Raw genomic sequence first — 230,686 nt, forward strand, 5'->3', positions numbered from 1 at the left:
ATGATAGGAGTCAATGAAACAAACTTAGATGTTGATAAAAATATTAGGACGAAACAATTAAGAGAATTTTTGTCAAACGAAATAAAAGACAATATGATTTATAAAACTTTTTTTAATGATGTAGAAATTTTAGATATACAATCGCAAGAACTATTACTAAGTTTCAAAAATTACAATAAAAATTCAGAGCAAATTTATTTGAATCTTTATAAAGAAAGTCTTGATAAGTCAGTAGAGCAAGTATTTGGCAAATTTATAAAATATAAAATTGTTACAGAAAAAGACCATAAAAAAACTGAACAAGCATTAGACCAAATAATTGAGCAACCAAAGCAAACTAAAAACTATTTTCAAAATGATTATTCAGATAAATCAACGTTCGAGAATTATTTAAAGGGCGGATTTAATAAAGAAGCTGTTGATATTGGAACAAGCATATCAAAACTTAGTGTAGATTTTAATATCTTTTTTTTATCTGGACCTTCAGGTGGTGGAAAAACCCATTTATTACAAGCTATCGGCAAAAAAATAGAAGAAAGTGGTAAAAAATCAATATATATAACTCCTTTAATTTTTAATAAAAAAATACTTACGGCTATCCAGGATAATAAAACGAATAATATAACTAAATTAATTAACTATATAACTAATGCTGATATTGTTCTTTTTGATGATTTTCATATCTTTGGAGAAGGCCAAAAAAAACAAACCAAGAATTTTATTTACCAAATAATCGAAGCCCGTATGCAAAAAGATGTACCTACAATTATTTCATCAGAAAAAGAATTAAAAGAATTGAAGCTTCAGTTTGAAGATCGCTTGTATACTAGACTTGAATCAGGTTTTATAAGTAAAATCAGCAAGCCCGCCGAAAATGAAATTGATAATATATTAAATTTTTTATTAGAAAAAAACAACATTGATCCAAAAATAATTGACAAAGAGTCTAAATTATTTGTTGTTAGAGAATTCGGGGGTTCAATAAGATCTTTGTTGGGCGCTATAACAAAGATAAAATATTACAATGATGATCTTATAAAAACTGATTATGTATTTAGCGTTATTAAAAAAATCTTTAAAGAGAGGTTTAAGGAAATAGCGGAACTAACACCCGAAGTGATTATTAAGAAAGTTTCAACATACTATAAGATCAGTGTTAAAGAAATTATGGGGAAAACTAGAAAAAAAGAAATTGTTATTGCTAGGCATATTGCTATTATTTTAATGGATGATATGTTGAATATGTCTTCAACTGAAATTGGACGCTACTTAAATAAAGATCATACTACAATTTTGAATGCTTTGAAAAAAAAGAAAAATGAAGAAATATATTCTTCCATTAAACTTGTATTAAACCAAATAAAAAGCGAAATATACACAACTAAATAAAAGTTATTCACAATTTTAATTTTGCAAAAAAGTGTTTTTTTTACAAAATAAATATGTATTTTTGATATTTTTTTGTATTTAACCCAAAAAACACAAAATATAATAATATTAATATTGGAGGTTAAAATGAAATTCACAATTTCAAAAAAATTAATAGAAGATACGATAGATTTTTTATCAGGGTACGTAGAACCTTTAGATACATTTTTGCCATTTAGAGGTATTTTAATTGAACTTTATTTTGACAAATTAATTTTTACAGCTGGGAATACAAATATAGCTGCTCAAAAAACGATTAAAATAGACGAAAAAAATTTAAAAGTAGAAACAACAGGAAAACTATTGATAAATGCAACTATTTTAAAAAACTTAATAAAAAAATTCGAAAAAAATATTACGTTCTTTAAATCAGAAAATAATTTAGAGGTTTTTGAAAATAATACGCACTATACTTTGGTATTCTTGAATGAAAAACTATACCCTGATTTTGATTTTTCATTAGTTGAATCTACTTACGAAATAAACTCAAATGATTTATTAGCAACAATAAACAATGTTTATATATCATCTAATTTAAACCAAGAAAAAGGAAATAATATAACATCAAACCCTACCACAAAAGTTATAAACATTCAATCGGAAAATACAAAACTAAGAATTACTGCTTCAGATAGTTTCAGGTTGTCGACACATTTATTAGAAATTAACAAAGAATCAAATTTAAACATAAATGTTGATTCGAAAAACTTCAAAAAGTTATACCACAAAGAAATGCCTACAAATATAACTTTATTTATAAATAAAAATAAAATCGGAATAATTTATAATAATACTAAGATTTTTACACATCTTGTGAATTTAAAATACCACGATATTGAGAAATTAATAAAATTTTCCAATACCAAAAATATAAAAATCAAAAAAGAAGAATTATTAAAAATAATAAACAAAACTGTATTTTATAATGCTGAAAAAACAAAAAGACTTGAATTTTCTGTTTCCACTGAAAAAATAAAAACTAGCTTTGAAGTTGCTGAAGTGGGAATTTCACAACACTCAACAACTAATTTTGAATATAATGGAAGATCATTTGATATAGATATCGACTGACATTATATAAAGGATGCTCTTGGAGCATTTAACGAAGAAAATATATATTTATGTGTGACAAACGACGAAAAAAGAGTATATATAGTCGGCGATAAAAACAATGGAAACATACAATTAATCACCCCTATTAGGAGGTATTAATGAAAATCCCTATTACAAAAGAATTTATAAAAATCGGGCAATTACTAAAATATATAAAACTAATAGACACAGGGGGGCAAGCTAAATTCTTTTTAGAAGATAATGAAGTAACAATAAACGGAGAAAAAGTTATTTCAAAAAACACAAAAGCAAGGGCTGGAGACATAATATGAATAAATAATACAAAAATACTCGAAGTAGAGTAAAAAAGCAAATAATTTTTTTGCTTTTTTTGTTAAATTTTTAAATAACTTTTAGCATTTATGTGTATAATATGTAAACAAACTGTAAAGCAGTTTTACTTGACAAGGAGGATTATCACTAATGGTAAAAATTAGATTAAAAAGAATGGGAAGTAAATTCAGACCAGTTTACAAAATCGTAGCAGCTGATGCAAGAGCTCCCAGAGACGGTAAAATTATCGAAGCACTTGGGCATTACAATCCAAAAACAAAAGAACTTGTTCTAAACAATGAATTAGTTACAAAATGACTTTCTTTAGGTGCAAAACCAACTGATACAGTTGCTAGTTTACTAAAAAAACAAAAATAATATTTTGCTATGAAAATTAATTTCTTAACAATATTCCCAAATTATATAAAACCACTTAGCGAAGAAAGCGTTATAAATAAGGCTATACAAAAAAACTTAATCCAAATCGAAACTATAGATTTTAGAAACTTTTCTAAAAACAAACATAGAAAAGTTGATGATGAAATTTATGGCGGGGGACACGGCCTTTTACTTCAAATAGAACCAATTGATTTAGCGCTAGATAGTTTAAAAAACCGCGGGGGTTACAAAGTTTTAGTAACTCCACAAGGAAAGGTTTTTAATCAACAAATTGCAAATGATTTATCTTTAAAAGAAGAAATAACGTTTATTTGCGGACGTTACGAGGGTTTTGATGAAAGAATTACAGATTTAGTTGATATAGAATTATCTATTGGTGATTATGTATTAACTGGTGGTGAATTACCTGCTATGGTAATGGCTGATTCGATCTTAAGACTTTTGCCAGGTGTTATTAAAGAAGAATCGCATATAAATGATTCATTTCAAAACGAAGGATTATTAGATTATCCACAATACACAAGGCCAAGAGACTATAAAGGAATGAAAGTTCCAGAAGTATTATTCAGTGGGAATCACAAAGAAATTAATTTATGAAAAAAAGAAGCACAAATATTAAAAACAAAGAAGAATCGACCAGATATTATCGAAAGGATTAATAATGAGAAATAATTTCTTAGAACTAGTAGAAAAGTCACAATTACGTACTGATTTACCTGTATTCAAAACAGGAGATAACGTTAAAGTTCATGTTCGTATTCGCGAAGGAGAAAAAGAACGTATTCAAATTTTTGAAGGTTTAGTAATTTCTAAAAAAGAATCAGGAACTAGAGAAAGTTTTACCGTAAGAAAAATTTCTTACGGTGTTGGTATTGAAAGAACATTTCCTACTAATTCACCTTTAATAGCTCATATTGAAGTTGTTCGTTCAAACAAAGTTCGCAGAAAAAGATTGTACTATATGAGAGACCGTAAAGGTAAGAGTGCTCGTTTAAAAGAAATAAAAAGATAATTTTCCGCTAAATAAACAGTTTAAAGAAAAAATATTTGCTAATTTAAGCAAATATTTTTATTTTATTAAATCTAAGAACTCATTTTCATTAATTATTTTTATATTTAATTCTTTTGTTTTTTTAAATTTAGAACTATTTATATCTAAATAATTTGTTATAAGATACGAAAGTTCTTTGGAAATTGAATTTGAATATTTTCCTCCATTATCTATAATTAATTTTTCATAGTAACTTCTGGGGTTTGATAATTTTCCTGTTATAGCAAAAGATAAGTTTGATAATTTCTTTGTTTGTTTATCGCTTGTTTTATTATAAGTAAAAATTTTATCAAGGTTTATTAGCAATTCTTTATGATCTGTGCGATATTTTTCTATTTCTTCTAAAATTGATGGTCCAATTGTGTCAATTGATTTAAATTTATTTAAATCTATATCTATTAATTCTTGAAAATTATTTATTTTAGAACTTAAAAGTTGGGCCACTCGTAAACCAACATGTTTAATTCCTAAACCATATAAAACTTTATAAAATGCTGTTTTTTGTTTGCTTTCATTAATAGCATTTATTATTTTGTCTATTTTGGTTTCTTTAAACCCTTCATAGGTTAAAATTACACTTCTGTAAGTATATAAATTAAATAAATCAATAAAACTATTTAAAATACCTTTTTCAAAGAAAATATCAATTATTTTATCACCGAGAGTTTGAATATCTAAAGCATGTTTGCTAACAAAATGAATTAATTGTTTTTTTTGCTTTTCTTGGCACAAATAGTTTAAACAAAACTGATCAACTAAATTATTTAAATTAATTAATTGTGAATCACAAGAAGGACAATTTTTTATACCTTTATAGTAATCTTTGACATTTTTTGCTTTTACACCAATAATTTTAGGTATTATTTCGCCTGATTTTATTATGCTTACTTCATCACCTATATTTATATTCATATTTTTAATAAAATCTAAATTATGTAATGTAGCTCTTTTTACTATTGTTTTTAATAAATTAATTGGTTCTATATCCGCAACATAGCTTATTTTTCCAGTGCGTCCAACTGCTGGAATTATATTTTTTATAATTGAATGCTTCACTACTGTTTCAAATTTGTATGCTATTGCATGTTTTGGGAATTTAGAGGTTTGCCCATAACTATCTCAAAGATCAATTTGATTAACTTTTAAAACAAAACCATCGCATTCAAATTCTAAATTATCTTTTATGTTTTGGAATTCTAATATAGAATCTCAAACTTCGTCAAAATTACCTGCTTCTTTAACATATGGATTAGTTTTAAAACCTAGATTTTTTAACTTTTTTATTACTTGTGTTTGTAACTTTAAATTTAATTTATCACAATCAATCCCATCATAAATAATTGAAGCAAGATTCCTTTCTTTGATGTTACTATTGTTAATTTGTTGAATTGAACCAGAAGCAGCATTACGGGGGTTAGCAAATAATTTTTCATTATTTTTTAATCTTAGGTTGTTCAATCTTTCAAATTCACTTTTTGGTAGGTAGATCTCGCCCCTTACTTCTAAATCATCATAAAAATTAATTTTTTTAGGAATGTCACTAATTTCTTTAACGTTATTTGTGACATCACTACCTACTAAACCAGTTCCTCGAGTAACTGCTTTAACTAGGTTACCACCTTTATAATGTAACGCAATTGAAACACCATCTACTTTTGGCTCTAAACTATATGTAATACTTTGATTTTTGTTTTTAGTTGTATTTTCTATAAATTTTAAAATATCTTCTTTTGAGTGAGCTTTATTTAAAGATAACATTGGTTTATTATGTATAAACTCATTAAATTTATTTAATGAGTTTCCGCCCACTTTTTGTGTTGGAGAGTCATGTTGGATATATTGGGGATATTGCTTTTCAAGAGTTTGTAATTTAATTAACTCTAAATCATATTTAGCATCAGAAATTCTTGGATCTGATAAGTTATAATATTCGTTATTTCATTTGTTAATATTTTTAGTTAATTCTATAATTTTTTTTAAAATATCATTTTTTGAATTCATAAAACTATTTTACCATACATATAAGTTTCATAAAAATAGACACATTTATTTATTGAAAATGTATCTATTTTTTAGTTTTAAGTATTTTTAAATAAGCAGTTTGTGCTATCATTGCACCATTATCTGTTGCATATTTTAAATTTGGCATAATTGTATTAGGATGTAATTTACTAAATTGTGACCTTAAATATTTGTTAGCACTAACTCCCCCACCTAACATTAAAGTTTTTATTGGGTATTTTTGTAGTGCTTTAACTGTTTTTTGTATTAAATACTCAATTGCTGTTTGTTGAAAACTTGCTGCTATTTTTTCTTTATTTATAATTTCGTTTCGCATTTGACATTGATTAATAAAATTAAGCACTTGTGTTTTCAATCCACTAAATGAAAAATCAAATTCATCTTGTGTTTTTGGTTTTGAAAATCTAATATATTCACCATTATAAGATTGGTGTATTTTGTCAATGATTGGGCCGCCAGGAAATCCTAAATTTAATTTATTTGCAACTTTATCAAAAGCTTCCCCAACAGCATCATCTAATGTTTCCCCAATGATATTAATATCATCAATATCATTGGCATATAATATTTGAGTATGGCCACCAGAAACTAATAAACAAAGAGCAGGAAACGTAACTTTATGGTCAATTGTTGCTGAAAGAAAATGGCCATCTAAATGGTTTATTGCTATGATTGGTTTGTTTAAGCTTATTGATAATGCACTTGCAAATAAATATCCAACTTGTAAAGAACCAATTAAGCCGGGTTCTTTGGTATATGCAATATAATCCAGAGTATTTAAATCATATTTATTTTCAATAAGTTTTTGGATAATTGAAATATTTTTAATATGTTCTCGAGAAGCTAATTCAGGAATAGTTCCTCCAAATTCTTTAAATATATCAATTTGTGAGATAGTCCACATATCTAATATTTTTCCGTCTTCTAATATTGCTAAAGATGTATCATCGTGAGATGTTTCAATACCTAATATTCTCATTATTTTTTATTACCTATTTGGGGTTTTTTTATGTAATATGGATTTATATTTAATAAATCCAACTCTTCTTGAAAAATTGTCATAGAATTAGAAAACTCATTAATAAATTTATTATAATCAACTTTATTAATGAGTTGATTATCTTTTGGTATAATCTCAATATTATCTATATAATTTTCTTTACTAAAATTTGCTTTATTTAAATAAAATACTTTGTCACCTTGTGCATCTAAAAACATTTCATTTAAATTTGGATTAATAAAATTTAGAATTTTAAAGGTAGATGTAGTAAAGATTTTTTGGCCATGAATTAATGCGACTGTTCTTAAAAAAATCAAGGAAATACGAATTCCAGTAAAAAAACCAGGACCTAAATTTAAATAAAAACTATTTATATCATAAGTATTTAGTAAGTTTCTCTTTAAAATAAGTTCAAAATTTTCAACTAATAAATTAACTTTTTTAGGGACATCCTTAATATAAATGTGATCAATTATTTGTACTTTATTGCTAAATAAAATTATTAAAAAATCACTTGTTGCAGTATCTAAATATAAATTCATTATTTAGCCTCGATTTGATATGTGTGAGATCCGCCATGGTTTAACGCTGCATTAACCATAACATATTCTTTAAATTTTAAATCATGTAAATTTGACCATTCTATTGCAACGATATTATTTTCAAAATAATCCTCGAATTCTTCAACATCACCTTTAAAGTTGTATAAATCAATATGAATTAAGCCAGTGTACATTTTTATATAATTAAACGAAGGTGAATTAATTTTTTCTTTTATACCTAGATGTTTTGCTAAATACTTTACGAATGTAGTTTTACCCGACCCTAAGTCACCATTTAACAATAAATATTTTTTTTGTTGAATTATAGGTAGTCAAAAAGAAACAACTTTATCAAGTTGTGTCTCATCAGTTAAATTATAAATTTTCATTATTAAAGTATTTTTCTAGTGTTGTTTTGATTTTGGTGCCTTTAATAACCACAATTGCTTCAGGACCTGTATGAATTGAGATAACGTTTGGAATCGGAATTATATTAGTTTTTATATTGTATTTTTCATCCAAATAATTTAGTAAATAATTTGCTTCTTCTGTTTTTTCTCCTAATAAAATCACTTCGTCATCATTGTTGAATGTTTCCATTTTTTCATCTATGGCATTTTGTAATGATCTTAAGAATAGGCGGCCTTTACCTTGTTTTTTTAATATACCATCACTAAATCTAATTAGTGGCACAATTTTAAGTAATTTTGCCAAAGTTGCCACTGGTTTTGATAGCCTACCACCTTTTACTAAATAATCATTATACTTAGGGACAAGTGTAATATCTAATTCATAATCATTTCATATACTAGCATTTTTTATAGAATTATCAAGGCCTAATTTATCAAGATAACTTAAAAACTTATTAACTCTAAATAAAATTGTTTGTGCAACGTCTACTGATTTAACTATGTGCACGTTTGGATATTTTTCTGAAACAATTTTAAGAAAACTATATTGACTTGATAAATGCTCTGAGATTGGAAAAACAACCACATGTTTATATTCATTTACTAAAGACTTAATTAAGTTTTCAGAATATCCTATTGGCGTAGCAGATGTTTTTACTCCCTTAGTTTTTAAGTTGAATTTATCAAAAAATGTTTTAGTATTTAAATCAATACCATCATTATAAACAACATCATTCATTTCGATCTGAAGTGGCAAAAAATAGAATCCAAGTTTTTCTGCTTGATGTTTATCTAGACCACAAGCTGAATCGACAACTATTGCTATATCTTTCATAAAATCTATTATATAAAATTTGTTATAATTTTAAACATGATTATTATTAATAATATAAACAAACATTTTGAAAATAACTCAATAATTTTTATTGATTCTAGATTGGTTTATACAAAAAGAATTATTGTTGATGATTTAGTTTTCAATATAGATAAAAATAACAATGTTAAAAGCATAAATGTGTTAAATAATTTAAAATATAACATTAAAAATGATAAATTTTATACTACTAAATTAAGCGAGTTAGTGGCGATTAATAAGATAGCATTAGAAAATAATTTAATTATTAATGACAAACCTCAATTTGTTTATGTTAAAGTTATTAAACGTGTAGTTCACCCTAAATCTGAAAAACTTTTTGTGTTGACTGTAAGTGATTCTAAAAAAGAGTTTCAAATTGTTACAAATACCCTTGACTCCCTTGAAGGTTGTGTTTTGGTTTGTGCTTTGCCAGGCTCTACCACATATTCAGGGTTAAACATTTTACCTGGAAAGGTAATGGATGTTGAAAGTAATGGTATGCTAGCAGGGTATCAAACTTTATCAATTAATAAGCAAGGATTGATTTTTGGAGATATTGAAGATATTGGGAAGGAATTTATTATAAAACATGATAATTAATGAATTAAAAAATAGAGGAATTCTAAAAGATGTAACTAATTTGGATAAATTTAAAAATATCGAAAAAGATGCTTATGTGTATGCGGGGTTTGATCCAACTGCACAAAGCCTTCATTTAGGAAATTATATTCAAATCGCAACAATGTTGCGTTTAAAACAAGTTGGTATTAATGTTTTAGCTGTTGTAGGTGGAGCAACCGGAATGATTGGTGACCCCACCTTTCGTTCGAAAGAAAGAGTTTTATTAGACCAAGATAGTATTAATCAAAATAAATCATTTATCGTAAAACAATTGCAAAAATTCGGATTAGAAGTTTTTGATAATTTAGAATTATATAAAAACATGAATGTTTTTGATTTTTTAAGAGATGTAGGTTCATCAATTAATATCACTTATATGCTAGCTAAAGATTCGATTGCAACAAGGTTAGAAAATGGATTAAGTTTTACTGAATTTAGCTATACCTTAATACAAGGATGGGATTTTTATAAACTTTATGTCGATAAAAATGTTCATGGTCAATTTGGTGGATCTGATCAATGGGGAAATATCACTACAGGGCTTGAGATTATATCTCGTAAAGAAGGTATTGACCATAAGGCTTTTGCTTTTACATGTAATTTGCTTACAGATGCAAGTGGTAATAAATTTGGTAAATCCACAGGTGGTGGTAGCTTATGGCTAGATCCTGAAATGACCAAACCATATGATATGTACCAATTTTTATTAAACCAGCCAGACTCAGAAATTGAAAAGTTATTAAAATGATTAACCTTCATACCACTAAATAAAATTGAAGATATTTTACAACAACACACAGAAAATCCAAAGTTACGAATAGCTCAAAAAACTCTGGCATTTGAAGTTATTAAAGATGTTCACAATATTGAAGACGCAACAAAATGTAAAACACTTTCTGAAATTTTATTTAATAAAGACTTAGATTTAAATAGCATAACAACACAGCAAATATCTTTATTAAAAAAAGATTTAAATTGTTTATCTATTAAAGAAAATACTAATTTAGTAGAAGAATTAATAAAATTTAATGTTCTTAAATCAAAAAGAGAAGCAAGGGAGTTTATTACTAATAACTCTCTTAAAGTAAATTTAATTCCTATTTCTGAAGAGTTTTTAATGTATAGCAATTTTTGAGATAATAAGTATTCATTACTACACGTAGGAAAAAAGAAAATTTATTTATTAGAAATTTTTAAATAAAAATAAATATATAAAAAAGTTAACATAAAACTATGTTAACTTTTTTTGTTCATATGTTTTTTATAAAACAATTTCTGATGCATTTGGCTTACCCGCATAAATTTTATATGTTTCTAAAGCAACTTCGTATCCAAATAATTTAATTAGTGCAATGAATGCTAATTGAGCTGATGCATATGGTGAATTTCCAGTTGTAAATTTATGTTCATTATAATTTGTTAAGGAATCAATTCAATTTTGTTTTCTTAATTCTTTGCTTCAATCTGAAGGATATGAAGCAAAGGCATTATTTTTAATTATATTTGCTTCTTTTAAGACGTTTGGAGCATCACAAATAGCTATAATAGGCTTTCCTAATTCGTGGTGCTTACGAATTAAATTTAGCGATACAACATTTTTTCTTAAAGTTTGTGCACCAGGCCCTCCAGGAACAAAGATAACATCATAATCTTCTATATTGATATTGTTACAAATGTTATTTATATGTGCAAGATTATCTTTTCCATGTGCTTCCTTAAGATTTGGATTATAAAAGTCAATTTGAGTGAATTTTTGTGATGTTTTAAAGATAGTTAAAGGCGTAACTAATTCCACATCTTTAAATTTATCTTCGATGATTACTAATAATTTCATTATTTTTTTCTCCTTACTATACCACGATAAACTAAATAAATTACTAAAACAAATGGTAATAAAATAGTTAAAACAAAAATTATAACGTATGATTTAATTCAAATTTTATTTTCTTGGGTTTTTTGTTCATATACTACATTTTGTAATTGCACTGCTGCTTCATTTGAATTAAAGTTATTTATTATATCATCAGCTCTTTTTTTGTCAAAAAACAAGCTAAAAATATAAAATGCAAGGGCACTAATCATAATTGATAAATTTATTATTAATAGTAAATTTGTATTTTTAAATCATTGATTAAATACTTGTTTAAAATCAAGGATAAAGTGTATATTAAAGCTTGTATTTTCTTGTGGCGAAAATGGGATACCGATTTCAATAATTTGATCCTTTAATGAAAAAATTAAGATATTAAACAATCCAAAATATGTGAAAAAGAAGATTATTAACCAAGTTATACGAAGCCTTTTTAAAATTAGTGAACGGTATAATTCTGCAAAAACAGGACTTGAAGAAATATCATTGCTTGAAAAATTGTCTTTGTACTTCTTGTTGATTTTTTTTCATTGCAAGATTTTAATTGTATTTTTGGTTATATAGAATAACGAAATAAATCCAGGAATCGAAATAAGGATGTAAAGACCAATTCCGAGCGATTCTGTGTTTAAATGTGTTAGGGCATTATAACCAATTCCAATTAAACAAACTGTTAAAACAGATAATCAAAATAATAGTGATACAATCCTTGTTTTTGTCTCGTTTTTTATTATTTTAAAGGTTGTTGGATTGAAGTCTTTCTTTATATGAGGATTTTTAATCGTTTGTTCATTGTTTATGGGTAAATCTTGTTGTTTTGGTTTAAACATATGTATTTAAATATTAATCTTGATCTTCATCTTTATTTCTTGATGAATTTTGTGGTCCTTTGCTTTTAGCTTTATCTTTTAAAAACTTAATAAAGATATTTAATGATTTACCAACATCTGCTTTTTTTCTTAAACTTTCGCTTTCTACTATTTCATCTAGTTTTTCAACTAAATTCTTTTGAGTTTTATCTTCTAAATTAGCAGCAACATTTTTAATAATGTAAATTTTATCATCAAGTTTAGAATCTAGTGTTTTAGCTTCGTTGTATAATTTATCTATATTTTGAGTTAAATAATCAGTTAAGATTTCCCTTTTTTTCTCGTCTGAATTAGCTGTAAGATAATCAGGTCTTTCTGCAGACATTCTAGAAATTGCTTTATCAACAATGTCTTCTAAATTCTTTTCAATTTTTAATTCTTTTGATTTTTCCTGCAAGACAGGAATCACAATATCGAAGATACGATCATTATTAATAACTTTTGAAATTTCACTAAGTGCTTTATCAACCCTTTCCCTTTCTTCTTTGCTTAGTGTTGAATAGTTTTTACTTCAAAGTGTTGAGTCCGATAAGCCGTCAACTACTTTTTGAAAATCATCTACTTTTGAGAATAATGAAGCAAATGATTCTCCTTTTCCCCCAGTCATTATTTTTACTCCAATATTTGATACTGTGTTTGTTGAACTGTCTTCATTTTTTGAAGAAATAAGCATAACATTAGCCATTAATAAACCAGCTGGAATTGTTGAAATAGCATTAGTTATACCAAAAGAAACTCTCTTTAATCATTTATGTTTTGCTGTTTTTCTTTTGCGTCTAAATTTAGGGATGAAGTGTAAAATATTGTTAACTACAAAAAATAAACTTCTTGCAGAGAGATAGATAATGATTGATAGTAAAGAAACTAGCAATGGAATCACTCCTTTTAATGATCTTATATCACTATCTTCCGAATTATTAATATAACTTGATAAAGCTCCGTATATAATAATTGATGATACAATTGTTATTACAATTGCGGAAATTTTAAATATAGTTCACTTAAAACCATATAAAAAGCCAAATCCAAAACTTATTAACAATGCTGCTATAAATATAAGTAAAACATATGTTGTTGAGTTTTGGTTATTAAATAACTCTGATAATTTTATTAATAAATTTTTTAATGTTTCTGACATTTTTTCCTTTCTTTATAAATATTTTGCCTTTGTTTGTTTTTTTCATGGATTTTTTTGATTTATTCTGTCAATAAATAATTTACCATTTAAATGATCTAATTCGTGTTGAAATACTATTGCTAAATAATCAGTAACTTCATATCGCATATGTTTATTTTCTAAATAACTAAAAGCATCAACAATAATTCTTTTGCTGCGGTGTACATAACCTTCTTGATTTGGGTGTTCTTCAGGAACACTCAAACAACCTTCGCCATCACTTAAAGCAACCAAAGATTTGCTTTGAAATATAATTTTTGGATTAAAAAGTACATCTTTGAATATAATATTGTTTTGTGAATCAGTTAAATAAACATAAAAGACATTTTTTAAAATTCCATATTGTACGGCTGCAACACCAACACCAGGGCGAAATTCAGATTCGCCACTTTGTGACGTATCGATATGATAAATCATTTGTTTAGCAAGATCAATATTTTCATTAGATAATGGTAATGTTACATCTAATGATCGCTTACGTAGAACATTTTCAGGCAATTCTACAATTTTTATATTATATTTTTCTTTATTTTGCATCTTAAAATAAATTATATAATATTTTAGGTTAAAATTTTAAAGGAGTTTAAAAATGCAAATATTTCTAACCATTTTACTTAATTTAACATTCTTCTTATTTGGGTATTTATTGGGTTCTTTAAATACTTCAATTTTATTTGGAAAACTTACTAAAAAGCCAGATTTAAGATTGTATTATTCAAAAAATGCTGGTGCTACAAATTCTCTTAGAGTTTACGGAAAAAAATCAGCTATTATTATTTTATTAATAGATATCTTTAAAACATTCATTGTTGTCTTATTATGTCGTTTAGTTAGCCAATTAGTAAATGATGCAATAACTGAAGAATTTATACGTAAAACTAAAGACGTAAGTTTATTATATTCAAAACTATATTTAATTCCTCTTTTAGGCGGAATTGGTGTTTTACTTGGTAATGTATATCCGGTATTTTATAAATTTAAAGGTGGCAAAGGTGTTGCTGGTTCAGTTGGTTTATTAATTTCAATTAACATTGTTTTATTACCAATTGCAGCAATTTTCTTCTTTGGCCTTATGTTTTGAAAAAGATATGTTTCATTAGCAAGTGTGTTAACTTCTATTGTTATGATTGTTTTTATAGCAATTCCTTGAGTTAATTCAGGGCCATTATCATGAGTTTCTGGCGTTGAGTATAACACAAATATCATTACTATATGTTTTTATATCTTTAATGCTGGAATTGTTATTTTTGCTCATAAAGCTAATATTCAAAGACTGCTTAAACATCAAGAAAGAAAATTCGGGCAAAATTAAAATAATTTATATTTTTTTATAAAATATTATAGATTAAATATAAAATTTAATTATCTTTAGGAAGATTATGAAACAATACAAACGGATTTTAATTAAACTTTCTGGTGAAGGTTTTGCAAATAAAGAAAAACATTTAGCTATTGATAATGAATTAGTTAAGAAAATAGCTTTACAATTAAAAGAAATAGTAAATAAAGGCATCCAGGTATCAATTGTGATTGGTGGTGGCAATTTTTGAAGAGGAGCTTCTGCGGAAAAAAACGGGATCCCGCGCAATAGAGCGGACTATATTGGAATGTTAGCAACTATTATGAATGGTTTAGCTCTTCGTAGTGGGTTTGAACTTGTGGGTTTGAAATCAAGAGTTCAAAGCTCATTAAGTTTAGATCCTAAGATAGCCGAAAACTATGTAAATGAAAAAACAATTAAATATTTAAAAGATGGGGAAGTTGTAATTTTTGTTGGGGGAACCGGTAGACCATTTTTCACAACCGATACAGCTTCAACTCTTTATGCGGCTGAAATAGGTGCTGAAGTTATTTTAATGGGGAAAAATGGAACTGATGGAGTTTATGATAGTGATCCTAAAAAAAACCCAAGTGCAAAACGTTATGACAAAATAACTTATGACCAAATTTTAGAAAATAAATTACAAGTTATGGACCTAACAGCCACTAGTATGGCACGCGATAACAATATTGACTTAATAATTTTTAACTTATTAGAAGATAACTCAATTTTGAGAGTACTTGATTCATCTATTAAACATACAGAGGTAACAAAATAATGGAACTTGATTTATATATATTAGACTTTGAAGATACTGCAGAAAAACCAATTAGTCATTTAAGATTTGAAATGTCTAAGATTTCAACAGGGCGAGCAAATCCACAAATAATTAAGGGTATAAGGATTAATTATTATGATACTTTAACACCGCTTGAAGAATTATCTCATATAAGTGTTCCTGAACCACAACAACTGCTAATTAAACCTTATGATCAAACAACTACTAAAGATATTTATAAAGCCTTAGAAAAAGCTAATTTAGGGGTTATGCCTATTGATGAAGGGCACCAAGTACGTTTAAATTTTCCAACTTTAACAACAGAACGTAGGAAAGAACTAATTAAAAGCCTTGGCAAAATTTCTGAAGCAGCTAAAGTTGGAGTTCGTAATGCTCGCCAAAATATAAATAAAAATATTAAATCAGACGGAGAGTTATCCGAAGATCAACAAAAGCAATACTTAGATAAAATTCAAAAATTAGTTGATGAATATATTGAAAAAATCAATTTGTTAACAAAAGAAAAAGAATCAGAATTAATGAATAAGTAACATATAAAATTATTAGATAAGTAAAGCAACATTCGGCTAATTTATCCGAACGTTAAACATGGACAGCAAAATTTAACATTTTAGTAACTTATAATGCCATTGCAAATTGCTTTGGCGTTTTTCAGTTTAAGTTTGATTGAATTCGATCGTTATTATACCAAACTACATATTCTTGTATCATATCATTAAGTTCATTGAACGTAATTTTGGAATAATCTAAATCATTTAATAATTCGGTTTTAATGATCCCAAACCAATATTCAATTTCTCGATTATCAAGTGAGTTTCCCACTCTTGATAACGAAATAACGCCACCAATATTTTGAACTTCTTTAATATATTGATGATGTGTATATTGAAAGCCATGATCTGAGTGAATGATAAAATTTTTGGGTTTGTATTGTTTTAATAAATTTAAATTGTCTAAAACTAGTTCTAGATTATTACTTCTTGATAATTTAAAACCAACAATTTGTTTAGTTTTATGAGACAAAATTGCAGACAAATAAACGTGTGATTCTAACACGTCTTTTGGTGCTTTTATATATGAAACATCAGTTGCATAAATATTTCGATTGTTTTGATCGTTATAATCACGATTTACGAAGTTATCAATTTGTGAAGATACATTTTTAATTTCTTTTCGTTTTGATTTTTGTCTTAGCTTACATTTTAGGCCTAAAAGGTTCATATATCTCCCTAAAGAACGTTCGTTTATATCTATTTTGTATTTTTGAGATATGTAAACACTTAGCTTTAGCCTTCCATATCTTGACTTTGTTTCTATGAACGATTTTTCAATTACATCACTATGTTTAGGGAGTTTTTGTGAAATTTTAATCTTATGAGTTTTAGAAATTGTTTGCCTAGAAATGCCAAAAACTTCTGAAAGCTTCACATAACTTATGCTAAAACTTTTTAATTCAATAACTTTCTTACTTTTGGGTAATTCATTGGTAATTTCATAATATCTTTTAGCTATTTGTAACAAATCATCACGATCAAAAATATCTCAATTTGGTTCTCTTTTCTTCTTAGGACTGCCACTTCCTTTTTTGCGGTTTTCGCCTTTCTTTGTTTGCAATAAGTCTTCCATACCTAAATTATAATACTTAATTATTTTATTAATTCTAACTTTTACACTATTTCTTTGTAAGTTTTTTGTTCCTGGTGATATTTGGTAAATAGCCCGAAAAGCACCTGGGAAACCTGACTTTTGATATTCTTCATATATTTTTGCAAATTCTTCTTTCTTTAAATGTCTTGACATAATTTTCCTTTCAAAAAATTTTTTCGTTGGTACCAACGAATGGTAACAGAAAAGCTAACATTTACATGTTAACTTTTCTGTCCGGCTTTAGTTTTTGTATTGTTTTAATAAATTTAAATTGTCTAAAACTAGTTCTAGATTATTACTTCTTGATAATTTAAAACCAACAATTTGTTTAGTTTTATGAGACAAAATTGCAGACAAATAAACGTGTGATTCTAACACGTCTTTTGGTGCTTTTATATATGAAACATCAGTTGCATAAATATTTCGATTGTTTTGATCGTTATAATCACGATTTACGAAGTTATCAATTTGTGAAGATACATTTTTAATTTCTTTTCGTTTTGATTTTTGTCTTAGCTTACATTTTAGGCCTAAAAGGTTCATATATCTCCCTAAAGAACGTTCGTTTATATCTATTTTGTATTTTTGAGATATGTAAACACTTAGCTTTAGCCTTCCATATCTTGACTTTGTTTCTATGAACGATTTTTCAATTACATCACTATGTTTAGGGAGTTTTTGTGAAATTTTAATCTTATGAGTTTTAGAAATTGTTTGCCTAGAAATGCCAAAAACTTCTGAAAGCTTCACATAACTTATGCTAAAACTTTTTAATTCAATAACTTTCTTACTTTTGGGTAATTCATTGGTAATTTCATAATATCTTTTAGCTATTTGTAACAAATCATCACGATCAAAAATATCTCAATTTGGTTCTCTTTTCTTCTTAGGACTGCCACTTCCTTTTTTGCGGTTTTCGCCTTTCTTTGTTTGCAATAAGTCTTCCATACCTAAATTATAATACTTAATTATTTTATTAATTCTAACTTTTACACTATTTCTTTGTAAGTTTTTTGTTCCTGGTGATATTTGGTAAATAGCCCGAAAAGCACCTGGGAAACCTGACTTTTGATATTCTTCATATATTTTTGCAAATTCTTCTTTCTTTAAATGTCTTGACATAATTTTCCTTTCAAAAAATTTTTTCGTTGGTACCAACGAATGGTAACAGAAAAGCTAACATTTACATGTTAACTTTTCTGTCCGGCTTTACGTTGCTTTGTTTTTTTTGCCAAAAATTATTTTTAATTTATTCCACTATAAATCTCTTTCTTTTTACGATAATTTATAATATTATAAACTGATAGGATGGGAACAATCAAATCAATTATATACATAATTTTTATATGTTTAGTTGATGTTTTTAATAACATGATATTTGCAATATAACGAGGCGCAAAATAGCCTATATAAATAAAACACTCAAGAAATAACCAAAAACCTACTATTGTATTGATGTCTAAACCACCAATAAAATTAATTCTGTTAATTGCTAAAGTGAGTATAGAAACAAAAGAGAAAATGGCGGAAGTATGCCAAATAAACTTAATAATTGTTTCTTTATTTAATGTATTATATAGATATCCTATATCTTGTTTTTCTTTAAGATCTTGATTTTTTATATCTTTTTCTAAACCTAAAACGTTAGACCAAGCCTTCAAATAAATAAAAACAACAAAAAATATAAAGCCACCCTTCTTCCATTGTTTGCCTTCTTTTTGTAGTATTTCATTATATATTTCAGCAGAATATAAAGAAATAAAAGATGTAGGATATGCTATTATACTAAACCCAATTAGTGGACTTAAAATAACTACCAACACAATGTACACAATATAATTTGTAAAGTCTTTAAATGCATTATTAATTATTTGTGAAATACTAGGAAATAAATAATAAAGTGTAACTATCATTCCTATTAAAACACCAATGCTAAATAAATCCCTAAACAAATTAACAATCTTCCACTTGATAATTAATTGTCTAGTTGTGAAGTTGTTTTGTTTATGATAAGACTTTGCAATTATTTTAATTAAAAAACTTAAAGGCCAAAAGAATAACAATACTCTGTATATTTTTAGATTAAGACCTGACATTATGAATTTTTGATCATTTTTTAGAACTAAAATTAAATGGATTCTGGTTATAAATGCAAAACAAAAGGAAATAAAAAATATCAAAGCAATTAAATCTTTATTCAGAGTAAATGAAGAATTATTAACATTATCATTTGGCAAAAATGAAATATAACCCTCAGGATTTTCCAAGATTATATCCCTTGGGTTGGTGTAGATTAAAAATTGGCTCAATTTATTGTCAAGTGTAAATAATAGTATAAAAGCCATTATTTTTAAAAAAATAAGAAAAGATAAAAACCAAAGCACTATATAGTTTTTATCATTTAATATAAGTTTTTTAAATTTTAATTTTCCATACATTAGTTACATACCTCATTAATTACGTTATTTATATTATTAACTTCTGTTTTTATAAAAATGTAAATATTTATCAGATTTAATTCCGATATTTTGTGTATTTTTATATAAATTTAAAATACCAATTATTTTGTTAATATCTCGCATGTGACTTTTCCAAAAAACATTTTCCAAAAAACAAATTTTTTTCTTTATATTTAGATAATTTTATGTTATAATATAGTTCCTTAAATTATTTTATAACGTAAATTTTAATATAAGTGAGGCTTGAAAAAGCCTCATCTTTTTTATGCAAAAATTTAAATGTTTATTACATAAAAATAACTAGAAAATACGGACAGGATTTTTAGGTAGTTACAACTTGCCTTATTTTTTGAATATCGTCAGGATTAAAAATGTAAAAAGTTACTTTATAATAATCCTTAGAATTAATTAAATAATTTTGGTATTTGTTTAAAATACCAACAATTTTAGAATTATGAAACAAAGGGCTACCGAAGAATTGATTATTAATATGTGCTGGATGATTATAAGTTACGGTTTGATCTGTTTTTTTTATTTCCGAAGATAAAGCAGTTATAGAAGAATGAATAGATTTAAACATGCCAAAGTAAATTTGTTTATATAGTATTGATGTTGGCTGTATAGGGGTGTATGATATAACTTCATCTATGTTAAGGTCTAAACTTTTAGCTGAACTAATTTGTTCAATTACATTATGATTATTTGAAAATTCATTTCTTATAGGTTGACCACCATGATTTGGAGCCTGAATAAGTCTATCTCCTCAGTTTGAAGATAATTTAGATTTTTCTATTGCATAGACTATATAATTTTCGTGATTAAGAACTATGTCAAAGATAACCTTGCCACTAAAAAAATATAAAGGATAGTTATTTTCCAAATTTGTATTTGTTAGGCTGATATCAATTGCTTTTTGATTTAAATTTTTTAAATCTCCACGACTTGTTAAAAAATAATATTTATCATTATTTGTTGCTAAGTAAGTAGATGTAAAAGTTTGATATGTGTCTTGTTTGTTTTGAGCATCCTGAAACTTAACGATAGTTTCTAATATAAAATTTTGTTTTTCTTTATTTTCATTTGCCAACTCTTTTTTAAGTCTTATTTCTGGAACATCACCACAAGAAACAGCAATAGGGAATATTGTTGATATTGACAATCCTGTTAAAAACATTTTAAATAAATACTTGCGCCATAACATAATTATTCACCATCAGTTAATTTCTTATAATACAAATATTTACCCCATGCCTCTGTTTTTTTTATCTTCAAGATAGGAACTAGCTTTTTGTGTTAGTTCTTTTACTTTTGGAGCTAAGTAGGCAAAGAGACCATTAATAACAAGACTTTTTAAAAAAGAAGTTAAAAGTGCGGTCCTGCTAAGTGTATTTGATCATTTTTCTAAAATATCCAACACTACACCAGTTGATAGCCCAACGATCACACTATCATCATTAGTAGTCATTGCCATTAATATTTTAGCTATAATTCAACCTTTTTTGGCCTGAGCAGCCGGAATATTAAGACTCAAATAATTAAGATAAAGTTCAAGAAAATCTAAACCAAGTGGCAACATTTGAAATAATTCTCCAAAACCTTTGACAATAAAATCAACCGCCTCTAGAGCTATATAAACTGATCATCAAAAGGCCCTTGGAAATCAATGATATCAAGCCTCTTCTAAAAGTTCTTTATTTTGAAAGTTATCTTTTGTAGATTTAATCAAATTAAGTGCAATTGACTGTATTTCTTTTTCTGTTAACTTATTTTTTAATTGCTGTTGAACAATATGCTTAATTTGAGTTTTTATGTTATTTATATAATTTTTATTATTTTCGTTGCCTTCAAAAACAATTTTAATTAAAGAATCTCTTAAATATTGTTGAGGGTGATTTTTGTAGTCGATTGTAATTTCTCCTTGAAATTGTTGTTGCTGTGTAGGCACACTAGCAAGTAATGTTAAAGGTGCAGCAATTACTACACCGGGAATATAATTAAAAACTGTTGTTTTTCATTTCTTAATTGGAAAATGCATTTACTAATAACTCCTTAATATTTTTGCATTATTTGCAAATAAATATTTAATTCTTTAGTATGTTGTCTTGAAGATAACTTGCTTGGTTATTTAATGTTAACAGACATATAAATATTATAATAGATTTTTGTGTATTTTGCGATTTAGTGTATAATATATTTCTTAAACAGTTATGTTCAAATCTCATAAAATACGGTGCCAAGAAAGGTGCCGTATTTTTACTGTAATATAAGATATTCAGAGGAAAATGCAATATTTCAAAAGATAAATGCAGAAATAAAGATTTTATAGAGAATTTTCGCTATTTTAAATTATTACCGAAGATATGAAAAACCTTATTAATGAAAAAATAAACAAAACCAACAACTAATTTAGTTATTGGTTTTTAAACTTGTCTTTTAAATATTTATCAGGTATTGCATTTAGGTTAATATGGCAATAACCCATTGGATTTTTCATCAAATATTGTTGATGGTATTCTTCAGCTAAGGTTTGGTCACTTACTGGCAAGAATTCTAAGCAATTTTTCTTACCTTCTTTTTTAACAAAATGATTATTTAATTCTTTAAATTTATTAAGTAATTCCTCATTATTTGTATAAATACCAACTCGGTATTGTGTTCCTTGATCTCCCCCTTGCTTATTTAAAGAATAAGGATCAATTATCTTTAAATAAAAATCTCAAATTGTTTCTTCGCTTATGATTGAATCATCATATTCTATGCAAACTGCTTCAACGTGCTTTGATGTTGTACACACCTCTTTGTATGATACACCTTCAAAACCTCCGTTAATATAATATGATTGTGCACTTAAAATACCTTTGATTCTTGAAAAGAAAGCCTCTACACCTCAAAAGCAACCACCTGCTATAAATAATTCTTTTTTCATGTGTTTATTATATTAAAAAAATAGTTATAAAAAATAACTATTTTTGGTGTTTTATAGTCAATGTAAATTGAGCGCTAAAAAGTGAAATTGAAATTATTTGTCAAATAAGTCCTCCAACAAAAGATCCTATTGGAGCATTTGCAGCTGAGGCTTCGATAATTTGTAAAATTCATCAAATAATTCAAACAAAATTGTTTGTTATATAAATAACAAACATTCCATATGATAATCCTCCTCATTTGTGTGTTTTTAATGATTGTATGAATTGTGGTAAAAATGCTAAGGTTGTAAAAGCAGGGAAAACAAATCCCATAATTGCTTCAACTGTAGAAGGAATTAATAATGATGTTCATACTCCACCTGCATAAATAATTATATGTAAAATAACAAAAATTAAGCCAATAATAAGATATGCACCAAGAGCACTTCAGGCCTTAACTTTTAATTTTTTGTTAAATTCTGTTTTATATAAATACATTAAGCCTAGTGTTATAGTTTCAATAATTAATGTTATTGTATTTGGAATTATGATATTATGTAACGAATTTGGGCTTAGCGCTGATCATACAATCCATAAAAGAATACCAGTGTGAAAAATCCAAAAAGAATAGAAATTTACATCACCAGTTTTTTTGTCTTTGATTATTTTGAATAACTGAGGGATACTAAGCGAAGCCACTAAAATAGCTCCAATGTACCCTAATATAGTAATTGCTAATTGCATTACATAATTATACCACATTTCAAATATGATGGTTAATTAGACCTATCCATATGATTAAATATGAAAGATTTTTAAATAAATATATATAATTTATTTTATGAATGATACAATCGCAGCAATTAGTTCAGGATCTAGAATCAACCAACCAATATCAATAATACGTTTAGCGGGCCCTGATACTTTAAATATTATTAAAAAAATATTTAAAGGGAAAATAGGGACAGATCATGATATTACTTATGGTAATATTTATGATGAACAAACATTAATTGACGAAGTTTTGGTTATGTGATTTTTGGGCAAAGAAAAAAATGGAAAGATTATTTATAATAATTATGTTGGAGAACCAATTGTAGAAATAAATTGTCATGGCGGAATTGTTGTTACCAATAAAGTTTTAGAGCTTTTATTATCAAATGGAGCAAGAATGGCTGAACCAGGAGAATTTACTCGCCGTGCTTTTTTAAATGGTAAATTAGACTTAATAAAAGCTGAAGCAATACATGATTTAATTATGGCTAAAACATTAACACAAGCTAAAGCTAGTGTTCACCGTTTTACTGGTCAAACTTCTAACTTAATAGATAGTTTATCGAACGATATCGCTCTTTTAATTGGGATGTCTGAAGTTAATATTGATTACCCTGAATATGATGATATAGAACAACTAGATAGCCAGATTATGCTCGAAAAACTTAAAGTTTTAAAAACTAAATTTGAAGAAATTATAAAAGTGTCTAATGATAGCCGCTATATGTTTGAAGGGGTTAAAGTTTCGATCTTAGGCAAACCAAATGTAGGTAAGAGTAGTATACTTAATGCATTACTTTCTGAAGAAAAAGCCATTGTGACAGATATTGCAGGAACAACAAGGGATTTAGTAGAAGCTTCATATCAAATTAATGGTATTTTATTTAAATTAGTAGATACTGCTGGATTACGAAAAACTGATAATATAATTGAACAAATAGGAATTGAACGATCATTAAAGCAAATTGAAGAATCTGATTTAATAATTCATGTTGTTGATCCAACTCAAGCTGAGAATGTTTTTGATAAAGTGATTCAGGAAGAAAGCAAAAAACAAGGTAAGTTTTATTTAAAAATTCAAAATAAGTCAGATTTAGTTAATAATCAAAAACATGACTTAATTTCTGTTAGTGCTTTAAATAATGATATAAAAGAGCTTGAAAATGCATTAGTAAAAAACTTCGAAAATTTAGATATTATGGATAAACGTATTTTATCAAATACCAGGCAGTTATCTTTAATTCAAAAAGCACATAATTCATTAATTCAAGCTGAAAAATCCATTTTAGATAATGCTACTTTTGATGTAATTATTGTTGATTTATATGATGCCTGGGATTCACTGCAAAATATTAAAGGTCAAGTAAATCGCGAAGATTTACTTGATGTTATGTTCAAGAATTTTTGTTTAGGTAAGTAATATGAGTAAAAAAAGAAATAAATTTATTGATGCACATTGCCACGTTTCAACTAGGTCATACCAAGAATTTCACATTCAAGAAATTATGGAAGCAGCCAAATACAATAACATTGAATTTTTTATTAATAATGGTGGACACCCACAAGAAAATATAGAGGTCATTGAGTTAGCTAAAAAATACCCTTTATTTAAAGCATGTATTGGAATTCACCCAGAAGCTGGCAAGGATGGAGATGACTATCTCCAAGTTAAAGAGTTATTGGACTTAAATAAAGAGCATATTATTGCAATTGGTGAAATAGGCTTAGACTATTATTATGAAGACTCACCAACTAGAGAAAATCAAATAGCAAGTTTTGAAAATCAGGTTAAATTGGCACATGATAATAATTTACCATGTGTAATTCATATTAGAGATAAAGATAATGAGTATTTAGCATACCAAGATGTATATAACATTTTAGTAAAATATCCTAAAATTAAATGCATGTTACACACGTTCGCCGGAAACTTAGAATGAGCCAAAAAGTTTTTGGAATTTCCAAATTTATATTTTTCTTTTAGCGGGGTGGTTACTTTTGGATCTTCAATAACTACTAGGGAAGTTATCGAATTTTTACCTTTAGAAAGAATTTTAAATGAAACAGATGCACCGTTTTTAAGAGTGCATCCGTATACTGGGCAAAAGAATGAACCTAATACCGTTTTATATGTTTATTATTATATTGCAGGCCTAAAACAAGTAGGTTTAGATAAATATGTAGATCGTATTAATAAAAATGTTAGAAAGTTATTTAATTTATAATGAAAGATAAGAAACACGTTTTTGCCAAAAAAAAGTTTGGGCAAAACTTCTTACATGATTCAAATATTATTAATAAAATAGTTTCATTATTTGATATTAATGATCAAGTTATAGTTGAAATAGGACCTGGTAGAGGGGCTTTAACTAAAGAATTAGTCAAAAAAGCAAAACAAGTTATTGCCTTTGAAATTGATAAAGATATGGTTGATGTCTTAAATAAAAATATTAATTTTAATAACCTTGATTTGAGATATCAAGACTTTTTAAAATCAGATTTATCAAATTTACCGAATTCAATAGTTATTGCCAATATACCATACTATATTACAACAGATATTTTATTTAAAATCTTTGAACACAGAGATAAATTTTCAAAGGCTATTTTAATGGTTCAAAAAGAAGTAGCACAAAGATTAATAGCTAAATATAAAACTTATGATTATTCTAAATTAACTGTTAGTGCTCAATATTTGGCTAAAGTTAATTTAGAATTTATAGTACCTGCTGGTTGTTTTATACCTGCCCCGAAAGTAGATTCTGCTATTGTTTTATTTGAATTTTATCCAAATATCACAAAAGAATCTTGGTTAGAACTAAAAGAATTTTTTAAACTATGTTTTGCTAATAGAAGAAAAAAACTTAGTTTTAGTTTAAAATCTAAATATTCATTTGAGAAGATCAATAATGCATATTTAAAACTTAATTTAAATGATAATACAAGAATTCAAGAATTAGAAATAGAAAAAATATTAAATTTATATCAAGAATTAGAAAAATAAAACGTTTATGCATAGTTTACAAGCATAAACGTTTTTTATATTTGTTTTAATTAACTTTATCAAAGTTTAACAATCTATCTCTATAATATTCATATTGTTTTTGTCTAAGATTTATTTCGGATGGTAAGCCTTTAGTTAAATCATTTGTTAAGTCAGAGAAATTATCTAGGATTTTAACAATTTCAACTTGGATCGCGAGGGGTGGGATAGGAATAATAATATCCTCTAAATCCTTTTTATTTAGTGCTGGTATACTTCCTTCACATACTAATGTTTCTCTAATTTTTTGTTGAATATTTTTTAGGTAATAATATAGAAATTTAGTTAATATTTCATTATCATCTTTGCTTCTAAAAGGATAGCATAATCCACCAGCCCAAAAGTCTTGATCCATGTATTGTACAAATCCAGCATTACCTCTTGAAGCAACTGTTATTGCATCACCATTGTTATTAAATTTACCATAATATCCGTAAATAGATGTACCAGAGTTTATAACAGGGTATTTACCGTTTGGTATTAAATCAGTAGTCTTTAACGTACCTTTAGGCAAATTATTAATTAATTCTCCAAGCTTCTTATATTTAACCCCACACCCAAAACTAACTAGCTCAAAACCAAAGATATATTCAAATAATTTGGCTAATCCTGGATTATTCTCTCTCTCTCTCTCAATATCATTAATATTAAATGATAATAAGAGATCTCTATAATATTCATATTGTTTTTGTCTTAAAGACATTTCAGAAGGTAAGCCAATTTTGAGATCATGACAAATTTCCTCAAAGTTGTCCAATACTTCTGCAATGCGGTTTTGCACTGGAAGTGGTGGAAGGGGAATTTGAATTCCAGCCATAACATTGCTCATTAGTTTGGCATTACCCATTCCGATATTTACATGTTCTTTTGTACGGATGGATAATGCATAATATAAGTATTTTATATTATCATTAGTTTTAAGATCCAATAATCCACAAATATTAGTAATATTAAATTTACCAGTGCGATAAAATACAGTTCCAGCATGTGCTCCGTCTGTGGTCCAAGTAATATATTCTCCATCGTATTGGTACGTATTAATTTTGCCAAGTTCACCGTTATTTTCGGTTTGTGATGAATATACTGGATATTCTCCTGGGTTATCTCTAATATAATCTTTAGAGATAACAATTCCCCTGCTTAACTTGAATAATTCATCGATTCTTTTATACTCAACGTTAACTTTTGAATCATCAAAAGTTAATAATTTATCTCTGTAATACTCATATTGCTGCTTACGGTATTTAAGTTCTGTGGTAAGTTCTGTGAAATTATCAAGAATTTTAACAATTTCATCCTGGATCGCGAGGGGAGGGATTGGGATATCTAAATTGTGCACTGTATCTGACTTTAAGGCGGGTATTGTACCGAATACTGATTCAATAAGTTCTTGTTCTTTATTCTTTATAACATAATATAAATACCTTGCATTAACTGAATCTTTTAAATCTGTTATAACTCAACAAGCATCAATTGCCCAAAACTTTTGAGTTTCTCACCTTACATATCCTGCAGTACCATACCGGGCTATTGAAGTTGTATTTTCATTATAGTTATATTCATTTCAATACCCTATTGGATTAATTCCTCCGCTCATTACTGGGTAGCCTTTATCTAGTAATTGGCTTTTAGTAAGCCTTTTTCCGCTTTTACATTTTGCAACTTCGCTAAGTTTTACTATTTTTACTCCATTAGGGCATAATTCTTTAATCAGTTTCTCAATTTTGTTCACTATTAAACCTCCCTTTAAATAACATTAAATATTATTTAATTATAGCACATAAAAAGGTTATAGAAAAAGCAAGGTGTAAGACTTGCTTTAATATTATTTTTTATGTTTTAATGTGGGGAATAAAAGAACATCACGTATAGATTCTTTTTCAGTTAAAAGCATAGTTAAACGATCAATTCCAATACCGCAGCCACCAGCAGGAGGCATACCATAATTTAATGAATCTACAAAGTCTCAATCAATATCACTAGCTTCATCATTTCCATTATTTTTTTCGTCTAATTGTGCTTCAAAACGTTCCAATTGATCAATAGGATCTGAAAGTTCGGTATACATATTAGCATATTCTTTAGTATTAATAAATAATTCAGCACGTTCTGTAAATCTTGGATCATTTGCTTTAGCTGTTAATGGTGATATTTCGATAGGATGTCCATAGACAAATGTTGGTTGGATTAATGTTTTTTCAATTAATTGTTCAAAAAGTTCGTTAATAATATGACCTAATTGGAAGTATTTTTGCAGTTTAACACCATGCTTTTTGGCAACTTCTAAAGCTTTTTCTAAACTAATGTTTCTAAAATCTACATTAATAGCTTTAGAAACAGCGTCTACCATATCAATTCTCTTAAATGGTGCTTCTAAATCAATTTCAACACCTTTATTAATAATCTTTGTTTTACCTAATTTTTTAGCGATTTGTTTAATTAAGATTTCAGTACGATTCATCATACCTTCAAGGTTTGAATAAGCCTCGTAAAATTCAATTGATGTAAATTCTGGATTATGAGTAGTATCAATTCCCTCATTACGGAAAATACGTCCGATTTCATAAACACGATCAATTCCACCAACTAGAAGTTTTTTAAGTGGAATCTCAGTTGCAATCCTTAAAATAAAATCTTGGTTTAAGGCATTATGATGAGTGGTAAATGGTTTTGCTGAAGCTCCTGAAAGGTAGTTATGTAAAAAAGGAGTTTCCACTTCCATATATTCTAAATCATCAAAATATCGTCTAATTTCTGAAATAATTTTAGTTCTTGCTCAAAACACCTTCTTTGATTCTTCATTCATAATTAAATCTACATATCTATGTCTGTAGATTTCTTCAACATCTACTAGTCCATGGAATTTATCTGGAAGAGGTTTAAGGGCTTTAGTTAAAAGTTTGATATTGGTTGTTTTTATACATACTGCACCAGTATTTGTTTTCATAACGTTGCCTTCAACATAGATAATATCACCTATATCAAAAGTATTAACTAATGGTGCTAAAGATTCATGTTCTTTTTTGTTAAAGTAAACTTGGATCTTAGAATGATAGTCTTGAATTAAGATAAAAGGACCCCGCATAGTCATAATTCTACCCGCTACTGCAACTTCATGATTAGAGTCATGTAACTCTTCTTTATTATATGATTCATAAGTTTTAAGAATATGATCTGAATATTGTAGTTCTTTTAAACTATTTGCTTTGGCAAATGGTTCAATATTGAGATCCTTATAAGTTTTTAATTTATTACGTCTTACAAGTTCTTGTTCTGTATATTTTTGCATTGTTACCTACTTTTCATTGTTTAATTTTTTTAAAAGCTCTTCTAATCTTAATGAACTTTCATTAATTTTTGCTTCACTTCTTATAAAGTCTTCTTGTTCATCTTTTAGTGTTTGTTTTGAAAATAAACCCTTTGTTTCAAAGTCTAATTCATTTTCTAGTTTATGGAATTTTATTTCTATTAATGATTGTATTTTTAAATCTGTTTCAAAACCATGTTTTATAGTTGTTGGAATAAATAATTCTTCAATAAAACTTTGATTGCTTGAATTTTTGCCAATAATTTTAAAATTATAACCTGTTTGTAAATCTGCAACCTTAAAATTATCAATATTAATTATTTTTTTACCTTTGATTAGTTTTGTTACATATTGTAACTTACTAACATGTAGATGCTTAATTTGGCCATTACTGGTAAGAATATTTAAGATATCCTGGTTTTTAACCATGATAAATTGGGTCACTTTATCATTAAGCGAAAGATAAACCCCTTTATTTCCTTTTGCTTTAGGTGAGTAAATCGCTAAGTCTGTTTCACTATATAAAGAGCATAAACCATTATTTGTTAAAATGAGTATATCATGTAAGCCATTACTGATTGTAACGTTTACAACTTCGTCACCACTAGAAATATTAATTGCAGTATAACTTTTATTAAGTTTTTGTACTTTAAAATCTGATAATTTTACTTTTTTAAATAAACCGTTTTTTGTACCAATAACTAAAAAAATCTTTTCGCTTCAATTATTAACTTTAATAACTGAAACAACGTCTTCGTTTAGTTTTCAATCAACTAGTTCACTAAGTTTTTGCCCAGCTTCGCGTCATTTATATTCATTAATTTTATAGACTGGCAATTGAATATAATTACCATGAGTTGTAAAAATTAATAAAGTATCCATTGAATTAAATTTAGTGAAATATTTTAAGAAGTCATTTTCTTTTAAGGGGTAAGATGATAATGAATTAGAACTCACAGTTTTATCACTTAATTTTTTTAAATATCCTTGTTTAGTAATTGCTACATAACTATCCACATCTTTGATTAAATCTGTTTCTTGGTATGTAAAGATATAATCTTCTTCAATTATTTGTGTTTTTCTAGGATAACCAAAGAGTTTTTTAATTTCCTTTAGTTCATTAATTATATACCCATTAAATTTATCTTCATTACTTAACAACAGTTCAAAGAGACCAATATTTTTTTGCAATTCCTCTTTTTCTTGGTTTAAAGCTTCTTTGTCTGTTTTACTTAATTTATATAATCTAAGTTCAGCAATGGCGGTTGCCTGATTTTGAGTAAATTTAAAATTATCAATTAAGGCTTGTATAACACCTGCTTTTGACCCCTGTGCATTTCTAATTACAGATATGATAGCATCAGTTATTTCACTTACTCTTAAAAGACCCAAAATTATTTCTAATCTCAAATTACTTTTTTCTAAATCAAAAGTTATGGTTTTTGTTTTAACCTCTTTGACATGTAAAATGTAATTATCTAAAAGATCTAATAAAGAAGCTAATTTGGGTCGACCATTAACAATAACTACTTGGTTATAGTTATATGTATTTTGTAATTTAGTTTTGGTAAATAAATAACTCATAATGCTTTTATCGTTAGAATCTTTTTCTAAGGTTAATAAGATGTTAATTCCTGATCGGTCTGATTGGTCTTTAACTTCTAATAATCCAGCAATTGATTTATTTTGAATTATTTCGTCAATTGAATAAACCAAAGCAGATTTTACAACCCCATATGGGATTTCGGTTATTTCAACATATTTATATTCTCCTTTAGTATAAATATCATATTTACTAAAGAGTCTTATTTTATTTTTGGTTGAATTATTACCGTATTCAAAAGCTTCAATGATTCCATTAGTTCCATGAATAATTCCCCCAGTTGGAAAATCTGGACCTTTAATATATTTTAAAATTGATTTTAAAGATGCTGTAGGATTTTTGATTTTATGAATTGTTGCATCAATGATTTCATTTAAATTATGCGGCAACATGTTAGTAGCCATACCAACTGCAATACCCATAGCCCCATTAACTAATAAATTAGGGAATAATGTTGGGAGTACTAAAGGTTCTTTTTCTGAATCATCAAAATTTGGGACAAATAATGTGGTTTTTTTCTTTATATCTCCAATCATATATTTAGCTATTTTTGATAATCTTACCTCAGTATATCTCATTTGAGCAGCTGGATCGTTATCAATTGAACCAATATTACCATGCATATCTAACAAAGGAATATTATTTTTTCACCATTGAGACATATTAACCATGGCTTCATAAACTGAGGAATCTCCATGAGGGTGATATTTACCAATTACATCACCAACAACCCTGGCGGATTTTTTATAAGGCTTGTCAAAGTCTAAACCAAGTGAAAACATTGAATAAATAATTCGTCGCTGCACTGGTTTAAGTCCATCACGTGCATCAGGCAAGGCTCGCTGCTGGATAACATATTTAGCATATCTTTCAAAACGTTCTGATAATGTTTTTTCTAATGTTTCATCAATAATTTTTTCAAGTGTTTGGTTGATTTTAGTTTTCATTTAATTCCTCGATTTATTTAATCTTTGTATTAATTATAGCACGGAAAATGTGTTTTTATTATACTAATGCTTTTATTAATTAATAAAAAAGAGATTAGTACCATTTTATTAGTTTTGTATACAAGAAAACTAATATTTTAATTATTTAAAAGAAGATTAATAAAATTAATCTTCTTTCTTTATTGATTTTTGTATTCATTATTATATCATGACTCTATTTTATTAAGGTATGTCTTTTTATCATCTCCAGGACCAATAAAAGCTACCCGCTTAAATACTAATTCCTTATTTTTAGGAATCTTAAAGACTCCCCAATAGTTATATCTTCTTAGTTCATCCGTAATAGGGTATGAAAAACCTACATTCCCAAGGTTGTGGATTTCAAATTTATTACTATCTTCATTTGGTATTAAAATATTATGTTCAAGTTGTCGAGATATTATTGTATCATAAATAAATATATCATATTTATTTAAGGTCTCATAAACATCCTTTGCATCTAAAAAAACGTCTTCAAAGTATTTTTTAATTTCAGATTCAATACCTTCAACATTACTAACATCATGTCATTCTATATATTTCTTAATAATAAAATTATTAAAGTCATCTGCTGTAGATATTTTAATATATCCATTATGTTTATTGCTCTCAGGAACGTCATTAAAAATACCTGCATTAAGTTGTTGACGTCCATTAGTTGTATTATTAGAGCTCCAGGGTGTATTATTTGTTACAAATGTTGCTACTTTTACAAATTTATAAAAGTCTTGTTCAATTGACACATAAATATCTTGAATTTTTTGGTATATTGTGTTTTCGTCTTCTATTAATGGCTTGTCTTCGCCAGAGGATTGTTTGTGTTCGCAAGAGATAAGTGATAAAGGTAAAACAAAAGAAAGCGCTGCTAAAAATACTTTTTTAATTTTCATCGTTTTTAACCATGTGTGTTACTGCAATTAAGTCATCCACAGAATTTCAAAATGAATTTATAGAAAATTTATAGATTCTGTATCTATATATACCACTTTTTGTTACTTTATAGTCAATTAATTCATCATTACTGCTGGCCACTGTGACTTTCTTAATTGTTTGTCAGGTTCCATTTGGATTCTTATATTCTAAATATAAGTCATAATCTGAAAAAAATTTATTATCCTGATTTTTAAAAGTTTCAGCAGATTTTAATTGAAATTCGTTTTTATGAGTTTCGTTTCATTTCTTTAATTGTGTATCTATTTTCTCTTTTTCTAGTTCTTGTTCAAGGCGTCTTCTGCTATTAAAAAAGTTTTGGAATGAATTTCATCAATTATTTGTAAAACTATATTTAGGTTTATTTTCAGCATTCTTTAATAGACCTGCATTAAAGGTTCATGAACTTGAAACCTTAATTGTTTGGTTAGTATTTAAAAAAATTTCATTACTTGTCAAGATAGTGCCACGATCTTGTGTTGGGTGTACTTTAACTGTAGAATAATTATTAGCAGCCTCTAACATAGACTGAAAATTAACTGTTCCCGCACCAAACTTCTCCTCATATCCACTACCTTTGTATTTTGTGTATGATAGTTTTGGGCTAATTGATGATGCTGATAATATTGATTTTATAATCGGAATTTTAAATTCACTATTATTAATATCTGATCTTTTTTGTAACAATAATGAAATTAGTGCTGTGACGGTTGGTGCTGAAAAACTGGTTCCATTAGCATATTGTGTAAATGCGCCAACATCTTTCATCTTATAGTATAACTGGTAAAAATAACCTGGTGCTACAACAAGAGGCTTTGGTAAATCTTTATAACGGGTTTCTAAGTTAAAACTTGAATATGCAGCATAATTATTTGTTTTTAATGTATTTTTTGAAGCATAATCACTAAGTGCACCGACCACAATGGAATTAAATGATAATTTGTGATTATCAATTAAATGATTTTCTTTGTGTCCATCATTTCCTGCGGAATAAACATTAATAACACCATATTTTCTTGCAATATAATCTAAATAATAAGAGTTTTCGCTGTATTGTTTATAAAATTCACCATTTTCACCATAACTAGTTCCATAACTATGATTTATCAACCTTACACCATCATTAATTACCATTTGCTCAATTGACTTAGTTCACTCATTATCTGAGTTAAATGTACTCAAATATATCTTAGAATTCTTATCAATTCCATATTCACCACCTGCTATCATAGATACCATTGCTGCATGTGTTTGTGTTTGAATATTGTTTATAGTTGCATTGTTTTTTATCTCAATTCCTTTTGGAAAATATTTGTAAAATCTTTTATCATTATAACCCTTAGAAAATTCTAATATTCCAATTTTAGAGTTGTTTGTACCTATGTTTGAGGTGTTCGAATTATTTACGCCCACGATTTCAGCATTTTTAATAACTGAATTTTTAAAATGCCTTAAGTTATTATGCAATATATTTAAATAAGGGCCATCTGGACTTTCTGGATTGTATAAATCTGGATAATCTATATCAAATGTTGATCTTTGCGGTGCAATATTTTCATTTTTATATATTATAAATTTGTGAATTTCAGGCCAATCTTTTATAGTATTAACAAAAATTTCACGATCATTTTCATTGTTAAAATAGAATCATGCTACCGGCATAATGCTACTTGTGTCGCTAGATGAGTAGTTTAAACTTAAATTCTGGATTTTCTTTAAAAAACTTTCATTGTAGCTTAAAATAATATTTTCATTATCTGTAATTTGGTTAACATTTAATAAAAGTTTAAGTTCATAATTATTGTTAATAAAAACTTGGTCGGTTGTAGAGTTATCTTCAGTGGACTTTATGAAAAATTGATCTCTAACTTCAAATTTACCATTAGTTAAATCTTGATATCATAAATTTGATTTTTGTATTTTGTAACTATCCGGAATAACAAAAATCAAGGATGTTATAGCTATCATTGATAAAATTGGCAACAAAAATTTCCTCTTAATGTGTATTTTTTTCACATAAATTCCTTTCTTAATTTTTTAAACAGACACAAAACAAAGTATTAGTTATATTTTAAATTTTAATTAAATATTAATTATTGCTTTTTTGTCTACTTAAATTATACATAATTTCATATTTTCTTAGAAATATTTTTATATAATAATACTTTTGTCCAATGACAACTATTTAGGTCCATATATAAATCCCATGGAAAGTGAACTAATTTAATTAAAATATGGTATAAATTATTTATGAGAATCAAACATAACATAGATAAGTACAAAAACTTAACAAACTACGAACTAAAAAAACAGCAATCTCTCATATTAATTGCTGCTAATATTGAAAAATCTTTATCTCAACTTAGTTTAATTACAAACCTTAGTGTATCAACTGTAAAAAGATATAAAAAAATAATAAAAAGTAATCAAGAAATTGACATCAGTCATAAAAATAAAAATCAACAAAGAAGTTGCAAAGTTACCGATTCAGAAATTGAATTAGTGTTTAAAGATTATTTAAAAACATGTGAAATTATTTTAAATAGCGTTCTAACAAATAACCAACTTTCGTTTAAAAGTTATTATTATTCAGAATATGGTTCTTTTATAAGGCAAAAAATTTCTTACAAAACTTTGGTAAGAAGATTCAACCAATTAGGATTATTTAATATACATACAACCAAAAGAGGAAGAAAAATAGCAAAAATATCAAAGAAGAAAACTTCACAAGAGACAACATTGCTATTAAAAAAATATTATAAACAAATTAAACAAAATGAAAAACAAAGACAAGTTTTGGGTCTAAAGAAAAATTTAGAATTTGGTGAAATTGTTGAAATCGATGCTCAGCTTGAACCATATTTAAAAAATAATAAACCATTCTATCTTTATCATGCAATTGATGTTGCTACTGGAACATTATTAGCAGCATGATTTGAAGAACAAGAAACAACATTAGGATATCAAAGACTGTTAGAAATAGTATTTAAGAAATATGGATTTCCAAAGAAAATTTATACTGATAAAAGAAGAACTTTTTGGGGAAACGAAAACGCACAAACAATTTTTGAAAAAGATTTAAATAAAAAAGGAATAGAAGTACTCAGTTCATCTAATCCCAAACATAAACCTCACGTTGAGAGATCTTTTAGAACATCATTAGATCAATACCCATTATTAATTCATGAAAACGGATATAAAGATATTAATGATTTAAAGCAAAATAACGAAGTATTTCAAAATTATTACAACACGAGGAATAAAAAAATAATTTCTAAACATAATGTCTTTCAAAAAGAAGGAAAGAAAAACGGCAATTGAGCCGTTGATTTAGAGATTAATAGAAAAGTTTTAAATGGTGTTGTTAGATACCAAGGTAAAAACCTTGCAGCTTTCGATATGCATGACAAAAGGATTATATTTCCTTATAATTCTGATGTTGTGTTAGTACATTGTTCTGATGATAATTTGTATTTTAAATATAATGGAAAAAAATACTTTGCCAAAGAACCTAATGGAAAATATCTAAGCTTTACAGAAATGTGAGCTCTTGAGAAAGGTTTAGATTATTCTATCCCTGCCGTTGGAAAACTAGCATTTATCCATAAGAAAACAAACTCATTTTTTAAAACTCTTGAATTATACATCTCAAAGTTTAATAGTGTCTCTGTGAATGCACAAGGAAATAACCTTGAAGCCAATAAGATTATGGCTGAGTATTTAGAGATACTTCGAACATTACACAGAAGCATCAATGATGAAATAAAAATTGATGCATATTAATTTTAATATTTTTTAATAAAAAAGAAAATAATAAAAATAGAAAACACGGGCACGTGTTTTCTGGAAGTTTTGCTTACTTTTTCAAAAGTAAGGCCCCCTTGATTGCAATCAAGGGCGGGGGGTTAAAAATCTTTTTGCTTCATTTTGAAATTTTATAGTTAATTTAACAATATGCATAATTATTTCTTAATTTTTTAGACAGTAAAAACATCAAAAAATATATAAATTTTCCAATTTAGTTGCCAAAGAAGAAAAAAATTTTTTTTCTTTGTTTTTTCGTTATCTTTTTTTTGTAACAAAAGCATCATAATATAAATCAAAAAATAAAAAAATGATTAACCCCAACAGTCTGGGCAGAAAATTAAAAATGTAGTTCAAAAAAGTAGTTATTCTACATATTTTCTTAGAAATATTTTTATATAATAATACTTTAATTTTATAAAATAATCCTATTCAAAAGTGAATAGGATTATTTTGTCCCAAATAAACGATCCCCAGCATCTCCAAGTCCAGGGATTATATATCCTTTGTTATTTAATTCTTTGTCAAGTGCTGCAACAAATATCTTAACATCTTTATGTTTGTTGTGAATAACATCTGTTCCACATTTAGATGCTATTAAATTAACAACAATGATATCTCTAAATCCATCATCTTTTAATTTTTGAATCGCTATTTCTAAAGATGCCCCTGTAGCAAGCATTGGATCAAGTAAAATAACTTTTGCATTTTTGCTTATTTCTGGTAATTTGTATAAATATTCTTTAATATTTCCATTAGTGTTGCGGTATAAACCTATATGACCAATTTTAGCATGAGGTAATAGTTCACTAAAGCCCTGAACCATACCAAGGCCTGCCCGTAATATTGGAATTAATAAAATAGGTTGATGATATGAATTAGCTTCAAATTCAGTATTTGTTCCACTAATTTTTTGAGTTTTAGTTGTTATATAATCTTGCATAACTGGGTATACAAGCAAACGTGACAAATCATGCATAATTGATCTAAAATGTGTATGATTTGTTTCTATGTTTCTTAGTTGATCTATTTTAATATTAATAATAGGATGGTTTATAACTTTTAACATAAATTTGTATCCTTTTGTATTATTATACCATTAATCATATATAATAATATATATAATAGTATGAATTTGAATTTATATTAATAAGGAGAATAAATGAAAAAAATAAATAAAAAATTTCTATTAATGAATAGCGCTGTTTTAAGTGCATTTGGTTTTCTTGTTTTAACAAGTTGTACAAGTGAACCATTAGTACCGCCAAATAATGATACACCTAATCCTCCTGATAATGGTGGTGGATCTAATCTTCGAGAAGTTGATCCAAATATTTTTAAAACACAACTCCCTACATTACAATCTGTAAAAGAATATGTAAATGGGAAAAGTTTTGAAGAATTATTTAAAGTTAATGGTTCTTTTATTGATTCAAGTAATTTTAAACAACAATTAACAAGCAAACAATTTAGTGATCAACTTGCTTCTAATGAACTTGAAGTTTCGCTTAAAGAAGCTCATTCAGACAAGTTTTTCTTTGTAAATGCAGTGTCGCTTGAACAAAATACAGTTAGATTAATCTTTAGTTATAGAGATACTGAAGAATATTTTAATTTTGAAGTATCTGGTTTTAAAGCTGAAAATAATTTTATAATTCAACAGCGAAGCGCCTCACAATCTGAGTGAGGTAAATATGTTAGTTCTACACAAAAACAAAGATATGAAAAGGACATGGAACAATACGACCAAGGTCTTGCGAGAAATTCCCAATTAAGAGAAACAAATATAAAAACTAGCGATAAGCAAAAGTTTGATCTTAAAGCTAATGAATTAGGGGTTCCAACTTATGATAGATCTAATCGTTTAGGAATGACAATTCCTGAATATGATGAGGCTGGAAATTTTATAGGTTTAAATATGCAAAAAGCTGAGGCACCAAAAACTTATTCATGGGTAGATGGATACAACAAGGAAACATTTAAAAATATTGGTTTAGCCAGAACTATTACTAATGAACAATATGCAACCATGGCAACTCAAACATATCAATTTAAACTAACCAATTGATCTGTTTCTATTAATGAACAAGAAAGAAACTTAGCAAAAGAAATCTTAAAAAATGATGATAAATTAGTTCACAATTTATTTGAAAAAATAAAAGATTCTGCTAAAAAACAAGAGCTAAAAGATAAACTAGACAGAAATATTAAGACCCCTGGTGTTGTCGATGAATTAATTTCCCAAGGTTGAAATCAAATATTAGCTGAAAATTCAGATTATCAACAAGCTTCTTCCTTGTATGATGAATATATTATTGGTCGCCAAAATCTTATTTTAGATAAAATGAATAATACCACAGGATTAAGCGAAAAAACAAAAGTAAATATTACTAAAAGAGTTAAAGAAACAACTAACTTTAGACACTTGGAAAATTGATACCGTAGTGTTACACCTCATGCAGGTACTGCATGAATTATTGACCATGAATTAGTCCCCCAAGGTCAATATCCTAAGAAATTTTATTTTGCAACTAATTTACACGTACTTGACGGAATGGATAAAGATAATTTTGAAAATTTCCAATTAACTGTTTTAAATGAAAACAACCCATCACTTTATCAAAAATTGGAAACTGTACCTCATGATGATAGATATGTATCATTAGATTTTGCTGGGAATAATAAACTTTCACTAAAACGTATTTTTGATGGTCGTGATTATTTACAAAAAGACCCATCTGACTTTTTAGCTGATAAAACATTTGATAAAAAAGAATTCATTGACTTTGCAGTATTCGAAGTTGATTTTAGCAAAACCAACTTCACCGAAGAACAAATTAGAAGTATTACTAATAATTATGCAGATAAAAATGATAAAAAAATATCTTTTGTTAATTATGATTATTTACATAACTACAAAAAAATTGACATACCTTTATCATTAAATAAAAATGAATTGCAAAAATTACGTGAATATGACAGTTTATTTGCACTTGGTTATCCGCAAACTCAAGCAAATGGATTTTTTGACTTCTTTTTAGATAAATATGAAGATGAAGTATTGATTGCAAATGCAAAAAATACCTATAGTTTGTGAACTAATGCTTCATACGATCTTTACAAAAAGCCTGGCCCAACTAATGATGAAGCATCTAAATTAAATTATGAATTAGGATACGGACTATCATATGCACTAGGATATCGTACTTTTATTGATAAACCAGGTATTGTAGATCAATTTTTAAGTGCCCCACTATCTGGTGCTGGTGCTTACCGTTCTTCGGATGATGGTAAAGAATATGTTGCTATGAATCTAGGATATATGCCAAGACGTTTTGCTCCCGGTGGTGGTGCATCAGGTTCTTCAGTTAGAAACCAGGAAAATAAACTCGTTGGAATTTTCCATAGTGTAAATCAATCAGCATTAACAGGAATTGCCGCCGCTTTTAGATCAGAAGGATTCAATTACCAAGAACTTTATGGTTCATACAACTTGCCTCAGTATGATGTTATTTATGGAGGCGGGAAGGATCAAAAAGTAGGTAAATCATACCGCGAAGCATTATTAAAAGAAAATCCAAATCTTAAAACACACCTATTCCCTAATGGACTTAATACAATTCCTGAAGAATTTAAATTTAAAAATAGCTAAAAGAAAAAAACTACAAGAAAACTTGTAGTTTTTTGATATAAATTTGCAACAAAATTATTTAATAATTTTTGTTACTGAACCAGCACCAACTGTACGTCCACCTTCACGAATTGAGAATTTTGTTCCTTCTTCAACCGCGATAGGAGCGATTAATTTAACTTTTAAGTTAACGTTTTCACCTGGAATAACCATTTCACGTCCAGCTTCGAATTCAACTCCACCAGTAACGTCTGTTGTACGGAAGTAGAATTGTGGTTTATAGTTTTTGAAGAATGGAGTGTGACGCCCTCCTTCTTCTTTTTTAAGAACATAAATAGCTGCTTCGAATTCTGTGTGAGGGATAATTGAACCAGGTTTTGCTAAAACTTGACCACGTTCAATTTCATCACGGTTTACACCACGAAGTAATAATCCTGCATTATCACCAGCCAATGCTTCTTTAAGATTTTTACGGAACATTTCAATTCCTGTAACAACTGTTTTTTTAGTAGCTTTAAGTCCAACGATTTCAACTTCATCGTTTAATTTTAAAGTTCCACGTTCTACACGTCCTGTTGCAACAGTTCCACGTCCTGTAATTGTGAAAACGTCTTCAACAGCCATTAAGAATGGTTTTTCAAATTCTTTAACTGGAGTTTCGATGTATGTATCTACAGCATCCATTAATTCCATAATTTTTTCTTCATATTTAGCATTTCCAGCTAAAGCTTCTGAAGCTGATCCACGGATAATTGGAGCATTATCTCCATCAAATCCATATTCTGAAAGAAGACCACGAATTTCTAATTCAACTAATTCGATCATTTCTTCTTCGCCTTCTAACATATCAACTTTGTTTAAGAAAACAACGATACGAGGAACACCAACTTGTTTAGATAAAAGAATGTGTTCACGAGTTTGAGGCATAGGTCCATCTGTTGCAGCAACAACTAAGATAGCCCCATCCATTTGAGCGGCACCGGTAATCATGTTTTTAACGTAGTCAGCGTGACCTGGACAGTCTACGTGAGCATAGTGACGTTTTTCAGTTTGATATTCGATGTGTGAGGTGTTAATTGTAATCCCACGTGCTCTTTCTTCTGGTGCATTATCAATAGAAGCATAATCACGAGCTTCTGATAATCCTTTTTTAGCTAAAACTGTAGCAATAGCAGCAGTTAATGTTGTTTTACCGTGGTCAACGTGTCCAATAGTACCAACGTTAACGTGTTCTTTACTACGGTCAAAATCTAATTTTGCCATTTTTTATTCCTTTCTGAAATTTGTATTTATTTTGTTATATATAATTTTTATTAATGTATGTTTTAGCGCTAAAACCAACCTTAGTCTAGTCTTACATCTAGATCCTGTCCATAATTTTTAGTATATTGTTTTACTAAAATATTATTATTAGCGTTAATTTTAATACTAGTATTGCTTAATGTATTTATTAAGTTATATGTAATTATACCAGAAAAAAATTAGAATTAAAACAGCTAAAAATTACTAAAAATTTAATTGTCCAATGACAACTATTTAGGTCCATATATAAATCCCACCGAAAGTGAACTAATTTAATTAAAATATGGTATAAATTATTTATGAGAATCAAACATAACATAGATAAGTACAAAAACTTAACAAACTACGAACTAAAAAAACAGCAATCTCTCATATTAATTGCTGCTAATATTGAAAAATCTTTATCTCAACTTAGTTTAATTACAAACCTTAGTGTATCAACTGTAAAAAGATATAAAAAAATAATAAAAAGTAATCAAGAAATTGACATCAGTCATAAAAATAAAAATCAACAAAGAAGTTGCAAAGTTACCGATTCAGAAATTGAATTAGTGTTTAAAGATTATTTAAAAACATGTGAAATTATTTTAAATAGCATTCTAACAAATAACCAACTTTCGTTTAAAAGTTATTATTATTCAGAATATGGTTCTTTTATAAGGCAAAAAATTTCTTACAAAACTTTGGTAAGAAGATTCAACCAATTAGGATTATTTAATATACATACAACCAAAAGAGGAAGAAAAATAGCAAAAATATCAAAGAAGAAAACTTCACAAGAGACAACATTGCTATTAAAAAAATATTATAAACAAATTAAACAAAATGAAAAACAAAGACAAGTTTTGGGTCTAAAGAAAAATTTAGAATTTGGTGAAATTGTTGAAATCGATGCTCAGCTTGAACCATATTTAAAAAATAATAAACCATTCTATCTTTATCATGCAATTGATGTTGCTACTGGAACATTATTAGCAGCATGATTTGAAGAACAAGAAACAACATTAGGATATCAAAGACTGTTAGAAATAGTATTTAAGAAATATGGATTTCCAAAGAAAATTTATACTGATAAAAGAAGAACTTTTTGGGGAAACGAAAACGCACAAACAATTTTTGAAAAAGATTTAAATAAAAAAGGAATAGAAGTACTCAGTTCATCTAATCCCAAACATAAACCTCACGTTGAGAGATCTTTTAGAACATCATTAGATCAATACCCATTATTAATTCATGAAAACGGATATAAAGATATTAATGATTTAAAGCAAAATAACGAAGTATTTCAAAATTATTACAACACGAGGAATAAAAAAATAATTTCTAAACATAATGTCTTTCAAAAAGAAGGAAAGAAAAACGGCAATTGAGCCGTTGATTTAGAGATTAATAGAAAAGTTTTAAATGGTGTTGTTAGATACCAAGGTAAAAACCTTGCAGCTTTCGATATGCATGACAAAAGGATTATATTTCCTTATAATTCTGATGTTGTGTTAGTACATTGTTCTGATGATAATTTGTATTTTAAATATAATGGAAAAAAATACTTTGCCAAAGAACCTAATGGAAAATATCTAAGCTTTACAGAAATGTGAGCTCTTGAGAAAGGTTTAGATTATTCTATCCCTGCCGTTGGAAAACTAGCATTTATCCATAAGAAAACAAACTCATTTTTTAAAACTCTTGAATTATACATCTCAAAGTTTAATAGTGTCTCTGTGAATGCACAAGGAAATAACCTTGAAGCCAATAAGATTATGGCTGAGTATTTAGAGATACTTCGAACATTACACAGAAGCATCAATGATGAAATAAAAATTGATGCATATTAATTTTAATATTTTTTAATAAAAAAGAAAATAATAAAAATAGAAAACACGGGCACGTGTTTTCTGGAAGTTTTGCTTACTTTTTCAAAAGTAAGGCCCCCTTGATTGCAATCAAGGGCGGGGGGTTAAAAATCTTTTTGCTTCATTTTGAAATTTTATAGTTAATTTAACAATATGCATAATTATGTCTTAATTTTTTAGACAGTAAAAACATCAAAAAATATATAAATTTTCCAATTTAGTTGCCAAAGAAGAAAAAAATTTTTTTTCTTTGTTTTTTCGTTATCTTTTTTTTGTAACAAAAGCATCATAATATAAATCAAAAAATAAAAAAATGATTAACCCCAACAGTCTGGGCAGAAAATTAAAAATGTAGTTCAAAAAAGTAGTTATTCTACAGGTTTAAATATCTAGTTTTTAGTATTAAAAAAATGAATTTATTAATTGTACCTTAGCAAATTTTTAGTCTTTAATTGCTTTTTTATTTATTAATATTTTAAAATTCGGTAAAATATTTATACATATAGATTTAGTTGAAGTTATCTATATGTTGTTTTATATCACAAAATTCAAGGAGAAAATATGAATAAATCAAATTTTGACGACAAAAAATATTTAGACAAATTGCACGCTTGATGGAGAGCAGCTAACTATTTATCTGTTGGTCAAATGTACTTAAGAAAAAACCCATTATTATTAGAAGAACTAAAACCAGAAGATATCAAAATGTACCCAATTGGGCACTGAGGAACAATTCCTGGACAAAACTTAATTTATGCACACTTAAACCGTGTTATTAATAAATATGACTTAGAAATGTTTTACATCGAAGGTCCTGGACATGGTGGACAAGTTATGATTTCTAACTCATACTTAGATGGAAGTTATACAGAATTATTCCCAGAAATTACAAAGGACTTAGATGGTCTTACTAAAATGTTCAAAAGATTCTCATTCCCTGGTGGAACAGCATCACATGCGGCACCAGAAACTCCAGGTTCAATTCATGAAGGTGGTGAATTAGGATATGCACTTTCACATGCTACAGGAGCTATTTTGGACAACCCAGATATTATTGCGGCTACTGTTATTGGAGATGGAGAAGCTGAAACTGGTCCATTAGCAGCAGGATGATTTGCAACATCGTTTATCAACCCAGTTAACGATGGTGCTGTATTACCAATTTTACACATAAATGGTGGTAAAATTTCAAACCCAACTATTTTTGCAAGAAAATCTAACAAAGAAATTGAAAGCATGTTAGCCGGCTATGGTTGGGAAGCTATTTTTGTAGAAGCTGATGTCAATGATCAAGTCGGCATTCACGAGCAAATGGCTAAGAAATTTGACTTAGCTATTGAAAAAATTAAAAAAATTCAAGCAGAAGCTAGATTAAAACCAGCTGAAGAAGCTAAAAAACCAATTTGACCTGCTCTTATTGTAAGAACACCTAAAGGTTGAACACAACCAAACAAGATCAATGGCTTAACTTATGAAGGAAGTTTTAGAGCTCACCAAGTTCCATTGCCTGTTACATCAGAGAACCCAAAAATGATGGATGAATTAAAGACATGATTAATGTCATATCGTCCACATGAATTATTTAATAAAGATGGTTCATTTAAACAAGAATTTGCCGAAATTGCTCCTAAAGGCTTGAAGAGAATGGGAATGCACCCAGTTGCAAATGGTGGTGTAAATCCTACACTTCTTAACTTTGGAAATTGAGAAGATTTTGCTCTTAAATTTTCAAAACCTGGAGAAATTAAAGGACAAGACATGGTTACAGCCGGAACATGATTTGCAGATATGATCAAACGTAACCCAACTAACTTCCGTGCTTTTGGACCTGATGAAACTAAATCAAACAGACTATTTGATATTTTCAAAGTAACAAATAGACAATGAATGGAAAAAATTGATCCAGAATTAGATGAATTTTTAAGTCCTGCTGGTAGATTAATTGATTCACAATTATCTGAACACCAAGCAGAGGGATTCTTAGAAGGTTATGTATTAACTGGACGTCACGGATTCTTTGCTTCATATGAATCATTTTTAAGAGTAGTTGACTCAATGCTTACTCAACACATGAAATGAGTTGTTAAAGCTCGTAAAATTGATTGAAGAAAAGATTACCCTTCATTAAATATTATTGCTACTTCAACAGCATTCCAACAAGATCATAACGGTTATACACACCAAGATCCTGGTATCTTAGGACACTTAGCTGATAAACGTCCAGAATTAATTCGTGAATACTTACCAGCTGACTCTAATACTTTATTAGCTGTTCTAGATAAAGCATTTAGAGAAAGAGATGTTATTAACTTAATTGTTGCTTCTAAACAACCTCGCGAACAATTTTACTCAGTTGCAGAAGCTAAAGAATTGGTTGAAAGAGGTTATAAAGTTATTGATTGGGCTTCAACTACAAAACCTGGTGAAGAACCAGATTTAGTTGTTGTGGCATCAGGTACTGAACCAAACTTAGAAGCTTTAGCATCTATTTCAATTCTTAACAAACATTTCCCAGATCTTAAAATTAGATTTGTTAATGTAGTTGATTTATTAAAATTAAGACACCAAAGCATTGATCCTCGTGGATTATCTGACGCTGAATTCAATAGTGTATTTACAACAAATAAACCTATTGTATTTGCATTCCACGGATTTGAAGGACTAATTAGAGATATCTTCTTCTCACGTCAAAACCACAACTTATTTATTCATGGTTACAGAGAACATGGTGATATTACAACATCATTTGATATTCGTTTAATGTCAGAAATGGACAGATTCCATATTTCTCAAACTGCTGCCCAAGCTGTGTATGGTGAAGCTGCAAAAGACTTTGTTAACTTAATGGAACAAAAAGTTGCTTACCACAATAAATATATTAAAGAAGTTGGTATTGATATTGATGAAGTTAGATACTGAAAATGGGAAGGTCTTAACAGAAAATAAATATAATAAAAAAACTATCCATATAATTTGGATAGTTTTTATATAATTATTATTAGATTAGGAGAATAATGAAACATACAATTAAAAATATTACCGTTGAAGGTAATGAATGAATTAAGATTCAAAATGAATCATTAAAGTTTTTAGAAAATCAAAAGCAAAAAGTTAACCAACAAGCAATTTTAGACTTTGCATCAAATGGATATATCCAAGTCGCTATTAATAATGAATTTCATGCTTTATCTCAAAAAGTTAATGATTATGTATTTTATTTTAGGCCAATGGTTATTAACAAAACTGTTGATATTAACAAACTTAGTTTTGATTTTAAATCATATTATATAGATAAAGATGACATAAAAGACTTTACAAATGATGCATACAAAATGCTTCCGTTCAATTTAAGACCAAATTATCAACTAGAAATTGCATCATTTACTGAGCAATATATTACCAACTTTAAATTTAGAAAATCAAAAGATGATGGGTCAGAAATTGAACATAGCGATGTGGTTGTGTTGGAGGTGAAAGACGTTAAAAATAATTCATCTCAACATTTTGAAATTATTGCTTCAAAAGATGTTCCGCAAGAAAACCTTGAATATGTTATTTTAACAAAGAAAAATGGTGAAACATTTACTTTTGCGCCTAACCCCGAATTCAACTTAGAAATTAATGTTAAACAAGTATTTAAAATGGTTCAGGAACCAATTACAGACTTAAATGCATCAAAAATAGGGATTGAGAATATTAATACCTTAAAAGATGTTAAAGAATTTATCCATGATTCATTAATGGAACAAATTGTTAGTGAAGCTTTATTTGAATATGGTTGAAGAGTAATTGATAGCATTCGTCAAGCTAACAAAGAAATTGAATTACCTGAAGAATTAATTCAAAGTGATATTCAAGCATTTAATTTTGCTCCAGATTTTACGGGTAACAAATACGAAATTGTTAAAAATTCAATTTTAAATTACTTTTGGTTTAATTATGTTGCAAAAGTGTTTGAAATGAGCATCACGAATGAAGAATTAGATTATGAGATTAAGAGAGTGCAATCATTTTTAAATAATCCAAATAATAATCAAGTTGATGTGAGGCGTGCAGCTGATGCTGTGTTAATGAAAAAATTAGCGCATAAATTATTAAAAGAACAAAACAACGCTTTTATTCCTGCTTTTGAAAAATATATTATCTTGCAAGACAAAAAACAAGAAAAGTAAAATATTTGTTATTAAATAGTATTTAAATTTTACAAATAATAAAACCTAGCAGAAAAGGATTTTCTGCTAGGTTTTAAGTTATCTAAATATTTTTCCTAGTTTAATTAATTTTTGTGTTTTGAAAAGTGTTGATACTTATTTATTTTTTTATGTTTATCTTTGGGCAACATTATGCACATAGTAAATTCACCTTTAATTGTCTCTAGACTAGATAAATATTTAATTAAATTAGAGGGGTTATCAATAAATCAATTTTCATGAATTTTTGTTAATTCTTTAGCTAAGGATACTTTAATTGAATCGTTAAAGACAGCATAAAGATCTTGTAATACGTTTAATAATTTATGAGGCGAAACAAAGTAAATATAGGTATGATTAAACTCTTTAATTGAAGTTTGAAAATCCTTAATTCTTTGGGTAGTTTTATCTTTGACAAAACCTAAAAAAGTAAAAGTATTACTAAAACCTGAACCGACAAAAGCTAAGATTGGAGCACTTACACCTGGAATAAATTCTACAGGAATATTTTCATTTCTTGCAAATGTAATAATACTAAAACCTGGGTCAGAAATTGCTGGCATTCCTGCATCAGAAACAATTGCTACATTTTTGCCATCTTGAACTAATTCAACTATTTTTGTTACAGATTTGGATTCTGTAAAAGCATTATTAATAATTAATTTTTTATTAGTTATTTGAAACTTATCAAGTAATTTTTGTGTGACTCTTGTATCTTCGCAAGCGATTACATCAACAAATTTTAATGTCTCAAGGGCTCTTAATGTTATGTCATTTAAATTACCAATGGGGGTGCCCACAATATAAATCTTAGTCATTTACTTCTCCTAATTTTAATAATAAAACTTGTTTCTGAATTTTAAAATTAGCATTTAGTTTTAAAGATTGAAAGAAGTTATTTATATCTTTAATTCAATTACCAACCATTGGATATGAATTTCACAAATCTTTTTTTAAATTGTTTAGTTGCATAATATATTTGTTTTTATTAAAGTTAGAGTTGTCTTGAATTCCTAAAATTGCATACTTTAAAATATTTAAAATAAATTTATTTTTATTATGGTTTTCTTTGGATAAATCTTCATTTAAATCTAAATATAGCAAACTAAATTTAGATTTATTTTTAATAATATTTTTAAGTGTTTTAGTGTATTTTAAAAATAAATCTTCATAGTCTTGTGAACTATATTCATGGATTAATTTTTGATCATAATTTGAAAAAGATTTTGCAATTACACCAAAACTATCATTAGTATATATTTCATCATTGTCAGTTTCTAATTGAAGTAATTGCGCCCTTGATAAAATTGTTGGTAATAGTTCTTTTGGTTTTTTGGAAAAAAGAAAAAAAACAATATTGTCAGAAGGCTCTTCGATTTCTTTTAAAATCTTATTTAATGACTCTTTTTGAGCATTTTCTAAGTTTTCAATAATAGCTATTTTATATTTATATTTTGAATCAATGTTATTAAGTATCAAATTATTAAAAAAAGATTCTATTGTATCTTTTTTTAGTTTTTCAATACTTCCATCTAAATAGTAAATATTTGGGAATAAAGATTGTAGATCCAAGTTTTCTAGATTTGTATCAGGTAATTCCTGGTCATTTAATATAAAAATAAGCTTAGCAATTTGCGCTTTTGCATTAAAGATTTTCTTAGTATCAAATATGTATAAGTGTGCTAGTTTATTTTGTGTTATAAGTTTATTAATTTTTTGATAAATATTTTGCATAATTAATTGTTGATAAAATCAAGGAACTTTTGATTCTTGTTAAGTTTTTCAAAAATTTCATCACAAACTTCTTCAGGAGAGTTCAACCCATTTACCACTACAAAACGCTTTGGATCTTCATTAATTAAGTGTTTAAATCCTTGATCAACTTTATGATGAAATTCCAGTTTTTCATTTTCTAAGCGATCTTCAAAAAGTCTTGAGCTATCTCTACGTTTTTTAGCGTCCTCAGGAGTTATATCTAAAAAAATTGTAATATCAGGAATTGACTTATTGATTATAAGATTTGTTAAATCCTTGGTAAATTGATACCCTAAATCGCGTGCAAATCCTTGATATGCATAAAAACTATCAATGTAACGGTCACAAACAACTATTTTACCTTGTTCTAAAGACGGCCAAACCACTTTTTCTAAGTGAATTCTGCGACTTGTTGAATAAAGCATAGCCTCAACCACAGGAGATAGATCACTACTTGGATCTAATATAATTTCACGGAGCTTTTCTGCAACTACAAGATCTTTGCCACCTGGTTCCCTTGTTTCTATTATTTCTTTAGTTGGAAAGAATTCTCTAAGTTTTTTAGAGAATTCTTTAAGCACTGTAGTTTTACCACTACCATCTAAACCTTCAAATGTAATAAACATATCTTATTCCTTTATTCAATTGTTTTTTTACGATTTGCTAAAGATAATTTCAAGGTTAATTCATCAATATAATCAACTGAAGAACCAACTGGTAAACCCACAGCTAGTTCAGTTATTTTTTGATTAACAGGTTCAATAAAGTTCTTTAGCACATGTTTGGTGATTTCACCATCCATATTGGGAGAAAGTCCAAGGATGATTTCATCAAAGTTTTGTGAGTATTCGACTAATTCATTAATTAAATTTTGTTCTTTTTTAATAATGTATTCTGAAAGCAACTTTTTACGAAATACAAAATATTTGCCTTTATAAAACTTTGCTTTTTCAATTTTTTGCATAATTTGCAATGATTCAACAATAAGTAATTTATTTTCCCTATCATTACTATTACAAATTTCGCAAGATTGTTTATCAAATAATGGTGCAGTGCACATTTTGCAGTAAACAACATCATATTTTAATGATTTTAATGAGTTTGCTAATAAATTAACATCTTGTTCAGAAGATTCTAAAATTCAGTAAATAATTCTTTCTGCAGTTTTTTTACTAATTCCAGGAAGTTTTGTTAATTTAATAAGTGTATCAGTAATTTTTTCTGAATGAAACATTATTAAAACGGAAAGCCACCAGGCATTGCAGGAGTCATATCATCTTGTTGTTTTTTAATTTCATCCATTAATTCATTAAGTGCAACAACAAGAAGATCTTGAAGTAATTCCTTATCATCTGGATCAATTAACATATCATCTAATTCAATATTTTTAATTTCGTTATTTCCAAATGCAGTTATTTTAATTCCTTGTTTTTCAATAACAAACTCTTTTGCTGCTAACTGTGCTTGTTTGTCTTCTAATTCTTTTTGTAAGTTTTTAAATTTCTTTAATAATTCTGGGTTCATATTTATTCCTTTTTATTTCCTTGGGTTAATATAAATTTCTGGTTGAGGCTCTTTTAAACTAGCTGGCAATTTAATTTTGCCATCAGCCCCTTTTAGTGCATTAATTTTTTTAATTATAATACTTTTATCTGATGAATTTAAGAAATATAGTTTTTTAAATGTGTCTTGTAATATTTCAGAAATGTAATATTGCATATTATGGTCTTTGCTTTGTAAACGTAGTTTCTCAAGGTAGGATAATTCATCTTGAACAAAAAAGACAATTGCATTTTTACTAGCAATCCAAATAGTCGCATTTTTAAGTAAGTTTTTTTGTTCGTAAAACTCTTGATTTACTACTGTAGAGATCATTTCTGCATCTTGTTTTAATTTAGTATATTTTTGTGTGTAATCCTGTTTTTGTTGATGTTTTTCAAATTGAGCATACAGAAAAACATTAACAATATCATTATAAGTTGTCTCATCATAGATTGTTGTATTTGAAGGTTTAAAATTTGTTGAATTATTTTTTTGATTATTGAGTTCTTCTAAAACATCATTGATTATGGTTTGTGATTCAGGAGTGAGTGTTTTTGATTCTTGTCCTAAGTCTAGTTTCCTAAAAATAAATTTATCATTAAAGTAATTATCTCCACTCACTTGTGCAAAAAAATCTTGGTGGTCAGATTTTGTATTATGTTCAATAGCAGGTTCTAATTTTGGTTTTATTACTTCTTTAGGTGGCAGATCAGTTTCTGGGGTGACTTCTGGAATTATAGTTGTGCTTGGACTTAAATTATCCATTAATGAAATAAATTCAATTTGTAATAATTCATATGGATTTTCGTGATTTTGTAAATTTACTAATAATTTATAAAAATGATCATATAAAATAACTGCATTTTTTGAATCTAAGGTAATGCTAAGTATTTGAGTTTTAGAGGCTCAAGCTAAAAAACCTTCATCTTTTGTTTTGTAGTATAACAATCATTCTTTAGAAATATTCATTAATGCACGAACGAGATAAGAAGCATCTGATCCATTATTGTTAAATTCATTAAGTAAACTAATAAGATTATTTAAATCATGTTTTAAAATAGCATTAAGCAAGGTTATGTAATTATCAATGGATGAAAGTCCAAAATTAGATTCAAGCGCAACTGGGCTAATGTGGTTATCATTAAAAGAACTTGCTTGATCTGCGATTGATAAAGCATCCCGCATGCCACCAGTAGCTAAAAGAGCAATCATTTTTAACGAATCTTCTTCATAACTTATTTTTTCATTGTCTAAAACATCTTTTAAATGAGATATAATGTTTGAATCACTCATGCGTTTAAAATTGTATCTTTGGACCCTTGAAAGAATTGTTAAAGGTATTTTTTGAGGATCGGTTGTAGCTAAGATAAAAATGCTATGGTGTGGAGGTTCTTCAAGTGTTTTTAATAAAGCATTAAATGCAAATTTAGTAAGCATATGTACTTCATCAATAATATAAATTTTATATTTTGAATTAATTGGTGATTGTTCAATTTTATCTTTTAATAGTCTTATTTCATCAACACCATTATTTGAAGCAGCATCCATTTCAATAATGTCAAAACTGCGATCACTATCAATTAGGCATAAATCGCAGGCCTTAGTTGGATTACCGCTATGCAAACAATTTAAAACAGAAGCAAAGATTTTTGCTAATGAAGTTTTTCCAGTTCCTTTTGGACCACAAAATAAATAAGCATGGGCTATTTTACCAGTTGTAAGAGCATTTTTTAAACTTTGTACAACGTGTTCTTGACCTACAACTTGGTCAAAAGTTTTAGGACGATATTTGCGATATAATGTTTTATAACTATCCATTAATTAACCTCCATTTCTTAAAAATCTAATATTAATTATAATTTAAAAAGTTTTTATTTTTTTGGTTTTTTTATTTTTTCTAAAGGGGACTATCATGAAATCTATAAATGCCGCAGAAACAGGCAATTTTTATTGAAAATTATATTATTCATATAAGTATTTTGTTGTTTATAGAATTATAAAAACTCATGTCGCTTTTGTAGTGCAAATGAGTTTTTCAAATTAATTTTAATAATATTATTTCAATTCTTGGCTATATTAGAGGCTTATATTATTATAGTAACAATACCATAAAAGACTACCAGCAACAGATGTAAATAAAACTTAAATAATTTAGGCAATTGATTCAGGTGCATTAGCATGATGATAATCTAATAAAGATATTTACTATTAGATTATGTATTGTATTATCTAATAAACTTTGTTTGTTGAGATAAAGAATTTTTTTATTTTGTTTTATTTTTAGTAAATTCTTTATCATATCATTTGGTCATTGTTTTAATGTATTCAAATGGATCATATGAATCTTTATTATATTTGATTGGAGTATTAAAAGTAACATTTTTGTTTTTAGTAATTTTAAAAACAGCCCATGAAGTAATTCCGGTCATAGAATCAGGCAATCTTGAAGAACGGCTATCTTGAATCACATTGATTAATATATTATCATTAGTATAAAATGGAACAATTTTTGAGGCTCACCATTCCTCATTAATGTCATGTTTATTTTCAATAATATATAAATCATTATTATTTAATAGATTTGTTATATCTTTATTTTTTAAATATATTTCTTCAAACATTTCTTTTATTTCTGCATCAGTCATATTTACATCAGTTTTATTGTAAAGTTCTTTTCATTTATCAATGATAATATTCTTAAATTCATAAATATTTGTTATTTTGACAAATTGGCTATAGACTAAGTTAATACCCTTAAAATAATCCTCATTAAACCTAGATGTATTATAACTTTCATTAATTTGGTCTATATCTTTAGTTAACAATCAGGATTCAGGGATAAAAGGTGCTATTTTACTTCTCTAAAACTCAATAACGTATCCCTATAATATTCATATTGTTTTTGTCTAAGATTTATTTCAGCTGGTAAGCCTTTAGTTAAATCGTTTGTTAAGTCAGAGAAATTATCTAGGATTTCAACTATTTTGTTTTGGAGTTGAAGAGGTGGGATAGGAATAATAAGATTATTAACAACTTCTATCGATAAGGATGGAATAGTTGTACCATATTTTGCTTCCATTAACTTATCTTGATTATTCTTAATTACATAATATAAATATTTATACTTAAGAATATCACTACATTCTTGGATTACGTATAAATGTGCACCTGCTCAAAACTTTGAGTTTTGTCATTGGACAAACCCAGCTGATCCACCTTGAGCTATAGTGATTTTATTTTCATTAAAATTATATTCATGTCAATAACCAGTAGGATTTACTCCACCATTTATAACTGGATATCCACTTGTAACTAATTTGTCCTTGTTAAGTTGTTTACCTTTAACACACTTAGCTACATCGCTAAGTTTTTGGTATTTAACACCATACCCAAAACTAACTAGTTCAAAACCAAAGACATATTCAAGTAATTTGGCTAATCCTGAATTATCTTCTCTCTCTCTCTCTCTCTCAATATCATTAATATTAAATGATAATAAGAGATCTCTATAATATTCATATTGTTTTTGTCTTAAAGATATTTCAGAAGGTAAGCCAATTTTGAGATCATGACAAATTTGCTCAAAGTTGTCTAAGACTTTTACTATTTTGTTTTGGATTGATAAAGATGGAACAGGAATTTTAATTTCCAAGATCTTTGTCATATCTGGATGTTTAATGCCGGCACCTCTATAATATGATGCAATTAAATCTAATTTATTGTTTAAGTAATGATATAAAAATCTGGTATTTAATTCATTTGGATTTTTAACTATGGCTAGTCGATTATCACTAGTTATAAATCTACCATTATAATATTGAATAATTGTATTACCACCGCCAGGTAAATAAACAACTTCTGCATCGTTAATATACTGATTTATATCATTATTATTAGCATATAAATCAGTTTTGTTAGTGGTTAAAATTTTTATATTCCCATTTTGGGATACTAAATTTTTTATTTCATTAGCAAAAAAGTATTTTTTATAGTTAATAACTTTTGGTTGCTTTGCGGGGTCAACTCCTTGAAATTTTTTATCTCAATATGTTATTTCTCATAATGGTTTATATTCTACCTTATCAATTGAATTATCGAAAGTTAATAATTTATCTCTGTAATACTCATATTGTTGCTTACGGTATTTAAGTTCTGTGGTAAGTTCTGTGGTAAGTTCTGTGGTAAGTTCTGTGGTAAGTTCTGTGGTAAGTTCTGTGGTAAGTTCTGTGGTAAGTTCTGTGGTAAGTTCTGTGGTAAGTTCTGTGGTAAGTTCTGTGGTAAGTTCTGTGGTAAGTTCTGTGGTAAGTTCTGTGAAATTATCAAGAATTTTCACAATTTCATCCTGGATCGCGCGAGGAGGGATAGGAACTAAAACATTTTCTAAGTCTCTTTTATTTAGTGCTGGTATACTTCCTTCACTTACTAATGTTTCTCTAATTTTTTGTTGAATATTTTTTAGGTAATAATATAGAAATTTAGTTAATATTTCATTATCATCCTTGCTTCTAAAGGGATAGCATAATCCACCAGCCCAAAAGTCTTGATCCATGTATTGTACAAATCCAGCATTTTCACCTCTTGAAGCAACTGTTATTGCATCACCATTGTTATTAAATTTATTATAATAACCATAAATAAATGTACCAGAGTTTATAACTAGGTATTTTCCGTTTGGTATTAAATCAGTAGTCTTTAATGTGGTTTTAGGCAAATTATTAATTAATTCTCCAAGCTTCTTATACTCAATACCACCTGGACATAATTCTTTAATTAACCTCTCAATTTTATTCATATTGCTTCCTCAATATATACCAATTTTAACAGAAAAATATTTTAAATGCTTAATATTAGGGCTTAAAAACCCTAAACTAAAAATAAAGCTCAATCATATTTATGAGCTTTATTTTTTAGGTATTAAGCTGATGCTTCAGCGTTTCTTTGTTGTCTTCTTACGTCTCTAGCGTGTTCTTTAGCTAATTTTTGTCTTCTTTTTTCAAGACGTAATTTATTTTTTAATCTTACGATTTTACGCATAATATGCTCCTTGTTCTATCTACATTTTTTATTATTTTATAATATTTTTAAAATTTACTTAAAAATATTTTTTATTTATTCAATTCCATTCTTATTTTTGAAATTTAATTTAATTGGACAACCATCAAAATTAAATGATTGTCTAAGTTGATTTTCTAGGAATCTTTCATAAGAAAAATGAACAAACTTATTATTATTTACAAAAAAGGTAAAGGTTGGAATTTTGGCAAGTTCTTTACGGGCGTAATATATATTTAAACGCCCACCATTAAAGGGCTGTGCTGGATGAATGCTTTGGGTTTCTAAAATAAGAGTGGATAATAATGAAGGTTTAATATCTCTTTCTAGGTTTGCCCTAACTTCGGTTAGTTTATCAGCAAGCTTATTTATTCTTTGGTTGTATTTAGCAGAAATAAATATAATTGGTACTCAAGGGACAAAATGAAATTTTTCACGCAGCTTTTTTTCGTATTGAGCCATTGTATTAGTTTCTTTTTTAATTAAGTCTCATTTATTAATTACAATAATAATTGGTTTATTATGATCTAAAGCATAACCAATTATTCTTGAGTCAAAATGAGAGATTTCAGGCTGAGTTGCATCAATTACTACAAGTGAAAGATCTGATTCCATTAAAGAGTTCATAGCCCTTAATAAAGCATAATGATCAACACTTTCGACTAATTTAGATTTCTTTGTAATTCCAGCTGTATCAATAACCCTATAGCTTGTGCCATTGATATCTACAATTGATTTAACACTATCTCTTGTAGTTCCGGGTATTTCGGAGACAATTGAACGGTTTTCATTTGTTAAATTATTAAGAAGTGAACTTTTGCCAGCATTTGGTTTACCAATAATTGCTAGACTAAATAATTCCTGATCATCAGGTTCAGAAAAATCTAAATACTTCATACAAGCATCTAAAACTGAACCGACACCTTCACCATGTAATGCAGAAATAGGAAAGATTTCATCAACACCTAGTGCATATCAACCATAATCAAAATCTTGATTTGATTCTAATTTATTGGCAACGGCAATTATGGGTTTGTTACTTTTTCTTAAAGTATTCATGATGAAAAGTTCATCATTTGAAATTTCAGTTCTTCCATCAAAAATAAATAAAATTACATCAGCTTCTTCAATTGCAATTTTAGCTTGAATTTGAATTTGTTGTTGAAATGGTTTATTTTCAATTTCAATTCCACCAGTATCAATTAATTTTATTTGTTCACCAGATCATGAAATTGTTTCGTATAAGCGATCCCTGGTTACACCTGGTTCATCGTAGACAATTGAAATCTTTTTACCTATAATACGATTAAATAAAGTGCTTTTACCAACATTTGGTTTTCCAATTATTGCTACTGTATTTTTCATTAGTTAATTGTTTTACTTTCTACAATTTTTAAAATTACATTAAGTAATTCTTCGAGTGTTAAATTTGTACAATCTATAAATGTAGAATCATGAGTTTTATGCAAAGGATCTATTTCACGATTCATATCTTGTTCATCACGTTTTTGAATATCTAACAAGATTTCATTAAAATTAATATTATACATGAGCTCTCGGTTTTGTTCCATGCGACGGTGAGCTCTTTCTTCGGCGGAAGCTCAGAGAAAAATTTTAACTTCGGCATGAGGCATAATTTTAAAGGTAGTATCCCTACCATCAATAATATAACCTTTATTTTGATTTGTAATGGTTTTTATTTGATTCACTACATAATTACGAACTTCTGGTATTTTAGCTATATTTGGTGTTACTTGCGAAATATAATCTGCTCTTAATTTAGTTGAAACATCAATTCCATATAGCAGTACTTTATCATTTTCTAGTAATTTAATCATGCCATTTTCTAAGGTTTTGATTACATTTTGTGCATCACGAGTATCAATACCCTTATCAATAACATTTTTAGTAATTGCCCTATAGATGCTTCCGCTGTTTATAAAAGTATAGCCCAAGATTTTTGCTAATTCCTTTGCTACAGTGGATTTGCCTACACCACTAGGGCCATCAATTGCGATATTTACTTTCATCTATTCTCCTATTTCTTGTTTATATTATATATAACTTTTTTTAGTTTGGCAAAATATAAAAAATAAAAAGTTATAAATTATAACTTTTTTAAAATGTTAACCCCTTTAAATGATCAGCAAGATCCTTTACTGTTATTTGTATTTTATTGGTTTTATTAATTACTTTTACTGAAGAGATTAAGTAAACCATAATTATGTTTTTAGGCGTTTGGGGCTGATCAAAGGTTGGTATTTTACTTGGTAATGATAAACCAAAATAAATAGTTCTTTTGATAAGGGTTTTGAAAAATAATTTCTTGCCAAAACTAAGCATAAATGTACTATTTGAAATATAACTGTCAAAATTAATGATTTTGTCTGGTCCATATCGTCTAAGGGATTGCTTTAAGACATAATAACTTTTTTCGGCTTGATCAAAATCAATAACTGCTTGTTGTGCAAATTCTATTAATTCTTCTGGTCGAATTTCATCTTTTGCTTTAATTTGAGTTAAATAATAAATTATTAAACCAATTGTTATTAAACAAGCAACAACTAGTATATAACTAGTAATTGATTCACTACTTGTTATTACCTTATATTCACTGCCGGTACTGTCAATTCTAATTCCTTTATCGTTTGTTAAATATTCGCCTACTGTAATTATTTCTAGTTGGATTAAAATAGTGTATGCAAGAGCAATTAGCAGTAAAATAGTGGCAAAAACCAATGTTTTTAACATACTTTTTTGGTTTGCTTTATAAACACTTTCGTTAAAAGTCCAAAGACGATATTTAGTAACTGAAATACCTAATGATGTTGTTAATGCTATAAAAAACATAGCGAAAGCTAAATGTCCGGTATTACTAAGATTCATAATATATTAATTATACAAAAGAAACTAAGATATTTAATCAGGTAAATATTTAAAATTTTAAAAAACAAGTTAAAATATATAAAGTATTTTATATGGAGTATAAATGAGTATAACAAATGACAAAATAATAATTACTGGTGCTAGAGAAAATAATTTAAAAAATATTTCTTTAGAAATTCCAAAAAACAAACTAGTGGTATTCACTGGTTTAAGTGGTAGTGGCAAAAGTTCATTAGCTTTTAACACAATTTATGAAGAAGGTAAGCGCAGATATGTTGATTCTCTAAGTTCTTATTCGAGAACTTTTTTAGGCGGAACCAAGAAACCAAATGTTGAAAAAATTGATGGATTAAATCCATCAATTGCTATCGAACAAAAAACTGTTCATAATAATCCTCGTTCAACAGTTGGTACTGTTACAGAAATTTATGATTACTTTAGACTTTTATATGCACGCATTGGGAAAGCATATTGCCCTAAACATAATTTAGAAATTACATCCCAGACTACTAAAGATATTTTAAATTCAATTTATAAATTAGGAGAAGGAACTAAGTTAATTATTTATGCTCCTTTAGTGGATCGCGAAAAAGGAACTCATATTAATTTACTTGAAAAATTAAAAAATGAAGGTTATTTACGGGCAAAGATTAATGGAGAAATTTTAAGTTTAAGAGATAAAATTGAACTTGATAAAAACCATAAACATACAATTGATTTAGTCATTGATCGGGTAGTTTTAAATGAAGCAAATTATAACCGTATTTCAGAAGCTATAAATATAGCAACTGAAAAAAGTGAGGGTATTATAAAAATTGAAAATGTTGAAACTAAAGAAATTTTCAATTTTTCTAAATTACATTCATGCATTCACAAAGATTTCTCAATTTCTAAAATTGATACAAGATTATTTTCATTTAATGCGCCTTTTGGGATGTGTGATAATTGTAAGGGTCTTGGTTTTGAAACAAGAGCATCTGTTGATTCTTTAATTCCTGAATCATGAAAAACTATTGGCAATGGAGCTATTAAATATTTTGAAAACTTTATCAATACTCCTAATTTAGAATGACAAGAATTTAAAGCTTTATTAGACCATTATGAAATTTCACTAGATACACCAATTGATGAAATTCCACAAGGTAAACTAAGATATATTCTTTATGGTTCAGATGTAGAAATCGAATATATGTTAGTTTCTTCATCTAATAATAAATATCGTAAAAAGCAATTTATCGAAGGAATATTAACTAAAATTGAAAGATTATATTTTGAAACTGCTTCTGAACACCGCCGTGACTATCTTAAAAAATATATGAGTTCAGTTACTTGCAATGTATGTAAAGGAGCAAGGTTAAATCAAGCTGCTTTAAGCGTTAAAGTTGATAATAAAAATATTTATCAAATGACTAAATTATCAATTTCAGATGCTTTAATTACTTTTGAAAATTTAGTTAATAATCTTGATGAATATAGTAAAACAATCTCAAATATCATTACAACTGAAATTATTAATCGTCTAACTTTTTTAAACAATGTTGGTTTGGATTATTTAAGTTTAAATCGAAGTGCTGAAACTTTATCAGGTGGAGAAGCACAACGGATTAGATTAGCAACCCAAATTGGTGCAAATTTAAGTGGTGTTTTATATGTGCTTGATGAACCTTCGATTGGCTTGCACCAGCGTGATAATTTACGATTAATTGAAACTATGAAAAAGATGGTTGATTTAGGAAATACTTTAATTGTAGTTGAACATGATGAAGATACTATTTTTGCCGCAGATCATATTATTGATATAGGACCTCATGCTGGCGAATCAGGAGGTGAAGTAGTTGGTCAAGGAAGTATTGAAGATATTATTTCTAGCGAAAGATCAATTACGGGGAAATATTTATCTGGTGAATGAGAAATACCAATTCCTGTTTCAAGACGTTCTGGTAATGGTAAAACAATTACTATTAAAGGAGCTAAAGAAAATAATTTAAAAAACATTGATATTACAATACCTTTAGGAAAATTAGTTGGTGTAACTGGTGTGTCTGGAAGTGGCAAAAGCACATTAATTAATGATATTTTAGTTAATGGATATAAACAAATGCAAGGTATTGCAGAAGGATTAAGCCATAAAAAGGCTGATTTCAAAAACATTGATGGATTAATCAATGTTGATAAAATTGTGCAAGTAAACCAAAGCCCAATTGGAAGAACTCCGCGCAGTAATCCAGCAACATATACTGGTGTTTTTGATGATATTCGTGAAATTTTTGCTAATGTTGAAGAATCACGAATAAGAGGTTACACAAAAGGGAGATTTAGTTTCAATACTCCAGGTGGACGATGTGAAAAATGTAGTGGCGATGGTTTTTTAGTGATTGAAATGCATTTTTTACCTAACGTATATATTACATGTGATCAATGTGATAGTAAACGTTACGATAAAGAAACCTTAGAAATTAAATATCAAGAAAAGAATATTAATGATGTTTTAGAAATGAGCGTGGATGAAGCAATAGTTTTCTTTGATTCTAAAATTAAAATTATTGAAAAATTAATGTTTTTACAAAATGTTGGTTTAGGATATATTAAATTAGGGCAAATCTCAACAACATTATCTGGAGGCGAAGCGCAAAGGGTTAAATTAGCAACTCATTTACAACGTAAACCTACTGGAAAAACAATTTATGTTTTAGATGAACCAACTACTGGATTACATAGTCATGATATTAAAAAATTAATCGAAATTTTCAATCATATTGTGGATAACGGAGACACAGTAGTTGTTATTGAACATAATTTAGATGTGATTAAATCTTGTGATCATTTAATTGATTTAGGACCCGGTGGTGGAATTCATGGTGGTAAAATAGTTGCTACAGGAACGCCCGAACAGGTGGCCAAAAATATTCATAGTTTTACCGGTCAATTCCTTGAAAAAATATTTTCACGAAATCAAAAATAAATATTAATAACTTGTATAATAATAGCATATTGTAAAAATCGAGGTCAAATGAATAAGAAAAAGAAAGTGAGCGTTGCTGAATTAATTAAATTTTTTGGTTGAAAGGTTTTAAATGATCCTGCAACTAAAATTAATTATAATTATATATATCAACCAGCTATTAAACGTGTTGGTTTGGAATTAGCTGCATTTTTAGCTTATGATCGCTTGAAAAATAATGTTATTTCTTGGGGGACTAGCGAATCTTTATGATTTCAAAAAATAGGAAAAAATGCATCAATTAGAGCTATTGATCACGTTTTTAAATTACAACCACCTTTGGTAATCTTATCAAGAGGTGTTGCCAAACCAGCTTTAAATTGAATTATTGAATCTGCCAGTAGATATGGAGTACCAGTATGTCAGGTTAAAATGAGTTCTTCATTACTAACTTCAAATGTAGGGTCATATCTTAATAACCACTTTTTAGATGAAACACAAGTGCATGCTTGTTTAGTCTTAATTGGGGGAACTGGTGTTTTAATTATTGGTAATAGCGGGGTTGGTAAATCAGAAGCGGTATTAGAACTCATTCAACGAGGACATGTCTTTATTAGTGATGATTCTGTTTTAATTGGTGATGGAGGTAATATCTTTATAGGTCGCTCGCCCAGAATCACTGAACATTTACTTGAAGTACGCGGAATTGGGATGATTAATGTAAAACATATTTATGGAGTTAAATCTGTTGCCAAATCATCTGTAATTGATTTAGTTGTTGAATTAGTTAAAACTGATAAACAATACGAATTTGACCGCTTAGGTTTAGATTTTTTAAAATATCCAATCTTTGGAAGATATATCCATAAAATTCAAATTCCAATTAAAGAAGGTGGTTCAGCTGCATCTTTAATTGAAACTGCTGTTGGATTTTATCTTTCAAAGCGGGATGGTTTAAATGTAATTAAAGAAATAGAAAATAGGAGGTTAAAAGAAAATGAATAATTTAAATGGACCTAGTTATGTGCCTGAAGTTGCATTTCGTGAAGGGACCCCAAGTATCTTATTTACCGTTGGTTCTTTTCAATTCTATACATATTCATTAATGATTATGTTAGGATATTTAACTGCTATCTTAACCATTTTTTACTTCTGAAGGAGGGAAAAAATGAATATTGAGGTTTTATACGGGCTTATCTTGATCACCATACCAATGGGGATTATTGGCTCACGTCTTGGGTTTGTGTTTGAGGAACTTATATATGATAGTGAACCTTTTAAAGGGTCCGCTTGGTATGCGATATGAGATGGAGGTCTTAGTATCCAAGGTGGAGTTTTCTTCACCATTATAGCCGATATGACTTATGCTTATACTAAGAGGCATCTTGTTGATATACGTAAAGCAACTTCAATTATTATTCCAACTATTTTAGTTGGGCAGTTTGTTGGGAGGTTTGGAAACTATGGAAACCATGAGGTTTATGGAAAAATTGACTGAACTGGAGCTAGCTCTATAATTTTTGGTAAAAGTTTTGCGGATAATATGTATATTGCCGATGCTTATACCGATTCTTTAGGACTTGAAGGAGCTTATAGATATCCATTATTCTTATATGAAGGTTTAGCAAACTTAGTTGGGTATTTAATCATCGTATGAATTTTTAATTTATTTTGAACATTTAAACCAGGCGCAACAGCCGGATTATATTTATTATGATACGGTGTTGTGCGGCTTGCCTTAGAACCACTAAGACAAGAATCATATTTATTCTATTCTATTGTGGCATTATTATTTGCATTATCAGGAAGTTTTATCTTCATTTACTTTGCTTTTTGATCACGTGTAAAATACGTCACAAATGTTAAATATAAAATTTTTAAACATTATGAATATAAAAATCCTGAATATTACTATGCATATGTAAACATTAGTTCATTTAGTAATATTTTCAAAAAAGTATTAACATATACAGTATTTAAGTAGGTATTAATGGAAACAAAAACAACATTTGATTTAGTGATTATTGGTGGTGGACCTGCAGGTTTAAATGCGGCTTTATACGCTTCAAGAGCAAATTTAAAAGTAGCATTTATTGAAAAAGGTGCTCCAGGAGGTAAACTTTCACAAACCAATAAAGTAGAAAATTGAATTGGTACAGAAATTATTGATGGTTGAGAATTAGCAACTCAATTTATGGATCATGCTACTAGTTTTGGTGCCCAATATAAATACGGGGAAGTGGTCGAAATTGTAAATCACGGTGATTTTGACAAGGAAGTTAAATTAGCTGATGGTTCTTCAGTATATGGAAAAACTATTTTAATTTCAACTGGAATGAAAAACAGAGAGCCAAGTTTTATAAATGGGTATCATGAATTTTTACACCGCGGAATTAGTTTTTGCGCAATTTGCGATGGTCCTTTATTTAAAGGTTCTCCGACATTAGTTTTAGGTGGTGGAAATTCAGCTGTGGAAGAAGGAACCTATTTAACAAAAATAGCTTCACATGTTTATTTTGTAATTCGTGAAAAAGAATTTACAGCTGAAAAAAAACTCGTTGAAGATTTATATAAAGCTTCAAATATAACTATTTTTAAGGAATCACAAATTTCTTTATTAACTGGTACTAATTCCTTAGAAAAAGCAGTTATTAAAAGCTTGGTTGACGGAACTGAGCAGACTATTGAAATTGCATCATTTTTCCCTTATATTGGAATGGAAGCAACAACAACCTTTGTTAAAGATTTAGATATTTTAGATGAGCGTGGTTTTATTATTACAGATGAGAACATGCAAACTAAAATTAAAGGAATTTTTGCAGCCGGAGACATTCGTCAAAAAGAAATTCGCCAAATTGTTACTGCCGCTTCTGACGGAGCAATTGCGGCTAAAAAAATCTCAGATTTACTTAATTCACTATAATCAAAAATATGCGAAATTTATCGCATATTTTTTTATAATCAGTTTGGTTCCAGTAAAAAAGTAACTAAAAAGATATTTATAAAGCCTTAGATGTTTGTAATTAAAAAACCAAAAATCTGTAATTTATAATATAATTATATTATATTTGATTTATAAATAAGTAATAAAGGAGAAATAATGTTAAAACGTAAACAAAAATTATTCTTATTGATTGGTTCAAGTGGACTTGTGTTTACTGGTGTTACCACAACACTTATTGCACAAACACAAACTACAACAGAGCCATTTAAATTTAGAATTGATACGGAGGCCGCTCCAAATTTTCAAGCTGAAAAAGTTGATCAAACTAATTCAAAAACTAGTGCAACTGATTATAACTTACCTAAAGCTAAACAAGAAGAAAAAATAGTGGCCCCACCTGTCGAAGAGACACCACCACAAACTATTTTTAATCCAATTATTAAAGATCCAGAAAAAGAAAAAGAAAAGGAGCAAGAAGTTTTACCGCCTTCAGCATCTGATCCAATTGAAGATGCACCAAAGAAAGATGTGGAAATACCTCCAACAGTAGTTCCTGAACCAGAACCTGAAAAACCTATTAGAGAAACTCGCAAAATCAAAATTGAAGATATTGAATTTGAAGCAGATATTCAAACAATTCCAAAACGTCAATATGAGCAATCGGACGTAGAAAAAGGGATAACTAATCGGATTCCATATTATGCTGAAATTACTTTTGATGTTATTAATGTAAAAAATGCCTTAACTGCTGAAAATATTGCAAAGAGTACAGGTGCTGCACAAGGCAAGGCTGCAAAAATAGGAGCATATACAACTCCATATATTAGTGCATTGCAAGATAATAGAGATATCGAAGCAAAACAAGCCCAAATTGCGAATGATGGCAATGTATCTGAACACTTTGGTAATTTATGATTTAGATACCATATGCTTTTAACTTCGAAAGAAAATGTTAAACAATATCTTTTAGATTCAGTTACAGATGAACAACTAGATAAATGGTGAAATATGAAAGAGACATTAACATGACCTAGAAGTATCGGCACTGAAACCAGAGAACTAGGGAAGATGTTAATCTTAATGCACATTGATCCTAAAAAAATTACTAAACTATCTCAAACAGAAAAAGATAGTTTAGCCAATGGTTATATTATTCCTGAATATGGTGGTGATGTTTATGTTAATGCAAATGGTGAATGAACACCATCAACTCATGAACCAGTTGTTAATACTGTTCAAGCTGAATATAAACGTAACAACCAAGTTTACCGTGTTATGGGTAATAACACATGGTATTGAAGAAGTTCTGAAGATGTGCTGTTAGGTAAATACCATAACTGAAACAAACGTGATATTACAGAACAATTTAGATCTGAAGGTTTAGATATTCCTGATCGTGGTATATCAATTAATGAATATACTAGAATTGAAAAAGTTGAAGGTTCTGACCGTGAAAAAACTGTTGTGGTTACAATTGATGTTGTACAACCAGATGCATACAAAAAAGCTGAAAAATTAATTGCTGATTTACAATCTAAAGGTAAAGAAATCACCGGATATAGAATTATGAATATTGGTAAATCAGGGGCTGATCAAAACATGGATAAAATCTTTGCAGCTTTACCTAAAAAACTTCCATTATTAGAACTATTCTTTGAGTCTAAGAATACATCTGCTTTAAAATACCTTAAAGATAAGGAAATTGATGAACTTTCATTATTATCAAATAATAGATTAAATGTTAATGCTGACGATTGATCAATTAACCCATGAGCTTTAAATAAAGTTGCATGAGTTAATATGGCTGATTATAACACAACATTCTCAACTGATCCAAACCAACCTCCATTTTACTCACGGATTACCTTTGATAATTTAGCATTTGACGCAGAAGATTACAAAACACTTGGTGATTGAACAATTATCAATAATGGACTAAGAATGGCTTATTGAACAAGAAATAATGAAAGAATTTTCCAAGGAGCTTGAGGACCAGGATTAAAACCTGATCGTAGCAGTGATGGAAATTCATACCCTATGGGTGTTGATTTTTCGCGGATTCCAACTATAAAAACTTTAAGAGGTATGGAATTTCATGATATTACTAACAAACAAAAATCGACACGTAAACTAAACAAAATTAAACTATTCAATGATGGTGCTGTATGAGAAGTTAATACAACTGATTTAAATGAAGCACAATTTGATGATATCTTAGCAAAACCAGTTGCACCTATGGAACCAAGACCTAAAATTACCTTTAGCAATGGTAAAAATACAAAAAGTATTAGAATCCGTCCAACGCAAAACGTTCAAAACTTAAATAGTGACGGATTAAGACACTTAGCAACTTTAATTGAATATTCAGATGGTACATTTAACAGACAAACTCAGATCATTGTTACCGATGGAGCCGTTGCCCTTTACAACACCTTGAAAAATGCAGGTTATAACGTAAGATACACCAGCACTGAAGATGAATTTGAAATTGTATAATTAAAGGAGAAAAACAAATGAAAAAAAGATTGATACTAAGCTTAGCAAGTGGTGGAATTTTATTTCCAGTAGTTGCTATAAGTTGTGGGCAAGAATCAAAACCCACCCCTTCTGATCCAGTTGCTGCTTATAAACAAAGCCACGCTGACATTTTAAGCAAAACTCAAGAAACAGTTGTTGTGGCTGATGAACCAAAAGTTACAACAGCGTTAACTGCTTATAATACTTTAGATGCAAATATTAAAACATCTTTAACAAGTGAAAAAACATTACTAGATCAACTTAATTCTAAAATTGTAGAACTTAAACAACAAAATCCTACCCCTCCTGTTCAACAACCTCCATTATCTCGAGAGGAAATTACCCAACAAGTAAATTCTAAATCATTAAATGATTTAGGAACATTATATTTTGAAGTTGAACAACAAACTTCAAATGGGTTTACTTTTAGCCAAAGAATAATAGATTTTTCTCAACTTTCTATGTCGCAAGCTTTAAATGCTCGAGCTGGCTTTGCTCCAAAAGACGAAAGAATCCTTTCAACTTTATTAAATGTTCGACTAGCTGATGATAGAAGTGGGTTAATTGCTTTTATACAATTTGGTAATGGAGAAACTAAACAATATAAATTAACTGGATTTTCAGAAGAAAATGGTTATAATAGCCAAGGTAGATTAGAAACTGAAGAAGAGAAAAAAGCTCGTGAAACAACTCAAACTCAATATGCAGTTGAATATAATAATGTTCAAAAGTATGATTATGATTTAAATAATATTCAAAGAGCACTTGATTCTAATGCTTACCAAAGAAGTTTTACAACTAATAATGAAGCAAAAGAAAAATATAATAAAGTAGCAAAAGAATTAAATATGCTTGATTATGATACTGCATCAAAATTTGGGTTTGTTATTCCTAAATATGATGCTTCAGGAAATGTATCAGGTCTAGATGTTCCAGCCAGGGGACCAAGAAGCACCACACATTGATATGACCACTATAAGACTTCTGCTCCAAGTCCACAAAGAAATACAGGTTTACCGAGAAAATTAGTTAATGATAATTATGCTGAAGCAGCACTACAATCATATTTACTAAGTTTTAGAGCACCAATATTTACTAATGATGAAGCAATTCAAATTAAACTTGAACAAGCTCTAGAAGCAGTAGAATTTGATATTTATAAAATGGCAGATTTATTAGATGATAAAACTGCAGCTGCTGAAATTAAAAAGCGTTTAGATGATGATAAGGTTTCAAATAGAACAGGTAAGAATACTGAAGCTGTGATTGATGCAGTATTTAAAGATATTATTACAAAGTTGGAAGCAGAAGCCGGGGGAGATCCTGCTAAAACTGAGAAAATGTATGAAACTAAATATACTCCATTTATTAAAGAACATAGGCAGAAACTTTATGATGCTGTAGAGTCTAAAAAAACTTTTTCACAAGATATCGTAACTCGTTTAAAGAATGATATTAATGAAAGAACAGTTCGTGATTATGAATCATTTAAAAATTACAAAAATAGAGCTAAATCTAAAGTTGGTAATGCCGGAACAGCATGAATTTTAGACTATGAGAAAAAAGATGATAATTCATATCCAACTAAATGGTATTTTGCAACTAATTACCATGTTATAAATGGGTGAAATGAAAAAACACTTGATAGCATCCGTATGGATATTCTTGGGCGAACTGAACAAAAACACATCTTTAATGCTATAAAAGTTTTAAGCATTGAAGATAAATTCAATAAAATAGATGTTAACAAAAATGCCTTTAAAAATATTTTTGATGGTCGTAATGTTTTAAAAACTAGTCCATATACTCTTTCAAAAGATGATACTGTTAAAGATAAAGAGGAGTTTATTGATTTTGCAGTTTTTGAAATTGACTTTACAAAATTTGAAGATAAGGATCGTAAAATTGGTGAAGAAATAAAATCCCCACAAGATTTTGCTAAATTCTTTACTAATGATTATGCTAATTTAGATGATAAATTAAAACTTAAAGTTCCTAAATACGATTATGTAAATGATTTTGATAAAATTAACCAACCATTACTTGCCAAACCTGGATCACCTGAAGCAACTAAAGCATATGATAATTTATACGTTGTTTCATATCCAAAAGCAAAACAACAAGGATTTTATGATTTTTACTTAAATGATTATACAGATATTGATCAAAAAGCAGTAATTGAATCAACTCATACTATGTGAACTAATGCTTCATCTACTTGATATGACGTATCTTCACCTAATAAATCAGATGAAAGAACCGTTAAACGTCTTGAAAAAGGTGGAACATTATCTCATATGCTTAACTTAAGACAATTCAAAGATAAACCCGGTGTATATGATAACTTCATCGTTGCACCACGTTCATCGGGAGATAAATATTTAGAATCGCACGATGATAAAAAAGAATATGTAAGCAGCGGTATTGGGATGCTACTTAAAAACTTTGAAGTTGGTGGTGGAGCCAGTGGTTCTGCAATTAGAAATCAAAATAATGAAATCATGGGTATTTTAACTACAGTATTCCAATTTTCAACTACTTCAGCAGGGGTAGCAATTCGTTCAAATGGATTTGACTATAAAGGTCTTTATGGAACCTACAACTTACCGCAGTATGATTTAGTTTATGGTGGCGGGAAAGATCAAAGTAATTCATATCGTGAAGCTTTAGTTGAACTATATCCAAATTCAAACATGAAAACAAACTTAATGCCTGAATCTATTAATAAAGTTCCAACAGGCTACGAATTTAATAAATAATATAAAAACTATATGCAATTTACATGCATATAGTTTTATTTTAAAAACTTTTATGATAAGTATTAGAATTTTGAATGTACATATCGAAATCATCATTAGGATTATGTGATTCATAGACATTCAATACTTATATGGTATTAGTAGATATTAATAAATATTTAGCGGAAATAATTTTTGAATATCTTGTTATTTTTTGTATAGTATGAAACTGAAAATTATAAAACACAAGTAGTTTTACTTGTGTTTATGTATATTCACGATATTATTTAATAGAGTGTCTAATAATAATTATACTATATAAAAAGTTATTAGCAAAATTTAATTTTTTTGCTAACGTATAAATAAATTTATGTTAATATTATTGCGGGAAGTAATTCCCAAATTATTATGTAAATTTATCTTATTAAAAATTAAGGAGGCTTATGAAGCCAAAAAAAATTAAATATTTATTTTTTTCTATTTTAGCCATGAGTTCTGCTACAACTATGGTTATTATGGGACAGAATAACAAAACTCTAATAAACAATTTAAATACTTATGAAAATTCAAAATTTTACGAAATTACCAATAACTCAATAATTAGTAATTCTCAAGATGCAATGAGTATTCAAAAAGCTGTAGGAGTTAAGCGCTTTGATATTATTTATAAAGGTACTACAGATTCAGATCTCAAAGACAAGATTAAAATTATAGCAGAAAAATATTTAAAAACCAAGAAAGAAAATTTAGTTTATATTATTGGTGATTTTTTAAAAACTATTTCTATAGCTATAACTAGCTCGCAAGACTATGATAAGTTTAAAGAAGCAATAAATAAATATGGAACTGAAGACGAAGATGTCTCAAGTGTTTTTGGTTTTAAAACCAATTATACTCATCAAGATTTTATTAATAAACGTAAAAATGAAAGTGTAGTTACAACCACATCTATAAACACTGATAACAATCCAAGATTTAATTTAGGAGTTGCTTTTGATTACAGGGGTTCTGACAACTATCATTTGTATAATTTAGTCGGACTTTCAAAAGACACAATTTTTTCACATTTCAAAGAATACGTAAATAAGAACCCAATTAAAGTTGGTATTTTAGAGGCTGAAGGTGTAATTAATAATGATTTATCACCTTTTTACTGAAACAAAAAATATGGAAATGGAGCTCACTGGAGAAATGAATTTTTCTATACAGAATCATATAGCAATCATGCTAATAATGTGGGTGAAATTTTAGTTGGACAAAAGGGGATAAATCCCACTGCTACTTTATGGAGTGTTGAATTAAACACACGTTGAAATGGACTAGCTGGAGAAATGAATTTCTTCCTAGGACAAGGTGTAAAAATAGTAAACAACAGTTGAGGTGTATTTGATCCAAAAAATAATAAGGAAAGTCAAGTATATAATAATGATTCACATTATTTTGATGAATTAATTAAGTCAAACCCAGAACTTGTTAATTTCATATCAGCTGGTAATAATTTTGAAACTTGAAAAAAAGATGGAAAACTTATAGAGGCTTATAAGCCATTAGCAGGAATTGCTTTATCTAAAAATAGTATAGTTATTGGTGCTATTAATAATGACTATTTACAAACTAAAACAAATTATAGTCAAATAGGTAGCGATAAAAACTATATAACCGCCGTTACATCTGGTGGATCTTATAATTTTTCAACTAGAACGGATGATGACTTCTTTTCAGGAAGCGGTACAAGTTTTTCAACTCCAGTCATTACTGCCTTAACATCAATGGTTATTCAAAGAAATCCATATTGATTTAACTTAGGACATGATTCAATAATTGCTAAATCTGCAATAATTTCAGGTTCTGTAAAACCAAGATACACAAATTCTGTTTATACTAATGAAACAGGGTTTGGAATACCTCAGTTTGAATTTGTGGATCAAGCTGTTAAAAATCTTAAATACCATAAAAAAACTGGACCTAAATTTACTACAAACCATAGCATTTATTTAAATAAAGGAGATACAATTAGAGCAAATATTTCATGATTAGCAGAAGTAAGAAATAAACAAAATATAGTTGATTTTGATTTAAAAGTTTACGATCCAAGTAATACTTTATTAACATCTTCTATTTTAGGTGAGAGAAACACAGAAACAGTAGAATTTACAGCTCAAACAAGTGGATATTATAATTTCAATCTTTTAAGATATGATAACAATGATATAAAAAGGGATTTAGCATTTACTTATGCAATTAAAAGATCAAAAAACTAAATTTAAAAGATTATTTTATTCTTTAATTATTCCTTCTCTTACTATAATTCCACTATCTGTTATTTCATGTTCTAATTTAACACGTGATCCATACTCCTCTGAATCAAAAACTGATGATGGTCAAAGACTTGTGAGATTTCATTATCCTAACAGGTCTGTGCATATAGATAATGCTTTGTGGTCTAGTGTTAATTATGATAGATTAGTCGAAAGTTCATCTTTTGATGATGCTTTTAAAAATGAATATGCAGATGTTATAAAACAGTATAAAGATGCTTATAATGAATATCATAAACCTATAACGAATTATGATGAAAAAGATAGTGCTGAAAAGAGTGCAAAGCTATCAGACGCCAGAAAAGTGGTTATTGATAAATGACAAGAAAAAAATATAAAATTAAATAAAAATAAGATTTTTAGTTTAATTAATTCGAATCATGAGTTAGCTTCCGATAAATACAAAGATATTAAAGATATTTTTAAAAACACCGATTTTAGTAAAAATACTATTTTAGTTGTTAATGGCTTGAACTATCACACTGGAAGCATTAATGAGGTTGTAAAAGGTTCTGGATATTGAATTAAAAAAGTTAATATCCTTGATAAAAACATAAACCTTGAATATAAATTAGTAGAAATTCAAGCAAAAGGGTCAGGTAGGGGTGTAGCTAGTCAAGCGTTAAGCACAACATCAACAATACATTATATAGTTATTAATAAGTTAGATTCTTTAGATAATTATAACTTTACTTTTAATATCCCCAAAGATAGCAATATATAATATTTTATAATACTAAAAAGTTAACACTACTACATGTTAACTTTTTATTTGCATTTAAAAAATTGAATAATAAAATTTAATTTCCTAATATACTTTAGTAATAAATTTAATATTTATGTTAATTTTTGTTTAGTTTTAATGTAAAAATATTAACACTTAATAACTTTTATGTATATTATGCAGCCCTAAAAAAATTTTTTTATGATACACTAGGATCAGTTGTTATGGTATAATAAAATCATAATTTTATCTTTGTAAAATTATATTTATTTATATTGACAACAATAACAAATTAAAATATATAAAGAAAGGAATCACAATGTCAACAACAAATCAGTTAGTTAATCATGGCCGTGTCTCTAAAACTAAGAAACAAAATGCACCTGCCTTATCATTAACATATAACTCATTAATTAAAAAAGCTAAAAAAATGGCTTCACCATTTAAGCGTGGTGTATGTACCCGTGTTGCAACAATGACACCTAAAAAACCTAACTCAGCTTTACGTAAATATGCTCGTGTTAGATTATCAAACCAAATGGAAGTCACAGCTTACATTCCAGGAGAAGGACACAACTTACAAGAACACTCTGTTGTGCTTATTCGTGGTGGTCGTGTTAAAGACTTACCTGGGGTTAGATACCATATCGTACGTGGAACCCAAGATGCAGCTGGTGTTGCAAAACGTAACCAAGGTCGTAGTTTATACGGTACTAAAAAAGCAAAATAATATAAGTGTAATTATTAATTAATTTAATATAAAATCAAGGAGGACAAAATGTCAAGAAAAAAATCAGCACCAATCCGTGAAGTACTTGCAGATCCAGTTTTTAACTCAGTAGTAGTTACAAAATTAATTAACCAAATTATGCTTGACGGAAAAAAATCAATTGCTCAAGATATTTTATATTCAGCATTTGAATTAATTAAAGAAAAAACAAGTAGAGAACCAATGGAAGTGTTTTTAGAAGCAGTTGAAAACATTACTCCACAACTAGAAATTCGTACCAGAAGAATCGGTGGAACAAACTACCAAGTACCTACCGAAGTTCCTGCTCGTAGAAAACAAACATTAGCACTTAGATGATTAGTGCAATATGCAAGATTAAGAAACGAAAAAACAATGGATGTTCGTTTAGCAAATGAAATCATCGATGCATCAAAGAAAACTGGTGGAGCAATTAAAAAACGTGAAGACACCCATAAAATGGCTGAAGCTAACCGTGCATTTGCACACTTCAGATGATAGTCTTTTAGTTAATATTAATTTATATTATGGCTAGAGATTATGATTTAAAAGATTACCGTAATATCGGTATTATGGCCCACATTGATGCAGGTAAAACTACCACAACAGAAAGAATTTTATTCCATACAGGAAAAATCCATAAAATTGGAGAAACTCATGATGGTGTTTCACAAATGGATTGAATGGAACAAGAAAAAGAAAGAGGTATTACTATTACCTCAGCAGCAACCACTGCTTTTTGAAAAGGTAAAAGAATTAATATTATTGATACCCCAGGACACGTTGACTTTACAGTTGAAGTTGAACGTTCACTTCGTGTTTTAGATGGGGCAGTTGCTGTTTTAGATGCACAATCAGGAGTGGAACCTCAAACAGAAACAGTTTGAAGGCAAGCAACTAATTATAAAGTTCCACGTATTGTATACGTAAATAAAATGGATAAAGCAGGAGCTGATTTTGCTGCTTCTGTTGCATCCGTAAAACAAAGATTAGGTGGAAATGCAGTAGCAATCCAATGACCTATTGGAGCTGAATCAGACTTTAAAGGGGTTATTGATTTAGTTACCAGACAAGCTTTCACTTATAACGGAGAGCCTCAAGAAGAAGAATTCCCAACAGCAATTCCTACTGACTTAGAAGAAATTGTTGAAATTAAACGTCAAGAATTATTAGAAGCAGTTGCTGCTTTTGATGAAGAATTAATGATGGCTGTTTTAGAAGGAAAAGAAGTAGAACTTGATGCTTTTAAAGCTGCAATCAGAAAAGCAACTTTAACTTCTGAATTTTTCCCAGTAGTTTGTGGAACTTCATTTAAAAATAAAGGTGTTAAGAAAATGATCGATGCGGTTGTTGATTATTTACCTTCACCTTTAGATATTCCTGCTATTAGAGCACACGAAGGAGAAAATGAAGTCAGTGTTGAAGCTAGCGATGAAGGAAACTTTGCTGCTTTAGCATTTAAAGTTATGAATGACCCTTTTGTTGGTTCATTAACTTTCTTCCGTGTATACCGTGGGGTATTAAACAAAGGAAGCTACGTATTTAACTCAACTAAGGGTGAAAAAGAACGTATTGGACGTGTGCTACAAATGCATGCTAACAGCCGTGTTGAAATTGATGAATGTCGTGCTGGAGATATTGCAGCAGCGGTTGGTCTTAAATACACAACAACTGGTGATACTTTAATTGATGAAAAATCACCAAAACTTGTACTAGAAAAAATGGTTTTCCCTGAGCCAGTTATTTCACAAGCTTTAGAACCAGAATCAAAAGCTGCAACTGAAAAACTTTCATTAGGGTTACAAAAATTAGCAGCAGAAGACCCAACTTTTAGAACTTATACAGATGATGAAACAGGTCAAACAATTATCGCTGGTATGGGTGAATTGCACCTTGACATTATTGTCGACCGTCTAAAACGTGAATTTGGTGTTCAAGCTAAAGTTGGTGCTCCACAAGTTTCATACCGTGAAACTATCACCAAAACAGCTGATGTGGAAGGAAAACACATTAAACAATCTGGTGGTAAAGGTCAATATGGTCACGTATGAATTAAATTTGAACCTAACCCAGATGGTGGGTTTGAGTTCGTTGATAAAATTGTTGGTGGTAAAATTCCAAAAGAGTACATTAAATCAATTCAGAAAGGTCTTGAAGAAAAAATGGCTGTTGGTATTTTAGCTGGATATCAAATGATTGATATTAAAGCTACCTTATTTGATGGTTCATACCACGACGTTGACTCTTCAGAAATGGCTTATAAAATAGCAGCTTCTAAAGCTCTTACTAAAGCTAAAGACCAAATTGGAACAGTATTACTTGAACCAATTATGGATGTTTCAGTTGTTGTTCCTTCAGATCACATGGGAGATGTAATTGGTGATTTATCACGTCGTAGAGGGCTTGTTAATGACCAAGAACAAAGAAACGATGGAGCCGTTGTTGTTAGAGCACAGGTTCCACTTTCAGAAATGTTTGGTTATTCAACAGAACTTAGATCAATGACTTCAGGTCGTGGAACCTACCAAATGCAATTTGATCACTACGAAAAAACACCTAAAAACATTTCTGATGAAATTATTAAGAGAAGAAACTTACAATCTAAAGACGAGGATTAATTCTTTGAATCAAAATATCTTGCTTTAAACATGGACAGCAAAATTTAACATTTTAGTAACTTATAATGCCATTGCAAATTGCTTTGGCGTTTTTCAGTTTAAGTTTGATTGAATTCGATCGTTATTATACCAAACTACATATTCTTGTATCATATCATTAAGTTCATTGAACGTAATTTTGGAATAATCTAAATCATTTAATAATTCGGTTTTAATGATCCCAAACCAATATTCAATTTCTCGATTATCAAGTGAGTTTCCCACTCTTGATAACGAAATAACGCCACCAATATTTTGAACTTCTTTAATATATTGATGATGTGTATATTGAAAGCCATGATCTGAGTGAATGATAAAATTTTTGGGTTTGTATTGTTTTAATAAATTTAAATTGTCTAAAACTAGTTCTAGATTATTACTTCTTGATAATTTAAAACCAACAATTTGTTTAGTTTTATGAGACAAAATTGCAGACAAATAAACGTGTGATTCTAACACGTCTTTTGGTGCTTTTATATATGAAACATCAGTTGCATAAATATTTCGATTGTTTTGATCGTTATAATCACGATTTACGAAGTTATCAATTTGTGAAGATACATTTTTAATTTCTTTTCGTTTTGATTTTTGTCTTAGCTTACATTTTAGGCCTAAAAGGTTCATATATCTCCCTAAAGAACGTTCGTTTATATCTATTTTGTATTTTTGAGATATGTAAACACTTAGCTTTAGCCTTCCATATCTTGACTTTGTTTCTATGAACGATTTTTCAATTACATCACTATGTTTAGGGAGTTTTTGTGAAATTTTAATCTTATGAGTTTTAGAAATTGTTTGCCTAGAAATGCCAAAAACTTCTGAAAGCTTCACATAACTTATGCTAAAACTTTTTAATTATTAATTAGAAATGTCACATGCAAGTTTTTTGCATGTGACATTGTTTTTGTCTGCCTTGTAATAAAATAGTTGTATTAATAATTTTTCAAAAAATAAAGGAGACCTTAAAATTATATGAAAAATTTAGAAAAATATATTTGTGTTTTTGACAAATATCGAAAAGAAAATAAATATCAACATTTTAAAATTGAAGAGAATTACAACACTATCTTGAAAATGCAAGGAGCTCTTGGGACACAACGAAAATTACGATCAGATCAAATCGATCTAGAACAACTTTATAATATTTTACAAGAACTTTCTGAAGGTTTCTCAATCCAAGAAGTAGCCAAAATTTTTAATAGAGACATTCGAAGTATAAAAAACAAAATCGCTATGTTTGTCCTAAGTGTTCAAAAAAAGTAATGCGGGTTAAAACCCTTAATTTTACCAAGCTATACGAACATTTATTAGGTTATTCATTTTCACGACTCTTTTTTGTAAGTGATGCAATTAAAGAGAAATGAAAGGCCTACAGAAAATATTGATATAGTGAGCTTAACACATACAATAAAAATAGAAATAAAAAGAATTTGAGCAAAAAGAAGTTAAGAAATCAGTTACCTATCTTGTGAATTCTTTTAAAAAATTATCCCCTGATGAATTTGCTCCCTCACCTAGTACAATTTATAAAATAATCAAAAAATACCCTTATTTCCTTGATTTTGACCATATTGTTAAAAAATCTGAAGGCAAATATGGCATAAGGAAGCAAAAGAAAACCAAACCTAAAACATTAAAATATGCTACAGAAATTTCAAAACGTCCAGCTTATATTAATGATCGCTCTGAACACGGCCATTTTGAATTAGACACCGTTATTGGTAAAATCAATGATACCTATTGTATTGTGACCATGATTGAACGGCAAACCAGAATGTCTTATGCTATGCTTTCAAAACGCAACTCCAAAGCTATAAAACAAACTCTTGTCAAACTAATCAAGAAACATAACTTAGAGATTAAAACTTTAACAGTTGATAATGGTAGTGAAAATGTCTTATTGCACGAGGTAATTCCAACTGAAAGATTATTTAAATGCCAACCATATAGTTCATGACAAAAAGGTTCAATAGAAAATATGCACCGCTTAATTAGGTATTACATTCCCAAAGGAAAAAGCTTAGATAAATACTCTCAGCAAGAAATTGATTATATGATGGAAAAAATAAATAACTATCGGCAAGTTGTCCGGAAATATAAGATAATCTAAAATTTTTTAATCCCCCGCCTTTGATTGCAATCAAAGGGGCCTTACTTTTGACAAAAGTAAGCAAAACCGAGAGAAAACACTGCCGTGTTTTCTGTTTTCTCATACATTTTTTATCTAAAAATTATGTTAAAATTAAAAGACAATTATTTTGTTAACATCTCGCAAGTGACTTTTCCAAAAAACACCGTGTTTTCTGTTTTCTCATACATTTTTTTATCTAAAAATTATGTTAAAATTAAAAGACAATTATTTTGTTAACATCTCGCAAGTGACTTTTCCAAAAAACATTGTTAAAAAACTATAATTATATTTATCTTTAAAAGATATTTATATAGTATAATAAAGGAAATTTTCAATATCAAGAAAGGGAAATATGAATTTTTGACATTATCGCAGAAATATAGCAGATTTTAGCAGTTCAAGGCCATTATTTTTATCATTTTTTGTACTCAGTTTATTTGTAATCTTATTTTTATACATTTACCGCAAAAGGGTATATAACTATTTTAATCAAGAAGGTAAAAAATTTATTTTCAAAACACTATCACTTGAAAATTTATTTGTGGCAATTGGTATTTTTACAACAATATATAATTTAATTCGCTTAGGTTTTTTAATTTGAATCGATTATCCTTATAAATGGGAATTATTCCCATTGCATTTATGTAGGTTTTTTAGTTTTACAATCCCTCTTTTATATATATTTAAAAAAGGTCCTAAAATTAATATGGTAAGTATTTTAGCTGTCTTTGGGGCGATATTTGGATTTTTATTTGCTGATTTAGGAGCAGATCCAGTTGCAACCCAAATTGACAGAGAATATAATGATCTTAAAGAAGGAACTAGAGAGTGAAATAATGCTGGTTTTAATTTAGGCTATGATAACGTTCTATTTTGAGATTTTATTTTTGCTCACTCATTTGTTTTAATTATGCCAGTATTTACCCATATTGTATATGGTCCAAAAGCAAAAATAAAATTAAGAAATTTTGTACAAGGGTCAGCCTTAATGCTTGGTATGTTAGTTTTAGTATTAATTGGTAATATCGTGTTGTTCCATGGAATTAAGAATTCTAATAATAGAGTTCAGATCCAATGAACATCTAATTGATTCTATTTAGGTGCTAAAGGAATTAATACTTTAGGTAAACTATCTAAATGACCATTTTCTCCAATCATCTTTGGGCTTGCTGGTGTAATAGTCAATATCCTTGGTTATATCTTTTATATGTTCATGTCAAGTATTGACTTTGAATTTAATAAATACTATATGTAAAGCCGGACAGAAAAGTTAACATGTAAATGTTAGCTTTTCTGTTACCATTCGTTGGTACCAACGAAAAAATTTTTTGAAAGGAAAATTATGTCAAGACATTTAAAGAAAGAAGAATTTGCAAAAATATATGAAGAATATCAAAAGTCAGGTTTCCCAGGTGCTTTTCGGGCTATTTACCAAATATCACCAGGAACAAAAAACTTACAAAGAAATAGTGTAAAAGTTAGAATTAATAAAATAATTAAGTATTATAATTTAGGTATGGAAGACTTATTGCAGACAAAGAAAGGCGAAAACCGCAAAAAAGGAAGTGGCAGTCCTAAGAAGAAAAGAGAACCAAATTGAGATATTTTTGATCGTGATGATTTGTTACAAATAGCTAAAAGATATTATGAAATTACCAATGAATTACCCAAAAGTAAGAAAGTTATTGAATTAAAAAGTTTTAGCATAAGTTATGTGAAGCTTTCAGAAGTTTTTGGCATTTCTAGGCAAACAATTTCTAAAACTCATAAGATTAAAATTTCACAAAAACTCCCTAAACATAGTGATGTAATTGAAAAATCGTTCATAGAAACAAAGTCAAGATATGGAAGGCTAAAGCTAAGTGTTTACATATCTCAAAAATACAAAATAGATATAAACGAACGTTCTTTAGGGAGATATATGAACCTTTTAGGCCTAAAATGTAAGCTTAGACAAAAATCAAAACGAAAAGAAATTAAAAATGTATCTTCACAAATTGATAACTTCGTAAATCGTGATTATAACGATCAAAACAATCGAAATATTTATGCAACTGATGTTTCATATATAAAAGCACCAAAAGACGTGTTAGAATCACACGTTTATTTGTCTGCAATTTTATCTCATAAAACTAAACAAATTGTTGGTTTTAAATTATCAAGAAGTAATAATCTAGAACTAGTTTTAGACAATTTAAATTCATTAAAACAATACAAACCCAAAAATTTTATCATTCACTCAGATCATGGCTTTCAATATACACATCATCAATATATTAAAGAAGTTCAAAATATTGGTGGCGTTATTTCGTTATCAAGAGTGGGAAACTCACTTGATAATCGAGAAATTGAATATTGGTTTGGGATCATTAAAACCGAATTATTAAATGATTTAGATTATTCCAAAATTACGTTCAATGAACTTAATGATATGATACAAGAATATGTAGTTTGGTATAATAACGATCGAATTCAATCAAACTTAAACTGAAAAACGCCAAAGCAATTTGCAATGGCATTATAAGTTACTAAAATGTTAAATTTTGCTGTCCATGTTTAATGCCTAATAAAGTATCACGTAAAAGATTTAAGGATGTTTGAAATGAACTAAAAACTCCTTGAAAAGAAGTTTTAAATTTTAGAATTAAGGAATAGGAAACAAGAATAATAAATATGCTGACAAAGAATATTCGAACATTTACGAATATTCTTTTTATATAATGAAAGAGTTTTATAACAAAAGTTAAGCTCAAAATGACCAAAGATTAATTTAAAAAATTCACATATAAAAAATGAATGGATTATTTAATCCATTCATTTTTTACATCCTTTAGGTTTAGTGTATTTAATTTGATTTTTATTTAAAATTAAAACTACTGCATAAAGTGTAGTGGACTTCTTGATAAGTAGCATGATTGTTTTGTTCACTTATTATTGCACATAAAAATTATTTGAGAACTTACCTGTAAATTGAGTATTTATATCACTTGGTTCTTTAGGTGTATTTGAAAGGGGATCAGGTATAAAGAGGAATGAAGTTGTTAAACAAGGATGCCCTTTTGTAAGATATGGTTAACTATATACAACTTATAACACTTCTTTAAAGAAACAAAATCAAACATCCCATTAGAAATATATATAATTTTTCTATTTTTAAAATGCGAATTATGAGTTAATTAAAGAAGATAAAGATAACAATCGAATCTATAGGTTTGCAAGAAAAAAGCGTTGCAAACAATGGTATAAAATTATTGACTTTATTTTAATTATAAGAAACATGCTATGAAACAAATTGCTATGTATTTGATCCCGCTAAAGATACAAGATTCTTTATTATAATAAACCCTCATAAGTTTTACCAATTTATTTGACTTATGAGGGTTTATTTAAATTTTAGACATGATTTTATAATTTATAAATGTTATATAAGATAGTATTATTTATATACAAAATCCATATGTAAGCCATCAGGGCTAGCTGCATCGCTTTTATCAATAATTAAAAAGTATGTTTTAAATCAATTATCGCTACCTACTGCAGTATTAGAAGCATAAATAGCATCATTATGAAACATATAAAAATTATATTTATCATTATATGAAAATGAAATCTTTAATTTTTTTGAGTTTTTATCAAAAATAAAATCATTTATATTTAACTTCTTTTCTCTATTGTCAGACTTAGCAAAAATTTGAGAATTATAGTTATTTAAAATTAATAAATCTTGTTTATTAAAATCGATATTATCCAGAAGCTCATTAAATTCACTTGTAATTTGTGTTTTTTCAGAGTAGTAAGTAGGATTTTTAGTTTGTAATAATTTTATAAAATCTTCTTTGTTTTTAATTAAATAAGTTGTTTTAGTAATATTCTTTGTAATTCATTTAGGTGTTGAATTTGGATAGTTGGAATAATCAATATAATTAAAGTAACTATATGCAATTCCAGTTGTATCATAATATTTGCTTTCTTGATGCTCTGGATATAAAAGTTTATGTTGCTGATATTTTTGCTTATCTTCTTCAGTTACTCTGTCTAAATCTACTCAAAAAAGAATTGGAGAATAACCTTCCTTAGTTCAAACTTTTTTATTAGTATTTCAATATGTATGTACTCCAATACGTGATAATCTGTTAATCTTTTCGTGCTCAATAAAATAAATAGATATGAGTGTTAATGGAATGGCAAGTAATCCAAAACCTAATAGACTATATTTTAAGATTCTTTTTTTGGTCTTCTGTAACATAAGTTATTGCCACTTCAACATTTTTGCGGGTTGTTTTATAAGTATAAACTTCGAAATTAATAGTTCCGCCTCGACCAGATTCATCGGCCTGTGCTTTAACATATGCACTATTTAAATTTATATATTGGATTTTTTTATTATTATTTTCCGCTATTAACAGCTTGTTTGAACTTACACTCACTAGCGGTAAAATCGTTAGTACACTAGTAGCACCAAAAAATATATTTTTAACTTTTTTAAACATAAAACCTCTTTAAAACCTAGTTAGTATTAATAATTATTAGTATAAATTATTCAACTAACTAATATTCATTTTTTTCTTTTTTTAATAGATATTATCACCTAAAAACAGTGAAGCAATACCTTATAAACTAAAAATAATTTTGTTATTTGCTTATATAATAATTATAACACTATTTTAAATGTTTTTTGAGAAAACTATTTTTTAGACAGGAAAGAAATATTCAGATTTTGTCCGAATATTTCTTTCCTGTCTAGAGCCCCAGAAGTTTTAGCAATTTATTTGGCAAAACTTCTGGGGTTGTTAGTTAAAAGTTTATTTTTTGCTTTATTTATCTTTTCATGCTTTTAAGTATGAATTATTATATCAATTGTACAGAGTTTTATAATAAGCAAGGTTTTTATTGGCGGTTCTTGTATCTTCTAGTATTTCAAATTTTAACTCTTTTGATTTAGGCAATACAAAAACTCCAAAGCTATGACTTTGTGGACCACATCTTGCCTGCGGCGGTTTTGGTCATTAACTATAATATTTAGAGTTATTTTATCATGATCATAAAAAGGGACAAGATAATCAATAGTTGAATTATGCTGTTTGATATTACCGTAATTTGCAAAAATATAAATATTATTATCTTCCAAAAGATTATAAACATTTTTATTATTTAAATAAATGGATTCAAATAATTCCTTGATTTGAATATCATCATTAAAGTCATCATGATTATGCAATTCTTTAAATCGATTTATAATTAAGGAATTAAATAATTCTTTTGAAGATATCTCAATAAATCTTTCCTTTATTTTAGGAACATTTTCATCAAAATATACTGTGTTAAAACCTCCGGTTTGATTTTGGCTATAAGTTTGTTTTATTCTTCCATTATTATCCAACCATATTGGTGGGATAAAAGTAGCTAACTTAACTAGATTTTTATACTTAGGCATAATAAGATTATATATTTTACTAATTTCTTTTGAAATTTTTAACCTTTGTTCCTCATCTATATCATTAAAAGAATTTGGATTAACTAACTCGTCATTATTCACAGTGCAGGCAAAAGCTGTAAAAGGGATTAATATCGTGCTAAGACCAACTAATGTTTTCTTAATCATGGATTCCTTTTACCAAATGAGTACAGCACATTTTTTACTGCTGGAATACCAAAAAATGTCTAATCCCATTAAACTGATTGAGTTTAAAAAGAAAAATTTTAATTTCTTTGCCATAAATATCTCCTTTTTTTATTAATTGATTGCTGTTAAATATTATTATTGGGATTATTATACTATAAAAAATATTAATAATGTTTGAAAAATATCTTCCTTTTATCTAAACACATCATAATTATATCAAAGAAAAACATTAATATAAGCCCGAAACTTTTAGAAAGTATATTTTTCCTTATCTGTTATAATAATAGAATGGAAATATACATACACAACACTAATTATAATTTTAAAAAAACAACATTAATACACGGATTTTTTAAAGCATTATGTTTAACTTTATTAATTTTAATTATATTAATATTGAATAAAACATACATTCCTTTTAATATCCATTTATCAACTAATCAATTAAATCAAAATATTATCTTCTGGGGATTATTAATCCCTTTATATCTTGGTGTTTTAGCTGCAAGAATTTATTATTTTAAAATTGAATGGCAAATGTGACAGCATATTAAAGATAAAATTAAATATGAAGGTAATGGAGTATTTAATTTTACTTTCTTAAAATTATCCTTATTCATTCCGTTATTAGATATATATCGTTACTTCTTTTTATTTGCATTATTTAAAGAAGGAGACTATTATATATGTAATTGAAAAGAAGGTTCAAAACGTAATAATTTGAAATTTTCAGTTTATGATATTGCCCTTGGTGCAATTTTAATGTCTTTATTCTTTATTATTACTGCTTTAAAGAATTTTACTCCACTAAAAATTATTTCTTTATCGACTGAATATATCTTTTATATTATATTCACCATTTTCTTTGGTAAATATAAAGGGGCTTTTTTCTCTTTTTTGGCTGACTTTTTTAGTTTACTACTTTCAGGGCAAATTGCTTTATATCATGAAGCTTATGCAATTGTGCCAATTGCAGTTTCGTTTCTAATTGGCTTTATCTTAGATATCTTTAAGAAAAACAAAAAACAAGTTTTTATTTTTATGGAAATCTTTATGCTTTTATCTTTTGGCTTATTAATTTATACATTCTTAGTAAATGTCAATGATCCAAAAGGTTTAAGAATTTCATCTACTTTTGGAATTAGTAGGTTAAGTGTTGGAGTTTTTGGAACTTTACTAGCATTAACTTTAGGAATGTTTGCATTATTTAATTTATCAGTATATTGATATTTTAAAGCAAAAACCCCAGGTAAAAAACAAACCTACTTATACTTATCTTTAACAATCTTTTTAGTTATCTTTACAATTGTATTAGCAAGGTGAATCTGAGGTCCAATTGCCTTTATTCAATATGCTAATAGATATTTAGGAAGAAGTTATAACTTACAAAATCGTTATGTAATTGTTATGACCCCGATTGTTCTTAGGTCAGTAATTGCCTTGCCAATTTATATTTTAGTTTTAAATATTATTATTCCAGTATTGTTTAAACTAAAGAAAACCATCGTTAGAAGCGATTATAAAATCACATATTAATTTTTATATTTTAAGTTTTGTTATATAATATATAGGATTTTTCAAACTAAAAGAAAAAGGGAGGTCTTATATGGCTAATATTAAATCTAAAATGAAAAGCATCGTTAAGATGGAACAAGCTCGTGTAAAAAATGCAGCTATGAAATCTAGAGTTAAAACAGCAATTCGTAAAGCTCGAGAAGCTGTTTTAGCTAACGACGAAAAAGCAGCTTTATTAGTAGCAAATGCACACCACGTAATTGCTAAAGCTGTTGCTAAAGGAGTTTTTCATGCTAATAAAGGCGCAAGAAAACACTCACGTTTAGATCAATTTGTTAACAAAACAAAAGCAAACAATGCTTACTAAAATATTTTATTAAATGCAGCTTATTGCTGCATTTTTTTATATTAATTAACTAATGCTTATAAAAAAACAATGTCTTAATAATTAAGACATTGTTTAATATTTATTTGTTAGTCTTCTTTCACTTCTTTTAAGAATCAAGGCATATCATATACATCGGGGCTGTGTAAGTGAGCCTTGAAAATTTGTGAAGCTGCAGATTTATAATTTTGTAATGATAATGGGTGTTCATTATCTGGGTTAATACCTAGGAGGTTATATTCTCTAAGATCATAGCTATAAAATATACTATACTCATTTTTTCCAATTCCATATGTATGACTTGAAGCAGCAGTCATTAGACCAAAATAACTATGCTTTCCATCTTTTTCTACATATACTGGCGAACCAGAAGAACCAGGGCCACCATAAATATGTGAATAGTAATCTCTTCAACCGGTTTGGTATGAATTATCTTGAATATTTTTAGGTCTACGAGTAATTGAACCTGAAAGCTTCGTATGAGGGAAACCGAGGGTTGCTGCTTCCCAAATCATTGGAACTGATACTATTCTAAATTTAGAAGGAACATCCATGCTAACATTAGGCATTTTCATTATTCTTTCAATTTTTGATACTATATCCATTTTTCCAGAATTTCTAGCATTTTTCAAGTGTTGATTTAAATTAATTGATAATAAAATCATATCATGAGGATCACGTATTTTTTTACCATCTTTTGATTCTTGAGAGTGAGCTAACCACAATGCTTTAATAGGGATGTTGCCAGCAATGTAATGAGTGGAAGTATACTGCTTATTTCTTTCCAAAGTAGTATCAATAAGTTGGTAAGCTAAAAAGTAATATTTAGCTACATAGTCTTTTAAGAAACTATCACCAATAACATCATTAAAGTTTTTTGCGGCTTGGGTCTCTACATGCATGTTAGTTATGTAGTAGAAAGTAGCATCATTAGGATTATCATTTGTTTTGGCCAAAAAACCACCTGTACCTGAAGTTGAAGCAGAGTATTGGAATGCACGAAGGTATGCATTATCAACAACATCTCAATCCCTTCATTCTTCAAGGCGCATGAATTCAGCATCTAATTTATAACCATTATGTAATTCATATGGTACATTTTGGTTAGGTTGATAAACGTCTCGATTTGCTAAATATTTTGCATCTGAAAAAATAGTAATAGGCTGATTAAATTGATTATAATCCATGTTGTTATAATCAAATCTGTTTTGGTTTACCTTAAAGTCTTCTTTTTCTTCATCATTAGTATATTTTACACTGATGCTTGCAGCAGCAGGTAAAATAATAAATGCTCGCTCTTTTTCAAACTCAGTTTTGAAATGATCTTGAACTTCTGGTTCATCAATAATAATTTTATATGAATTATCTTCCATGAAGATTTTGAATTCAATACCAGTATTTTCATTTCATGTTAAACTTACAATATATTTAAAACTTTCTTGCTCTGAAACAGTTGCACTGTAAACATACTTATGTGACTTAGATGCAATTAACTGATCAAAGTCAACATTTATATCAATACCATTACTTAAATCTCTAAGGCGATTATTTTTATTAGTATCATTAATTAAAACATTAGCAAGGAGTTTGAATTTAATTGATCGATTTCTGGCATTTGGTTTTAATAAAGTTTGTTCTAAATATTTACGTTTAAAAGTCCATGAAGCTATGTTGGTTCTTTGATTTAAATTCCAAAGTAATTCATCTCACATAGGCTCAATTACTCTTTCGCGTGTAATTGAGGTTGGAGAATCTTGGATAGTTTTTAAATTGTTGTTAGTTCATGCAAAACTTTGATATATGTTATTTGTTTGACTTGGTGCAAAGCCTTGGATTTTGTATCAAATATTACCATTTATTCATTGATCATTACGATCTTGTACTTTAAAACTAATATAAGCTTGATCACCGGAAATACGTCTAATAGCATTTATTTTAAATAATGTAACTGGTAATGAATAATTTAAATAATTAATCTGCTTTTGTGAATCTGATTTTAATTTAATAACATTATTTAAATTTTCTAAATCATTTGCCCACTGCTCCGCAGTTTTAGTTTTTAATGTTTTATAGTTAATTTCTAAATCACTTATTTTAATATTATTTACCATGATTTCTGGATAATGGTGTTGTTGATAATCATTAACTAAGTTAATTAAAGTATATTCTTTACCATTAGTATATCTTATGCTTTGGTTTTTCTTATTAATTCAACCTAGTTTAAATGTCATACCCCGTTTACCAGTACGTTTAACATCATAATAAACAGGAAAGTACTCATCTGTTAAAGGTTTTGTATCAGTTGAGTTAACTGAAATATTTTTATCATAATATTTTTTATCTAACGGAACATATGCTTTACTATCATGGTTTTCACCTTTATTGTCTGTACCATTACCAAAAACCATTAAATATTCCATATTAACAAATGCTTTTTGATCAATCATATCTTGCACATTAAGCATTCTAAAATCTGGAGTTGGATTAGTTGATGAGGTTAATCTTGGCGTAAAGTTTGATTCATTAACTGAGTTGATGATACTAATAATATTTTGCGCTGGAGCTGTTGAGTTTTTAAAATCATCGGCAGTAAATACCTCACCTTTAGGTTTTAAATCAAAGAAGTTAAGTAATTTGAAATTATTAATTGAAACAGTTTTGTTGTTGGTAGCAGCTGGTTTTTCAACTTCAACACCATCTTTTTTATATCATAAAACTAATTTTGCATTACCATCTCAATCATTAATATCTCTAACTTCTTTAATAAATAATTCATATTTACCAAATTTAGGCAAAATATATGATTCACTAAAGGCTTTAATTGCATCAGAAGCAAGGTAAACTTCATGAGAATTTTTACTCTTATGATTAATCTTTAACGAATTAAAGAAATCAGAAGCATTACCATTAATTATTTTTAAGATTTTAGCTTCGTGAAGTTTATCAACATATTCTTGATAATCACCTTCGTTATTTCAAAATTCTACTGGTTTATTAGTTGCTATTTTAGCTTCTTTAATTACTTGGTTATTAAATAATACTTTTAAAGTTACATATAGTTTATTATCTTTAAATTCAAAATCATCTGAAAAATCATAACGGAAGAATTTTGAAATAAATTTAGATTTAGCTTTAAAGAATTTTAATTTCTTATCTTTTTCATAAGATAAGAAATCTTGTGATTTTAGTTCTTTTAAACCTTCATAATCTACATCAAAGTTTGTATCTAAGTCATTAATATTAATATCATTTACAAATTGTGTGACATCTTTTGCATATACTTTATTAAATTTGTATTTATAACTAATTTCAGGTTTTGATTTTAAAAACACTGTAACTTCAACTAGTAAATTATTCCAGTTAGTTTTATCCAATTCTAAATTAGTTATTTGATAATCAACATATTCATTGTCGTGGACATCAAAGAATAACTTAGTATTTTCAAAGTTGTATGATGCAGAATATGAGTATTTCTCTAAATCATATTTAGCACCTATTTCATTAAATTCAAATTTAAGTTTTCCATCTGTTTCTGCTTTGAAGTAATCTAAAAGAGTTTTTGAATCTGTTTCAGTATTATTCTTAAGATTTGTTTCTTGTGTCTCAAATGTTTTTAATAATTCTTCAAACTTACTAATATTGTTAGACATTGAAACTAGAGAAATTTTCTCTAGTTTAGATTCCTTATAAAAAAGTTTTAAATATTTACCTTTTTCTTTGTAATATTCTAAAACTTGTTTTTGTGATTTTTGATATTCACTAGTAATATAATTTTCAATTGAATTTAACTTATTATTAAGGTTGGTTCATGATTCAAGGAATTTAGTAAACTCAGTTTCAAAGGTAGTAAGTGCATTTTGTCCATAAGCATTAATTAAATCAGTTAAATCTTGTTTATTTTGATTACTTAAATCTGTTTCATTAACTTTACTAATTAATCTTTGTTTTGTATTTACCACAACATTTGTTTCTAAATAGTTAAGTTTTTCTTGTAGTTCGTAAATACCTGCGAGTGAATATATTTGTTTAATGCTATTTCTTAGTTCTTCTTTAGTTGTAGTATCAATGTCAGAACTTTCAACTAAAGCAGTGAAATCTTGCTTTTTACTATTAACATACTCAGAAGCTAAATTTTTCTCAATAATATAGTTTGTAATTGAAACAAAATGAGTATCAAAACCTTGGTTAAAGGTTGTTAATTTATCAAAAGATAAGTTAGTATTAACATACTCTTTTGCTTGGTTAATTTTAGTTTGTAATTCTTGATTTGAATTTAGAGTAGCAAATTCAATTACATCTTCTAACTTAGTTAAATTTTTATCAATAGTTTTAACTAATTCTAGTGGATTATTAATTGATTGTTTTAGGTTAAATAGCTTAGAAGTATTATTTTTTAATAAATCACTAACTTTTGAATTACTTAATTTAATTTTTTTAGCTTCTAAAAGAAAATCATCTAGTTCTTTATTTTTTGATAAAATGGCTTCGTTATATGAAGAAAGTTCTTGTTTAGTTGTTTTAATTTGAGTTAAAAACTCAGGAGTAAGTTTATCAAAGTTATTATTTGTAGTATTGATAAATTTATCATATTCATCTAGTTTGGTTTTAATTTTTTCAAAACTGTCTGGTTTGTAATCAATAGTTGAGTATAAACTTTCTATTTTGGTGTTTAAAATTGATAAATATTCAGTAACAAAATCAATTAATAAATTTGCTTTTGCTTCATCAAAATCATTATTTTGATAATTTGTTACAGTTTGTTTCAAAACATCTACAGAACTATTATTAACAGAATTTAGAAAGTTATTAACCTTGGTAATGTTAGCATTATCAATAGGTTTTGGTGTTGGTTTTTCATCATTTGTACAAGATAATGCAACAAATGGAACGACTGTTAGCGATGATAAGGCCAATGAGAATTTTTTAATTTTTTGCATAAAACTCCAGTATTTTTATTTAATTTATTATTAGTAAATTTTTTTGTAATTGTAATATCTTTAAAGTTATAAATAATAATCTATATTAAATTTTTATTTATTAGAAGTAAGATATTTTATTTTTTTAAATTAATAAAATTGTTTAAATGTGTTTTATTAAAATTCAATTATTAATTTTCTATAGTTTCTTTTAAGAATCAAGGCATATCATAGACATCAGGGCTGTGTAGGTGAGCTTTAAAGATTTGCGAAGCTGCTGACCTATAGTTATGTAGTGAAAGAGGGTGTTCATGGTCTGTGTTAAGACCAAGCAAATTATATTCACGAATGTCATAACTATAGAATAAAGAGAATTCATCGCCACCCATATATCCACCTGATCCAGCTGTAAGAATCCCAAAGTAATTGTGTTTTCCATCTTTTTCAACATATACAGGACTACCTGAAGATCCACCACCTGAGTAAATATGTGAGTAGTAATTTCTTCAACCTGTCGCAAATGAATTATCTAAAACTCATTTTGGTCTTCTGGTAATTGACCCAGTGATTTTATCTTTTGGGAAACCTAATGTTGCTGCTTCTCAAATCATTGGAACTGATACTATTCTAAATTTAGATGGTACATCTAAACCGATATTTGGCATGCTCATTAGTTTTTCTGTTTTTCAAACTAAATCCATAAGACCACGATTGCGAGCATCTTTTAATTTATCATTTAAGTCAATTGATAATAAGATCATATCATGTGGCCCGCGAGTTTTGCTACCATCTCTAGAAACAGCGCTGTGTGCTAGTCATATTCCTTTAACTGTTACATTGCCATATCTGTGAGTAGCAGTTTTATTTCTGTTTCGTTCTAGATTATTACCATTTAATTGGAAAGCCAAATTATAATTTCTACCTGTATTATCCTTTAGGAACGAATCATCAACAACATGGCTTCAATTAGTAGCAACGCCAGTTTCAACGTGCATGTTTGTTATGTAATAGAAAGTAGCATCATTTGGATCATTATTAGTTTTCGCTAAGAAACCACCAGTACCAATTCCACCTCCTGCGGCATCCTGGGTTGCTCTTAAATAAGCATTTTCAACAACGTCTCAGTTTCTTCATTCTTCAAGGCGCATATGTTCGGCATCCATTTTGTATCCTTCATGTAATTTGAAGGATACATTTTGGTTTGGTTGATATACATTACGGTTAGCTAAATATTCACCATCAGAGTAAATTGTAATAGGTTGGTTGAATTGGTTGTATTCCATATGATTATAATCAAAACGGTTTTGATATATTCCAAAATCTTCTAATTCTTCATCATTTGTATATTGAATGCTTGCGCTTACGGCAGCAGGCAATATTAAAAATGCCCGGTTTTTTTCAAATGTTTCTTTGAAATTAATTTGTGTGTCTGGTTCATCAATAATTATTTTATATGAGTTGTCCTCCATATAGATTTTAAACTCAATACCCGTAGTTTCATTTCAGGTTAGACTTACTATATATTTAAAAGTTTTGTCTGTATTGGTTTTAGCTTCTTTAATATATTTAAGTGTTTTAGAAGCAATTAAATTATCTAAATCTATATTTAAAGCTATAGTATTATCGTTATTTCTAATGCGTTGAGTTTTTTGGTTATCATTAATTAATGAATTAGCATGTATATTGAATTTAATATTTCTATTTCTAGCATTTTGTTTAAGTAAGGTTTGCTCAAGATACTTACGTTTAAAGGTTCATGATGCAATATTAGTACGAGTATTAATATCTCATAATAAATCATCTCACATTGGTTCAATTACTCGATCACGGGTAATTGAATTTAGAGAATCTTGAATTGTTCTTAAATTTGAATTTCTTCATGTAAAACTTTCGTATAAATTATTTGTTTGACTTAAAGCAAATCCTTTTATTTTGTATCACGTATTACCTTGAATTCATTTATTGCTTTTATCTTGGACCTTAAAGCTAATGTATGCTTGGTCACCAGAAATACGTTTTATAGAATTTATTTTAAATATTGAAGCTGGTAAAGAGAAGTTTTTGTATTGAATTTCATTATTTTCATTAACTTTCAATTTAATTACTTGTTCAAGGCCATTTAAATCTCTTGCTCATTGATCTGCTGTTTTAGTTTTTAAGACTTCATAATTAATATCTAAATCGCTTAGTTTTATATTATTAACCATGATTTCTGGGTAGTGGTGTTGTTGGTAATCGTTAACTAAATTAATTAAGGTATATTCTTTCCCATTAGTGTATCTAATTGATTGATCAGTTTTCTTAATTCATCCAAGTTTAAATGACATACCACGCTTACCAACACGCTTTACATCATATCAAACTGGGAAATAATCTCCTCGTAATGTGCTTATATTTGTTGCATTCACTTCTATATCTTTATCATAATATTTGTTATCTAATGGAACATATGCTTTATCATCGTGATTTACGCCTTTATTATCTGTACCTGTATTATTAATCAACATTAAATATTCCATGTGTACAAATGCTTTTTGGTCAATTAAATCTTGAACATTGATAAGTCTAAAATCAGGTTCTACTTTAGTTGATGAAGTAAGCCTTAGGGTAAAGTTCGATTCATTAACTGAGTTAATTAAATTAATAATATTTTGATCTGGCATTATTGCATCTTTAAAGTCTTCTGCAGTAAAGATTTCACCTTTAGGCTTTAAGTCAAAGAAGTTAAGTAATTTGAAATTTCCGACTCTAATTGTTTTATTATAAACTTGAGCAGGGTTTTTAATTGGAATCTCAATTCCATCTTTTTTATATCATAAAACTAAGTTTGCACTACCATCTCAATCATTAATGTTTTTAACTTCCTTAATAAACAATTCATATTTACCAAATTTAGGCATGATATATGAATCATTGAATGCTTTGATTGCATCAGAAGCAAGATAGATTTCATGAGTGGTTTTGGTTTCAGGTTTGAATTGCAATGAATTGAAAAAAGTTGCAGCATCTCCATTAATTATTTTTAATATTTTTGCTTCATGAATTTGATCGAGATAGTCTTGATAATTTCCTTCATTATTTCAAAATTCTACTGGTTTAATAGTAGGTATTTTACCTTCTTTTATTATTTGGTTATTGAAAAAGACTTTTATTGTTGCATATAATCTATTATTTTTATATTCAAAATCATCACTGAATTCATAATTAAAGAATTTAGCAATTTTTGTCCCCTTGTGTTTGAAATATTTTAATTTTTCTGAATGAGTCAATGCTAAAAAATCAGTTGCTTTCATTTCTTTTAAATCATCATAAGCAACTTCAAAATTCTGGTCTAAAGTATCAACCTGAATTAAATTTACATACTCAGATACATTTTTATCAAATGTTTTTGTGAAATTATAAGAGTAATTTATTTCTGGGTTAGATTTTAAAGTTACTTTAACGGTTACTAACAAGTTATTTCAGTTTTTTTTGTCTAATTCTAGATTTGTGATTTGGTAATCTACATAATCATTATCATGTACATCAAAGAACAACTTAGTATTTTCAAAGGTATATGATGCAGAATATGAATATTTTTCTAGGTCATATTTTAAACCAAGTTCATTATATTCAAATTTTAATTTCTCACCAGCATCCTCTTTAAAGTAATCTAATAATGTTTTTGAATCTTGTTCTTTATTTTCTAGTAATTTGCGTTCTTGTTCTTCTAAAGCTTTTAAGTGCGCCTTAAAAGTTTCAATATTATTTTCCATTGAAACTAAAGAAATTTTTTCTAAAAAGTCCTTATTAAATAATTTAATATACTTACTTTTTTCTTTGTAATATTCTAATACTTGTTTTTGAGAACCTGTATACTCATTATTTATATATTTTTCAATACTTGTTAATCTACTATTAATTTGCTCTAAAAGTTGCATGAATATATCAAATTGTTCTTTAAAACTAGTTAAAGAAGTTAGTGAATAACTATTAAGAAGATCTTTTAAATCGTCTATATTATCTTTGGTTAATTTAGAATTTTCAATTTGAGTAACCAATGATTTTCTTAGATCTACTAATTCATTTGTTTCTATATGATTTAGCTTTTCTTGCAATTCATAGATTCCAGTAATGTTGTAAACATTCTTAATTTCATTACTTAATTGCTCTTTGATTTGACTATTAAGATTAGCATTTTCTACTAAAACTGTTAATTCTTGTTTAAGATTTTTAACATTATCTGAAGTCATGTTATTTTGGACAATATAATTTGTAAGAGATTTAAATTTATTTTCTAATTCGTTATTATATGAATTTATGTTATTAACTGATAAATTTTCATTTATATATGACTTTGTCTCGTTGATTTTGTTTGTTAATCCTGTGTTATTTAGTTCTGTTGCAAAATTAAAGAAATCATAAAGCTTTTTAATATTATCATCTATTTTTTTAATTAAATCAAAAGGTTTTTGAATTTGTGTTCTGATCTTAAATAATTTATATATTTCAGTATTTATGAAATCTTTTAAATTATTGTTGGATATTTTTATATTTTTTGCTTCTTTGACAAATTCATCTAGTTCTTTATTTTTACTGCTTACTTCTGAATTATATGCTTGAATATCGCTACTTGTTTGCTTAATTTGAGCAAGTAATTCTGGTGTAAATTGGTCAAAGTTATTATTTGTTGTATTAATAACTTTATCATATTCTTGAAGTTTTGCTTGAATTGCAGTTAGATTTTCAGGATTAAATTCAATTGTTGAATAAACACTTTCTATTTTTGTGTTAAGTATATTAAAATATTCAGTAACAAAGTTGATTAAAAGATCAGCTTTAGAAGCTGAAAAATCATTACTAGGGTAGTTTATTAAACTTTCTTTAAGTGTATCTACATTTGCATTATTAATAGATGCAAGGAAATTCTGGACTTTTTGAATATTAGGATTGGTGATATCTCGCACATCTTCCCCTGGTTTTTTGGGAACGTTTGGATTAGTGTCATTTGAACATCCAACTGCTATTGCTGGTAATAAAGAAAGTGCAGCAGATGCTAGTGATATTTTTTTAAATTTCTTCATAATGGCTCCTTTTTTAGTCAAAAGTATGATATATAAAATGTGATAATTTTGTATATATTATTATACTCGAAAATTGATCAAAAATAACCTAATATTTCTATAATATTTTGGCATTTTATTTAGTATAATTTATATACATTTTATAGTTAGATTCAATAATTTAAAATTAGGAGGAAAAATGGCAAAAATTATAAAAAAAATTATTTTAAGTAGCACAGTTTTGGTAGGTCTTTCACCTGCTTTAATTTCATGTTCAAAGGAGCCAAAACCTGAAATTAATAACCCAAAACCAGGCGAATACAAAGAAAACACGGATTTTACAAATAAATTACAAGTAACTAAAAAAGAGAACCCACAATTTGAGTTGCAATCAACTGAGACTATTTCATTATACAATGTACCAATTTCACCGGTAATTAAGGTTTGAACCGGTGAAATAATTTCAAAAAACTCACTACCATCAGAAGTAAGAATAGTTGACCAAAATAACAATGCTGTATTTAGAAAAGTTAATTGACAACTAGAACAAGAAATAACAGTTTATAATGATATGAAAATTGAAGGTACTGTTTCACATGATGGTAAAAATATGAAAGTTAATGCTATTGTTTTACAACAACGTAAATCTTTAGCAAATGACAGTAATTATGTAATTCGTGAAGATGGTCTAAAAGTCGATCAAGACATGAGCACTAAAGATGGGGATGCAAATGTAAACACGGCAAAACAAAATTTACTAAAACTAATTGATCGTTCAGGTCAATTTGGGGCTAGTGGTTCAAGATGAGACAATTGAAAAACATTTGGACAAGAACAAGATAATAACTTAGTTTTTCACTGAGACAAGCTTACTAAACTTTCCAGAGTTGAAATTTCATTTTGAATCGCGGCCAACAAAGAAGGATCTGCAGGGAAATTACCTAAGAATATTTACATATGGCATTCAAATGATGGTATAAATTGAACAAAAGTTAGAAATCAAGATAGGACATCTGATGTAGATTTTGGGCCAATGGAACGAAATAACAATAGTGGTTGGTCAAATGCTGCATTACCTAAAAATATTCATTTTGATGAAGTTGAAACACAATGGCTTCGTATTACTTGAGATCCTTCTCAAAATGATAAAGGCCAAAACTATATTTTGGGTATCACAAACATTTTCTTTAAAGGCGCTAAATCTGAAGAGTCTCTTATCTTTAATCAGTCTAAAAACATTTATAAACTAAAATATCAAGACAAAGAAGTTGATCAACCAGAAAAAGATACTGTGCTGGAGGTTAATGATTTTTCTGGCGATATAGCAGTTTCTACTAACGGTGCGTCATATGATATTCATTTAGTTAAAGAAGAAACAAATCTAAAAAAATATCTTATTGTTGTTTATAATGATCTAGGAGATTATTCAACTTATAATTTAACACTTGAACAAAAGGGGAAATAGTATGAATGTTAAAAAACAACTTAAAAAATCATTTTTATTAAGTCCCGCTTTTGTTATACCATTTACTATTTCTAATAACACAGAAGTAAACCATAGCGATATACAACAATCTTTTAAACAAAACGAGTTAATTAAATACTTACCAGTTAAAGAATTTGTTTATAAAACAGAATATTTTACTGTTCTTAATGATATTAATATTGTTTCTAGTGAATTAGATCAAAATCCTTTTTTATTAGACTTTAAAGACTTTTTGGAAAAACAAGGGTTTAATGTTTCGATTTCTAATCGCTTAGATAAACAAGTTACTAATATTGTCTTAAATCTTAGCTCAAATGATGATTTATTTGCAGGCTATAATATAAATAATGAATTCAATGATTTATATAATGATGAATACTTTATTGAAGCGGAGAAAAATCACTTTTTTGTACAAACTAAAGGTCAAAAGTCGATCGCTTATGCCTTGAATGATCTAAAAAGTATTTTTCTTAATTTAGATAACAAATCATTTAAAAATTTTAAACTACATAATTATTTTGATATTTCTAACCGTATTGTTTATGATGCTAATAATTTTAGTTTAGAAGACTTAGAAGATAATTTAAAAAATGCTGCAAGTAACAAATTCAATAAATATGTTTATTTAAATCCTGACGAGACTAATTGACGTGAAGACTATACTAGTACTGAGTTAAATGAAATTAAAACCAAGGTTGAATTAGCAAAAAAATATAATTTAGATTTTATTTATGCATTTGATATTTTAAGTAACCAACCAATAACGGATGGTGAATATTATGAATTCGATTTTAATATTTTAAAAACTAAAATACAACAACTTACCGATTTAGGTGTTAGTGGTTTTGCCGTTGTTGTTAAAAATACTGCCGGAGTAAACTATACTTTATTAACTCGGATTATTAATGAACTTAGTGAATTTTTAGGACCAATACAAAAAGATTTGTATTACTTTACAAGTATAGCAGCAAATAGCATTAATACATCATTTGCAACACTTAAGGATCATGTTACCTTAGTTAATTATGGTGCTACTAAATACGGTGATTTTGATAATGAATTTATTGAGAGATATTATGTAAATAATAATAAAAAAAGCGGGATGGTTTTAAATTGAGCAAGTGGTTATAATGAAGGTTTATTAAATTTAGATGTTCTGAATAATTTAAACATTACAAATAACTCTTTAGCACAATCAAGTTCTTATACAGTAGCACTAGGTAAATCGGCCGGATTAAACAAACTATATTTAAACCAGTTTGCAAGTTTATGATACTTAAATAGTGATAATAAAGAACAATTTAAAATTAATGCAATTAAAAATGCCTTTACTTCTTCTAATGTAGTTCTTATAAATGCTTTTAATAATGTTTCAAAACATATTATTAATACTAAAATAAATAATAGTACAAAATCAGTGGACTGATCCGAAAGTTCTGATGTTGCGAATTTATTTGATGCCTTGAGTTCTAAATATAATGATAAAAGTTTTAGTAATTTAGAAATTAATGACTTTAAATATTATTTCGAAGTACTAAAACAAGATATAGGCTTGCTTTTAAATAACAAGAATTCATTAATTGTAGACCTTAAACCTTGATTAGAAAAACTTTTATTAATTTCACAACTTAATTTAAAAATAGCTGAGATTTTAGAATATTTTAAGGATAATTTAACCTCAAGAACACAATACTCTATAAATGAAGCAATTAATTTATATAAAAAATTAGATACTTTCAAGGCTAATGAAGCGCCCATTAATGGAGCAAGTAAATTGCTCTTACCAAAAACAATTGAATTATTAACAAAAGTATATGGAAAACCACTTCAAAATATTTCTATGCAAACTACACCTACTGTTGTTTCTAATAATGGAAGTGGTGGAACTTGATTTACAGATGGTCAATTCACTCAAGCTGACACAGGTAATTTAAGCACAACAGGCGGAAGATGACAAAATATTTTTGACACAGACCCAAATTCTGAATGAGTTATTAAGCCGGGGACAGATCCTAACTTCCCAGTAGATTGATTTTTTGCTGTGAAATATCCATCAAGGAGAAATATTACAACAGTATTAATTGAACAAGCTGTTAACCATCCAAATACAAGATTTACAGACTTTTCTATAGAATATTATGATTATTCAACAAGTTCATGAAAAGCATTTAGTTCACATCATTTAGGCAGTGCAGCTCGTTATGTTGTAGGTGGTTGAGCACCTAATACTGATAAAATTAGAGTTCGTAACCATAAAGTTGCTGATCCAAGTTGGAGAATTGGTACTATTTTAGCGGCAGGAGAAAATTCAGTTTTTAATGATTTAGGTTTAACTGCTCATACTGCTAATTTAGATTTATCTACTGAACTTGAGGGTAATAATTTAGAGAATATTGTTGATAATAATAGTTCAACATATGCTCGTTTAACACATAAAGGCGGAGGAAATATACGTGCTGATGATTCATTAGATATATTATTTCCAATTTATAAAGAATATGCAAGATTGAGATTAGTTCAAGAACCTGGTTTATTATTAAAAAACTTTAAAATACAAAAGATTGTAAATGGCGAATATACTGATTTGGGAACTGAATTTAGTTCTGATAATGAGGTGATTAATATAAACATTCCTCCAAGCACTGGAAAACTTAATGGAATAAGGATTATAGCCACCCAAAATAGTGATAGTGAATGGGGTATAAAATCCGCATATTTATTTGATAAAATTGCTTCCGATATTAATTACACATATACTTCAAACCAAACAAACCAAGATAATTTTATTGCAGAATTTGAAGCGGGTAAATTTACCTTAAACAACAAAAGTCAAACTACTTCTCGTATAACATTACAACCAAATGAAATAGTGGGCTTAGATTTCAAAAAGTCATTAATAATAACTAAAGTTAATTCAAAAATTAGCAACGAAAACATCAAATATTTCTACTCACATGATGGTTATCGCTGAATTGAAGTTGCAGATATTAATAATTTAGATAACAATTTGCAAGCGAAATATTTTGGATTTAAGAATTCTTCGGAACAACCAACTGAGTTTACCTTTAGCAATTTGGAAGTTGTTACAGAAGATTCTCAATCTATAGGTAAAGTAGATTCATCGACAGTACCAATGAAAAATAAAGCAAACGAAAAGTTTGAATTTGACAATGATTTTGATAAGGGAAATGTTTTTGTTAATCCTAAAAATGGTCAATATATTATTTATGATCTTGGGAAAGAAATAGATATTGAATCCTTAAGAATTTATGCTTCTAATAAAACAGAGCACTACCCAAGAAATTTATCAATACAATTATCAAATGATAAATTAGAATGGCGCCCAGCTTTTGCAATTAATGACAAAAATTCAACCACAAATACACAGGTTTTAGGTGATACAATATTTGGATTATTTGATGAAAAACACCCTGATTATAGATATTGAGGTAATGATAAATTAAATATTAAATCAGCTCGATTTATTAGACTAAATATTCTTGCTAATTATCCGGTAAACAAGGATTTAGAAATTAGCGAAATTGTTATAAACAATCAAAAATACAACAACGTAAGAACAGAGGGTTATGAATTTACTGGTTCAGAAGTCTTAGATATTGATAAAAATAAGAAAGTTGAAAATTTAACCCAATTATTCACAGATAAAAACGATGTTAAGAAAGTTGTTTTTAGTGTAAATAATGGAAACTTCACAAATAAGAATTTAGTAATTTTCACTAACAATCCAGTTGCCAATGCCTTTGTTAAATTAGAAGTAATTAATAAAAAATCAGGGCAAATCAGTGAAATAATTCTTGGCGAATTAGTTTTAAATTTAATGAATTTTACATTACCTAATGATGCTGATTTAAGTATTCAGAAAGTTATTTTTACTTGGCAAGGTGAAAATCCACTTGTACAAAGCATTTATTTAACAGATTCGACTAATACTCAAAAATCAACTGATGAATTAAATCAACTGATGGCAAATATCCCTGGTTCATTTGAGAGTTGAAGCGATGAAAACAAAACTCAGTTCAATACATTAAGGGCCAACATTGTCAGTTCACTTAAGTATGAATATCTTAGTCAAGAAACAATTGTGGAATTCAAAAACGAGCTTTCATATTTATTAAACAAATATTCTGCTTCAGCACTTGATACATCTGAGTTGTCTTATCTAACATCACAAGTTTATTCAAATAAGAATTCAATATATACTGAAGATTCTTATAATATCTATTTACATGCTTTAGAAAATGCACGTACGTTATTAGCTAATAAAACAAAACTAAATGAAGCAAATTATAACCAAGCTATCCAAGATATAACTAAGGCCCGCCTTTCTCTAACTCATTCATTTAATACTAAAGCAACATTTTTTACTTTAATTAATAAATATAATGATCTAGATCGCAGAAATTATACAAATGAAACATTATCTCCACTCGATGAATTAGTTTCAATTAATGCTCATTTAGTTACTGCAAATAACATAAATGATCTGGATTTAGATACACTTTCTTTAGTTAATAACAGTTTATTTGATGCTTTTAATAAACTAAAATATAATGAAGTTATTCAATCATATAAAACTTTAGAAGAACTGATCAAACAAGCCAAAAAACTTGAAGATTCTTACAAGGAAGGCTGAAATGATCCGCTCAAAGAATTAAGAAATCAAATTGAATCTTCCGAAGCAGATTTAGTAAATTCAGCACTCAGCACATCTAACAATGTAAATGTTAAAAATTCAGCGACTTTATTAGAAAAAGCTATTGATGATTTTAAACTACTTGTTTCATCAAAACGTGAAAAATTAAAAAAGCACCTTGACGATCCATATATTAATATGTCTCACTTCTTTGTTAAAAGTACTGCTGATGCATATGCAAGTCAATACTCTAAAGCAAAACTTGTTTACGAAAATGAAAAAGCTGGTGAGTTAGAAGTTGAGAATGCTACTGTGGCAATGAATAATGCTCGTTTAAATCTAGAGGTAAGCAAAGATTACTTTAATTATCTTATGAATTCAGTGGAAAATAAAGATGTTAAAAGTGCTTTTGAAGAAAAAATGACCGAAATTTCTAGTAAACCAGAAGTATTGCAATTCTTGCAATTAGTTAGCAATTATATAACACCAAGTTTCTACCGTCCTTTGGAGGCTGGGAAGTCTGCATTTATAAAACAACTAGCTAAGTATAAAAACCAAGACTTAGTAAAAGAATTAAGTTATAATGTTAACCGAACATATACTTATGAATCATTTGAGCAAGCTAAAAATCAAGCACTTGAAAAACTAGATAATAGTGAAAAAACTGCTTTTAATAAAACAACAATAACCCCTATTAACCGTAAAATTACTTTATGATTTGTATTCGCCATGTTTGCAACATTAACAACTGGATTCTTTGCTCTATACTGATTTAAAATACGTAAAAAGAAACAATAAATAAAACTGGAGAGATAATCTCTCCAGTTTTTAGATTAATAATTATAATAATTCAATTCCTTGTTCTTTAAGTTCATTACGGTAGTTTTCAGGTCAAAAACTAGCTTGAACTTCACCGATATGTTTTTTTTCTAATAAAAACATACTCACACGGCTTTGACCAATACCACCACCAATAGTTAAAGGTAGTGTATTTTCAATAATTGCTTTGTGATATGGCGAGAGGTTTTTAACTTCTTCTTGTGTTTTATTGCTTTGGCTTATAATAGAATTTTGATCAACTCTAATGCCCATTGATGAAATTTCAATAGCTTTATCATGTACTTTCGAATAAACAAGTAAATCACCATTTAAGTTTCAATCATCATAGTCAAAAGCTCTAAGAGAATGAATTAAACCTGATTTAAGTTTATGACCAATTTTAGATATAAAAACAGCACCTTTTTCACGAACAATAGCATCTTCTCTTTCTTCCAAGGTCATTGCAGGATATAAGTCTTCTAATTCCTGTGAACTAATGAAAAAAACTTCTTTTGGTAAATTATTTTCAAGAACCGAAAATTCTTTAACTAAGTTTTCCTTTGTCTGGTATAAGGCAGAATATATTTTTTTTACTACATTATGTAAGAAGTCAATATTGCGATCACTTTTATTTATAATAACTTCTCAATCCCATTGATCAACATAATATGAATGAGTAAAATCAAGGTCTTCTTCCCGGCGCACTGCATTCATATCAGTATATATACCTTCGCCTGGTAAATAATTATATTGTTTTAAAGCATGCCTTTTTCATTTAGCGAGTGAATGAACGATTTCTAAATGAATATTAGGTTGCTCCTTAGGTGAGAAAGACACAGGAGCTTCACCGTTTAAACCATCATTTAATCCCGATTCTTTTAATAAGAATAGTGGAGCAGTTGCCCGTGTCAAATTCAACTTTTCCTGGATCAAAGCTTGGAAATTCTTTTTCAAGGATTGAATTGCTTTTTGTGTTTCTTTAATGTTTAATTTTGATTTATACATGGAGATATTATAGCAAATAATGTATTACACTAATTAAAAATAGTTATGTTTATAACATAACTATTTAAGTGTTTTATTAACCATTTGCATGAAATCTTTGTTTGAGGAATCTTCCATTGTTTGAAAAACCTTAAGCAATTCCTTAGTTTGTGAACGTGATAATTCAGGTTGCACTACTTTTAAGATTAATTTAAGGTCTCCTACACGGTATTTGCTTTGTACACCCTTACCACTAACTTTAATAACTTGTCCTGATTCATATGATTTTTTAAGAGAAATGGTTACTTCGCCATATGGAGTTGGAACTTTAACATTATTTTCAAGCATTATATCAATAATTGAAACTGGAAATTCTAAATATAGATCATTGCCACGACGTTCAAAATATTTATGTTTATCAACGGAAATATAAATATATAAATCTCCAGCAGGGCCTCCATTAGTTCCTGCTTCACCGTATCCTTGGAGTTTTAATACAGCTCCATCTTCAGTTCCTGGAGCAATTGGAATTTTAACATTTTTATTAGTTTTTATGTATTTATTACCTTTACAGTTACTACATTTTTTAGTAATTGTTTTACCTTCTCCTTGGCAAGTATTACATACAATTTGTTGTGTAGTAATTCCGAAAAATCCACGGCTTTGTTTTGTTGTATAACCTGCTCCTTTACATGTTTGACATGTATGAATGTCGTTTTTTGATTCAGCGCCTGATCCATTGCAATGTAAACAAAGGCTATATTTAGGAATATTTTTTTGAATTTCAATTCCATTTATTGCTTCCATAAATGATATTTTTTGAACACTTTTAATATCTGCACCTCGTTCAGCATAGCTGGCACGTCTAGATGATGAGCCAGTAAAGCCACTAAAGATATTTTCAAATATATCACTAAAACCACCAAAACCTGAAGCATTAAAGCCTTGGGCTCCAGCTCCATTATAACCGTTGGCAGCTTCATGTCCGTAATTATCATATAAATTACGTTTTTCGCTGTTTGATAATACTTCATATGCTTCATTAAGCTCTTGCATTTTTTTATCACTTGTCCCATCTTTTAATTTATCAGGGTGGTATTTCTTAGCAAGTGAACGGTAGGCTGTTTTTATTTCTTGGTCTGTTGCATTTTTATTGAGTCCTAAAACTTCATAATAATCTCTTTTATTATTCATGATATCTATTTTAGCACAAAACATATTTTATTGCTAATAAAAAATAAAAAAGAATATAAGAAAAATATTCGGATTGCTCCGAATATTTTGATTTACAAAATAACATGATTTTTCCTAGAATCAACCCCAAAAATTAGGCATTTTAACTTCTTGAGTTTTTCCGTCATATGTTACTTTTATAATAGCCTTAGTTGGATCAAATAAACTGCTAAATTCAACATAAAATCCAAATTTATTTCCATTTATTAACTTTGAACCATTTTTAACATAAGCATTAAATTTAACTTGGTTTGTTGAACCATTAACAGGTACTAACTTATTGCCTTGTATAGTGTATTTCATAGTTGTTTTAGGAGTATCAGGGTGTGATAATTCAATTGTTACTTCTTTACCATTAAGAACATTATTTGTTAAAGACTGTCTTGTTCCATTTGAATTTAAGATATTACTATCAAAAGAAACATATTTATTTCATGTTCCTTTTCTTCAAATTTCGTTTTGTTGTCATTTTGTTAATTGTACATCATTAGACTGTCTATCTTTACCGGCGACTCTGAAGTATGATCCATTTTTATAACCATTAAATGACATAACGATACGAGATTTAGATGGATCCCACCTTGTTCCTAAACGCAATTGGAATGTTATATATCCTAATTCATCATCAGCTTTATAGCTATTTGCAACAATGCTAAGATCCGCCCTATTAGAACCTAGGTTAGAAATGACTTCAGCTTGATTAGCATCTACTACATATGAAACATTTCCGGTGCTTTGACCTTCTTGTTGAATTGTCATATTTAAGTACATTTTCATATTACTATTTTTTCCAAATTTATGATTATTTGGAATTACTACTTGGTAAATTGGAACTAATCATAGTTCATTATCATATGGATATACTTCAGTATATTCATTAGTTCCATAAATATGCAAATATGGCTTTCCAGTGGATGGATTAACATTAACTTTATATGAAGCGTTTCTAGCATTTACTTTTTTCTCATCTAATGGGATAAAAGCAAAATCTTTTACTGCAGATTCAAAAGGTTTTTTAATCTCTGGTTTATAAGTTTCTACACTTGCTGCTAATTTTAATAATTCTTCGTGGCTCATTTTTTCTAAAGCAGTTTGTTTTACAACATGGCGGCTTGTTGGTTTAATGGTAATTTCTCTACCACCAAGACCAATTTCGAATTTAAAGTTTGCCGCTGTTCAAGCATAATCGCCCGCAAATTTAATATCTAGTGAATATGTCTTTGTAGCTTCATTAAATTTTCCATTTTCAAGCCTAGCACCAGTTGCTTTAAAACTAGTTGTAACTTCTTTAACTTTATTTGTGTATCCTAAATACATTACATTATCTCCACCATTTATATTAGGGTGCTCTAATGTAAAACTAATAAATGAATACATTGATTTAAGGTCATTTATTTCATTATCTTTTAATGCAAAACTAATATTTACTACATGGTATTTTTTACCATTTTCTGTAACAGTTTTATCAAAATATGCAGTATCATTACTTTGATTTGTATTAGCACTTAATCCAATAATAGGCAGTGTTATTAATGAAGTAGATAACAAAGCAAAAGCCTTTTTAAAACTTTTTTTCATAATTTTAGCTCCTTTTGGTAAAGTTAAATTGAAGCTTTACCAAAGTAATTATACTAAATATACAATTAAAATCCATTGCCTTGCAACTTTCTAAATAAGAAAACATATTATTCACTGTTTGGATTTGAATTATAAAAAGTGAATAATATGTTTTTTGTTTGTTAAATTTAATTCAATTATATTTATTTAAATAGTTTTTATATTTTGAATTTTATCAAAAAATATAAAAAAACAGCGGCTTCCTATTTTCACCTTTAGGCTATCGTCGGCGTAAAGAGGCTTAACTACTGAGTTCGGAATGGTATCAGGTGATCCCTCTTGCTATAACCACTGATAATAGTATAACACAAAAAAATAAAAGTCAAAATATTTTTTTATTTTTTTGTTCCCGTGTTTTTTGGAAAAGTCATTTACAAAATATCAACAAAATAATTGTCTTTTAATTTTAGCAGTTTTTTGTAGTTTCTCATAAACTCATTTCAAAAAAAAATTATAATATAATATTAGTATACAAAATTATAATTTATATATACAAAATATTTATAAAGGGTAAATATGACTAAAATTAATCTTAATACTTTTGTTGATGATTTAATTGCAGCAACACACGTGGTAAGAAATGCAAATAAATAAGAAATTATTGGCTAGTTTAATAACTGTTTTTAGTCTTTTCGTAATTGTTTCGTGTTCCCCTCATTATATAAATTTTGAACCTTTAAAAGATGATACTTCCAAAAAACAACAACAAGATAAAAAACAAGAACTTACAAAACTTAATGAAAGTGATAACCGTATTACTAGTAGTAATACAAAATGAAAAATACCTCAACGTAAAACTGCCGGAGAATTACTTAATTTAATACTTCCTCATTATCAGAAATTTACAACCATAAAAACATTTATACCTGATGAATGATTAAAACCTAATAATGGGTATGTTAAATATAAAAGAGTGCAAAAAAATTCAGATGGGTCGGCAGTCCCGTTTAATGAACTTTTCTTTTCAGATGACTTGCCGACTATTGATGGTCATTTTATAAAAATATCTAATATAAGCGAATTTAATGAAATAATTATTAATAGATTTAAAGAATTGCATAATTTTGATGATTTTAATCAAGACTCTCAAATAACAAAGTTATTTGAGGAATTATATTTAAATAAACAAGATCTAAATGAAGTTTTGAAAACCAGTGATATTTTTATTACAAAATATAATGAATATAGAACTCATGGCTGAAGCGGCATTTACATAATTCCATTTTATGAGAATAATAAAGTAACTTTAAATATAATAGATAGCCTACAGCATGACTATCCTGCCTGAATATTAGATTCACATGCATGAGAAGTATTTATAATTCCTAAAAATGTTGAGCTTGTATTAAAAAAATATTTCCAAAGGGATGTAGGGGGTAAAGCTGAAGAAAATTTTGGGGTTATGCTAAATGATTGATACAGTAATGATTTTATCAAGCATTATCCAGAGGCGCAAAAAATAAGTAAAAAGTAATATGCAAAAATGCATATTACTTTTTTCATATCTTCATTTTATTCAATTATATTTCATTTGATTTTATTTTCATGTTTTTTTTGTTTCATTGTATGAGTAATCTTTTAATATCTCAACTATCTTACCGATATCACATTGGGATGTGCGAATGTACTGTTTATAATTATTTAATAAAATTAGGTCTTGTGTTTAAAAATTAACTTTATTTAATAAATCATTAAAATTTTTAAGTATTAATTCTTCATTTGGGAACAAGTGAATTTAAGTCCTAATATGTCTAAACAAGTTTATAGAATCTTCTTTTGTTTTAAAAATATATGTAGCGTTTTTAACATTATCCGATAAATATATTAAAGGAACAGATTCATTATTTTTATTTAGTTTAATATGCTTATTACTATATTTATATGGTTCATAATAATTATATTTGCTTTGGTTATTTAATAATCTTTCTAGATCTTTTGCGAATAAGGGTAGGTAAACCTATTTCTTAGTCAAAGCGTTTTAGTTTCAGTTCATTAGGACCACCACCAATTTCTTTATCTTTTTGTAATTAATTATATTCCACTTTATATCATGTATATAAGGATATAGGGATTATTAATGACGTGATCCTAAAAACATTTGTGAGACTTTATTATTTTTCTCATTTTTGAAGCCATAGTTTAATTTTATTCCTTTGTATAAAATTTATTCTTCAACATTTTATTTATAGAGTTGAAGAATATTAATTTATTAATAAATTGTAGATATGAAATATATCATAGTTTAGGTTTGTCGTAATGTTTCTCAAAGACACTTATATAAAACTAAAAAAAATAGCGAGAAACTATATATAGATTGTTGCTATTTATCATCTTTAAAGCTTAACAATCTATCCCTATAATATTCATATTGCTTTTTTCTAAGGTTTATTTCTGCCGGTAAGCCTTTAGTTATATCATTTATTAAGTCGGAGAAATTATCTAATATTTCAACTATTTTGTTTTGGAGTTGAAGAGGAGGGAGAGGAATAATAAGATTATTGACAACTTCCATCGATAAGGATGGAATAGTTGTTCCGTATTTTGCTTTCATTAACTTATCTTGATTATTCTTAATTACATAATATAAATATTTATAATTAAGAATATCACTACATTCTTGGATTACATATAAATGTGCACCTGCTCAAAACTTTGTGTTTTGTCATTGGACAAACCCTGCTGATCCACCTTGAGCTATAGTGATTTTATTTTCATTGAAATTATATTCATGTCAATAACCAGTAGGATTTACACCCCCATTTATAACTGGATATCCGCTTGTAACTAATTTGTCCTTGTTAAGTTGCTTACCCTTAACACACTTAGCCACATCGCTAAGTTTTTGGTATTTAACCTCATACCCAAAATTAACTAGTTCAAAACCAAAGACATATTCAAAGAGTTTGGCTAATCCTGAATTATCTTCTCTCTCTCTCTCTCTCTCTCAATATCATTAATATTAAATGATAATATGAGATCTCTATAATATTCATATTGTTTTTGTCTTAAAGATATTTCAGAAGGTAATCCAATTTTGAGATCATGACAAATTTGCTCAAAGTTGTCTAAGACTTCAGCAATGCGGTTTTGAACTGGAAGAGGTGGAAGGGGAATTTTAATTTGTCCAATTGCCTTAGCATTAAATTGAGGCTGTGTACCAACTGAGACAATTCTTTTAGCTTGATTTCAATATAAATTAGATTTAGAAAAATGTCAATAATATTTATTGCTAATTATTGTATTATCTAAATCTATTTTTATTAAATAAGATGCAAATACTGCAGGTTCATCAGAATCAAAATATAAAGTTTTACCATATGAACCTGTTCGAGAAACTAATAAATCACCTTTCTGTAATCTATATTTTTCTATTCCCGCTTCACTAGGGATATACTTTTTGTTATCCATTATTAAACTACCATCTTCAGATATATCAGTAATCCTAATATATCTGAAATCACCCTCATCTTTAGATGATGCTGTATAGCCATATGTAAATTTAGCAATTTGATCTAATGTAATTTCCTTTATTGAATCATCAAAAGTTAATAATTTATCGCGATAATACTCATATTGTTGCTTACGGTATTTAAGTTCTGTTGTAAGTTCTGTTGTAAGTTCTGTTGTAAGTTCTGTTGTAAGTTCTGTTGTAAGTTCTGTTGTAAGTTCTGTGAAATTATCAAGAATTTTAACAATTTCATCTTGGACTGCGCGGGGCGGGATAGGAATAAGAAGATTATTGACAACTTCCATCGATAAGGATGGAATAGTTGTTCCGTATTTTGCTTCCATTAACTTATCTTGATTATTCTTAATTACATAATATAAATATTTATAATTAAGAATATCACTACATTCTTGGATTACGTATAAATGAGCACCTGCTCAAAACTTTGAGTTTTGTCATTGGACAAACCCAGCTGATCCACCTTGAGCTATAGTGATTTTATTTTCATTAAAATTATATTCATGTCAATAACCAGTAGGATTTACACCACCATTTATAACTGGATATCCACTTGTAACTAATTTGTCTTTGTTAAGTTGTTTACCTTTAACACACTTAGCTACATCGCTAAGTTTTTTATACTCAACACCACCAGGACATAATTCTTTAATTAAAGACTCTATTTTGTTCATAATGCTCCCTTTAATATATAATAAATTAATTTTAACATAAATTAAATCGCGATATATGGTTAACTATAATATTTAGCACCCAAAATAACATTTATATAATTTTTGGTATTAAATATACAATATGTTTTATAATAATTTATATATAAAATTTTGGAGGAATAATAAAATGTCAAAAAAGAAAAAAAACTCATGATTTAAAAATAATAAAAAATCAATGTGGATTATAAATGGTTCAACAGCGATAGTTGGAGCAATCGGAGTTGCTGGATATTTTTTATACAACGAATTTATCAATAAAGATAATAAAAAACCTGAACAACCACAAAAACCACCAAGTGGTTCACAGGAAAACCCAGGATCAGGATCAGGATCAGGATCAAGCAATTCAAACTCTACTACAAATGTAAATACACTAAATGATGAATTAAAATTAACTTCTTGAAATATAGCTAATTTTGGGAAATCATCAAATAAATTAGGATTTAGAGTTCAAGCAGTTGCAGAGTTAATTGCAAAAGAAAAAGTGGATTTTCTATCAGTACAAGAAGTTGGTTATGAAGATTGAGTTGCAGTTGAAAGAGTTATTGAAGTTCTAAAGGAAAAATACAATAAAACCTTATCCTTAGCTAAAAGTCCATTAGGCCTTTATTCAACTGAAAGGCCTAATTCAAAAGAATCTTATGCTATTTTATATAATCCAGATTTGTATGAACCTTTAGACACTAAAGGTCATAATGCATTTTATGGTAAGGATGTTAAATATACTAGGCCATTATGATATTCGTATTGGAAGATAAAAAATATAGATACAAGGTTTTGAATTATTAATGGTCATTTAGATGCTCCAGGTAAATCTACTGCTAAAGGAGTTGAAGAAGAATTATCGCCGACAATTAAAGGAGTTAAATGATCAGGACAAGGTTCACAAGAAGTAAATGAATTTTTAGACATTCATAATGCCTTTGAAAGTCTAAAAAACTTTTACCCAAGTAAACAATTAGAAGATCTAGTTATCTTTAATGGTGATACTAATATTAAAAAAGAAAATACTGTAAATAGTAATAATTATTACGTTAATTTAGGCTATAAAACTGGTTATAGTGATAATTCTGGCCCATTTGAATGACAAAATAGTTCAATGAGTGAAAAAGCGTATGCTAACCCATATGATAAGTTTATTGCATATGATCCTAAGAATGAATTTAAAGAAGCTAGTGAACAAGATTTTAAATTTGACTTACTTAAAGCTTTCCAGAATCATTTAGATCGCCAAAAGTATATTGAACTTTATAAAACAGATAAGAATTTAAGCACCACTCAAGGTATAACAGACGGGCAAATGTCATTCAGGATTTCAGACCATACATTTGTACATAGTTATATTAAGTTGAAAAAATCCGAACAGAGTTAATAATTTATAAAAAAGCTCAAAAGGTTAAAACCGGACAGAAAAGTTAAGATTTCTGTCCGGTTTTAATTCAACAAAATGTTGTTTTAAATAATTTGTAGCATTAATTTGAAAATCTTTTTAATTGCTCATTTAAATCTCTCAGTGTTGCAGTATTTTTACTTCTAATTTCTTAATTATGTTTATAATATTTTATACTACTCTATCCATTACCATTATCTAGCAATCTTAAACTATATTATAAATATATAAATAGCGGTATTTTATATATTAAAGTATATAATTTAATAAGTAAAATATGGAGGAAGTTTGGACACACCAATTTTAAAAATTAAAGGACCATACGAACGAGATAGCAGTGATAAAAGTAATAGCTTCTTTGAATTAGTATTTAATGAATATTCAGATACAATCATTATCAGTGTAACAACTGTAATAATTATATTAGTAATTAGTCTTATTTTAATTAAATATTATTCTATTAAAAAAAGTAAATTACCATTTGCACATATTTTTAATATTTTGAACAAAAACACTATGCAATTTTTTGTTCAAAAAAGAATTAAACTTAATGAAAACTATTTTGATAATCTTGAGTTAGTACTAATTAAGTATAATAAATTTATTAATGAAGTTTATTTAGAAAAAAAAGAAAAAGTTGCTTTTGTAAGTGTTTTAATTATATTATGTATAGTAATTTTAACTGCTTTTAGTGCACTTTTTTTCACAGAAATATCTACTCAGTTTTATATAGTAAGGTTAATTTCAATATTTACCATTGTTGGCATTTTGATAATAAATGCTTTTATTCAACTTAAAATGAGTGATAATAAGTTTTTTATTGAATCTAATTATTATAAGGAACTGATAACCTTGTGGAAAGAAGTTAATGATAGATTGCCTGGAGATAGAGAATTTGGCTTAATTTATAACCATTGCACAAATGACTTTAAAGACAAAAGTATAAAGCTAGTAATGAACCAAGGCAACAAGAAATTAAAACTAAAGTTTAACACTAATTATCAAGCGTGTGACAAAAGCATCTTCAAAACAAAGGAAGATTGAAATTACTTTTTAAATATTCTTCCTTGGAATTTAATTAATGATAGAAAGGAATGAAATTATGAAATTTAAAAAAGCTTTTATTTCTAATTTAGATGTAGTTCAATTAGCTAATGTAGCATCCATTTCTCATTCTAATATTATGCCAAATAAAGAGCATTTTAATGATTTAGATCTAAATCAAGATCCAAAACAAATTAAGATATTTAAAGATATCATGAGAATAATTTTTGAAACTACACAAAGTCAAAATAATGTAAAAAATCTATTATCAACAAAAATAGATGAAAAAACAAATAACTTAAAATTAAACTTTATAACTAAAGTTATTGATAATATTGCTGTAAAAAACCCTGATTTAAATTTGAAATCTTTTTCTAGCAATATTGATTTACTTAATAAATATAATTCAAAACTTGCAAAATATACTAAAAGTAGTATTATTAAGAATACTATCACGAAACCTAAGGAAAATAAAACTCCAAAACAAATTTTGACTTCTTATAATACATATATAAATGAAGACTCAGGTACTTCAAAAGTTCTTAATCTGTTATTTGAACAATTTCAAAAAACAACTCAAGAATCAAATAAATTATATGACGAACTTTTAGAAGCTGAAGAAATTGCAAGCAAATACCAAATCGCAATAGTGTCTTTAAATGCAGCATCTGTGCTTTTTGATATTATCGGGTTTGTCCATAAAGGAATAGGTTTGTTATCCATTCCAACAGGAATAATATCTAATATACTTAGTCATATAAAAGATGGGTTTAATACAAAAATTGAATTACTCAGAAAGTCTTTAAATTTAGCTGTGCATTTATATCAAACGAACCCAAATGGAAGTAATATTGACAAAATTAAAATAGTTATAGATTTGATAAATACTTTTATACCAGAAATTAAGACAAACTCAAAGTTTTGAAATAAAGCACTTGCCTCAGTAAGCAAAAAATGAAGTATATTTGGTTTTTTTTATGATTTACATAGTCTAATTGAATCAGGGGTTCAATTAGATAAAGAACTAAAATCCTTAGAACGAACTAGGGAATTAGTTACAAATCTTAAAAATATTTATGAACAAAACAAAACTAGATGAACTGAATTTCAAAAACTAAATAAGATAGTTGTTATTTCTGAAACTAGGCAGACTGGTTCATATAGTAATGGTGGTACTGGTGGCACCAACATATTCTTTAAACGTTTAATTGATGGTAAAATCTTTAGCAGGAAAGAAATGTTAGAAATGAGCAAGTTTGAACTTGCTAGTTATAATCTCATTAAGGTTAAAAGAACAGTAACAAAAAATAATAAAACATATACATACGAATATCTAAGATCTAAAAATAGTAATAAAACACTCGAAGATAATTTAGGGTAAAATAATGATTTTTAATTTAATTTATATTACATCTGGATTATTATTTAGTATTTGAATTATACTAATGGTATTTACTTATCTTTATGAAAAACTAAAAACTAAAAACTTTATTTTTAGTGCATATTTATACTATGTTCAAAAATCGAAAATTAATTTCTTTTTAGAATGGTACTCACTAAAAGTTCACGATTGATACTTTGATGCTTTTGAAAGAATTTTCAAATCTTATAATTTTGAATATAAGAAAATTATAAGATTAACGTTATATTTAAAAATATGCTGCCTTATTTTAGGTGCTATTCTCTTAATTATAGCTAGAACCTTTATTAAAGCGTCAGTTTTAGATCAAAGACCACACAAAACTATTTTTCTTATATTATCAATTTCCACAGTAGTATTTGTTAAATTTTTTTATGTTCTTAAAACTATTATACAAAAGAGTAAATATGATACTATTGCTGGTTTAAACATTGATAAAATTAATCAATGAAGAGAATTAAATAGCAAACTTGACAACCAGTATTTAATTACTATCAACCAAACTAAACAACTTTATCGTAATTTAAATATTAAAAGAAATAAAATATTTATAACTGAAATAAAAAAACCTTGATATTTTTTTAAAGTTAATCTTAATTATTCAAATATAGGTCAAGAATTTTTTTCAACTAAAGAAGAATTTATATATTTTATGATGCTCCTGCCTTATGATTTTATAAAAGTTAATTTCAAAAATATTAATTTTAAAGAGTTAATAAATATTTAATAATTTAGTTCTGCACTTAAGAAAAAGTTAACATGAAAATGTTAACTTTTTCTTTTGACTTTATTTTCAGACTTATTGCTTAAATTTATTTAAAATTATAAATAATTTTTTGCAAATTTTGTCGTATACCACTGTGATACTTTATCCTTAAAGTTAGCAGCAGACTCTTCAATACGTCTTTCGATGACATTATATTCTGCTGTATGGTTTTTCTTAATTAAGAATACTTCTCAAATATGAGATGGCTCGGGATTATAAGTTAACGGCACAAATCACACTGGTTCAGGTTTTTTATATGAATATATTGTATTAATTGTTACTTGACCATTTTCATAAATTGGAATTATAAACCCACCGTCGGGAGTCTTAACATTATCTGATTGCTTTTTTATGAAAATATCATTAGTTTTCAAAACTTTATATGCATCTTGGTTATTTAAATATAATTCTTCGAATAATTTTTTAATCTTACTACTATCACTATATTCTTCAGATTTATTAAGTTCTTTAAACCTTTCTATAATATAAGTATCAAAATCATCTTTAGTAGTTATTCGAATAAAATCTGATGCACGTCATTTTTGTTGTTTAATATCTTCTAAATATGGTGGGTAAATACTAAAAAAAGTAATATTAAATGTGTCAATACCTTTTTGTCTATATTGCTCTTTAATTGTTTTTTGATCTTCTTCTAATCATTCTTTAGGTGCAAAAACTCCTGATTTTGTAAATGGTTCATATATTTGATAAATAACTTCGTACATTTCTTTAACTTGATTTTCGTAATATTCGTCTGGCTTATCTAGAACAATTTGTGGCGGAATAGGTTTGTTTCCAACAGGTTGGCTATCATTGCATGATGTTATAGTTATAGGGGTTGCTAAAGTCACGAGACTAGTTAGCAATTTTCTAATTGTTTTAATCATTTTTAATCACGTGAGTAATTGCTATTAAATCATATACAGAATTACTAAAGTCATATTTCTCATACTTTTTAATGCGATATCTATAAGTCCCTGAAGAAGTTGCTTTATATTCAAGTAATTCATCATTACTCACTGCAGACTGAATCATCTTCACAACAACCCATTTTCCATTTGATTCCTTTTTTTCTAAATATAAGTCATAATCAGAAAATCAATTGTTGTTTTGACGTTTTATTGCCTCAGATTGAGTCAAACGAATCTCAGATTTATGAGTTAAGTCTCACATTTTACCCTCAGCAATAGTTTTTTGTTTTTCTAGTTCTTGGCTTCTTTTACGTGATGGAGAAAAGAAATTTAAAAATGAATTTCACCAACTTGTATTTTCTTTATACTCTGGCCTAACTTCAGATTGATTTAAAAGACCAGCATTAAACATTCAGGAACTAGATATTTTTATCGTTTGATTCTTTTTTAAATTTATTTCTTTACTTGAAAATACAAAACCACTATCATTAGTTGGATGAATTTTTAGTGTTGAATAGTTGTTAGCTGCTTCTAACATTGTTTTAAAATCCACTGTTCCGGCGCCAAATTTTTGTTCATAACCACTTGACTTGTAGTTTAAATTATCGTGCTTTGGACTAACTGCAGAAGCTGATAGAATAGACTTAACAACTGGAATCCTGAATTCACTGTTTTTAATATCTGATTTATATTTGAATAAATTTGAAATTAAACCAGTTACAACTGGTGCAGCATAACTAGTTCCATGTGAATAATTATTATTGTTATAAACTGGATCATAAAAATAAGCAGGTGCTACAACTAAAGGCTTTGAAATATTTTTAAATTCAGGCAATAATCTATAATTAGAGTAATCAGCAACTATATTTTTTCTTAGGTCTCTTTCAGAAGCAGAATCGTCCAGTGCCCCTACAACAACTGAATTAAATGATAATTTATTCTCACTAATTAAGTGGTGATCATGAGTCCCATCATTCCCAGCTGCAATTACATTTATTACTCCATATTTTCTAGATATATAGTCTAAGAAATATGTATTTTCATTATATCCATTAAAGTAATCTTCCACTTTCACTTGCTTGCCTTTTTCGTCTTCGTAGAACATTGCAAGTCCATAACTATGATTTATTAGTCTAATTCCATCTTCTTTCACCATTTTTTCAATGGTAGACATTCAATAGCTATCATTGCCGGTGACTGTATATAAATATACTTTAGAAGACCTGTCAATTCCGTATTGTCCGGCTGCAATCATAGATACCATGGTTGAATGAGTTTTCCACCTAGGCCTTGGTTCTCTATCTAATTCATTTATTTCAATTCCACTTTTAAAATATTGTTGATATTTAGTATGGAAAGGATAGGCTCAAGATTCCACTATACCTATTTTATTAATATTGGAATTATTTAAATGATTAGTAGCATTAACAATATTTGCGTTTTTGTTAACAATTTGTTTATATTTTTCAAAATTATAATCATATTGTGAACTAGAGGGATTGTAGCTATAGCCCATTTTCTCAAAATCTTGCATGACACGTGCTTCGCTATTTAGATCTTTATTTTCAAAAACAATTAATTTATAAATTTCAGTTCAGTCTTTTATGTTATTAACAAAATTTTCTCTATCATTTTCATTTTTAAAATAAAACCATACAATAGGCATTGTTGTAAGTTTTTCAAAAGATTGATATTTTAAATCCTTTGCATTAACTTTTTTTATAAAATTGTTATTAAAGTTGTTTAAAAATTCTTCGTTTTCAGTTTCAAAACCCGGGTTTAATAATAATTTAAGTTCAAAATTATTATTAATTGGAATGTTTTCAAATTGACCACTATTGTTTAGTACAGTTGTCATAAATTGATTTCTAATTTCAAATTTATTATTATTTATATTTTCATATCATATTAAATTTTGTTTTGCGTGTTTAAAGTGAGATGGTACAGCAAAATAGGTTGCTAGAGTACCAGTACTCAATAAAGTTAAAAAGAGTGTTTTGGGTTTATTTTTCATATGGATTTCCTTAATTAAAATAGCTTTGATTTATTTGATGTATTTATTATAACAAATTGTTACAAAGTTCAATGTAATTTTTATATATAAGCATTTACATATGCAGTATAGTATATTTAAATGATTCGTAACGAGTTGAATAAATAAATTTAAAATATTAATATATATTAGCAATAATAACATTATTCGTAAAAAGTTATTATATTTGAAACTACAAGATTTTCTAGTTTTTGCTTCATATATATATATATATATAATTTGAATTATGAAGAAAAAATGATATTTAATGCTTACTAGTGTCACCATTACACTACCAATTGCATTAGTAAGTTGTGGAAAAACTGAGGAACCAACAAAACCAAGTAAACCGTTGCCAATTATTAGTCCAAATCCTAGGGATGGTGTAGTAACTAATCCTGATAAATTAACAGAAGTTGGGCATGATGAGGAAATTTCACCCCAAGATACTAAAACACAGCAAACACAGCCTCAAAAATCTGTAAATTCTAATGTGTTAGAAAAAGAAATAAATATTTATAAACAAAATAATCGTGAGGTTTTAAACACACGATTTGAAAATATTTCATCACTGGATGAAATTAAAGTAAAAATAGCTATTAATGAGTATTATATGTTAAGCATTGAAGCCCAAACTCAGTTAGCGCAGGTAAAAACTTTGTTGGATGAATTACAAAAACAAATATATAAATTAGCAGGAGATGCAATTGAAAAAGAAATTATTAAATATAAAAATGATAATCAGCATATTTTCGCGGGTTTAATTAATAATGGGTGGAATAAAGATTTTATTAATATATGGAACCTAACTGCTGTAAAATATGCTCTAAATGCATATAATAATTTGAGCATTAATGCAAAAACAAAATTAACTCAAGAAAAAATCCTGCTAAATCAACTTCTATTAAAAATAGAAAACTTAATACAAGAGGAAACAAACAAATATAAAAATACATATTCTTATCTTTTAAACAAAACCATAGAAAATATTACCTTAAATGATTCACAGAAAGTAGATGAAGCAATAAGTAAGCATAGAGGTCTTCATAGTGTTGTAAAAGAGAAATTGCAAACAGAATTTTCACATTTAGAGAAATTACAAGAAGAAATATGAAATTTAGAAACTGAAGAATACTACAAAGAACAACACGAAGTTATTTTATCCAAAGATGTAAATAATATTACTTTAGATGACGAAACAAAATGAAAAGAAGCTTATGATGATTATGATCGTTTAAATGACAGAGTAAAAGCTAAATTGGAAACTGAAAATAATCATTTGCAAGACTTAAAAAGGAAAATAAACATTTTATTAGATGAGTTTGTTGAAACTGCATTAACTAGATATAAAAATGATTATAGTGCTATCTTAGCTAAAAATGTAAATAACATCACCATTGAGGATGAATCTGATCTTGTCAATACAATTAATGAATATTATAAATTACGTGAAGAAATACAATTGAAATTAGAAGCTGAGTTTAACAATTTAGAAAATTTATGAATTAAGATTTGAAGAATAAAAGATGGAAATAATTCAAATCAAGATACTGAATATAAAAAAGGCGAGCACAAGAATATAGATGCCTTAAATACTTATATTAAGATGGATAGTGGTGGACAAGAACTACTAAGAGATACTTATGTTAAATACTCTAAATTGCTGGATAAACCAGAATTATTAAAAAAATATGTTGATTTAACAGCTTATAATAATTGAGATGCATTATGGAATGATCCAAGGACAATTGCATTGCAATATGCAAGATCTACTGCAGAATTTAACATTCCTTTTGGTAAAATGCTTCTTTTAATGCATATAGATGTTAATAGAATGATAAGGATTAGTACTAATATAAAAAAATATTGATCGGAAGGTTACAAACCTAGCAATATTCACTCAGCTCTAGGAGTAAATGAAAAAGGTGAATTAGAATCATATGTTTTTACTCCCCCAATTAATAATAGTGACAAAGTAGAAGAAAAAACATTATTTAATTTTATTCGAGATATAAATGCCAATGAGGCAAAAGCAAATTCCCATAAATTTAGACTACTAAAAGAGATTTTTTGAGATTTTCAATAACTTATTAGAAAATATCTAATTTATTTAACTAAAACTAAAATATTTGGAAATCCAAATATTTTTTATTCTGTAGAATGTTTAAAAATAATCATTATAAAAACTATTTACATTTTTGTGTATATAATGATTACAAAGAACCACCTAGGAAAAAATATCCCTAGGTGGTTTAATTATCTATAATCATTAATTCCTGGTGTAAAAACTTCAATTTCGTATCCATCTCATGAGGTTATTTTATCAATCACTACAATATGAGTAGTTGCATGGTGGTCAAAAGCATGTGCAACTGTTTTGTAAAGTGATTCATATTTATATTTAAAATGAAAACTTAACTTCTTATCATTGCCTTTAATAGCTTCAAGCCACATGCCAGATTCTTTTGCTACTCTAAAGGTATCAGTGGTAGTATGATCTAGACCATTAATAATTAAAATGGATTTTTGATTGAAATCTACGTCTTTGAATTTATCTTTTACTTCGTTATGTTCTTGAGGAAATTCATGGATATTATTTATTAATTGGAAGACTTTATCTCTATTTTTAACTATATTATATTCTCTCCAATTTTCAACTATTTTATCTAATGATCAACGTCTTTCTGTTGATCATAAAAGAGCTTCCAGCTCAGATATTTTTTCATGATTAGGGGATTGCAAGACTTCTATACGTGCAAGGAGTTCTTTATTTTTTTCTTTAAATGTGTCATCCATTAGGTTGTATTGTATTAGATCAAAATATTTAATAGATTTTTTATCTCAAAGTCTCTCTTTAAAGCCTAGGAATGTATGGGGTTGATGTTTTCTAATAACTTTAGTTGAACCATCACCAAGTAAAGTTTCAGAATAATAGGATTCATATGCAGCATTGTCATCAGGCTCTTTGGGTTTATTATAATATGGATCATTGTTGTCTCTGATACACGAAGTTGTTATTAAGGGTAAAAGGGTTATTATAGAACAAGATAAAGTATAAAATACCTTTTTAAATTTACTTTTCATGTGGATCATCTCCTTAAAATATTATATAAAAATTAGTTGTAATACTTTTTGAATTTATTATTGTATCAATCGATATACTCTTGTGCATTTTGTTCAAAGGATTTTTCTATTGTTGGATAAAAGGTCTTTTCTATTATTTCTTTATTTTTGGGAAGGCTAAACACGGCCCACTTCACAGATGTATCAGAAACCCCTGGCTTTGCAGGTGGACCGTGTGGATCCATTACATAATTAATTGTAATGGTATTATCATCAATAAAAAATATTATTCCCACTTCCCACCAACCATCAAGCGAAGTATCAATATAAATATTTTTTGTATCTAAAACTTTGTATACATCTTGATTTTTTAGATAAAAACTTTCAAAGGATTCTTTTATATCTTCGTCTGTTATGTTGATTCCAGGATAATTATGTATTTCCTTAAATCTTTTGATTATAAGATTTTCAAAATCTTGTCTTGTAGAAATTTCTATAAGATCTAAACCTTTTTTATTTTTATAATCTTTGAAAAAACTTTCATTAAAAACTTTTTGGACTTGGGTGGTTTCCCTTACTTCTTTAAATGTTTTAGTATCTCATTTTTCCGGAATAAAGGACTTAAATGTTATGTGCTCCTTTGTAACTCTTTCAAGATGAAAACCTATTTCTCTAATTTTATCATCCAAGGCTTCCCTTTTTTCCTGTGGTGTTAATGGTCTTTCTGGCTCTTGTGGTTTTGTATTTTCAGAACATGAATATAGTGCTAGCGGAATTAAAGAACACGCAACCAAAGTTAAAAATCTTTTAATTTTCATTATCTCTCACAATGTGCGTAACAGCAATTAAATCATGAACTGAATTAGAGAATGAATTTTTAGTATATTTATAAATTCTATATCTAAATGTTCCGGACTCAGGAGCTATATATTCTAACAATTCATCATTGCTGAATGAAGAGGTCACTTGTTGGACTTGCACTCACTTACCATTTTCATCCTTCCTTTCAAGATATAAATCATAATCTGTAAATCAACTGTTGTCTTGAATCCTTAACATCTCAGTTTTAGTTATATGTCTTTCATTCCTATGAGTTAAATCTCAAAGTGCTGCCTGGGCTAATATGTTTTTCTTTTCTTCTTCTTGTGCTTGTCTTCTAGCTGGAGAGAAGAAATTTGCTATTGAATTTCACCAACTTGTATCGGGTGTGTATGCTGGTCTTTTTTCATTTGAATCTAAAACGCCAGCATTAAAAGTTCACGAACTAGATACTTTTATTATTTGATTTTTTTCTAGGTTTATTTCTTTACTTGAAAATACATAACCAGTATCTTGTGTTGGTTTAATTCTTACAATTCTATGGTTGTTTGCGGCTTCTAACATTTTTTGGAAATCTGCTGTACCAGCACCATATTTGACAGCATAACCACTTTTTTTGTATTCTAAATCCTTGACCTTTGGAGTTACTGCAGAAGCTGATAAAACTGATTTAACAATAGGTACAATTACATCGCTATACCTTATATTTTCTTTATATTTTAATAAATTAGATATAAGTCCAGTTATCAGTGGTGCGGCAAAACTTGTACCTGCTGTATATTTATTTATATTATATACTGGATCATATAATAACCCTGGTGCAACAACTAAAGGTTTAGCTAAATTTTTGTATTCTTCTCTTAATTTATAATTAGATGTAGCTCTAATAGTATTACTTGGTATGTCGTATTTAGATGATCATGTATTTAGTTCTCCCACAACTACTGAGTTAAATGATAGTTTTTCATTTGAAATTAAGTGCCTATTGTCTTCCCCTTCATTTCCAGCTGAAATAACATTAATTATGCCATATCTTCGTGATATATAATCAAGGAAGTAAGAGTCTTCATTATAATTGTAAAAATAATGAGGATTTATGTATTCTTTTTTGGTTTTTTTGTCTATTTTTTTTAGCCAAGGACCATAACTATGGTTTATAATTTTAACACCTGATATTGCTAATTTTTCGATCGTTTTAGTCCAATAACTATCATAGCTTTTAAATGTTTCCAGAAATATTTTAGAATGTTTGTCGACACCGTACATTCCTCCTATTACCATAGAAACTAATGTTGAATGTGAACTATTTTCCTTTTCGTCTTTTGGTTTTGAGCTAAAATCATTAACTCTTATATTGTTATTGAAATATTCAAGATACCTTTTATCAATTGGATTTTCTCATGATTCTATAACACCAATATTAATATTTATTACTGGGTGGTTATAGTATTCAAAATTAAATAAAGGCATGTTAACGATCTGTCTGTTATTATCTAAGGTTTTTCTAAATTCATCAAGTCCTCGAACATAATCAGATATTCCATACGGATTTGAATAAGGATTTTTACCATTTGTTGATTCAAGATCTGAAATATTATCATTTTTAAAAAGAATAAATTTATGAATTTCTTGCCAATTCCTTATAAAACCAACAAATTTTTCTCTATCATTTTCATTATCAAAATAAAATCATACAATAGGTATCATTTCACTTATTACAAATGATTTATATTTTAATTGATTACTTTCAACTTTTTTTACAAAATTATTATTAAATACTTTAATTTCTTTTTCGTCCGTAACACCATTTCCTGGGTTTAACAATAATTTAAGTTCAAAATCATTGTTAAGAAATACTTCCTCATTTTCTGCATTGTCGCTTTGGATAAGAAAGGCTTTTTGCTCCCTAATTTCGAATTTTTTCCCTGAAAATTTATCATATCATGCATTAACTTTTTGGATAAAACCAAAATTATTCAAAGAAACTCAGGTTCCAAGACCTATAGCGACCCATCCTAATGTAAATATAATATTTTTAAATTTTTTCTTGTTCATATATGAACTCCTTTTTCTTTTGTATTTTTGTATAAATATATAAAAAGTGCAAAAATAACCACCATAATATTTGAATGTTTTGAATATCTATTTTCAAAGAACTATGGTTTGTTAATTTTGCACATAATAATTATATCATATTTGAAAAATTGTTCCTGATTATTGTATTTAAAACTTAATTTTGGTTTACTTGTTTTAAAAATCAAGCTAGATCATAATTACCAGGATCATATAAATGAGCTTTGAGAATTTGGGATGATAAAGATCTATAGTTTTTCAAAGAAAGAGGATTCTTATTTTCATAATTAACACCAAAAAAATTATATTCACGAGTGTCATAACTATAAAATACTGCAAATTGACCGCCTCCCATATATCCACCAGTACCAGCTGTATGAATACCAAAATAGTTAAGTTTTCCATTATTTATAATTCATACAGGACTTCCTGATGCACCTCCACCTGTAAAGATATGTGAATAGTAGTTACGCCAGCCTGTAGCATAGCGGTTATCATCAATTCATAATGGTCTTCGAATAATAGAACCAGCAGTTTTCTTAGTAGGAAAACCTAGTGTTGTAGCCTCCCAAATCATTGGAACTGAAGGAATTCTAAATTTAGAAGGAACATCTAGACCAATATTAGATTGACTCATAAGTTTATTTGTTCTTAAAGCTAGGTCCATATGCCCATTACTTAGTGCTTCACTCATTTTTTCATTTAAATCCATTACTGAGATAAGCATATCATTATTTCCTTCTTTACTACCATCTTTAGATACTTGATTCGAGGAAAGTCATAAAGGTTTAACACTAACATTTGGATATTTGTGAGTTATAGAATAATGTTTTTGTCTTTCTAAGTCACTTCCAATTAATTGAAAAGGAAGGTAATATGTGTTTCCTGCATGTTTATGCAGGAATGAGTCATCAATAACATCATTTCAATTACTTGCTTCTTGTTTTGCAATATGCATGTTTGTCAAATAGTAAAATATAGCATTATTTGGATCATTATTTGTTTTGGATAAAAAGCCGCCAGTACCTAAATTACCCCCCCTGTATCTACTATTGTTCTTAAATATGCATTTTCAACAACATCTCAGTTACGTCATTCTTCAAGGCGCATGTATTCCGCATCCATTTTGTATCCTTCATGTAATTTGAAGGATACATTTTGGTTTGGTTGATAGACATCACGGTTAGCTAAATATTCTCAATCTGAGAAAATGGTAATAGGTTGGTTGAATTGATTATATTCCATGTTATTATAATCAAAGCGGTTTTGGTTAACTTTAAAATCTTCTAATTCTTCATCATTTGTATATTGTATTGTTGCGCTTACAGCAGCAGGTAATATTAAAAATGCCCGATGTTTTTCAAAAGTTTCTTGGAAGCTAATTTGAGATTCAGGTTCATCAACAATGATTTTATATGAGTTATCTTCCATATATATTTTGAATTCAATACCAGTTGTTTCATTTCAGGTTAGACTTACTATATACTTAAAGGTATCTTCTGTATTAGTTTTAGATTCTTTAAGATATTTAAGAGTTTTAGAAGCAATTAATTCATCTAAATTAATGTTAATGGCAATAGCATTTTCTGTATTACGAATCCGCTGATTTCTTTGATCATCATTAATTAAAGAATTAGCATGTATATTAAATTTAATATTTCTATTTCTAGCATTTGGTTTAAGTAAGGTTTGCTCAAGATACTTACGTTTAAAGGTTCATGATGCAATATTAGTACGAGTATTAATATCTCATAATAAAACATCTCACATTGGTTCAATTACACGATCACGGGTAATCGAACTTAGCGAATCTTGAATTGTTCTTAAATTTGAATTTCTTCATGTAAAACTTTCGTATAAATTATTTGTTTGACTTAAAGCAAATCCTTTTATTTTGTATCACGTATTACCTTGAATTCATTTATTGCTTTTATCTTGGACCTTAAAGCTAATGTATGCTTGGTCACCAGAAATACGTTTTATAGAATTTATTTTAAATATTGAAGCTGGTAAAGAGAAGTTTTTGTATTGAATTTCATTATTTTCATTAACTTTCAATTTAATTACTTGTTCAAGGCCATTTAAATCTCTTGCTCATTCATCTGCTGTTTTAGTTTTTAAGACTTCATAATTAATATCTAAATCACTTAATTTAATATTGTTAACCATGATTTCTGGGTAGTGGTGTTGTTGGTAATCGTTAACTAAATTAATTAAGGTATATTCTTGCTCGTTGGTGTATCTAATTGATTGATCAGTTTTCTTAATTCATCCAAGTTTAAATGACATACCACGCTTACCAACACGTTTTACATCATATCAAACAGGGAAATAATCTCCTCGTAATGTGCTTATATTTGTTGCATTAACCTCTATATTTTTATCATAATATTTGTTATCTAATGGAACATATGCTTTATCATCGTGATTTACACCTTTATTATCTGTTCCTGTATTATTAATCAACATTAAATATTCCATGTTAATAAATGCTTTTTGGTCAATTAAATCTTGAACATTGATAAGTCTAAAATCAGGTTCTACTTTAGTTGATGAAGTAAGCCTTAGGGTAAAGTTCGATTCATTAACTGAGTTAATTAAATTAATAATATTTTGATCTGGCATTATTGCATCTTTAAAGTCTTCTGCAGTAAAGATTTCACCTTTAGGCTTTAAGTCAAAGAAGTTAAGTAATTTGAAATTGTTAATTTTAATAGGATTTTTATAAATATCTTGATTATCATCAATTGGCGCTTCAACTCCATATTTTTTGTATCAGAGAATTAATTGTGCTGTTCCGTTTCAATCATCAATATTAATAACATCTTTAATAAATAATTCATATTTACCAAATTTAGGCAAAATATATGAATCATTGAATGCTTTGATTGCATCAGATGCAAGGTACATTTCATGAGTGGTTTTGGTTTCAGGTTTGAATTGCAATGAATTGAAAAATGTTGCTGAAGTTCCTTCAAGGATTTCAAAGATCTTTGTCTTATGTATTTCATCAAGATAATTTTGGTATGATCCTTGATTATTTCAAAAGTCTACTTTATGCAGTGTTGGCCGTTTTATTTCTCTTATTATTTGGTTATTAAATAAAACTCTTAACGTTACATATAATTGTCCATTTTTATATTCAAAATCATCAAGAAATTGATAAGTAAAGAATTTGGAAATTTTTCTTGATTTATGTTTAAAGTATGAAAGTTTATTTTCAAAACTTAAGCTTAGAAAATCACTTTCTTTTAATTCTTTTAAATTATCATAATTTACATTAAAATTCTCATCAATGTGCCAAAGGTTAATTTTGTCAATGTATTGAGTAACATCTCTAGCGAATGTTTTGGAGAAATTATAAGTGTAGTTTATGCCTGGATTAGGTTTCAATATTACTTTAACTTCTACATTTAAAGTATTTCAATTGCTTGGGTCTAATTGTAAGTTTGTTATTTGATAATCAATATATTCATTATCATGCACATCAAAGAATAACTTTGTATTTTCAAAAGTATATGATCCTGAATATGAATATTTTTCGAGGTCATATTTTTTACCTAATTCATCATATTCAAATTTTAGTTTTTCACCTGCATCATCTTTGAAGTAGTCTAGTAGTGTTTTGGAATCTTGCTCCTTGTTTTGTTTTAGATTAGTATCAAGAGTTTGATAAGTTTGTAATAAAGTTTCAAAAGATTCGATATTTGATTGCATTGAAACTAGCGAGATTTTATCTAATAAGCCACCTGTAAATAATTTATTATATTTTGCTTTTTCTTTGTAATAATCTAAAACTAGTTTTTGTGAACCTTGGTATTTATTTTTAATATATGTTTCAATGCTCGTTAGTTTATTATTAACTTGTGCAAATATTTGGAGGAATTTAGTAATTTCTTCGTTAAAGGTATTTAATGATTTAAAACTATAAGTATTAAGTAAATCTTTTAAATTATCTTTGTTATTTTGTGTTAACTTTGCTTCTTCTATTGTTTGAATTAAAGAATTTCTTAGTTCAACAACTTGGCTTGTTTCAAGGTGATTTAGTTTTGCCTGGAATTGATAAATACCCTCTAAGTTATAAATATTTTGAATCTTAAATATTAATGATTGTTTATCCAGAGGCGAAATATTTGAAGATTCAACAGTTTTAAATAACCCATTTTTAGCGTTCTTTACATCATGTGCTATTAGATTATTTTCAATAATGTAATTAGTTATTGAAGTAAAGCTATTTTCCAATCCTTTATTATAAGAAGATAGATTATTTATCGACAGGTTTTCCTCAAGAAATATTTTTGCATTATTTAATTGTGCAATTAAAGATTCGTTATTTAAACTAAATGCAAATGTAAACAACTTATTTAGTTTTGTAATATTATTATCAATTTCTTTAATCAACTCCAAAGGATTCTTAATTGCTTTATTTAAATTAAATAATTTATAAATTGCAGAATTTAAAAAGTCTTTAACAACTTTATTACTAAGATTAAGTTTCTTTGCTTCGTTTACGAACTTATCTAATTCTTTGTTTTTCTCAATTACTAATTCATTGTATGCTTGAATATCAGAATGAGTTTGTTTAATTTCTTCTAGTAATTCATGAGTTAAATTATTTAAGTTTAATGAGGTTGTATTAATAATCTTGTCATATTTTTGGAGTTTTGTTTTAATTGAATTAAAGTTTTCATTGTTAAGATCAATATCTGAATAAAGACTTTCAATATTTGTATCTAAGATATTTAGATACTCAGTTGCAAAATTGATTAGAATATCGGCTTTATTAGCTGAAATAGGTTCTTTTGTTTGTGTAATATTATTTTGTAATATATTTAACTGTTTTCTATTTTGATTATTGAAAAAACTAATTATCTTTTGATAATTAGGATCTTTTTCTTTATCTTCTTTTTCAAGTCTTTGAGCACTATTACAACTCATTACTATAACTGGTAGCAATGTTACTAAAGGGATCATTAAAACTATCTGTTTCTTTTTATTCATAAAACCTCACATTTATTTATTGTAATTATTTTACAATAAATAAAGAAAAACCTTGCTAGATAAGCAAGGTTTAGTTTAATTTTTAATTAAAAAATCAAGTGTTAATGCTGTAGCATTTAAAACATTGTCGAAGTTTTTGTCATTTGATAATATTGCCTTAATATTAAAGTTAATTCTTAAATAATTATTATCGCCTAGTTTAACGGTTTCAACATTAATAATATTAAATGCATGTAATTCATTGGTAATAACTGGATTATATGCATTTTTAACAAAATATGTCAATCTTGTTAGTAATCTTTCTAAGTTTGTATATTTTAAAAGTTCGTTTCATCCACCGGATGTAATTTTCTCTTTTAAATCCTCTGGTGATAAGCCTTTAGAAGAATCATTAAAGCCATATGTTTTATTAAATTCATCTCAATTGGTTTTTGAGTATTTAATTAAATGGGCTTCAAGATATGTAAGATAATCAGTAACTTCTTTTTGACTATAGTTATTATATCCGGTAATTAATGCTGGCTCTGTAAATAATGCATATTTAATTTCTGGCTTTGCATTTTTATTATTCTTATTATAACTATCAAATCAAGCATTAATACGATAGTTTAACATTCCATACATTGCATAAGGCGAAGTTTTGTGAGGTTGATAAACATCTTTAACATCTGTAAATTTTGTAAAGTAAAGCATGAATTTACTATCATCATAGTTTTTAAATCTTTCACTTATTACAACAAATTCATTTAATTTAGGATCTTGCAGGTCAATTCACTTAGTTTTATTACCAAATGAATATGATAAATCGTTTTTATCATCGTATTCGGCACCAAATGTTTTATCAAAATCACCAGTTGATTTTGATAAACCTTGTTCAGAAATTCAGATTAAGTTATTTAAATCAATTGTAGAATTATTAGGGTTAAAATCGTTTTTTGTAAATAAGTTGCTTACTGTAAATGTTTTAAAATCACTTTGATAATCTTTATAACTTATCTTAATTTTAAGTTGTAAGTTTCCTTTAGCATCATCATATGAATTATAGCTAGTGTCAATGATAAAATTAACTTCATCATCATAATTAATATTAATATCTTTCACTAATGACAATAATGTAGCTTTATCAACAATTTTTCTCTTTGCTGCTGATGCTCATCATTTTTGATTTAATTCAAGGGTTGTTTTTATATTAGTTCATTGATTTTGAATATCTAACTGATTTGTCGAAGTATATTTTTCACGTTTAAATGTTGTTTCAGTTTTTAAATATTGATTATTATAAAATAAATATTTAACCTTGTAATTAACGTTTGGTTTTAAATAAGTTTCAAAGCTCAATGAATTTTGGTTATTTGAAGCATTTTGTATATGTGCTTCAAATACATTATTTTCATTGCCTTCTTCGTAATACACAAAGATTGGTTTAACATTACTTAAATAATGTTTTGGTAAATTTTGTGAGAAGTTAATTGTTACTGTTGATTTATTATTATTTGTTGTTGAAATCGAAGAAATAGCAAGGTTTTGTTGAGTTATATCTTGATTATTAGTAACTTCTTTGTTAGCGCCAGTTGAACTTTTTGGCCTAATGTCTTTATTATCAGCTTTAACTTTTGATAAGAAAATTTTACCGTTAAAATCTAAATTATCTATTTTAGCACTTCATTTATCATTTTCTTTAGTTGCTGGTAAGGTTCACGATGCACCGTAATCAGATGATAAAACAAATTGGACATTAGTAGGTTGGGTGCTACTTTGAACCATTGTAATATTTGAGGTTACTTTTAATAATTTTGTATTTTTATCATATGTAAGTTCGCTTTGATCGTAATTATCATAACTTGAATTAGTACTAAATTCATATGTCTTACCATTTGCGGGTTTAATTTGAATTCTAAGTTTTGAGTTAGCATCATCTGTATTTTCTTCATAATATTTTTTTGTGTCTATTCCAATACCAATAAGTTCAACATTTTTATTTTTGGGCAAGAAGGTAAAGCCTTCAAAATCATTCCAATCGGAAACTTCAAATAATGTAAATTCAAAATTTTTAAAATCATGATATTTTTGTTTACTAATATTTAAATTAGCACTAAATTCTTTTTGTGATTCTTTATCTTTAAATGAAAATTGAACAACATATTCTTCATTTATTTCAAATTGATTATTAAGGCCTTCTAAAGAAAGATATGCCTTATCAGAAGTTCCACTTGCTGTTTGTTCACTAGTAAAAGTTAGACCAATTGATTCATAAGTAATTGGTTTGCTATATGGTGATGTTTCAAAGGTTAATGCACTTTCATTTTTTCATTTATCTCCTGCTTTTTGTGAATTATTTAGTTCATAATTTTTATTATTAATATATAAGTTTTTTAGTTGATAAAATGAACTAAATTGTAAATTAGATAATAAAAATTCAATGTAATTTCCTGATTCATCAGTAATTAGTTTATTTGTGGAAGATAGATTTGTTTTTTCAATATCACCATATAAATTAATAAATGTCAAATCATAGTTTTGATTATTTTCATCTTCTAAAATGCTTGTTGTAAAATTAACCCGTATTTTCGCCTCTGAATCTAATACTTCTTTTAGTTCAATATTTTTAACTTCAAATGATTCTTCATTTTTTGTTTTAAAACTTTGGTTAATATTATATTCAGAAGCTGTTGGTAAATTTACTGTCATTTTTTTAACTTGATAATTTAAACCTGGTGTTAAATTATCAAGTTTAAAAGTAATTAAGTTGCCATCAATACTTAAAGATGAATATTGTTTTTCTTGATTGCTTGAATCGGTAACTACTAATTTATATATACTAGTTGGTTGAACTTGATCAAAAGTAACTATTACAGATGCAGATGTTTTAGTTATTCTATCAATTATTGTTGATAGTGATGAAGATTCTTTTGGATCATTTGTTTTTGTATCACCATTAGTATCTTTAGGATCTTGTGGTTGATTTACTTTATCATCATTCTTTTTATCTGAATCACTTGGATCTTGAGGTTTTGAATTATCTTTATCTTTATTAGGATCTGTAATTATTGGAGGAATTGGATTTTCTGGGGTTTTTATAATATTGCTATTTTCTGCTTTAAGTGTTCTAAAGTTTTGGTTTATAACCAAAACTTTATTGTTATTAACTTTTATTTCTTTAACATTATATTCTGTATCAGTGCTTAAATTATTAATTGTGATTTGGAATTGGTTTTCCCCTGATAATTTAGTTAAATTGGAAACTAAAAAATCATAGTCATTATTATTAAGTGTAATTTTTAGTTGATCAGTTTGGCTTAGATTAGAAATTTGAATTGAAAATTCTAAAGATGTTTGGGTTTTATTCGTATTGTTAAATGAAGTCAATTGATAGTCAGGTTTAGGATTAGGTTCAGGTTGGGGGTTTGGTGCTTGTGTACATGCAATAAAACCTAAACTACCTGACACAATTGAACTTAATAAAATTGGTAATATAATAAACTTATTTTTTTTCATATTTATATTTTAACAGATTAGGATTAATGTAAAATATAATGAGTATAAATTATGTTAGAAAGGAATTATGTTTATTAAGAAAATTGATAATACAAAAAATGGTGATTTATTATTAAAAGCTATTTTTAAAGATAATGAATTACCTGAAAATTTAATTAAAAAAGCAAATGTAGTTACTGACTACTTTTCAAATAATGAATCTTTTGCATATTTAGGAGAATTAAAAGATTACACCTATAATTCAGTTCAAAGCTTTGCAAAAGGATTTTTTACAACCCAAGCAAGAGCCTACCAAATTTGCCTAGATTCATTTGTTAAAGGAAATGTTGCCTTGCCAGAAGTAGTTTCAGCATTTGTTCAAGCATATAACTATGTGCATGCTGATATTTATAATGCTAAAACAGAAAAAAAACCAGAAGTATTCCCAATGAGTTTTTATTCAAAAGACGATAAATCTTTATATAAAGAAACATTAAATAAAGCAGTTATTTTATCTGAATCTGTAAATTTTGCACGTAATTTACAAATCACACCACCAAATATTTTAAATTCTGAAAAATTAGCCGAAGTTGTTTATGAAGATCTTAAACAATATGATAATTTAAGCATCAGAGTTTTAGATAAACAACAAATTGAAGATTTAAAAATGGGATTATTACTTTCAGTTAATAAAGGAAGTATGTATGAACCACGTGTTGTAGTTATTGAGTATAATGGGAATCCTGATTCAACCGACAAAACAGTTTATGTAGGAAAGGGTATTACATTTGACTCTGGTGGGTATTCATTAAAACCTGGTCGTTCAATGATTGGTATGAAATTTGATATGTCAGGTTCAGTATTTGTTGCTAGTGCAATGAAGGCAATTGCTCAACTAAAACCAAAAACAAATGTTGCTGCAGTTATGTGTATTACAGACAACAGAGTTAACGGGGATGCATCATTGCCAGATACAGTTTGAACAAGTATGAATGGCAAAACAGTTGAAATTAACAACACTGATGCTGAAGGTCGTTTAGTAATGGCTGATGGTATTACTTATGCTGTTAGAAATTTAAAAGCTACTCAAATTGTGGATGTGGCTACTTTAACTGGTGCTATTTTGGTTGCGCTTGGAAGCACATATACCGGAGTTTGAGCAACTAGTGATAAAGCATGAAATGAACTAAAAGAAGCGGCTGATACACAAAAAGAACTAGTTTGAAGAATGCCTCTTGATGAAGCCTTTGCTAAGGAAATTAAAAATACCCCAGTTGCAGACCTTAAAAATACTGATTTAAGTGGAGCAGGTGGTGGAAGCTCTTCAGCAGCTATGTTCTTAAAAGAATTTACAGAAGGTGTTGAATATATTCACTTAGATGTTGCTGGTACTGCTGAACAAGGCGGACGTCCTACTGGTGTTATGGTTAAAACATTAACCCAACTTGCATTAAACAAAAAATAATTTTTGTATTTAAAATATTCAGAGCAAATTGCTCTGAATATTTTCATATTAATTTATTATATTATATTTAAGAATTAATTAAGATCAAACCTCTTTAGTAAAAAAGGTTTTTTATATTTATTTTTAATAATTAATTGCTCCTTTTTTATTTTTAGTATATAATTAATAATAATAAATTTACTAAAAATATCACAAAGGAGAAAAATGTTACACGAAGTAAATAGCCAACAAGCCCAAGAATTAATTAAAGACGGGAAAAAACTACTTGTTTTCCACGCTTTATGATGCGGTCCTTGCAAAATGTTTAAAAACACCCTAGAAGAATTTACAAAAAAATTCAATATTGATGTTGTTAGAGTTAATATTGAAGAAAACAAAGAAATGGCAATCGCTCACAATGTTGCATCAATTCCATATACAGAATTATATTCAAATGGAACCAAAGTAGGTAGCCTTTTAGGATACCGTAATGTTGCACAACTAAGCGCTGAATTAGACAACTTTTTAAAATCTTAATCTTAAAAAATACAAAAACCAAGACTAAAAACTTGGTTTTTGTATTTTTTAAAAAAATGTTGGTGCCGACAACTGGACTTGAACCAGCGACCCCATCCTTACCATGGATGTGCTCTACCTGCTGAGCTATGACGGCATATGAGTTAATTATAACAAATAAAATTAAAATGCAAATATTTTTTTAATTTTTGTATTTATATATTATAATAATTAAATATTTGATTTGATTTTTATACATAAACTTAATGTAAATAATTTAACAAAATAAAAATTTTAATATTTTAATGTTTATGATATAATAACTAGGCAAATTTAAAAAATCATACAACTATAATATTATAAGTTTACAAATTAACGTGGAGGAAGAATGAGACAAACAACAATAGTTAATTCACAAAAAGCAGATAAAAAATGGTATGTAATTGATGCAGAAGGACAAGTTGTAGGACGTCTATCAGCTTTTGTTGCTTCAGTACTTAGAGGAAAACACAAACCAACTTTTACTCCAAATTCAGATATGGGTGATAATGTTATCATAATAAATGCCGCAAAAGTAGTTTTAACTGGTAAAAAAGAAGAAAATAAAGTTTACTACTCACACTCAGGCTATCCTGGTGGACTTAAAAGCATTGTGGCTGCAAAATTAAGAGTAAAAAGACCTGCTGCTTTAATTGAGAAAGCTGTGCATGGTATGATACCACACACTAAACTTGGGAACAAACAGCGTCGTAATTTATTTATTTATCCAGGACCAGATCACAAGCATGAAGCACAACAACCAGAAAGATTAGAGGTTAAATAATTATGTCAGCAAATTTAGAATTTAAAGCCTTAGGTAGAAGAAAATCTTCAGTAGCCCGTGTTAAGTTAACAAAGGGTGCAGGAAAATTCATTGTTAACTCTAGAGGCGCTCGTGAATACTTAACTTCAGATATTTACTTAAAAGATGCTAATCAACCATTTGTACTAACAGAAACAACAGGTCAATTCGATGTTTCAGTTAAAGTAAAAGGTGGTGGTTTAAGCGGGCAAGCTGGTGCTATTAGATTAGGTATTGCTCGTGCTTTGTTAGAAGCTAGTGCTGATTACCGCCCAGTTTTAAAAGCTGCTGGTATGCTTACTAGAGATGCTCGTGCTAAAGAACGTAAAAAACCTGGTTTACGAGCAGCCCGTCGCGCAAGACAATTTTCAAAACGTTAATTTTAATAATAAATATTTGACTATTATTCAAAAATATGGTATAATAGTCTTACTAATGCGAGCGTAGCTCAGCTGGTTAGAGCACACGACTGATAATCGTGAGGTCGATGGTTCAAGTCCATTCGTTCGCACCATTTCATAATTTGACCCAAAACGAGTTTGCATAACTCGTTTTTTTCATTTATTTTTATTTTTATTTTTTTTAAGAAAATATTTGTGGATTATTTTTTACACAAAATAAAAAACAAGAAATTTATAAAGTTTTAGGATTAAACGCATGCTTTTTAGTACTTATGAGGTTTAAAAGTTAGAGAAATAAAACCACTTTAAATACTGTATTTATATGCTTTCAGAGCTTGACATATCAAACAAAGATATAAGTTTTTTTTTTTTTTAATATAATTTATATGTAAGTTTTAAAAATTTACAAAAAAGATAGTTATGAATCTAACAATAGAATTATGTTTTAACTATTATTTATGTGCTTATTTTATTTATTTTCGAATATAAGTTAAAATATTATTGCTTTTACAAAGATTCATAACTCTAAATTTAAAGTTTATTATAATGAAAATACAAATAATATAAAGGTGTCTTGAACAAAGCTAATTATTAGAGCCAAGACCTTAAAATTAATTTAGTATTTTCATTTTTGCACCCTTTATAGAAGTTTATACTATATGCAATGGTGATATAACTAATTCAAAATATTCCCATATTAATTTAAATACTATTAGACCAAGTATAATACTAAAAATTTATAAAATAGCAATTTGTTTACACATAAACTTTAAATTAAATAAATATTTAAATAGAAAGGTATAAATATGAATGGTTATTTAGAAAAATTTAAAAAATCACTGCAAGGATTAACGTACAAACAAATTATAGCTTTAATTATTTTGGCGGCTGCTGATGTATTTGTTATTGCAGCCCCTTACTATATTAAAAATATTATTCCTAACTTACATACTTATTTAAATATAAGGGAAGATCAGGTAGCGAGACTAACTGCTATTATTGGTTGAGTTACGTTAGCAACTCAACTACCAGGAGGATTTTTAGCTAATAAATTTAGTTCCAGATGATTACTTTGATCCGCTGTTTTTTCAACTGGGGCAATCACAGTTTGATTTGGAATTACCATTTTAAATGCTAAATCACAATCTCCAGATTCATTATTTGGACAATATGCAACTATTTGAGGGCTATGAGGGGTTTCATCTACTTTAGTCTTCTGGACACCACTTTGAAAACTTGTTTCACAACAAACAACTAAAGAAAACCAAGGTTTAGCTTATGGGATTCAAGGTACAGCAAATGGAGTAATCGGGTTATTTTTAGTATTCTTACTCGGACTATTAATTACCAATGTTTGATCACCTAAGGTTGTTGATACAGATAATGCACAACTTCCTTTCGCAGTTTATGCATTCTGTATCGCAGGATTTTTAATCCTTACCTCATTCTTAGTGTTATTCATGGTACCTGAATTACCAATGGAAAAAAACACTGAAAAAATGTCATGAGCAAGAGTAAAGAAAAGCATTATTCAAGTTTTCAAAGCAATGAAAAACTGAAAACTTTGAGCTTTATCTGTATTCTTAATGGGAATGTATACATTCCAAAGTGTCTTTGCGTACTACTTAGTACAACTTTTAAACAACGCATTCTTAGCGCCAGCTATTTTAGCAGCAGTGCTAGGAGGAATTAGAACATACGGACTTAGAAGTATTGTATCAACCTTTATTGGTCGTTGAGCTGATAAATTTAGATCATACATCTTATTCTTATTAATTGCAACAGGAATTGGAATTATAGTTGTTGGCGCAATTATTCTTACAGGATATGGAGCCCCAGATCTTAAAGGTTTAACTGCGGCTACATATACAAAAACATCAACTGATATATTTATTATCGTTTTAACATCTGCCTTATTTATCTTTGCTGGTGTTTTATCATGAGCAATGGTAACTTTAAGATATGCTCAAATTGGTGAAATTGAAATTGAAAAAAATTCATATGCTTCAAGTGTAGGTGTATTATCATTTATTGGTTTCTCAATTGATGCATGATTATATGAAATAACTGGTGCTGTAGGGAAAGCCTATACACCAGCAGGTTTAACTAACACATCAGTTGTTGGTTATCAAATTATTTTAGTGATTTGTTTATCTATTGCATTACTAGGGGTATTAGCTGGTTTAGCTGTATACATATCAAATGTTAAAGAACTTAAAAAACTAGGTAAAACAAACCACAGATGGAGAACTCTTGAAAATGCCTAAAAAACAATTACTTTTAGCACACCGCGGATATTCAGCAATCGCACCAGAAAATACTGATTTAGCTTTTGAAATGGCTTATCAATATGACTTTGATGGAGTAGAAATTGATGTTCATTTAACTAAAGACAAAAAATTAGTTATTATTCATGATGAAAATACTAAACGCACCGCTTTAGTTGATAGAGAAATTGAACATAGCACATTAGATGAACTTAGAAAAGATGACCATAGTGAATTCTTTAAAGTGAAAACTAGAAAACAAACTATCCTAACTTTAGAAGAATTTTTAGACAAATATTTAGATCGATATAAACTAATTAATATTGAGATTAAAACTGACCAAAAACCATATTATGGAATTGAGTCTAAGATTAGTAAATTAGCTGAAAAATATGGTGATAAATTCTTTGAAAAAATTATCTTCTCATCATTTAATTTCCAAACCTTACGTAACATGAGACTATTAAATGAGAGATTTTTACTAGGATTTTTATTCTGAACTGAATCACAATTGAAAAAGATTGAGTTAAAAGAAATCAAGGAAGTGTGTCAATTTCTTCACCCATGAACAGTTTTATACGATAAAGACAAAGCACGTTACAAAGAAATTGGCTTACCATTATTACTTTGAACTATAAAAAGTGACTTAAAATATTCTGAATATCGCAAAGACGATATGGTGTATGCTCAAATTAGCAATTACAAATTTGATAAAACTAGATAACAAAAAAAGATAGTCTTAAGACTATCTTTTTCAATATTTTATAATAAAAAATTAATAATACAAAAAATAACACCTTAATAGGTGTTATAGGTCATTTCTGAAATGGTACGTCCTAGAGGATTCGAACCTCTGACCCAATGGTTAAAAGCCATTTGCTCTACCTGCTGAGCTAAGGACGCACATCATTTGGTGCCCAGGACTGGACTTGAACCAGCACGGTCTTGCGACCGAGGGATTTTAAGTCCCTTGCGTCTACCATTCCGCCACCTGGGCAATTAACTTCTTGCTTAATTGCTCTAATATTATAACATAAAATAAAAAAACAAAATACTTTTTTTAACTTTTTTGAACCTGTTTTTTGGAAAAGTCACTTGCGAGATATTAACAAAATAATTGTCCTTTAATTTTAACATAAATTTTACATAAAAAATGTATGCGAAAACAGAAAACACGGCAGTGTTTTCTCGTCGGTTTTGCTTACTTTTGCCAAAAGTAAGGCCCCTTTGATTGCAATCAAAGGCGGGGGATTAAAAAAATTTTAGGTTATCTTATATTGCTGTACAACTTGCCGATAGTTATTTATTTTTTCCATCATATAATCAATTTCTTTCTGAGAGTATTTATCTAAGCTTTTTCCTTTGGGAATGTAATACCTAATTAAGCGGTGCATATTTTCTATTGAACCTTTTTGTCATGAACTATATGGTTGGCATTTAAATAATCTTTCAGTTGGAATAACCTGGTGCAATAAGACATTTTCACTACCATTATCAACTGTTAAAGTTTTAATGTCTAAGTTATGTTTCTTGATTAGTTTGAGAAGAGTTTGTTTGATAGCTTTGGAGTTGCGTTTTGAGAGCATAGCATAAGACATTCTGGTTTGCCGTTCAATTATGGTCACAATACAATATGTATCATTGATTTTACCAATAACGGTGTCTAATTCAAAATGACCATGTTCAGAGCGATCATTAATATAAGCTGGACGTTTCGAAATTTCTGTAGCATATTTTAATGTTTTAGGTTTGGTTTGTTTCTTCTTCCTTATGCCATATTTGCCTTCAGATTTTTTAACAATATGGTCAAAGTCAAGGAAATAAGGGTATTTTTTAATTATTTTATAAATTGTACTAGGTGAAGGAGCAAATTCATTAGGGGATAATTTTTTAAAAGAATTCACAAGGTAGGTAACTGATTTCTTAACTTCTTTTTGCTGCAAATTCTTTTTATTTCTATTTTTATTGTATGTATTAAGTTCACTATACCAATATTTTCTGTAGGCCTTTCATTTCTCTTTAATTGCATCACTTACAAAAAAGAGTCGCGAAAATGAATAACCTAATAAATGTTCGTATAGTTTACTAAAATTAAGGGTTTTAACCCGCATTACTCTTTTTGAACACTTAGGACAAACATAGCGATTTTGTTTATCTAAACTAAGTGGTCTGCGATTTGTAATAATTTCGATTTTGCTTTTTATACTTCGAATGTCTCTATCAAAAATCTTGGCTACTTCTTGGATCGAGAAGCCTTCAGAAAGTTCTTGTAAAATATTATAAAGCTGCTCTAGATCAATTTGATCTGATCGTAATTTTCGTTGTGTCCCAAGAACTCCTTGCATTTTCAAGATAGTGTTGTAATTCTCTTCAATTTTAAAATGTTGATATTTATTTTCTTTTCGATATTTGTCAAAAACACAAATATATTTTTCTAAATTTTTCATATAATTTTAAAGTCTCCTTTCATTTTTTTAACATTTATTAATACAACTATTTTATTACAAGGCAGACAAAAACAATGTCACATGCAAAAAAACTTGCATGTGACATTTCCATTTAATAACTTTTTTGAACCAATTTTTTAAAAATATTATAAAATTATATTAGTACATAAAATAACTCGTATAGTTATCTTATGTATCTTCTTTTTTTCTGCAAAGGAGGAACATGGATATAAAAAATGAAGAACATAATTCATTAGATAATAATGAAAATGCAAACAAACGTCATTCCTTTAAAAGTGCTAAGTCAACTGAAATTGAAAAAGCAATAATTGGTGAAGGAGTTGACAAAATTTTTAAAAAGAATACAGTTTATAAGAGAACCAAAATGTCTAACTTTGGTTTAAAATTATCAAAACTATATTCTTATATGCCAACATGGAAAATAGTTTTGATAACTGTTGTAACTGCAATATTTTTTGGTGTAATTAGTGTTTTCTTTGTAAAGAATGTCGGAATTTATAATTTTGGTCTTGCAGCATTTGGACAAGCACTAGCAAGGCTTGTGGTTGTTTTATTTAAACAAGGTCAAGTAACAGAAACTGTTCGTAATTTAATTGAACAATTTATTTTCTGAATTGCTTATATAATTTTAAGTATTCCCATTTTTATTTTTGGGTATAAAAAAATTGGAAAATTATTTAGTAATTTAACAGTATTATTTTTAGTTGTTTCGTCAATTGTATCTTTTTCAATTGGGTTGATTCCTGGTGCAAATGGAGTATATATTATCGGGGAATTTTCAAATCCAAAAGTTAAAGAAGTATTACCAGGATTTAAACAAAAGTTAAGTTCTATTATACCTCTTTTATGAAGCGATGGTGGAAATATCATAGCACTCTTTGCTTATGCTGTTATTTACGGTTATTTACTAGCTTGAATTTTTGCAATAATACAAATTATTGGTGGGACAGCTGGTGTAACTGGTGTAATAGGTGAATGATATGCTAATGCCAAACAAAAATCATTCGGAACAATTTCTGGTTATATGAACATTATTATTGTCTTAATTGGTGTGTTAGTTGGTTCTTGGTTACCTGGGTCATTATTACTTCAAGAAGCTGGCAAGAATATAACATCTGCTAATTCTGATAATACAGAATTATTGCAAATTACCAAAAAAGCTTGAAGTTTTGAATTATATTTATCGCCAAACTTTTTGGCTACTGTTTTAACTAACGTGGTTTATATAATGGCATTAAATAAATTATATCCTAAGTTTAAACTAGTACGTGTTGAAGTATTTTCACTCAATAAAGCCGATGAAATTTCAGAACTGCTAACACACGAAAGAAAAATAGTTACAGGTATTACTGAGTTTCATGCCAACGGAGGATATTCTAAAGATCGATTTAATGTTATTACCACTATTACATTATTTAGACAAGTAGATCGAATTATTAAAGACGTTCGAAAAATTGATGAAGATGCATTTATTTCAGTTTCCGATGTCACAAGCATTAATGGACATATTTATTTACCAAAGAATAAATTTTAATAGAAAAAAGAACATGTAATTGTTCTTTTTATTTATATTTGGACCCGGCAGAAAAAGGGGTGGTAATAAAACGATAAAAACACTGACTCAAAAAGTCAGTGTTTTTATATCAATTAATAAAAAAGAGATAAAAAAATATGCGGGATCTAAGAGCAAACCCGCATATACATCATCTCGATAAATATATTATACCATAATTTTTATGAATTGAAAAATAAAGGAGCAAAATTATGTCAGTAATTAAACATCATCTCGAAGAAATTATCTTTATGACTTCTAAAGAATGGGAGCAAAAATTAAAAACAGAAAGAATTATAGAAGCTTTAGAAACTAGAAATCAAAAATACATACTCAAATCTGTTGTTGAGGCTTTAGGAACTAAAGGTTTTGATATCAAAGTTTATAAAGATTTTGATTTTAAAAATATTTTTAAATTTTTAGAATTTGAAAATATTAAACTTAAAACTAATGAGAATTTACTTAAATTATTAAGTCAATGTGATCTTTTAGTTTTTTGTTTGTTAAAAGCTTTTTGGAAAAGAGGCAAACGATTCAAAACAATTAAAAACAATATTGAAATTTTAGAGTTTAAAAAAATTATGAAAAATCAATTTAGAATTCCAAGGCAAACAGTTGAAAACAGTCTTAAAAAATTTGAGGAACTTGGCTTGATTGAAATTGATTTTAAAAAAATAAAAATAAAAAAATTTAACTTAATTTTAAACCAAAAAAATCAACCAGGTTTTGTTGTTAAATTTAAAGACAATTTACTTTTTTGTTTACTTGCTTTCGGAAGAGAATTTGCTAAGAAAGTAATGCTTTTAAAATGATTGAAAAAGCAAAATAATAAGAAAAAAGCTTTAACCATAAAAATAAAAAAAGCAGATGAAAAAATACTTAGCAATAACTTATTTAATTCAAGTAAAAAAAATGAAAATGCTTCAAGAATTAAAAAAGCTATAACTCAAATTTTGTTTATTTTTGCTAACAAAAAATATGAAGATGTATTTTGTGTTAAATATAAATTCGAAAAGTCTGTAATTAAAAGATTTAGAACTTTTTATGATAAATTAGATCGAATTCAATTTTGTTAAATAGATTATGTTGATAAAAGTAAAAGTAAGTAATATTCTTGCTTACTGATTGTTATAAGCCGGAATATTACTTACTTTTACAACCTTTATTTATTTTTGATTTTATCTAGTTTTATTGGTTGTAAGAACGGTTTTTAAGAAACTGATTTTTAGTGTTACGTTTTTTTCTTAAATTTCCTATTTTTTTTTTGATTTTTAAAAAATGCCAAAAAATGTAACTTTATTTTATGTAAGTAAAATACAAAGAAAGTGATAGCTTTCTTTTCTATAGACCTTAGTATGTGTGAGAATATTAAATTAATAACTTAATATATTAATTTAATTAGAAAGGTGGCAAATTGACAAAAAAAGAGAAAGAGCTTTATATAAGCTTTAATTTTATTACAAATGACAAAGGATACTATACTGGATTAAATAATTATAGAAATCATAAAGATTGAGTTGAAAATGGTTTTTGAGTAGATTACTTTATTAGAAAAGATAAAGCTGTTGCAATGAGTGAGCTAAATGCCGAAAAAGAAAAAGAGCTAACAAGTGATTTGACTTTGTTAGGCGAAAGAAAAAAAAATGAAATTTTAAAAACATACAGAGAATATTTAAAAGCGAATTTAGATAATCCGCCAAGTGGCTTGTATGCTTTTAAGAATGGAAAATATTTTAAGAATATCGATATTAAAGAAGTAAAAGAAGCATCAGCTAAATTAAAAACACCATTTTATGATATGGTGATTAGTTCAAATGATGATATGCAAAAAAATGGAATGATAGGGGAAGATGCTTGGAAAAAATTAATTGAAGATTGTTTATTTAAATGATTAAAATCAAGTGGCCTTGGGTTTGATATCAGTAACTTAGAAATCTATTATGCTATTCATGGTAACACAAATAATCCACATATTCATATTAGTTTTTGAGAAACTAAATTAAAAAGAAATAAAGATAGAAAGTTATTTGGAATACAACAAAATATTACTAGAAGAAAATTCGAAGAATTGAAATTAGATATTTTAAGTAAGTTTACTTTTGATGAAGATATTGAAAAAATTAATAAATTAAATAACAATTTAAGAAATATTAAAATCAAATTTAAAAAAGAATTAATTGAAAATGAAAATTCTAGAGAAGTCAAAAAGGAATTTAAATCTGAAATTGATGAAATAAAAAAAGAATGTCAAATAAATAATAATCAATGATATTCACATTTAACACCACATTCACAAAAAATAATTTTAAAAATAAAAGAAACACTAATGAAAAATAATCATAGTTTCTTTATGATTTACAACAATTTTTACAAGACATTAAATGAATATAAAAAATTAGAAATCGATTCTCAAATTTTAAAAGAGGAATTTATGAGGAGACTTTTGAAAGAGGAAAAAGAATTTGAAAGAAAAATAAATAATGCTATTTTAAAAGAAATTTTGAAATTTGAAAGATCAGAATGACTAGATAAAAAGACAAATTCAACAAAAAACACATACAAGAATAGCTTTAAAAAAATGTTTGAAAAAGATTTTGCTTATTATGATAAAGATACTAAATACTTAAAACGGCTGGCTTATCAATTTTTCGAATCCAAATCAATTGAGGAATATGAAAAAATGAAAGGAATTAGTTATGAATAGTAAAGTCTTAATTGTTTTTAAATTATTTGCTTTTATTATTGTATGTTTACTAAGTTTTTGAATTTTATTTGGGTTATTTGAATTTTTAATTATACAAAAGGGAAATTTTAAAAATTTAAAGATTTGAAATATTTTAAATTTTAGTTTTGTAAATAATTTTCAAAACGGTAATAAAAATTTTTTAACACCAATTACTTTTATTTACTTAATACTTAATTTTGTTTTTGCTTTCTTTTTATTTAAAGAAAATATAAAAAAATTATGAAAAGTATTAAGAAGAAAACAAGATCATAATTCTAATTGGCTTTTAAATGAAATTAATAAGGAGAAAGATTATTCATTATTTAAAAAGCATTGTTCTTATGGTTTTAACAAATCTAGTTCATGAGTTTTAAAATTTGAAAAGAATAAAAAGAAATGGTTAAATATTCAGCATGAAGATATAGACAAAAATTCACTAATAATTGGAGGGACTGGTTCAGGTAAAACACAAAGAATTTTGTTACCTAATATTTTATATAACATTAATTTAGATGAAGAATATAGACCAAATTTAATAATTAATGATCCTAAAAGAGAAATAATAACTTTTACAGGAAAAAGACTAAAAGAGCAAGGATACAAAATTTATGTTATAGACTTTGAAAACACTAAAAAAAGTCTAAATTGAAATCCTTTGTTAACAGTTTTTCAAATTGTTGAAGAAGCACAAAAAAAGCAAAATTTAGATTTGCTTTTTGAGGCATATAGAAGATTGATTGCTTTGATTGATAATCTTAATTGAGGATTAGGAGGCGAAGCTAATGAGTTTTGAAATTCTTCAGGAAAAAAATTTATCGAAATAGTTGCAAAAACGTTTTTGTTAATGAAGTTTTATTTAAATAACTTTGAAGCAAAAGATTTTAATTTTACTAATATTGCACAAAATATTACCTCTAATTTTAACGTCAAATATCAAAATTTAACATTGTATAAAATTTTGGAAAAACATAAAAATGATAATGAATTATGAAATTCAATTTATAAAGATTATATAAGTATGGTTTCAAATGCAGAAGCTACATTAGGGTCTCAACTTCAAAATGGACTTAGATCATTAGATATGTTTGTAAAAGATGAATTTATTAAAAATTTAACATCGTATTCAGAGCGATTTAATATTTACGATATTTTTAATAATGAAAAGCAAAAGTTTGTTGTATTTATTCATTATGCAGATCAAAATACTGCAAATCATAAATTAGTAAGTTTATTAATTGATGAACTTTATCAAGGAGCTATTGATAAAGCAAAAAGAAATTTAGAAGAAAAAGGATTTGAAAGGTTAGAAAGAAGATTATTGATTATTTTAGAAGAATTTGGTAACCTACCCCAAATTCCTAATTTAGATAATAAACTATCAATAAATCGTTCTAGAAATATTTTATTTTGCTTAGTGTTACAAGATAAAAATCAACTTAAAAAATATAATACTAACGAAAATAGAGAAGTTGATAATATCATTCTTTCTAATCTTCAATTTGTTTATTTCTTAAATTCATCAGATGAAAATACTAAAAAATACTTCATTAATAAACTAGGAACTAAACAAGTTGAAAAATATTCATATTCAAAAAATGGAAAAAATACAAGTGAGAATATTTCTTATCAAGAAAAACCCTTGATTTCAATACAAGAATTAAGCAAAAAAGCCGCCTCAAATATTTTGGTCTTTATTGAAGGATTACCTCCTTTATATATCAAAACAAATTTAACTTATAAATATTTTTCTAATGATAAATTTAAATTTGATGATAATGAGAATTCCTTACAATTTAAGCATTTTGATATTGATAGTTGATTTAAAAAAGAAAGCAATAACCTAACAGAGAACCTAATACAAAAAGAAATAAATAAGATTATGCAATTAGAAAACTTAAATGAAATTGAAGCTAAAAAGAGATTTGAGCAAATTAAGAATCAAAAGGAGTTAAGAAATGATAATAAGGACTTTAAAGTGATTAGGCAAAATGTATTTGAAACTACTCAAATTTCTATGAGAGAGGACGTAGATGATGAAGAAGATGATGATATTGGTGAACAAAAGAAAGATTTAAATATTAATGAAATTGAAGAATATTTAAATAATGGCAACTTTTTCAAAATAAAAAACATTTTGAAAAAAAACAATTTAAATTATGAATTCCAAAGAATAAGCAATCTTTATAAAGAATATCAAAATTCAGAAGATGATTTTAAAGAATTAGCAAAGGAAGAATTAAAAGAATTTATCAATGATAAAGTTATTAAAAAATACAAGAAATCTAAAGGAGGAAAAATGTAAATTCTGGGAAAAGTAAAGAAAATAAGATTAGTTTTATTTCGTAATATTTATTTAGTAAATTTGATAGCGAGATTGTTCAAATACTAAATAAAAAATTCCTTTACACAATGATAGTTATAAAGATAGAAAGAACAGGAGACTAGTATCAATGAAAAAAGAAGAATTTTTAAAGCAAAATAACATTCATCTATATGATGAACTAATTAAAAAAGTAGATAAAGACTTAAGAGAAAAAGGATTAGAGAGCATTTATAGTTCAATTGCTCTTAAGTTAGTTAATAAAAAAGGTAAATATGTAGAATTAAGCTATGACAATGTAGTTTGATATTCAGAAAAAGATATAGAGTTATTAATGAAAGGAAATTTTATAAATAAAGAAAAAGAGATAGAAAAAGATTATATAGAAATAAGTAATGTTTTATATAGACCAGAGTTTAATGCGGAGAAAAAGCTAAAGAAACAAGAAGTTAAAGAAAAACCTAATGAAGAAATACAAGATTTATATATGAAAAATTTAATTGAAAATAATCTAGATGAAGAAGAAGCAAAAGAAGAAACTATTAAGCAATCTATGATTAATGAAATAAAGAAACTTCAAGAGGAAGAAAACAAACTGGCTGTTAAAGAAAACAGAAAGCCACAACGAGTAACAAGCTCTTATTTTAGCGATTTTATTGAATGAGCAACAGACAACAAAAAAGAGATAAATATTATTACTCTTAATTTATATCATCATTTACAAGTAGAAAAAACACAGGAAAATTATTATAAATTATTGCTTGCTTCTTATGAATTAGCTAAATATCTAGAAGCGGATGGAAACTAAAATGAACTTTTTTGAAAATGAAAAAATACTAAACAGAATTTTAAAAGATTATTTTGCTAAAAAGGAAAGAAAAGATAAATATAATGAAAAATTAAATTTTTATGTACCTAAATGAGGAACCAAAGAACAAGAACAATTTTCAAAACATAATTATTCAGATCTTACTAATTCAGTTTTTTGGCTTTTGTTAGATGAATTTTGCGAAAGCAAAGAACAAAAAGAGAAAATTATCCTTGAAATACTAAGTTATTCTCTTGGTTTGGAGAAAAAAGACATGGTTTGAAAAAAAATAAATGAAAACACATATAATAACCCAATTGACGTAAAAGGTCTTAGTGAAGTAAATAATCTTCTTTATATAAATATGGATAATAAAAAATTTAATAAAGCTGAATTTGGACAAGGCCAATATGTAAAAGTATATAAACCATCATATATATTTAAAGCACATACGTACTATAACACAGGAACCTCAATGAGATTCAAAGTTTTTTGAGATATTCATAAAATTAATACCAACTCTATGCTTACATTTTCATCTAAAACATTTAAAGAATTGTTATTGAAAAATAATGTAATTGATAAAGTTCCTAGTGAACACGAAATAAATTCACAAGCTGACTGATATAGTGAAATTATTGAAATACGAAATAAAAGTATTTTGTATATTAATGAAAAATTTAATTTTTTAAATGCTATTAAATCATTTGAGACAAATTATCATAAAAAAGCTAAATCTTATGAAGATTTAAAGAACATGACATTAAAAGCTTTAGAAAAAGCTAAGTCAACAAGTTTTGTAGAAATATTTAAGAAATTTGAAATAGATCCAAATTCTAATTTTGAAGTTATTGATAATTTGTCAAAAGAGTTTAAAAAAATAAAACCATTTTTACTTGAGGAATTTAATAAAGATTTGACTTTAAGATTTAGAAAAACAGATAATTTAAAAGCTAAAGGTGTTTATTTTCCACATGCTAAGAATATAACAATAAATGTAAATCAACATAAAGATAATGATGTTCCGCATATTCAAAGTTTTATGCATGAATATGCACATCACATTGACTATGAACTTGGTAAAAAATTATATGAAAAAAATATTACACTTCCTTTTTCGTTGATAAATCCTGAATTTCAGGAATTAAAAAAAATTTATATCAATAAATTTAATGAATTAGAAAGAAAAGGAGAAATAAAAAATATTGCTCATGGTAATTTAAAAGATTATTTAACGAACCATGAAGAAATTTTCGCAAGAGGGTTTGAAAGATATTTAGTAAAAGTTGGTTTTGAAAGCTCGTTTAATAAAAGTGAAGCTTTTTTAGATGATGTTAAAGAAGATGTATTTAAATATTTAGACGAAAATACAAATAAAAGATTTTTTGATATGTATGAAAAGATATTTCATATAAATGAAAAACTCGAAAAACAAAAACAAACACAATTTGAAGAAGAAATTAATACTCATGAAGAGCAAAAAATAATTAATTACAAACAAAGTAAGTTATTTGAATTTGATGAGAATGATGCTCAAGAAGAATTAAGTGAAAAAGAAAAAATGCATATTGTTATCGAGAATAATTATGCTGAATTTAAAAAAACATTAATGAGTGAAAAAATATTTAAAGATTATTTAGAAGAAATTAATGTTAAAAAATTTAAGGATTTATACATTGAATTACACAATAATTGTAAAGAAGAAGGTCTTGAAACTGAATACTTAAAATATATACCTGATTTGACAACAAATTTAGAATTATTAAACAACATTAAAGAAGATAACTATGTAAAAATAAATAGTGAAGAAAATAAAATTAATTTAGTTTCATTAGAGGTTATTACTGATGAATATATTCAAAAAAATTTAAAAAAGCCAAACAAGCAATTTGATGAATTAGTCAAACAATTTTGCGATAAAAAAGAAACTAAAATGGAATTGAGGATCTAAAATTGAAGAAATCAAAAGAAGAATATATATGGATTAATTATTTTGATATTAATAAAGAAAATTATCAAAAAGTTAAACAGCATTGAAGAAATTTAGGATATGAATTAATTAGAAAGAAATTTAATGCTAAAAAATCATCAGGAAGTATAAGTATAAATTCAAAAGAAGTTAAAAAAGTTTTTAATGATGCTCAAAAAATTAAAAATATAAATTATGAATTTGTATATGGAGTTAGTCAAAGAATAAAAATGACTAACAAATAAGAAGATATGAAAAGGAGCTAGATAATGAATAATGATAATTATAATTTGCAAGAACAAGTATTAAAAAAATTGTTTGACGATAATATACAAGAACAAAATACAGAAAAACATAAAGCTAATTTTTTGTTTATTGGTAAAGTTAGCTCTACATTTAAAGGGAAATACTTTGACAAATTCAAAGAAAGTTATCAAGAATTTTTTGTAATTAATCTAAAGGTAAAAAATAGTTTTTATAGAATTACTTTTTTTGATAGTGAAATATTTAAGAATTTTGATGAATTACAAGATAAAGAAGTAAGAATTATAGGAGAGATAGGTGTTAGAAAAGATGCTAAAACTAATGAATATGAAACAACCTTTATTGGATCATCATTATTAAATATGTAGGAGGTTTTTATGACACAGTTAAAAGAAAATTTTATGTGTGTTCAGGTATTTGATAACGGTATGCGGAAAATAATTGGATTCTACAAAACTTTTTTTGAAGCTTCTAAAATGCTAGATTTTAATGAATTTAAAATTGAAGTCTTAAAAGTTTCGACAGCAAAAAGGAATTTTGTAACTAACGAAACTTATGCATACCAAAAGAGCCAGAAAGATAATAGGTCAAAAAGGCCATTTTAAAATGAGTAAAAAGTTTTTAACAATTTTAACTGGTATAGCTGTAGTGATATCAATATTTTTGGCATTTTATCTTTTTGCTATCAATACAACGGAGATAAGTTGAAGTTTAAAAGCAAAAAAATATGCAACAATTGGCATTATTACATTTGTAACATTAAAATGAGTTATTATTATTGTTCTTTGAAAACTGAATCGAAAGCAAAAACTATAAATTATGATATAATTTATTTATAAATAATAAATTATAAGAGGTAAAGATGAGCAGAAAAGTTAAAAAAATATTAAGTTATTCATTTACTCTTTCTAGTATAAGTAGTTTATTTTTAGTTAATTCTTGCATTCAAGTTCCAAGTTATAGAGATTTAAGAGGCGGAGGCCAACCAAGTCATGGCGGATATGAAAAAGATTCTGAAAATGATCCAGAAGTTGATAAGCAACTTTTAGCTGAAGGTAGATTATATTTTAAAGAAAATGACACTAATTATTTTTTAAAACCAAATCATAAATACTATTTTAAAGATGTTGTTTTAAATGAAAAAGATTATGATGTTGATTATTATTACACTGATAAATGAAAAGAATTAATTACCAAGCCATTTATTTCATCATTAGACGCTAAAACATTAGGCAGAGAAAAGAATCTTGTTAGTGATTGGTGAATGACAAAAGCACAAAGGGATAAATTCAAAGCAGAAATAGAAAAACGTGATGCTGAGTATGAAACTAAAAGAAATGATCCTGAATATCAAGAATGAATGAAAAATGAGTTTAGTATTGAATATTTAGTACTTGGCGAATTTTTCAGTATGATAAGAAGGTTTTTAGAAGGTGATAATAAACTTAATAACAAATCTATGAATAAACAATTTGCGCAAAAAATGATTGAATTCTTAGAAAGTTCAGATCATAAATATTTTTCTGAAATTGGATATCAAAATGAAAATGAAGAGTATTTTTATAAATATCCTGAAAAAGAAAAAGAGCATTATAAAAATAAATATGTTAGATTTTTTAAAGCAAGTCCTTATAGAGAAGCTAATGATACAATGACAAGTGTTCATTCGAAAGATAAAGATAGAAATAGAGCACAAGTTCATAAACTATGGTTTGATAATGTAATAAGCACTAATTATGATAATAATATATGAAATAATAAGGATTTTCAAATGGGAGTTTTACCATATTCATTTTCAACAAATTTCAAAATAAAAAATAGATATAGAAATTGAGTGGCTAATGCTTATGATGAAAAATATTATGGTTATATTTATAATCCACTTGATGGTCAAAAAATGCCAGAAACAGCTAATTATGGATCGCCGAATGTCTTGGATTTAGCTTTATATAGTGCTGCTAAAAATTACTTTGTAGAAGAAAGAGAAAGACAGGTTTATTTAAAGGTTTTAAAATTTCAATTAGCATTAATGGAAATGAATGAAATTTTACCTAGCGATAAAAGTATTAGCGAGTATTTATATGCTATTTCAAAAGGTGATTTAACTTTAGAAAATGAAAATTTAAATAAATATGAAAGTTTTAAAATAGTTTTAAAAGAATATGGGAAGGCTATTTTAGATTTCGTTGGATTAGATACATTTGCTTTAAATGAATCACAAATCATAAAGGATAAAGACAAAAATTATGTTATAGCTGATTTATTTGGATATTCTAGAACAGATGATTTTATGTATACATACAGATTTGTTTACAATGAACTTTTAAATACAATAATGCCATTTTATACCCTTGTTGGATTAAGCGAAAACACAGAACTTAATAAAGTGCTGCAAGTTTTAAGTGATGCTAGTGATAGTGTAGAAAAAGCAGTTTATGACTATGCATTTTTTTACTTAAACTATATCTTTGAACATAGTCCAAGAGTAAAAAACAGAAATAAAATAGCAAGAATCGACACTTTTGATTATAAATTTAATTTAAAAGCACAAGATTCTTTAATTGCTAAAAATAAAGTAAATGCAATTTTTGAAAAAATAAAAAATATTTATAGATAGTTGCTTAAAAAAGCAATTATCTTTTTAATTTAAAAATTTGGAGGTAGATATGATAAATATTTTATTTAATGATAAATTAACAAATGCAGAGCAAAGTTTTAATAATACAGCTAGCGAAGTATGAAAAATAATGAATATAGTAGGTGGGGCTTTGTTAGGTGTTGCGGTTTTATGATGTTTAGGGGCTATTATTTTAGCTTTTGTGCAAAATTCGCAAACAACAGATCCACAAAAAAAGAAAGCAAATAACTTAAAGATTTTTTGAGCGATAGGAGCAGTTGTTTTGATTTTATTTTTCTGAGGAATTGCAGCAGTAGTAGTTAGCAGCGTTGCTTCAGCAAGACAAAACGTAAATCCTTATGTGTCTAATCAATTACTAAATAATTCAATCATTGTATTAAAAAATAATTTTATGGTAGCTTAAAAAATGTTATCAATATTAGAAATTATTTTTGAACCTTTAACTAATTTATTAGCTAAGGTTTCAGTTGGGTATTTACTTTATGCAATAATTATTTCGATATTACTTTTATGTTTAATGGTTGTATCTTTAATAATTAAGATGATATATTTATTTAGTTATGAATTCCCAAATTATTTATTATTTGGTTCAATTATTAATAATGAGGTTATCGGAGAGCGATTAATAAATATTGGTTCTGTGTGGTATCAATTCTTAATTGTATCATTAGTAATTTGAATGATTATGTTGATTTTAACTATATTAAGATTTACACTATCTGGAGCAGAAAAAGGTCACAACATCATGAAAGCCGCTTTAATTACAGCATTAAAAGGAATAGGTCTTTTGTTTGTAATACAAGGAGCAATATTTGCTTTGAATTTTGTTATATTAAGAATTACAGGTCTATTATTGGGATCGCAAGATTATAGTGGAATGTTTGTAAATAATTTTTTACAAGCTTTCTTAGCAAATGATAATTTTAATAAAGGTGAAATAGCAAAAGCTATTGGTAATGCTGACTATTCTTCTTTGGGTGCTTATTTTAGTTGAAATGTTTATAGTAATTATTTTGATTCAGTTGGCTTAATTGGTTTATTAGTAAGTGGCATTTTGGGAGCAGCATTAATTGTTATGATAGCAAAAATAATGATTAGTGTAATTTTTGATGTAATTACAAAATTATTTCAAATGATGGTCTTATTTATTTTCTTTCCATTTATTGTTCCTTGATCAATGAGTGATGGTGGAAAGAAAATTGCTATATGAAAAGATGAATATTTAGGTTCACTTTTGAGTTTAAGTGTTTATCTAATTGGTCTTAGATTAATGTTTATATTTATTGGTGCTGGTAATACATTTTTATCTAATTTTAAAAGAGATGATAGTAATATTATTTTAATCAATACCAACAATTTTACTCAACTTGCAGGAGTTTTTATCAAAACAATTTTTATGACAGGTGCTGTTTATGCATATAAAACAATTTCAAGTATGGTTATTAAATATATAGGAACAGAATTAAACACCAGAACATTTAATGCACAGAATTTTAAACAAGGACTTAGAAATATTTCAAATAAAGCACAGGGAGCTAGTCAAGGATATAAAGAAGGTAAGATAAAAGCAAATGAAGCAAAAGCAGCTTTAAGAGCCCAAGGAAGAAATATGCTAGCAGCTGGAGGCAATAATACAAAAACTCTTGCTAAAGCTGAAAGATTAATTAATGGTAAACATAGATGAGTAGATTTCAAAAATATTGGTTCTAACGTAGTAAAAGGAATGTTTACAGGAGGTAAAAAATAATATGTTACAACCTAAAAGATTAAAAGGACGTAAAACAAGATTAACAAAGTGATTAACTGTACAAAATGCATTAGAATTTTTTATAGTAGTTACAATTTCAATGGGATTAGCTAATTTAATATTTTTAGATTTAAGGATTGAATGAGCTAAATGATTAACATTTTTAATATTTGTAATATTATTTGGTATTTTAATTTTACCTTCCTCAAAAAACAATGCAAAAGTTTATAACATTTTATGAAGAGGATTTATTTTTTGGTTATCACCTAAAAAATATTCAAAAAGAAAAAGAGATAGAAAAACAAATGAACTTAATCCGTTTTCTAGATTATATGGGATAGATGTTGTTTTAAACAAAAGAGTTTTGGGAGATTCTTTAATTGCTAAAACTAATATAAATGACAATATGTTTGTTGTTTTTAAAATTCACGGAAATAATATTTGATCTGAAGATCCAGAAACACAAAGTGCTTATGTGGAGAATTTAGCGAGAAGTTTAGATATGTTTAAGAACAAATTTAGTTTTGTTTGTTTAAATGAAGATATTAACTTCAATCAAAATATAAATTTCATAAAAACCAAAAACATAAAAGAAGAATATAAAGAATACATTAATAACAATATTAATGATTTTGAAAATATTAAAGCAAACTCTGAAGTTAATAATTATTATTTAATTATTAATGCACCTAATTTTGAATTATTAGCAACTGAGGCAGAAGGCATTTTCAATTATTTTAATGCTTCAAAAATAGGTTTAGAAAAAGTTGAAGGTGTTGATTTATTAAAATTTTTAAACAAATATAGAAGTTTTGGGGTAACTGATAAAGATATCGAAAAATATTTTGAAGAAAACAAAGATAAATTTTTTATTGAAGAAAATGTAGATTTCTTAGATGAATTATTTAACTATAATGAAGTAATTTTTAATAAGAAATACATAAAAATTAACGATAAATTTATGTCTATTAAAGCAATTAGCAAGTTGCCTACAACATTAGAAAATGGGTGAATAAATGATATTTTAAATACAAAATCAAAAGTTATTTGAAATAATTATCCATATACAGATTTTGATAAAACAAATAAATTATTAGATAAAGCTAAAATGAATATTGATAATGATTTAATTACAGATGAAAAAATCACACAAATTGCTAGACACCAAAAAGATGATGCAGCAGTTTTAGAATTAATTAATCAAATAAATTTAGATGAATACTCACTTTTAGATGTAAATTTCTTAATTATAAATGAAGCTAATACTTTACAAGAATTAAAAGAAATAGAAGAACAAAATGAACAAATTTTAAGAAAAAATAGAATATTACTTAATAATTTAACATTCCAGCAATTTGAAGCTTTTGTAGATAGTTCATTAAGTATAAATTATAAATTAGATAAAGAAGCTTATCAAATGAGTTCGTTAAATTTAGCTGGTGGTTATCCATTCATAACAGAAACGTTGAATGATAATAAAAATTTATTGTTAGGAATTACAGAAAATTTAAATCCTATTAGCTTAGATATATTTGATTTAAAACATTTAAATAGATCTAATCATAATATGATAATTTTAGGGACAAGTGGAATGGGTAAATCAACATTAGTTCAAAAAATTATTGCTTCAAACTTAGCAATTAATAATAAAGCAATTATTATTGATCCGCAAGACGAATATTCATCTTTTGCATCAAAATTTAAAGGTTCAATTGTTGATATGGGTTCAGGTATAAATACAACTTTTAATATTTTACAAATAAGAAATGCTATTAAAGATGATGTTGAAAATATAGATATTAAATTATTAATAAATGCTCATTTATCATTCTTAGAAAAGTTTTTTAATATTATGTGAAATTTACCGCAAATTGAATGAAGCTTTTTACAAAAACTTTTAAAAGATTTTTATGAAGAAAATGGTATTTATAATCTTAAAAACATCAAAGAAATTAAGGATGAAGAATGAAAAACAATCTCAGATTTTATAACATATATGAAGAAATATAATTGTAAAGCCTTATATGATGTAAAAAGAAAAGAAGAACTTTTAAATAGATTTGTTGAATTATTTATGTTTAACTTCGAAGATAACGGGAGATATCAAAATTTATTTAATGGAATAACTAATTTAAAACTTGAAAATGATTTAATTGTCTTTAATATGAAAAACCTTGTTGATACAAGTGACACAATTTCAGCAAGATTAGGTATTTTAATTGTTCTAAATATATGTAATGAAATTATTTATGATAATTTTGTTCAAAATGAAAAAAATAAATTGAAATATATGACTGAAAATAATTTAAAACTCTTATCAGCTGAAGAAATAGATAAATTGATTACTAGAACTATTTTAACTATTGATGAAGAACATATTTATATTGATGCAAATAACCAAACAACTCTGGATTACATTACTCAAATTACTAAAACAATTAGGAAATTTGATGGTTCTACAATACACACAACACAAAATCCTAGTGATTATAAAACAAGCCCATTAGTAGTTGAAAGTGCTTCAAGAATTATTCAAAATTGTAATTATTCTGTATTTTTTGGTTTAAAAGATGCTGATATTGAAGCAGTACAACTTTTATATAAAAATTCATCTCAATTATTAAAAAATGAAATAATGTATTTAGCTCAAAAACAAAAAGGAAAAGTTTTATTAAGTGTAGATAATAATACAAGACTAAAATTAAGGCTTTACTACTCAGAATATGAAAAAGAATTATTTTTTAAGAAGGGATATTAATGGCAAGAAAAACAAAATTAGAAAAAATTTCAGATAAAGCTTTAAATGAAGGTTTAGTAATACAAACTCGTATAACAGATAGTAATGATATTACTAAGTATTTACAATGAAAATTGGAAATGGAAAATAACAAAAAAACTGCTTATGGTGAAATAAGAAATATCATTATGAAAGAAGTTAATAATACTTCTAAAAAAGATGCCTTTCGAAAAACAAAAGATGATTTATTTTATTATTTAAGAAAAGCAATATTTGCTTCAATGGCACCTTTTAAGCAAGATATAGATAATACTATTTTAGATATTAAATTAGAACAAAATATTATTAATAAAAAATTAGATCTACTAATAAATTTAGTCGCTCGTGAATTTGATGTTGAGAAAGATTTAGTAGAAATTTCAGGAAGTTTATTAAAAGAGAACAAATATTTCAAAGATATTAAAGACTTATTAGAAAAAGATAATGAAGCTTTAATGAAAAAAATTGCAAAAGCAAATAAAAAATACCAAGAAACATTTGGAAGATATCATCAAACAGAATTTGAAAATGATGAAAATATAATTGATGATATTTATAGTGAGGTAGAGGATGAAAAAGAGAAAAATATTTAAAAATATACTAATAGGGGCAAGTAATGTCTCTATTTTATCTTTACCTTTTTTATCTGTTTCAAATGTAACTGTAAATAAACAAAAAAATTCTAACAAACATATCGAGAATAATTGAAATACTTGAAAAATAAGCTATTATAACTTATTTGATAGTAATGGCAATATAAAGCAATTTAATAATATAGTAAATGCTGGTCAAAGTTTAAACTTTTTAGATAACTTAAATTACACTAAAAATTATAGTAATTCTATTGCTTTTAGTTCATCAAATCCAGGTGTTTTTTGACCACAAGGATATAAGCAAGGCTATATAAATCATACTTCATTAGATGATGTAAGATTTTTTAATTTATCAAACAAATCTACAAATAAAAGAATTAACGGAAGCGATATATCTAAAAATGGTTTAATAAATTATTCTCGAATTTGAACAAAACCACACCATTATTATTCGCCAGCAAGTAATTATTATTATTTCAAGGACAGATATAAAGAATATGATTTAAGTAGGTTTACAAATAGTAATAATCAAGTTAAAACACAATTTAGTAGCTTTATTCAAAGTGTAAGACCAATTGAACGAAGTTATAACAGTACTTGATATGAAACAAGATATACATTTAATTTAAGAGAATTTGAGAATTATGTATTATCAAAAAATACTAATATAAGAACCTTAGAGCATTTTGCAAATATCAATAATTGAAAATACAAAGAAGCTCCAAATGGAGTTATAGGAACAAGAAGAATTAGTTCAAACTCTTATTACCCAGTTGCAGGAAGAGTTGAAAATGTTTATTGAACAGAAAGAGAAGTTGCACAAAACTTTTATGTTGATAAAACAAATAATAAAATATATTTAGCAAATAATCATTTAAATAGAGATTTATTTTTTGGTTCTACCTTATCAAACCAAACTCAAAATGAAATGATTAAATATAATAACGGTGTTGTTTATCATAAAAACTTATTATATTTTAATTCTCAAGCTAATAATTATTTAAACCAAAATTTTAGTTTTAGTGATGTTGAAAAAACTGTGAACTTTAATATAAATTATTTAGAAATAATAGATCAAAATGAAGATACTAATTCTTTTAACTTTAATACACATGACAAAAGATGACAAACAATTAATATTACAGAAAACACTACTACAAATATTTCATTTAATAAAATTTATGGAATACCTAAGGAACAATTTAAATTTTTAATATATGTATTAGCTAATTTTAATAATGTTGATCATGATTATAGGATATTTAAAAGTTGAATAAACTCTAACAATGATATTATTTTAGTTTCGGATTCGGGTAAAGATTCAAATCTAGATGATAATATTGATAAAACAATATTCGTGGGCAGCAAAACTAACAAAGAAAAATTAGATGAACTAATACAAAATAAAAATTTTAAATTAAATTATAAAGGGTTAGAAATTAGTTTTGAATATGTTTATAATATTGTTTTAAACAATAAAAAAAATATTAATTTAAGCGTAAGAATTAATGATATTAAGTACAATGGAATTAGTTATAAAACTAGACTTACAAATAATGTAATTAGTGATTTAAATAGGAATAAATTTACTTTTTTTGATAATACAAACTATTCAAAAAATATACCTTTTATAATGCTTTCAATGCTACAAAGTTATTTTAGTGATTCAGGAGTTTTATTAAATAGTGACGTTAAAATAAAAACAGAGAGTTCTGATTTATTTAAAAGAACTAGTGGTAGTTTAAATATTTCTCAAAAATTACAATTTAATACAAGTTATGTAATTAATAAGAATTTTAATTTATTAAATTTAAAAAACGAAAGAAATAGTCATAATCAATTAGTTTTGGACAAATTAGTAAGAATAGAGAATGCTGATCATACTAAAAACTATGGAGGTAAATTTTCTGTAAATGCTCCGGTTACTTTGAAATATGAAGCGGATTTAGAAGAAACAGAAATTGTATTTGTAAATAAAAGACGTGTTGATGTTTTAAATAGACGTTTTAGTTACAATATGCTAGATAATAGAAGTGATATAAATGATAATCAGAGAATTAAATTTGATGAAAATGATGAAAATGATGTGAATGACGAAAACTCACACAAGAAAAATGAATATCTCATTGAAGTTGTAAAATATCAAAAAGGTTCAAACAACACCATTATAGAAAATACATATAAAATCGTGCTAGTAATTAATTCTTTTGATTTAAATCAAAAAATTAAATTTTATGCATGAGATCCTGAAAATAATAAAGATCATAAAGATTTAATCAGTAAATATCTTTATAATGAAATTGGGGCTATTAAAGATAAAGATGGTAATCCTATTCCAAATCCAAAATATGATCCTTATATTGATGCAAATACTGGAACAAAAAAAGAAATTGTTTATATTGATAATTCTCTTTTTTCAGATACAGTATTAGAAAGAATGCATTTTCTATATCCTAAATTAGATATTAATTTTAAATATGGAGTTATAGCAGAAGCTAGTGTTTTAGGTAAAGGAGCTTTAAGGAATTTATTCGCTAATAATTATGATAAAGTTGAAAATTATTTTGTTATTAAATTATTATCAAAAGAAGGTGAAACATATAATAATCTTGAAGTACCTGAAATTAATGAGATAGATGCATTAAAAGGCCAAAGCCAGGCTTCTTATATGTCTAATGAAGGGATATATGTTATTATAGCGAACTCCGAAAGTAATATAAGCAACATACAACTTATACTAGTGGATAAAGACAACAAACCAAATAGTTATTTCTTAGAGGAAATTAAAAACAGAAATATTAAAATTAATTTTCAAGGTCTTGACTCAAAAGTCGATTTATCTGATTTTATTTTTAATTTTTGAGATATTAAAAATAATTTATTAGCAAATTCATTTTTAACATATCTCATTGATAATAAAGGATTATTTAGAGAAACAGCAACTAATTTAAATTATGATGATATTAGGAAATATTATTTAGAATTTATTAATAGTAATTTATATGCTATAAAGGATTATAACGAAGCTTTAAGCCATAATATTTTTGGAAATACAAGTAATTGAAAAAAGCTATCATTAAATGGTTTAGTTAAAGAACAAAAAGATTTAATTATAGAAAAAGTAAAATCCTTTGTTATTAAAGAAATTGATAAATATACTAATTCAAACAAAATGAAACCACTTATTTATGATAAGGATTATTATATAGAAGAATTTACAAGTTCAAGAAGTACTGAATTATTTATAGAAGAGGCCGGAAAGGTCGAAATTGAACAAGAAGGTCAAGAAGACTATTTAACAAAAAATATTAATATTAGAGGAATAGGTAAATATAGAAATTCTAATTTAAGATTTGAGTATGATAATCATGCAAATCAAATTATTTATCCTCCAATAGATATTAAAGACATATTTAATGGGCTTAATTTCAATAACGTTATCAATGTGGCCAAAAAAGAAGTTAGAAAAGAACTTGAAATTGATGCTGGAGTTGATGAAGAATTAGTAGACAGAGTTTATGAAACTAAAATAAAAGAAGCTATTATTAAAGTAATAGTAGATTATTTAAAAGAATATAATGTTAAATCTCCGATAAAAATCAATTTAAATAAAGATATAGAAATAAGCAATTTAGATACTGTCATAGCTAAATTGAAAAATAATAATAGTGATGTTTATTTAAATTTAATTGGTAAAAATGCCAATATTTTAAATAATAAAGAGATTGTGTTTAGAAATGTAGGAAAGAATGATATTGTTAATTTAAATGATTTAACAAGCTTATTACTAAGTAAACAAAAATCTTTAAATGAAGATAGGCTTTTTGATGTTAAAGACAAAGCAATTAAATTCATTAATGAAACAGCGAATGAGATTAACTTAAGAGAATATCAAGATTACTTAATATTTGGAAATAATAGCTTTATTTATTGATTAGATTTATTAATTGATTTCGAAAACACGGAACTTAAAAGTGAATCACTCAAATTAAAAATAAAAGAAGCAAAAGAATGAATAGAAAACAACAAATTTATTGATAAGGAGAAATCTTTATTAATACCATTTATACCAACTAAAATAGAAGAAATAAATAAGTTAAATAAACATAAAGAAACTATTTTAGAAAGTCTAAATGATAAACTTTTAGAAAACGTAGTTTTTTATAAGAGTTTTATAATCTTACCGATCAAACAAAAATCATTTAATTATGGATATGGTGGTATAGCTAATTACTATTCAAGGTCAAAAAGTAATGAGTTTAATGAATCAGGATTGCCAATCGATAAAAAACCAAAAACAATAACTAACATTAATAAAGATCTAGAAATTAATGAATCAGGATTACCAATCGAAAGAAATCCAGAAACAATAACTAATATTAATGACAATCCAAAAGTTAATGAAGAAGATATAGAAAAAACAATTCAAAAAGATATAGAAAATAACAAAAGTAATAAGCCCGTGACAAACAAAGCTGATGAAGAAAAAGTTAAACAAACAAAAAGAATAGTAGGATATAGTTTTTTAGGTTTAGGAATTATAGCATCTTTGATTTCATTAATTTTTGTAGCTAAAATTTTAGCTAAAAAATGAGGTTGAAAATTAGGTGTAAAACTTCCTAAATTTATGAATAAACAAAGGGTTAAATAATTTACATTGAAATAAAATCGTAGCTATATTCTATATAAGTTTTTCCATTTTTATCAATTGATAATAACTTATTAAATAATATATTTTATAAATAGAGCATTAGATATTTTAATTTGAAAAATTTAATATAAAAAATAACAATCACTTTTTAAATTTACGATTGTTATTTTTTATAAAAATTTATTGTCATACTTTATTTTATATCTAGAAAAAATATCTTTCAAATGTTTTTATGGTAATTTATTTACATTTTTTCCAACATTGAATGAATTTTTGTTTTTTCCTGGTCTTTAAGATTATTCATGTATGACTCTATAGAATCTCAATCAGGATTACCATCTTCTTTTGTTGGTAGCAACAATCTTGTTTTATTTATGTTCTTAATGTTAAAGGCTCTTCCGTAACTATATCTATACCTTTCTTTATTTAATAAAGTACAAATAAATAGAGCAATATTTTCAGTTAAAATTTTATTTTTTAAATAAATTTTAGAAATATTATTTCCACTAACAAAATCGATTGGTTGATAAAATGCTAACGCACTTTCTCCACCAATAGTTATGCAATTACCTTTTTCTAAATTAAATAATTCATCATCATTATTTATAAATGTTTTTACTCCATTATTATTCTCTGTTCTTGTTATATATGGGATTTGACCGCCTATGCTATTTTCAATATCTTCTTGAGTATAATTTTTAGATTTTTGTACTTGAAATAAATCTTTTATTAAAAACTCTTTTCATTTAGCATAATTTATGTGCATATTTTATATTCCTTCCTTAACTTTAAATGAAATAAAATCTTTTATGGTTTTTATAAAATCTTCGTCTCGCAATAATGAAAAATCAGTTTTCATATATGTCTCAGCTAATCATTCATTTTTATAATCTACATTTTTCAAAACACTAAATCCATCGATTTCTTTATTTTCTTTGTAAGCACTTAATCATCTATTTTTGGTGTTATTCCATTCCTCTTTTTCAATTCTACCCATATTTTTTTTCTTAGAAAAACCATCATCCTTATAGTAACCAAAAAAAGTCGGAATTTTTGGGTTATGTTTTATATTTAATTCAAAAATCATAATACATGTTGAAGCTGAAGCACCAGGGTGAAAAATATCGTTAGGCATGCTGAACACCGCTTTTAAACTATGTTCTTCTAACATCAATTGTTTATATTTTTTGATTTTTTCATCATTCCCTATCGCGACGGATAAAGGCAATATTGTAGCCAACAAAGCCCCTTTTGTTTTTATTTTACTTGCTATTGAATAAACAAAAAATAACCCTTTTGTAACATCCATACCAGTATTTTTTTTAATTGGTGCTGATTTAGGCATTCTTTTAGCATTAAATGGAGGGTTCATAAGAATATGAGTAATTTTTTTATCTTTTATTTTATCAATAATTCTATCATCAAACATACTTCCTAAAATTATGTTTGATTTTCCATCCTTATGAATTAACATATTAGTTGCTGCTAAAGCAAATGCTTTCTCTTCAATTTCGATTCCAAATATTTGCTTTTGCTTGATATCCTCTCTTTTTATAGGATCCTCTTCGTTTTTTAACATTTTCATCATGGCCTGTATTAAAAATGATCCAGAGCCGCATGTAGGGTCCAAGACTACACTATCACCGTTGATCCCGATTGCTTCTGACATAAAATCTGTTATGTGAGAAGGAGTAAAAGCTTGATTTTTATCCTCTTTTTGAACATATTTATTAAATGTTGTAAAAAAAAGATTTAACAAATCTTCACCTTGATTTGTTTTATCATTTATAAAAGGGATAATTTTAAAATTTATTAATTTTAAAATTTCTTCTAGATATTGGAATTCCAAGCTTTGCAAGTCTTGTTCTTTTAATACATCAGTGAGAAGGTTTATTTTCTTTTCTTTTTCTACATTTCTATCAATTTTAGAAGAAATGATTTTAGCAATTTCGTCTAATAAAAACGATGTTGTTTTGTTTGCCCTTTTTAATTCGGTCTCTAAATCAAAACCTTCTTTATTTAAAGCAACTAAACAAGAACCTACAAATTGTGCCCTTATACTTTCCTTTATATCTCGCTTATGCAATAATTCATTTAGTTGAAGAGTATTTTTAATAACTTCTTTTTTATCATTTTTTTTATTACTAAATTCATCTAAATATTCAAATATTTTTTTATTTGGTTTAAAACCATTTCACTCTTCTTTAGTTTTGTTATTAGCATTATACTTAATGCTTTCATTAAAATTCGGTTCATCTAAATCAATTAAAACTGCTATTATGTGATTTCTTGGTCTTATTATTTTTTCTAATTCAAAATAAATTTCTAATTGTCGTTTATTTTTGTTTCTTGTCGAAGAATTCTTTTTTGTTTCTATTAAAATACTTAAATTTTCATACTCAAATCTTAAATCTAATTTAAAATGCTCTGTTCCGTTAATTCCATTTAAAAAATTATTAACTTGTTCCGTCGTGATTAAATCATTATCTCTTTTATAAGACCATTCGTCGTTTTCAATGTTACTTTTAAGATATCTTCTACCTAAATTTTCTATTAAATCATATCTTTTCATCATTAATTCCTTAATCCAATCTATAGTTAAATAAACATTTTTTAGTGTGTGCGTGTGCGGGGGCACACATACATATACGCATAATGAGCACGCACTCAAGATGTTACATTAGAATTATAAAGCAATTGTATAAAAAACATAATTAATTTCTTTTAATATTCTACAAAAACTTTATAATTTAATTATAAATAAAAATTTATAATTAAGGAGTGATATGGTTTGAGATAGAGATGACTTAAAAAGAAAAATGATTAAAACTGAAAAATCAATTATTTTTGATAGGTTTGAAAAAGAAATAAAATATCATCCAGTGATAGTTTTTAGTGATTATTTTGATAATTTATACTATGTAAAATCAAGAAGTGTTTATGATCAAAAAGGAAGATTAAAAAAACCAATTAATGATGAAATATTAATTACAAAACGAAAAAAAGGTTTACCAAGCAAAGATAGCTATGTAGATTTAACACAAATATTTAAAATCAGTAAAGATGATTTTGAAAAAGTCTTTAATAAAAATGATGTAATTTATTTAGATAGCGATGATCTAAGTCATGAAGATATAACAAAAATTTATAATGGATTATATGAAAATTTATCTCAAGAACCTCCTAAAGTTTCTGTTAGTTTAGTTTTTGAAGATGAGGATAAAGTATTTAAGTCTTATATGATATATTCAGAAAAAAAACTATTAGATTATGATTTTCAAAAAATGACATTATCTCCATCAGAATCTAAAAAATATAAAGAATTTATAGATGACGTTATTCAAAATAGGAATACTGATGAAGATTTTAAAGATGAAGTTAAAAATATAAAAAATGCTGTAAGGGAGGAATTTAAGTATTATGTATATTACTTAAGAGAGGAATTGAAAGAAAATTCTATTATATTTAATGAGTTTGAAGAAAAAATGGAACATGAAGCTTTAATTTTATGTGATTCAGATGATGAAAAATATTATTTATCAATGCGTGATAAAATGGATTATTGAGGTCAAACATGAGAATTGAATGATAATCATATTTTAGTTACGATGAATAAAGATGATAATCAAGTTCAAAAATTTATTGATACAACTTCAATTCTTAAAATTAGTGAAGAAGATTTTAATAATTTTAGTAAAAATAAAACTATATATTTATCATCAAATAGCTTTGCTCAAGAAGATATTGAAAAAATAGTAAATAAAGTTAATAAAAATATAAAAAATGATTTAAATATTAGCTTTATAGAAGCGATTCAATCAGAAGCTAAAAACGAATTAGAAGCTAAAAATATTTATAGCACAAAAGAAAAATTAGATTCAGCTTTAAAAGAAAAATGGGTTCTTAAAGAAAAAAAAGATGAAGATTTAGCTCATGAAATTTTATCTATTAGAAATTCTAAGAATGTAAATAAAATAGAAAAATTTAAAAAAGTTTTCGAAGAATGATATGAAGATATTTTGGAGTATCAGCGAGAAAAAGTGAAATCCTTTACAAGGTAGAACTTAGCACTAAAGAGTGCTATTTTTTATAAAATTTTTATATGAGCAAATTTGAAAATTGAGTTGAAATAGATAATCAAAAAATGATTAAAAATTGAAATGATGAAGAATATATTTTTAGATCCAAAATTAGATTAGAAAAAACTGAATTTAAGAACTGAAAAGTAAAGAAAATAAAAAGGCGGAAAATAATAATAAATGGTGATGTTTTTGAATATAAATTGGGAGTATATACTGATAAAAGTACTGGTAAAAGTTTTACTTATTATCATAATGAAGAAACAAAAAGAATTGGTAAAAATAAATATTATTACAAAGATATTTACAACCAATTTAATAAACAAATTTGAACTAGAAGGAAGAAAAATAATCAAAAATTAATACCAAAATATGTGTTAGATTATCACTTAAAAATAGGCAATTTATCTTATAAGTTTAATAAAAATTCTAATAAATTAGATATTAAAAACAGGATAGAAATTCATATTGATGATACCTATTTTAAAGAAAATTTGGGTCGTAAAAAAGTAAAAAGATGTATAAGAAATGTTTTTTTAGTCGATAAAAATAACAATAAACATAGTTTAGTTTTTAAGGAAGAATATAAAAATTTAGACTTTATTTGCAATAAAATAAAGGAGTTTTTTGGTAAATATTTTGATAAAAATAAAGTAATAATTAGTGGTGACGGAGCAAGATTTATTAACACTATTTCAAAAAAATTAGGGGTAAAAAGGTATTATGATTTATACCATTTTAAAAGAAATTTATTTAATATTTTTGGTTTTAATAAAACAAAAAATAAGAAAAATTGCGAATTTTCAAAACATTTTCAAGTAGAAAATTTATATAAAATAATGAACAATTTTTTAGAAAAAATGAATTTTCAAGAGTTTAAAAGAGTATTAAAAAGTTTAATAAATTATCTAAAAATTCACAAAATTTTTATTAAAAAAATAAAAGAACTAAGAGGATTTTTAAAGACTTTTTCTGAAAATGAAGAGTACATTTTTAATACATTTTTGAGAAAAAATTATAATGGTGGAAGAGCAGAAAGTTATATAAATCACTTTATAAAAACCCCTATTTTCAAAAGATTTAGCTTATTTAGTTGAAACAATTGTAAAAATTTTATCAGACTAAAAAATAAGAATTTTAGTTTTGATTTTTATTAGTGTATACAAAATACATACAGTAAAGTATGCTATTTTTAAAACTTTTTATATATATTATTTAATAATATATATAATATTTTATGTGTATGTAAAAGTGTATACTATTTTCAATACAGTTTTTATAAAGTGTAGTGAAAAGTGCATACGGAAAAAATAATAAAATACCATATACTATGTATATGGTAAAGAAACTAAAAAAAGCATTTTCGTTAGAAATTCATGCGGTGTTTTTTGACACTTTAAAGTGTGCGCGCACGAGTACGTGTAGTTTAATACAAAGTATTAAACTTGATTAAGCAAAAAAAGCTTAAAAGTGCATACACTTCTTTTTTTGCTTAATTTTTGTAAATTTTGCAGTTATGAAAAATTATGATTGTGTTATAATTTTTATACAGAGTATAGTGTTTAGTTATACCACCCCTTTTTCTGCCGCTGCCTTATATTTTTTAATTAAATCCTTTGTTCAGTTAAATGGTATTGGCACTTTCCAATTATTTTTATAAAGGTAATAAATTATTTCTAAGGTTATAAAAAATAGAATGCTCGGCAAAAGCAGCGGTATTGTTGTATTATAAATATTTCTTTCATGGTAATATTGAATTTTAGAAGTTAATGAAATGCTTGAAAAAAATCCATATGTCAAAGCATTTCTAAACGTACTTTCATATTCAAAGAAAATAAGTGAAAAAATATCTTTTTGAATACTTGGATAAATTTTTTGAAAATAGATTTGCAAATCTTTTAAACCTAATGTTCTATATAAGTTTATTTCGTCATTTGAAAAACTATCTATTTTACTTACTAAATGCTTAACTAAGGTTCGAAATGCACTTATAAATAAAACAATGTTTAAAACCGTTAACGAATCTAAAAAAGAATTAAATAAAATAAAGAAAACTACTATTGGTATAGTTTTTAAAAATACTAAGAATCCCCTTAAAAATCAAGAAAGAAAAACTTTATCAGTTTTTTCACTCATAAAAAAGGAATATAGCACAGAAAGTCAATAAGCACTATAAACAGCAGCATAAACATTAATTAGGATTAAAAAATAATCATAATAATCGTTGAAAGAATTATTTGCTAAATCACTAAAATCTCAATTAAAAAAATCTTTTAAAAATAACCATAGGATATTTCATTGTATATGTTGATTATTAAACAATTCAACTAAGCTCCATACCAAGATGACTAAAAACAGTAGTTTTAAGATGCTCCATATATATTTTGGCAAATTATACGTGACTGTTTTATGATAGTTTGTATTAAAAGTAACTTTATATAAATAATCTTTTAAGTAATTGTTATAAAGACTCATTAAGACTTCAAAGAAAACTGTAATTAAATATATATATAAAAGGCTAATTCCTAAATAAATAAATTGGGTTTTATTGTTTTCGATTCAAAAACCAATTCCTACTATACCAATGCTTCCTAAAATTGAACTTCATCTTATATTTGTATCAAGTGATAACAACATATTCATTGTGTATCTATTTTTATTAGGCAGGTAAATATTCTTTTTAAAACTAGAATATTTACTTACCCCTAATGAGCGATCAATTCAATAATACTTACAATCAGTATTTTCAATTATTTGAATTAAGAATTTATGCACTCATAATCATGTGCTTCAAAAGAATATAAAAAATGCTGATAAATATGGACTAAAAATACCTTGGAATAAAAATAAATACATGATTAAAGGAAATGACCTTAAGAATATTACAAACCACCTAATACAAAATGCTAGATATTTATTTTTGTTAATATTTTTAGCACCTGAATATGAGGTTAGAAAAGCTAGTAAATATCCAAAGATTGAACCACCAACAACTGATTTAAGAGTTATAAACAAATATTCAAAATTTAAAACTCATAAATTTTTATTAGATAACTCAGGATGCGAATTTTTAAATGTAAATAAATCTCTTAAATGGTTTATAAATCTTTTAAATCCAGAAGGATAAAAACTATTAAAAACACCAATTTGATACAAACAGTATATAAAAAATAATAGTGAAAGAATAATTAAGATTTTGCGCTTTCATTCTTTCTTTTTTAAATTTGTTGTAAAAGTATTATTATGTTTCATAATATTTTTTTAAGTCTTCAAAATTTAAATTCTTAGGGTCAATTTCCAAGATATCGTTATTTTTTTTATCAAATACAAACAATTTATCAAAATATGATAATGCTGCATTTAAGTCATGTATTGCAACAATCACATGGCTATCTATTTTATATTGATTTAAAAGTTCAAAAATAACTTTTGTATTTTCAATGTCTAAATTGCTTGTTGGTTCATCTGCTAAAATAATCTTTGGTTTATTAAAGATCATTTTAGCAATACTTAAACGTTGTTTTTGCCCAGAAGATAGTTTTGATATTTTTTGAAATGCAAGATTTTGAACCTTTAAATTTGTTAAAATATTGAACAGTTGTTCTTTTTGTGTTTTTGTGAGTATTTTAAAAAGCCTATAAAATCAATTTTTATATTGACTAAAATCACTTAGTAAATTTTGATAAAAATCTAAATCTTCAACTAAGTTATTTTCCGGTCTTAAGTAAAAAATGCTTTTTTTGAAATTTAAGAGCTCTTTTTTATTAAATTTTAAGACATCTTTGTTTTGATATGTTATTATGCCATTTTTTACTAATGAATGATTAAAAATTGATTTAAGTAATGTGCTTTTGCCACACCCACTTGGCCCAATTAAACCACAAAGTTCCCCAGTAGGAAATTTTGCATTAAAACCATTAATAATTATTGAATTATTGTAAGCAATTTGAACTTTTTTGAATAACAATTTTAATTTCCTATATTATCTAAAATTGACCAAATATTTTTTTCTGGATCATTTATATAATCATAACTATAAAATCCGTGGCTAGGACCTCATAAATCATTTTTAGTGGTTGCTAACGACTTTAATGCTTTTGCAAGAATTTGAATTTTACCTTTATCAATACTTTTTTTATAAATTCCAATACTGTTCGGAAGTGGATCTGTTGTTGTTAAAAAAGTAAATTTTTGATTTGGTCTAGTTTCTTGGTTAATCGTGAAAGGATCATTGCTATCTTTGTATTTAGTGTAAGTATAAAGACCTTCAGCATCAAAAAAGATTTTCTGGTTATTTAGGGAGGTTTTATAAATATTTACTAAAGGTTTTGGATCCATTTTATAATTAGCATTTTTATTAATTAAATCAAGTAATGAGGTGAATTGATCACCAAAGTGTTTTTTAAGCAGTGCTTGTTGTAAGATGTATTTGCTTGCAGATTCTTTGTCATTGCTATGAACATAGCCAAAACTTAAAAATTTATTCAAATCTTTTTTATTTCATGCATCGATAATTTCCTGAGTTGTTTGTTGATCTGCGACTATATAAATTACCCCACGATAGTATTTAGTTAAATTACCTGAATAAAAATTGTTATATAAATAACTTGCATAATTATTACCGTTAACTGGATCATCTCATTGGGACCTAGGAAGTTTATCAAAAAGAACTTGCTGAGATTGGGCAAGTTTGCGAAGAGGATCATTTTCTAAACCATTTTGATACGTTTCATTATTTTCTGGACTTGACCCTATAAGAGCTTTAGTATAAGTCTGGATTCCAAGTTCAATATTATTATCTTGGATTTCCTTCTTTTTGTTGAGAACTTTACCTGGTGATATAAACACCAAGTCTTGTTTATTTTTAATTAAATCATCAAAGTTTTTACTATATTCATTAAATGAACCTTCAGTAGAAATTTTGACTTGAAATTGTCCACCTTGTTTTTTAATTTCTTCATTAAGGGTTGTTTGAAATTCGTTGACCTGAGTAGGATTTAAACCTGCCCCGATATTTATCCTTAGGATATTTTTATTATTTTCTTGGTTTGTGCATGATAAAGCAACAACACCGATTAAAGGCAATTGCCCAAATGTAAATATTATTTTTTTAAATAGATGTTTCATATTTCTCCGATCTGGACAAAGTATGGAGAAAATAGACTCGCTACGCTAGTATTAACTAGATCAGCTTATAAGAGTATTTCTCAGCTATACGTTTGTAATAGCACCCCTGTCCTTAAGTTTTATTTTACCATAAAATTATATTTTGATGCTATAGTGGTAAGTCAAAATATAAATTACCATCTTTAATTTGGTATTTTCCATTGTTAACAAAACCATTTGTATTATTTAATTTATATTCAAAATCGCTAATATTGTTAAAAAACGTTTGAGCTAAGTACATGATTAAGTCATAAACCATAATCATTGCTCTTACATCATTTTCACAATATTTTTTTAATTCGGGAACTATATTATATTCTCACACAGAATCATTAGTGGCATCAAGAAATCTATTTATTGCTTCCTTCATAGCCATTGTTCCTTTTTGAATTTTTAATGCAGAATATGGAAAAATCATATTTTTTAGTTGAATATTATTTTCTGTAATAAATTTTTCAATTTTTTTAATTGAATAAAATGCCTTGAGATATGAAAGTTGAATATATGCAATTGGTAAAGAACTATTTGTTTCTCTTTCTAATTTTATTTGCTTAATGTTATTATCAGTTTGCTGGAAGTAAAAAATATTTTCTTCTAGCAAATCAACTTGCTTTTTAGGAGTAAAAACATCTGCTAAATCAATAGTATTTGAGTTGATGTGATGGATTTTATTAGCAAAAATATTACATGCTTCGTCTATTGTTTTTGCATTGTATTTATGAATTAGTCACTGTGAGAATTCAAAGTCCTCGCCTTTATATAGTTTATTTTTTACTAATTTTAAAATTTCTGAATTACGTGTGTTTTCGTATCCTTTATTATATACAACATAATAATCACAACCATCACGGTATATTGAATCAATAATATCAACAAAATCTTGACACGAGATGTTTTTGGGGTCTTTAACAATATTTTCACAACTTTGTTCTATGCCATTTTTGGTTGTAATAACCGAAACTTGGCACACTACTTGATTATAACTTGCTATTCCGTCAACTGGAGGGAATATATCTGAAAAACCTTCATAATCGTACCAAGAGACAATTGCATCTTTAATATGCAATTGTTTAATAATATTTAAGGTTTCTAAATTGAAAGAATTAGGAATTGATTTAAAATCATTTATAGAGTTTTGTAAATTCTTTATCGATCTAAGATTTTTAGATTGTTTAAATTTACCAGAAAATTGAATATATTCTTGGTTATTCTTTTTTAATAAGTATTCTCTTAATAAGGCGATTAATTCCTTACTACCGTTAATAAAAAAATCATTAATTTCTAACCATTGATAATTTATTTGATAGTTAACATTATCATTTTTTAATCAATAATTAATTTGTTGTTTTATTTTATTGTTTTGCGCCTCATTTGAATCATAATAAGATGCAAAAAATAAAAGAGCATTTAAATTTATATTTTCATTAAATTCTTCATATGCTTTTATTACAATATTTAAATACCAACTAAAATCTTCAAATTCATAAAATTCCTTTAGTGAACTTGCTTTTGATGCTGGTTTTAGATTTGGGATAACAATTTTTTTGTTGTGATTAGGATATATTTCAAAACCATAAAAGATATTTTGCCAACTTTGATCTCCAATGTATTTATCTGAATCTATTTCGTATTTAATTGAATTATAAAAATTATTTAAAGATGAAAGCATTGATTCTTTATAACATGCTTTATTAATTACTCAGATATCTTGAACTATTTTTTTATTTTTGGCACAAGAAATAAAGCTATTATCAAATTGTTGGTTTTGATAATTTATAGGATAATTATGAATTGAATCATTTTCATAATTTTTGTTTAAAAATTGAAGACCTAAACCAGATTTTTTAAAGAAAAATTCTAAATCATTTATATAATCTAAATAAGGATTATTTCGACTTTTAACAATTGAATTAGATATTCAAGCTGCCTGTGTGATTAAAAAATTAATTTTATTTTTTTGTGGGCGCCCAAAGATCTTGGTCCGTGGATCAATAATAATATTTTTAATGTCGTATATTTCTAAACCTAGCTCATTTGATAGCCAGTATAAATAATATGAAAGGTAATAAGTTTCAGGTTTAGATGCTGAAGTATAAGATAATAAATAAGCAATTATTTTTCCTTGCTTAATATGCAATGCAAAAGGATTATATAAAAATGTAAATGTATTAAGGTTTGATACTTTATCAAAACCTATTACAGGGTTTATAATAAGTAATTCTTGGTTTAAACTAATAGAATTATTTATTGCCTCTATAGTTTGAAATATTTTTATATCTTTGCTAGATTGTAAGGATATAACTTTGATATTTTCTTTTGAAAGGTTGAGAGTTTGTATTAAAAACTCTTCAGATTTTTGTTTATATTTTGGGTAATTAGAAGCCAATATTTCAATATATGAATCTGTATTGGTCTCATCATAATCAAGCATTAATTCGTGTAGTTGTTCAAATTGGTTTGATAAACTTACTTCATCTTCAGATTCATCAATATCTATTTTTGAATTGCCTTGATTATTTAGGTATTCAATAATTTTTTCGGTATTGAAAATTAATGTTGGGTTTAATGCAAAAACCCGTTTAAATGTGCTCCAGTTAATATAAATTTTTTCTTGCATATTACCTCTTTATTATTTCGTTAGTATCTAAATTAATTATTGTGCTTGGAACTCCTGATCCTGGGCCAAAATTGTAAACTTTTTCTATTTGTGGAAAAATTGCATTTGCTTCTTCTATTTTAATTGGAGGATATCCTGAAATATTCGCACTTGACATATATATTGGACCAATTTTATTTATGAGATCCAATAACCCTTGATGATTAGGCATGCGAAAACCTTGGTCATTTACAATAATTGTAGTTGGTCCAGGTCAAAATTTTTGGGCAATTTCTTGTGCTTTTTTGTTTCATTCAGGGAATGGTGTAAGTTGCTTATAATCGCTAACTAAAATTATTATTTTTTTATTTAAGTCTCGATTTTTCACAAGATATATTTCATCCAATGTTTGCTGATTTACAACCCCTCCAATGCCAACAACTGTATCTGTTGTTGAAATAAATAAGTTTTTAATTTTATACATGTTATTATTATAGTTATTTTTATAACCATTACTATAAATTTGTTATAATTATTTTACTAATATAAATATAAATAAATATAAATAAAGGAGAATTTATATGAAAATAGTATCTGATTATATGCCTTTTGAAACTTATAAAGATAAAGTGGATGAAAAGGTAATACCATTATTTAATGCAGCTATTGAGAATGCCTTTGATAGTGAAGAATATAAACAAGCTAAGAAATGAGCTTTAGCCGGTTATACAACTGCTGGCATTGGGGTTTTATTAATTCTAATAGCTTTCATTGTTTTTGCAGCAGCACCTAAAGGGGAAAATCTATGAACTGTGATTATTTCTGGATTTGTCTTAATTATTCTTGGCGCAATATTATTTTTTGCAACTGTATTGATATATAGAAAATACAAAAGACTTAAAGATTTAATTTTTCAAAATATGGAAGATCGTATTAATGTTGAAAAACTTTACCGAGATTCATTTGCAATTTTAGACCCTAATTTTAATTTTATTGGTTATAAAACTGCAACTGCCAAAACCGCTATCAATCAATCTGCTTTTCAAAGCCATAGATATGAAGTTCCTGATGACGCTTATGTTTTAAGAATGGGTCCTGAGAAAATGTGAAACTTAGATAAGAAATATCCTGCTTATTTAAGAAATGCACAATGAGAAAGAGTAACAACTGATTTTAAGGGTAACCGAAAAACTGAGCATTATTATTCATGTCTTTTAATGATTGATACAACTAATTTGGGTGAAAAAGCATTTAACTTCAGTTTATTTAATAATCAAAATCATAAGAAACTATATAAAAAGTTATTTAACGACATAAAATTAGAAAATAAGGAATTTAATAAAGTTTTTGTACCAAGAAGTGATGATGATCTTAAAATTAGAATGATGTACACTCCTTTAGCGATGGAAACATCATTAAAAAGATTTAAAGATAATAAAAATTCAAAAGTTAGAAAGCTGTCAATCACATCTTTAGGGAATTACATTTATTATGAATTTTCAAGTGATTTTTACTTTATGGATTTAGATTGAAAGCCGACACTTAATAAACAAAAATTATTTAAAAGTCTTTACAATGACTTCATTGTTGATACATATACCTTTTACTACCTAATATCATTAATTTATATACCATTATACTTAGCTTAATTTAAAAATATTATTTAGTATCTAAATAATATTTTTTTAAGGAGCATATGGAGAAAAAAGTAAATTTTTGGATTGTATTTTGATTAATATTAAAAATTAGTTTTATTGCATTTGGTGGTGGTAATGCCTTAATGCCAATTATTAAAAAAGAAGTAGTTGATAAAAAACAGTGACTAGATAATGAAGAATTTAACCAAGTTGTAATAGTTACTAATATGTTGCCCGGGGCTTCAGTAGTTCAAACTATTTCCTATATAGCAATTAAGAAGCTAGGCAGAATAAAAGGAACTTTAGTAACCTTGCTAGGTATTTTGCCGCATATCTTAGTTGCATTTGGAATTTTACTAATGTTTAATAAAATACCTTTTGAATATGTAAAAATTATTTCAGTTGGTGTGCTTGTTTCAATTATTGCTTTCTTGCTTGATTTTGGATATCGATTTTTAAAGCAAGCAAAGCAAGGAATGAAAAGCCCAATTTGAATTATTATTTTTATTTTTTCTTTGGCATTTTGTTTATTTATCCCAAGTCCATACAATACCCCGGTTCTTGCGATCATTTGTGTTATACTCGTTTACAGCATTGTTTATCTAATATGAAAGCGAAAGAGCAAATAATATGTTTATTGCATTATTATTTTCAATTCCTTTTTTAATATTGATATCGTTATCAGTATTTGGTGGGGGGCAGGTGTTTATGCCTGTATTTGAATGATTTTGAAAATTTTTAAATAATCAATTTGATTTAGGTATTAGTGAAGAAAAGATTATTAATATTTTTACTGTTTCAAATACAACACCCGGAGTTGTATCTACTAAATTTGGGTTTATAACAGGATATTTAGTTGCTAATAATGAGTGATGAATGATTATCGCTGTTTTAATAACCTATGTTATATTTTGCTTACCAGCAATTATCATTATGGTTTTAGCCATGAAATATGTTGATAAATTTAAGAAAAATACATATATGAAAAATTTATTAATTATAATGAAACCATTAGTGGCTGGCATTATGTTTGCACTCGCAATTCAATTATTTTTAGTTATTTTTGAGCCTCAACTTTCGTTTAATAAAACTAGCGATAATTATATTTTGATACAAAAACCTACCTCAGAAGTATTTTCAGGATATAAAAATATTTTATTAAAAATTTATGTGTTGCTAGGCATACCAGCATCGTGATATTTAATAAAGAAGCTAAAATCATTATTTTTAATAATATTATTGAATATAATTATTTCATTAATATTATTTGCAATTCCATATGCATAATATTTAATTAAGGAGGAATTTTGAATAAAAATCTGAATCAAGAATATGTTAAAAAGCGTCTTGGTTTAACATCTGCACAAGCAAAAGACTTTTTAGAAAAATATGGACCAAATACCATAAGAATTACTCAGAAAAAAAGTATCTTTAAAATCTTTTTATCTCAATTTAAAGATTTTATGATTATTTTGCTTTTAATAGCCGCAATTTTTAGTTTATCAGTTGCATTTTATGAAACATTTGGTGCAAATCATAAACCTGATACAACTGAAATTGTAATTAGTTTTGTTGAACCATTTATTATTTTAATTGTCATTGTTTTAAATTCATGTCTTGGAACATACCAGGAAATAAAAAGTGATCAAGCCGTTAAAGCACTCGAAAAAAATAATCAATTAAATTCAAAGGTTATTCGTAATGGAGAAACAATTTCATTACCTGCTAGCGAAATTGTTCCAGGTGATTTAGTAATTGTTGAAGCTGGCGATTATGTAAGTGCTGATGGTATTTTGCTTGAATCTTATTCGCTTCAAGCAGTTGAATCAGCTTTAACTGGTGAATCTACTGGAGTAGATAAGCAAGTTAATTTTGAACTTGATGTTGATCACCTTCCACTTGGGGAAAGAAGTAATTATTTATTTTCTGGAACTTACATTACTACAGGTCGTGGAGTTATCTTAGTAACTGAAACAGGTTTAAAAACAGAAATAGGTAAAATTAATACTTTAATTGAAACTCAAGAAGTACAATTAACACCATTACAAATTAAATTAAATAAATTGAGTAAAATCTTTGGTATTAGTGGTGTTATTCTATTATTTATCACCACAATCACCCAATTACTTATTACTAATACTTTATTAATACCAAATGGTTGAAATCAACCAGAAACTTATTCTAGTGCACTAATCGTAGGTATTTCGCTTGCTGTTGCAGCAATACCGGAAGGGTTAATTACTTTTACCACTGTATTGCTTGCTATTGGTGTTTCAAAAATGGCTAATGAAAATGTTATTATTAAAAGTTTCCCTTCAGTTGAAACATTAGGCGCTACAAATGTTATTTGTTCAGATAAAACTGGGACACTAACTGAAAATAAGATGACAGTGGTTGAATTTGAGGATGTTACTAACCCTAGTTCACTTGTTAATTCCAAAGCTTTATCTTATTTTGTGGCATGTTGTGATGCATCTGTTGTTTTAAATGAAAGCGGAGAATATGAAGAAGTTGGAGATCCTACTGAAACAGGAATCTTAATTTATGGAATGAAAAATAATATTTCAGCAGGTAATTTTTATTTAAAGCATAATAGATTAGATTCATTACCTTTTGATAGCGATCGTAAGGTAATGAGTATCTTAGTTAACAATGAAAATGATTTTAATACAATAATTGTTAAAGGTGCTCCTGATGTAATTTTAAGTAAATCTAGAAATGTAGATACAAAATATTATGAAAAAATTGAATCATGATCAAAGCAAGCTTATAGAGTAATTGCTTTAGCTTACAAAGATGTTTCTAATGATAAAACTAAATTATCTTTAGAAGATGAACAAGATTTAACTTTTCTTGGTTTAGTTGGTATGATCGATCCACCTCGACAAGGTGTTAAAGAGAGCATCATTGAAGCTAGAGAAGGTGGAATTAAACCAGTTATGATTACTGGTGATCATTTAACTACTGCTTTAGCAATAGCAAAAGAATTAGGAATATCACAAGAAGGAGATAAATCAATTAACGGAACAACCCTGGCAAATATGTCTGATGAAGAATTAAAAAACGAAGTTAAACATATCTCTGTTTATGCAAGAGTAAGCCCAGCTGACAAATTAAGAATTGTAAAAGCATGGCAATCGCATGATAAAGTTGTCGCAATGACGGGAGACGGAGTTAACGATGCTCCAGCTTTAAAAGCAAGTGATGTAGGCCTTGCTATGGGAATTACTGGAACAGATGTTTCTAAGCAAGCTGCAGATGTTATTTTAACGGATGATAATTTTACTACGATTGTTAAAGGAATTAAAAGTGGCCGCGAAACTTTCGACCGTATTAAATCAGTTATATTAAATTTATTAGTATCTTCGCTTACTGAAATCGTTGTAATGTTAATTGGACTATTTGTTTTATCATTTATCTTTAAAAATGATATTCAAGGAAAGGATTTAATTATTCTTTCTGCTTCACAATTATTATGAATTAACTTATTAACCCATGGTTTACCAGCTATCGCATTAGGAATGAGTCCTAATGATGTTGATGTTATGAAACGTAAACCATTTAAAAAAACCGAAAGTATCTTTTCACGTGGTATGGGGAAGAACTTAGTAATTTATAGTTTAATTTTAAGTTTTTTCTCAATCTTATCATATGTAATCGTTGCATTTTATGCAAGAAGTGAAAATATTGCAGGTGATCAATTTATTAGGCTAACTTCCACAAGTATGTTTGTTACCTTAGGCATTGGGGCTAGTCTCAACTCTCTTAATCTAATGTCTAAAAAATCTATCTTTATGTTTAGTTGAACTAAATATAAATTAGTTTATTTAGCAACAATTTTTTCAACAATCTGTGTTTTATTTGCCGCCTTTACTCCAGGAGTAAGAGATGTCTTTAAAATGGCTGAAATTTCACAAATTAAAAATTATAACGTTGTGTATTGGTTTATCCCAATTATTTTAGGACTTGGTTTAATAATCTTTGTTGAAATTGAAAAATTTATTAAATTATTTATCAATAAAAAATAATGTTAAAACAAACCTTTAGGATAATACCTAAAGGTTTTTGTATTTAAAAAGATATTCATTATAATGAATATCTTTTAGTTTTATTCAATAATATCAGTAGAACTTATAAAATCTTTTATGATATCTCTTTTGAAGACTGCTTTTTCTAAAGAGTAGTTAATTCATGGTAAAGCTATAAGAAATGCTAATGTTATTACATAAAGTAAAATAGGCACATAATTTTTAATTAATTCACTTTTCCCATTATCTCAGAAAACACCTCAACCTGAAGGGTTAGTTTTATCTGAGGCAAGGTTTGCAAATTGGAAATATAAGTATGAAGATTCAACAAATAAAATTCCAAGTACTGCCAATATTGCACTAATGTAAAATAGATAATCATTCATTTTTTTTGTTTCTGAATATGATTTTCTTTTTAAGGTATATTTTAGTATAACTAAACCATAAATAATGAAGAAGAATAGAGTAGTGAAGTTTGAAACTGCATCTAATATAATATCAGTATTTAATGATAAAGTTGGTACTAAAATTGTTAAAAAGTAAAATGCATGAACTAATACAATGTAAATAATAGTAGTTTTTAATTCACCAAATTTCTTTAATAATGAGCTTGATCCAAATAAAAATTTATTCCTTACACTTATACGCATTTCATTAACAAAGGCAGCTGAAATACCGTTAGTAACTCCTAACGCAGATAAGAAGATAAAGAAGATTACAGCGGTAGTAATGCCTGTTTTTCATTTATCTGGTAAAGAGTCATTTAATACACCATGTACTGAACCAGATGAGTGCAGTATCGATGAAACTGCAATTAATGAATAAAGAACAACAATAAATGTCATAGCAATTAAAATTGCTTTTGGTAGTGTTTTTGTAGGATTTTTAGTTTTCTCAGACATAGAGTTTGAAACTAAAAAAGCATCATAAGCAAATAATACAGCTGGCAATGCTGCCACAATACCTTTAATTGAGAATGCATTTTTTAAAAATGCATTTGTCCCATCATTATTATGAGTTGTTGGAAAAATAATTCCAATAAATAGCGCAGCAAATAAAGGTATAAATTTAATAATTGTAATTACAAATTGAAATTTAGCAGTTACTTGGTATGACCATATATTTAAAGAGATATAAATAATTGTTATGAACAATCCCACAAAGACGTGTGTTACTAATGTAACAGATTTTGCAAATTCAACATCAGCTAATATTAAGAAATAAAAGAATGCTTCAGATGCAAAAATTCCTAATACTGCACTTAGAATACCTCAATAAAATATTGAATATCCTAGCGAATTATGGTAAGCTAATTTTTCATTCTTAGTTACTTTGCAAACTCAATTACTTAATCCAGATAACTTACCATTTTTAAACGAACCTATTTCAGCAAATGATACAGCAGCACACATTGAAATAAGTCCTCCAATGATTCATGCAAATAATCAGCTTAAACCATCTCCATCAGTAGCCCGCGAAATAGAACCGTTTTTGAAAAAGATACCAATCCCGACTACTGATCCAACGATCATAGCTACAGATAAAAGTAAACCTATTTTTTTATCTTTTGTCATTTAAAACCTCCTTGTTTAATTTATTGCATAATTTTACCATAATATAATATATATATATATATATATATAGAAAACTAATAAAAATCCATATGTAATAAAATTTTACATATGGATTAAATTAATAAAGTAGTTTATTTGTTGGTTTTTTGATATTGTATAAATAAAAAGATTAACAAAAGATCATGTGCAATAAATTTTGGGCATGATCTAGTGATTGAATATTTCTATAAATGTTTAATTGATAAGATTCTAATAGTATATTTAATTGGAGCTTCTACTTCAATTTCATCACCAATAGTCTTTCCAAGCATTGCTGTTGCTAATGGTGAACGGGTTGAAATTTTATTGTCAAAAGGATTTGCATCATGTGAACCGGTTATTTTAACGGAATGCGTAGTGTTTTTATCAATATTATAAAATTCCACTTCAGTGTTGATGTCTACATTATTATTTTTTCTATTTGCATTTGATTCAATAATAATGGCACGATCGATAATAACTTCTAATTCTTTAATTCTACTTTCGACGATTCCTTGTCTTTCACGGGCTGCATCATATTCAGCATTTTCAGAAAGGTCACCTTGTGCGCGGGCTTCTTTTAAGGCTTCTTGAACTGCAGGGCGCTCAACACTAATTAATTTATTATATTCTTTAAGGTATTCATCATATTTTTCTTTTGATAAATGTATTTTATTATTGTTTAATTCGCTCATTATATCTCCTGAGTATGTAATATTCCTTTTATTTTACTATATTTTCAAGATTTTTATTCGTAATAAATAAAAATCTTGATGAAAAGTATGATATCTCATAGTTAATCTTTTTATCTTTTAGAAAACTTATAAAAATATTAAGTTCTTTACGTTTGATTTTTTCTAACGAAATGCAAATCATTCCATTTGGCTTAAGTTTTGAATAAAACATATTATAAATTGTATTTAATTCATATGAAGTGTTAAAAACACCAAGGAAATCAATTACATGATTATCATAAATGTTAATTGGATTAGTATATAAATTAGGGTGATTTAAACGTCCTTGATTTAATTTATTTAAATTGAGGTTGTTGATATCATAATATATTGTGCCTTTGGTTTTTATCGCTAAACACGAAAAAGCAAATTCTTCTTCTTTTGCCAAGATTAACTTATCTTGATAATTATTCAGAAATATTGTATTAATCATACCTTCAATATCATATGGATTAACATTGGATTTAAAATAATTTTCTAATTCAAAAGGCAAAATCCCAATATCGTTACGCAACGATTTAATTTGTTCTAATGATTCGCGTTGTAATTTATCTATATATTTTTTGGTATATTTCTTGGTTCAAATTAAGATCCCAATATAAATTCCGAAACCTAAAAACATTGCAACACCAGCCGAAATTATTAAAATAGTTCTTCAAGTCATGGTATCTCCTGTCTATCTTTATAGTATTCTAAATAATCATCTAAGATTAATTGGGCAGCTATTTTATCTTTATGTTTCTTGCGTTTTTGGTTAGTTAATCCAGCACTAAGCATAATTTCATGCGCCTTTTTTGTGGAATATTGTTCATTAATTAGCAAAATTGGCACATTTATGTTTGTTTTTAAATGATTAATAATTTTTTCAACATATAAAGTTGTAGCGCTTTTGGCTCCATCTATTTTTAAGGGGTATCCAATAATCAATCCATCAATTTTATGAGTTTTTAATAATTGGCTAATGTAATTGGTTATCTCTTTGCTAGCTTCTTTTTCATTGTAGCGAAGGGTTTCCAAATTTGAGGAAATAATTTCTGATTCATCAGTTATGGCAACTCCGCAAGTTCTAGTGCCAATATCTAATCCTAATTTTCTCATACTAATTTTTCCTGGATAAATATTTCCAAGTTTGTTGTATTTGCTATTTTACCCATGGATAAAATTGCATTCCCACCACCTTTGCCACCAAATTCTTTAAATATTTGTTGGGCAAGGTAATTAGAATTTTGTGTCTTGGAAGCTACAACAAGCATTGGAGTTTCTAAATCATTAATAATGAAGAAAGTTGAATTTTGGTATTTTTCTCTTAGTGTAGTTGCTATCACTTTTATATTTTCATTTGCAGCAACTTTTATAAATCCATATTTATGGTTTGACACATTTTTAAAATTAATTTCATCATATGAAAAAAGTGTAGATTGTTCTTTTTCTTTTTGTAATTTAACATAATCATTTCTGATTAAGGAGATTGCTTTATTGAGTTGTTGTATTGCTAGTTCTAAATCATCAGATAAATCTAAATTAAATTTATAGTTTTCGTTTAGATTTATATTTCTATTTATAAGTTTATTAACTTCTAAAAGCAATTCTTCTTTTTGGTTTTCAAGATATTCATTAACTAGCTTGTGTGATGAAATTGCACGAATTCTGAAAACAGCGGCAGATTTTTTTTCTACACTAACTATTTTAAAGTTTTCTAATTTTCCAGAATTACTAAGGTGAGTTCCACCGCACAAGTCAGCTGTAATATTATCAAATTTTACTATCCTTACAGAATTAGGGTTCATATATTCAGCTTCTTCTAGTGTCATAATAGCACCCATTTCTTTAGCTTGGTTAGTAGTCATATTTAAATAATGTCTGTGTGCATCTAATTTAATATAGCTTCTTACCAATTTTTCAACTTGGTTAATTTGTTCAATAGTGGGTTTTGAATCAGCTGGAAAGTCAAAAGTTAGTCTTTCTTCGTTATTATCACTTCCCAGTTGTTTAATTTCAGGTCCTAGAACATCTCTAAGCGCTGCAAATAAAAAATGAGTTCCAGAGTGGTTTCTTTCTAAACCAAGTCTAATTTGTGTATCAACATAACATTCAATTGGGTCTGATGAGTTTACCAAGCCTTCTACTTTATGTATATGATTTCCATGTTTATCTTTAAATACATCTAGTATTTGAATTTTTATATTGTTTTGTAAGATATAACCTTTATCATGTCTCTGACCACCGCTGGTTGCATAAAAAGGTGTATCTTTCAAAATTAAATAACCAATTCCGTTAATTGAATCTTGAAATGCATCAGCATCTAATAGATGAAGTATATTGGTTTTATTATGTGTAAATTCATAACCTATAAAATTATCAATTTTTTGTTTTATTAAAGTTAGTGAATTAATAACTTTATCCATACCCGAAATTTTAGTTCCCCGGCTTGAATCTGCATGTAGTTTTTTGGCTTCTAAATAGCCATCTTTGTTTACTGAGATGCCTTTAGCAGCTAAAATTTCTTCTGTTAATTCAATAGGGAACCCATACGTTTCAAATAATTTGAAGGCTAGGGCACCATCAAAAATGCTTTGTCCACTTGAAATATGTTTATTTAATAATTGTCTACCATTTTCAACAGTTCTTGAAAAAGATTCTTCTTCATCGATAATAATTTTTATTATTGGTTTAATATCATATTCATATGGCAATGTTTCTTTTATTGTTTCTACTAATTTATGTAGGATCGGTTCTTGAATATTAAGTAAGATTGCAAAATATAAACTGCGGCGAATTAATCTTCGAATTATGTAGCCACGGCCCACGTTAGATGGTTTTGCTCCATCAGCAATTGCATTAACAACTGATCTCATGTGGTCGGCAATAACTTTAAAGTATGTGTTAATTTCAGTTTGTTTAGTATCTTTAATGAAGTAGTTTTGGGTTTGATATTGATATTTTGTATATTTTTCAACTTGGTGGATGATTGGCAGGAATAAATCTGTATCAAAGTTAGTAGGAGCATTTTGCATGATCGAAACAATTCTTTCAAAACCTGCCCCAGTATCAATATTTTTTTGTTTTAATTCTGTGTAATTGCCTTCGCCATCTGAATTATAAGTTGAAAATACAATATTTCAGATTTCGACATAACGATCATTTTCAATATCATTTTTTAAAAGCTCAATACCTCTTTTATCATATTTTTCCCCACGGTCATAAAAAATTTCAGTATTAGGACCACATGGCCCTGATCCAACTTCCCAAAAGTTAGTAGATTTATCTCCGGGTATCATATGTTCTTCGCTAAATCCTTGCTTAATTCATAAATCTTTTGTTTCTAAATCTTCATAATAATATGTAAAATATAACTTTGATTTATCTAATTTTAATTCCTCAAGCAAAAATTTTGTTGCTAATTCAATTGCTTCTTTTTTAAAGTAATCTCCAATTGAAAAATTACCTAACATTTCAAAAAAGGTATGATGGCGGGCAGTGACACCGACATTTTCGATATCATTAGTTCTAATTACTTTTTGTGAGTTAACCAATTTTCCAGAAGGTGGGATTTTTTTGCCTTCAAAATAATCCTTTAATGTGGCTACACCACTATTTATTCATAATAATGAAGGATCATTTTGTGGGATTAAACTTTTAGATGGAATTATTAAATGATCATTTTGCTCAAAAAATTTAAGTCATTTTTCTCTAATTATTTTTGATTTCATATTTACTCCTAAAGGTAATCAATTTTTTTATTATTAATAAATAATTCATCAATAGTAGCTCCGCCAATGCAATAATTTCCATCATAGAAAACAACTTGTTGTCCAGGTGTAACTGCTGATGAAGTATCTGGGTAAAATACTTTTATTTGTTTATCATTTAAAATTTCTATTTTAACCTTAATATCTTTTTGGCGATATCTAAATTTAGCACTTAAATTTTCAGGATTGTAATTTAGATTATTAAAAGTATAATTTGAAGCAATTAATGAATCTGAAATTAAGTATTCGGGTTTAGAACTTTGAGCTACGTATAAAATATTTTGCGATACATCATGACCACAGACATAATATGGTTCTTTCATCCCCCCTAGATTTAATCCTTTACGTTGTCCAATTGTGTAATAAAAAACACCAACATGTTTTCCGATAATTTGTTCTGTAGTTATATCGATGATATCTCCTTCTTGTGCAGGAATATAATTTTGGAGAAATTTCCCAAAACTACGCTCACCAATAAAACAAATTCCAGTGGAATCTTTTTTATTGGCTGTTATTAAACCTAAATTAGCAGCTATTTTACGAATTTCTGATTTTGTTAACTCAGAAAGTGGCATTAAAACTTTTTCTAACTGTTTTTTAGTCAATTGAGCTAAAAAATAAGTTTGATCTTTATCTTGATCTTTCGCTCGTAGTAAATAACCATTTTCGACTTTAGCATAATGGCCCATTGCAATATAATCAGCATTTAATTGTTCAAATGCGTATTTTGCAAATGAACTGAATTTAATATATTTATTGCATAAAATATCCGGATTAGGGGTTCGTCCTTTTGCATATTCATCGATAAAATTTTGAAAAACATTATCCCAATACTCTTTTACAAAGTCAACACGGTGCAATGGAATATCAAGTTTTTTAGCAACAGACAGTGCATCTTTATAATCAACTTCTTGTGGGCATGCTTCATCATTTAAGTTATTATTTCCTAAAATATCATTGTTGGCAAGGCTATCTCAATTACGCATAAAAAGTCCTACTACTTCATAACCTTGCTCTTTTAACAAATAAGCTGCAACAGAGGAATCAACACCGCCGCTAAGTCCTACAACAACTCGTTTTTTTAAAATATGCATATTACTCCTTTTAGTTAATATTAAAAAATTATAATGAATTTTTTTGATTTTTTTTAATTTATGTTAAAATTATAACATGTGGTCGCGTAGCTCAGCAGGACAGAGCACGAGCCTTCTAAGCTTGTGGTCAGAGGTTCGAATCCTCTCGTGATCGCCATTTTTTTTATAACTTTTTTAAATAATTTAATAAAATAATTATATTATAACAATTTTAGTTATAAGTAGAATAAGAGGTTTTTATGATAAAAACTTTAAAAATCTTGCCAAGAAAAATCAAAATTCAATTTTTATTTGGTGTATTACTTTTATTCATTAATGTTGGGTTAACAATGTTAACTCCAATTTTCATATCGCAATTTTTACCACTATTAATCGATAAAAAAGAATTGTATGAAATTGAAGTTTTTAAAAATGTAATTTATAGTTCAAAAGACTTTGTTTCAGCATTTACATTTTTATTATTGAGCACAATAGGATTAATAATTGGCGGCGCTTTAACATCATTTGTGAGTCTATTTATAATAATATGAGCTGGCGAAAATGCTTCTGAATTTTACAGGAATATTTTATATGCCAAATATCAAAAACTTAGCTTAAAAGATATTTCACATTTTAGTGCTGAATCTTTGATAACCAGAATTACTGATGACGTTGCAGTTTTTTGAGAGTTTTTAGTTGGAGCTACAAGCGCTTTAATTAAAGCACCATTATTTATAGCATTTGGATTAACATTTGCAATTTTAACAGATTTAACCTTGACCTGAACGATTGTTGCAATTGTTCCTTTAATTGTTGGTTCGATTTTATATATTTTAGTAAAAGTTATGCCTTTAATTATTAAGGGTCGAACAATTATTGATAATAATACTAAATCAGTTAATGAGATAATCAGTGGAGCAAGACTCATCAAAGCATACAATTTACAAGAACAACAATATCAAAAATTTAAACAAACAAATAAAGCATGGAAGAAAAACGGAATTAATATTTTTAATATTTTTTCCATTAGTATGCCGTTTTTCTTTTTTGCAGTTAATTTAGTTATTGTGTTTATTTTTTATGGTGGATATCGGTTACTTGCTGCTAATCCATCTCAAGATGTAAGTAAATTAATTGCTAAAATTAATACTTTTATTGAGTATGAGTTTATGATGGCATTAGGTGTTTCAATGTTTGGGCAGTTTTTAGGGACATTTTTTAGGGCAAGGGTATCATCAAAAAGAATCATGGATGTAATTACTTGTGAATATGATGAATTACTAATATATAATGGTAAATCATTGCCAAATGATCCAAGTGAATATTCAATTGAATTTAAAAACTTTAGTTATAAATATTCTGAAACTGCTGAAAAGTATGCTTTAAAAAATATTAATTTTAAATTAGAAGCTGGGCAAACCTTAGGAATTATTGGCCCTACTGGTTCTGGTAAATCAACGCTGGCTAATATTTTAGTTAATAATATGAAATATTCTGAAGGTAGTGTAAAAATTGCTGGCAAAGAAGTTAATGAAATTAATTCATCACAATTACATAAGCAAGTTGGAATTGTATTTCAAGAAGCTATGCTTTATTCTGGGACCATTGAAAGTAATTTAAAATTTGCAAAAGAGGACGCTACACAAGAAGAACTTTATAAGGCAATTGAAAGTGCTTGTGCAACTGAATTTGTTAACTCATTCAGCGATACTTTTCAACATGTTGTTGAGCAAAGAGGGAAAAATTTATCTGGTGGACAAAAACAACGTTTATCAGTGGCTCGTACTTTATTAACTAATCCAAAGGTTTTAATCCTTGATGATACAACTAGTGCTCTTGATAATTTAACAGCTAGAAAAATGGTGCAAAATATTGCACAAAATTATATATGTACAACGGTTATTATTTCTCAAAAAGTTAATTCAATTAAAGATGCTGATAAAATTTTAGTGTTGAACAATGGTGAAATTATTGATTGAGGTAGTCATAGTGAACTAATTGCTAGATGTGATTGATATAAAGATATTTATCACAATCAATTAGAACAATAAGATAAGGAGAAAGATATGAAACAAAAATATTCATCATGGCAAGCAATCAAACTATTATTTTCTTTCGCTAGAGATTTTAAAAAACAAACTATGCTCGGAGGTCTTTTTTCCTTTATTAATGCCGTTGCATATATTTTAGGTAGTTTATTAGTTGGGCTAGTTGTAAGTTCCTTTTTTGATCCTATCGCAAACGGGAAAAGTGCTTTTGAAAATTTTGATACAACCCGCTTTGCACTAATTTTAGTGCTCCTAGCTTCTTGTTATATTATTTATGGAATTTTTAGATATTTAGAAAATAGATATTTTGTTAAAGTTAGTTTTGGAACTGCTACAAATATCAGAAAAAAAATTATAAAGAAAATGCTTAAATTAAATATTAGCTTTTATGATCGTAATAAAGCTGGTGATTTAATTTCAACAATTATAGGTGATGTGACAAATATTGCTTTTTCATTAAACCAAGTTTTATCAGCGGTTATTAATGCTGTTATTAACATTAGTTTATCTTTAATAATGATGTTATTAGTTTCTGCTAAATTGACATTAATTGTCATACCATTAACTTTACTAATGCTTTTTAGTGTTATGGTGTTAATTAAAAAATCTCAACCTTACTTTGAAAAAGTACGTAATGCTTTTGGAAGGTTGAATGCATTTGTTGAAGAAACATTAACAAATACAAAAATTACTAATTCCTTTGAAAAACACAAACCTATTTTAAAAGAACTTGAACAGTTAACCAGAGATATTAGAAATGTTAGTTTTAAAAGTGATTTAGTTTCTCGAAGTTTTGAAATTATTTATTCAATAATGTCAAATAGTATAATTTTAGTGATTGCCGGCATTTCAGCCTTTTTCTTCTTTAGGCAAGAGCCAATTTGAGGTGTGCCAGGCATTATGGGACAAACTACTAATATTGCTACTTCTGGTTTAATAGTAACTTATATCTCCCTTAATTGAAATTTCTTAGGTCCATTTCAAAATGCACTAGGTACTATATTTGGGGCACAAAGTGCTGTGGCATCAGCAACACGGGTAGGAAATTTATTAAATGAGCCCGAGCCAGTTATAAAAGATCAAAAAATAAAAATAGTCAAAGTATCATTAAACCAAGAAACTAATAAATTTGAGGAAACTGATGCAAATGATCCATATGGATTTTATGCTTGAAAAACTTTTAATAATAATACTAATGAATTGGAATATAAATCAGTTAAAGGAACAGTAGAATTTAGAAATGTTTTCTTTAAATACCTTGATGATTCTCAAGAATATCAATTAAAACAAGCAAGCTTTTCTGCGAATCGGGGACAAAAAATTGCTATTGTTGGACCTACTGGAGCAGGAAAAACTACGATCGTTAATTTATTGTCTAAATACTATGATTATACATCTGGAAGCATTACAATTGATGGCCATGAACTTAAAGAAATTGATACAAATAATTTAAGGGATATTATGACAATTGTATTACAAGATTCATTTTTATTTAATGAAACAATTATTGATAATTTAAAGAAGGCAAATCCAAAAGCATCAAGGGAAGAAATTATCAATGCCGCCAAAATGACAAAAGCACATGACTTTATTTTATCTTTAGAAAATGGATATGATACCTTAATTGAAAATAATGGGTCAAATATTTCTCAAGGTCAAAAACAATTATTGTCTTTGACAAGGGCGATTTTAACCAATAGAAATATTTTAATTTTAGATGAAGCCACTTCAAACATTGATTCTAGCACTGAAAAAATAGTTCAAGAATCAATGTTAAGGTTAATGGAATATAAAACTTCTTTTGTAATTGCCCATCGGCTAAGTACAATTAAAAATTCTGATTTAATACTTGTAGTTAATGATGGAATGATTATCGAAAGAGGAACTCACGAATCATTATTGCAAGAAAAAGGTTTTTACTACAATTTATATCAATCTCAGTTTAACTAACAAATCATATGCAAAAACATTGCATATGATTTTTAATTTAAATAGATTGATTTTAAAAATGCTAATTTTAAAATATTTTCTTGTTGTATGAATTGCATATTCTTATAGATGTTATATAATATAAATATACACATAAAATATATTAGGAGCTTATTTATGAAATACAAGAAATTACTATTTAAATTATCTACAATTTCTGCATTATCATCAGGTTTTGCAGTTGTTGTATCTTGTTCTGGAAGTAATAAACCTATTGCTGGTGATCCAGGTATACCACGTGTTGAACCAGTTTATTCTGCAGAACACTGACGTGACTTATATAGAAAAAATAATCTAAGTTACAACGAAGCAATTGATACTTTTGCAAAAGAACTTGATAAATTAAAAGCACAACTTTCATCTGAAAAAGATGAAACAAAAAAAACAGCTATTGAAGATAAAATCTTTGATTTATTTTTTAATGCTAAAGCAAAACTAGCCCCATTAGTTCATAATTACAATTATTTCTTTACTCGTTTAAGAGAAGCAGAAAAATCTGAAAATTCAACTTTAAGAACAGTAAAGATTTTCCACTCTAATGACGAACATGGAAGAATTGAGTTTGATGACTCTAAATACAACAAATATGCTGGTATGGTGGAAACCAGTAAATACCTTGCTGATAAGAAACGTGATTTATTAATATCAGCAGGTGATATGATTCAAGGTTTACCTTTATCAGATTCGGATAAAGGAAAAACAATTTCACAAATTGCTAAATATATGCAATATGACTCAGTTACTGTTGGTAACCACGAGTTTGACTATGGTTTAGAGCATATTTTGGCATTAAATGAAAGCACTTCTCAAGATAAAGAGGGTATTAAAATGCCATTTATCTCAGCTAATGTATACTACAAAGATTATGCAAATGAAACCAACAAACCAGATCGTTATGATCAAAATTTAGTTGGTAAAAGAGTCTTTAAACCATACATTATCAAAGAATTAGAAAGCGGAATCAAAGTGGCAATCATTGGTTTAACAACCCCTGATACAGTTTATACTTCGCACCCTAAAAATTCGGCACTAGTTGAATTTAGATCACCAAGTGATGAACTAAAAAAAGCAGTTAATGAAATTAAACAAAACAACCCTGAAATTAAATTAATTATTGCTGCCACTCACCTTGGAACAGGTAGAAACGATGCAACTTGAACATCAGATTATCTTGCACAACAAGATGCTGGTGATGGTTTAGATTTAATTATTGATGGCCACAGCCATTCATTTGTTCCAATAAATAACAAGGATAAAGTAACTGATACTAAAAATATTTATATAACTCAAACTGAAGCATATACTAAATATTTAGGTGATATTGACATAACTTTTGATACTTCTACTGGAAAAATTACTCAAGTTTTCCAAGTTTTAAGAGATATTAGTCAAATTGAAATTTACAATGCTAATTTAAGTGATAAATTATTAGCGCGTCTAAAAACTGTGTTTGCTAAAGAAAACTCAGTTAAAGCTTTTGATTCTCCAGGAGTATTTGAACACGTGACCAGTGTAAACATTGATGGAACTTCATACTGGAAAGGTAGATTAATGCCTACAAGCCTCGGAACTTATGCTGCTGATGCGCTAGCTTGAGGATTTGTAACTCAAGAACCTTGGGGTTCAAGACAAGGTTTTGAAGTTGGAACTTTAGATAATACTATTGGCCTTCTAAATGGTGGCGGATTACGTTCTGACCTAAAACAAGGTGAAATATCACGTGGAGATGCTTTAGCAGTCAGTCCATTTGGCAATAGAATCGCTGCTGTTAGAGTTAAAGGTTCGGTTGTTATTGAAGCTTTAAAACATGGTTTAGGTGCTGGTAAAGCTGGTGGTTTTGCCCAACTATCTACCAACATTTCTTACACTGTTAATGCAGTTAAAAAACTAAATGCTAAAACGCAATTAGAAGAATATGTTTGAGAAGCAGATACATCAAGCTTTAAGGTAAATAACAAAGCTATTGATCCAAATCAAAATTACTACATTGTTACAAATGACTTTATTTTGGCAGGTGGTGATGGATATGGTATGTTAAATGTTGATGCTAATGATGGAGTAGTTTTAGCATATGAAGGTGATAAATATATTGATACCTTAATTGAATATGCTAAGAAGGTCTCAGCATCCGGAGCATCACTAAACCAAAATAAATTTGAAAGCGCCTTATCTTCATATTTAAATGCAGATAAATACAAAACTCAAATAGTTAATATTCCGGAAGAGGCTAAAAAAACTTCGCAATAATTTCAATAAAAAAGTAATATTTAACTATTAAGTTATGTTTATTAAAATCAATAATTGTGTATAATATTATTAAGCACATAAATTAAATATATTTTCAATCAAACTATAAAAAGGAGCATTTATGCAATTTAAAAAATTATTATTAACAATTTCTGGAATTAGTACATTCCTAGTACCAGCTGTTGCGGTTTCTTGTGGGGGTTCTCAAACTCGAACATCTGGATACCACAGACGTGATAGTGACTATGTAAGATCTTCAGAAAGAGTTGCAGCACTTACAACAAACTCAACTTTAACTCATGAGTTTGCTCAATCAGAAGCAATTAAAGCAAAAAACATTAAATTTACTTTAATTACTGATACAGGTAACGTTACTGACAAATCATTCAACCAATCAGCTTGAGAAGCGTTAAATGCTATTGGTGATCAAACTCAAAAATCAGATACAGAACAATCATTTGAGTTTGTTACAGTAAAACCACGTAAAGATACATATCAACAATCATATAATACTGCTGTAGATACTGGTACTAATGTACTTGTTTTACCAGGATTTGCCCACGGCGAAGAAATTAGTAAATTCATTAAAGCAAATAAAGCAAAATTACAACAAAAGAAAGTTGTTATTATCGGAATTGACTTTACTGTAGAAACTGACTATGAATACTTCTACGCACTTAATTTTGATGTTAACCAAGCATCATGACAACTTGGATATGCACTTTCAAAATACTTATCAACAGAGTTTGCTAGTGCACCAGATTCAAGAAAAGTTGCTACATTAGGTGGGGGAGCATTCTTTGGGGTTACAGACTTTATTACCGGATATTTAAAAGGTATTAAAGCATGAAATGATGCGAACCCAACTTTAAAAACAAAACATGCTGATAGTATTAATTTAAATGCAGGATTTGAAGCTAATAACGCTCAAAACTCTGCAATTACCAATATGTTAGGTACAGGTGCTAAAATTGTTTACCCAGTTGCTGGACCTGCAACAACTCAAACAGTACAATCAGTTACAAGTAATGAATCATACCGTGATAAATTAGTTGTTGGAGTTGACGTTGACCAATCTAAATCAATTCCAGCTAGTTCAGGTTACTTTGCTACTTCAGTACTAAAGAATATTGCACAAGCAACATATGACATTATTTTAGCTAAAGTATTTGGAATTCAAGCACTTGAAACCAAAATTTCAGCCTTCAAACAAGGTGACAAAAATAACTACTATGGTGGATTTGGTGACGGTTGAGTAGGTCTAGCACCTTCAACAATTGCAGATACAGCTAAGAGAGAAAAAATGCAAGCTGCTATTGAGGAAGCTAAAACTAAATTCAACGCACTTTCAGCAGATGACAAAGCATTTGTTAGTGCACCAAAAGCTACTAAAGAATCACAAGCTGCTACCGACGAAAACTCAATTAAAACATTAGTTGATACACTTTTAGCTGCAGTAAATCAATAATTTATTCAAAAAGTTATTTTATTAAGCCGCCTGATGGCGGTTTAATTCTTCAAATGATACCTTTACTTTTTATTATATCTAGTGAAAGGAGGTTAAAATGGAAAAACTTAATGCTATTGAATTTAATAATATTTCTAAGTCCTTTGGAACTATTAAGGCTAACCAAGAAATAAGTTTTCAAGTTGAAAAAGGAACAATACATGCGCTAATTGGTGAAAATGGTGCTGGAAAAAGTACCCTTATGTCAATTTTATTCGGGCTTTATTCACCTGATAATGGTGTTATTAAAGTTAATAATAACGAAGTATTAATCAAAGGACCTAATGATGCTAATGCTTTAGGTATTGGTATGGTGCACCAACACTTTAAATTAGTTGATGTTTATACCAACTTAGAAAACATTGTCCTTGGTGCTGAAGATATCAATAAAAATACTCGTGTTATTGATTATGCGCCAGCAATTAGAAAAATTAAAACAATTCAAAATAAGTTTGATTTACATTTTGACTTAAATAAACTAACAGGTACTGAAACAGTTGCCACCCAACAAAAAATTGAGATTATGAAAATGCTTTACCGTGATTCAGAAATCTTAATTTTTGATGAACCTACAGCTGTTCTGACAGACCAGGAAATCCAAGGTCTTTTAAATACTTTCAAATTATTTAAAGAACAAGGTAAAACAATTTTATTTATTTCACATAAATTAGGTGAAATAAAAGAAGTTGCTGACAATGCAACTGTTATTCGTCATGGAAGAGTTACAGGTAATTTTGCCGTTAAAGATGTTTCAATTGAAGAAATGGCTAACCGAATGGTTGGCGGTGAAGTTGAAAATGCCCGTAATGAATATACCGACACAACGAAAAATAAAATTATTTTAGATGTACAAAATGTTTCTACAGAAGGTGAAAAACCCCTTAAAAATGTTTCATTACAAATTAGAAGCGGTGAAATAGTTGCTATTGCTGGAGTTGAAGGCAATGGTCAAACTGACTTAGAATATGTTATTAGTGGGATGAAAAAACCTTCTAACGGAACAATTAAGTTAACCAAAACACCTTTAATTAAAGAAAAATTAAAAATAATTGAAAAAGCCAATATAAGAAAAATTTACTTTAATGTTCTAATGTTCTTTTTAACATTTATTGTTGGTACGATTTTAATGGTGTTAACACCAGAAGCAAAAGATATAAACGTTATTTATAAAATAATTGGTGGATTTTTATATGCTATGACAATTGTATTTTTCTTTCAATCTGTTAATAGTGAAGTAAAAAACCGTAAGAAACTTGAAAATATTGTCTTTTATAATTTTTCAAGTAAAACGCGCCGGCTTGTTTACTTAACAAAAATATCATATTTAGTTACAACATTAACTTTATTAATTTTGTGGCTTTCAGGATTTATTTTAAATGAATCTCAAATCATACCATTAGTTTCTTTAGCTATTTTCTTAATTAATGGGTTACTAATGGCTTGAAACTTAGTTTTCATCTTTAAAGCCTTACATATTTCCAGACAAATCTTTGATAAAAACAATTTAATTCGCCATGTTGCTGTTATTCTGCTAAATTCAATTTTATACATTGTGTCATTTATTATTTTAGTGTTTATTGCTTTTACAAATATTAGAGCAACATTAAGTACAACAACTAACAATGTTATTTATGTAATAATGTATATATCTGTTTTAGTTTCTGCTGTAGCATTATTAATGCATTTTTATAGTTGAGAATTATTCTTCACTAAATCAAATGACAAAGAACAGCTGCAAGACCAAGATGAATACTTAGATTTAGAAAATCTTTCAGTTTACGAAATTTCAAAGCTTGGTCTTTCATTTATTCCAAGTGATAGACATAAACACGGTTTAGTACTGGACTACAACATTAAATACAATACTGTCTTACGTAGGCTTTGAGATTCTTCTTATGTAAAATTTGGTATTTTCAATGAAAAAGCTATTAAACAAGAAACTAAAAATATTATTGAGAAATATGATGTTCGAGGAGCACGTAATGGTATTTCCCAAGCTCGCCAACTTTCTGGTGGGAACCAACAAAAATTCATTGTTGGTCGCGAAATGAATTCTCCTCATGACTTTATTTTAATTGTGCAACCAACTCGTGGTTTAGACGTTGGAGCAATTAAAAACATTCACGAACAAATTTTAGAAGAAAAGAAGAATGGTAAAGCTATTTTATTAATTTCGTATGAACTTGATGAGGTTTTAGCTTTAGCTGATAAAATAGCGGTTATAAATACAGGTGAAATCTTAGCTGTTAAAGAAGCTAAAGATTTAACCAGAACTGAAATTGGTATTTATATGGCACATAAAAACGAAGAGAAAGGAGCAAACTAATGAAAAAAGGTTTATATGCAGATAATCCTGTTGTAGATTTTGGGGAAAGAACTCGTAGATTCTTTATGTTTGAAGAAAAAGCAAGCAGCCGTAGAAAGATTTTTGCATCTATTTGAGCTGTTTTCTTTGGATTACTATTTGCTTCAATCATTTATTGAATCATTGGAAGTACTGGCGATAATCCACAAGATACAACACTTTTCTCATTTGTAACATATATTTTTAGATTCTCAAGTACTGAATCTAATAGAAGTGTTTTCTTACTTTATTTCCTTTTCTTTGCCTTTTCTGGTTTAGCCATTTCGATTGGTTTTAAATCAGGGTTATTCAATATTGGGGTTTCAGGTCAAATGACCTTCCCTGCAATTATTTTCTTTGCAATTATTATTGGTTTAAAATTAGATATTGAAAAGATTTCATTAGAGTTCTTAGTTGGAATGTTCTTTGTCTTTATAATCATGGGAATGTTTATAGGACTTATTTCCGGATTCTTAAAAGCATTCTTTAATGTACACGAAGTTATTTCAACGATCTTTTTAAACTGAATTATTACATATATTGCAAAATATTTATTTACACAAGGTAATGAAGCTTTTGGGAAGGAAGCTTTTAGTTACTTTGACCCAGTTAGTGGAACAAAAAATATTTTTATTAGTGCCGAACATCAAAATTTATTTATTTATTTTGGAATTGGCTTAATTATCGCTTTAGTTGTTTTTGTATGATTTATTTACAGTAAAACAACTATTGGATATAAAATCAAAATGGTTGGCTTAAATAAAACTAATGCTAAATATGTTGGTATTAACGAAAAATTACTTATAGTAACCATTATGGGGATTTCAGGTGCTTTATCTGGTGTTGCTGGGTTTTTCTTAATTATTCTTAAGAACAATAAATTAGAAGCAGCATCTGCGCCTATGGGAATTGGATTTGAAGCAATTGCAATAGCCTTAATTGCTTTAAATAGTCCAATTGGTGTTTTATTTACGTCAATATTCTATTCTCTTATAAATACTTCTCAAATTGGATTTAGTTTCTTAAGAGGATCTGAAAAAGTTACTTTTGACTTTTTCCCAATTATTACTGGTATTATTATCTTTATGTCAGCTTTAGCAATTATTTTCTATAAATTTAGGGTAATGAGAACTATGGCTAAATATGGATATTTAAGTACAAATAAAACTTATTGATATAACTTTAAAACATACCACATTAGTAAATTTAAATATATTTTACCTGAAAAAATTAACTTATTTAAACTATATACAACTGGTATTAAAACTCGTTTAAACTTTAGAAAACAAGAAATGCAATATCAAAAAGATGTTTACAATCAAATCAAAGCTTCAAAAAATATGAGCGAAGAAGAACTTTTAGATTTTTACACCAAATTATCTAAAGCTAAATTTGACCATATTGCAAAAGGTAATGAGGCTGGTTTAAACCAATATCGTGATTCAAAGAATAAATTTAAAAACCAAGTTCAAAACCGTAAACAAAACTTTAATATATTAAAAGAAACATTATTCTTAGATTTTAATAAGAAAGTTTTAGCAAAATATAAACAAACTTTCAAAATTAAAGATTTAACTGTAGAAGGAGGAGTGTAATATGGAAATAATTCTTAGTTATACATTTTTCTTCTTTGTTATCCTTCTATTAGGTACTATTTCAGGTATTTTCTCTGAAAGATCTGGAACTGTTAATATTGCTATTAATGGATTTATGGTCTTTGGTGCAGCTGTTTATTCAATATTTAGTGTCATCTTTACTGATTCACTAAATATTACTAGTGCTTGGTCACAAATTCCACTTACTTTATTAGCTGGACTTGTTACTGTATTATTTGGTCTATTGTTTGGTTTAGCAGCTGTTAAATTCAAATCAGACCAAACGATATCTGGTTTTGCTATTAACGTTTTAGCAACTGGTATTGCGGCAATGGTAGTTTTATACTTAACAACCAGAACTCAAAAAGCGGGATCAGTTATTGTTTTTAGAGGACGTGAAGAATTAGCTTTATCTCCTGCAATTGGAACTTACCGTAACATTGTTTCATTTAAATTAGCGGTTGTTATTGTAGTGGCTATAGCCTCATGGTTTGCACTTAGAAAAACAAGATGAGGTTTAAGATTTAGATCTGTTGGTGAAAACCCTCAAGCAGCTGATGTAGCCGGAGTAAATGTTAATCGTATTAAATGACAAGGTCTAGCGATATCTGGATTTATTGCGGGGATTGCTGGTGCGATCTATGCTCAAGTGCAAATTAATATTTTTTCACTTTCAAAAGATGTGCAAGGGTTTGGTTTCATCGCCCTAGCCATTATGATTACCTCAAGATGAAAAATTAGTTTTTCAGTAATTGTGTCATTATTCTTCTCATTCTTACTTGCATTCTCATTCTATGGAATTAATACCCTTGGTGCTTCATTAAGTAAATTTGCAGATTTATTAGCAATGATCCCATACTTAATTACCTTAATTATTATGATTATTTCAAGTAAGAATTCATATGGACCTGCAGCTGCAGGTATACCTTATGACAAGTCCAAGAGGTAATAAAACACATTACTCACTTAACAATAAAATAATAACCAATATTTGGGTTAGACAGGGAAAAAATATTCGGACAAAATCCGAATATTTTTAATATAAAGAAAAAGAGGTAGTTATGAGACATTTAAAGACTAAGGAATGGGTCAAAATATTCGATTTGTACGATAAATATTTGAATTTGAGAATAACCAAGGCAGAATTTGATAATTTCTGTTTTGATATCAGAAAAGTATACTGAAATAAAGAATCAATGAGAAATATGATAAAGAAAAGAAAACTATATAATTTAAATATGAACATAGAATCACAAAGCGGTAAATCACCTAAGAAAGATAAAGGTGTTGGGAGAAAGAAAAAGAAAGTTCTCGATTATACATGAATTGATACTCTTAAAGATGATGAAAAAGATGCAGTTATAAAATACTACTATCGAATTTTTAATGAAAATAATATTGATGCAGATATCTCAAAGATAAAGAAAATCAAGAATCTTTCACATACTAAAAAATCTAAAATGATATGTGTTTCAAGATCTACATATTACGAGAAATTGAAAGATAACAACAAGACTAAAGAACTAAAGGTTAAACACAAAGAAATAATTTTTCAAAGTTTTGTCGAAAATAAAGAAAGGTATGGACGAAGGAGACTTGCTAAATATATTTTCCAAGAATATAATATTCAAATAAATCCTAGAACCCTAGGAAATTATATGAAAAAACTGAATTTGAAAACATTTGTTAGACAAAAACATAAAACTAAAGAATCTAAAAATACTAGTGTTAAAGTACCTGATTTAGTAAAAAGAGATTATAATTCAAGCAACAATAATATATATGCAACAGACGTGACCTATATACCAGCACCAAAAGATATTGAACAGAATCATATTTATTTATCTGCAATTATTGATCATAAAACTAAGTTTGTGACCTATGAATTATCACTTAGAAATGATACTGAACTAATTTTAAATAATATCACCAATACAAAATTCAAAAATAATTTTATTTTACATTCTGACCATGGATCTGCTTATTCTTCGCTTGAATATACTAAGAAAATAAAATCACTAAAAGGTAAAATATCAATGTCAAGAATTGGTAATAGTCTTGACAATCGTGAAATTGAGTATTTCTTTTCAATTCTTAAAAGTGAAATTTTCCCAAATTTTGATCAAACCTGTAAAAGACTTACTTTTATTGAATTATCACAAAAAATCAAAGAATTTATAAACTGATATAATTATAAAAGAATAAGATAAAAAAAACCTTCCCAAAGCATTCCGTTTGGCTTAGCCAAATGGTATGGTTGGGGAAGGTAAAACCGTCCGAAAAAAATTTCCCAGTTTAGGTTGTTATTTTATTTTTTTTGGACCCGGCAGAAAAAGGGGTGGTAATAAAACGATAAAAACACTGACTCAAAAAGTCAGTGTTTTTATATCAAGTAATAAAAAAGAGATAAAAAAAATATGCGGGATCTTGGAGCAAACCCGCATATACATAATCTTGATAAATATATTATACCATAATTTTTATTAATTGAAAAATAAAGGAGCAAAATTATGTCAGTAATTAAACATAATCTTGAAGAAATTATCTTTATGACTTCTAAAGAATGGGAGCAAAAATTAAAAACAGAAAGAATTATAGAAGCTTTAGAAACTAGAAATCAAAAATACATACTCAAATCTGTTGTTGAGTCTTTAGGAACTAAAGGTTTTGATATCAAAGTTTATAAAGATTTTGATTTTAAAAATATTTTTAAATTTTTAGAATTTGAAAATATTAAACTTAAAACTAATGAGAATTTACTTAAATTATTAAGTCAATGTGATCTTTTAGTTTTTTGTTTGTTAAAAGCTTTTTGGAAAAGAGGCAAACGATTCAAAACAATTAAAAACAATATTGAAATTTTAGAGTTTAAAAAAATTATGAAAAATCAATTTAGAATTCCAAGGCAAACAGTTGAAAACAGTCTTAAAAAATTTGAGGAACTTGGCTTGATTGAAATTGATTTTAAAAAAATAAAAATAAAAAAATTTAACTTAATTTTAAACCAAAAAAATCAACCAGGTTTTGTTGTTAAATTTAAAGACAATTTACTTTTTTGTTTACTTGCTTTCGGAAGAGAATTTGCTAAGAAAGTAATGCTTTTAAAATGATTGAAAAAGCAAAATAATAAGAAAAAAGCTTTAACCATAAAAATAAAAAAAGCAGATGAAAAAATACTTAGCAATAACTTATTTAATTCAAGTAAAAAAAATGAAAATGCTTCAAGAATTAAAAAAGCTATAACTCAAATTTTGTTTATTTTTGCTAACAAAAAATATGAAGATGTATTTTGTGTTAAATATAAATTCGAAAAGTCTGTAATTAAAAGATTTAGAACTTTTTATGATAAATTAGATCGAATTCAATTTTGTTAAATAGATTATGTTGATAAAAGTAAAAGTAAGTAATATTCTTGCTTACTGATTGTTATAAGCCGGAATATTACTTACTTTTACAACCTTTATTTATTTTTGATTTTATCTAGTTTTATTGGTTGTAAGAACGGTTTTTAAGAAACTGATTTTTAGTGTTACGTTTTTTTCTTAAATTTCCTATTTTTTTTTTGATTTTTAAAAAATGCCAAAAAATGTAACTTTATTTTATGTAAGTAAAATACAAAGAAAGTGATAGCTTTCTTTTCTATAGACCTTAGTATGTGTGAGAATATTAAATTAATAACTTAATATATTAATTTAATTAGAAAGGTGGCAAATTGACAAAAAAAGAGAAAGAGCTTTATATAAGCTTTAATTTTATTACAAATGACAAAGGATACTATACTGGATTAAATAATTATAGAAATCATAAAGATTGAGTTGAAAATGGTTTTTGAGTAGATTACTTTATTAGAAAAGATAAAGCTGTTGCAATGAGTGAGCTAAATGCCGAAAAAGAAAAAGAGCTAACAAGTGATTTGACTTTGTTAGGCGAAAGAAAAAAAAATGAAATTTTAAAAACATACAGAGAATATTTAAAAGCGAATTTAGATAATCCGCCAAGTGGCTTGTATGCTTTTAAGAATGGAAAATATTTTAAGAATATCGATATTAAAGAAGTAAAAGAAGCATCAGCTAAATTAAAAACACCATTTTATGATATGGTGATTAGTTCAAATGATGATATGCAAAAAAATGGAATGATAGGGGAAGATGCTTGGAAAAAATTAATTGAAGATTGTTTATTTAAATGATTAAAATCAAGTGGCCTTGGGTTTGATATCAGTAACTTAGAAATCTATTATGCTATTCATGGTAACACAAATAATCCACATATTCATATTAGTTTTTGAGAAACTAAATTAAAAAGAAATAAAGATAGAAAGTTATTTGGAATACAACAAAATATTACTAGAAGAAAATTCGAAGAATTGAAATTAGATATTTTAAGTAAGTTTACTTTTGATGAAGATATTGAAAAAATTAATAAATTAAATAACAATTTAAGAAATATTAAAATCAAATTTAAAAAAGAATTAATTGAAAATGAAAATTCTAGAGAAGTCAAAAAGGAATTTAAATCTGAAATTGATGAAATAAAAAAAGAATGTCAAATAAATAATAATCAATGATATTCACATTTAACACCACATTCACAAAAAATAATTTTAAAAATAAAAGAAACACTAATGAAAAATAATCATAGTTTCTTTATGATTTACAACAATTTTTACAAGACATTAAATGAATATAAAAAATTAGAAATCGATTCTCAAATTTTAAAAGAGGAATTTATGAGGAGACTTTTGAAAGAGGAAAAAGAATTTGAAAGAAAAATAAATAATGCTATTTTAAAAGAAATTTTGAAATTTGAAAGATCAGAATGACTAGATAAAAAGACAAATTCAACAAAAAACACATACAAGAATAGCTTTAAAAAAATGTTTGAAAAAGATTTTGCTTATTATGATAAAGATACTAAATACTTAAAACGGCTGGCTTATCAATTTTTCGAATCCAAATCAATTGAGGAATATGAAAAAATGAAAGGAATTAGTTATGAATAGTAAAGTCTTAATTGTTTTTAAATTATTTGCTTTTATTATTGTATGTTTACTAAGTTTTTGAATTTTATTTGGGTTATTTGAATTTTTAATTATACAAAAGGGAAATTTTAAAAATTTAAAGATTTGAAATATTTTAAATTTTAGTTTTGTAAATAATTTTCAAAACGGTAATAAAAATTTTTTAACACCAATTACTTTTATTTACTTAATACTTAATTTTGTTTTTGCTTTCTTTTTATTTAAAGAAAATATAAAAAAATTATGAAAAGTATTAAGAAGAAAACAAGATCATAATTCTAATTGGCTTTTAAATGAAATTAATAAGGAGAAAGATTATTCATTATTTAAAAAGCATTGTTCTTATGGTTTTAACAAATCTAGTTCATGAGTTTTAAAATTTGAAAAGAATAAAAAGAAATGGTTAAATATTCAGCATGAAGATATAGACAAAAATTCACTAATAATTGGAGGGACTGGTTCAGGTAAAACACAAAGAATTTTGTTACCTAATATTTTATATAACATTAATTTAGATGAAGAATATAGACCAAATTTAATAATTAATGATCCTAAAAGAGAAATAATAACTTTTACAGGAAAAAGACTAAAAGAGCAAGGATACAAAATTTATGTTATAGACTTTGAAAACACTAAAAAAAGTCTAAATTGAAATCCTTTGTTAACAGTTTTTCAAATTGTTGAAGAAGCACAAAAAAAGCAAAATTTAGATTTGCTTTTTGAGGCATATAGAAGATTGATTGCTTTGATTGATAATCTTAATTGAGGATTAGGAGGCGAAGCTAATGAGTTTTGAAATTCTTCAGGAAAAAAATTTATCGAAATAGTTGCAAAAACGTTTTTGTTAATGAAGTTTTATTTAAATAACTTTGAAGCAAAAGATTTTAATTTTACTAATATTGCACAAAATATTACCTCTAATTTTAACGTCAAATATCAAAATTTAACATTGTATAAAATTTTGGAAAAACATAAAAATGATAATGAATTATGAAATTCAATTTATAAAGATTATATAAGTATGGTTTCAAATGCAGAAGCTACATTAGGGTCTCAACTTCAAAATGGACTTAGATCATTAGATATGTTTGTAAAAGATGAATTTATTAAAAATTTAACATCGTATTCAGAGCGATTTAATATTTACGATATTTTTAATAATGAAAAGCAAAAGTTTGTTGTATTTATTCATTATGCAGATCAAAATACTGCAAATCATAAATTAGTAAGTTTATTAATTGATGAACTTTATCAAGGAGCTATTGATAAAGCAAAAAGAAATTTAGAAGAAAAAGGATTTGAAAGGTTAGAAAGAAGATTATTGATTATTTTAGAAGAATTTGGTAACCTACCCCAAATTCCTAATTTAGATAATAAACTATCAATAAATCGTTCTAGAAATATTTTATTTTGCTTAGTGTTACAAGATAAAAATCAACTTAAAAAATATAATACTAACGAAAATAGAGAAGTTGATAATATCATTCTTTCTAATCTTCAATTTGTTTATTTCTTAAATTCATCAGATGAAAATACTAAAAAATACTTCATTAATAAACTAGGAACTAAACAAGTTGAAAAATATTCATATTCAAAAAATGGAAAAAATACAAGTGAGAATATTTCTTATCAAGAAAAACCCTTGATTTCAATACAAGAATTAAGCAAAAAAGCCGCCTCAAATATTTTGGTCTTTATTGAAGGATTACCTCCTTTATATATCAAAACAAATTTAACTTATAAATATTTTTCTAATGATAAATTTAAATTTGATGATAATGAGAATTCCTTACAATTTAAGCATTTTGATATTGATAGTTGATTTAAAAAAGAAAGCAATAACCTAACAGAGAACCTAATACAAAAAGAAATAAATAAGATTATGCAATTAGAAAACTTAAATGAAATTGAAGCTAAAAAGAGATTTGAGCAAATTAAGAATCAAAAGGAGTTAAGAAATGATAATAAGGACTTTAAAGTGATTAGGCAAAATGTATTTGAAACTACTCAAATTTCTATGAGAGAGGACGTAGATGATGAAGAAGATGATGATATTGGTGAACAAAAGAAAGATTTAAATATTAATGAAATTGAAGAATATTTAAATAATGGCAACTTTTTCAAAATAAAAAACATTTTGAAAAAAAACAATTTAAATTATGAATTCCAAAGAATAAGCAATCTTTATAAAGAATATCAAAATTCAGAAGATGATTTTAAAGAATTAGCAAAGGAAGAATTAAAAGAATTTATCAATGATAAAGTTATTAAAAAATACAAGAAATCTAAAGGAGGAAAAATGTAAATTCTGGGAAAAGTAAAGAAAATAAGATTAGTTTTATTTCGTAATATTTATTTAGTAAATTTGATAGCGAGATTGTTCAAATACTAAATAAAAAATTCCTTTACACAATGATAGTTATAAAGATAGAAAGAACAGGAGACTAGTATCAATGAAAAAAGAAGAATTTTTAAAGCAAAATAACATTCATCTATATGATGAACTAATTAAAAAAGTAGATAAAGACTTAAGAGAAAAAGGATTAGAGAGCATTTATAGTTCAATTGCTCTTAAGTTAGTTAATAAAAAAGGTAAATATGTAGAATTAAGCTATGACAATGTAGTTTGATATTCAGAAAAAGATATAGAGTTATTAATGAAAGGAAATTTTATAAATAAAGAAAAAGAGATAGAAAAAGATTATATAGAAATAAGTAATGTTTTATATAGACCAGAGTTTAATGCGGAGAAAAAGCTAAAGAAACAAGAAGTTAAAGAAAAACCTAATGAAGAAATACAAGATTTATATATGAAAAATTTAATTGAAAATAATCTAGATGAAGAAGAAGCAAAAGAAGAAACTATTAAGCAATCTATGATTAATGAAATAAAGAAACTTCAAGAGGAAGAAAACAAACTGGCTGTTAAAGAAAACAGAAAGCCACAACGAGTAACAAGCTCTTATTTTAGCGATTTTATTGAATGAGCAACAGACAACAAAAAAGAGATAAATATTATTACTCTTAATTTATATCATCATTTACAAGTAGAAAAAACACAGGAAAATTATTATAAATTATTGCTTGCTTCTTATGAATTAGCTAAATATCTAGAAGCGGATGGAAACTAAAATGAACTTTTTTGAAAATGAAAAAATACTAAACAGAATTTTAAAAGATTATTTTGCTAAAAAGGAAAGAAAAGATAAATATAATGAAAAATTAAATTTTTATGTACCTAAATGAGGAACCAAAGAACAAGAACAATTTTCAAAACATAATTATTCAGATCTTACTAATTCAGTTTTTTGGCTTTTGTTAGATGAATTTTGCGAAAGCAAAGAACAAAAAGAGAAAATTATCCTTGAAATACTAAGTTATTCTCTTGGTTTGGAGAAAAAAGACATGGTTTGAAAAAAAATAAATGAAAACACATATAATAACCCAATTGACGTAAAAGGTCTTAGTGAAGTAAATAATCTTCTTTATATAAATATGGATAATAAAAAATTTAATAAAGCTGAATTTGGACAAGGCCAATATGTAAAAGTATATAAACCATCATATATATTTAAAGCACATACGTACTATAACACAGGAACCTCAATGAGATTCAAAGTTTTTTGAGATATTCATAAAATTAATACCAACTCTATGCTTACATTTTCATCTAAAACATTTAAAGAATTGTTATTGAAAAATAATGTAATTGATAAAGTTCCTAGTGAACACGAAATAAATTCACAAGCTGACTGATATAGTGAAATTATTGAAATACGAAATAAAAGTATTTTGTATATTAATGAAAAATTTAATTTTTTAAATGCTATTAAATCATTTGAGACAAATTATCATAAAAAAGCTAAATCTTATGAAGATTTAAAGAACATGACATTAAAAGCTTTAGAAAAAGCTAAGTCAACAAGTTTTGTAGAAATATTTAAGAAATTTGAAATAGATCCAAATTCTAATTTTGAAGTTATTGATAATTTGTCAAAAGAGTTTAAAAAAATAAAACCATTTTTACTTGAGGAATTTAATAAAGATTTGACTTTAAGATTTAGAAAAACAGATAATTTAAAAGCTAAAGGTGTTTATTTTCCACATGCTAAGAATATAACAATAAATGTAAATCAACATAAAGATAATGATGTTCCGCATATTCAAAGTTTTATGCATGAATATGCACATCACATTGACTATGAACTTGGTAAAAAATTATATGAAAAAAATATTACACTTCCTTTTTCGTTGATAAATCCTGAATTTCAGGAATTAAAAAAAATTTATATCAATAAATTTAATGAATTAGAAAGAAAAGGAGAAATAAAAAATATTGCTCATGGTAATTTAAAAGATTATTTAACGAACCATGAAGAAATTTTCGCAAGAGGGTTTGAAAGATATTTAGTAAAAGTTGGTTTTGAAAGCTCGTTTAATAAAAGTGAAGCTTTTTTAGATGATGTTAAAGAAGATGTATTTAAATATTTAGACGAAAATACAAATAAAAGATTTTTTGATATGTATGAAAAGATATTTCATATAAATGAAAAACTCGAAAAACAAAAACAAACACAATTTGAAGAAGAAATTAATACTCATGAAGAGCAAAAAATAATTAATTACAAACAAAGTAAGTTATTTGAATTTGATGAGAATGATGCTCAAGAAGAATTAAGTGAAAAAGAAAAAATGCATATTGTTATCGAGAATAATTATGCTGAATTTAAAAAAACATTAATGAGTGAAAAAATATTTAAAGATTATTTAGAAGAAATTAATGTTAAAAAATTTAAGGATTTATACATTGAATTACACAATAATTGTAAAGAAGAAGGTCTTGAAACTGAATACTTAAAATATATACCTGATTTGACAACAAATTTAGAATTATTAAACAACATTAAAGAAGATAACTATGTAAAAATAAATAGTGAAGAAAATAAAATTAATTTAGTTTCATTAGAGGTTATTACTGATGAATATATTCAAAAAAATTTAAAAAAGCCAAACAAGCAATTTGATGAATTAGTCAAACAATTTTGCGATAAAAAAGAAACTAAAATGGAATTGAGGATCTAAAATTGAAGAAATCAAAAGAAGAATATATATGGATTAATTATTTTGATATTAATAAAGAAAATTATCAAAAAGTTAAACAGCATTGAAGAAATTTAGGATATGAATTAATTAGAAAGAAATTTAATGCTAAAAAATCATCAGGAAGTATAAGTATAAATTCAAAAGAAGTTAAAAAAGTTTTTAATGATGCTCAAAAAATTAAAAATATAAATTATGAATTTGTATATGGAGTTAGTCAAAGAATAAAAATGACTAACAAATAAGAAGATATGAAAAGGAGCTAGATAATGAATAATGATAATTATAATTTGCAAGAACAAGTATTAAAAAAATTGTTTGACGATAATATACAAGAACAAAATACAGAAAAACATAAAGCTAATTTTTTGTTTATTGGTAAAGTTAGCTCTACATTTAAAGGGAAATACTTTGACAAATTCAAAGAAAGTTATCAAGAATTTTTTGTAATTAATCTAAAGGTAAAAAATAGTTTTTATAGAATTACTTTTTTTGATAGTGAAATATTTAAGAATTTTGATGAATTACAAGATAAAGAAGTAAGAATTATAGGAGAGATAGGTGTTAGAAAAGATGCTAAAACTAATGAATATGAAACAACCTTTATTGGATCATCATTATTAAATATGTAGGAGGTTTTTATGACACAGTTAAAAGAAAATTTTATGTGTGTTCAGGTATTTGATAACGGTATGCGGAAAATAATTGGATTCTACAAAACTTTTTTTGAAGCTTCTAAAATGCTAGATTTTAATGAATTTAAAATTGAAGTCTTAAAAGTTTCGACAGCAAAAAGGAATTTTGTAACTAACGAAACTTATGCATACCAAAAGAGCCAGAAAGATAATAGGTCAAAAAGGCCATTTTAAAATGAGTAAAAAGTTTTTAACAATTTTAACTGGTATAGCTGTAGTGATATCAATATTTTTGGCATTTTATCTTTTTGCTATCAATACAACGGAGATAAGTTGAAGTTTAAAAGCAAAAAAATATGCAACAATTGGCATTATTACATTTGTAACATTAAAATGAGTTATTATTATTGTTCTTTGAAAACTGAATCGAAAGCAAAAACTATAAATTATGATATAATTTATTTATAAATAATAAATTATAAGAGGTAAAGATGAGCAGAAAAGTTAAAAAAATATTAAGTTATTCATTTACTCTTTCTAGTATAAGTAGTTTATTTTTAGTTAATTCTTGCATTCAAGTTCCAAGTTATAGAGATTTAAGAGGCGGAGGCCAACCAAGTCATGGCGGATATGAAAAAGATTCTGAAAATGATCCAGAAGTTGATAAGCAACTTTTAGCTGAAGGTAGATTATATTTTAAAGAAAATGACACTAATTATTTTTTAAAACCAAATCATAAATACTATTTTAAAGATGTTGTTTTAAATGAAAAAGATTATGATGTTGATTATTATTACACTGATAAATGAAAAGAATTAATTACCAAGCCATTTATTTCATCATTAGACGCTAAAACATTAGGCAGAGAAAAGAATCTTGTTAGTGATTGGTGAATGACAAAAGCACAAAGGGATAAATTCAAAGCAGAAATAGAAAAACGTGATGCTGAGTATGAAACTAAAAGAAATGATCCTGAATATCAAGAATGAATGAAAAATGAGTTTAGTATTGAATATTTAGTACTTGGCGAATTTTTCAGTATGATAAGAAGGTTTTTAGAAGGTGATAATAAACTTAATAACAAATCTATGAATAAACAATTTGCGCAAAAAATGATTGAATTCTTAGAAAGTTCAGATCATAAATATTTTTCTGAAATTGGATATCAAAATGAAAATGAAGAGTATTTTTATAAATATCCTGAAAAAGAAAAAGAGCATTATAAAAATAAATATGTTAGATTTTTTAAAGCAAGTCCTTATAGAGAAGCTAATGATACAATGACAAGTGTTCATTCGAAAGATAAAGATAGAAATAGAGCACAAGTTCATAAACTATGGTTTGATAATGTAATAAGCACTAATTATGATAATAATATATGAAATAATAAGGATTTTCAAATGGGAGTTTTACCATATTCATTTTCAACAAATTTCAAAATAAAAAATAGATATAGAAATTGAGTGGCTAATGCTTATGATGAAAAATATTATGGTTATATTTATAATCCACTTGATGGTCAAAAAATGCCAGAAACAGCTAATTATGGATCGCCGAATGTCTTGGATTTAGCTTTATATAGTGCTGCTAAAAATTACTTTGTAGAAGAAAGAGAAAGACAGGTTTATTTAAAGGTTTTAAAATTTCAATTAGCATTAATGGAAATGAATGAAATTTTACCTAGCGATAAAAGTATTAGCGAGTATTTATATGCTATTTCAAAAGGTGATTTAACTTTAGAAAATGAAAATTTAAATAAATATGAAAGTTTTAAAATAGTTTTAAAAGAATATGGGAAGGCTATTTTAGATTTCGTTGGATTAGATACATTTGCTTTAAATGAATCACAAATCATAAAGGATAAAGACAAAAATTATGTTATAGCTGATTTATTTGGATATTCTAGAACAGATGATTTTATGTATACATACAGATTTGTTTACAATGAACTTTTAAATACAATAATGCCATTTTATACCCTTGTTGGATTAAGCGAAAACACAGAACTTAATAAAGTGCTGCAAGTTTTAAGTGATGCTAGTGATAGTGTAGAAAAAGCAGTTTATGACTATGCATTTTTTTACTTAAACTATATCTTTGAACATAGTCCAAGAGTAAAAAACAGAAATAAAATAGCAAGAATCGACACTTTTGATTATAAATTTAATTTAAAAGCACAAGATTCTTTAATTGCTAAAAATAAAGTAAATGCAATTTTTGAAAAAATAAAAAATATTTATAGATAGTTGCTTAAAAAAGCAATTATCTTTTTAATTTAAAAATTTGGAGGTAGATATGATAAATATTTTATTTAATGATAAATTAACAAATGCAGAGCAAAGTTTTAATAATACAGCTAGCGAAGTATGAAAAATAATGAATATAGTAGGTGGGGCTTTGTTAGGTGTTGCGGTTTTATGATGTTTAGGGGCTATTATTTTAGCTTTTGTGCAAAATTCGCAAACAACAGATCCACAAAAAAAGAAAGCAAATAACTTAAAGATTTTTTGAGCGATAGGAGCAGTTGTTTTGATTTTATTTTTCTGAGGAATTGCAGCAGTAGTAGTTAGCAGCGTTGCTTCAGCAAGACAAAACGTAAATCCTTATGTGTCTAATCAATTACTAAATAATTCAATCATTGTATTAAAAAATAATTTTATGGTAGCTTAAAAAATGTTATCAATATTAGAAATTATTTTTGAACCTTTAACTAATTTATTAGCTAAGGTTTCAGTTGGGTATTTACTTTATGCAATAATTATTTCGATATTACTTTTATGTTTAATGGTTGTATCTTTAATAATTAAGATGATATATTTATTTAGTTATGAATTCCCAAATTATTTATTATTTGGTTCAATTATTAATAATGAGGTTATCGGAGAGCGATTAATAAATATTGGTTCTGTGTGGTATCAATTCTTAATTGTATCATTAGTAATTTGAATGATTATGTTGATTTTAACTATATTAAGATTTACACTATCTGGAGCAGAAAAAGGTCACAACATCATGAAAGCCGCTTTAATTACAGCATTAAAAGGAATAGGTCTTTTGTTTGTAATACAAGGAGCAATATTTGCTTTGAATTTTGTTATATTAAGAATTACAGGTCTATTATTGGGATCGCAAGATTATAGTGGAATGTTTGTAAATAATTTTTTACAAGCTTTCTTAGCAAATGATAATTTTAATAAAGGTGAAATAGCAAAAGCTATTGGTAATGCTGACTATTCTTCTTTGGGTGCTTATTTTAGTTGAAATGTTTATAGTAATTATTTTGATTCAGTTGGCTTAATTGGTTTATTAGTAAGTGGCATTTTGGGAGCAGCATTAATTGTTATGATAGCAAAAATAATGATTAGTGTAATTTTTGATGTAATTACAAAATTATTTCAAATGATGGTCTTATTTATTTTCTTTCCATTTATTGTTCCTTGATCAATGAGTGATGGTGGAAAGAAAATTGCTATATGAAAAGATGAATATTTAGGTTCACTTTTGAGTTTAAGTGTTTATCTAATTGGTCTTAGATTAATGTTTATATTTATTGGTGCTGGTAATACATTTTTATCTAATTTTAAAAGAGATGATAGTAATATTATTTTAATCAATACCAACAATTTTACTCAACTTGCAGGAGTTTTTATCAAAACAATTTTTATGACAGGTGCTGTTTATGCATATAAAACAATTTCAAGTATGGTTATTAAATATATAGGAACAGAATTAAACACCAGAACATTTAATGCACAGAATTTTAAACAAGGACTTAGAAATATTTCAAATAAAGCACAGGGAGCTAGTCAAGGATATAAAGAAGGTAAGATAAAAGCAAATGAAGCAAAAGCAGCTTTAAGAGCCCAAGGAAGAAATATGCTAGCAGCTGGAGGCAATAATACAAAAACTCTTGCTAAAGCTGAAAGATTAATTAATGGTAAACATAGATGAGTAGATTTCAAAAATATTGGTTCTAACGTAGTAAAAGGAATGTTTACAGGAGGTAAAAAATAATATGTTACAACCTAAAAGATTAAAAGGACGTAAAACAAGATTAACAAAGTGATTAACTGTACAAAATGCATTAGAATTTTTTATAGTAGTTACAATTTCAATGGGATTAGCTAATTTAATATTTTTAGATTTAAGGATTGAATGAGCTAAATGATTAACATTTTTAATATTTGTAATATTATTTGGTATTTTAATTTTACCTTCCTCAAAAAACAATGCAAAAGTTTATAACATTTTATGAAGAGGATTTATTTTTTGGTTATCACCTAAAAAATATTCAAAAAGAAAAAGAGATAGAAAAACAAATGAACTTAATCCGTTTTCTAGATTATATGGGATAGATGTTGTTTTAAACAAAAGAGTTTTGGGAGATTCTTTAATTGCTAAAACTAATATAAATGACAATATGTTTGTTGTTTTTAAAATTCACGGAAATAATATTTGATCTGAAGATCCAGAAACACAAAGTGCTTATGTGGAGAATTTAGCGAGAAGTTTAGATATGTTTAAGAACAAATTTAGTTTTGTTTGTTTAAATGAAGATATTAACTTCAATCAAAATATAAATTTCATAAAAACCAAAAACATAAAAGAAGAATATAAAGAATACATTAATAACAATATTAATGATTTTGAAAATATTAAAGCAAACTCTGAAGTTAATAATTATTATTTAATTATTAATGCACCTAATTTTGAATTATTAGCAACTGAGGCAGAAGGCATTTTCAATTATTTTAATGCTTCAAAAATAGGTTTAGAAAAAGTTGAAGGTGTTGATTTATTAAAATTTTTAAACAAATATAGAAGTTTTGGGGTAACTGATAAAGATATCGAAAAATATTTTGAAGAAAACAAAGATAAATTTTTTATTGAAGAAAATGTAGATTTCTTAGATGAATTATTTAACTATAATGAAGTAATTTTTAATAAGAAATACATAAAAATTAACGATAAATTTATGTCTATTAAAGCAATTAGCAAGTTGCCTACAACATTAGAAAATGGGTGAATAAATGATATTTTAAATACAAAATCAAAAGTTATTTGAAATAATTATCCATATACAGATTTTGATAAAACAAATAAATTATTAGATAAAGCTAAAATGAATATTGATAATGATTTAATTACAGATGAAAAAATCACACAAATTGCTAGACACCAAAAAGATGATGCAGCAGTTTTAGAATTAATTAATCAAATAAATTTAGATGAATACTCACTTTTAGATGTAAATTTCTTAATTATAAATGAAGCTAATACTTTACAAGAATTAAAAGAAATAGAAGAACAAAATGAACAAATTTTAAGAAAAAATAGAATATTACTTAATAATTTAACATTCCAGCAATTTGAAGCTTTTGTAGATAGTTCATTAAGTATAAATTATAAATTAGATAAAGAAGCTTATCAAATGAGTTCGTTAAATTTAGCTGGTGGTTATCCATTCATAACAGAAACGTTGAATGATAATAAAAATTTATTGTTAGGAATTACAGAAAATTTAAATCCTATTAGCTTAGATATATTTGATTTAAAACATTTAAATAGATCTAATCATAATATGATAATTTTAGGGACAAGTGGAATGGGTAAATCAACATTAGTTCAAAAAATTATTGCTTCAAACTTAGCAATTAATAATAAAGCAATTATTATTGATCCGCAAGACGAATATTCATCTTTTGCATCAAAATTTAAAGGTTCAATTGTTGATATGGGTTCAGGTATAAATACAACTTTTAATATTTTACAAATAAGAAATGCTATTAAAGATGATGTTGAAAATATAGATATTAAATTATTAATAAATGCTCATTTATCATTCTTAGAAAAGTTTTTTAATATTATGTGAAATTTACCGCAAATTGAATGAAGCTTTTTACAAAAACTTTTAAAAGATTTTTATGAAGAAAATGGTATTTATAATCTTAAAAACATCAAAGAAATTAAGGATGAAGAATGAAAAACAATCTCAGATTTTATAACATATATGAAGAAATATAATTGTAAAGCCTTATATGATGTAAAAAGAAAAGAAGAACTTTTAAATAGATTTGTTGAATTATTTATGTTTAACTTCGAAGATAACGGGAGATATCAAAATTTATTTAATGGAATAACTAATTTAAAACTTGAAAATGATTTAATTGTCTTTAATATGAAAAACCTTGTTGATACAAGTGACACAATTTCAGCAAGATTAGGTATTTTAATTGTTCTAAATATATGTAATGAAATTATTTATGATAATTTTGTTCAAAATGAAAAAAATAAATTGAAATATATGACTGAAAATAATTTAAAACTCTTATCAGCTGAAGAAATAGATAAATTGATTACTAGAACTATTTTAACTATTGATGAAGAACATATTTATATTGATGCAAATAACCAAACAACTCTGGATTACATTACTCAAATTACTAAAACAATTAGGAAATTTGATGGTTCTACAATACACACAACACAAAATCCTAGTGATTATAAAACAAGCCCATTAGTAGTTGAAGGTGCTTCAAGAATTATTCAAAATTGTAATTATTCTGTATTTTTTGGTTTAAAAGATGCAGATATTGAAGCAGTACAACTTTTATATAAAAATTCATCTCAATTATTAAAAAACGAAATAATGTATTTGGCTCAAAAACAAAAAGGAAAAGTTTTATTAAGTGTAGATAATAATACTAGATTAAAGCTAAGACTATATTATTCAGAATATGAAAAAGAATTATTTTTTAAGAAGGGATATTAATGGCGAGAAAAACAAAATTAGAAAAAATTTCAGATAAAGCTTTGGAAGAAGGTTTAGTAATACAAACTCGTATAACAGACAGAAATGATATTACTAAGTATTTACAATGAAAATTGGAAATGGAAAATAACAAAAAAACTGCTTATAGTGAAATAAGAAATATTATTATGAAAGAAGTTAATAATACTTCTAAAAAAGATGCATTTAGAAAAACAAAAGATGACTTATTTTATTATTTAAGAAAAGCAATATTTGCTTCCATGGCACCTTTTAAGCAAGATATAGATAATACTATTTTAGATATTAAATTAGAACAAAATATTATTAATAAAAAATTAGATCTACTAATAAATTTAGTCGCTCGTGAATTTGATGTTGAGAAAGATTTAGTAGAAATTTCAGGAAGTTTATTAAAAGAGAACAAATATTTCAAAGATATTAAAGACTTATTAGAAAAAGATAATGAAGCTTTAATGAAAAAAATTGCAAAAGCAAATAAAAAATACCAAGAAACATTTGGAAGATATCATCAAACAGAATTTGAAAATGATGAAAATATAATTGATGATATTTATAGTGAGGTAGAGGATGAAAAAGAGAAAAATATTTAAAAATATACTAATAGGGGCAAGTAATGTCTCTATTTTATCTTTACCTTTTTTATCTGTTTCAAATGTAACTGTAAATAAACAAAAAAATTCTAACAAACATATCGAGAATAATTGAAATACTTGAAAAATAAGCTATTATAACTTATTTGATAGTAATGGCAATATAAAGCAATTTAATAATATAGTAAATGCTGGTCAAAGTTTAAACTTTTTAGATAACTTAAATTACACTAAAAATTATAGTAATTCTATTGCTTTTAGTTCATCAAATCCAGGTGTTTTTTGACCACAAGGATATAAGCAAGGCTATATAAATCATACTTCATTAGATGATGTAAGATTTTTTAATTTATCAAACAAATCTACAAATAAAAGAATTAACGGAAGCGATATATCTAAAAATGGTTTAATAAATTATTCTCGAATTTGAACAAAACCACACCATTATTATTCGCCAGCAAGTAATTATTATTATTTCAAGGACAGATATAAAGAATATGATTTAAGTAGGTTTACAAATAGTAATAATCAAGTTAAAACACAATTTAGTAGCTTTATTCAAAGTGTAAGACCAATTGAACGAAGTTATAACAGTACTTGATATGAAACAAGATATACATTTAATTTAAGAGAATTTGAGAATTATGTATTATCAAAAAATACTAATATAAGAACCTTAGAGCATTTTGCAAATATCAATAATTGAAAATACAAAGAAGCTCCAAATGGAGTTATAGGAACAAGAAGAATTAGTTCAAACTCTTATTACCCAGTTGCAGGAAGAGTTGAAAATGTTTATTGAACAGAAAGAGAAGTTGCACAAAACTTTTATGTTGATAAAACAAATAATAAAATATATTTAGCAAATAATCATTTAAATAGAGATTTATTTTTTGGTTCTACCTTATCAAACCAAACTCAAAATGAAATGATTAAATATAATAACGGTGTTGTTTATCATAAAAACTTATTATATTTTAATTCTCAAGCTAATAATTATTTAAACCAAAATTTTAGTTTTAGTGATGTTGAAAAAACTGTGAACTTTAATATAAATTATTTAGAAATAATAGATCAAAATGAAGATACTAATTCTTTTAACTTTAATACACATGACAAAAGATGACAAACAATTAATATTACAGAAAACACTACTACAAATATTTCATTTAATAAAATTTATGGAATACCTAAGGAACAATTTAAATTTTTAATATATGTATTAGCTAATTTTAATAATGTTGATCATGATTATAGGATATTTAAAAGTTGAATAAACTCTAACAATGATATTATTTTAGTTTCGGATTCGGGTAAAGATTCAAATCTAGATGATAATATTGATAAAACAATATTCGTGGGCAGCAAAACTAACAAAGAAAAATTAGATGAACTAATACAAAATAAAAATTTTAAATTAAATTATAAAGGGTTAGAAATTAGTTTTGAATATGTTTATAATATTGTTTTAAACAATAAAAAAAATATTAATTTAAGCGTAAGAATTAATGATATTAAGTACAATGGAATTAGTTATAAAACTAGACTTACAAATAATGTAATTAGTGATTTAAATAGGAATAAATTTACTTTTTTTGATAATACAAACTATTCAAAAAATATACCTTTTATAATGCTTTCAATGCTACAAAGTTATTTTAGTGATTCAGGAGTTTTATTAAATAGTGACGTTAAAATAAAAACAGAGAGTTCTGATTTATTTAAAAGAACTAGTGGTAGTTTAAATATTTCTCAAAAATTACAATTTAATACAAGTTATGTAATTAATAAGAATTTTAATTTATTAAATTTAAAAAACGAAAGAAATAGTCATAATCAATTAGTTTTGGACAAATTAGTAAGAATAGAGAATGCTGATCATACTAAAAACTATGGAGGTAAATTTTCTGTAAATGCTCCGGTTACTTTGAAATATGAAGCGGATTTAGAAGAAACAGAAATTGTATTTGTAAATAAAAGACGTGTTGATGTTTTAAATAGACGTTTTAGTTACAATATGCTAGATAATAGAAGTGATATAAATGATAATCAGAGAATTAAATTTGATGAAAATGATGAAAATGATGTGAATGACGAAAACTCACACAAGAAAAATGAATATCTCATTGAAGTTGTAAAATATCAAAAAGGTTCAAACAACACCATTATAGAAAATACATATAAAATCGTGCTAGTAATTAATTCTTTTGATTTAAATCAAAAAATTAAATTTTATGCATGAGATCCTGAAAATAATAAAGATCATAAAGATTTAATCAGTAAATATCTTTATAATGAAATTGGGGCTATTAAAGATAAAGATGGTAATCCTATTCCAAATCCAAAATATGATCCTTATATTGATGCAAATACTGGAACAAAAAAAGAAATTGTTTATATTGATAATTCTCTTTTTTCAGATACAGTATTAGAAAGAATGCATTTTCTATATCCTAAATTAGATATTAATTTTAAATATGGAGTTATAGCAGAAGCTAGTGTTTTAGGTAAAGGAGCTTTAAGGAATTTATTCGCTAATAATTATGATAAAGTTGAAAATTATTTTGTTATTAAATTATTATCAAAAGAAGGTGAAACATATAATAATCTTGAAGTACCTGAAATTAATGAGATAGATGCATTAAAAGGCCAAAGCCAGGCTTCTTATATGTCTAATGAAGGGATATATGTTATTATAGCGAACTCCGAAAGTAATATAAGCAACATACAACTTATACTAGTGGATAAAGACAACAAACCAAATAGTTATTTCTTAGAGGAAATTAAAAACAGAAATATTAAAATTAATTTTCAAGGTCTTGACTCAAAAGTCGATTTATCTGATTTTATTTTTAATTTTTGAGATATTAAAAATAATTTATTAGCAAATTCATTTTTAACATATCTCATTGATAATAAAGGATTATTTAGAGAAACAGCAACTAATTTAAATTATGATGATATTAGGAAATATTATTTAGAATTTATTAATAGTAATTTATATGCTATAAAGGATTATAACGAAGCTTTAAGCCATAATATTTTTGGAAATACAAGTAATTGAAAAAAGCTATCATTAAATGGTTTAGTTAAAGAACAAAAAGATTTAATTATAGAAAAAGTAAAATCCTTTGTTATTAAAGAAATTGATAAATATACTAATTCAAACAAAATGAAACCACTTATTTATGATAAGGATTATTATATAGAAGAATTTACAAGTTCAAGAAGTACTGAATTATTTATAGAAGAGGCCGGAAAGGTCGAAATTGAACAAGAAGGTCAAGAAGACTATTTAACAAAAAATATTAATATTAGAGGAATAGGTAAATATAGAAATTCTAATTTAAGATTTGAGTATGATAATCATGCAAATCAAATTATTTATCCTCCAATAGATATTAAAGACATATTTAATGGGCTTAATTTCAATAACGTTATCAATGTGGCCAAAAAAGAAGTTAGAAAAGAACTTGAAATTGATGCTGGAGTTGATGAAGAATTAGTAGACAGAGTTTATGAAACTAAAATAAAAGAAGCTATTATTAAAGTAATAGTAGATTATTTAAAAGAATATAATGTTAAATCTCCGATAAAAATCAATTTAAATAAAGATATAGAAATAAGCAATTTAGATACTGTCATAGCTAAATTGAAAAATAATAATAGTGATGTTTATTTAAATTTAATTGGTAAAAATGCCAATATTTTAAATAATAAAGAGATTGTGTTTAGAAATGTAGGAAAGAATGATATTGTTAATTTAAATGATTTAACAAGCTTATTACTAAGTAAACAAAAATCTTTAAATGAAGATAGGCTTTTTGATGTTAAAGACAAAGCAATTAAATTCATTAATGAAACAGCGAATGAGATTAACTTAAGAGAATATCAAGATTACTTAATATTTGGAAATAATAGCTTTATTTATTGATTAGATTTATTAATTGATTTCGAAAACACGGAACTTAAAAGTGAATCACTCAAATTAAAAATAAAAGAAGCAAAAGAATGAATAGAAAACAACAAATTTATTGATAAGGAGAAATCTTTATTAATACCATTTATACCAACTAAAATAGAAGAAATAAATAAGTTAAATAAACATAAAGAAACTATTTTAGAAAGTCTAAATGATAAACTTTTAGAAAACGTAGTTTTTTATAAGAGTTTTATAATCTTACCGATCAAACAAAAATCATTTAATTATGGATATGGTGGTATAGCTAATTACTATTCAAGGTCAAAAAGTAATGAGTTTAATGAATCAGGATTGCCAATCGATAAAAAACCAAAAACAATAACTAACATTAATAAAGATCTAGAAATTAATGAATCAGGATTACCAATCGAAAGAAATCCAGAAACAATAACTAATATTAATGACAATCCAAAAGTTAATGAAGAAGATATAGAAAAAACAATTCAAAAAGATATAGAAAATAACAAAAGTAATAAGCCCGTGACAAACAAAGCTGATGAAGAAAAAGTTAAACAAACAAAAAGAATAGTAGGATATAGTTTTTTAGGTTTAGGAATTATAGCATCTTTGATTTCATTAATTTTTGTAGCTAAAATTTTAGCTAAAAAATGAGGTTGAAAATTAGGTGTAAAACTTCCTAAATTTATGAATAAACAAAGGGTTAAATAATTTACATTGAAATAAAATCGTAGCTATATTCTATATAAGTTTTTCCATTTTTATCAATTGATAATAACTTATTAAATAATATATTTTATAAATAGAGCATTAGATATTTTAATTTGAAAAATTTAATATAAAAAATAACAATCACTTTTTAAATTTACGATTGTTATTTTTTATAAAAATTTATTGTCATACTTTATTTTATATCTAGAAAAAATATCTTTCAAATGTTTTTATGGTAATTTATTTACATTTTTTCCAACATTGAATGAATTTTTGTTTTTTCCTGGTCTTTAAGATTATTCATGTATGACTCTATAGAATCTCAATCAGGATTACCATCTTCTTTTGTTGGTAGCAACAATCTTGTTTTATTTATGTTCTTAATGTTAAAGGCTCTTCCGTAACTATATCTATACCTTTCTTTATTTAATAAAGTACAAATAAATAGAGCAATATTTTCAGTTAAAATTTTATTTTTTAAATAAATTTTAGAAATATTATTTCCACTAACAAAATCGATTGGTTGATAAAATGCTAACGCACTTTCTCCACCAATAGTTATGCAATTACCTTTTTCTAAATTAAATAATTCATCATCATTATTTATAAATGTTTTTACTCCATTATTATTCTCTGTTCTTGTTATATATGGGATTTGACCGCCTATGCTATTTTCAATATCTTCTTGAGTATAATTTTTAGATTTTTGTACTTGAAATAAATCTTTTATTAAAAACTCTTTTCATTTAGCATAATTTATGTGCATATTTTATATTCCTTCCTTAACTTTAAATGAAATAAAATCTTTTATGGTTTTTATAAAATCTTCGTCTCGCAATAATGAAAAATCAGTTTTCATATATGTCTCAGCTAATCATTCATTTTTATAATCTACATTTTTCAAAACACTAAATCCATCGATTTCTTTATTTTCTTTGTAAGCACTTAATCATCTATTTTTGGTGTTATTCCATTCCTCTTTTTCAATTCTACCCATATTTTTTTTCTTAGAAAAACCATCATCCTTATAGTAACCAAAAAAAGTCGGAATTTTTGGGTTATGTTTTATATTTAATTCAAAAATCATAATACATGTTGAAGCTGAAGCACCAGGGTGAAAAATATCGTTAGGCATGCTGAACACCGCTTTTAAACTATGTTCTTCTAACATCAATTGTTTATATTTTTTGATTTTTTCATCATTCCCTATCGCGACGGATAAAGGCAATATTGTAGCCAACAAAGCCCCTTTTGTTTTTATTTTACTTGCTATTGAATAAACAAAAAATAACCCTTTTGTAACATCCATACCAGTATTTTTTTTAATTGGTGCTGATTTAGGCATTCTTTTAGCATTAAATGGAGGGTTCATAAGAATATGAGTAATTTTTTTATCTTTTATTTTATCAATAATTCTATCATCAAACATACTTCCTAAAATTATGTTTGATTTTCCATCCTTATGAATTAACATATTAGTTGCTGCTAAAGCAAATGCTTTCTCTTCAATTTCGATTCCAAATATTTGCTTTTGCTTGATATCCTCTCTTTTTATAGGATCCTCTTCGTTTTTTAACATTTTCATCATGGCCTGTATTAAAAATGATCCAGAGCCGCATGTAGGGTCCAAGACTACACTATCACCGTTGATCCCGATTGCTTCTGACATAAAATCTGTTATGTGAGAAGGAGTAAAAGCTTGATTTTTATCCTCTTTTTGAACATATTTATTAAATGTTGTAAAAAAAAGATTTAACAAATCTTCACCTTGATTTGTTTTATCATTTATAAAAGGGATAATTTTAAAATTTATTAATTTTAAAATTTCTTCTAGATATTGGAATTCCAAGCTTTGCAAGTCTTGTTCTTTTAATACATCAGTGAGAAGGTTTATTTTCTTTTCTTTTTCTACATTTCTATCAATTTTAGAAGAAATGATTTTAGCAATTTCGTCTAATAAAAACGATGTTGTTTTGTTTGCCCTTTTTAATTCGGTCTCTAAATCAAAACCTTCTTTATTTAAAGCAACTAAACAAGAACCTACAAATTGTGCCCTTATACTTTCCTTTATATCTCGCTTATGCAATAATTCATTTAGTTGAAGAGTATTTTTAATAACTTCTTTTTTATCATTTTTTTTATTACTAAATTCATCTAAATATTCAAATATTTTTTTATTTGGTTTAAAACCATTTCACTCTTCTTTAGTTTTGTTATTAGCATTATACTTAATGCTTTCATTAAAATTCGGTTCATCTAAATCAATTAAAACTGCTATTATGTGATTTCTTGGTCTTATTATTTTTTCTAATTCAAAATAAATTTCTAATTGTCGTTTATTTTTGTTTCTTGTCGAAGAATTCTTTTTTGTTTCTATTAAAATACTTAAATTTTCATACTCAAATCTTAAATCTAATTTAAAATGCTCTGTTCCGTTAATTCCATTTAAAAAATTATTAACTTGTTCCGTCGTGATTAAATCATTATCTCTTTTATAAGACCATTCGTCGTTTTCAATGTTACTTTTAAGATATCTTCTACCTAAATTTTCTATTAAATCATATCTTTTCATCATTAATTCCTTAATCCAATCTATAGTTAAATAAACATTTTTTAGTGTGTGCGTGTGCGGGGGCACACATACATATACGCATAATGAGCACGCACTCAAGATGTTACATTAGAATTATAAAGCAATTGTATAAAAAACATAATTAATTTCTTTTAATATTCTACAAAAACTTTATAATTTAATTATAAATAAAAATTTATAATTAAGGAGTGATATGGTTTGAGATAGAGATGACTTAAAAAGAAAAATGATTAAAACTGAAAAATCAATTATTTTTGATAGGTTTGAAAAAGAAATAAAATATCATCCAGTGATAGTTTTTAGTGATTATTTTGATAATTTATACTATGTAAAATCAAGAAGTGTTTATGATCAAAAAGGAAGATTAAAAAAACCAATTAATGATGAAATATTAATTACAAAACGAAAAAAAGGTTTACCAAGCAAAGATAGCTATGTAGATTTAACACAAATATTTAAAATCAGTAAAGATGATTTTGAAAAAGTCTTTAATAAAAATGATGTAATTTATTTAGATAGCGATGATCTAAGTCATGAAGATATAACAAAAATTTATAATGGATTATATGAAAATTTATCTCAAGAACCTCCTAAAGTTTCTGTTAGTTTAGTTTTTGAAGATGAGGATAAAGTATTTAAGTCTTATATGATATATTCAGAAAAAAAACTATTAGATTATGATTTTCAAAAAATGACATTATCTCCATCAGAATCTAAAAAATATAAAGAATTTATAGATGACGTTATTCAAAATAGGAATACTGATGAAGATTTTAAAGATGAAGTTAAAAATATAAAAAATGCTGTAAGGGAGGAATTTAAGTATTATGTATATTACTTAAGAGAGGAATTGAAAGAAAATTCTATTATATTTAATGAGTTTGAAGAAAAAATGGAACATGAAGCTTTAATTTTATGTGATTCAGATGATGAAAAATATTATTTATCAATGCGTGATAAAATGGATTATTGAGGTCAAACATGAGAATTGAATGATAATCATATTTTAGTTACGATGAATAAAGATGATAATCAAGTTCAAAAATTTATTGATACAACTTCAATTCTTAAAATTAGTGAAGAAGATTTTAATAATTTTAGTAAAAATAAAACTATATATTTATCATCAAATAGCTTTGCTCAAGAAGATATTGAAAAAATAGTAAATAAAGTTAATAAAAATATAAAAAATGATTTAAATATTAGCTTTATAGAAGCGATTCAATCAGAAGCTAAAAACGAATTAGAAGCTAAAAATATTTATAGCACAAAAGAAAAATTAGATTCAGCTTTAAAAGAAAAATGGGTTCTTAAAGAAAAAAAAGATGAAGATTTAGCTCATGAAATTTTATCTATTAGAAATTCTAAGAATGTAAATAAAATAGAAAAATTTAAAAAAGTTTTCGAAGAATGATATGAAGATATTTTGGAGTATCAGCGAGAAAAAGTGAAATCCTTTACAAGGTAGAACTTAGCACTAAAGAGTGCTATTTTTTATAAAATTTTTATATGAGCAAATTTGAAAATTGAGTTGAAATAGATAATCAAAAAATGATTAAAAATTGAAATGATGAAGAATATATTTTTAGATCCAAAATTAGATTAGAAAAAACTGAATTTAAGAACTGAAAAGTAAAGAAAATAAAAAGGCGGAAAATAATAATAAATGGTGATGTTTTTGAATATAAATTGGGAGTATATACTGATAAAAGTACTGGTAAAAGTTTTACTTATTATCATAATGAAGAAACAAAAAGAATTGGTAAAAATAAATATTATTACAAAGATATTTACAACCAATTTAATAAACAAATTTGAACTAGAAGGAAGAAAAATAATCAAAAATTAATACCAAAATATGTGTTAGATTATCACTTAAAAATAGGCAATTTATCTTATAAGTTTAATAAAAATTCTAATAAATTAGATATTAAAAACAGGATAGAAATTCATATTGATGATACCTATTTTAAAGAAAATTTGGGTCGTAAAAAAGTAAAAAGATGTATAAGAAATGTTTTTTTAGTCGATAAAAATAACAATAAACATAGTTTAGTTTTTAAGGAAGAATATAAAAATTTAGACTTTATTTGCAATAAAATAAAGGAGTTTTTTGGTAAATATTTTGATAAAAATAAAGTAATAATTAGTGGTGACGGAGCAAGATTTATTAACACTATTTCAAAAAAATTAGGGGTAAAAAGGTATTATGATTTATACCATTTTAAAAGAAATTTATTTAATATTTTTGGTTTTAATAAAACAAAAAATAAGAAAAATTGCGAATTTTCAAAACATTTTCAAGTAGAAAATTTATATAAAATAATGAACAATTTTTTAGAAAAAATGAATTTTCAAGAGTTTAAAAGAGTATTAAAAAGTTTAATAAATTATCTAAAAATTCACAAAATTTTTATTAAAAAAATAAAAGAACTAAGAGGATTTTTAAAGACTTTTTCTGAAAATGAAGAGTACATTTTTAATACATTTTTGAGAAAAAATTATAATGGTGGAAGAGCAGAAAGTTATATAAATCACTTTATAAAAACCCCTATTTTCAAAAGATTTAGCTTATTTAGTTGAAACAATTGTAAAAATTTTATCAGACTAAAAAATAAGAATTTTAGTTTTGATTTTTATTAGTGTATACAAAATACATACAGTAAAGTATGCTATTTTTAAAACTTTTTATATATATTATTTAATAATATATATAATATTTTATGTGTATGTAAAAGTGTATACTATTTTCAATACAGTTTTTATAAAGTGTAGTGAAAAGTGCATACGGAAAAAATAATAAAATACCATATACTATGTATATGGTAAAGAAACTAAAAAAAGCATTTTCGTTAGAAATTCATGCGGTGTTTTTTGACACTTTAAAGTGTGCGCGCACGAGTACGTGTAGTTTAATACAAAGTATTAAACTTGATTAAGCAAAAAAAGCTTAAAAGTGCATACACTTCTTTTTTTGCTTAATTTTTGTAAATTTTGCAGTTATGAAAAATTATGATTGTGTTATAATTTTTATACAGAGTATAGTGTTTAGTTATACCACCCCTTTTTCTGCCGCTGCCTTTTTTTTAAGTTATATATAATTTATTATCATTTATATCATGAATTTTATTACATGCAGCATGATTAATTTAAATGTAAAAAATCAACCTATTTAAATAGGTTGATTTTACTTATTATCTTTAATAGTTAAATAAATTTCATCTAATTGATCTTGTGCAACATTTGATGGTGCACCAGTAAAGATATCCTCACCCTTAGAATTTTTTGGGAAGGCGATAACATCTCTAATGCTACTATGACCTGATAAAATCATGATAATTCGGTCAATTCCTAAACCGATACCACAATGAGGCGGAACACCATATTCTAATGCATTTAGAAAAAACCCAAATTTAGATTTTTGTGTTTCTTCATCCATTCCAATTAATTCAAAAACAGTTTTTTGAGTTTCCTGATCAAAGATTCTGGCAGATCCTGATCCAAGCTCAAAACCATTTAAAACCAAATCATAACTTTTAGCTTTGATTTGTGATTTATCTAATTCACTAATTTCTTCTAATGAATGATTAAATTGTGTAAATGGGTGATGTGCTGCAGCCCACGAGTTTGTTTCATGATCATATTCAAACATAGGAAAGTCAATAATTCATTTAAATGCATATTCATTTGATGCTCAATTGAATCATGTATTTAATTCTGTTCTTAAAGCACCTAAGGACTGTGATGCCTTTTGGTAAGTGTTAGCAACAATTAAATATGTACCATCTTGTTTTGTTTGGCTATTAATTAACTTTTGAACGGGCTCGAATACTTTTGATGCAAAGTTTGAATGGTCTATTTCTCCATTATTTACAACAAAGTAAAACAAGGCATTTGCTCCATTTTTCTTAGCAATTTCTTCTAATGATTTAAATTGTTTTTTACTTATTTGTTCAGAAATTTTTAATAATCTTTTGCTTGATGCTTCTTTAATAATGTTAAAATCTGATTCAGCACAAAAATCATTAATATCAATAATATGATTTTTAAAACGTAAATCAGGTTTATCACTTCCATATTTGGAAATAGCCTCATCATAAGCAATTCTTTCAAAAGGAATTTTTATTTCAACATTCATTGTTTTTTTCATAACATATTGGAACATTTGTTCAATCAATGTTTGAAAGTCTTGAACATCAGTAAAACTAGTTTCAATATCTAGTTGAGTAAACTCAGGTTGGCGATCTTTTCGTGAATCTTCATCTCGAAAACATCTGGCAATTTGAAAATATTTTTCAAAACCTGAAATCATTAACAATTGTTTAAATAATTGAGGGCTTTGAGGTAATGCATAAAAACTATTTAAATTACGAGTAGGAACTAAGAAATCCCTGGCCCCTTCTGGTGTGGCTTTTGAAAGCATTGGGGTTTCAATTTCCATAAAGTCTTGGTTTTGCAAAAATTCTCTGAGAGCAAAAATAAATTTATTACGTAATGAAAGTGTTTTTTGCATTATTGGTCTTCTTAAGTCTAGAAAGCGATTTTGTAGCCTTATTTCTTCCTTAACTACAATATCATCACGAATTTGGAATGGTAATTCATTTGCCGCTTTAGATAAAACTTTATATTCTTTTACTATAACTTCAATTTCACCAGTAGGCAGATCTTTATTAATATCTTTCCGTAGTTCTACTTTACCTGTTACTTCTAAAACACTTTCTTTAGTAAAGCTGATTGGTTGATTAAATAGTAATTGAGTAATACCAAATTTATCACGTAGGTCAACGAAGTTTAATTCTCCAAATTTACGTTTGTTTGCTACCCAGCCATATAAAGTCACAATTTGACCAATATTTTCTTTTCTTAATTGATTATTATTAATTTTTTTTGTCATTTATTCCTCCTCTAAAAGTTCTTCCAGAGCACTTAAAGTATCTTCTTGTATTTGTTCAATATCATTAATTAGGAAATTAACAAGTGCAGTAATTCCATCGTCTTGCTTTGAGAATGTTATTCTTTCTTTAGTCTCTAAGTTTTTTATAATAAATAAATCTGGATATTTTAAATCGGTTGTAATAATGTAATTAGCATTATATTTGCTTGCTTTTTCAAGCACTTTCTTAGATTTAACTAAGCTAAATTCAAAAATAGCTTGGAAGTTTGGGATTTGACTTAAAGCAATATAAAATTTCATTAAGGCAGCAATATCTGCCTCTTTATTTGAAGCACACAAATAAAGCTTAGTGCTTTGGTCTGCTTCTTTTAGGTTTTCAATTGATAATGATTCACTATTAGCAAAAAAGTCAATTAAACGTTCAACCCCTAAAGCAAAACCAACACTTGACAAAGATGGGCCGC

At 26.7% G+C, this 230,686-nt stretch carries 168 protein-coding genes, 5 tRNA genes, 1 rRNA gene and 1 riboswitch (1 of these 175 cut by a window edge); of the genes, 98 read left to right on the forward strand and 76 right to left on the reverse strand.

What is annotated here, in order from left to right; translation table 4 throughout:
- The 6 genes from AC0B4K_RS00005 to rplS all read left to right on the forward strand — a co-directional run.
- Positions 1-1,389: DnaA ATPase domain-containing protein (locus AC0B4K_RS00005; protein WP_465103285.1), on the forward strand; the 1,389-nt coding region annotated here is incomplete at its 5' end.
- 126 nt (positions 1,390-1,515) lie between these two features.
- A complete protein-coding gene (locus AC0B4K_RS00010) occupies positions 1,516-2,640 on the forward strand; it encodes a DNA polymerase III subunit beta (RefSeq protein WP_465103286.1) in 1,125 nt (374 codons plus the stop codon).
- A complete protein-coding gene (locus tag AC0B4K_RS00015; protein ID WP_465103287.1) occupies positions 2,640-2,846 on the forward strand; it encodes an RNA-binding S4 domain-containing protein in 207 nt (68 codons plus the stop codon). The genes AC0B4K_RS00010 and AC0B4K_RS00015 overlap by 1 nt, the downstream gene beginning before the upstream one ends.
- A gap of 118 nt (positions 2,847-2,964) precedes the next feature.
- Positions 2,965-3,192 carry a 30S ribosomal protein S16 gene (gene rpsP / locus AC0B4K_RS00020; RefSeq protein WP_465102585.1) on the forward strand — a complete coding sequence of 76 codons (228 nt, stop codon included), beginning with the start codon at positions 2,965-2,967 and terminating at the stop codon, positions 3,190-3,192.
- 9 nt (positions 3,193-3,201) lie between these two features.
- Complete coding sequence (gene trmD / locus AC0B4K_RS00025) at positions 3,202-3,885, forward strand: tRNA (guanosine(37)-N1)-methyltransferase TrmD (protein ID WP_465102606.1); 684 nt, start codon at positions 3,202-3,204, stop codon at positions 3,883-3,885.
- Positions 3,875-4,225, forward strand: a complete 351-nt coding sequence (rplS, locus tag AC0B4K_RS00030) for a 50S ribosomal protein L19 (protein WP_465102583.1) — start codon at positions 3,875-3,877, stop codon at positions 4,223-4,225. The genes trmD and rplS overlap by 11 nt, the downstream gene beginning before the upstream one ends.
- Before the next feature lie 57 nt (positions 4,226-4,282).
- On the opposite strand, the gene ligA is transcribed toward rplS, so the two are convergent.
- The 5 genes from ligA to AC0B4K_RS00055 all read right to left on the reverse strand — a co-directional run bounded on the left by ligA (position 4,283) and on the right by AC0B4K_RS00055 (position 9,073).
- Positions 4,283-6,265, reverse strand: coding sequence for an NAD-dependent DNA ligase LigA (gene ligA, locus AC0B4K_RS00035; RefSeq protein ID WP_465103288.1), 1,983 nt, complete (start codon positions 6,263-6,265; stop codon positions 4,283-4,285).
- Positions 6,266-6,329: 64 nt separating this feature from the next.
- Complete coding sequence (gene tsaD, locus AC0B4K_RS00040; RefSeq protein ID WP_465103289.1) at positions 6,330-7,265, reverse strand: tRNA (adenosine(37)-N6)-threonylcarbamoyltransferase complex transferase subunit TsaD; 936 nt, start codon at positions 7,263-7,265, stop codon at positions 6,330-6,332.
- Positions 7,265-7,828 carry a tRNA (adenosine(37)-N6)-threonylcarbamoyltransferase complex dimerization subunit type 1 TsaB gene (locus AC0B4K_RS00045; protein WP_465103290.1) on the reverse strand — a complete coding sequence of 188 codons (564 nt, stop codon included), beginning with the start codon at positions 7,826-7,828 and terminating at the stop codon, positions 7,265-7,267. The genes tsaD and AC0B4K_RS00045 overlap by 1 nt, the downstream gene beginning before the upstream one ends.
- Positions 7,828-8,217: a tRNA (adenosine(37)-N6)-threonylcarbamoyltransferase complex ATPase subunit type 1 TsaE gene (gene tsaE / locus AC0B4K_RS00050; RefSeq protein ID WP_465103291.1), complete on the reverse strand. Its 390-nt coding sequence runs from the start codon at positions 8,215-8,217 to the stop codon at positions 7,828-7,830. Before tsaE ends, AC0B4K_RS00045 begins: the two co-directional genes overlap by 1 nt.
- The gene (locus tag AC0B4K_RS00055; protein ID WP_465103292.1) at positions 8,204-9,073 is read right to left on the reverse strand and encodes a DegV family protein; all 870 of its coding nucleotides are present in this window, start codon (positions 9,071-9,073) and stop codon (positions 8,204-8,206) included. Before AC0B4K_RS00055 ends, tsaE begins: the two co-directional genes overlap by 14 nt.
- A 36-nt stretch (positions 9,074-9,109) precedes the next feature.
- Between AC0B4K_RS00055 and tapR the strand changes: the two genes are divergently transcribed.
- Positions 9,110-9,694 (forward strand): TyrS-associated PheT N-terminal domain-related protein TapR, encoded by a 585-nt coding sequence (gene tapR, locus AC0B4K_RS00060; protein WP_465103293.1) that lies wholly within the window; start codon positions 9,110-9,112, stop codon positions 9,692-9,694.
- Complete coding sequence (tyrS, locus tag AC0B4K_RS00065) at positions 9,684-10,916, forward strand: tyrosine--tRNA ligase (RefSeq protein ID WP_465103294.1); 1,233 nt, start codon at positions 9,684-9,686, stop codon at positions 10,914-10,916. The genes tapR and tyrS overlap by 11 nt, the downstream gene beginning before the upstream one ends.
- Before the next feature lie 60 nt (positions 10,917-10,976).
- Here the strand turns inward: tyrS and AC0B4K_RS00070 are convergent, their stop codons facing one another.
- Genes AC0B4K_RS00070 through def form a run of 4 tightly spaced genes read right to left on the reverse strand, consistent with a single transcriptional unit; the run spans position 10,977 to position 14,168 of the window.
- Positions 10,977-11,549: a DJ-1/PfpI family protein gene (locus AC0B4K_RS00070; RefSeq protein ID WP_465103295.1), complete on the reverse strand. Its 573-nt coding sequence runs from the start codon at positions 11,547-11,549 to the stop codon at positions 10,977-10,979.
- Positions 11,549-12,415 (reverse strand): MSC_0882 family membrane protein, encoded by an 867-nt coding sequence (locus AC0B4K_RS00075; protein ID WP_465103296.1) that lies wholly within the window; start codon positions 12,413-12,415, stop codon positions 11,549-11,551. Before AC0B4K_RS00075 ends, AC0B4K_RS00070 begins: the two co-directional genes overlap by 1 nt.
- A 13-nt stretch (positions 12,416-12,428) precedes the next feature.
- Entirely contained in the window at positions 12,429-13,592 is a 1,164-nt protein-coding gene (locus tag AC0B4K_RS00080) for a hypothetical protein (protein WP_465103297.1), read from the reverse strand.
- Positions 13,593-13,604: 12 nt separating this feature from the next.
- The gene (gene def, locus AC0B4K_RS00085) at positions 13,605-14,168 is read right to left on the reverse strand and encodes a peptide deformylase (protein ID WP_465101106.1); all 564 of its coding nucleotides are present in this window, start codon (positions 14,166-14,168) and stop codon (positions 13,605-13,607) included.
- Positions 14,169-14,220: 52 nt separating this feature from the next.
- On the opposite strand from def, the gene plsY reads away from it, so the two are divergent.
- The 3 genes from plsY to frr all read left to right on the forward strand — a co-directional run bounded on the left by plsY (position 14,221) and on the right by frr (position 16,281).
- Positions 14,221-14,943, forward strand: coding sequence for a glycerol-3-phosphate 1-O-acyltransferase PlsY (gene plsY, locus AC0B4K_RS00090; protein ID WP_465103298.1), 723 nt, complete (start codon positions 14,221-14,223; stop codon positions 14,941-14,943).
- A 67-nt stretch (positions 14,944-15,010) separates the two neighbouring features.
- Entirely contained in the window at positions 15,011-15,730 is a 720-nt protein-coding gene (gene pyrH / locus AC0B4K_RS00095; protein WP_465101108.1) for a UMP kinase, read from the forward strand.
- On the forward strand, positions 15,730-16,281 hold the full coding sequence (frr, locus tag AC0B4K_RS00100; RefSeq protein WP_465103299.1) for a ribosome recycling factor: 552 nt from the start codon (positions 15,730-15,732) through the stop codon (positions 16,279-16,281). Before pyrH ends, frr begins: the two co-directional genes overlap by 1 nt.
- Positions 16,282-16,369: 88 nt before the next feature.
- Here the strand turns inward: frr and AC0B4K_RS00105 are convergent, their stop codons facing one another.
- The 7 genes from AC0B4K_RS00105 to AC0B4K_RS00135 form a co-directional block, all read right to left on the reverse strand.
- Positions 16,370-17,551 carry an IS3 family transposase gene (locus AC0B4K_RS00105; RefSeq protein ID WP_465103300.1) on the reverse strand — a complete coding sequence of 394 codons (1,182 nt, stop codon included), beginning with the start codon at positions 17,549-17,551 and terminating at the stop codon, positions 16,370-16,372.
- 87 nt (positions 17,552-17,638) lie between these two features.
- Positions 17,639-18,520: an IS3 family transposase gene (locus AC0B4K_RS00110; RefSeq protein ID WP_465103301.1), complete on the reverse strand. Its 882-nt coding sequence runs from the start codon at positions 18,518-18,520 to the stop codon at positions 17,639-17,641.
- 122 nt (positions 18,521-18,642) lie between these two features.
- Positions 18,643-19,221, reverse strand: coding sequence for a hypothetical protein (locus AC0B4K_RS00115; RefSeq protein WP_465103302.1), 579 nt, complete (start codon positions 19,219-19,221; stop codon positions 18,643-18,645).
- 958 nt (positions 19,222-20,179) lie between these two features.
- A complete protein-coding gene (locus AC0B4K_RS00120) occupies positions 20,180-21,058 on the reverse strand; it encodes a hypothetical protein (protein WP_465103303.1) in 879 nt (292 codons plus the stop codon).
- A gap of 39 nt (positions 21,059-21,097) precedes the next feature.
- Entirely contained in the window at positions 21,098-21,892 is a 795-nt protein-coding gene (locus tag AC0B4K_RS00125) for a hypothetical protein (protein WP_465103304.1), read from the reverse strand.
- Between the two features lie 375 nt (positions 21,893-22,267).
- Positions 22,268-22,783, reverse strand: a complete 516-nt coding sequence (msrA, locus tag AC0B4K_RS00130) for a peptide-methionine (S)-S-oxide reductase MsrA (protein WP_465103305.1) — start codon at positions 22,781-22,783, stop codon at positions 22,268-22,270.
- Positions 22,784-22,820: 37 nt separating this feature from the next.
- Positions 22,821-23,507, reverse strand: coding sequence for a PQ-loop domain-containing transporter (locus AC0B4K_RS00135; RefSeq protein WP_465103306.1), 687 nt, complete (start codon positions 23,505-23,507; stop codon positions 22,821-22,823).
- Between the two features lie 97 nt (positions 23,508-23,604).
- Here AC0B4K_RS00135 and mnmE point away from each other — a divergent pair, with 97 nt between their 5' ends.
- The 3 genes from mnmE to rsmA are packed head-to-tail and all read left to right on the forward strand — an operon-like array spanning position 23,605 to position 26,541.
- Entirely contained in the window at positions 23,605-24,957 is a 1,353-nt protein-coding gene (gene mnmE / locus AC0B4K_RS00140) for a tRNA uridine-5-carboxymethylaminomethyl(34) synthesis GTPase MnmE (RefSeq protein WP_465103307.1), read from the forward strand.
- 1 nt (position 24,958) lies between these two features.
- On the forward strand, positions 24,959-25,762 hold the full coding sequence (locus AC0B4K_RS00145) for a TatD family hydrolase (protein ID WP_465103308.1): 804 nt from the start codon (positions 24,959-24,961) through the stop codon (positions 25,760-25,762).
- Entirely contained in the window at positions 25,762-26,541 is a 780-nt protein-coding gene (rsmA, locus tag AC0B4K_RS00150; protein ID WP_465103309.1) for a 16S rRNA (adenine(1518)-N(6)/adenine(1519)-N(6))-dimethyltransferase RsmA, read from the forward strand. The genes AC0B4K_RS00145 and rsmA overlap by 1 nt, the downstream gene beginning before the upstream one ends.
- 46 nt (positions 26,542-26,587) lie before the next feature.
- Here rsmA and AC0B4K_RS00155 read toward each other — a convergent pair whose 3' ends face one another.
- The 5 genes from AC0B4K_RS00155 to AC0B4K_RS00175 all read right to left on the reverse strand — a co-directional run bounded on the left by AC0B4K_RS00155 (position 26,588) and on the right by AC0B4K_RS00175 (position 35,392).
- Positions 26,588-28,312, reverse strand: a complete 1,725-nt coding sequence (locus tag AC0B4K_RS00155) for a restriction endonuclease subunit S (protein ID WP_465103310.1) — start codon at positions 28,310-28,312, stop codon at positions 26,588-26,590.
- A gap of 93 nt (positions 28,313-28,405) precedes the next feature.
- Positions 28,406-29,869: a lysine--tRNA ligase gene (gene lysS, locus AC0B4K_RS00160; protein ID WP_465103311.1), complete on the reverse strand. Its 1,464-nt coding sequence runs from the start codon at positions 29,867-29,869 to the stop codon at positions 28,406-28,408.
- Between the two features lie 6 nt (positions 29,870-29,875).
- On the reverse strand, positions 29,876-32,437 hold the full coding sequence (locus AC0B4K_RS00165; RefSeq protein WP_465103312.1) for a DNA topoisomerase IV subunit A: 2,562 nt from the start codon (positions 32,435-32,437) through the stop codon (positions 29,876-29,878).
- 179 nt (positions 32,438-32,616) lie between these two features.
- A complete protein-coding gene (locus AC0B4K_RS00170; RefSeq protein ID WP_465103313.1) occupies positions 32,617-33,366 on the reverse strand; it encodes a hypothetical protein in 750 nt (249 codons plus the stop codon).
- A complete protein-coding gene (locus tag AC0B4K_RS00175; RefSeq protein WP_465103314.1) occupies positions 33,356-35,392 on the reverse strand; it encodes a S8 family serine peptidase in 2,037 nt (678 codons plus the stop codon). Before AC0B4K_RS00175 ends, AC0B4K_RS00170 begins: the two co-directional genes overlap by 11 nt.
- Positions 35,393-35,656: 264 nt before the next feature.
- Between AC0B4K_RS00175 and AC0B4K_RS00180 the strand changes: the two genes are divergently transcribed.
- On the forward strand, positions 35,657-37,189 hold the full coding sequence (locus AC0B4K_RS00180; RefSeq protein ID WP_465103315.1) for a transposase family protein: 1,533 nt from the start codon (positions 35,657-35,659) through the stop codon (positions 37,187-37,189).
- 469 nt (positions 37,190-37,658) lie between these two features.
- Here AC0B4K_RS00180 and upp read toward each other — a convergent pair whose 3' ends face one another.
- On the reverse strand, positions 37,659-38,279 hold the full coding sequence (gene upp, locus AC0B4K_RS00185) for a uracil phosphoribosyltransferase (RefSeq protein WP_465101128.1): 621 nt from the start codon (positions 38,277-38,279) through the stop codon (positions 37,659-37,661).
- Positions 38,280-38,372: 93 nt separating this feature from the next.
- On the opposite strand from upp, the gene mip (AC0B4K_RS00190) reads away from it, so the two are divergent.
- Positions 38,373-40,862 carry an Ig-specific serine endopeptidase MIP gene (gene mip / locus AC0B4K_RS00190; protein ID WP_465103316.1) on the forward strand — a complete coding sequence of 830 codons (2,490 nt, stop codon included), beginning with the start codon at positions 38,373-38,375 and terminating at the stop codon, positions 40,860-40,862.
- A 54-nt stretch (positions 40,863-40,916) separates the two neighbouring features.
- Here mip (AC0B4K_RS00190) and tuf read toward each other — a convergent pair whose 3' ends face one another.
- Positions 40,917-42,104, reverse strand: coding sequence for an elongation factor Tu (gene tuf / locus AC0B4K_RS00195; RefSeq protein ID WP_465103317.1), 1,188 nt, complete (start codon positions 42,102-42,104; stop codon positions 40,917-40,919).
- Positions 42,105-42,442: 338 nt separating this feature from the next.
- On the opposite strand from tuf, the gene AC0B4K_RS00200 reads away from it, so the two are divergent.
- The 3 genes from AC0B4K_RS00200 (at position 42,443) to AC0B4K_RS00210 (ending at position 48,165) form a co-directional block, all read left to right on the forward strand.
- Positions 42,443-43,975 (forward strand): transposase family protein, encoded by a 1,533-nt coding sequence (locus AC0B4K_RS00200; RefSeq protein ID WP_465103318.1) that lies wholly within the window; start codon positions 42,443-42,445, stop codon positions 43,973-43,975.
- Between the two features lie 579 nt (positions 43,976-44,554).
- Positions 44,555-46,939, forward strand: coding sequence for a phosphoketolase family protein (locus AC0B4K_RS00205; protein WP_465103319.1), 2,385 nt, complete (start codon positions 44,555-44,557; stop codon positions 46,937-46,939).
- A gap of 68 nt (positions 46,940-47,007) precedes the next feature.
- Positions 47,008-48,165, forward strand: coding sequence for a trigger factor-related chaperone (locus AC0B4K_RS00210; protein ID WP_465103320.1), 1,158 nt, complete (start codon positions 47,008-47,010; stop codon positions 48,163-48,165).
- Between the two features lie 104 nt (positions 48,166-48,269).
- Here the strand turns inward: AC0B4K_RS00210 and rsmI are convergent, their stop codons facing one another.
- From rsmI to AC0B4K_RS00265, 11 genes are all read right to left on the reverse strand, one after another.
- Positions 48,270-49,001, reverse strand: a complete 732-nt coding sequence (gene rsmI, locus AC0B4K_RS00215) for a 16S rRNA (cytidine(1402)-2'-O)-methyltransferase (RefSeq protein WP_465103321.1) — start codon at positions 48,999-49,001, stop codon at positions 48,270-48,272.
- A complete protein-coding gene (locus tag AC0B4K_RS00220) occupies positions 48,994-49,917 on the reverse strand; it encodes a hypothetical protein (protein ID WP_465103322.1) in 924 nt (307 codons plus the stop codon). The genes rsmI and AC0B4K_RS00220 overlap by 8 nt, the downstream gene beginning before the upstream one ends.
- A gap of 2 nt (positions 49,918-49,919) precedes the next feature.
- Positions 49,920-50,564: a dTMP kinase gene (tmk, locus tag AC0B4K_RS00225; protein WP_465102643.1), complete on the reverse strand. Its 645-nt coding sequence runs from the start codon at positions 50,562-50,564 to the stop codon at positions 49,920-49,922.
- Between the two features lie 11 nt (positions 50,565-50,575).
- Complete coding sequence (locus AC0B4K_RS00230) at positions 50,576-51,172, reverse strand: hypothetical protein (RefSeq protein WP_465103323.1); 597 nt, start codon at positions 51,170-51,172, stop codon at positions 50,576-50,578.
- A 2-nt stretch (positions 51,173-51,174) separates the two neighbouring features.
- The gene (locus AC0B4K_RS00235; RefSeq protein ID WP_465101137.1) at positions 51,175-51,462 is read right to left on the reverse strand and encodes a YbaB/EbfC family nucleoid-associated protein; all 288 of its coding nucleotides are present in this window, start codon (positions 51,460-51,462) and stop codon (positions 51,175-51,177) included.
- A gap of 12 nt (positions 51,463-51,474) precedes the next feature.
- Positions 51,475-53,298 carry a DNA polymerase III subunit gamma/tau gene (gene dnaX, locus AC0B4K_RS00240; protein ID WP_465103324.1) on the reverse strand — a complete coding sequence of 608 codons (1,824 nt, stop codon included), beginning with the start codon at positions 53,296-53,298 and terminating at the stop codon, positions 51,475-51,477.
- A gap of 446 nt (positions 53,299-53,744) precedes the next feature.
- The gene (locus AC0B4K_RS00245) at positions 53,745-54,305 is read right to left on the reverse strand and encodes a hypothetical protein (protein ID WP_465103325.1); all 561 of its coding nucleotides are present in this window, start codon (positions 54,303-54,305) and stop codon (positions 53,745-53,747) included.
- A gap of 23 nt (positions 54,306-54,328) precedes the next feature.
- Positions 54,329-56,272: a restriction endonuclease subunit S gene (locus tag AC0B4K_RS00250; RefSeq protein WP_465103326.1), complete on the reverse strand. Its 1,944-nt coding sequence runs from the start codon at positions 56,270-56,272 to the stop codon at positions 54,329-54,331.
- Between the two features lie 317 nt (positions 56,273-56,589).
- A complete protein-coding gene (der, locus tag AC0B4K_RS00255) occupies positions 56,590-57,897 on the reverse strand; it encodes a ribosome biogenesis GTPase Der (protein WP_465103327.1) in 1,308 nt (435 codons plus the stop codon).
- The gene (cmk, locus tag AC0B4K_RS00260) at positions 57,897-58,562 is read right to left on the reverse strand and encodes a (d)CMP kinase (RefSeq protein WP_465103328.1); all 666 of its coding nucleotides are present in this window, start codon (positions 58,560-58,562) and stop codon (positions 57,897-57,899) included. The genes der and cmk overlap by 1 nt, the downstream gene beginning before the upstream one ends.
- Before the next feature lie 88 nt (positions 58,563-58,650).
- Entirely contained in the window at positions 58,651-59,418 is a 768-nt protein-coding gene (locus tag AC0B4K_RS00265) for a hypothetical protein (protein WP_465103329.1), read from the reverse strand.
- Positions 59,419-59,521: 103 nt separating this feature from the next.
- Between AC0B4K_RS00265 and uvrA the strand changes: the two genes are divergently transcribed.
- From uvrA to fusA, 11 genes are all read left to right on the forward strand, one after another.
- On the forward strand, positions 59,522-62,380 hold the full coding sequence (uvrA, locus tag AC0B4K_RS00270; protein WP_465103330.1) for an excinuclease ABC subunit UvrA: 2,859 nt from the start codon (positions 59,522-59,524) through the stop codon (positions 62,378-62,380).
- Positions 62,381-62,428: 48 nt separating this feature from the next.
- Positions 62,429-63,364, forward strand: coding sequence for an HPr(Ser) kinase/phosphatase (gene hprK, locus AC0B4K_RS00275; protein ID WP_465103244.1), 936 nt, complete (start codon positions 62,429-62,431; stop codon positions 63,362-63,364).
- A complete protein-coding gene (gene lgt / locus AC0B4K_RS00280) occupies positions 63,357-64,343 on the forward strand; it encodes a prolipoprotein diacylglyceryl transferase (protein WP_465103331.1) in 987 nt (328 codons plus the stop codon). The genes hprK and lgt overlap by 8 nt, the downstream gene beginning before the upstream one ends.
- A gap of 6 nt (positions 64,344-64,349) precedes the next feature.
- Positions 64,350-65,282, forward strand: a complete 933-nt coding sequence (locus AC0B4K_RS00285; protein ID WP_465103332.1) for an NAD(P)/FAD-dependent oxidoreductase — start codon at positions 64,350-64,352, stop codon at positions 65,280-65,282.
- A 177-nt stretch (positions 65,283-65,459) separates the two neighbouring features.
- Positions 65,460-67,799, forward strand: a complete 2,340-nt coding sequence (locus AC0B4K_RS00290) for a putative immunoglobulin-blocking virulence protein (protein ID WP_465103333.1) — start codon at positions 65,460-65,462, stop codon at positions 67,797-67,799.
- Between the two features lie 17 nt (positions 67,800-67,816).
- Positions 67,817-70,579, forward strand: coding sequence for an Ig-specific serine endopeptidase MIP (mip, locus tag AC0B4K_RS00295; RefSeq protein ID WP_465103334.1), 2,763 nt, complete (start codon positions 67,817-67,819; stop codon positions 70,577-70,579).
- 422 nt (positions 70,580-71,001) lie between these two features.
- Positions 71,002-72,819: a S8 family serine peptidase gene (locus tag AC0B4K_RS00300; RefSeq protein ID WP_465103335.1), complete on the forward strand. Its 1,818-nt coding sequence runs from the start codon at positions 71,002-71,004 to the stop codon at positions 72,817-72,819.
- A complete protein-coding gene (locus AC0B4K_RS00305; protein ID WP_465103336.1) occupies positions 72,794-73,600 on the forward strand; it encodes a hypothetical protein in 807 nt (268 codons plus the stop codon). The genes AC0B4K_RS00300 and AC0B4K_RS00305 overlap by 26 nt, the downstream gene beginning before the upstream one ends.
- 319 nt (positions 73,601-73,919) lie before the next feature.
- Positions 73,920-74,330, forward strand: a complete 411-nt coding sequence (rpsL, locus tag AC0B4K_RS00310; protein ID WP_099309117.1) for a 30S ribosomal protein S12 — start codon at positions 73,920-73,922, stop codon at positions 74,328-74,330.
- Between the two features lie 48 nt (positions 74,331-74,378).
- Entirely contained in the window at positions 74,379-74,849 is a 471-nt protein-coding gene (gene rpsG, locus AC0B4K_RS00315) for a 30S ribosomal protein S7 (RefSeq protein ID WP_099309118.1), read from the forward strand.
- Between the two features lie 26 nt (positions 74,850-74,875).
- A complete protein-coding gene (gene fusA / locus AC0B4K_RS00320; protein WP_465103337.1) occupies positions 74,876-76,966 on the forward strand; it encodes an elongation factor G in 2,091 nt (696 codons plus the stop codon).
- A gap of 60 nt (positions 76,967-77,026) precedes the next feature.
- On the opposite strand, the gene AC0B4K_RS00325 is transcribed toward fusA, so the two are convergent.
- Complete coding sequence (locus tag AC0B4K_RS00325; RefSeq protein WP_465103338.1) at positions 77,027-77,836, reverse strand: IS3 family transposase; 810 nt, start codon at positions 77,834-77,836, stop codon at positions 77,027-77,029.
- Positions 77,837-77,977: 141 nt separating this feature from the next.
- Here AC0B4K_RS00325 and AC0B4K_RS00330 point away from each other — a divergent pair, with 141 nt between their 5' ends.
- From AC0B4K_RS00330 to AC0B4K_RS00350, 5 genes are all read left to right on the forward strand, one after another.
- A complete protein-coding gene (locus tag AC0B4K_RS00330; protein WP_465103339.1) occupies positions 77,978-78,268 on the forward strand; it encodes a hypothetical protein in 291 nt (96 codons plus the stop codon).
- Positions 78,268-78,540, forward strand: a complete 273-nt coding sequence (locus AC0B4K_RS00335) for a hypothetical protein (RefSeq protein ID WP_465103340.1) — start codon at positions 78,268-78,270, stop codon at positions 78,538-78,540. The genes AC0B4K_RS00330 and AC0B4K_RS00335 overlap by 1 nt, the downstream gene beginning before the upstream one ends.
- Positions 78,474-79,115 (forward strand): IS30 family transposase, encoded by a 642-nt coding sequence (locus tag AC0B4K_RS00340; protein WP_465103341.1) that lies wholly within the window; start codon positions 78,474-78,476, stop codon positions 79,113-79,115. The genes AC0B4K_RS00335 and AC0B4K_RS00340 overlap by 67 nt, the downstream gene beginning before the upstream one ends.
- Positions 79,116-79,488: 373 nt before the next feature.
- Positions 79,489-80,391 carry a TMEM164 family acyltransferase gene (locus AC0B4K_RS00345; RefSeq protein WP_465103342.1) on the forward strand — a complete coding sequence of 301 codons (903 nt, stop codon included), beginning with the start codon at positions 79,489-79,491 and terminating at the stop codon, positions 80,389-80,391.
- An 87-nt stretch (positions 80,392-80,478) separates the two neighbouring features.
- Positions 80,479-81,660, forward strand: a complete 1,182-nt coding sequence (locus AC0B4K_RS00350; RefSeq protein ID WP_465103343.1) for an IS3 family transposase — start codon at positions 80,479-80,481, stop codon at positions 81,658-81,660.
- A 912-nt stretch (positions 81,661-82,572) separates the two neighbouring features.
- On the opposite strand, the gene AC0B4K_RS00355 is transcribed toward AC0B4K_RS00350, so the two are convergent.
- The 4 genes from AC0B4K_RS00355 to AC0B4K_RS00370 all read right to left on the reverse strand — a co-directional run bounded on the left by AC0B4K_RS00355 (position 82,573) and on the right by AC0B4K_RS00370 (position 84,738).
- The gene (locus AC0B4K_RS00355) at positions 82,573-83,382 is read right to left on the reverse strand and encodes a hypothetical protein (protein WP_465103344.1); all 810 of its coding nucleotides are present in this window, start codon (positions 83,380-83,382) and stop codon (positions 82,573-82,575) included.
- Positions 83,345-83,626, reverse strand: a complete 282-nt coding sequence (locus AC0B4K_RS00360; RefSeq protein ID WP_465103345.1) for a hypothetical protein — start codon at positions 83,624-83,626, stop codon at positions 83,345-83,347. Before AC0B4K_RS00360 ends, AC0B4K_RS00355 begins: the two co-directional genes overlap by 38 nt.
- 324 nt (positions 83,627-83,950) lie before the next feature.
- A complete protein-coding gene (locus AC0B4K_RS00365) occupies positions 83,951-84,082 on the reverse strand; it encodes a hypothetical protein (protein WP_465103346.1) in 132 nt (43 codons plus the stop codon).
- Positions 84,061-84,738, reverse strand: a complete 678-nt coding sequence (locus AC0B4K_RS00370; protein WP_465103347.1) for a hypothetical protein — start codon at positions 84,736-84,738, stop codon at positions 84,061-84,063. Before AC0B4K_RS00370 ends, AC0B4K_RS00365 begins: the two co-directional genes overlap by 22 nt.
- Before the next feature lie 309 nt (positions 84,739-85,047).
- Here AC0B4K_RS00370 and AC0B4K_RS00375 point away from each other — a divergent pair, with 309 nt between their 5' ends.
- A complete protein-coding gene (locus AC0B4K_RS00375) occupies positions 85,048-86,295 on the forward strand; it encodes a hypothetical protein (RefSeq protein ID WP_465103348.1) in 1,248 nt (415 codons plus the stop codon).
- 70 nt (positions 86,296-86,365) lie between these two features.
- Positions 86,366-86,641: a 30S ribosomal protein S20 gene (gene rpsT / locus AC0B4K_RS00380; RefSeq protein WP_465101162.1), complete on the forward strand. Its 276-nt coding sequence runs from the start codon at positions 86,366-86,368 to the stop codon at positions 86,639-86,641.
- A 107-nt stretch (positions 86,642-86,748) separates the two neighbouring features.
- Here rpsT and AC0B4K_RS00385 read toward each other — a convergent pair whose 3' ends face one another.
- Both AC0B4K_RS00385 and AC0B4K_RS00390 read right to left on the reverse strand, forming a co-directional pair.
- Positions 86,749-91,596 carry an MGA_1079 family surface serine endopeptidase gene (locus AC0B4K_RS00385; protein WP_465103349.1) on the reverse strand — a complete coding sequence of 1,616 codons (4,848 nt, stop codon included), beginning with the start codon at positions 91,594-91,596 and terminating at the stop codon, positions 86,749-86,751.
- 170 nt (positions 91,597-91,766) lie between these two features.
- Positions 91,767-96,638, reverse strand: coding sequence for an MGA_1079 family surface serine endopeptidase (locus AC0B4K_RS00390; RefSeq protein WP_465103350.1), 4,872 nt, complete (start codon positions 96,636-96,638; stop codon positions 91,767-91,769).
- Between the two features lie 178 nt (positions 96,639-96,816).
- Here AC0B4K_RS00390 and AC0B4K_RS00395 point away from each other — a divergent pair, with 178 nt between their 5' ends.
- Together AC0B4K_RS00395 and AC0B4K_RS00400 are read left to right on the forward strand one after the other, a co-directional pair.
- The gene (locus AC0B4K_RS00395) at positions 96,817-98,082 is read left to right on the forward strand and encodes a fibronectin type III domain-containing protein (protein ID WP_465103351.1); all 1,266 of its coding nucleotides are present in this window, start codon (positions 96,817-96,819) and stop codon (positions 98,080-98,082) included.
- 1 nt (position 98,083) lies between these two features.
- The gene (locus tag AC0B4K_RS00400) at positions 98,084-103,555 is read left to right on the forward strand and encodes a beta-N-acetylglucosaminidase domain-containing protein (protein WP_465103352.1); all 5,472 of its coding nucleotides are present in this window, start codon (positions 98,084-98,086) and stop codon (positions 103,553-103,555) included.
- Between the two features lie 42 nt (positions 103,556-103,597).
- Here the strand turns inward: AC0B4K_RS00400 and asnA are convergent, their stop codons facing one another.
- The 4 genes from asnA to rrf form a co-directional block, all read right to left on the reverse strand.
- Positions 103,598-104,581 carry an aspartate--ammonia ligase gene (gene asnA / locus AC0B4K_RS00405; RefSeq protein WP_465103353.1) on the reverse strand — a complete coding sequence of 328 codons (984 nt, stop codon included), beginning with the start codon at positions 104,579-104,581 and terminating at the stop codon, positions 103,598-103,600.
- A gap of 60 nt (positions 104,582-104,641) precedes the next feature.
- Positions 104,642-105,754, reverse strand: a complete 1,113-nt coding sequence (gene dnaJ / locus AC0B4K_RS00410) for a molecular chaperone DnaJ (protein WP_465103354.1) — start codon at positions 105,752-105,754, stop codon at positions 104,642-104,644.
- A gap of 114 nt (positions 105,755-105,868) precedes the next feature.
- Positions 105,869-107,371, reverse strand: a complete 1,503-nt coding sequence (locus AC0B4K_RS00415; RefSeq protein ID WP_465103355.1) for a hypothetical protein — start codon at positions 107,369-107,371, stop codon at positions 105,869-105,871.
- 229 nt (positions 107,372-107,600) lie between these two features.
- A 5S ribosomal RNA gene (gene rrf, locus AC0B4K_RS00420) occupies positions 107,601-107,706 on the reverse strand.
- Positions 107,707-107,990: 284 nt separating this feature from the next.
- On the opposite strand from rrf, the gene AC0B4K_RS00425 reads away from it, so the two are divergent.
- Positions 107,991-108,884, forward strand: coding sequence for a hypothetical protein (locus AC0B4K_RS00425; RefSeq protein ID WP_465103356.1), 894 nt, complete (start codon positions 107,991-107,993; stop codon positions 108,882-108,884).
- Positions 108,885-109,730: 846 nt separating this feature from the next.
- On the opposite strand, the gene AC0B4K_RS00430 is transcribed toward AC0B4K_RS00425, so the two are convergent.
- Both AC0B4K_RS00430 and AC0B4K_RS00435 read right to left on the reverse strand, forming a co-directional pair.
- Complete coding sequence (locus AC0B4K_RS00430) at positions 109,731-110,321, reverse strand: restriction endonuclease subunit S (RefSeq protein WP_465103982.1); 591 nt, start codon at positions 110,319-110,321, stop codon at positions 109,731-109,733.
- A complete protein-coding gene (locus AC0B4K_RS00435) occupies positions 110,318-111,550 on the reverse strand; it encodes a restriction endonuclease subunit S (RefSeq protein WP_465103357.1) in 1,233 nt (410 codons plus the stop codon). Before AC0B4K_RS00435 ends, AC0B4K_RS00430 begins: the two co-directional genes overlap by 4 nt.
- A 166-nt stretch (positions 111,551-111,716) precedes the next feature.
- Here AC0B4K_RS00435 and AC0B4K_RS00440 point away from each other — a divergent pair, with 166 nt between their 5' ends.
- The 4 genes from AC0B4K_RS00440 to AC0B4K_RS00455 all read left to right on the forward strand — a co-directional run bounded on the left by AC0B4K_RS00440 (position 111,717) and on the right by AC0B4K_RS00455 (position 116,170).
- A complete protein-coding gene (locus AC0B4K_RS00440) occupies positions 111,717-112,961 on the forward strand; it encodes an MnuA family membrane nuclease (RefSeq protein ID WP_465103358.1) in 1,245 nt (414 codons plus the stop codon).
- Between the two features lie 306 nt (positions 112,962-113,267).
- Positions 113,268-114,092 carry a hypothetical protein gene (locus AC0B4K_RS00445; RefSeq protein ID WP_465103359.1) on the forward strand — a complete coding sequence of 275 codons (825 nt, stop codon included), beginning with the start codon at positions 113,268-113,270 and terminating at the stop codon, positions 114,090-114,092.
- A complete protein-coding gene (locus AC0B4K_RS00450; protein WP_465103360.1) occupies positions 114,082-115,404 on the forward strand; it encodes a hypothetical protein in 1,323 nt (440 codons plus the stop codon). The genes AC0B4K_RS00445 and AC0B4K_RS00450 overlap by 11 nt, the downstream gene beginning before the upstream one ends.
- 4 nt (positions 115,405-115,408) lie before the next feature.
- Positions 115,409-116,170 (forward strand): hypothetical protein, encoded by a 762-nt coding sequence (locus AC0B4K_RS00455; RefSeq protein ID WP_465103361.1) that lies wholly within the window; start codon positions 115,409-115,411, stop codon positions 116,168-116,170.
- 95 nt (positions 116,171-116,265) lie between these two features.
- Here AC0B4K_RS00455 and AC0B4K_RS00460 read toward each other — a convergent pair whose 3' ends face one another.
- Positions 116,266-117,096, reverse strand: a complete 831-nt coding sequence (locus tag AC0B4K_RS00460) for a hypothetical protein (RefSeq protein WP_465103362.1) — start codon at positions 117,094-117,096, stop codon at positions 116,266-116,268.
- A complete protein-coding gene (locus AC0B4K_RS00465; RefSeq protein ID WP_465103363.1) occupies positions 117,089-119,134 on the reverse strand; it encodes a S8 family serine peptidase in 2,046 nt (681 codons plus the stop codon). Before AC0B4K_RS00465 ends, AC0B4K_RS00460 begins: the two co-directional genes overlap by 8 nt.
- A 265-nt stretch (positions 119,135-119,399) precedes the next feature.
- Here AC0B4K_RS00465 and AC0B4K_RS00470 point away from each other — a divergent pair, with 265 nt between their 5' ends.
- The gene (locus AC0B4K_RS00470; RefSeq protein WP_465103364.1) at positions 119,400-121,238 is read left to right on the forward strand and encodes a hypothetical protein; all 1,839 of its coding nucleotides are present in this window, start codon (positions 119,400-119,402) and stop codon (positions 121,236-121,238) included.
- Positions 121,239-121,408: 170 nt separating this feature from the next.
- Here the strand turns inward: AC0B4K_RS00470 and AC0B4K_RS00475 are convergent, their stop codons facing one another.
- From AC0B4K_RS00475 to AC0B4K_RS00500, 6 genes are all read right to left on the reverse strand, one after another.
- Positions 121,409-122,236 (reverse strand): hypothetical protein, encoded by an 828-nt coding sequence (locus AC0B4K_RS00475; protein WP_465103365.1) that lies wholly within the window; start codon positions 122,234-122,236, stop codon positions 121,409-121,411.
- Positions 122,237-122,268: 32 nt separating this feature from the next.
- The gene (locus tag AC0B4K_RS00480; RefSeq protein WP_465103366.1) at positions 122,269-123,033 is read right to left on the reverse strand and encodes a hypothetical protein; all 765 of its coding nucleotides are present in this window, start codon (positions 123,031-123,033) and stop codon (positions 122,269-122,271) included.
- Positions 123,023-125,089, reverse strand: coding sequence for a S8 family serine peptidase (locus AC0B4K_RS00485; protein ID WP_465103367.1), 2,067 nt, complete (start codon positions 125,087-125,089; stop codon positions 123,023-123,025). Before AC0B4K_RS00485 ends, AC0B4K_RS00480 begins: the two co-directional genes overlap by 11 nt.
- Before the next feature lie 175 nt (positions 125,090-125,264).
- Positions 125,265-126,065, reverse strand: a complete 801-nt coding sequence (locus AC0B4K_RS00490; RefSeq protein ID WP_465103368.1) for a hypothetical protein — start codon at positions 126,063-126,065, stop codon at positions 125,265-125,267.
- 68 nt (positions 126,066-126,133) lie between these two features.
- Positions 126,134-130,108 (reverse strand): MGA_1079 family surface serine endopeptidase, encoded by a 3,975-nt coding sequence (locus AC0B4K_RS00495; protein ID WP_465103369.1) that lies wholly within the window; start codon positions 130,106-130,108, stop codon positions 126,134-126,136.
- A gap of 75 nt (positions 130,109-130,183) precedes the next feature.
- Positions 130,184-133,603, reverse strand: a complete 3,420-nt coding sequence (locus AC0B4K_RS00500; RefSeq protein WP_465103370.1) for a DUF1410 domain-containing protein — start codon at positions 133,601-133,603, stop codon at positions 130,184-130,186.
- 67 nt (positions 133,604-133,670) lie between these two features.
- Between AC0B4K_RS00500 and AC0B4K_RS00505 the strand changes: the two genes are divergently transcribed.
- Together AC0B4K_RS00505 and AC0B4K_RS00510 are read left to right on the forward strand one after the other, a co-directional pair.
- Positions 133,671-135,047, forward strand: coding sequence for a M17 family metallopeptidase (locus tag AC0B4K_RS00505; RefSeq protein WP_465103371.1), 1,377 nt, complete (start codon positions 133,671-133,673; stop codon positions 135,045-135,047).
- A gap of 204 nt (positions 135,048-135,251) precedes the next feature.
- On the forward strand, positions 135,252-135,563 hold the full coding sequence (locus AC0B4K_RS00510; protein ID WP_465103372.1) for a thioredoxin family protein: 312 nt from the start codon (positions 135,252-135,254) through the stop codon (positions 135,561-135,563).
- A gap of 60 nt (positions 135,564-135,623) precedes the next feature.
- Here the strand turns inward: AC0B4K_RS00510 and AC0B4K_RS00515 are convergent.
- Positions 135,624-135,699 (reverse strand) — tRNA-Thr (locus AC0B4K_RS00515).
- A gap of 231 nt (positions 135,700-135,930) precedes the next feature.
- Here AC0B4K_RS00515 and rplM point away from each other — a divergent pair.
- The 5 genes from rplM (at position 135,931) to AC0B4K_RS00540 (ending at position 139,775) form a co-directional block, all read left to right on the forward strand.
- Positions 135,931-136,365, forward strand: coding sequence for a 50S ribosomal protein L13 (rplM, locus tag AC0B4K_RS00520; RefSeq protein ID WP_465103373.1), 435 nt, complete (start codon positions 135,931-135,933; stop codon positions 136,363-136,365).
- A 2-nt stretch (positions 136,366-136,367) separates the two neighbouring features.
- Positions 136,368-136,763 (forward strand): 30S ribosomal protein S9, encoded by a 396-nt coding sequence (gene rpsI / locus AC0B4K_RS00525; RefSeq protein WP_465103374.1) that lies wholly within the window; start codon positions 136,368-136,370, stop codon positions 136,761-136,763.
- Positions 136,764-136,820: 57 nt separating this feature from the next.
- Positions 136,821-136,897, forward strand: a tRNA-Ile gene (locus tag AC0B4K_RS00530).
- 693 nt (positions 136,898-137,590) lie between these two features.
- Positions 137,591-139,051, forward strand: a complete 1,461-nt coding sequence (locus AC0B4K_RS00535; protein ID WP_465103185.1) for an MFS transporter — start codon at positions 137,591-137,593, stop codon at positions 139,049-139,051.
- Complete coding sequence (locus tag AC0B4K_RS00540) at positions 139,044-139,775, forward strand: glycerophosphodiester phosphodiesterase family protein (RefSeq protein ID WP_465103375.1); 732 nt, start codon at positions 139,044-139,046, stop codon at positions 139,773-139,775. The genes AC0B4K_RS00535 and AC0B4K_RS00540 overlap by 8 nt, the downstream gene beginning before the upstream one ends.
- Positions 139,776-139,878: 103 nt before the next feature.
- Here AC0B4K_RS00540 and AC0B4K_RS00545 read toward each other — a convergent pair.
- From AC0B4K_RS00545 to AC0B4K_RS00555, 3 genes are all read right to left on the reverse strand, one after another.
- Positions 139,879-139,954: transfer RNA gene (locus AC0B4K_RS00545), tRNA-Lys, on the reverse strand.
- A gap of 8 nt (positions 139,955-139,962) precedes the next feature.
- Positions 139,963-140,048, reverse strand: a tRNA-Leu gene (locus tag AC0B4K_RS00550).
- Between the two features lie 265 nt (positions 140,049-140,313).
- Positions 140,314-141,498: an IS30 family transposase gene (locus AC0B4K_RS00555; RefSeq protein ID WP_465103376.1), complete on the reverse strand. Its 1,185-nt coding sequence runs from the start codon at positions 141,496-141,498 to the stop codon at positions 140,314-140,316.
- A 223-nt stretch (positions 141,499-141,721) separates the two neighbouring features.
- Here AC0B4K_RS00555 and AC0B4K_RS00560 point away from each other — a divergent pair, with 223 nt between their 5' ends.
- The 15 genes from AC0B4K_RS00560 to AC0B4K_RS00630 all read left to right on the forward strand — a co-directional run bounded on the left by AC0B4K_RS00560 (position 141,722) and on the right by AC0B4K_RS00630 (position 163,562).
- A complete protein-coding gene (locus tag AC0B4K_RS00560; RefSeq protein ID WP_465103377.1) occupies positions 141,722-143,053 on the forward strand; it encodes a DUF2179 domain-containing protein in 1,332 nt (443 codons plus the stop codon).
- A 230-nt stretch (positions 143,054-143,283) separates the two neighbouring features.
- Positions 143,284-144,147 carry a hypothetical protein gene (locus tag AC0B4K_RS00565; RefSeq protein WP_465103378.1) on the forward strand — a complete coding sequence of 288 codons (864 nt, stop codon included), beginning with the start codon at positions 143,284-143,286 and terminating at the stop codon, positions 144,145-144,147.
- Between the two features lie 338 nt (positions 144,148-144,485).
- The gene (mobL, locus tag AC0B4K_RS00570) at positions 144,486-145,775 is read left to right on the forward strand and encodes a relaxase MobL (protein ID WP_465103379.1); all 1,290 of its coding nucleotides are present in this window, start codon (positions 144,486-144,488) and stop codon (positions 145,773-145,775) included.
- On the forward strand, positions 145,744-148,098 hold the full coding sequence (locus tag AC0B4K_RS00575; protein WP_465103380.1) for a type IV secretory system conjugative DNA transfer family protein: 2,355 nt from the start codon (positions 145,744-145,746) through the stop codon (positions 148,096-148,098). The genes mobL (AC0B4K_RS00570) and AC0B4K_RS00575 overlap by 32 nt, the downstream gene beginning before the upstream one ends.
- A gap of 148 nt (positions 148,099-148,246) precedes the next feature.
- Positions 148,247-148,924: a hypothetical protein gene (locus AC0B4K_RS00580; protein ID WP_465103381.1), complete on the forward strand. Its 678-nt coding sequence runs from the start codon at positions 148,247-148,249 to the stop codon at positions 148,922-148,924.
- The gene (locus tag AC0B4K_RS00585) at positions 148,914-150,875 is read left to right on the forward strand and encodes a hypothetical protein (RefSeq protein WP_465103382.1); all 1,962 of its coding nucleotides are present in this window, start codon (positions 148,914-148,916) and stop codon (positions 150,873-150,875) included. The genes AC0B4K_RS00580 and AC0B4K_RS00585 overlap by 11 nt, the downstream gene beginning before the upstream one ends.
- A 2-nt stretch (positions 150,876-150,877) precedes the next feature.
- Positions 150,878-151,138 carry a hypothetical protein gene (locus tag AC0B4K_RS00590; RefSeq protein WP_465102040.1) on the forward strand — a complete coding sequence of 87 codons (261 nt, stop codon included), beginning with the start codon at positions 150,878-150,880 and terminating at the stop codon, positions 151,136-151,138.
- A gap of 24 nt (positions 151,139-151,162) precedes the next feature.
- Positions 151,163-151,525, forward strand: a complete 363-nt coding sequence (locus AC0B4K_RS00595; RefSeq protein ID WP_465103383.1) for a hypothetical protein — start codon at positions 151,163-151,165, stop codon at positions 151,523-151,525.
- Positions 151,526-151,534: 9 nt separating this feature from the next.
- Positions 151,535-151,762: a hypothetical protein gene (locus AC0B4K_RS00600; RefSeq protein WP_465103384.1), complete on the forward strand. Its 228-nt coding sequence runs from the start codon at positions 151,535-151,537 to the stop codon at positions 151,760-151,762.
- A 257-nt stretch (positions 151,763-152,019) separates the two neighbouring features.
- The gene (locus AC0B4K_RS00605) at positions 152,020-153,774 is read left to right on the forward strand and encodes a CDS14 family ICE transfer lipoprotein (RefSeq protein ID WP_465103385.1); all 1,755 of its coding nucleotides are present in this window, start codon (positions 152,020-152,022) and stop codon (positions 153,772-153,774) included.
- A 49-nt stretch (positions 153,775-153,823) separates the two neighbouring features.
- Positions 153,824-154,198 (forward strand): Mbov_0395 family pilin-like conjugal transfer protein, encoded by a 375-nt coding sequence (locus tag AC0B4K_RS00610; protein ID WP_465103386.1) that lies wholly within the window; start codon positions 153,824-153,826, stop codon positions 154,196-154,198.
- 3 nt (positions 154,199-154,201) lie between these two features.
- Positions 154,202-155,542 (forward strand): Mbov_0396 family ICE element transmembrane protein, encoded by a 1,341-nt coding sequence (locus AC0B4K_RS00615; protein ID WP_465103387.1) that lies wholly within the window; start codon positions 154,202-154,204, stop codon positions 155,540-155,542.
- Position 155,543: 1 nt separating this feature from the next.
- Positions 155,544-158,300, forward strand: a complete 2,757-nt coding sequence (locus AC0B4K_RS00620; RefSeq protein ID WP_465103388.1) for an Mbov_0397 family ICE element conjugal transfer ATPase — start codon at positions 155,544-155,546, stop codon at positions 158,298-158,300.
- On the forward strand, positions 158,300-158,911 hold the full coding sequence (locus tag AC0B4K_RS00625) for an Mbov_0398 family ICE element protein (RefSeq protein ID WP_465103389.1): 612 nt from the start codon (positions 158,300-158,302) through the stop codon (positions 158,909-158,911). Before AC0B4K_RS00620 ends, AC0B4K_RS00625 begins: the two co-directional genes overlap by 1 nt.
- Positions 158,889-163,562: an Mbov_0399 family ICE element protein gene (locus AC0B4K_RS00630; RefSeq protein ID WP_465103390.1), complete on the forward strand. Its 4,674-nt coding sequence runs from the start codon at positions 158,889-158,891 to the stop codon at positions 163,560-163,562. Before AC0B4K_RS00625 ends, AC0B4K_RS00630 begins: the two co-directional genes overlap by 23 nt.
- A 244-nt stretch (positions 163,563-163,806) precedes the next feature.
- Here AC0B4K_RS00630 and AC0B4K_RS00635 read toward each other — a convergent pair whose 3' ends face one another.
- A complete protein-coding gene (locus AC0B4K_RS00635) occupies positions 163,807-164,328 on the reverse strand; it encodes a restriction endonuclease subunit S (protein ID WP_465103391.1) in 522 nt (173 codons plus the stop codon).
- A gap of 3 nt (positions 164,329-164,331) precedes the next feature.
- Complete coding sequence (locus tag AC0B4K_RS00640; protein WP_465103392.1) at positions 164,332-166,137, reverse strand: HsdM family class I SAM-dependent methyltransferase; 1,806 nt, start codon at positions 166,135-166,137, stop codon at positions 164,332-164,334.
- A gap of 211 nt (positions 166,138-166,348) precedes the next feature.
- Between AC0B4K_RS00640 and AC0B4K_RS00645 the strand changes: the two genes are divergently transcribed.
- Both AC0B4K_RS00645 and AC0B4K_RS00650 read left to right on the forward strand, forming a co-directional pair.
- Positions 166,349-167,623, forward strand: a complete 1,275-nt coding sequence (locus tag AC0B4K_RS00645) for an Mbov_0400 family ICE element protein (protein ID WP_465103393.1) — start codon at positions 166,349-166,351, stop codon at positions 167,621-167,623.
- A 41-nt stretch (positions 167,624-167,664) separates the two neighbouring features.
- Positions 167,665-168,798 carry an Mbov_0401 family ICE element transposase-like protein gene (locus tag AC0B4K_RS00650; protein WP_465103394.1) on the forward strand — a complete coding sequence of 378 codons (1,134 nt, stop codon included), beginning with the start codon at positions 167,665-167,667 and terminating at the stop codon, positions 168,796-168,798.
- A gap of 409 nt (positions 168,799-169,207) precedes the next feature.
- On the opposite strand, the gene AC0B4K_RS00655 is transcribed toward AC0B4K_RS00650, so the two are convergent.
- The 5 genes from AC0B4K_RS00655 to AC0B4K_RS00675 form a co-directional block, all read right to left on the reverse strand.
- The gene (locus tag AC0B4K_RS00655) at positions 169,208-170,893 is read right to left on the reverse strand and encodes an ABC transporter permease subunit (protein WP_465103395.1); all 1,686 of its coding nucleotides are present in this window, start codon (positions 170,891-170,893) and stop codon (positions 169,208-169,210) included.
- Positions 170,883-171,608: an ATP-binding cassette domain-containing protein gene (locus AC0B4K_RS00660; RefSeq protein ID WP_465103396.1), complete on the reverse strand. Its 726-nt coding sequence runs from the start codon at positions 171,606-171,608 to the stop codon at positions 170,883-170,885. The genes AC0B4K_RS00655 and AC0B4K_RS00660 overlap by 11 nt, the downstream gene beginning before the upstream one ends.
- 2 nt (positions 171,609-171,610) lie before the next feature.
- On the reverse strand, positions 171,611-172,768 hold the full coding sequence (gene cypl, locus AC0B4K_RS00665) for an ABC transporter thiamine pyrophosphate-binding lipoprotein p37/Cypl (RefSeq protein ID WP_465103397.1): 1,158 nt from the start codon (positions 172,766-172,768) through the stop codon (positions 171,611-171,613).
- A gap of 20 nt (positions 172,769-172,788) precedes the next feature.
- A riboswitch (TPP riboswitch) is annotated at positions 172,789-172,886 on the reverse strand.
- Positions 172,887-172,916: 30 nt separating this feature from the next.
- Positions 172,917-175,424, reverse strand: a complete 2,508-nt coding sequence (locus tag AC0B4K_RS00670; RefSeq protein ID WP_465103398.1) for a UU173 family protein — start codon at positions 175,422-175,424, stop codon at positions 172,917-172,919.
- 1 nt (position 175,425) lies between these two features.
- A complete protein-coding gene (locus tag AC0B4K_RS00675) occupies positions 175,426-175,887 on the reverse strand; it encodes an L-threonylcarbamoyladenylate synthase (protein WP_465103399.1) in 462 nt (153 codons plus the stop codon).
- 97 nt (positions 175,888-175,984) lie between these two features.
- Between AC0B4K_RS00675 and AC0B4K_RS00680 the strand changes: the two genes are divergently transcribed.
- Genes AC0B4K_RS00680 through AC0B4K_RS00695 form a run of 4 tightly spaced genes read left to right on the forward strand, consistent with a single transcriptional unit; the run spans position 175,985 to position 181,068 of the window.
- A complete protein-coding gene (locus AC0B4K_RS00680) occupies positions 175,985-177,052 on the forward strand; it encodes a hypothetical protein (protein WP_465103400.1) in 1,068 nt (355 codons plus the stop codon).
- A gap of 47 nt (positions 177,053-177,099) precedes the next feature.
- Complete coding sequence (locus AC0B4K_RS00685; protein ID WP_465103401.1) at positions 177,100-177,669, forward strand: chromate transporter; 570 nt, start codon at positions 177,100-177,102, stop codon at positions 177,667-177,669.
- 1 nt (position 177,670) lies between these two features.
- Entirely contained in the window at positions 177,671-178,327 is a 657-nt protein-coding gene (locus AC0B4K_RS00690; RefSeq protein WP_465103402.1) for a chromate transporter, read from the forward strand.
- A gap of 20 nt (positions 178,328-178,347) precedes the next feature.
- Positions 178,348-181,068 carry a cation-translocating P-type ATPase gene (locus tag AC0B4K_RS00695; protein ID WP_465103403.1) on the forward strand — a complete coding sequence of 907 codons (2,721 nt, stop codon included), beginning with the start codon at positions 178,348-178,350 and terminating at the stop codon, positions 181,066-181,068.
- 80 nt (positions 181,069-181,148) lie between these two features.
- Here AC0B4K_RS00695 and AC0B4K_RS00700 read toward each other — a convergent pair whose 3' ends face one another.
- From AC0B4K_RS00700 to mnmA, 6 genes are all read right to left on the reverse strand, one after another.
- Positions 181,149-182,642 carry an APC family permease gene (locus AC0B4K_RS00700; protein ID WP_465103404.1) on the reverse strand — a complete coding sequence of 498 codons (1,494 nt, stop codon included), beginning with the start codon at positions 182,640-182,642 and terminating at the stop codon, positions 181,149-181,151.
- 224 nt (positions 182,643-182,866) lie between these two features.
- Positions 182,867-183,355: a transcription elongation factor GreA gene (greA, locus tag AC0B4K_RS00705; RefSeq protein ID WP_465102019.1), complete on the reverse strand. Its 489-nt coding sequence runs from the start codon at positions 183,353-183,355 to the stop codon at positions 182,867-182,869.
- Positions 183,356-183,383: 28 nt separating this feature from the next.
- Positions 183,384-184,058 (reverse strand): BC85_0335 family putative methyltransferase, encoded by a 675-nt coding sequence (locus tag AC0B4K_RS00710; RefSeq protein WP_465103405.1) that lies wholly within the window; start codon positions 184,056-184,058, stop codon positions 183,384-183,386.
- Positions 184,037-184,492 carry a Holliday junction resolvase RuvX gene (gene ruvX, locus AC0B4K_RS00715; protein ID WP_465102021.1) on the reverse strand — a complete coding sequence of 152 codons (456 nt, stop codon included), beginning with the start codon at positions 184,490-184,492 and terminating at the stop codon, positions 184,037-184,039. The genes AC0B4K_RS00710 and ruvX overlap by 22 nt, the downstream gene beginning before the upstream one ends.
- Positions 184,480-187,104, reverse strand: coding sequence for an alanine--tRNA ligase (alaS, locus tag AC0B4K_RS00720; protein WP_465103406.1), 2,625 nt, complete (start codon positions 187,102-187,104; stop codon positions 184,480-184,482). The genes ruvX and alaS overlap by 13 nt, the downstream gene beginning before the upstream one ends.
- A gap of 8 nt (positions 187,105-187,112) precedes the next feature.
- Entirely contained in the window at positions 187,113-188,228 is a 1,116-nt protein-coding gene (mnmA, locus tag AC0B4K_RS00725; RefSeq protein WP_465103983.1) for a tRNA 2-thiouridine(34) synthase MnmA, read from the reverse strand.
- A gap of 89 nt (positions 188,229-188,317) precedes the next feature.
- Here mnmA and AC0B4K_RS00730 point away from each other — a divergent pair.
- From AC0B4K_RS00730 to AC0B4K_RS00840, 23 genes are all read left to right on the forward strand, one after another.
- Positions 188,318-188,394 (forward strand) — tRNA-Arg (locus tag AC0B4K_RS00730).
- 82 nt (positions 188,395-188,476) lie between these two features.
- Complete coding sequence (locus AC0B4K_RS00735; protein ID WP_465103407.1) at positions 188,477-190,267, forward strand: ABC transporter ATP-binding protein; 1,791 nt, start codon at positions 188,477-188,479, stop codon at positions 190,265-190,267.
- A 15-nt stretch (positions 190,268-190,282) separates the two neighbouring features.
- Entirely contained in the window at positions 190,283-192,214 is a 1,932-nt protein-coding gene (locus tag AC0B4K_RS00740; RefSeq protein ID WP_465103408.1) for an ABC transporter ATP-binding protein, read from the forward strand.
- 156 nt (positions 192,215-192,370) lie between these two features.
- Positions 192,371-194,500, forward strand: coding sequence for a bifunctional metallophosphatase/5'-nucleotidase (locus AC0B4K_RS00745; protein ID WP_465103409.1), 2,130 nt, complete (start codon positions 192,371-192,373; stop codon positions 194,498-194,500).
- A gap of 121 nt (positions 194,501-194,621) precedes the next feature.
- Complete coding sequence (locus AC0B4K_RS00750; RefSeq protein ID WP_465103410.1) at positions 194,622-195,968, forward strand: BMP family ABC transporter substrate-binding protein; 1,347 nt, start codon at positions 194,622-194,624, stop codon at positions 195,966-195,968.
- A gap of 97 nt (positions 195,969-196,065) precedes the next feature.
- Entirely contained in the window at positions 196,066-198,333 is a 2,268-nt protein-coding gene (locus AC0B4K_RS00755; RefSeq protein ID WP_465103411.1) for an ATP-binding cassette domain-containing protein, read from the forward strand.
- Positions 198,333-199,946 carry an ABC transporter permease subunit gene (locus tag AC0B4K_RS00760; RefSeq protein WP_465103412.1) on the forward strand — a complete coding sequence of 538 codons (1,614 nt, stop codon included), beginning with the start codon at positions 198,333-198,335 and terminating at the stop codon, positions 199,944-199,946. Before AC0B4K_RS00755 ends, AC0B4K_RS00760 begins: the two co-directional genes overlap by 1 nt.
- Position 199,947: 1 nt before the next feature.
- Positions 199,948-200,895, forward strand: coding sequence for an ABC transporter permease (locus AC0B4K_RS00765; RefSeq protein ID WP_465103413.1), 948 nt, complete (start codon positions 199,948-199,950; stop codon positions 200,893-200,895).
- 112 nt (positions 200,896-201,007) lie between these two features.
- On the forward strand, positions 201,008-202,156 hold the full coding sequence (locus AC0B4K_RS00770) for an IS3 family transposase (protein WP_465103414.1): 1,149 nt from the start codon (positions 201,008-201,010) through the stop codon (positions 202,154-202,156).
- A gap of 300 nt (positions 202,157-202,456) precedes the next feature.
- Complete coding sequence (locus AC0B4K_RS00775) at positions 202,457-203,320, forward strand: hypothetical protein (protein ID WP_465103415.1); 864 nt, start codon at positions 202,457-202,459, stop codon at positions 203,318-203,320.
- A gap of 338 nt (positions 203,321-203,658) precedes the next feature.
- Complete coding sequence (gene mobL, locus AC0B4K_RS00780; protein WP_465103379.1) at positions 203,659-204,948, forward strand: relaxase MobL; 1,290 nt, start codon at positions 203,659-203,661, stop codon at positions 204,946-204,948.
- Entirely contained in the window at positions 204,917-207,271 is a 2,355-nt protein-coding gene (locus tag AC0B4K_RS00785) for a type IV secretory system conjugative DNA transfer family protein (protein WP_465103380.1), read from the forward strand. The genes mobL (AC0B4K_RS00780) and AC0B4K_RS00785 overlap by 32 nt, the downstream gene beginning before the upstream one ends.
- A 148-nt stretch (positions 207,272-207,419) precedes the next feature.
- Positions 207,420-208,097 (forward strand): hypothetical protein, encoded by a 678-nt coding sequence (locus AC0B4K_RS00790; RefSeq protein ID WP_465103381.1) that lies wholly within the window; start codon positions 207,420-207,422, stop codon positions 208,095-208,097.
- Positions 208,087-210,048, forward strand: a complete 1,962-nt coding sequence (locus AC0B4K_RS00795) for a hypothetical protein (protein ID WP_465103382.1) — start codon at positions 208,087-208,089, stop codon at positions 210,046-210,048. The genes AC0B4K_RS00790 and AC0B4K_RS00795 overlap by 11 nt, the downstream gene beginning before the upstream one ends.
- Positions 210,049-210,050: 2 nt before the next feature.
- Positions 210,051-210,311 (forward strand): hypothetical protein, encoded by a 261-nt coding sequence (locus tag AC0B4K_RS00800; protein WP_465102040.1) that lies wholly within the window; start codon positions 210,051-210,053, stop codon positions 210,309-210,311.
- Positions 210,312-210,335: 24 nt separating this feature from the next.
- Positions 210,336-210,698, forward strand: coding sequence for a hypothetical protein (locus tag AC0B4K_RS00805; protein WP_465103383.1), 363 nt, complete (start codon positions 210,336-210,338; stop codon positions 210,696-210,698).
- A gap of 9 nt (positions 210,699-210,707) precedes the next feature.
- Positions 210,708-210,935, forward strand: coding sequence for a hypothetical protein (locus AC0B4K_RS00810; RefSeq protein WP_465103384.1), 228 nt, complete (start codon positions 210,708-210,710; stop codon positions 210,933-210,935).
- Positions 210,936-211,192: 257 nt separating this feature from the next.
- Complete coding sequence (locus AC0B4K_RS00815; protein WP_465103385.1) at positions 211,193-212,947, forward strand: CDS14 family ICE transfer lipoprotein; 1,755 nt, start codon at positions 211,193-211,195, stop codon at positions 212,945-212,947.
- A gap of 49 nt (positions 212,948-212,996) precedes the next feature.
- Positions 212,997-213,371, forward strand: a complete 375-nt coding sequence (locus AC0B4K_RS00820) for an Mbov_0395 family pilin-like conjugal transfer protein (protein ID WP_465103386.1) — start codon at positions 212,997-212,999, stop codon at positions 213,369-213,371.
- A gap of 3 nt (positions 213,372-213,374) precedes the next feature.
- Positions 213,375-214,715: an Mbov_0396 family ICE element transmembrane protein gene (locus AC0B4K_RS00825; protein WP_465103387.1), complete on the forward strand. Its 1,341-nt coding sequence runs from the start codon at positions 213,375-213,377 to the stop codon at positions 214,713-214,715.
- A 1-nt stretch (position 214,716) separates the two neighbouring features.
- Entirely contained in the window at positions 214,717-217,473 is a 2,757-nt protein-coding gene (locus tag AC0B4K_RS00830; RefSeq protein WP_465103416.1) for an Mbov_0397 family ICE element conjugal transfer ATPase, read from the forward strand.
- Complete coding sequence (locus AC0B4K_RS00835) at positions 217,473-218,084, forward strand: Mbov_0398 family ICE element protein (RefSeq protein ID WP_465103417.1); 612 nt, start codon at positions 217,473-217,475, stop codon at positions 218,082-218,084. The genes AC0B4K_RS00830 and AC0B4K_RS00835 overlap by 1 nt, the downstream gene beginning before the upstream one ends.
- Positions 218,062-222,735, forward strand: a complete 4,674-nt coding sequence (locus AC0B4K_RS00840; RefSeq protein ID WP_465103390.1) for an Mbov_0399 family ICE element protein — start codon at positions 218,062-218,064, stop codon at positions 222,733-222,735. Before AC0B4K_RS00835 ends, AC0B4K_RS00840 begins: the two co-directional genes overlap by 23 nt.
- 244 nt (positions 222,736-222,979) lie before the next feature.
- Here AC0B4K_RS00840 and AC0B4K_RS00845 read toward each other — a convergent pair whose 3' ends face one another.
- Together AC0B4K_RS00845 and AC0B4K_RS00850 are read right to left on the reverse strand one after the other, a co-directional pair.
- A complete protein-coding gene (locus tag AC0B4K_RS00845) occupies positions 222,980-223,501 on the reverse strand; it encodes a restriction endonuclease subunit S (RefSeq protein WP_465103391.1) in 522 nt (173 codons plus the stop codon).
- Positions 223,502-223,504: 3 nt separating this feature from the next.
- Positions 223,505-225,310, reverse strand: coding sequence for an HsdM family class I SAM-dependent methyltransferase (locus tag AC0B4K_RS00850; RefSeq protein ID WP_465103392.1), 1,806 nt, complete (start codon positions 225,308-225,310; stop codon positions 223,505-223,507).
- Between the two features lie 211 nt (positions 225,311-225,521).
- Between AC0B4K_RS00850 and AC0B4K_RS00855 the strand changes: the two genes are divergently transcribed.
- A complete protein-coding gene (locus AC0B4K_RS00855) occupies positions 225,522-226,796 on the forward strand; it encodes an Mbov_0400 family ICE element protein (RefSeq protein ID WP_465103393.1) in 1,275 nt (424 codons plus the stop codon).
- Positions 226,797-226,837: 41 nt separating this feature from the next.
- Positions 226,838-227,971 (forward strand): Mbov_0401 family ICE element transposase-like protein, encoded by a 1,134-nt coding sequence (locus tag AC0B4K_RS00860; RefSeq protein WP_465103394.1) that lies wholly within the window; start codon positions 226,838-226,840, stop codon positions 227,969-227,971.
- Between the two features lie 544 nt (positions 227,972-228,515).
- Here the strand turns inward: AC0B4K_RS00860 and aspS are convergent.
- A complete protein-coding gene (gene aspS, locus AC0B4K_RS00865) occupies positions 228,516-230,222 on the reverse strand; it encodes an aspartate--tRNA ligase (protein ID WP_465103418.1) in 1,707 nt (568 codons plus the stop codon).
- A protein-coding gene (hisS, locus tag AC0B4K_RS00870) for a histidine--tRNA ligase (protein WP_465103419.1) crosses the window boundary here: on the reverse strand, positions 230,223-230,686 show its 3' end. It continues 880 nt past the right edge of the window; 464 of the gene's 1,344 nt are visible here — the last part of the coding sequence; the start codon falls outside the window, past its right edge; the stop codon is at positions 230,223-230,225.

Source organism: Mycoplasma sp. 11548, from assembly GCF_055523555.1.